Source organism: Streptomyces sp. NPDC045021, assembly GCF_056432645.1.
Map to the genome: position 1 here is coordinate 166,653 of NZ_JBWKIQ010000005.1, position 225,368 is coordinate 392,020.

Sequence of the window (225,368 nt, forward strand, 5' to 3'; positions counted from 1 at the left end):
TCTGCAGGGGTACCGGACGGCGCCAGGCCCGGCCCGGGGTCGCGCCGGACAGGATGATCAGGCCCTCGGCGTGCCGGCGCATACGGGTGGTGAGGTGGTCGAGCCGGAAGAGGTCCTCCAGCTCGCCGGGGTCCTCCGTGCGCCGTTCCATGTTGTCCAGCAGCGCGAGTTGGCGGTGGACGAGGACCTGGCTGCGCCGTGCGAGGTTGACGAACACCCCCGTGACGCCGCTGAGCAGCTCGGCGCGTTCGACGGCGGCGGTGAGCGCGGCACGGTGGACGGTGCGCAGCGCCTCGCCGACCTGGCCGATCTCGTCCGCGCCATGGGTGCCCCGAGGTGCCTCGGCGTCCAGGTCGATCTCCTCTCCCGCGCGCAGCCGGCGCATGGCGGACGGCAGCTTGCGGCGGGCGAGTTCCAGCGCGGTGTTGCGCAGTTCGACGAGTTCGGTGACCAGGGCGCGCCCGATCCGCACCGAGACGATCAGCGAGACGACGACGGCGAGCAGGCCGAGCAGCACCGCCGCACCGGAGGTGCTCACCAGGCCCCGGAGTACCGGGTCGGTGCCGGACGAGGCGGCGGAGGCCGCGCCGCCCGCCGGAGTGTCGATGGCGCGCAGCCCGGTGAGGACCGGGCCGGCGGCGGCTGTCCAGGTGTTCGCCGGCGCGGCGGCAGCGGCACGCGGTCCGGGGTCGGCGCGCAGCACCCCGTCCTCCAAGCCGAGCAGTGCGCTGTACGGTGCGGAGCCGCTCAGCTTCTCCCAGGACGAGCGGTCCGCGCCGCCCAGGTCACGGGCCGAGGCGTCGATCAGCAGCCGCCGGGTCTGCACGGCGCCGGTGAAGTCGCGGTAGCGCGGGCCGTCCAGCGAACCGGTGAGTTCCGCGACGGAGAGCAGGGCGTCCTCGCGGGCGAGCATTTCGCCCGCCCGCCCGAACTCCAGGGCGACGCGGCTGCCGGACGTCAGGACCGGGTCGGAGCCGGCGGTCAGCACGCCGATGGCGGAGAAGGCGTTCTCGATCGCGGCGCAGTAGCCGCGGTACGTCTCGTCCCAGCCGGCGGCGCGGGCGGTGACCCGCGCCCGCAGCGCGCGCAGACCGCTCACGCCGTCGATGAACGTCCGTACCCGGGGCGCGACATCGGACGGCAGCCCGATGCCGTCGGCGATCGTGTGGGTGCTCCCCTGCCGCAGGGCGCCGGCCGCCCGGTCGGTGGCGGCCGCGCTGCTGTCGAGTTGCGCGGCGCGGGCGGCGGTCGGGGCCGCCAGATACAGGGCGGCGGCGCGGCGTTCTGCCTGCAACGCGGTGACGGAGGCGGCGACGGGACCGCTGATGTCCTTCTCGACCTGCTGCGTCCGCAGCCGGCCGGAGACGTCCTGGGCGGCGTTGACGGCGGCGAAGCCCCACAGGGCCATCAGCGAGACGACGGGCACCATGAGGATGGAGACGATCTTCGCCCGCACCGTCCTCGGCCGCAGCACCAGCCTGGGGGTGAACCGCGACCCCGCCCCCGGCCGTCGCGGACCGCCGGTCCGGGCGGGGCCCTCCGAGCCGGCGTCCGTACGCTGCGGGACGTCCGGGCCGCCGGGATCTGCCGCCGACGGCGTCCCCGCGGCCAGGGCCAGCGGAGACATCCGCTCGTCGGCGGGCGGACCGGCATGCGCGCGGCGGCCGCGCGGAGCGCTCACGCCGCACCCTCGCGCAGCGACTGGGCAGACGCGGAGGCGGCGCGTTCACGGGCGCTCGGGGAGAGCGCGACGAAGGCCGAGGTCAGGAAGAGGTACGAGCCCAGGCCGACGACGAGCGGGAAGAGGAACGCGGTGGCGCTCGCGCCCGGCAGCACCTCGGACGACGGACGGACCACCACCCGCACGGCGAACATTCCCGTGTAGTGCATGCTGCTCACCGCCGCGCCCATCACCAGCGACGCCCCGGCCACCACGACCGGCCGGTGGACCGTCAGCGCCGCCCACAGCGCGGCCGTGGCGGCGGCCAGCGCGATCAGCACGGACAGCACGACGCGCACGGGGTCGTAGCCGATGGAGCCGTGCAGCCGCAGGGCCGCCATCCCGACGTAGTGCATGGCGGCGACGCCGAGTCCGGTCGCCAGGCCTCCCGCCAGCAGCGAACGGATCCGGCCCTTCCCGTAGCCGACGATGAACACGCCGATGCCCACGACGCCGACGGCGATCAGCAGGCTCAGGACGGTCAGCGGCACGTTGTAACGGATCTCGGTGCCGGAGACCCGGAAGCCGAGCATCGCGACGAAGTGCATCGTCCAGATGCCGGTGCCGAGCGCGCTGGCCGCGGTCAGCAGCCAGTTGCGCCGGGAGCGGCCGGTGGCGCCGAGCGCCCGTACGGTGCAGCGCAGGCCGAGGGTCGAGCCCACGCAGGCCATGACGTACGACAGCGTCGGGGTCAGCCAGCCGAAGCCGGCTTGGTCCATGTGTCCCATGGGTCCGGGACGCTAGTCCGCTGCGGTTCGTGCGCCTTCGGCATTTCGGAACCCGGCGGATATTGACAATCTCGTACGTTGATCCGGCCCCGAACGATCGCGCAAAGCTCGAACATGCGCGCAGGCGGGGCGTTTCAGCCATTGCGTGGCGCATACATGATGACGCCCACTCCCACCAGGCAGACGAGCGCACCCACCACGTCGAACCGGTCGGGCCGGTAGCCGTCCGCCACCATCCCCCACACGAGCGAACCGGCGACGAACACACCGCCGTACGCGGCCAGAATCCGGCCGAACTCGGCGTCCGGCTGCAGGGTCGCGACAAACCCGTAGCACCCCAGGGCCGCCACGCCCGCCCCCATCCAGGCCCAGCCGCGGTGCTCGCGGACGCCCTGCCAGATCAGCCAGGCACCCCCGATCTCCAGCAGGGCGGCCAGGACGAACAAGGCGCCGGAACGCAGCGTGATCATGCGAACATGATGCATGGAGACCGAACGTGAACGAGTCCGCGAATTCTTCGCCGCCAAGGCCGTGGGCTGGGAGAAACGCTTCCCCGACGATGCTCCCGCCTACGCGGCGGCCGTCGCGGAACTGGGCCTGCGACCCGGGCAGTCGGCTCTCGACGCGGACTGCGGCACCGGCCGCGCCCTGCCCCCGCTGCGAGCGGCCGTCGGCCCGGCGGGCACGGTCGTCGGCGCCGATCTGACTCCGGAGATGCTGCACGAGGCGACCGTGCTCGGCCGCCACCACGCCGGCTCGCTCATCGAGGCGGACAGTGCGTGCCTTCCCCTGCGCGACGCGTGCCTCGACGCCGTCTTCGCCGCCGGACTCCTGCACCATCTGCCGGACGCCGCGGCCGGACTGCGCGAGTTCGCCCGCGTCACCCGGCCCGGCGGCCGGCTCGCGCTCTTCCACCCGATCGGCCGCGCCGCGCTCGCCGCCAGGCGCGGCCACACCCTGCACGAGGACGATGTCCGCGCGAAGCCCAACCTTGCCCCGCTGCTCACCGATGCGGGCTGGGAACTGACGGTGTACGACGATTCCGACGACCGGTACCTCGCCGTCGCTACGCGGGTGAGCTGACCCCGGCGATTCGACCGGCAGCCCCAACCGCGCACGCGCCTTCACCGGCGTCGGACCCGGAACCGGAAGCGACACCGGTACCCGCGCCCTCACCGGCGATCGCGCCGGCGAAGGCGTCCGGGTTGTCGAACATGATGTTGTGGCCGGCGCCCGCCACCGTCTCGACCCCGACACCCGCCGCCACCAGCTCCGCCCGGCCGTCGACGTCCGCGCTCAACTCCCCCACCAGGAAGGTGCGGGGAATGTCCATGGCCAGCAGCATCGTCCGCATCGTGGGCTCGCTGCCCCGTGCCAGCCGGGTGGCGGTGCGGTAGAGCGCCACCGGGTCGGCGAGCCGCATGGTGGCCCCCCACGTCGGGCCCACCCGCTCCAGCACGGCGGCGAATCCGCCGCCGTCCACGAACTCCCTCTCCTCGTACCTGGCGATACCGCTGCTGCCCGCTCCGACCGGCGGGTTCGGGTCGAGATTGGCCTCGGCGAGCACCAGCCGGGCCACCAGGTCCGGGCGGCGGTGCGCCAGGACGATCGCGACCGCTCCACCCATGCTGTGCCCGACGACCTCGGCGCCGCTCACCTCCGCCGCGTCCAGGACCGAGGCGACCGCGTCGGCGTGCTCCTCCAACGAGTAGCCGAAGTCCGCGGGCCGGTCGCTGATTCCGAATCCGGGCAGGTCCACGAAGAGCGACCGCCGGCCGGCGAGCGCCGGATGCGCCGCGACATGCGCGAAGTACGGCGCGGAAGCCGCGCCGAGTCCGTGCAGGTAGACCCGTGCGGGGCCGTGGCCGGCCGCCTCCGTCCACCGGATGAACGGCCGCCGCTCCTCCGCCGTACCGGCCGCTCCGCGTCCCGCCACTGGTCCGAACTCCGTCTGCCGCATGACCTGTCTCCCCTTCGCCCTCGTCGAATGACACGACTATACATCGTCGCCGATGTATTACGTCAACGATGTACAGCGCCGCATGCGGCGATGCGGGAGAATGGCCTCATGCTGGAGCTCGCGATCCTCGGTTTCCTGTACGACGCCTCACTGCACGGCTACGAGTTGCGCAAACGCATCGCCGCCCTCACCGGCCACGTCAAGCCGGTCGCCGAGAGCACCCTGTATCCGGCCATCAAGCGCCTGGAGAAGGCCGGCTGGCTCCGGCGCGAGACCCAGCCCGGCGCCGTCGCCGCGCCCCGCCACGTCCTCACGCTCACCGCCGAGGGCCGCACCGAACTGCGGCGGCGGCTGGCCGAGCCCGCGGAGCTCGATCTGAGCGACGAGAACCGCTGGTTCACCCTCCTCGCGTTCCTGCGCCACCTCGGCGACGCCCGCCAGGAGGCCGCGGTGCTCCGCCGCCGGCTCTCCTTCCTGGAGCAGCCCGCCAGCTTCTTCTACGACGGCGACCGGCCAATCCGCGCCGAGGAGCTCGACGACCCCTACCGCAGGGGTGTCCTCACCATCGCCCGCGCCACCAGCCACGCCGAACTCGGCTGGCTGCGCGCCACGTTGAAAGAACTCGGCGACGATCCGGACGCGACGTAGCGAGCAACGAGCAGTACCCCAGGCCGCAAACGAGCAGCGGTTCTAGGCCGCGGGCAGGCCGAGCAGGGCGCGGGCCATGGCTTCCGGCTCGGTGCCGTGTTCTCTGGCCAGTGTCAGCACCGCGCGCTGCGCGAGCTCGTTGACGCCGAACATCAGGGCGTCGGGGGCGACTCGGCCCGCGGCCTCGTCGATCCGGTCCTGGTCGTCGGCGATGCAGGCCACCACGTAGGTCGCGGCCGCGTCGAACAGGTTGTGCTCCAGCGGGGCCCGGTCCCCGGGACCCGCCGGGTCGGGTGCTCGCACCGGCAGTCGGAACACGTCTCCGATCCTGTGCAGCAGGCCGGGCATGTCAATCACCTCTCCCCGTCGCCGAGTTCGCGCTCTCCCCTGGGTTATCTCCGCTCCAGCGGGCGGGAACCCGGCTTGCCGGGACGGCGGTCGGTGAAGGAGAGGTCGTAGCGGGTCAGTGCGCGGACGACGGGCTCACCGGAGGCGGCGGCGTATGCCAGGCGTTCGCGTACCTCGCGGGGGGTCCGCGGGCGGAAGCCGGGACCGCCGCAGCAGGACTTGTGGAATCCGACGCCCGCGGTGAGGAGCACGGTGAGCGCCCGCCACGCCGGGGCATCGCTCCGGCGGGGCGCCGCGAACGCGGAACCCGCGTGGATCAGCTCGGCCGCGCAGCGCGGGCAGCGCCGGGCGCGCTCCGGCCCGTACTCCTGCTTGTAGGAGGCGCGGCACGGGAGGCAGACGTAGTGCGTGCGGTGGACACCCATACCCCGCAGGGTAAGGGTCGCGGTGCCCCGGTTCCGAGCGGTTTTCCCTCCGGGCGGGCCCCGCTATCGACGCGGAGGTTACCCCCTGGTTAAGGTGCGCGGACCGAAGAGAGGGAGGTGCCCCGTGACCGAGACGGACGACTACGCGCAGACGGACGACGATGCGTTGTTCGTGCTCACGGCGGCGATGCTGACGCCGGCGCAGTTCCCGAGCGTGCTCGCCGACGACTACCCGCAGGCCTGCGAGGTGCTCGGGCTGGAGCCGGCCAGGGACGGCTACGGGCTGCTCTTCGGACAGGACGGCGGCGGCGCCCGGTGGACCGTCGCGATCACCGACACTGCGCTGGTCGCGTGCGCGCTGGCGGCCTGGGACTGCGGGCTGGAGTACGACCTGTCGCCGGACGAGCGCTATGTGGCCGCCGCCCTGCCGGGCTGGCCGCTGCCGGTGGCCGTCGCCGCGCCGGGCGTGCCCGATCCGCACGATCCGTCGGAGGAGGAGGGCGGCCGTCCACCGCTGGCGCCGCCCGACCTGGAGACCTGGGGCGGAGCGCAGCGGCGGCTGGGCGCGGACGAGATCGCGCTGCGGTGGTGGGCCTGGCGCGACCAGCTCACCGAGGACTCCGCCGCCGACCCGGCACCCACCGCTGACCCGGCGCCCGAGGACGGCCCGAAGCCGGAGGAGAGCTCGGCCGCGGACCCGGCGATTGTCGATGAAGCGACCGGGGACGAGTCGGCCGACGAGGCGACCGACTCGGACGTGGCGCCCGATGCCGAGGCCGCCGGCGACGACGAGGACGACGCCAAGGGCGCCGGAACCGTCGTCGTGAGCCACGCGGGCGTGCGCAGGGCGCTGGAGAGCGCGGAGGCGTATCTCAGCGCACCGCCGCCGCCCGGACGCGTCAGGTCGGCCCACGGAGCGGTGCGCGCGGACGGGCCCGGCTGGAGCCTGGTGGCGCGGACCGACGACATGGCGTTCGTGCTGCTCGACGAGGAGCCGGGCGAGGTCCACCCGGTCCGCCGCGGCCCGGCGTTGCCGGCTCTGCTGGAGGCGCTGGACAAGCTGGCCGCCGGGCAGCACTGAGCCCACGCGGCCGGCCCCACCGGGTCGGCCTGTCCGGGCGCCGGTGCCTCAGTGCCCCCGCAGCTCGGCCTCCACCTTGTCGGCGGCCTTGCGTGCGGCGACCAGCACCGGGTCCCAGACGGGGGAGAACGGCGGTGCGTAGCCGAGGTCGAGCGCCGTCATCCGGTCGACGGTCATGCCCGCGGTGAGGGCGACGGAGCCGATGTCGACGCGCTTGGCCGCACCTTCCCGTCCGACGATCTGCAGGCCGAGCAGCCGCCCGGTGCGGAGCTCGGCGAGCATCTTGACCGTCATGGTCGCGGCGCCCGGGTAGTAGCCCGCCCGGCTGCTGGATTCGATGACGGCGGTGACGAACCGCAGCCCGGCGGCCCGTGCCTGCGACTCCTTGAGACCGGTGCGCGCGATCTCGACGTCGCAGACCTTGCTGACGGCGGTGCCGACGACGCCGGGGAAGGTGGCGTAACCGCCGCCGATGTTGATGCCGATGACGCGTCCGTGCTTGTTGGCGTGCGTGCCCAGCGCGATGTGCTGGTGGGTACCGGAGACGAGGTTGAGGACCTCGACGCAGTCGCCGCCGGCCCAGATGCCCTCCGCGCCGTGCACCCGCATCGCCAGGTCGGTGAGCAACCCGCCGTGCTCGCCGAGGGCGAGGCCCGCGTCCCGGGCGAGCGCGGTGTTGGGCCGGACGCCGAGTCCGAGCACCACGACGTCGGCCGGGTACTCGGCGTCCTCGGTCGCGACGGCCCGCACCCGGCCGTCGTCCCCGGTGAGCACCTTGCGGACCTCCGCACCGGACACCACCTCGATGTCCATGCCCTCCATCGCCTCGCGCACGAGCCGGCCCATGTCGGGGTCGAGCGTGGACATCGGCTGCTCGCCGCGGTCGACCATGGTGACCTCCAGCCCGCGACGGATCATGGCCTCGGCCATCTCGACGCCGATGTAGCCGCCGCCGACGACCACCGCCCGCCGCGCGCCGCCGCGTTCCAGGGTGCGCAGCGCGGCCTCGCCGTCGTCCAGGGTCTGCACGCCGTGCACACCGTCCGCGTCGATGCCGGGAATCCGCGGCCGGGTCGGGACGGCGCCGGTGGCGATGACCAGCTGGTCGAATCCCGTCCAGGACTCGTCGCCGCCCGCCACCTCCCGGGTGCGCACGCGCCGTCGGTCGAGGTCGATCTCGACGGCCTCGGTGCCGAGCCGCAGGTCGATCCCGCGCTCGCGGTGCTCGGCGGCGGTGCGCGCGACCAGGGCCTCGGCCCCTTCGACCTCACCGCCGATCCAGTACGGGATGCCGCAGGCCGAGTAGGACGTGTGATGACCGCGTTCGAAGGCGATGATCTCCAGGTCCTCGGGGTCCCGGCGCCTGCGTGCCTGCGAGGCGGCCGACATCCCTGTCGCGTCCCCGCCGATGACGACCAGTCGTTCCGCCATGTCTCACACGCTCCTTCTCAGCCGCTGCGACCACCGCAACCCGCACCACCGCATGATCACTCAACGGAGCCCGGCCCCCGAGAGTTTCCCCGACCCGCCTGTCCGGGCGCGCTGTGGCTGCCGCACACTTGTGCGTCATGGAGCTGCAGATCACCGCGACCGCGCCCGAACACCCGGCGGCCCTCCTCGACCTGCCCTGGGGCATCCCGCTGGAGGAGTGGCCCGACGAGTACCTGGTCGCCCTGCCGCGCGGCATCTCGCGCCATGTGGTGCGCTTCGCCCGCGCCGGCGACGAGGTCGTCGCGGTGAAGGAGGTCGGCGAGTGGGCCGCGGTGCGCGAGTACGGGCTGCTGCGCGACCTCGACCGGATGGCGATACCCGCGGTCGACCCGGTCGCGGTGGTGACCGGGCGGACCGGCGCGGACGGCGAGCCGCTGGAGCCCGTACTGATCACCCGGCACCTCAACGGCTCGCTGCCCTACCGGTCGATGTTCGAGACGACGATGCGGCCGGGCACCGTCAGCAGGCTCCTCGACGCCCTCGCCGTCCTGCTGGTGCGGCTGCATCTGACCGGGTTCGCGTGGGGCGACTGCAGCCTGTCCAACACGCTCTTCCGGCGTGACGCGGGCGCGTACGCCGCCTATCTGGTGGACGCCGAGACCGGCCAGATCCAGCCGAAGCTGACCCGCGGGCAGCGCGAGTACGACATCGAGGTCGCCCGCGTGAACATCTCCGGCGAGCTGATGGACCTGGAGGCGGGCGGCTCGCTGCACCCGTCGGTCGACCCGGTCCTGTTCGGCCAGGCGATCGCCGACCGGTACGAGGAGCTGTGGCACGAGCTGACCCGGGAGTCGGTCTACCCGGTCGGCAAGCGGCACTACATCGACCGGCGCATCCGCCGGCTGAACGAGCTCGGCTTCGACGTGGCCGAGATGCAGATCCAGCGCTCGCCGGACGGGGACGCGGTCACGTTCCTCCCCAAGGTCGTCGACGCGGGCCACCACCAGCGGCAGCTGCTGCGGCTGACCGGCATGGACGCGGAGGAGAACCAGGCGCGCAGTCTCCTGAACGACCTGGAGACGTGGATGGCCTCGCAGGACGACTACACGCCGGGCGACCCGCTCGGCGCCCGCCCCGAGGTCCTCGCGCACCGCTGGGTCCGCGAGGTCTTCCGGCCGACGGTCCGGGCGGTGCCCCAGGAGCTGCGGGCCTCGCTGGACACCGCCCAGGTGTTCCACGAGCTCCTGGAGCACCGCTGGTTCATGTCCGAGCAGGCGCAGCACGACGTGGGCCTCGACGCCGCCATCGAGGACTACGTACGCACCGCGGCCGCCGGGCAGCCGGTGGCCGTCCATCACCGGCCCGCCGCCGATGAGGAGACCACCGGCCCGTAGCCGTCAGATGGAACTGCGCTCCACGTCCACCAGGAGCGCCGATTCGACGACGCCCGGGTGCGGGTCCGCGCACAGCGCCGCGAGTTCGGCCGGCCACGGGGCCTGCCATCCGGACCGCCGGCCCGCCGCGCCGACCACCTCGACGGCGACCAGACCGGCGGCGGGAGCACCGCGGCCCCGCAGGCTCACGACCGTCTCGTGCACGGCAGGGGGCAGCGGCTCACGCCCGGAATCGAGATACTGCCGCTGTCCCAGGTCGAGACCGTGCGGATGGTCCGCGACCAGGCCGAGCCAGCGGTCCCACCGGTCGGGCGCCGGATCCCCCGCGCGCATCGCCGTCAGCGCGGTGTCCAGCGACGTCGCGGTGGCGGTGCGGCGCAGTCCCGCGCGCAGCAGGGCGTCGGTGACGACGTCCAGCACCGCGGCGGACGGCTGCCCGTAGCGCTGGGCGAGATGGTGCAGGATGCGGAGCGCGGAGCGCCGTACGTCAACCGGCCCCTCACCGCCCTGGACCGCGAGCGCGTCGAGGGCGGTGCGCAGCGCGGCGAGACCGACGGGCGAACCCGCCAGGCCGGTGAGGACCGCTGCCGCGCTCTCGCGAAGGCCGGAAGGCCGTCCGGGATCGGCGACGGCCGCGGCCAGCGGCCCGGCCACCTCCTCGGCCGGCCAGGCCCGGTGCTGCCACATCGCGCGGCAGACGGCCCCCGCGATCTCCGGTTCCGCGACGGGCACCAGCCCGGCGACGAACCGGGCGTAGGCGCCGCGCACCTCCGCAGGTACCGCGGCGACGTCCCCGGTGATGACGGCGTCACGAACGGCGGGCTGGTGCAACCGCTCGGCGAGCCGCGCGGCGACCGGTGGCCGGTCGATCCGCCCGACGAGCGGCCGCGCCAGGACGGCGAGGACGTCGCGGTGCTGACCGGGCGCGTCCCAGCCGGCCAGGAGCGCGGTGAACGCGGACTCGCCGGGCAGTTCCGTCAGTTCGGCCAGCGCGCGGGCCGCCTCCTTCCGGGTGCCGACGGGTGCGGCCCGGTCGCGGACGACGGGCGCGAGCAGTGCGACGGCCGCGCTGCCGGGCATGGTGCCGATCAGCCGACGAACGGCCGCCATGGCGGCCTTGCCCCGGACTCCCGCGCCCGCTGCGTGTTCGAGGAGCAGGCCGACCGCGCCCGTTCCCAGGTTGCCCAGCGCGGTGAGCGCCGCCGCCGCGACCGGCTGCGGCGCGTCGTCGGCGAGACAGCGCAGCAGCAGATCGTCGCGCAGGAGGGCGGCGGCGTCGGCACGTCGGCGCAGCGTCGCGTCCTCGTCGGCGGCGACCGCCACCAGCCGCTGGTCGAGCAGTGCCCGCTGGTGCGGTAGCCAGCGCCCGGTGACCGAGGGCGGCAGCGCGGGCACCCACGCCGTGCGGGTCGCCGCGCCGGGGTCCAGTACCGTGTCGAGCAGGTCGGTGCGGCGGTGCGCCAGCGTGTGCTGGACGCGGGGAACCGAGGCGAACGCCGGGTCGGCCGCGATGAGCCGGCCGCAGCGTTCCGCGCGGGTGGCCGGGTCGGCCAGCCAGACGTCCGCGGCGCGGACCGCGAGTCCCCGATCACCGTCCGACAGGGCGATGCTTTCGACGAGCGCGTCGAGTTCCGGCACCGGGGCGCCGTTGCCGGCGAGGAGTTCGGCCAGCGCGACGAGGTGCCGTGGACGCGGGTCGGTCCGCCGGGCGGCCTCCCAGATCAGTCGCTGCGCGTGGTCACCGAGCTTCAGCGGGACGGCTCCGCCCGCCCTGCGCGGGTCGGCGACGATCTCCGTCAGCAGGAGGGCGACGGCCGCCGCCCGTTCTCCGTCGCCCCGGGCGGCGGCGACGGTCACCGTACGGCGCAGCCAGCGTTCGGCCGCCGCGAGGGAGCGGGCGGTGGAGTCGCGGGACTGGACGGTTGTCAGCGCCATGTCACGCAGGCAGTGCGGCGGCACGGCGCCGAGGAGCCGGGGCGGAGTCGCGGCCGCCTGGGTGAGGGCGGCGTGGCGGACCATCTCCTGGTCGTGCCAGGCCCGTTCGCAGGAGGCCACGATGCGGGCGTAGTCGGCCGGATCGCCCTGGAGCTGTGCGCTGGTGAGCAGGACAGGCCAGGCCTGGGCCCGTTCGTGCACCCGGTGCGAGTCGGTGAGTTCACGGATCAGTGGTTCGGCGTCGGCCGGCGGCATGACGGCGGCGACCCGGCGCCGCAATCGGGGGCCTCGCACCGTCCGGCGCATGAACTGCTCCAGGAGGACGGCGCGGTCGGCGGGCGCGAGGGCGGCCACCGCGGTGAGTGGAAGGCCGTAGCCGCCTCTCGCCTCCGCCACGCGCGCCTCCACCAGGCGAAGGCGGGCGCCGGCCGGCAGCAGGAGCAGCAACGGGTCCGGCGCCACCACCGTGCCGTACGGTCCGCCGCGGCCGGTGGACGACGCGCAGATTCCGGCGAGTTCGGTCAGTTCCAGTGGGTCGAGTGCGCGCAGCGCGCGAAGCGCCGCGCGGGGCAGGGGCCGCGCGTCCAGCGGCAGTTCCTTCGTCCCGGTACGGCGCACCGACTCCAGAACGGCCCGGGGTCTGCGCAGCAGAACGGACATGGCGCGTTCGGTCAGCAACTCCGGCGCCCGTTCCAGGAGCAGCATCCCGGCGTCCGGATCCCGTTCGACGAGTGTGGTGACCAGCCGGCGGTCGTTCGATCGTGCGACTCCGCCGTGCTGCGGATCGGTGGATGCCCGGTGGTCGTCGGCCAGTTGGGCGGCCAGCGCGCCAGGAGCTGTCCGGGCCAGCGAACGGAGCACCCCCGGCGGTGCGTCCAGCCTGGGCAGCCACTCCCCGGCGGTCCCGGGCGTGCAGGCGGGGAGCAACCGGGCGGCCTCCGCGCGGCCGTAGCGTTCGTGCACCTGAGGCAGGAGCCGGTCGGCGAGGGCGCGGCGGCGGGAGAGGCGCAGCACGCGGTAGGTGTCATGGCGGACGGCGCGGATCTCGCTCAGTGCGAGGGCGGCCAGGGCCTGTTCGGGAATCGGGAGCCTGATCGCGGCCGCCAGCGCCCGGGACCGCAACAGCGGGTCGTCGAGTGCTGCGGTGACCGCGCCGAGGTCGCGGCGGGCGACTGCCAGGAAGAGGGCGGTGTGCCGTTCGTCCGGATCACCGGCGTCGAGCGCGGCCCGCAGATCGCGGTACCTGCCGGCGTCCAGGGCCCGGGCGTATTCGGCGAGGGCCCGCATACGGGCCGGGAAGGGCAGGTGGTCGAATTCGTGTGGGGTCATCGCGATCACCGGAGGGTCGCGAGGCCAGCCTTTCGGATCATCATGACCGTGATGCTCGCACCCCGGGGAACCGCCCGCAACGGTATTTCCGCCAACTCCCGGCAGCCGCACCGTCCACGTCTGCTCAGTGGCTACTGCTCTGCGGCGAGCCGGGCGCGGGCCTCCATGAGCGCGAAGCCGAGCAGGTTGAGCCCGCGCCAGCGGGCCGGGTCCTCGGCCCGCTCGTCGTCGGAGGCCAGTCCGATGCCCCAGATCCGGTCGAGCGGGCTGGCCTCGACGAGCACGCGCTCGTTCGTGCCGAGCAGGTAGTCGCGCAGCTCAGGGTGTTGCCCGAACTTGGCCACGCTGCCGTCGACGACGAGCGCGAAGCGCTCGCGCTGCCAGGTCGCGTCGTCGAAGCCGCGCACCGAACGCCCCGCCGCTTTGGCGGCCTTGGGGTGCACGGCCGCCACGGCGGCGCGCTCCGCCGCCGCGTCGCCGAAGAGCCGGGCCTTGCCGGCCATCATCCAGTGCTCGGCGGTGGCGTACTCCACGCCGTCCACGGTGAAGGGAGACGGCCACCACTGGCTGAAGCAGCTTGCGCCCACGCTGCCGTCGCGCTGCGGCCGGTGGCCCCAGAAGTGCACGTACTTGACGCGCCGCCCGCCGCGGGTGTGCTCGATCAGCTCCGCGACGGAGCGGGCACCTGCTGCCGTGCTGTCCGTATCCGCCATGTCACACACGCTCCAGCGGCCGGTGCGGGCCCTCGGGCAGTTCGACCTCGATCGGGTCGCCCGGCTGCACCTCGCCCTCGGACAGCACGATGCCCATGATCCCGGCCCTGCGGATCAGCTCGCCCGCCTCGTCGCGGAAGACGACTTCCTTGAGCAGGCCGGTGCGGAAGTGGTCGATCTGCAGGCAGGGGTTGCGCAGCCCGGTGATCTCGACGACCGCCGACGCGCCGAGCCGCAGCCGGGCGCCGACCGGCAGGCCGAGCAGGTCCACCTGACGGGTGGTGACGTTCTCGCCCAGGTCGCCGGGGGCGATGTCGTAACCGGCGGTCCGCAGCTCGTCGAAGAGCTCGGCGTGGAGGAGATGGACCTGGCGCAGGTTGGGCTGCGTCGGGTCCTGGGCGACGCGCGAACGGTGCTGGACGGTTACGCCCAGGTGGGCGTCGCCCTCCACGCCGAGACCGGCGAGCAGCCGGATGCTCTCCTCGTTCGGCTTGGTGAAGTGATGCTCCGAACTGCGGCTGACCGCAGTGACCGTCCCGCCCATGAGCCGTTGCCCCCTCGACCGGTGGATGATTCCACGATCACCCTACTATCGGCGAGGGGCAGGTCAGCGGCCTATTTCCCGGCGGGAGATCCTCTTGAGCCGACGCCGCTGCGAAGGATCAAGTGTCAGATACGCGGCCACCGGCACACCGATGACCACCAGCAGCGCGAGCCAGAACGGGACGCCCAGAATCATCAGGACGATCCCTATGCCCACGCCGCCGACGGCGAGCTTCGCACGATTGGACATCTTCCCCGCCTCCGTCCGCGGCACATGCCGCGCTTGTCAGGAAGAACGCCCAGTGGTCCGTCCTGGTTCCCGGACACGGCTCACCGGGGCAGCGGCCGGTCCAGCCGTACACGTACCAGAGTAGTCCGCACACCGCTGTCGACCAGGCGTCCGGCGGCGTCGAATGCTCCCGGGCCGTCCGTCATGCCGAAGTCGTTGTCATTGATCAGGACAAGCGTGGAGCGGTCGACGACGGCGACCCCCTCGATCTTCTGCGGCACGCCGGGGACCGTGTTCAGGTCCAGCGCGAGCCGCTTGGCCAGGACCGGCACCCCGGCCGCGGCCGGGTCGGCGAGCTGCTCCAGCGAGGGCGCGGTCGCGGGGTCGTCCCAGGACCGGCCGAGAATGTTGTCCCGGCCGCGCAGCGTGACCAGCTGCACCCGGGCGGCCTTGTCGGTGCGCTCCTCGACGAGCAGCCGGTCGCGGCCGACGGCGACGACCGAGGAGATCTTCAGCTCGGAGGGGTCGGTCTCGCTCGGGTCGACGACGTTCACCGGGTCGAAGCGGTAGACGTACTCGGCGGTGATCGCGCGGTGGCGCGGCGAGAAGCGCAGCAGGCGGGTGGTGAGCGAGGTCTCGCCGGCGGTCTTGTCCGGGTTGGACAGCGGGCTCTGCACGGCGATCACCAGGTCGCCGCCGGGCAGCTGGGTGAGTCCCTCGAAGCCGCGGTTGACCTTGCGCTGGAGCAGGATCGCCGGAAGCGACTCGACGACCGGGTAGTCGGCGCCGGTCGGACCGAGCCCCTTGGGCACGTAGCGGGCCAGCACGCGGCCCTTCGCCGAGACATGGACCAGCGAGGGGCCGTACTCGTCGACGAGCCAGAAGGTGCCGTCGTCCGCCCGGACGATGCCCTCGGTGTCGAGGCCGTTCGGGTTGTACGCCAGCGCGGTGGAGGCGTCGTAGGTGAACGGCGTCTCGTCCCGCGAGGCCTGGTTGGACAGCCCGGTGACGGGCGCGCCGTGCGAGGTGGTGATCGGGATCGCCGTCAGCACCTTGAGGGTGTCGCCGACGACCTTGACCTTGACGATCGCCGGGTCGAACCCGGGCACGGGGAACGTCCGCCGCTTCTCCTTGCCGATCTTGATCTGGCCGTTGGGGCCCCGGTCGGTGACGGTCCAGTACTCGCCGGGACGCCCCGCCGGGAAGATGTCACTGCCGATGCCGCCGAGCTTCACCCCGCGGTCGTCGCCGACGGTGCCGGGCAGCAGGCCGTTGCTGAACGTCCCCAGATCGATGGCGGGCAGCGTGGCGGTGCCGGTGACCCGCGCGGCCGGCTGATGCGCGGCGGGCGCGCCCTCGGCCTGGCCGGGCAGACCCATGGCGGCGAGCGCGGCGACCGGGATCACCACCGCCACCGGACGACGCAGAAAACGCAGAGCCATCGGACCTCCCCAGAACGCCAGTACGTCAAGCGCCCCAAGGCTCTGCGGTCCGGCCCAACGCGGGCCCACGTCCCGGTGAACTCCCGCCCAGCGTTGGACGAACGGCACCTTCCGCCGGGCCCTGCCGCTCAGGACACGACGTCCTTCGTCCGGAATCCGCGGAAGGCGAGGGCGGTCAGCACCAGGGCGTAGGAGACGGAGACCGCCGCGCCCTGGATCATGCCGGACCATTCGAGCCGCGGTTGGAGGGCGTCGGCCCAGGAGTACTGCCAGTGGGCGGGAAGCAGATCGCGCCAGGAGCCGAGGGCGGTGACGGCGTCCAGGACGTTGCCGACGATGGTGAGCCCGACGGCTCCGCCGACAGCGCCGAGCGGAGCGTCGGTGATCGTCGAGAGCCAGAAGGCGAGCGCCGCGGTGACCAACTGGCTGACGAAGATGAAGGCGATGACGATACCCAGCCGCGGCAGCGCCGTGCTGGACGGCAGGGATCCGCCGGTGGGAATCTGCAGATCGCCCCAGCCGTAGGCGACGGTCCCCGCCGCGAGGGCGACGACGGGCAGCAGGAGCATCGCCGCCGCGCTGAAGCCGAGCGCCACCACGAGCTTGCTGGTGAGCAGCCGCATCCGGGGCACCGGCGCGGCCAGCAGGTAGCGCAGCGAGGACCAGCCAGCCTCCGAGGCGACGGTGTCGCCGCAGAACAGCGCGACCGGCACCACCAGCAGGAAGCCCGCCGAGACGAACAGGCAGGTGGCGGCGAAGTTGGCGCCGGAGGCGGTCGCGGTGTCGATGAGGGAGGGCCCGTTGCGGCTGTCGCTGCCGTCGGGCTGGCCGCCGATGGCGAACGCCGCGATGAGGATGAAGGGCAGCGCGGCGAGCACGGCGCCGACGACGAGGGTGCGCCGCCGCCGCAACTGCCGCATCGCCTCCACCCGCAGCGGCAGCGTGCGGCGCGGGTGGTAGCCGGGTGCGGTGGACGTGGCGGGAGCGGAGGCCGGGGTGGGTGCCGGGGCGGTGGCGCTCATGCGTTGCCTCCGATGAGGGTGAGGAAGGCGTCCTCCAGGCGGCGGTGCGGTCCGACCCGGGTGACCGGGACGTCCAGCCGGACGAGTTCGACGAGGAGTTGCGGGACGGTCATGCCGTCGAGGGCGATGAGCAGGCCGTCGTCGCCGCGGACCACGCCGGAGAGCCCCGGCAGCTCGGTGACCTTCTCCAGGACCCCTTCGGGCAGTTCGCCCTCCACCCCGACGAGCAGGGTGTCGGCGGAGCCGGTGATCTGTCCGACCGGGCCCGCGGTGATCAGCTGCCCGCGGTCCATCACGACGAGGTGGGTGCAGCTCTGTTCGACCTCGGCGAGCAGATGGCTGGAGACGATCACCGTGCGGCCCTCGGCCGCGTACCGGATGAGGACCTCGCGCATCTCGCGGATCTGCGGCGGGTCGAGGCCGTTGGTCGGCTCGTCCAGGATCAGCAGATCGGGCATGCCGAGCATGGCCTGCGCGATGGCGAGCCGCTGCCGCATGCCCTGGGAGTAGGTGCGGACCGCGCGCCGCAGCGCGTCGCCGAGGCCGGCGATCTCCAGCGCCTCGTCGAAGTGCGCGTCCTGCGCGGGCCGGCCGGTGGCCTGCCAGTACAGGTCGAGGTTGGCGCGCCCGGACAGGTGCGGCAGGAAGCCGGCGCCCTCGACGAAGGAGCCGACGCGGGACAGCACCGGCGCACCGGGCCTGATGGCCTCGCCGAAGACGCGGATCTCGCCGCCGTCGGGGCGGATCAGCCCCATCAGCATCCGCAGCGTGGTGGTCTTACCCGCGCCGTTGGGGCCGAGGAGTCCGAGCACCTGCCCGCGTTCGACGCGGAACGTCAGATCGCGGACGGCGTAGCGGTCGGCGGACTTGGCGTACTTCTTGCTCAGGTCCGTGATCTGCAGCGGTACACCGGACAGCGCCGGGTCGGGGGCCGGGGTGCGCACCCGGCGGCGGCCGGTGAGCAGCAGCAGAGCGGCGACGACCGCCGCGCCGAGCGGCATGCCCCAGGTCCACCAGGGCAGTCCTGCCGCCGCGGTGGCGACCTTGGGGTCGGTCGGCAGCGTCAGCGCGGGAGCGGCGAGCGAGACGGTGTACGTGGCGGCCGGGGCCGGTGAGGCGTAGGCGAGGTCGGTACTGGCCAGGACGAGCCGCAGCCGGTGGCCGGCCGCGAACTGGTGGTCGATGGCGGGCAGCCGCAGCTCGACGTTCTTGCCGGCGGCCGCGTCGCTGACGCGTATCGGGGTGACGAGTTGCGCGGGCAGCGACTGGCGCCCGTCGGCGGAGACGTCGTAGAGCTTCGCGAAGAGAACGGCGTCGGCCGCCGCGGTCCTCACGCGCACAGTGACGGTGGGCGAGCCGGTGACGCGGATTCCGGAGCCGAGCGGGCCCGAGTCGAACCGGGCCGACTGGCCGGGGAAGTCCAGCGAGATGCCGGCGCCGAGGCTGGACAGCTGGGAGATTCCGCCGATGCCCGGGAGCGAGGAGATCGCGGGCGGGTTGCCGCCCGCCGGATTGGTGATCGTCTGCTCGCCGCCGGTGAGCGCGACCGTACGCGAGGAGGTGCCGGCCAGGCCCGGGTAGCGGTCCGCGGTCGCGCCGCGCAACACGGCGCGGCCGTCGGTGGAGTTCACGCCGCCGGTGCGGGTCACCCGGAAGGCCGGTCCGGTGCCGGCCGAGGTGTCGCCCTTGAGGTAGCGGTCGAACCAGGCGGTGACGCGGCCCTGTACCCGGGCGGTCTCCAGGTCGCCGCCGTCGTGGCCCCCGGCGATCCAGTCGACGGCGACGGGCGCGCCGCCCGCGGCGATCGCCTTCGCCATGGCGTCGGCCTGGCCGAGCGGGAAGAGCGAGTCGCTCTGGCCCTGCACGATCAGGGTCGGCACCTTGATGCGGTCCGCGACGGCGGACGGGCTGAGGCTGTCCAGCATGGCGCGGGCGTCCGCGTCGGGCTTCCCGGCGACCGCGACCCGCTGGTACATCGCGCACACGGCCGGCGCGAATTGCCCGCACGCCCGATCGCCGGCCCGTGCGCCGCTGGAACCGTCGGAACCGCGGGGGTCGGTGGAACCGCGGGGGTCACCGGGGTCGCTGGAACCGCTGGAGAAGAAGATCCCGGCCCAGAGCTTCTTGTAGACGCCGCCGGGGAAGAGCGAGTCGGCGAGGTTCCAGTAGGTGATCTGCGGGGCGATGGCGTCGATCCGCCGGTCGTACCCGGCGGCGAGCAGCGAGATCGCTCCGCCGTACGACGCCCCGGCGACCCCGACCCGGGGGTCGCCCGCCGCGTCGAGCCGCACCTCGGGCCGTTTGGCGAGCCAGTCGACGAGCCGGCTCACGTCGGCGACCTCACCGTCGGCCGCGTTGAGGCCGATGGTGCCCGTGGACTTCCCGAAGCCGCGGGCGGACCAGGTCAGCACCGCGTATCCCTGGCGCGCCAGGTCCTCGGCCTGGTCGTGCATGTCGTCCTTGCTGCCACCGAAGCCGTGCCCGAGCAGCACGGCGGGGCGGCGCTGCGTCCCGCCGGCGGTGAAGAACGACGTGTCGAGCCGCTCCCCCTGCCCGGGGAGCATCGCGTCCTGCTGGTGCACGCTCGCACCGCCGGACGAGGCGGCCGACGACGCGACCGCCCAGGTTCCGGCGCCACCGAGCAGGGCGAGCACCACCGCGCCGGTGAGCAACCGCTTGCGCCGCGGCAGTCGAAGATCCATGGCCCGATCCTACGGTCGCCGCTACGGCCGACCTCGAACCGGCCGAGGGATTCCCCGCGTATTCACAGACACCGCCGCCGCGTACGCCGGTGGGCGGGCGAGGTGGCCCGGCCGCTGCCGAGGCGGACGGCCGCCGCCCTTGACTTCTCGAACGGCCCGTGCGATCCATGGCGGTTCCGACCGCCCAACGGCCCCTCGGGGGCCGCGAAGTACCGGGAGCCGCATGCTGACGCTCACCGAAATCTCCGACCGGCTGGAGATACAGGATCTGATGGTCGACTACTGCCACGCCGTCGACACCCGGCAATGGGACCTGCTGGACGACGTGTTCGCGGCGGGCGCCGTCATCGACTACACCGCGACCGGCGGGCCGCGCGGCACCCTCCCGGAGGTCAAGGACTTCCTCGGCTCCGTGATGGGGCAGTTCCCCGCCTACCAGCATCTCCTGGGCAACGCCTCGATCAGGCTCGACGGCGACCTCGCGACCGGCCGCACCATGTGCCACAACCCGCTGGTCCTGCCCGGCGAGCGGGGCGCGGCGGACGGCGGGGTGCTGCACTGCGGTATGTGGTACATCGATGCCTTCGTCCGCGTCGGCGGCGCCTGGCGGATCGCCGAGCGCGTCCAGGAGAAGTCCTACATGCACTTCGCGCCGCCCGCGCCGCGCGGTCCCCGGGAGCCCACGTCGTCCGAGCCGGCGTCCGGCTGACGAGAAGGGCCCGCACCCCTGGACATTCCAGGAGTACGGGCCCTCCGACGCGCTACGGGGATTCCGCCTGCGGGGTGATCCGTCGGATCAGCTGTGCGAGGAGCGGCGCTTGCGGTTCATGAAGAGCAGACCCGCACCGGCGGCAACGACGGCCGCGGCGATCCCACCGATGATCGGCGTGGAGCTGGAACCACCGGTCTCCGCCAGGTTGGTCGGCGGGGTGGACTGGCTCGGCTTGACGACCGGCGCGCTCGACGTCGGCGTGGCCGGCGTCGTGGCGGGCGGGGTGGTCGGCTTGCTCGGCGCCGTGGTGGGCGGAGTGGTCGGCGGGGTGGACTCGTCACCCTTGCAGGGCGCGACCGTCTTGGTCTCGTCCTTGTCGAAGTTGTGCTTGGCGCTCGTGTCGCCCGCCTTGACGACGAGGTGCACGGACACGTCCTTGGCGTGCTTCGCCAGGTCCAGCGTCTTGTGGAAGGAGTTCTTGAACTGCGTGGTCGCCAGCAGGTCCTTGCCGTCCACGGTGATCGTGACGGTGTTCTCGACGCTGCCGTTGTACTGCGTGAGGTCGACGGTGACCTTGTCGCAGGTGACCGACCAGACCGGCGTGTGCGCCGATGCCGGCGTGGCGAGAACGCCCGTGCCGACAAGTGCCGCGAAGCTGACAGCGGCTATCGCACCGGTACGAACCCGGCCGTGGTGCTTTATCTGCATCAATCCTCCATGAACATCCCTTGGCGGCACCCCCGTTGAGCCGCACGTGTGCGAGAGGCGGACCCTACACCCGCCCCTCCCCCGCCCCGACACCGCCCCAGGTGTCCAGCCGGCGCCCGCTCAGCAGTGACCCCCGGGGCCTCAGGGGCACCGGGGGTCACCGACGGATCGGCCGACGGTCAGGAGGTCGCGCTGTGCCACACCGTGGTGACGTTGCAGAACTCGCGGATGCCGTGGCCGGACAGCTCGCGCCCGTAGCCGGAGCGCTTCACCCCGCCGAACGGCATGGCCGGGTGGGAGGCGGTCATGCCGTTGAAGAAGACGCCGCCCGCCTCCAGGTCCCGTACGAAGCGCTCCTGTTCGGCGTCGTCCCGGGTCCATACGTTGGAGCTGAGGCCGAACGGCGTGTCGTTGGCCAGCCGCACCGCCTCGTCGAGATCCGCGGCCTTGTAGAGGGTGGCGACCGGCCCGAAGGCCTCCTCGTGGTGGATCCGCATCCGCTCGGTGATGCCCGCCAGTACGGTCGGCTCGTAGAACCAGCCCGCCGCCTGCGCCGCGGGGCGCTGACCGCCGCAGAGCGCCGTCGCGCCGAGCTTCTCGGCGTCGGTGACGAGTTCCTCCAGGTCGGCCCGGCCCTGCTCGGTGGCGAGCGGCCCGACATCGGTGGACTCGTCCATCGGGTCGCCGATCCGCAGGGCCGCCATCGCCTCGGTGAAGAGCGCGGCGAACTCGTCGTACACATCGGCGTGCACGATGAAGCGCTTGGCCGCGATGCAGGACTGCCCGTTGTTCTGCACCCGGGCGGTGACCGCGGTCTTCGCGGCCCGCGCGATGTCCGCGGACGGCATGACCACGTACGGGTCGCTGCCGCCGAGTTCGAGGACCGTGTGCTTGACGACATCACCGGCGATCGCGGACACCGAGCGGCCGGCCGGCTCGCTGCCGGTCAGGGTCGCCGCCACGACCCGCGGGTCGCGCAGGATCTCCTCGACGGCGCCGGATCCGACCAGCAGCGTCTGGAAGCACCCCTCGGGGAATCCCGCGCGGCGGAACAGGTCGCCCAGGTACAGCGCGGTCTGCGGAACGTTCGAGGCGTGCTTGAGCAGGCCGGTGTTGCCCGCCATCAGCGCCGGCGCGGCGAACCGGACCACCTGCCAGAGCGGGAAGTTCCACGGCATGACCGCCAGCACCACGCCCAGCGGGCGGTAGCGCACATAGGCGCTGGCGCCGCCGGAGTCCTTGACGTCGTCCTGCTCCGGGTGCTCGTCCGCAAGCAGCCCCTCGGCGCGCTCCGCGTACCAGCGCATGGCCTTGGCGCACTTGGTGGCCTCGGCGCGGGCCGCGACGAGCGTCTTGCCCATCTCGGTGGTCATGATGCGCGCGATGTCCTCGCACTCCTCGTCCAGCAGCGCGGCGGCCCGGCGCATCAGCTCGGCGCGCTCGCTGAAGGGGGTGGTGCGGTACTGGCGGAAGGCGGCTTCGGCGCGGGCGAGCTTCTCCTCGACCTCGGCGGTCCCGAGGGCCTCGAACGTTCTGAGCGTCTCGCCCGTCGCCGGGTTCACGGTCGCGATCGGCACGGCAATGCCTCCTGGGGCTCGGCTGTCCTGATCGTTTGCCCCATTTTCGCGTATGAACCCGTATTCGGACACCGGCGGAGCGCCACCTGGGGCCGGACGGCGGAACCGGGCCGGGAATCCTCAGTGATCCACGGCGTTGAACCGGAGGTGACATCAGCACTGCGAGGCACCCCGTTGTCCGTCCTGGACCGGTCGCGTACGCGCCAGGGACAGAGCCACGCCCAGGCGCTGCGGGACACGGTCCGCTTCGCCCGGCAGGCCGAGGAGCTCGGCTACCACCGGTTCTGGGTCTCGGAGCACCACAGCGTGCCGGGAGTGGCCGGTTCGGCACCGACCGTGCTCGCGGCGGCCGTCGCGGCCGCCACCTCGCGGATCCGGGTCGGGACGGGCGGCGTGATGCTGCCCAATCACCGGCCGCTGGTGGTGGCGGAGCAGTTCGGTGTCCTGGAGGCGCTCTTCCCCGGGCGCGTCGACATGGGACTGGGCCGGTCGGTCGGGTTCACCGACGGTATCCGGCGGGCGCTGGGCCGCGACAAGGAGGCCGCCGAGGACTTCGGCGCGCAGCTGGCGGAGCTGCTCGGCTGGTTCACCGGCGACCAGCGGGTGCACCCCGAGGTGCACGCCTGGCCCGCCGAGGGGCTGAGGCCGCCCGCGTTCGTGCTGGCCACCGGCTCCGGGGCCGATCACGCGGCGGCGCTGGGGCTGCCGCTGGTGATCGGCGCCGTCCGCGGCGAGGACCCGATGCTGCGCGCCATCGAGAGGTATCGGGAGGGTTTCCGTGCCTCGGCCTGGTCGGAGCGCCCGTACGTCGTGGTGTCCGCCAACGCGGCGGCCGCTGAAACTCCGAAGAGCGCGCGCCGGCTGCTGCTGTCCGAGGCCTGGTCGAGCGCGTACTCCCGGACCCACGGGGCCTTCCCGCCGCTGCTGCCGGCGGCGGAGGTCGAGTCGCTGGAGATGTCCGCGCGGGAGCGCTCCTTCTTCGACGCGGCGCTGGAGGGCCAGATCCACGGCACCGGGGACGAGGTGGCCGCGGCGCTCGGCGCGCTCGTGGATCGCACCGGCGCCGACGAGGTCATGCTGACCACCAGTACCTTCGACCGCGCCGAACTGCTCGACTCCTTCAGCCGGCTGGCCGTGGCGGCAGGCATTGGCGCCCCGGCGGGCGCCCGGTAGCGTCGGCCGCATGAACGAGTTCAACGGGTCGCCGGCCGGGCCGGGAAACCTCGACGTCCGGTGGCACGCCGGCTGGCCGTCGGCGAAGCACGATCCCGCGCCGGAGATCCAGGTGCACGCGTACGACGAGCACACGCTGATCCTGCGGCAGAACATGTCGGTGCACTTCGAGGCGCCCTTCGTGTTCCTGTTCTTCGGCGCGGAACGGGCCCTGCTGCTGGACACCGGGGCCACGGCGGACGAGCGGTACTTCCCGCTGCGCCGCACGGTCGACGCGGCGATCGACGACTGGCTCGTACGCCATCCCCGGCCGGAGTACGGGCTGCTGGTAGCCCACACCCACGGGCACGGCGACCACATCGCGGCCGACGGCCAGTTCGCCGGCCGCCCGGACACCACCGTGGTGGGACCCGGCCTCGCGGAGGTCACCGCCTTCTTCGGCCTGACGGGCTGGCCGGATGTCCGGGGCGAGCTGGATCTCGGCGGCGGCCGGATCCTGGACGTGATTCCGGGCCCCGGCCACCATCAGGCGGCCGTCGTCCTCTACGACCGGGCCACCGGTCTGTTGCTGACCGGCGACTCCTTCTATCCGGGCATGCTCTACGTCCAGGACACCGCCGCCTTCACCGCCACCGTCGACCGGCTGCTCGACTTCTGCGCCACCCGCCCGGTGACCCACATCCTGGGCTGCCACATCGAGATGACCACCACCCCCGGTGACGCGTATCCACGCGGCACCACGTACCAGCCGGACGAGCCGCCGCTGCAGCTGGCCGTCGGGCAGTTGACCGCACTGCGGAAGGCGCTCACCGAGACCGGCGGCCGGCCGGGTGCGCACATTTTTGACAACTTCATCGTGGACATCACCGGTTAGCGGCGTCCTCGTTGGCTTCCGGCACCGAGCAGTTCACGTCCGGTCGTCCTGCGATCACCCTGCGGCAGCACAACTCCCATAATCTGCTTCCCACTTGCTCTCTATGGGAGGCGGCTCATGCGCATGTTCGGACGCACATCGGCAGCGGCGGCACTCGCGGCGGCGGCGGCACTGGCCCTTCTCGTCCCGACCGGTTCGCAGGCGGCGGGGACCGACACCCTCCCCTACTCCGGCAGCACCGGGGTGGGCGTGCACAACGCGTACGACAAGGCCAAGTACCCGTACTTCGCCGACGCGCTGGACTCCGGTGCCGCGCTGCTGGAGCTGGACGTCTGGACCAACTCGTTCGGCGCGAAGTTCCGCGTCTCGCACAGCAACCCGTTCGGCAACGACAACAACTGCGAGAACGCCGCCGACGCCTCCCAACTGCGCGTCAAGCCGGTCAACCAGAGCCTCGACGGCTGCCTCGCCGACATCAAGGCCTGGAGCGACGCGCACCCCGGACACGCACCGGTGCTGCTCAAGGTGGAGATGAAGGACGGCTTCAACGACAAGGGCGGTCTGGGCCCCGACGAGTTCGACGCCCTGGTGGGCAGCAAGCTCGGCAACGCCCTGTACCGGCCGGCCGACCTGGTGGGCGGGCACGGCACGCTCGACGCGGCGGCGCTGGCGGGCGCCTGGCCGACGCGGGCCGCGCTGGCGGGCAAGTTCCTCGTCGAGCTGATACCCGGCACCGTCGAGGAGAGCAACCCCTTCGACAGCCTGTGGACCGACAAGGAGTACGCGACCCGGCTGCGGAATCTCGCCGCCGCCGGCACACTGCCCCAGGCGACCGCCTTCCCCGCCGTGCACGGCGCGGCGGCGGCCGACCCCCGGACCTCCCGTTACCCGGACGCGACGCTCCGGCCGTGGTTCGTGTTCTTCGACGGTGACGCCGCCGCCTATGTGGACGGCGGGATCGACACCGCCTGGTACGACAGCCGGCACTACATCGTGGTGATGACGGACGTGAACAAGGTGGCGCCCGCCATCGACGGCACCCATCCGACGGTGGCCGAGGCGCTGGCCAAGGCCGCGCAGGTCGCCGCGCGTCACGGCAGCTTGGTGACCGCCGACTGGTACGCGCTGCCGTCCGTGCTCTCCTCGGTGTACCCGCGCGGCTGACGCCCTTCGGGCACCGCTCCTTCCACCGGCGCCGTCGGGTCCGCCGCGGTGGCGGGCGGCGCGGCCGGCACGTCCCGCAGCGCGTACAGCGCGAGGGCGGCCGCCGCGACGCACACCACCGCGGCGCCGATGGCGGCCGCGTGCAGTCCGCCGACGAACGCCTCGCGCGCCGCGCCCAGTACGGCGTCACCGGTGCGGCCGGGCAGCCCGGCGGCCACCGCCTGGGCGCTGCCCAGGGTTTCGCGCACCGTGTGCAGTGCGTCGGGCGACAGTCCCGGGGGCAGGGTGTCCGCGACGTCCCGGCGGTAGACGGCGTTGCCGATGCTGCCCAGCACCGCCATGCCGAGCGCGCCGCCGAGTTCGGTGGCCGACTCCAGCAGCGCCGAGGCGGCGCCCGCCCGCTCGGGCGGCGCGACCCCGATGACCATCTCGGTGACCAGCGCCATCACCATGACCAGCCCGGCGGCGTAGGCGCTCGACGCGACCAGCAGCCACCACAGCGGTGAGTCCGACCCCACCTGGGTCAGCGCCAGGAACCCGGCAGCCGCCAGCAGGAATCCGGCACCCATGATGAAAGCCCGGTTGATTCCGCGCCCGGCGAGACCGGGTGCCAGCGGAGCGGTCACGCCGACCACGAAGGACGGCACCAGCGCCCACAGCGCGGCGCGCAACGGACTCATGTCGAGCACCGACTGCAGGTACTGCGTCAGGAAGATGGCGAAGCCCACGGTGGCGAACATGGCCAGGACGTTCACCGCGATGGAGCCGCTGAAGGCGCGCCGGCGGAAGAGCGCGAGGTCGATCAGCGGGTCCGGCCGGCGGCGCTGGCGGCGGACGAAGACGGCGCCGATCACCAGACCGGCCACGACGGACAGCACCGGCACCGGCGCGTATCCGTCCCTGGCCAGTTCCTTGATGCCGTAGATCACCGGCAGCAGGGTGCCCATCGACAGCACCGCGCTCAGCAGGTCGAAGCGGCCGGGGCGCGGGTGCTTGAACTCCGGCAGCAGCAGCGGCGCCAGGATCAGCAGCAGGACCATCGCCGGGATGTTGATCAGGAAGACCGAGCCCCACCAGAAGTGCTCCAGCAGGATCCCGCTGAGCACCGGCCCGATGGCGATGCCGCCCGCCATGGCGCCCGACCAGATGCCGACCGCCGTGGCGCGCTGCTTCGCGTCGTGGAACAGGTTGCGGATCAGCGCCAGGGTCGAGGGCATCAGGGTCGCGCCGCCGATGCCGAGCAGCGCGCGGGCCGCGATCAGCGCCCCCGCGCTGGGGGCGTACGCGGCGAGCAGGGACGCCGAGCCGAACGCGGTGGCGCCCATGAGCAGCAGCTTGCGGCGGCCGATCCGGTCGCCGAGCGAGCCCATCGTGATGAGCAGCCCGGCCAGGACGAAACCGTAGATGTCGAAGATCCACAGCTGTTGGGTGCCGGACGGCTCCAGCTCGCGGCTGATGAACGGCACGGCGAAGTACAGCACCGAGACGTCCATCGAGACCAGGAGCAGGGGCAGCAGCAGGACGCAGAATCCGGTCCATTCGCGGCGGCCCGCCCGGCGTCCGCCGCCGCTCGTGTCAGGGTTGGTCGTTTCTGGCAGCGCTTCTGGCATCGGATATGCCTCCCCGTCTGGTGCGTACACTGTATCTATAACACCGTACACGCCCATCGAATCACGGCAACAACCCATATGGCACAAGCTTTTTGACCCCTGTAACACTAGTGCACCAGGGTAGTGCGGCCGGTCGGCGGAGCCTCCGGCCGGCGCGCTCGGCCGTTCGCCGTGGTCACCCTGCTAGCCTCGGTATCGCCGGTGCACTAGTACGCCGCGACGCCGTGCCCGCCGACCGACGAGGGAGACATCCGTGACCCGGTCCGCCGCCTCCGCGGAACCGCCCTATCTCCGGATCGTGGGCGAGATCCGCCGCCGGATCGCGGCCGGCGAGCTGGCCGCGGGCGACCGGGTGCCCTCGACCCGGGGGATCACCCAGGAGTTCGGCGTCGCGATGGCGACCGCCACCAAGGTCCTCACCACCCTGCGCCAGGAGGGCCTGGTCCAGGCGCTGCCCGGTATCGGAACCGTCGTCGCGGGACCCGGCCCCGGACCGCGGCCGGCGTCCTCCGGGGTCCGGGACGGGCAGCCCGCGAGGCCCGTACGGCCCGCGAGGCAGCCGCGCCCGGCCCGTACGCCCGAGGGGGAGCTGACGCGCGAACGGATCGTTCTCGCCGCGGTCGCGATCGCGGACGCGGAGGGGCTGTCGGCCGTCTCCATGCGCCGGGTCGCGGCGGAGCTCGGCGTGGCCGCGATGGCTCTCTACCGCCACGTGCCGGGCAAGGACGAACTCGTCGTGCTGATGGCCGACTCGGCGGCCGGTCGGGGGGAACTGCCCGAGCCGGGTCCGGCCGACTGGCGGGACCGACTGGAGCAGGGCACCCGGCTGCAGTGGGAGATGTACCGCCGGCACCCGTGGCTGGCGCAGGTGATGTCGATGACCAGGCCGCCGCTGGTGCCCAACGCGATGGCGATCGTCGAGTGGTCGATGCGCGCACTGGACCATCTCGAACCGTCCGACATGCTCCATGTGGCGGTCACGATGGTGAACTACGCCCGGGGCACCGCGGTGAGCCTGGAGGCCGAGGCGGAGGCCGAGCACTCCACCGGTATCACCAGCGCGCAGTATCTGGACGCCAGCGAGGCGGCGATGAACGCCATCGTGGCGTCGGGCAGGTTCCCGATGTATTCCAGCGTCGCCGGGCGGCACGACCTGGAGATCGATCTCGACTCGATCTTCGAGTTCGGGCTGCTCCGCATGCTCGACGGCATCGAGGTCTTCATCTCCCGGTAACGGGTCCGGCTGCCGCCTTTCACCGGTGGCTGTCTCGGGAGTGGCCGTCGCAGCGCTGACGGCCACCGCCGGCATTCTCCGCGTCCCCCTTCAACGCCCTTTTGTGCCACAGCTATAGCTCTTCCTTGCAATCAATCGTCGCAATATTGCGCTGACTTATGGACTTGCTGCAGGCGAGCTCGTACTCTCTCCCACGCCCGGCCGAAACCCCCGCGACACGTGCCCGCAGCGCATTCGCAATGTGCGCCTCGCGCCCCCCACCTTCGACCTGCAAGGACGTGCCTCTGTGATGCATGCACCCCCAAGTCCACGCCTCAGGCGCAGTACCACCGCGATCGTCTCCCTCGTCGTCAGCGCGGCCGCCGCGCTGACCGGGGTGGGGCTCGCGACCGCTCCCGCCGCGCACGCGGCCGGCGTCGCCGCGCTGTCCCCCCTGGATGTTCCGAACCGTGGCGCGGTCGTGCCGTTCAAGGAGCAGGAGGCGGAGTACGCCGCCACCAACGGCACGGTGATCGGGCCGGACCGGCTGTACGGCAACCTCCCGTCGGAGGCGCAGGGCCGGCAGGCCGTCACGCTGAACGCGGTCGGCCAGTACGTCGAGTTCACGCTGAGCGCCCCCGCGAACGCCATGTCGTTCCGCTACAGCCTCCCCGACACCTCGAACGGTGCCGGGCGCGACGCGGCCATCGACCTGAAGATCAACGGCTCCACGCTGAAGAGCGTGCCGGTGACCTCCAAGTACAGCTGGTACTACGGCGGCTACCCGTTCAACAACAACCCGGGCGACACCAACCCCCACCACTTCTACGACGAGACGCGGACCATGTTCGGCTCGACGCTGCCGGCCGGGACGAAGATCCGTCTGCAGGTGGCCTCGACCGCCGCCTCCCCCACCTTCACCATCGACCTGGCCGACTTCGAGCAGGTCGCGGCCCCCATAGCCAAGCCGGCCGGCGCACTGGACGTGGTCGCCGATTTCGGCGCGGACCCGACCGGCGCCGCCGACTCCACCGCCAAGTTCCAGGCCGCGGTCAACGCCGGCCAGGCGCAGGGCAGGACGGTCTACATCCCGCAGGGCACCTTCACGCTCTACGACCATGTGGTCGTAGACGGGGTCACCCTGGCGGGCGCGGGGCCGTGGTACAGCGTGCTCGGCGGGCGCGACCCGGTGAACCGCAACCGCGCCGCGGGCATCTACGGCAAGTACGTCGCCGGTGGTGGCTACACCGGCGGGGTACGGCCGCAGGAGGCGGGCGGGCCGAGCCGGAACGTCACCCTCAAGGACTTCGCCATCATCGGCGACATCCGCGAGCGCTCGGACGACGACCAGGTCAACGCCCTCGGCGGCGCGATGTCCAACTCCGTGGTCGACAACCTGTGGATCCAGCACACCAAGGTCGGTGCCTGGATGGACGGCCCGATGGACAACTTCACCATCAAGAACAGCCGCATCCTGGACCAGACCGCGGACGGCGTGAACTTCCACACCGGTGTCACCAACTCCACGGTCACCAACACCTTCCTGCGCAACCTCGGTGACGACGGCCTGGCGTCCTGGCCGGAGCGGGTCGCGAACGTCGGCGACTCCTTCACCCACAACACGGTGATCCTGCCGATCCTGGCGAACAACATCGTCACCTACGGCGGGAAGAACTTCACGATCTCCGACAACGTGATGGCGGACACCATCTCCAACGGCGGCGGGCTGCACATCGCCAACCGCTACCCCGGGGTCAGTTCGGGCAACGGCACCGCCGTCGCGGGCACCATCACCGCGGCCCGCAACACCCTGATCAGAACCGGCAACAACGACTTCAACTGGAACTTCGGAGTCGGCGCGGTCTGGTTCGACGGCCTCAACGAGGCCATCAGCGGCGCGGTCATCAACATCACCGACACCGACATCCTGGACAGCTCGTACGAGGCGATCCAGACCATCGAGGGGGGCGTCACAGGCGTCAACTTCACCAACGTCAATATCGACGGCGCCGGTACCTATGCCATCCAGGCCCAGGTGCAGGCCAACATGAAGTTCACCAACGTCACCGCCAAGCACATCGCCCAGGCCGCCACCCCGATCCACAACTGTGTCGGCGCGAGCTTCGTGATCGTCGACGGCGGTGGGAACTCCGGCTGGAACACCGGTTCCACCTGCACCGGCAACTGGCCCGCCCCGATCTGGACCAACGGCGGCATCCCGTCGGATCCGTCGAACCCGCCGACCACCCCGCCCACGACGCCGCCCACCACACCCCCGACCACCCCGCCGGCCTGCGTCCCGGGCACCGGCAACCTCGCCCAGGGCAAGCCCGTCACCGCCACCAGCGCCAACGGCGGCTACAGCGCCGCCAACGCCGTCGACGGCAACGCCGGCAGCTACTGGGAGAGCGCCAACAGCTCCTTCCCGCAGTCGCTGACCGTCGACCTCTGCGCCGCCACGAGCGTGGACAGCGTGACGTTCAAGGTGCCGCCCGGCTGGGAGTCGCGCTCGCAGAACATCACGGTCCTCGGCTCCGCCAATGGAACGGACTTCAGCCAGCTGGCCGCGCCGAAGGCGTACGCCTTCGATCCGGGCAGCGCCAACACCGTCACGGCCGGATTCGGCGCCGCCAACGTGCGCTACGTCCGGGTGACCGTCTCGGCCAACACCGGCTGGCCGGCCGCCCAGCTCTCCGAGCTGGAGGTCCGCTCCACCGGTACGACGCCGCCGACGACTCCTCCCACCACTCCCCCGACTACCCCGCCGGCCAACAGCAACCTGGCCGCGGGCAAGAACATCAGCGCCACCAGCGCCAATGACGTCTACGCGGCCCGCAACGCCAACGACGGGAACTCGGGCAGCTACTGGGAGAGCGCGAGCAACGCCTTCCCACAGTCGCTCACCGTCGACCTGGGCGCGGTGACCGCGGCCGGCCGGATCGTCCTCAAGCTCCCGCCGCCGTCGGCCTGGGCCACCCGTACGCAGACCCTGAGCGTGCTCGGCAGCGCCGACAACTCCTCGTGGAGCACCCTGAAGGCCTCCGCCGGCTACACCTTCGATCCGGCGAGCGGCAACAGCGCGAGCATCACACTGCCCGCCGGCACCACCACCCGCTATCTGCGGCTGACGTTCACGGCCAACACCGGCTGGCCCGCCGGCCAGCTCTCCGAATTCGAGGTGTATGCCTCCTGACACCCGATCCACCGGGCCCGGCCGGCAGCCGCACCAGGCTGCCGGCCGGGCCGGCGCACGTCATGTCGGGTCAGGTCCCGTCAGTCCACGTCCATGCGGGCGGTGACGCGTTTGCCGTCGCGGACGCGCTCGGCGGTGACCTGCCGGCAGAGCCGGCCGACGATCTCCATCCCGTGACCGCCGATGCGCGTGGGGTCGGGCTCGAAGCGTCGCGGCAGCTCGGTGCTGGTGTCCCAGACCGTGACCTCCACGTCGCCGCCGCGGTAGCTCAGCTCCATCAGGTACGGCCCCGGGGCGTAGCGTCCCGCGTTGGTCACCAGTTCGCTCACGACCAGCAGCACGTCCTGGACGCGCTGCTCGGGCATCGGGGCGGCGCGGTCCTGGGCGAGGTCGTCGAGGAACGCGGCGGCCAGGTCGCGGGCAGCGGCGATGGTGCCGTACCGGCCCGGGTAGCTGACCGAGCGCTTGAGGGGCTCCGTCACGGTGGTCCGCACATCCAACATGTCGGGTTAGCCCCTTCTGCGTCAGCAGCGGTCACGTGCTTGTCCTCTTCGGCCTCTGCCCCAGCGACGGTGTTCCATGCGCGGCGGGAGCCGGCTCGGGCTCGGCGTCCGGGTCGCCGAGCCCGACGCCCGCCCGGCGGGCGGCGCTCTCCAGGGCGCGCACGGCCAGCCACAGCACGCCGATGTCGTCGATCAGGATCGGGTCGGGCAGCAGGTCCACCGGGCAGACGAAGTAGGCGATCGCTCCCCAGAACATCGCCTTCCCGGTCAGCGGGACGTGGGCGGCCACCAGCAGCCGCCGCACCCGGACCAGGCGCACGGCCAGCCGTACGGCGATGACCAGCATGACCAGGACGGCCAGTGCCGCCAGGGTCCACACCAGGGTGGTGTCGCTCATCCGGTCCTCCAGTCGGCGGGCCGGCCCGGCGGGCGCCCGTCCGGGGTCTTGTACCCGTTCTGCCCGCGCCACTCGCCGGTGGCCGCCTCCGCGATCGCGCTGATCTCCCGTCCCGGTCAGCGGCGGCGCCCGCGGCGGCTCGGGACGGACCATCCGGAGCCGAGTCCTGCCAGGTGGAGGGCGACCAGGACGAGCCCCACGAGCTGCAGGCTGCCAGGTGCGAATACGATGTCCGTCGAGGTTTCGGTCGCGTTGATGACGAAGGCGACCGCGAAGGCGACGGCTGCGGCGATGGCAAGCATCCGGACTTCCTTTCCCGAGCTTTTTTGAGCCTCCCGAGCACATCGGAGGATCACGCGCTGTCCACAACTGATCGGTCATCTCTGCGTCTTGCCCGCATTCGGCCTTTCAATCGCTGGACATCCGCCAACCGCGTCCGGATCCGGGGTCCGGCTGGACCGGCTTTTCCCGGGTATCCGACAGGCAGATCAGCGCACCGCTGACTCCGCACCGTTCAGCGAGCACCGCTTCGCCGAGTTGCACCGAGGAGCCGGAATGATCGACGAGCAGGCCGTACTGGCCCTGGGGCCCGCCGGACGCAAACCCGCGGCGCACGCCCCCGCGGGCGGGCGCCGGCGGCTGGTCCTGACGGCGCTGCGCGGCGCTGCCGTCGCCGCGTGGGACGAGGACGCCTCCGAGCGGGCGGCGGCCCTCACGTACTACGCCATGCTGGCGCTGTTCCCCACCCTCCTGGTGACGGTCTCGGTGATCGGTCTCGCCGGGACCGCCTCGACCGGTGATCTGATCGCGCAGGTCGCGGCGGTGGTGCCGGCCGAGTCGCGGCAGCTCGTGACGAGCACCATGAAGGACATGGCCCAGGAGCACTCGGCGGCCTGGTTCCTGGCCGTCAGCGGCACCGTGGGGGCGATGTGGTCCGCTTCCAGCTATCTCGCCGTCTTCCGGCGGGCGCTGCACTCGATGTACGGCGTGAGCGACCACCGGCCGGCCTGGCGGACCGCGCCCCGCATCGTCATCACCGCGCTCGTGCTGCTGACCCTGCTGGTCTGCAGCGCGGTCACGCTGATGGTGACGGGCCAGCTGGCGCGCCGGGCCGGACAGCTGCTGGGCATGGACGAAGCGGCGGTGACCAGCTGGAACGCACTGAAGTGGCCACTGCTGCTGTGCCTGGCGACGGTTCTGGTCCTGATCCTGTTCCGCTCGGGACCCGCCAGGTTCCGGCCCCTGCGCGCGATGGCTCCGGGCGGCGCGCTGGCCGTCGTGCTGTGGCTGCTCTCCTCGGTGGGATTCGCCGTCTACGTCTCCGTCTTCGGGACGTACAACCGGCTGTACGGGTCGCTGGCCGGGACCGTCGTCTTCCTGGTCTGGCTGTGGGTGTCCCACATCGCCCTGCTCGTCGGCGCGCATTTCAACGCCGAGCTGGCCAAGGGGCGCAGTGCCCGGGCACTCGCCGACGCCGGGTCAGATTCGCTGCGTGAAGGGGTTTCTGAGGGCGCGTAACCCGACCGGGCGCTCCGTCCGGGCGCCCGGTCCACCGTATGGAGCAGGTTACCGCGCAGAACGGGGCAAAGCGTTCCTACCGTGAACCCATGACTGTTTCCGGTCCTGCCCGCACCCCGTCCCTCCGGTCCCGCGCGACGGTGCTCGCCGCCGTCTGTCTGACCGTCAGCTGCCAGGCCGCCCCGGCGCTCGCCGACGGGGACGACGGCCACGCGCCCGGCCGCATCGTCGTCGGCGGCGCGACCCTGGGCAGGCCCGGGGTGCATGTCCTGCCGAAGGCCGGCTCGCCGGCGCTGCCCGCCGGTCTGTCGGCGCTGTCCTGGATCGTGGCCGACGCGCGGACCGGCGAGGTGCTCGCGGCCAAGGACGCGCACCGCCCGCTGCCGCCGGCCAGCACCCTCAAGACCCTCTTCGCCGTCACCGTCCTGCCCCGCTTCCCGCAGGAGACCACCCACACCGTGACCGAGGACGAGCTGTCCGGTATCGGAGCGGGCAGCAGCCGGGTCGGTGTGCAGGCGGGGCAGACGTACACGGTGGCCGACCTGTGGCGCGGGGTGTTCCTCAGCTCGGGCAACGACGCGGTCCACGTACTCGCCCGGATGAACGGCTCGGTGCCGCTGACGGTCTCTCAGATGCAGGCCAAGGCGAAGATGCTCGGCGCGGACGACACCGAGGTGGTCTCGCCCGACGGATACGACGCCCCCGGCCAGGTCTCGTCGGCCTACGACCTGACGCTCTTCGCCCGCGCCGGACTGGCCACCCCGTACTTCGCCGGCTACACCTCCACCGCCACCGCGATGTTCCCCGGCGGCACCGACGCGCGCGGCCGGGAGGTGCCGCCGTTCCAGATCCAGAACACCAACCGCCTGCTGACCGGGGCCGACGGGGTGGGGACGTATCCGGGGATCATCGGCGTGAAGAACGGCTACACCACGAACGCCGGCAACACGCTGATCGCCGCCGCCCAGCGCGGCGACCGCACGCTGATCGCCACGGTGATGAACCCGCAGTCCGGCGTCGCGCAGGCCGTGTACAAGGAGGCTCGTGCCCTGCTGGACTGGGGCTTCGGGGCCGCCGGGGTGAACGGTTCCGTCGGCACCCTCAACACCGTCACCCGAGCCGTGCCCGCCTCGGCGTCGCGCCGGCAGGTGTCCGCCGCGCCGGCGCCGGTGCCGGCGGCGCTTCCCGCCACGGACTCCGTGTCGGCGTGGAACGGCTGGGCCTGGTCCGCCGCCGCGGGCGCCCTGGTGGCGGCGGCCGCCGCCGGTACGGTCCTCGCCGGCCGCCGGTACCTCCGCTCGCGCTGACCGCGATCGGTCCTGAAGAGCGGCGCACGGTTATTCCCGTCGGCTTCTCCGCGTCCGTCCCGCGGAATTCCCCGACCATCCGAAGCGGCGTGCTACAGTGCGAACAGCACTCGAGTACGCCGCTTCTCGGCGCCGGTGCTTGTTCCACTCCCGCCGTGGCAGATTCCGTCCCTCAGGACCGGCCGCCCGGCATTGATTCTCCTTCCTTCCCCTCGCGGGTCGGCAAGCCAGTGGTGCGTGACACGTCCGCCCACTCACTCCGCCCCCGCCGGGACCTTCTTTGGTATGTCCGTGAAAGGACCCAGCATGACCACCACACTCGAACACCCCCCTGCCAGAACCACCCGCACCACCCTTCCCACGCCGGTCACCGGCGTCCTCGATGTCGTCGGCGGCCAGGGCTTCCTGCGCACCGGCGGCTACCATCCGGCGCCGGGCGACCCGCAGGTGACAGCGGCTCAGATCCGCAGGTACGGCCTGCGCAAGGGCGACCTCGTCCAGGGCTTCTCCGATCGGCCGCGTGCCCTCACCGGCATCGAGCGGATCAACGGCCGCGAGGCCGGCGCCCCGAGCGTCCGCCCGCACTTCGGCGACCTCACCCCCGTCCATCCGCGGGAGCGGCTGCGGCTGGAGACCTCGCCCGGCGCCCTCACCACCCGGCTCGTCGACCTCGTCGCGCCGATCGGCAAGGGCCAGCGCGGGCTCATCGTGGCCCCGCCCAAGACCGGCAAGACCCTGCTCCTGCAGAGCCTGGCCAACGCCGTCGCCGTCAACCACCCCGATGCCCACCTCATGGTCGTCCTCCTGGACGAACGCCCCGAGGAGGTCACCGACATGCGCCGGTCGGTGCGCGGCGAGGTGCTCGCCTCGACGTTCGACCGCCCGGCCAAGGAACACATCGCGCTGGCCGAGCTGGCCGTCGAACGCGCCAAGCGGCTGGTCGAACTCGGCCAGGACGTGGTGATACTCCTCGACTCGATCACCCGGCTCTGCCGCGCCCACAACAACGCGGCGCCCGGCAACGGCCGCACCCTCAGCGGCGGTGTCGACTCCGCCGCGGTGCAGGCGCCCAAGCGGCTCTTCGGTGCCGCGCGCTGCGCCGAGGAGGGCGGCTCCCTGACCATCCTCGCGACCGCCCTCGTCGACACCGGCTCCCGGGCCGACGACTACTTCTTCGAGGAGCTGAAGGGCACCGGCAACATGGAGCTGCGGCTGGACCGCTCGCTCGCCGAGAAGCGGATCTTCCCGGCCGTCGACGTGACCCCGTCCGGCACCCGGCGCGAGGAGCTGCTGCTGCCCGCCGCCGAGCTGGCGGCCGTGCGCGGCCTGCGCCGCGCCCTGCAGGCCAGGGACACCCAGCAGACCCTCGAGGTGCTGCTCGATCGGATCCGGAAGACGCCGGACAACGCCACGTTCCTTGCACAGATCCACCGCACGGTCCCCGGCGCCTGAGCGCCGCTCCTCGCGGCCGTCCTGATCCACCACACGGCGCCGATCGGAGGTCTGGAGATCCCGACCCTGCACGGCTATCTCATCGCCTTCACCATGGCCGGCGGGGTCGCGATCCTCGCCTTCCTCGCGGCGGTGTCGATACCCGGCGGCCGGCGCGGCACGACCGGTCTGCCCGCGCAACGCTCCGAACCGGCCGCGGACCCCGCGCTGGAGGGAGCATGAGCACCATGACGACAGCTGCCCCCGACTCCCCGCGCCGCGACGCCGACGCCACCAAGGCCGCCATCCTGCGCGCCGCCCGGACCATGCTGGGGCGGCGCGCCTACGGCGACATCACCCTCAAGGCCATCGCGGAGCGGGCCGGGGTGAGCGCGCAGCTGATCGTGAAGTACTTCGGCAACAAGGAGAAGCTCTTCGCCCGCATCATCTCCTTCCAGTCCGACGCGGAAGCGCTCCTGGACGCCCCGCTGGACGAGCTGGGCCGGCACATGGTCACCCAGGTCCTCACCAGCCAGAACGAGCGCGGCATCGACCCCATCCTGCGGATCGTCTTCGCGCCGCTGCACTCCGCCGAGGGGCAGGGCGACATCCGGCGCGCCAACTTCCGCGAGCAGGTCATCGCCGGCCTCGCCCGGCGGCTGACCGGTCCCGAGGCCGCACTGCGGGCCGAACTCGCCGTGGGCATGCTGCTGGGCCTCGGCGCCGTCTACGGGATCGCACGCGGCGAGGCGGTCCGCGCGATGACGGTTCCCGCCCTCGTCGAGCGGTGCGCTCCCGCGCTGCAGGAGCTCATCACTCCGACCGGAAACCCGTTGGCTCCCGCCGCCCGGTAGCGGTGAGGATGGCCGGGTGGACCCTACGACGATCGAACACTTCCTCGACAACGGCTTCATCAGGATCGAGCGGGCCTTCTCCGAGGAGACCGCGCGGGCCTGCGCGGAGCTGCTCTGGGCGAAGACCGGCACCGACCCGGACGATCCGGCCTCGTGGACAGAACCGGTGCACTGGGTGTCCGACATGCCGGACGCGCCCTTCGTCGAGGCCGCCAACACCCCGGTGCTGCACGACGCGTTCGACCACCTGGTCGGCCCCGGCCGCTGGGTGCCGCGGCCCTCGCTGGGGTCCTTCCCGCTCCGCTTCCCGCATCCGAAGGAGCCGGACGACGCCGGCTGGCACATCGAGGGGAGCTATCTCCCCGAGGGCGCCCAGTGGTATTACGCCAACCTCCGTTCCGAGGGCCGGGCGTTGCTGATGCTGTTCCTCTTCACCGAGACCGGCCCCGAGGACGCGCCGACCCGGATCAGGGTCGGCTCGCACCTGGACGTCCCACCGGTCCTCGAGCCGTTCGGCGAGCAGGGGGCCTCGACGTTGGAAATAGCCGCCCGGATCGACGAGGTGAGCGCGCACCGGCCGGTCGCGCTGGCCACCGGCAGCCCCGGGGACGTCTATCTGTGCCATCCGTTCCTGGTGCACGCGGCCCAGCCGCACCACGGCACCCGCCCACGGTTCATGGCCCAGCCCCCGCTGTATCCGGCGGTCCACTACGAGCTGGAACGGTCCAACGGCGCGTACTGCCCGGTGGAGACCGCGATCCGGCGGGGCCTGGAAGGCTCCCGCGGCGTCAGCGGCGGCCGGTCCGTTGGATAGCGTTCACGGCATGTTGCACGGGCGCGCCGGGGAACAGTCGGCCATCGGGGAGCTGCTGGCCGGCGCCAGGGCGGGCCGCAGCGGTGTGCTGGTACTGCGCGGCGAGGCCGGTATCGGCAAGACGGCGCTGCTCGACGACACGGTCGGCGCCGCCGGTGACATGACCGTCGTCCGCGGCTCCGGCATCGAGTTCGAGGCCGAACTGCCCTTCGCGGGCCTGCAGTTGCTGCTCCGTCCCGCGATGGGTTCGATCGGTGCGCTGCCCGCGCCGCAACGGCTCGCGCTGGAGGCCGCGTTCGGGATGACCGTCGCGGCGGCCCCTGACCCGATGTTCGTCGGGCTCGCCGTGCTGTCCCTGCTGTCGGCCCACTCGGGGGACGGGCCGCTGCTGTGTGTCGTGGACGACGCGCAGTGGCTGGACCGGGTCTCCACCGACGCGCTGATGTTCGCCGCCCGACGGCTCGATGCCGAGGGGATCGCCCTGGTCTTCGCGGCCCGTGACGGCGAGGGCACGTTCCCCGCCCCCGGGCTGCCCGAACTGCGGCTGCGCGGCCTGACCCCGGAGTCGGCGGGGGCCCTGCTCACGCTGCACGGGGCCAAGCTGACGTCCACCGTCCGGCGCCGCGTCCTCACCGAGGCCCAGGGCAACCCACTGGCCCTGCTGGAGCTGCCGGTCGCATTCCGGGCGGAGCGGTCCGACGGCCGGTTCCGGCCGGGCGCGCTGCCGCTCACCAGCCGTCTGCACATGGCGTTCCACGGCCGGGTCAGCCATCTGCCGGCCGCCACCCAGCTGCTGCTGCTCGTCGCCGCCGCCGAACACACCGGCGATCTGCGGGCCGTGCTGCGGGCGGCCGAGGCGCTGGGCGCGGGCACGGCGGACCTGCCGCCCGCGCAGGAGGGCGGTCTGATCCTGCTGGACGACGACCGGCTGCGCTTCCGCCATCCGCTGGTACGTGCCGCGGTCTACCAACGCGCGCCACTGGCCGATCGGCTGACCGTCCATCAGGCGCTGGCCGCGATCCTCGACGGCCCGCAGGACGCGGACCGCAGGGCCTGGCATCTGGCGTCCGCCGCGACCGGTCCCGACGAGACGGCGGCCGGCGCGCTGGAGGACACCGCCGGGCGGGCCAGGGACCGCAGCGGCTACACGGCGGCCTCCCTCGCCTTCGAGCGGGCCGCGCGTCTCAGCACCGATCCCGACGCCAGGACCCGACGGCTCGCCCTGGCGGCCGAGGCGGCCTCCGAGGCCGGTGAACTGGACCGGGCCCGTGACTTCGCCGAGCAGGCCGCGCGCCGCAGCCCCGATCCCGTGCTGACGGCCCGGCTCCACCACGTCCGGGCCCTGGCGGAATTCCTGAGCGGCTCCTTCCCCACCGCGCACCGGCTGCTGATCGACGGCGCCGGGCACGCGGCCGCCGCCGATCCGCAGCGCGCCGCCCGGATGCTCATGCAGGCCGCCCACACGGCCTGGTACCTCGGCGAACAGGACGTCGCGGACACGGTGCAGCGGCTGGACGCGCTGGTACTGCCCGCGACGAGTTCCGTGGCGCCGGTGGCCCGTTTCATCACCGCCGCCCTCGGTCCGCCGGCCGCCGGCGGGCCGCCGGATCTGACCGCCGCCGTCGCCTCGGCCCGCGCCGCCGGGGCCTGCGACCCGCGCGACCTGATGCTGCTGTGCGGCGCCGGGCTGGCCGTCGGGCAGGACGACGAGGCGCATGAACTGGCCGCCGCGCTCGCCGCCGAGAGCCGCGACCGGGGCGGTATCGGGCGGCTGCCGACCGTGCTGTTCTTCATGGCCGAGGCCGAGGTGTTCGCGGGCCGGCACCGTGACGCGCTGGCCACCGCGCAGGAGGCGCTGCGGATCGCCGGGGACACCGGACAGCAGCAGTGGATCAGCCAGTTCAGCAGCGTGCTGGCCTATCTGGCGGCCGTCGAGGGGGACGAGGAACGCTGCCGGACGTACACCGACGACGCCCTCGCCGTCGTCGCCGGCGCCGCGATGCCGCCCGGCGCGCCCTGGGCGTACTGGACGCAGGGCATGCTCGATCTGTGCCTGGGCCGGGCGCGGTCGGCGCTCGACGGGTTGGAGCGGCTCACCCATGAGCCGCTGCGGCACCACTTCTGTGCCACCCGCAGCACCCCCGACCTCGTCGAGGCGGCCGTCCGGCTGGGCCTCGGCCCGCGCGCCGCCGAGCCGTTCGCCCGCCTCGAACGCTGGGCGGCCCGCTCCCGGCAGCCCTGGTCCGACGCGCTGGTGCTGCGCTGCCGGGCACTGCTCGCCCCCGACTCCGAGGCCGAGGCGCACTTCACGGCCGCGCTGAAGCTCCACGACGAGCACCGCCGGCCGCTGGAACACGCCCGTACCGGGCTGCTCTACGGTGAATGGCTGCGGCGCGCACGCCGTAAGAGCGAGGCGCGCGGCCAGCTGCGGGCGGCGCTCGACGTGTTCGAGCGGCTCGGCACCCGACCGTGGGCGGACCGGGCGCGCAGCGAGCTGGGGGCGACCGGCACGGTGGCCCCGCAGAGCCAGGAGCCGGGCGTGCTCGCCGGACTGACGCCGCAGGAGCTGCAGATCGCGCGGCTCGCCGCCCAGGGAATGTCCAACCGGGACATCGCAGCTCAGCTCTTCCTCAGCCCGCGCACCGTCGGCTACCACCTGTACAAGGCGTATCCGAAGCTCGGTATCGCCTCCCGCGGCGAACTCGCCGCCCTTTTCGGGTGATCGCCCGCGAGGAAAAGCCTGCCGGGAGCGGGCCCGCCGGGAGATGCTGACCGTATGAACGCACCTGATCAGGCTCTACGGGCACCGGGAAGTGTGCTGGCCCTCCACGTCGACGATGTGCCCACCACCGAGATCGGCCCCGGCGTCCTGCTGCGCGAGCTGCCCGGCCCGGCCCCGTTCAGCTTCTGGGTGGTGGACTTCGCACCCGGCTCCCGGTGGCCCGGCGTCGATGTCCACGAGACGGTCGGGGAGGGTTACTACGTGGCCGAGGGCGAGGTCATCGAGGGCGACCTACGCCATGGCCCCGGCACCTACGTCCTGCTCGAACAGGGCTCCAGCCACCAGCCGCGTTCCGAGACCGGGGCGCGGGTGTTCGGCTACAACCACCCCGCCGGCTGACCCGGCGCCGTCGGCGGCGTGCCGCGGAACGCGGAAATGCCCGCCCGGTCCTGGGGTCAGGTCCAGGATCGGGCGGGCACTCCGGGTCTCACGGGGTCGCGGGATCACACGGATCGCACGCGGGTCGCGGGACGGATCAGACGGTCACGCCGTGCTCGTTCAGGTACGCGACCGGGTCGATGTCCGAGCCGTAGTCGGGGCCGGTGCGGATCTCGAAGTGCAGGTGCGGGCCGGTCACGTTGCCGGTCGCGCCGGACAGGCCGATCTGCTGGCCCTCGGTGACGGTCTCGCCGGCCGAGACGGACAGCGAGGACAGGTGCGCGTACTGCGAGTACTTGCCGTCGCTGTGCCGGATGACGACCTGGTTGCCGTAGGCGCCACCGTCGCCCGCGGACACGACGGTGCCGGCGGCGATCGCCTTCACCGTGGTGCCGGTCGGCACGACGAAGTCCACACCGGTGTGGTAACCGCTGGACCAGCTGGAACCGGCCTGGTGGTACGGGGTGCCGATGCTGGCGCCCGAGACCGGCAGGGTGTAACCGGAGGAGGAGCTCGCCGCGGCGGGGGCCTTGGTGGCGGAGGACGAGGACTTCGCAGCCGAGTCGCTCTTGGCCGGGGCCTTCTTGGCCTGCGCGGAGGAGGACTTCGCGGACGACTTCGGCGCCGGGTGCGAGGACGGCGCGGAGTGCGACGGGGCGGCCTTGGCGCCGAGGGCCAGGGTCTGGCCGGGGAAGATCAGGTCCGGGTTGCCACCGACGGTCTCCTTGTTGTCGGTGTACAGCTTCTGCCAACCACCGCTGACGTGGTGCACGTCGGCGATCTTCGACAGGCTGTCACCGTGGACCACCTTGTAGGAGGCGTCGTGGCCCTTCGCGGGAGCGGCCTTGGCCGGAGCGGCCTTGGCGGCGGGCTGTGCGGCGTGCGCCGGGGTGGTGGTGGCGGCGTTCGCGGCGGCTACGTGCGTGTCGGCCGCGAAGGCGTTCGACGACATGGCCAGCGGAAGTGCGAGAGCGGCGCCACCGGTACCGGCCGCGACGCAGATCTTGGTGAGCCGGTTCATACGGCCACGACGGTGCTTTCCCTTTGCGGGCATGAAGGAGTTCCTCTCCTACGCCGGCGAGGTGAGCTGTCGGGTTCGGGCCGGAGATGCCCGGTCGCGGCATGCGCCATTACGGCGCGACGCATTGCGACTTCACCCCAAGCCATTCCCGATCTTCGGGAACGGCACTTACCTGGGTCCCCCGCTCCTGCCGTAGAAGTTTGGTGTTCAAGACACCGGGCAGCGGCAGGACTAGGCGTTCCACCCGGTGGGATCCTGCGAGCACTCGACCCGCAGGAGAGCGAAGCTAAACGAACTCCCGACGGCTGGGCAACAATCCGGAATGAGCCGCATATCACGTCGCGAGTTACCCGCGCATTTCCGTGACCCTATGTCGGCAGGTCCGGTCTGTGCGTATGCGATTCCTTCACGTTCGGTGAGTCCGCACATGGAAAGCGTCACAAAATGCCGATGTGGTGAACGCACCGTGGACAAGTCGGCAGCGCTGCGTATCACACGCGTGAGCCCGCTCACTCGGCGGGCCGGGTGTGAGCGCCGTCACATGGCGGGATGCGCCGACGCCTGTCCCTGGGACTGTCCCGCGGACGGTCCTGGAGCCTGCCCCGGGCGGATCCGGGGGTCCAGGACGCGGCTGAGGCGGTAGGCGGCGACCCGGAAGCCCACCGCCGGCCAGTGACCGGCCGCCAGCGGCGAGGCGGAGTGCCAGCGCGCGCCGATGTGCCGGTACTCGTGGTCGTACGCCCACGCCACCGCGGTGGCCAGCAGGATCCGGCTGACGCCCTCGCCCCGCGCGGACGGCTCGACGTACGCCTCGGCCAGTTCCACGCAGGCGTCGGGGGTGACCGGGCCGGCCGGGGACGGGGCGAGCAGGACCATGCCGATCTCCTCGCCGCCGCGGGCGGCGATCCAGGCCGCGCAGCGGGGATCGGAGAGGGTGTCGGTGTACCGGGTGCGCATCGCGGCCAGTGCGGCGTCGGACTGCGGCAGGAACATCGCGGACTGCCGTTGGTAGCGGGCCGACTCCGAGGCCATCCGGCCGATCTGCGGCAGATCGCCGGGGCCGGCCCGGCGGATGCTCAGCCCGTCCACTCCGCGTGGCTGCCGGCCGCGGGGTTTGACGGCCATCAGCCCGTACATCTCCTCGAATCCGAAGCCCAGTTGGCACCAGTCCATCGCGCCGGTCCCGGACGCCGGCAGTTCGACGTAGTGCACCAGTCGCCGCTGGGCGACGAGTCGGGCGGCGGCCTCGGTGTACAGGGCGCGCAGCGCCGCGTTGTCGCGCTGCCCGGGCGCGGGGGCGTGCCCGCCGTGCCGGACCACCGCGGAGCGCGGGTGGCTGCGGAGCGCGGCGGGGGCGTCCTCGGCGAGGTCGAGCGGGGTGGCCGCGAGGTATCCGGCAGGCCGGCCGCCGCTGTCCCGGGCGAAGTAGGCCTCGGTGTCGGGTTCCGCGAGGAGCTTCCCGAGCAGTTCCTCGCCGGACGGGGCGCCCGGCGGCCTGCCTTTTCGGGAGTGTCCGGACCAGCGGTCGTACAGGGCGGCGGCCTCGGGTATGTGCTCGGCGCTCATCGGCGCGATCGCGAAGGTCATGGTGGGGGGCGACGCTAGCCGTCCGCGTGGTCCGGCGGCAAGGGATGTCCGCTCCAGGCCGGGTGCCGGGGGTCGTCGGCGTGCACCAGGACGTCCGCGGCCTCCGCCGGGCGGACCTCGTCGGCGTATCGGCCGAAGGCGGGCAGCGTCCAGCGTTCGCCGTCCGGGGTGCGCCGGGCCAGGGCCGCCGGGGAGAGCCGCAGATGGACCGTCAGGTCGAGGTCGAGCCCCTGGCCGAGCAGCAGTTGACCGTCCAGCAGCAGGACACCGCCGGGCGGCAGTTCCACGTAGCCGGCCCGGGTCGCGCGGTCGGTGGCCGCGTCCCACAGCGAGGGCAGCACCCGGCCGCTGCCGCCCGGTGCCAGCGGGTCGAGGACCTCGCGGCGCAGCGCGCCGGTGTCCAACCACAGGTCGTAGTAGGCGTCGGAGTCCTCGCGGCCGTATTCGAAGCGCAGCGAGGCGGGGCGCCAGAAGTCCGCGGCGCGCACCCGCAGCACGCGGTGCCCGCGGGCGGGCAGTTCGTCGGCGAGCGCGTCCGCCAGCGCGGCGGGTCCGGCGGCCGGGGCGCCGTCGACGGCCACCCGCAGCCACGGCCTGGCGGCCGTCGGAGTGAGGCCGGCGACCCGGTCGGCGAGGGTCCCGGCCAGCCGGGGCCAGGTGATCGGGGTCAGCCGCATAGGCGGCATCGTCGCATACGCGGCGCCAGGCCCTGGCCCTGGATCGGCGGGGTCACTCGCCTGTTCGGGCGACTTGGCTGCGCCATTCGCGTGAGGGCGGACATGACCCGCGGCCGGCCCGGCAAGGATCGCGCCGAGATCGCTCCGAGGGGCTTCCGGAACGACCATTCGGGGGAAATTTCCTACAAATCACCCATTTACCACTTTCCACCACCCATTACTTTTTGTGAGCCTGGAAGAACTCATGGTGACCGTCCCCATCACCCAGGAGAAAGCCCAATGATCCTGTCTATCTCAGGCGTCGTTCTGCTCGGCGTCATCGCGTTCCTGTTCTTCCGCAAAGACGGGCTGAAGGTCTCCCACCTCCTCGTCTGCGCCCTCTTCGGCTTCTACCTCGCGGGCACCGGAATCGCCCCGAGCATCAAGGCCGGCGGAGCCAGCCTGGCGAGCCTGTTGGGCGGGATCAAGATCTAGCGGGGCCGTCTACGACGGCAGCCCCAGGGCCCGGACGCTTCGCAGCGCTCCGGGCCCCACCTCGTCACCCACGACCCGCCACCCTCCCGCGAACCCACCCACTGGAGCATCCGTGGCCAGGCGCCCCCTCCCCAGCATCCTGAGCAGCAGGCCGTCGTTCGCGACCATCGTGAACAGCCGGCCCTCACTCGCGCGCAGCCGCGACATCGCGCGGACCGCCGCCGACAGTGCCACCGACGTGCTCCATCCGCTCATCACCATCACCCGGGGCATGCGCATGCAGGCCGGCTGGGCCCGCAGCTGGTGGGTCCGCACCCCCAAGGACCGGCGCGGCCCCGCGCTGCTGCTCGGCGCCGCCGCGCTCGTCGTCGTCGCGCTGATGCCGTACGGGCCGCTGCTGGCCCTGGGCGCGGTGCTGGCCTGCGCGGGCTGGATGGGCCGCGACCGCACCGCCCCCGAGCCCACCGGACCCACCGAGGCCGAGACCGGGAAGCTCCAGGCGCTGTACGAGGCGCTGGTGCCGTATCTGTCCGACCCCGACGACCCGGCCCCGCTCTACGCGCGCGACGGCGGCTGGGACAGCGCCTTCAGCGAGTACGCCTTCGAGGACGGCCGGCTGGCCCGGCTGCATCTGCGCTACCCGGCGTACTTCACCGACGGCGAGGCCACGGCGCGCTCCCGCGTCGAGCAGCTGCTGCACGCCAAGGCGGGGCGCGGCCGCGAGTACCGCTTCGACTGGAACGAGGAGGAGAACCACCTCACCCTCACCGCGCTGGCGCCGCTGTCCACCGGGATCACCGCGCAGCGCTTCGTGACCGCACCCGGCGAAACCGTCCTCGGCTTCACCGACTCCGAGACCGTCCAGCGCACCGTGCCGGTCGCCGACGGGGACGAGGTGCGCGACGCCCCACCCGTCGTCTGGCGGACCGGGCCGCGCTCCACCGAGCCGCATCTGCTGGCGCTGGGCCGGCCGGGCACCGGCACGACCAGCCTGCTGCGCTCGATCGCCCTGCAGGCGCTGTGCCACGGCGATGTCGTGGTCATCGACGGCAGCGGCAGCGGCGAGTACGCCTGCCTCATCGGACGCCCCGGCGTGCTGGCCGTCGAGAGCGGCCTCGCCGGGACCTGCGCCACCCTCGAATGGGCCTCGCACGAGACCGAACGGCGGCTGATCGCGGTCAACCGGGCCCGCCAGGCCGGGCATGCGGCCCCGGAGGACACCCGCCGCCCGCTGTGGGTCCTCGTCGACCGGCCCACGGCGCTCACCCAGCTCGCGCACGCCGAGGGCCGCCCCGATCCGCAGCTGCTGCTGGACGTGCCGCTGCGGCACGGGCGCACCGCCAACGTGGCGGTGGCCGTCGCCGACCAGATCGACTCCGCCGAGGTGCTCTCCCCGGCCGTCGTCACCCACACCCGCGCCCGCGTCCTGCTCGGCGCCCTCGACCCCGAGCACGCGCAGGCCGTCCTCGGCGCCCCGCAGTGCACCACCTCGGCGGCCGAGGTCCCGGCCGGCCGCGGCTACGCCCGGCTCGGCACCGGCCCGGTCCTGCGCCTGCAGGTCCCGGCCACTCCCGACCCGTACGACGAGGAGACCGGCGAGGCCGACCGCGAGGCCGTCCTCGCCCTGCTCCCGCCGGTCGACACCCCGGCCGACGCCCTGGAGCACGAGCCCGAGCCGGAACCGGAGCCCGACCGGGAGCCGGTGACGGAGCCGCTGATCCGCCCCACGGCGGACCTGGAGCGCTGACGGTCCTGGCCGGACGGTTCCGGGCCCTGTCCGCACCGGACGGGGCCCGGAACCGGTGGTCAGGCCACGAAGAGGCCGGCGCCCTCGGCGTCGGAGCCGCCGCCGGAGCGGACGATGTGCGCGGCGGCGGCCAGCCGGGAGACGGCTTCCTTGGCGGTGGCGCCGCCCACCGTGAACGGCAGGCGCACGTAGGACTCGAAGGCGCCGTCGACACCGAACCGGGGCCCGGACGGGACACGGACGCCGAGGCGTTCGCCGGCCACCGCGAGCCGGGAACCCGACACGTCGCCGGTACGCACCCACATCGTCATACCGCCGGTCGGGACGGTGAACTCCCAGTCCGGGGTCTGCTCGCGCAGCGCCGCCACCAGGTCGTCCCGGTGCTCGGCGGCGCGGGCGCGGCGGGTGGCGACGGCCTGGTCCCAGCCGCCGCCGCGCAGCAGCCAGGCGACGGCGAGCTGGTCGACGACGGGGGATCCGAGGTCCAGATAGGCGCGGGCGGAGACCAGCCGGCGCACGACGTCCGGCGCCGCCCGGACCCAGCCGATCCGCAGCCCCGCCCAGATCGCCTTGCTCGCCGAGCCGACCGTGATCACGGTGCCGCCTCGGTCGAAGGCGGCCATCGGCCGCGGCATGGTCGTGTCCGCGTCGAGCACGAGCTCGGCCATCGTCTCGTCCGCGACCACGACGGTCCCGGAGGCGCGGGCCGTCTCGACCAGGGCGCGGCGCTGCTCGTCACCGACCAGGGTGCCGGTCGGGTTGTGGAAGTCGGGCATGACGTACGCCATCCGCGGCGCGGCGTCGCGCAGCACCCGCTGCCAGGCGTCGATGTCCCAGCCGCCGAGGCCGTCGCGCATGGCCACCGGAACCAGTCGCGCGCCGGTCTCGCGGAACAGCTCCAGCACGTTGGCGTAGCTCGGGGACTCCACCGCGACCCGTTCGCCGAGCCCGACGAGCCGGCGGGCCGCGGCGGCGATGGCGCCCATGGCACCGGTGGTGACCATGATCTGCTCGGGCATGGTCGGTACGCCGCGGGCGGTGTACCGGTCGGCGATCGCCTCGCGCAGCACCGGCAGTCCGGCGGGGAAGTCGCCGTGGGTGGCCGCGTAGGCCGGCAGTTCGGCCAGGGCGCCCTCCATCGCGCGGGTCAGCCACGGCTCGGGGGCGGGCAGGGCGGCGCAGCCGAGGTCGATGACGGTGCCGGCGGAGTCCGGCGGGAGCGGGTCCAGGATCCGGCTCGGCAGCGCGTGCCCGTCCGGTATGGCGGTCCAGCTGCCCGCGCCGCGCCGGGAGCGGGCGAACCCCTCGGCGCGCAGCGCCTCGTAGGCGGCGGCGACGGTGGTGCGGCTGACACCCAGCGCGAGGGCGAGCTCCCGCTCGGCGGGCAGCCGGGCGGCGACCGGCACCCGGCCTTCGAGCACCAACACCCGTACGCCGTCGGCGAGTCCGCGGTAGGCCGGTACGCGACGGCCGCCACCACCGGGGGCCGGCCGGGGTTCGAGCAGCCGGGCGAGCGGCGCCGCTCCTACTGATGCAGTCCACTGCGACATGGAATTCAGTCCACCTTTCCCGGATTGGCTGTGGCGGTCACGCACATCCATGCCACAGAGTGCCACGTATCTCGCCACTTTCACCAGGGGGGTCGCCGTGCACACCGGTCGCCGCATCGTCCATCTCTATGCCGGTCTGGTGCTGTACGGCGCCAGTGACGGCCTGCTGGTCAGCGCCGGTCTCGGCCTGGACCCGTGGGACGTCTTCCACCAGGGTCTCTCCCATCATTCCGGGCTGAGCATCGGCATGGTGTCGATCGTGGTGGGCGCGGCGGTGCTGCTGCTGTGGTGGCCGCTGCGGCAGCGGCCGGGCCTGGGCACCGTGTCCAATGTCTTCATCGTCGGGCTGGCGATGGACGGCACGCTTCGGCTGATGCCGGACGTCCACGCGCTCGGCGTCCGGATCCCGCTGCTGGTGGCGGCGATCGTGCTCAACGGGGTGGCGACCGGCCTGTACATCACCGCACGCTTCGGACCGGGCCCGCGCGACGGGCTGATGACGGGACTGCACCGCAGGACGGGGCGGTCGATCCGGCTGGTGCGCACCGGCATCGAACTGACGGTGCTGGCCGTCGGCTTCCTGCTGGGCGGCGGCGTCGGGGTGGGCACCGTGCTGTACGCGGTGGCGATCGGGCCGCTCGCCCAGTACTTCCTGCGCTTCTTCGAGGTCCCGCAGGAGCTCCCGCAGGAGGTCCCGCAGGTCGCGGAACCGGTTCAGGAGCCGGTTGCGCGATCCGGGGAATCCGGCCGGAGCACGGTCGTCGCGGCCGGCGGGGACCGGCCGGTGGCCGGCGCCTGCGCGGACCCGGCCATACTGCCGTAGGTGAGCGCACCTTCCCCTCTCCCGGTCCACCCGTATCTGGACCATCCGGCGCCCCTCGCCTTCGCCCATCGCGGCGGAGCGGCGGACGGCCTGGAGAACACCCTCGCGGCCTTCCGCCGCGCCGTCGACCTCGGCTACCGCTATCTGGAGACCGACGTCCACCTCACGTCGGACGGCGTGCTGGTCGCCTTCCACGACGCGACGCTGGACCGCGTCACCGACGCGCGCGGCGCCATCGCCGACCTGCCGTGGAGCGAGGTCGCGCGCGCCCGCGTCGCGGGCCGCGAGCCGGTCTCCACGTTCGAGGAGCTGCTGGAGGCCTTTCCCGAGGCCCGGTGGAACGTCGATGTGAAGGCGGAGGCCGCCGCCGGCCCGCTGCTCGACGCGGTCCGCCGGGCGGACGCCTGGGACCGGGTGTGCGCCGGATCGTTCTCCGAGGCGCGGGTGGCCCGGCTGCGGGCGCTCGCCGGACCCCGGCTGGCCACTTCGCTGGGCACCCGGGGCGTGGCGGGCCTGCGGCTGCTCTCGTACGGCGGCCGGCCGCTGGAGCGGCTGCCCGCGCGGCTGCTGGACGCGGCGGTGCGCGGCGGCGCGGTCTGCGTCCAGGTGCCGGAGCGCGTCGCGGGCGTTCCGGTGGCGGACGGCAGGTTCATCGACGCCGCGCACCGGCGGGGTCTGCAGGTCCATGTCTGGACGATCAACGACCCCGGTCGGATGACCGCGCTCCTCGACCTCGGGGTGGATGGCATCATGACCGATCACATCGAGGCACTGCGCACGGTGTTGTCCGAGCGGGGGACCTGGTGGGCACGGCGGTAACGGAAACAGCGGTCGACGAGCGCGCCCTGGAGCGGCGCCGCGAACAGCGCGGCTGGTACTTCTACGACTGGGCCAACTCGGTCTTCTCCACGAGTGTGATCACGGTCTTCCTCGGCCCCTATCTCACCGACGTCGCGAAGGCCGCCGCCGACGCCGACGGCTATGTGCACCCGCTGGGCATCCCGGTGCGGGCCGGCGCGTACTTCGCGTACACGATCTCCGCCTCGGTACTGCTGTCGGTGCTGGTGATGCCGCTGGCGGGCGCGGTCGCGGACCGGACCGGCCGCAAGAAGCCGCTGATGGGCGCCTTCGCCTATCTGGGCGCCGCGGCGACCGCGGGGATGTTCTTCCTGGCCGGCGACCGCTACCTGCTCGGCGGCGCGCTGCTGATCGTGGCGAACGTCTCGTACGCGGCGTCCGTGGTGCTCTACAACGCCTTCCTGTCGCAGATCGCGGAGCCGCACGAACGGGACGCGGTGTCGTCGAGGGGCTGGGCGTTCGGGTACGCGGCGGGCGCGCTGATGCTGGTGGCGAACCTGGGGCTGTTCCTCGGCCATGACGCCTTCGGCGTCTCCAAGGGGACCGCGGTGCGCATCTGCCTCGCCTCGGCGGGACTGTGGTGGGCGGTGTTCACCGTGGTGCCGCTGCGCCGGCTGCGGGACCGCCCGGGGCCGCGCGCCGCGTCCGCCGATCCGTCCGCCGATCGCGGCGCCGGGTCCGGGGCGCTCGGCCAGGGCTGGCGGCAGCTGGCGGCCACCGCGCGGGACATGCGCCGCTATCCGCTGACCCTCGCCTTCCTGCTGGCGTACCTGGTCTACAACGACGGCATCCAGACAGTGATCTCGCAGGCGTCGGTGTACGGCTCCGAGGAGCTGGGCCTGGAACAGGGGACGCTGATCACCGCCATCCTGCTGGTCCAGGTGCTGGCCGTGGCCGGCGCGCTGCTGCTGGGCCGGCTGGCCGCCCGCTACGGGGCCCAGCGCACCGTGCTGGGCTCGCTGGCCGCCTGGACGGTCACCATCGGCGCCGGATACTTCCTTCCCGCGGGTGAACCTGTCTGGTTCTTCGCGCTCGCTGCCGCCATCGGGATGGTCCTCGGCGGCAGCCAGGCGCTGTCCCGATCGCTCTTCTCCCACCTGGTACCGCGCGGCAAGGAGGCCGAGTACTTCTCGGTGTACGAGGTCAGCGACCGGGGTACGAGCTGGCTCGGACCTCTGCTGTTCGGGCTGACCTACCAGCTGACCGGCAGCTACCGCGACGCGATCATCTCGCTGGTGATCTTCTTCGCGGTCGGGTTCGTGCTGCTGGCCCGGGTGCCGGTGCGCGCGGCAGTGGAGGCCGCGGGGAATCGCGTCCCGGACACAATTTAGGTATTGGGGGTCGCGGGCCGGTAGTGTACGCGGTTGTCCCGGCAGGTTGACCGTTACTGCGCGCCAAAGATATGAAAACGCCGGGTGACATCTGGTAACAGATGTGACAAAACGGTCAACGGTGGGTACAAACAGGGGCGGCACGACGGTAGGAAAAAGCGCGGCGCGCAGCGCCCTCCGAGAAAGGGTGGCGGTGGGCGACGGGCGGGCGCATGTCCCTCAACGGGAATCTTCACCGCCGACCGGACGTTGACCGGATGACGACGACAGCGACACCTGTCCTGTGGGCGACAAAGCCCGGGAGGCACGATTCATGAGTGAGCGAGCTCTCCGCGGTACGCGACTCGGGGCCACTAGCTACGAGACCGACCGTGGTATCGATCTGGCACCTCGCCAGACCGTTGAGTACGCATGCCGGAACGGACATCGTTTTGAGATGCCGTTCTCGGTTGAGGCCGAGATTCCGTCGGAGTGGGAGTGCCGTGCATGCGGCACCATCGCACTTCTGGTGGACGGAGAGGGCCCGGAGAAGAAGGAAACCAAGCCCGCGCGCACGCACTGGGACATGCTCATGGAGCGGCGCACGCTCGAGGAGCTCGAGGAGGTGCTGGCCGAGAGGCTGGCCGTCCTGAGGTCCGGAGCGATGAACATCGCGGTGCATCCGCGCGACAACCGCAAGAGCGCCTGACCAACAGGCATCGGGCCCGTGGTGACACACGGGCCCGCCCAACACTTCTGCCCCGTGGCGGAGCGCTGATCAGCGCTCTGTCCCGGGGTTTTTGCGGTCCGGGTCCACGACCTCGCCCTGGATGACCTCGCCGGCGATGACCTTGCCGTCGGGACGGTGGATGCGGATCTGCTCGTTGGCCACCCGGGCCTGCTGGAACAGATCACCTATCGAGCCGGAGTCGTAGCTCCTGCGGCGCCCCAGAGCGCGGTCGGCCGCCTTGCGCAGCAGCGCGCGGGTGGGCGGGAAGAGGCACAGCAGCCCGATCGCGTCGGAGACGAAGCCCGGGATCATCAGCAGCAGGCCGCCCAGCATGCCCAGCGCCGCCCCGGTCGCCTCGCTCCCGGACGGGGCGATCCCCGGTGTGCCGGACGCCCCCGCGGGCCCCGGCTGCATGGAGACGGTCAGGCTGCGCCAGGCGCTGCGCCCGGCCCGCTTCACGGCGAGCGCGCCGAGCAGGAATCCGGCCACGAGCAGCAGCAGGACGGTGACGCCGCTGGTGGCCGAGGCGACCACGGTCAGCAGCCAGATCTCCAGGACCGCCCAGGCCGCCACCGCGAGCGGTGCGAAGGTGCGGACGCGCGAGCGCCGGGGGCGGACGGGGGGCGGGGTGCTGGTAGTCATACGGTCAATTGTGCCTGGGTCCGGATAAAGGCACGATCACCGACGGACAACAACGATCAGGCTCGGCGCGATCGCTGGGCCAACCCGCTCGGCCGGATCACGGTCAGCCGGATCACGTTCAGTGGGACGTACGGTCAGCGGGAGGTACGGCCGAAGACCCGGCTCGCCCGCGAGCCCACGCCCCAGGCGGTGACCCGCCACAGCGCCTCGACCACGATGTTGCGGCTCATCTTGCTGTCGCCGCGCACGCGTTCCACGAAGGTGATCGGGACCTCGACGACGTGGAAGCCCGCCTTGACCGTGCGCCAGGCCAGGTCGACCTGGAAGCAGTAGCCGGCGGACGCCACCTCGTCCATGCCCAGTCCGGTCAAGGTCTCCTTGCGGAAGGCCCGGTAGCCGCCGGTGACGTCACGGATCGGCACGTCCAGCAGGATCCGCGAGTACGTGCTGCCGCCGCGCGAGAGGAACTCGCGGGACTTGGGCCAGTTGACGACCCGGCCGCCGGGGATCCAGCGGGAGCCGAGGACCAGGTCCGCGCCCTTGAGGGCGGTGAGCAGGCGGGGCAGCTCCTCGGGCTGGTGCGAGCCGTCGGCGTCCATCTCGACGAGGACGCCGTAGCCCTGGTCGATGCCCCAGCGGAAGCCGGCCAGGTAGGCGGCGCCGAGGCCTTCCTTGCCCTGCCGGTGCAGCACGTGGACGTGGTCGTCGCCCGAGGCCAGTTCGTCGGCGAGCTTGCCGGTGCCGTCGGGGCTGTTGTCGTCCGCGACCAGGATGTGGGCCTCGGGTACCGCGGACCGGACCCGGGCCACGATCGGCTTGATGTTCTCGGCTTCGTTGTAGGTCGGGATGATGACCAGAACCGTGCCGAGCGGACCGAAGTCCCTCCCCTGGGCTCCGCCATGGGGAACCCCACCGCCCTCGTTCACTGCTGCCCCTTCGCTTTTGTGGCTTCGCGCCTGCCGAGCGCGATGGCGACAGCGCAGGACAGAATGCCAACCATAGCGAGAGTCCACTCGGGAGCCGTACCGACGCGGTCGGCCACCGTGAGCTCGTCGCGCAGTGGGATCCGGGCACTCAGGACATCCTGGGTGAATTCCTTCGTGCGCTGCTCGATGGTGTCGTCGGGGGCCACCACGGCGCTGATGCCGCTGGTCGCGGCGGTGACGATGGCACGGCCGTGTTCGATGGCCCGCAGCCGCGACATGGCGAGCTGCTGCTCGGGCTGGCCGGTGCGGCCGTACGTCGCGTTGTTGGTCTGCACGATGATCGCGCGCGCCCCCGCGGTGACGGTGTCGTGCACGATCTCGTCGTAGGCGACCTCGAAGCAGATGACGTCGCCGAGCGTGGCGGGCCCGATCTTGAGGACCCCGGTGTTCTTGCCCGGGTAGAAGTCCCGGGGGATCTGGTCGAGCCGGTGGATGACCTTGGTCAGCTCGGTGCGGAAGGGCACGTACTCGCCGAACGGCACCGGGTGCTGCTTGGTGTACGAGGCGCCGGGTCCGGAGACCGGGTCCCAGACGATGCCCTCGTTCTGCACGTGTTTGGCGTCCGGGCCGTCGACCAGCGCGCCGACCAGGACCGGGACGCCCACGGCCCGGACCGCGCCGGTGATCTTGTCGTACGCCTGCGGGTTGCTGAACGGGTCGAGGTCGGAGGAGTTCTCCGGCCAGATCACCAGATCCGGCTTGGGCGTGCGCCCCGCCCTGATGTCCTCGGCCAGCTTGAGGGTGGCCTTGACGTGGTTGTCCAGGATCTGCATCGGCCGACCGAGGAAGTGCATCCCGGGCTGCTGGACGTTGCCCTGCACGATGGCGACCTTGACGAAGTCGGTGGCGTCGGTGGGCACCGGCACCGCGTAACCGGCGGCGAGGACGGCGGCCGCGATCGCGGCGGTCCCGGCCACGGGCAGCAGCGACCGGGCCGTCCGCGCGGTTCCGGCGGCGCGCAGCCGCAGGGCGGCGAGCAGGGCCGCGGCCAGCAGCGTGCCGGTCAGCGCGACGGCGAAGGTCACCAGCGGGGCCCCGCCGAGGGCCGCCAGCGGCGTGTACGGCGAGCCGGTGTTGGCGAACGCCAGGCGCCCCCAGGGGAAGCCGCCGAAGGGCAGCCGGTCCCGGGCCAGTTCCTCGGCCACCCACAGGCAGCCGCCCCACAGCGGCCAGCCCGGCAGCCGGGAGGTGATCGCCAGACCGGCCCCGAGCGCGGCGATGAAGAGCGCCTCCAGCACGGAGAGCCCGAAGACCGCGTCGTAGCCGACGACCCGCAGCCACAGCAGCAGCCACAGGAAGAAGGGCAGCGCGAAGGCGAAGCCGAGCCAGGCGCCCTGGCGGGCGGTCCTGCCGCGGGTGAGAAGGGACAGGCCGGCGACCGCGGCGATCGACAGCGGCCACAGGTCGTACGGCGGGAAGGCGGCGGCCAGCGCCAGTCCGCAGAGCGCGGCGGCGGCGCTGCGGGGAGCGGCGCGGCGGGCGGCCAGCGCGGCACGCCGGCGCCGGCCGGGACGCTCGGGCGCGGGCCCGGCCACGTCCGGATCGGCGGCCGGGTCCACGACCGCGTCCTTGGCTGGATCCGCGGCCGGTTCTGCGGCTGGATCCACGGCCGGGGCGGTGTCGGGTCGCGGGCGCACGTCGCGGCCTTCCTGCAGGTGGTGAGCTGGTGCAGTGACGGTACAACGTGTTCGCGCCGGCGCGGGTCGCGGGTGGGCAAAGGCCTGGCCCGGGAACGGGGGCGCGGAAACCTGCGGCGGAGGCCGGGCGCGGAGCCGGGCCGTGCGGGAGGCGCCCGCTACGGAACGGGCCCGGAACGCCCTTCGGGCCGACCTGGGACCCGCTGGCTGCGAGTCGGCGCCAAGGCCGTTGTCTACTGGGCGTCCGGGCCCTTCCCGGGTCACACCTGCCGTCCGGCGGCACTCGCCGTGAAGCGAGCCGCTTTCCGTGCCGCTGACGCTGGACCTGGCTGCCAGTGGCGGCGTGCACGTGCGGCGCGACACCCCATGGCCCAGCGGCGGTCGACGGATTCGCGGAGGGTCCCCGGTCCGACGTCCTGTGGTGGACTCGGCCGAACCTACTCGCCCTCGACCGCTGGCTGTCAACACCCACTTGACCTGCGACGATCCTTCAAATCAGCAGGTCAGTGCGGGGCCGGGCGAGTCGGCGCGACAGGCCGAGGGCACACCGTTCGGCCGCATGTGACCGCCACGGGTCACTCGTTCGGCCGTGCGTAGACCGTGCGACCGGACACGACGGTACGCAGCGCGACCGGAAGGGCACGGTCCGGTGCGACGTCGGGCAAGCCAGGCGTGCCCGAACGCGGGTCCGTCGACCAGTTGGCGACCCGCTCGTCCGGGGCCTGCACCACCAGTTCGCCGCCCCGCCAGAGCACGTAGTCGGCGGGCGCGCCCGGCATCAGGACACCGGTGTCGTCCCGGCCGACCGCGCGCCAGCCGCCGCGGGTGTGGGCGTTGAAGGCGGCGCGGGCCGAGATGCGGTGCCCGGGGGTGCGGTGGAACGCGGCGGCGCGCACGGCGCCCCACGGGTCGAGCGGGGTGACAGGGCTGTCGGAGCCGAGGACGAGCGGCACGCCGGCCCGCACCATCGCGGCGTAGGAGTTGAGCGTCCGGGCCCGTTCGGCGCCGAGCCGCTCCGCGTACATGCCCTCCTCGCCGCCCCAGGCCGCGTCGAAGGCCGGCTGCACCGAGGCGATCAGGCCCAGTTCGGCGAAGCCGGTGATCGCGTCCGGCGTCATCATCTCGGCGTGCTCGACCCGGTGCCGCAGCGCGCGGATCCGGTCGGTGCCCACGCGCTCGGCGGCGGCCCGCACACCGGCCACGACGGACGACACGGCGGCGTCCCCGATGGCATGGAAGCCCGCCTGCAGGCCGGCCTCGGTGCAGGCGGCGACATGGGCGGCGATGGCGTCGGTGTCGAGGAAGGAGGTGCCGCTGTGCGGGGCGTCGGCGTAGGGCGCGTGCAGGCAGGCGGTGCGCGAGCCGAGGGATCCGTCGACGAACAGGTCACCGCCGGCGCCGATGGCGCCCAGGTCCCGGATCCGGTCGAGCCCCGAGGCGTCCTTCACGGCCTCCGCCCAGTACCCGAAGACCTGGGGGCCGGATTCCGCCGCGGCGAGCGCCAGCAGGCCGGTGAGGTCGTCCTCGGAGGAGATGTCGGGGCCGGCGCACTCATGCACGGTGCTGATCCCCAGCGACGCCGCGTGGCGCAGGGCCGCGCGCTGCGCCGCGAGCCGCTGGGCGGGGGTGACGGCGGCGTGCGCGGCGCGCCGTACCGCGTGGTGCGCGTCGCTGGTGAGCGGGCCGTGCGGGTGGTATCCCGCCAGGTCGCGCACGCCGGGGACGAGGTCGAGCAGCGCGGTGGTGACGACGGCGGAGTGCACGTCCACCCGGGTCAGGTAGAGCGGCCGGCCGCCGACCGCCTCGTCCAGCTCCTGGCGGGACGGGGTCCGCCGCTCGGGCCAGCGCGACTCGTCCCAGCCGTGGCCGAGCAGCACCCGGTCGCCGGGACGGTCGCGGGCGAACGCGGCCGTCCGGGCGAGCGCGTCGGAGAGGGAGCCGGCGGCGGTGAGGTCGAGACCGGTGAGCGCCAGTCCGGTCGCGGTGGTGTGGACGTGCGCGTCGGTGAACGCGGGGGTGACGAGCGCGCCGTCAAGTCGGACCACTTCGTCGACGCCGTCCACGAAGGAGTCGGCGGCGCCCTCGGAGCCCACCCAGGCGACGGTGCCGCCCTCCACGACCATGGCCGTGGCGAAGGGGTCGGCGGGGCTGTAGACGGTTCCGCCGCGCAGCAGCACGGTCGTGGAGGGGGTGCGCTCGTTCATGAGGGACAGTCTCTCCCCTGCCGGGAGCGCTCAGATGCGCGGGGGCCGGGCCTCGTACGGAGTGGACAGCACGACGGTGGTGCGGGTGGAGACCCCGGCCAGGGTGCGGATCCGGGCGAGCAGGTGCTCCAGCTCGCCGGGGGTCGCGACGCGGACCTTGAGGATGTAGTTCTCCTCCCCCGCGACGCTGTGGCAGGCCTCGATCTCCGGTACCTCGGCGAGGCGTTCCGCGATGTCGTCCGGCGCGCTCGGGTCGAACGGCTTGATCGAGATGAACGCTGTCAGGGAGAGTCCGACCGCTTCGGCGTCGACGATCGCCGCGTAGCCGCGGATCACCCCGCGCTGCTCCAGACGGCGCACGCGCTGGTGCACCGCCGAGGTGGACAGGCCCGTGGCCTTGCCCAGGTCGGTGTAGCTCATCCGCCCATCGGCGACGAGAAGTTCCACGATCTGCTGGTCCAGCTCCTCCACGGCGGTCAACCTACTGCCCCGGAGGGCCTCCGGCACAGCGGGCAGGGGGCGCGCCGGGGCGGGAGGGCGTTCTCCGGGCGCGCGCGGGCCCCGAACGGCGTCACATGTGACGAAGGCCACACCGTATGCACCCCGCGACGGCGGCCGCCGCGGTTACCGGTGGCGCCGGACGGGAAGTGCTCGCTATGGCCGTGGCCGTCGCGCCCGGCGGGCCCGTCGAACGGGCGTTCATCCAAGGGGGATCCACTATGCGCACCCATGTGCGGCACAGCCGCAGCGACCGTACGGAGCCCGTACTCGAGGAGGACGACGAACGCACCCAGGCGCTCGAGGCCGCCGCTCTGGACGCCGAGGAGGCGTTCGACGAGGAGGTCTACGACATCCTGCGGGTGCACTGCCCGGACTGCGCGCGGCCGATCGCGCTGTTCGAGGGCGAGGAGGTGCTGCCGGAGCACGCGCTGTGCCCCACGCCGTGGAATCCGTTCGGCCTCACCGTCTGTGCCGGTTCCGGGCGCGCGTTGCGGGACGCGCGGCAGGTGGACGGTATGGAGTACACCGGCGAGGACCTGGCCACGCTGCTGACGCTGCCCGCCGGACTCGACTGGCGCACCCAGCCGTTCTCGCACGCGTACGGCCCCGAGTCGCGCCCGGTGCGGGTGCCGCGCCAGCGCGCGGCCTGAACCCGGCGGCAGCTCTTCAGGCGACAGGTGCCGCGTCCCCGGGGGGCGCGGCACCGGCGCGGTGTTACGGCTTGCTCTCCGGCCCGGCGAGGTGCCGGGCGATGACCATGCGCTGGATCTGGTTGGTGCCCTCGACGATCTGCAGCACCTTGGCCTCACGCATGTAGCGCTCGACGGGGAAGTCGACCGTGTAGCCGTAGCCGCCGAGGAGTTGCACCGCGTCGGTGGTCACCTGCATCGCGGCGTCCGTGCAGAAGAGCTTGGCCATGGCGGCCTGCCGCGAGAAGTCCCGGCCGGCGTCGCGCAGCCGGGCCGCGGCGAGGTAGAGCGCCCGGCCCGCCTCGATCTTGGTGGCCATGTCGGCCAGCATGAAGCGCAGTCCCTGGAAGTCCACGAGCGGACGGCCGAACTGCTTGCGGGCCATCGTGTAGGCCAGCGCCTCGTCGAGGGCGCCCTGGGCGACCCCGATGGCGCAGGCCGCGATGCCGAGCCGGCCCGAGTCGAGCGCGGACAGCGCGATGGAGAAGCCCTGGCCCTCCTCGCCGACCCGCCGGCTGTCGGGGACGGTCACACCGTCGAAGTGGACCTGCGCGGTGGGCGAGCCCTTCATGCCCATCTTCCGCTCGGGCTGGGCGGCGCTCAGGCCCGCCGAGTCCGCGGGGACCAGGAACGCGGTGATGCCGCGCGGGCCCTCGGCGCCGCTGCGGGCGAGCACGGTGTAGAAGTCCGCGACTCCGCCGTGCGTGATCCACGCCTTGGTGCCGTCGATGGTCCAGTTGCCGTCGTCGAGGACCGCGCGGGTGTTCAGGGACGCGGCGTCCGAGCCCGCGGCGGGCTCCGACAGGCAGTACGCCCCGAGGAGCGCCCCGCCGAGCATCGCGGGCAGGTGCTCGGCACGCTGTTCCTTGGTGCCGAAGTGCGCCACCGCGTGGCAGGCGAGCGTGTGGACGCTCACGCCGAGGCCGACGGTGAGCCTGGCCGCCGCCAACTCCTCCAGGACCTGCAGGTACACCTCGTAGGGCTGTCCGCCGCCGCCGTACTCCTCCGGGTACGGGAGGCCGAGCAGTCCGGCCTCACCGATGAGGGCGAAGGTGTCCCGCGGGAAGTGCCCGGTGTCCTCCTCCTCGGCGGCCCGGGGCAGGATCTCCCGCTGGGCCAGCTCGCGGGTGAGGGCGAGCAGGTCTCGGGCCTCCTCGGTGGGCAGTTGGCGGTCTACCGGCTGCGGGCCGTTGTGGGGCATGGCGGCGCGCTCCTCCCTGTCAGGCGCGGCGGCGACCGCCCAGGGTGTGGCGGTGCCGTACGTCTTGCGGTGCCAAATGCCGATCGTCTCCCGCCGGGTCTCGGCGCGGCTTGATCAGCGGCTGTGGCGCGATGGAGTATGCCCGATCGGGCGCCCCGCGTCACGGGGCGAGGTCACGTAACGGTACAGATCAGGGGTCTTCCGGGGGTCAGTGACCCAGCAGCCAGCGCAGTCGGTCGTACGCCGTGGCGTGGTAGACGACGAGCACGGCGGCGTAGCAGAGGGCCGGGACGGTCGCTCCGGCGTCGGCGAGGGCGGCGACGGCGGTACCGAAGACGGCGATCTCCAGGGCGAGTCGCACCGGGCCCGGGACGGCGACGGGCGCCTTTCCCGAACGGGACTTGTCACCCGGCACGTTGAAAACGCCCCACACAGTGGCGGCGAGCAGCGGCGCGACGACGACCAGGATGTAGCGCCAGGGGCTGTCCCAGGCCTGCCAGCCCCAGTAGGCGTCAGCGGCGAGCGCGCCGAGTTCCAGGGCGAACCGCACGCCGAGGCTCGCCGGGCTGTATCCCTTGCTGTGCCATGCCATGACGCCCCCCGAAGATCGCCGATCACACGTTCGGGCGGCATTCTGACACACCCGCCGCACGTCAGGACCGCTGATCTCGGTCATCCGTACGGCCTCTCCCCGACTGCGCCGGGCGGTCCGGCCCGCACACGAAGTTCCCGCTGGTCTCGGCGCTGACCATCGTCCCGGTCCTGCTGCTGATCCCCGCCAAGAGCTCCTTCGGCGCCCTGCTAGCGGTGGGTTTCCTGCTCGGCCTGGGCGGCACCACGTTCGCCATCGGCATCCCGCTGGTCAACTCCTGGTTCCCGCCCGCCCGCCGGGGGCTGGCGCTGGGCGTCTTCGGGATGGGCATGGGCGGCGTGGCGCTGTCCGGGTACTTCACCCCGCGCCTGTACCGGCACGATCAGAATCTGCCGTTCCTCATCGTGGCGGCCGCGCTGGCGGTGTTCGCGGTCCTGAGTTGGTCGCCGATCAGGGACCGGCCCGACCGGCCGGTGCCGGCCGCCCCGCTCGTCACGCGGCTCGGCCAGGCGGGCCGGCTCCGGGTCACCTGGGAGCTGTCGGCGCTGTACGCGATCGGGTTCGGCGGCATCGTCGCCTTCGGCGTCTACCTGCCCACGTACCTCAAGACCTGGTACGAGCTCAGCCCGACCGACGCCGGCACCAAGGCGGCGGGCTTCGCGCTGGTCACCGTCGTCTTCCGGCCGGTCGGCGGCTGGCTGTCCGACCGGGTGCACCCCGCCGTCGTCACGGCCTGGGCGCTGTCCACGGTGGCGCTGATGGCGATCGTGCAGGCCTTTGACCCGACCCTGAACCCGCTCGGGACGATCTGCTTCCTCATCATGGCGGCGGGGCTGGGCGCGGCGAGCGGATCGGTGTTCGCGCTGGTCTCACGGGTCACCCCGCAGCCCCAGGTGGGCAGCGTGACGGGCAGTTGTCCGGTCGCCTTGGTGCCCGTCACGTGCCCGTCAGCCGCAGCATGGCCCACAGCGCCGTGGTGGCGCCCGCCAGCGTCAGGGGCACGGTCAGCAGGCCGAGGCGGGTGAAGACGCCCAGCCCGGGATCCTTGCCGTGGTCGCTCAGGATCCGCCGCCACAGCAGGGTGGCCAGGGAGCCGGCGTAGGTGAGGTTCGGACCGAGGTTCACGCCGATCAGGACGGCGAGCACGGGGCCCGGCCCGGCCGTCGCGACGAGCGGCAGCAGGGCCAGCACCACCGGCAGGTTGTTGATCAGGTTGGCCAGCACGGCGGCGAGCGCCGCGACCGCCAGCAGCTCGGGCAGTCCCGCACCGTGCGGCAGCACCCGGTCCGCCGCGCCGGCCAGACCGTTGTCGACCACGGCCTTGACGACGACGCCCAGCGCCAGCACGAACAGGCAGAACAGTGGGTTCGCGGCGCCCGCAAGGCCCCGTACGGTCGTCCGCCCGCGGCGCAGCCCCCGCGCCCCGAGCACCACCGCGCCGGCCAGCGCCGCCCAGGCGGGGTTCACCCCGGCCAGGGACGTGACGGCGAAGCCCGCGAGGGTCAGGGCCACGACGACGAGGGTGAACACCGGGAGCGCGGGCCGTGGCACCGGCTCGGCGGCGCGCGCGGGGGCGGCCAGGTCGGCGGCGAAGAACCGGCGGAAGACCAGGTACTCCAGGCCGATCGCCACCAGCCACGGCAGCGCCATCACCGCCGCGAAGCGGGTGAAGGAGAGCCCGGCCGCGGTGAAGGCCAGCAGATTGGTCAGGTTGGAGACCGGCAGCAGCAGCGACGCCGAGTTGGCCAGATGGGCGCACGCGTAGACGTGCGGCCGGGACCTGACGCCGGCGCGGGCGGCCGTCACGATGACCACCGGGGTCAGCAGCACCACCGTCGCGTCCAGGCTGAGCACGGCGGTGATCAGCGAGGCGACCGCGAACACCCCGGCCAGCAGCCGGCCGGGCTCGCCCCGGCAGGCACGGGCCATCGCGTCCCCGGCCGCGGTGAACAGTCCGGCGTCGGCGCAGAGTTCGGCCAGCACCAGCACGGCGGCGAGGAAGCCGACGACCGGCAGCAGCTCACGGGTCTGCGCCCAGGCGTCCTGCCACGTCACGGCGCCCGTCACGGTCACCAGCACCGCGGCCGGGACCGCCGCGGCGGCCTCCGGCCAGCCGCGCGGGCGGGCCACCGCGAACCCGAGCACCAGCAGGAGCAGGACGACGGACAGGATCTCGGCGGCGGTGCTGCTCAGGGTCGGTCTCCATGGCACATGCGGCGATCACGGGACGGGGCCGCGGGAGGCGGTCGCACACGTGACGGGGTCAGGAGCCAGCATGCACCACGGCGCCGACAGGTCCCGGGCGGGACCGGCGAGTCCGGGTGACGTCGTTCCGGCCCCCGGGTCGAGTCCGGGTGACGTCGTCCCGGCGGCCGGTCAGGCGCTCATCGCGTCGGCCAGCGTCAGGGTGTGCAGATGGTCCGGGGGCCCCGGCCGGGCGTAGTACCAGCCCTGGGCGGTGTCGCAGCCGAGCAGTCCCAGGTGCTCCGCCTGGGTGCGGGTCTCCACGCCTTCGACCGTCACGGTGAGGCCGAGCGTGTGCGCGAGGGAGACGATGCCCTCGACGATCTTGAGGTCGACGGGGTCGGCCGGGTGCTGCCGGATGCCCCGGGTGAAGGCCCGGTCGAGCTTGAGGTTGCTGATCGGCAGCCAGCGCAGCGACGACAGGTTGGAGTAGCCGGTGCCGAAGTCGTCGAGGGCTATGTCCACGCCCAGGTCGACCAGCCGGCGCAGTGGCTTGAGGGCGTCCTCGTCGGCGCCGATCAGGGCGCTCTCGGTCACCTCCAGGCACAGGGCGGTGGGGTCCAGCCCGGTCTCGTCCAGTACGGCGGCGACCTCGTCGACGAGCCCCGGGTGGTACAGCTGGCACGGGGACAGGTTGACGTTGACGCGGACCGGCAGGCCGTCGGCGCTCCGGCGCTGCCACTCGCGCGCCTGCCGGGCGGACTCCTGCAGCACCCAGCGGCCGAGCGGGACGATCTGCCCGGTGCTCTCCGCCAGCGGTATGAACTGGTCGGGCCCGAGCACGCCGTGCAGCGGATGGCACCACCTGACGAGGGCTTCCGCGCCCTGGACGCTGCCGTCGGCCAGCCGGATGAGCGGCTGGTACTCGATAAAGAACTCGCCGCGCTCCAGCGCGGTCGGCAGCCGGTTCGTCAGGCCGTGCCGGGTGATCGCGCGGGCGTCGGAGTCCGGGTCCGCGACCTCGTAGCGGTTGCCGCCGGCGGCCTTGGCCCGGTACATCGTGATGTCGGCGCTGCGCAGCACGTCGGCCGCGCCGCGGGTGCCGGTGGGGCCCTCGACGATGCCGATGCTGCCGTGGACGGGCAGCTCGCGGCCGTCCAGGCGGACCGTGGTGGACAGGGCCGCGAGGATCCGGTCGGCCAGATCGGTGACCTCGCCCTGCGTGGCGGGATCGACGATCAGTGCCGCGAACTCGTCGCCGCCGATGCGGGCCACCAGTTGGTCGGGCGAGGTGACGCAGGCCTGCAGCCGCTCGGCGACCGCGACCAGCAGCCGGTCCCCCACCGCGTGGCCGAGGCTGTCGTTGACCGCCTTGAAGCCGTCGAGGTCGAGGTAGCACAGGCCGAGGCGTTCGGTGCCGGTGCCGGGCGACAGGGCCTGTTCCAGGCGCTCGAAGAACAGCGCCCGGTTCGGGAGTCCGGTGAGGGTGTCGTGGGTCGCCTCGTGGCGCAGCCGCTCGGTCAGCAGCCGGGCTTCGGTGATGTCCTCCATGAGCGCCAGCTGGTACTGCGGGACGCCGGAGGAGTCCCGCAGCAGCGACACGGAGAGATTGGTCCACAGCGCGGTGCCGTCGGGGCGGTAGTACGGCTTGGTGATGCGGTAGTCGTCGCGCTCGCCGCGCACCAACTCCCCGTACAGTCCCCAGACTTCGACGCCGTCGTCCGGGTGCACGAAGTCGCTGACGTTCCGGTTGCGGACGTGGTGCTCGCCGCCGAACATCCGGGTCAGCGCGTCGTTGAGCTCCAGGATCCGGCCGTCGAGGTCGGCGATGCCGATACCGACCGCGGCGCCCTCGAAGACCGCGCGGAAGCGGGCCTCGCTGGCCTGGAGCGCGGTCTCCGCCTCCGCGCGGGCGGCGATCGCCGCCCGGGAGATGGCCTCCTGCTCGTAGCGGGTGCGCTCGACCAGCGCGCGGGCGAACCCGGCCGCGACGGCGTGCTGCAGCCGGGCGCAGCGGGCCCGGCTCTCGTCCGCCGGCAGCTCCCCCGGCGGGCAGTAGAGCACCAGGTAGGCGTCGACCACCCGCAGGATGCTGGGCAGCACCTCGGGGTCGGTGCAGTGCGCGGCGACCAGCGCGGAGCCGACCTCGAAGGCCGGGCGCGGGTCGAACGGCGTGGCCCGCAGCGCCTCGTCGAGCACGCCGGCCAGCGGGAGCAGGTACTCCTCGAATTCGGCGCGCGTCATCGAGGTCGCGGTGGCCGGGTAGATCGCACGGCTCCAGATGGTGGCGAACCGCCGCAGCCCGTCGGCCCGTTCGTCCTGCCCGGTGTCCCCGGTTACGTCCTGCCCGGTCTCCCCGGCCACGTGCAGCCCGGTGTTCCCGGTCCCCGCCGGCTGTGGTGTCACGCCTTGAGCCCCACGCCGGCGAAGCCGACGAAGGCCGCGGGATCCTCCTCGTGACCGGCCGGGGTGTCCGGGTGCCAGTCGGGCATCGGGACCAGACCGGGTTCGATGAGCTCGAACCCGTCGAAGAATGAGGCCACTTCGGCGCGCGAGCGCATGATCAGCGGGGAGCTGGCCTTGCGGTAGACGCCCTGGACGCCGCCGCCCTGCTCGGGCGAGATGGGGCCGCCGTCGGTCGAGGCGTGCGTCAGTACCAGCAGGCTGCCGGGGGCGAGCGCGTCCCGCAACTCGGCGACCGCGGTGGCCGGGTCGTCCTCCTCGGCCAGGAAGTGGAGGACGGCGACGAGCAGCAGGGCCACCGGCTTGTCGAAGTCGAGCAGCTCGCCGGCCTCGGGGCTGGTGAGGATGTCCTTGGGCTTGCGCAGGTCGGCGGCGGCGATGCGGGCCGTCGGGTTGCCCTCGAGAACCGCCCGGCTGTGCGCCACGGCCACCGGGTCGCTGTCGACGTAGAGCACCCGCGCGCCGGGGCTGGCGGCCTGGGCGACCTCGTGCACGTTGCCGAAGGTGGGTATGCCGGAACCGATGTCCAGGAACTGGGTGATGCCCTGGTCCACGGCGTATCGGACCGCCCTGCGCATGAACGCGCGGTTGGCCTGCATGATCTTGGGGAGCCCCGGGAAGATCTCCATGGCCTGGCGGGCGGCCTCGCGGTCCACCTCGAAGTTGTGGGAGCCACCCAGGTAGTAGTCGTAGATTCGCGACACACTCGGCACCGAGAGGTCAATACCCTGGGGTGCCCAGGCGGGACGCTCCATCACGGTCTCCAGCTCATCAGATGATCTTGGACTGACCAAGATACCGGCCTGCTCTCGACCCGAGGCTATCGATCACCTGAGCCAAGCGGAATATCATCCGGAAATGGTCCGTCCGTTTTCGGCGAGAACTCCCGGCATATGCACCTGCCAAAACGCGCAGCGGCGGATTCGCGCACATGTGCGGGGCCCACCGGCCGTCGGCCGGTGGGCCCCGCACATCGCCACTGTTCCCGCAGCGCATGCCGCGACAGGGGTTCAGTCAAATGTCAGCAGGCGCCTTCGTCCACCCAGACACCCCATTCGCCGGTGGTGCCGGGCTCCTCGTTCTGGGTCCACCACTTGGCCTTCCACTTGTGGCCGTTGTGGGAGACCTCATTGGTGTTCACGTATATCGCAGTACTGCTCCACGCCGCTACCGTGCACTGGCCGGGCGGGGTCGTCGGGGGCGTGGTCGGGGGCGTCGTCGGAGGGTTCGTGGGCGGGGTCGCGCCGGCGAACTTCACCGAGAACTTGGCGAATTCCCACGGGGTCTGGGCGACGCTGCTGCAGACTCCGGAAGTGGTTCCGTTGTCCGGCGGGGTGCACTGACGGTCACGGTTGAGTGACCAGAAGGTGAACCGGCCCATTCCATGACTGGTGGCGTAGTCCAGCACCGTCTGGAAATCGGCCTGGCGGAAGTACTCGCCGGTGTCGCTGCGGCCGTTCATTCCGGAGAAGCCCTCATGGGCGTAGGCGGTGGCGGCGTTCCAGCCGAACGTCGTCTGCAGGATCGAGTTGAAGTTGGTCAGCGCGCCGGTCTGCGCCGCCGCTCCGTTGAAGCCGCCGTCGAACGGCATGATCGAGAAATTGTTGGGCGTGAAGCCCTGGGCCTTGGCCTCGTTCAGCATCTGCTTGCCGAACCAGCCGGTGCCGTCGGCGGTGCCGGCCGTGGTCACCGAGACGTAGAGGCCGGGATTGTTCTGCTGGAGGATCTTCGCGGCGCCGATCTCGTGGGAGATCGCGGTGGCGTTCTCGTACTCCGGCTCTTCGAGGTCGAAGTCGATCGCCTTCAGCTGGTACTTGGTGATGACCTGCTGGTAGGCGGCGGCGGTCTCCGCCGAGGTGGAGCAGGCCTGGCCGAGCTTGGTGCCGCCGTAGCCGCCGATGGAGACGGACACGTCGCCGCCCTTGGCGCGGATCCCGCTGATCACCGAGGCGACCGCGGTGTCGGAGGAGACAGCGGCCGTTCCGTCCCAGGTCGGGCTGCAGCCACCGCCGTTGGGGGCGAGGATGAACGCGAGCTGGAACGCCTTGAGCCCGGTGGCGTCCATGATCGCGCCCGCGTCGGGGGGATTGTTGTCCCGCGGCATCAGGTAGGGCGCCGCCGCGTACCAGTTGTTGCCCAGGGGGGTCGCCGAGGTCTCGGCGCCGGACGCCTGGCCCGTACCGAGGGTGGCGGCGGCAGCGAGGCCGGCTGCCGCGAGGGTGGCTGCCGCCACCCCGGAACAGAGTGCTTTGAGGCGCTTCACGTCGTACCTCCTGTGGGGGGAAACGCAGCCAGAATCCAGCCGTGACGCGACCCCGTCAAGGCTTTGGACTAGACCTAGGACTAAACCACTAAGAGGCTGCCACCTGGCGTGCCATCAGATTCCGAAGAGGATCGACGCGTTGTCGTGGCACACGGCGCGCAGCCAGTCGTCCCCGAGGCCGAGTCGTCGGAGCGACTCCAGGCCATGGACGTAGGGGTACGGGATGTTGGGGAAGTCGCTCCCCCACAGGATCCGGTCGCCGAGGTCCGCGAGCCGCGCGTACTCCACCCCGGGCAGCGGCGAGGACTCCTCGGAGAAGTCGGTGAACGCCATCGTCGTGTCCAGCAGGATCCCGGGATGGCGGTCGGCCAGGTCCAGGAAGGCGGTGTAGTCGGGCATCCCCATGTGCGCGACGACCAGCCGCAGCCGGGGATGCCTGGTCAGCAGCCGGGCCACCGGGCCGGGGCCGGTGAACTTGCCGGGCACCGGCCCGGACCCGCAGTGGGTCACCACCGGTATCCCAGCCTCGGCCAGCAGCCCCCAGACCGGCTCCAGCCAGGCGTCGTTGGGGTCGTAGCCGCCCACCTGGACATGCGACTTGAAGACCCGGGCGCCGCCCTCGACGGCCGCGCGCACGTACTCCGCGGCCCCCTCCTCCGGGAAGAAGGTGGCGGTACTCAGGCAGTCCGGCGTCCGGGCGGCGAACTCCGCCGCCCAGCTGTTCAGCCAGCCGGCCATCCCCGGCTTGTGCGGGTAGACCATCGATGTGAAGGCCCGGACGCCGAACCCGCGCAGCACCGCGAGCCGCTCGTCCTCCTGGTGGCGGTAGGTGATGGGCCAGTGGCGGCCGACGAGCGGCCCGGCGGCGTCGAAGTACGCCCACACCTTGTCCAGCACGCGCTCCGGCATGAAGTGCGTGTGCACGTCGATCAGGCCCGGCAGCCCCAACCCGCGCCAGAACGCGGTCACCTGTGCGTCGTCCGCGCCCGTCTCCACCATGCGGGGGCCTTCCGTCCGATCCGTACGGTCCTGGTTCCGTCCGGTCCGGCTTCAGTCCGGTGCTGCTTCAGTCCGGTTCCGGGGTCCGTCCGGGACATGATCGCAGAGGGCCCCGAGGGGGCGTTCCCGGTATCCCGGCGTCCGGCACGAGCGGTTCCGAGGCGTCACGGGCGAGATCCCTGACGACGGTCAGCAGCCGGCCGTCGTCCTCGGCGACGCCGGGTCGGCGTATCGTCCCAGTTCAGCGGCATGGGCCAGGGTCCGGAGACGCCACTTCGGGCCTTGCTCGACGCCCCGGCCGACGCTTTCGGCCTTCCCGCCGACCGGGTCAGGTCGCAATTGTGGGTCCGGCGGCGGATCCTGGCCCCATGGGAAACACCTATCGGGGCTGGGCGACAGTGATCGCCGACGGGATCGGAACGCCGGTCGAGGCCGATCTCTACGCGATTCAGGAAAAGGGCCGCCTTTCGGCCTGGCACGGCAGCCTCCACGCGGGCGCAGGCGCGAGCCCGTGGGCGGTGCGCGGCAAGATGCTGGACCTGCGGCTGCCCAACGGGCGGCAGGGGGAGTGCGTCATCACCAAGGTATTTCCGGAGACGGGACGGGCCGAAGTGACCGGAAACGGCCCGGTGCCCTTCGGATCGGAGCACGAGAGGTAGCCACAGAACCGAATCCCACGGGACCGAACCACACGCACCTCACCGCACCAGCCGAACCGCCTCAAGCCGCACCGCACCGGCCGGCAGCCGGCTGCGCGGAGAACGGCAGCCGCCCCGGTCCCTGGACGCAGGATCGGGGCGGCCGGACCCACTTGGCGAACTGTGCCTCCCGACAACCCGTGCGCTTCCGTGGGCCGCCCGGACCGGCGGGCAGGAGGCCCGCCGATCAGGCGTCCGGAGCAGCGCGGCGCCCAGGCCGCACGCGATGGGTCCCACCGTGCCCAACGGTCCCTCGGGCCCCCTGGGCACGTCACTCGATCGAGTGAATACTCCCTCCGCATATGACGGCCGGGATGCACCGTCAGCAGTCGAGGGAGAGCGGCGGTCGCCATATGCCGCCGTCCCCGGGGGTCCCGCTCGCGGTACCGAAGGTCAGCGGCACGAAGACGGCCCCGGCGTCGGTCTCGTTCCGGCTGCCGGTCCACAGGTCGATGCCCTGGAAGGCCTGACCGTCCACGAGGCTGACGGTGCGGGGCTGGCCGCCGCAGGAATTGGCGGAGAAGACCCGGCGGCCGTTCGCGGGCTGGCCGAAGCCGAGGTTCACGGGCGCGGTCCACGAGCCGTACAGGCTCGGGGCCGTCGCATACCCGGTTCCGGTTCCGGTGCAGTAGCCGCAGTTGGCGTCGGAGTAGGTCAGGACGTACCGCCCGGTGGCCGCGTCGTACCAGCCGCCCGGACTCTCGATGCGGGCCAGGCCGGCGACACCCTGGACGCCCGTGCCATCACCTCCCACACCCCAGGTGTTGAGCTCCTCGATGTTGAGTGCGGCGCTGCCCGGCATCGTGCACACCAGGGCCGGGCGGGCGCCGGGGGTCGCGCTGGAGATGAACCCGAAGTCACCGTTGCCCGCGCAGATGGTCAGTGACGGCTTGGTGTAGGAACCGTGCGGCGGGCCGGCGGTGGGGCCGCACGGGCCGAGGGGTCCGTTGCACCCCATGGCGTTGTACGCGTTGGCGTGGTTCCGGGCGTAGTCGGCCGGGGAGTTGAACCACAGGATGAAGGTGCCGTCGTTGCTGCCCCAGCCGGTGCGCTGGAGCATCCGCGCGTTGAAGCATCCGTAGGCCGATCCCCCGCCGCACTCGGTCTGCCACGTGGTGCTCGTCCACGGGTCGGTGTCCGCGGGCGAGAACAAGCGGACCGGCGTGGACCAGGGCCCGTTCAGGGACGGCGCGCTGGATGCCCCGAACCCGCACCACGTGCTGGGGACCTGCCACTGGAAACCGCAGTGGTACTGGGTTCCGTAGGCGTAGTAGGTGTCGCCGAACTTCTGGACTACCCCGTCGTGCAGGTCCAGCGAGAGCGGCAGGGTGAAGGCCGGTGGGGGTGGGTCGGCCTGGGACGCGGGCGCACCGGCACCCAGGAGGAGGGAGACGGCTAAGAGGACAAGAGCGGCGAGCAGGGCCCGGGTACGGGACACGACGCCTCCTGTTCCGATTGGAGAGTCGATCCGCGCGGCTTGCGCCCTCGTAAGATTACGTAAGTATCGGATATGAGGTCAAGATGATGAACCGTTATATTCCGTAAGATTCAGCAACTAAAGGCCATGGGTCGAGATTCGCTAGGGTCGTACTGCCGGATCTTGCTAACTTGTTGTCTGTTGTTGCCCGGCGTTTACCAGGAGAGCTGGAGTCGTGAATCGGGACCCCGAAGCGTGGAAGAGGCTCGGCAGGCTGCTCCGTGACGCTCGGGACCGACGGGGACTCACCCAGGCGAAGTTCGCCGACGAGGCCGGGGTCTCCGCCAAGGCCGTGTACAGCGCCGAGGCCGGAACGACGCCCATGAAGCAACTGCCGCGCACCGTCGTCAAGATCGCCGCGGCTCACGGCTGGACCCCCGAGAGCATCCATGCCGTGCTCGACGGCGGCGATCCGGTACTGGTCCACCGGGCCGGGCCGGCGGAGGAGCCGACAGCGGCTCAGGCGACCAGGGAGGTGGCACCCCTCAGGGGCCCCGGACTGATCGAACTGATGCCCAGGGTCTACGAGTTCGGTCGCCTGTGTTCGGCGCTCGGCGGGGACCCGGACCTGCGCGACGCCTTCGAGACCGCGGTCCAGCGGCTCGTCGAGTCGATCCCCCGCGAGGTCGTGGTGACGCAGGAGAGCCACCACCTGGCGGCCTACCGCCCCCACGCGGAGGGTGAGGGGCCCGCGAGCGACGACGAGGAGCGGATCCTGCGGGCGATGGAACGCGCTACGGAGTAGCCCACCGAGAACCCCGCCCCGTGCGCGACTCCGTCGGCCGTCTGCCCCTTCTCCACGGCAGACTGAAGGATTTCGGAAGGTTTCCTTCCATTAATCGCGCACTTGAGGTACATATGTTGATCTGTCAGGGTGCCTCCCACACGTCTGAAAGACGTAGGGGGACCTATGCCCTATTCGCCGGCCGCACTCCTGGACGAGATGCACATCCCCGTGGTGCGCGAGTGGCTCCGCGACACGTGGGGCGCCTGGTCACCGGTCCACCGGAAGATCGTCATCGCGGCGGGACTCAGCCCCGTCCAGGAACGGTGCGTCCTCGCGCACGAGCTCGAACACGTCCTCAGCGATGACGCGGCCTGCGGGTTCGGCGTCCTGAGCATCCATCAGGAGAGGCGGGCCGACATCGAGGCCGCCCGCAAACTCGTCGCCATATCGGACCTTGCCGAGGCGGCGCGGTGGGCTCCCGATGTCCGGACCGCGGCGGCCGGACTCGGCGTCACCGAACGCATCCTGCGGATCCGCCTCCACGACCTGCGCGGCGAAGGCTGGCCCTGGCCGGCCGCGGCGGAGCGGACCGAGAGGTACGGGTTCCCTCCGGTGCTGCCGGAGGGAACCCGTCCGTGATCAACGGATGCCGAGGGCGGCCAGCGCGCGGCGCTGCCCGGGGCTCGGGTGGGCGGGCCAGTAGACGTACGCGACACCGCCGGTCCCGCTGCTGACGTGGCCCGAGGCGTTGTAGCGCTTGGTCCGCAGCCAGATCGTCTCGAACTGGGCCCGCTTGTAGACATTGCGCACGGCGTCGTCGCTGGAGCAGGCCGGGTCGTTGGCCACCACATCGCCCTCCGCGGTGAAGCCGGCGATGCACATCAGGTGGCCGGAGGTGCCGTAGCCGGCGCCGTCGAGCTCGGTGGCGAGGAAGGACTGGGACGTTATCACCGGGATGCCGGCGCGGATCAGCCGTTCGACGTCGTTCAGCGAGTGCAGGCGCGTGATGATGCCCTGCAGGTCAGGGTAGGTGGCGGCGTAAGCGGCGTTGAACGGCCAGTTGCCGCAGCCCTTGTACTGGTTGTCGTACGTGAAGCGGGCCGCGTGGTCGACCTGCGGGTCCACGTACTCCGGGTTCACCCAGGTCAGGTCGGCCGCGGTGGGCTTACGGCCCCAGTACTCGATGACCATCTCCGACGAGGTCGGGCTGCACCAGGCCTCGCCGCCGTTGTCGTACTCCGGGTACTGGCCCTTGTGGATGTTCTGCGAGTAGCGCGGCACCGGGAGTTCGATCCCGGCGCCCGCGCCGGGCACCGAGACCGGGACCGTGAAGCGGTCCGGGATGGTGGAGGCCATGGCGCCCAGCCGCCAGAGGGTCGGGGTGAGCCGGCTGCCGGGCTTGCGGTAGAGGGTCACCCGCAACCGGTACGAGGCGAGCAGCGGTCCGGCCGCCGCGTCGTCGATGGAGAAGGTGTCGGTCCAGATGCTGCTTTTGCCGTCGGTCTGGTCGTCGACCGAGGTGCGCTTGATGTCGCCGTCCCCCGAGGCCCAGCGGCCCATGACGTAGGCGGGGGTCGCGGTGCCGTCGGTGTAGGTGCCGAGCAGCTCGACCTGGAGCCAGGTGCCGGCCGGGGTACGGGCGTTCCACGAGGAGATCAGCTCGCTCGCGGGGTGCCGGAGGGTGTGCACCGGGGAGGTCCAGGTCGCGGAGTCCCAGGTGGAGGTGGTGCCGGTGTGCGGGTCGGTGTAGTCGAGCGAGCCGCTGGGCCGGTCGATGACCAGGCCGGGCCGCACCCCCGGTACCGGGCGGGTGCCGCCGCGTTCGCCGCACCGCCAGTCGGTGTACGAGGTCCAGCCGGTGTAGTCCACCGGCGCGGTGTCGGCCGGCGTGCTGTGGTCGGCGCCCCGGTCCGTGGCCCCCGCCGCGCCGGTCCTCCCGGCGGCTCGCGGAGCGGCCGCGGCCTGGGTGGCGGGAGCGGCCGCAGTGGCGGCCACCGCGGCGAGCGCGGCGGCCAGGACGGTGCGCCGCGGAGCGGGTCTGGTCATGGCGGTGTTCCCCTCGCTGTGAACGACGGAGTCGGTCCGGCCGCATCGGCCGGCACGCGGCGGATGCGCCTTACTATCGCCGCTCTTCCGGCACTTCTGCCAGAGTTTCCGGCGCGCGCCACGGACCAACATTGGATCAGACCACTGGCGCCCCGCCGGACGAACACCCAGGTCCCGCGCGGCAGGTGGCCAGACCGGGGCCGGAATGCCCCCGAACCGGCCACCGCCGCGCCGCCGTCCCCGCCGTCGCCGCGCCCAGGTCGTGTCGTCGAACTCCCTAGCCCGGCAGGACGACGAGGTCACGGCCCGTCAGGTTCAACCGCTCGCCGCCGTTCTCGGTGCAGACCGCGATGTCCTCGATGCGGGCGCCGAACCGGTCGGGGAGGTAGATGCCGGGTTCGATGGAGAAGGCCATGCCCGGCTCCAGCGGGCGGCCGCTGCCCGCCACGATGTACGGCTCCTCATGGGTCTCCAGGCCGATGCCGTGCCCCGTGCGGTGGATGAAGTGCTCGCCGTACCCGGCGTCGGCGATGATGTCGCGGCCGACGGCGTCCAGCGCCTCGGCGGTGATCCCCGGGCGCACGGCCTCGACCTGCGCGTGCTGGGCGCGCTGCAGCACGTCGTACAGCTCCCGGAAGTCGGGGTGCGGCTCGCCGACGGCGTAGGTGCGCGTCGAGTCGGAGCAGTAACCGTCCTCGGTGGTGCCGCCGATGTCGACCACGACGGGATCGCCGGAGCGGACGACGCGGTCGGAGACCTCGTGGTGCGGGCTCGCACCGTTGGGTCCCGAGCCGACGATGACGAAGTCCACGGTCACGTGGTCGGTCGCGAGGATCGCGTCCGCGATGTCGCGGGCGATCTCGCGCTCGGTGCGGCCGGGCCGCAGCCACTCGCCGATCCTGCGGTGCACCCGGTCGATCGCGGCGCCCGCCCGGCGCAGCGCCGCGATCTCGGCCGGACTCTTGCGCATCCGCAGCTCCTGCAGCACCTCACCGGCCAGCACCGCTTCGGCCCCTGGCAGCGCGGCGGTGAAGGCGAGCAGCTTCTCGGCCCACATGTGGTTGTCGACGGCGACGCGCCGGGCGCCGGCCGGCAGCCTGCGGGCGATCAGCTCGTAGGCGTTGTCGGTCTCGGCGAAGCCGGTGATGTCGATACCGAGGGCGCCGACGGGCGAGGCCAGCGCGGCCGGCTGCTCCAGGGCGGGGACGACGAGGAACGCCTCGCCCTCGGTGGGCACCACCAGACAGGTGAGGCGCTCCAACGGCGGCGCCTGGTAGCCGGTGAGGTAGCGCAGATCGGCGCCGGGCGAGATGAGCAGGGCGTCCAGACCCGCGTCGGCGGCGGCCTTGCGGGCGAGTTCGAGGCGCTCGGCCGGATACAGCCCGGCGGCGGCGGAGGCGGAAGCGGAGGAGTCGGTCACGCGTCACACGGTAGACGCACCTGGCGCCGGGTGGAGGCCTGCCGGCAGGACCCGTCGGGACCCGGCCGCGCCGTACTCTGGGCCCGATGAACGATCACGCCGTTTCCGCCCCGGGCGACCCTCTCGTGGAGTTCGCCGCGCATCTGCGACAGCTGCCGCCGTCGTGCGGTCCGGTCCGGATCGTCGCGGTGGACGGGCATGCCGGCTCCGGCAAGACGACGTACGCCGCCCGGCTCGCCGAAGCGCTCGGCGGGGCGCCCGTCGTCCACCTGGACGATCTCGCCACCCATGACGAGCTGTTCGCGTGGACCGGCCGGCTGCGGGAGCAGGTGCTGGAGCCGCTGGCGGCCGGCCGGACGGCCCGGCACGGGGTCTACGACTGGACGCTGCGGCGCTTCGCCGGCGTACGCGAGGTGCCCCCGGCGCCCGTCGTCGTCCTGGAGGGCGTCGGGAGCGGACGGGCCGCCCTCCGCCCGCTGCTGGCGCATCTGCTGTGGCTCGAGGTCTCCCGGGACACGGCCAGGAACCGCGGGCGGCTGCGGGACGGCCCGGAGCTGGACGCGTTCTGGGCCTCCTGGATGCGGGCGCAGGACGCGCACTTCGTGTCCGATCCCTCACAGCCGTTCGCCGATCATCTGGTACTGCTGCGACCAGAGGGATACGAGATGCTTCCGGGGCCCGGGAGGCACTCCCGAACGCCATGATCGCTCACGGACAGTGAGCGATTACCGTCGGTGCGCTGCCACTGCGGAAGGGCCCCGACGGAGCCCTTCTGAGCGGCTTGACCGGGGGGGTGTACAGGAATTACGTTCTCAATACGCGGCCAGTGCGGGCCGCTCCCATGATCCGAAGCCCCCGGTTGTTCCCCCGTGACCGGGGGCTTCGCTGCGTCCCGACCCGGTTCGCCGGCCCCCTCGGGCCCCGTTTTCCTCACCCACTGTCACCACCCGGAGTCCGTGCGTCGAACGGCACGGAGCCGAGCGGAGCCCTGCGCCGCTCTACGGCACGCCGGTCATCGCAGGTACGATGCGAACGGGGTGCGGTCGCAGGTGGGGGCAGAACACCCCTGCGCCAACTCCCGTCCCGGTCCTCAGGGTTGGGACGGGAACAGCAGCAAGCCGCGGGGGAACGGTTGGTGGGGACCTGATGGACTTCGGGACAGAGCGCTCGGGCGCCCCCGCCGGCCTCGCCTGGCTGCGCGCCGTGGACGCCTACACCGTCGGGGCGTACGCGCAGGCCGAGGAGGAGTTCCGGGCCGCCGTCCGGCTCGATCCGGGCATGGCGGACGCCTGGCTGGGCCTGCACGCGCTGCGCGCGGACACCTCGACGGCGCTGCTCCAGATGTACCGCCACCGGGACCGTTTCGGCGAGGAGCGCAGGGCCCACCGCCGGTCGATCAACTCCTGGTACTGGCTCGGCTGGTGGGTGCAGCCGGTGCTGGAGTCCGACCGCGATCTGCTGCTCGCGCACGCCTCGCACTGGCTGGACGGCAGGCATGTCGCCGAGCTGGACCGGGCGCTGGCCGAGTGCCCGCCGGTCGACACCGACCGGCAGGTCCGCTTCCTGCACGCCTGCCGGGCCTATCTGGTCAAGGACTGGGAGCAGCTGGTCCGCAACACCGAGCCCCTGCTGGGCGATCCGGTGCTCGGTATCGAGGCGGGCCTGTTCGGCGGGATGGCCCGTGTCCGGCTGGAGCTGTGCGGGCAGGCCGAACCGCTGCTCGCCGCCGCGCTGATGCGCTGCCGCAGCGAGCAGCCGCAGCGCAAGGAGCTGCGCTACTGGCTGGCCCGCGCCTACGAGGGCACCGGCCGCACAGCCGCGGCGCTGCCGCTGTACCGAGCCGTGCACCGGGTGGACCCGGCCTTCATGGACACCGCCGCCCGGCTGGCGGCGATCAACGAGTCCGACGGGCTCGACGAGGGTGCGGGCGCCGGTCTGGCGGCCGTCTCGCTGACCGGCCTCGGCCAGGCCTCTCCCGACGTGCTGGACAGCCCGGACTCCGCGCTGCTGACGGGCGAGCCGATGGACGGCCGCGGCCCCGGCGCCGAGCTGGACGAGCCCGCGCTGACGCTCGGCCCGCCGGACGACGACGTACGGGAGAAGGCCGGTGTGCCGTCCATGGCCCTGCCGCCCCCGCTGTCGATGACGGCGCCGGACCCGATGCTGCTCGGCCAGGCGCTCGCCGAACTGGACCGCATGGTCGGCCTGGAGCCGGTGAAACGGCAGGTGCGGGCGTTGTCGGCGCAGCTGCGGATGGCCCGGTTGCGGGCCGGCCAGGGGCTGCCCGTGCAGCCCCCCAAGCGCCACTTCGTCTTCTCCGGCCCCTCCGGCACCGGCAAGACCACCGTGGCCCGGATACTCGGCCGGGTCTTCTACGCGCTGGGGCTGCTCGGCGGCGATCATCTCGTCGAGGCCCAGCGGTCCGACCTGGTGGGCGAGTTCCTCGGGCAGACCGCGGTCAAGGCCAACGAGCTGATCGATTCCGCGCTCGGCGGGGTGCTCTTCGTGGACGAGGCGTACGCCCTGTCCAACTCCGGCTACTCCAAGGGCGACGCCTACGGCGACGAGGCGCTCCAGGTGCTCCTCAAGCGCGCCGAGGACAACCGCGACCGCCTCGTGGTGATCCTCGCCGGCTATCCGGAGGGCATGGACCGGCTGCTGGCGGTGAACCCCGGGCTCAGCTCCCGCTTCACCACCCGGGTCGACTTCCCCAGCTACCGGCCGCTGGAGCTGACCCGGATCGGCGAGGTCCTCGCCGCGGACAACGGCGACCACTGGGACGAGGAGGCGCTGGAGGAGCTGCGGGCGATCAGCGCCCATGTCGTCGACCAGGGCTGGATAGACGAGCTGGGCAACGGCCGGCTGCTGCGCACCCTGTACGAGAAGAGCTGCGCCTACCGCGACCTGCGGCTGACGGACTACCCTGGCTCGCCCAGCCGCGACGATCTGTCGACGCTGCGGCTCCCGGACCTGATGCAGGCGTACGGCGAGGTGCTGTCAGGGCGCGGCCCGGGGGTGCCGCCGGGCGAACCGGCCGAGTAGCACCGGCCCGCCACGGCGGTCGAGGGCTGCCGGTCAGGCCCGTCCGGCGATCGTCGGCAGCTCGCGGTGGGCCGGGTCGCGGACCTCCCCGACCAGCATCTCCAGGACGTCCTCCAGCGCGACCAGCCCGATCGGGTGCCCGTCGGCGTCGGCGACCGCCGCCAGGTGCGAGGCCGCGCGCCGCATCTGCGTGAGCGCGTCGTCCAGCGGCAGGTCGGCGCGGAGCGTCGCCATGGGGCGCCAGAGCCGCTGCGGTACCGGGTGACTGCCGTCCTCGACGTCCAGGACGTCCTTGACGTGCAGATAACCCAGAAAGGCGCTGTCGGGGCCGACGACCGGGAACCGTGAGTACCCGGTGTGCACGGTCAGTTCCTCGACCTGGCGCGGGGTCACCGACGGATCCACCGTGATCAGCTCGGCGGGGCGCAGCAGTACTTCGGTGACCGGGCGGGTGCCCAGTTCCAGGGCGTCCTCCAGGCGTTCCTGCTCGTCGTGGTCGAGCAGCCCGGCCCGCCGGGCGTCCTCGACGAGCACCGTCAGCTCCTCGCTGGTGAAGACGGAGTCGACCTCGTCCTTGGGCTCGACCCGGAACAGCCTCAGGATCAGCCGCGCGCAACTGCCCAGCACCGTGATCACCGGCCGGAACACCCGGGCGAAGGCGACGAGTCCGGGGCTGAGCCACAGCGCGGTCTTCTCCGGGGCGGCCATCGCCAGGTTCTTCGGCACCATCTCGCCGATCACCAGGTGCAGCGAGACCACCACCGCGAGCGCCAGCACGTACCCGACGGGGTGCACGAGCCCTTCGGGCATCCGGACCGCCTCGAAGAGCGGTTCCAGCAGGTGGGCGATGGTCGGTTCGGCGACGGCGCCCAGGGTGAGCGAGCAGACGGTGATGCCGAACTGGGCCGCCGCCATCATGCGCGGCAGGTTCTCCAGCCCGTACAGGACGGTACGGGCCCGCCGGTGTTCCGCGGCGAGCGGTTCGATCTGGCTGCGGCGTACCGAGACCAGGGCGAACTCCGCGCCGACGAAGAAGCCGTTGGCGAGCACCAGCAGGGCGGCGAAGAGCAGTTGGAGGATGCTCATCGGGCGGCCCCCCGCTCGTCGTGGGCACCGTCGGCGGTACCGGTGCGCACGATGCGCACCCGCTCCGCGCGGTGGTGGGAGACCTCCCGCACGCGCAGCTGCCAGCCGGGCAGCTCCGCGATGTCACCGGGCTCGGGGATCCGCGCCAGCAGGTCGGCGACGAGCCCGGCGACCGTCTCGTACGGTCCCTCCGGTGCCTGCAGCCCGATCCGGGCGAGGATGTCCACCCGGCAGCCGCCGTCGGCGTCCCAGGCCGGCAGGCCGTCCTCGGCCGGGGCCTGCGCCAGTTCCGGCAGGTCCGCGGCGTCGTGCTCGTCGCGCACCTCGCCGACGAGTTCCTCGATGATGTCCTCCAGGGTCACGACGCCGGCCGTGCCGCCGTACTCGTCGACGACGACGGCGATCGGCTGCTGGCTGCGCAGCAGTTGCAGCAGCTGCCGCCCCGCCAGCGTCTCGGGGACCAGCAGGGGCGAGACCGCGATCCGGCCCACCGGGGTGCGGTCGCGCAGCGGGGCGGCGACGGCGAGGGCGTCCTTGAGGTGGACCATGCCGATGATGTCGTCGAGACGCTCCCGGTAGACCGGGAAGCGCGACAGGCCGGTGGCCCGGGTGAGGTTGAGGACGTCGGCGGCGGTGGCGGTGTCCTCCAGCGCGCTGACCCGGACCCGTGGCGTCATCACGTTGGCGGCCGTCAGGTCGCCGAGCGAGAGGGTACGGACGAACAGGTCGGCGGTGTCCTGCTCCAGGGTGCCGGCCTGCGCCGAGTGCCGGGCGAGCGAGACCAGTTCGCTGGGGGTGCGGGCCGAGGCCAGCTCGTCGGCCGGCTCGACACCGAGCATCCGCACCAGCCGGTTGGCGATGCGGTTGAGCACTTCGATGACCGGCCGGAAGACCGTGGAGAAGACCCGCTGCGGGCCGGCCACGAACCGGGCCACCCGCAGCGGGTGGGAGACCGCCCAGTTCTTGGGGACGAGCTCGCCGACGACCATCTGTACGGCCGAGGCGAGCATCATGCCGATGACGACGCCGACCCCGGGGGCCGCGCGCTCGGGCAGCCCGACCGAGGTGAGCGGGCCGGTGAGCAGCTGGGCCAGGGCCGGTTCGGCGAGCATGCCGACCACCAGCGAGGTGATGGTGATGCCCAGCTGGGTGCCGGAGAGCTGGAACGACAGCTTCCGCAGCGCGGCCACCACGCTCCGGGCCCGGCGGTCGCCCTCGGCGGCGGCACGTTCCGCGGCCGGCCGGTCGACGGTCACGAGACCGAATTCGGCGGCGACGAAGAAGCCGTTGGCGAGGATCAGGACGAATGCCGCACACAGCAGCAACCACGAGGTGCTCATGCCGCCGCTCCGGGAATCACGAGAACTCCGCTGGAGGGAGGGGCGGCGCAGGTACTACCAGACGATTTGGACATCGTCGTTTGGGTGTCACTCCTTGGGTCGGTGGGGCCCCGCGGGCAGTCTCGGAAAGCACTGCCCGACTCCAGAGTAATCAAGAGCGGGGCTCGGTCGGCAGCCCTATCCGGCGCTCGGCCGCCCTGTGCCGCGCGCTTCGGCCAGCGCCCGCAACTGGCGGGCGGCGCGGACCGCCTGGTCCCGGCCGCCACCGGGCTGGATGCCCATGGCGGCCAGGCTGGTGCCGTCGGTCAGGTCGAGATAGACCCACGGGTCGCCGGTCCGCAGATTGACCCTGACCACCTCGGCCCATTCCAGCCGGCGGCTGGCGACCAGGTTCACCACGGTGATCCCGTTGTCGTCGGCGACCACCTTGGGCCGGCTGAGCACCGCCAGCAGCGCGAAGATCAGCAGCCCGGTGACGATCATGGTGGCCCGGTCCCCCGGGCCCCAGGGCTGCGCTCCGCCGCTGGGCATCATCAGGGCGACGACGGTGAGCACGACGAGCAGCCCCGCCCCGACCGTCAGCAGCACCACGCGGGTGCGGACCGGACGGAAGGTGACGGGCAGCTCGGGCAGGACCGCGGCGTCGGACGGGCCGGATTTGCCGGACATCACAGGCGGGCGGCGTGGATGCCGGTGGTGAGGATCGCCCGGGCGCCGAGCTCGTACAGCTCGTCCATGATCCGCTGGGCGTCGCGGCTGGGGACCATGGCGCGGACGGCGACCCACCCCTCGTGGTGCAGCGGCGAGACGGTCGGCGACTCCAGGCCCGGGGTGAGGGCCACGGCCCGCTCGACCTGCTCCACGCGGATGTCGTAGTCCATCATCACGTAGCGGCGGGCGACGAGGACGCCCTGCAGCCGGCGCAGGAACTGCGCGACCTTGGGGTCCTCGCCGTCCACACCGGTACGCCGGATGACGACGGCCTCGGACTCCATGATCGGCTCGCCGAAGACCGCCAGGCCCGCGTTGCGCAGCGAGGTGCCGGTCTCGACGACGTCCGCGATGACCTGGGCGACGCCCAGCTGGATCGCGGTCTCGACGGCGCCGTCCAGGTGCACGACGGAGGCGTCGATGCCGTTGTCCGCGAGGTGCTTCTCGACGACGCCCTCGTAGGAGGTGGCGACCGTCATGCCGCCGAGGTCCTTCACCGACTCCGCCGTACCGGGCTCCGCGGCGTAGCGGAACGTGGAGCGGGCGAAGCCGAGCTGCAGGATCTCCTCGGCGTCCGCGCCCGAGTCCAGCAGCAGGTCGCGGCCGGTGATGCCGATGTCGAGCCGGCCGGAGCTGACGTAGATCGCGATGTCGCGCGGCCGCAAGTAGAAGAACTCCACCTCGTTGTCGGTGTCGACGAGAACGAGCTCCTTGGACTCCTTGCGCTGCCGGTAGCCGGCCTCATGGAGCATCGCCGACGCAGGCCCGGAGAGTGAACCCTTGTTGGGAACGGCGATGCGCAGCATGAGGACAGCTTCCTTTGCGTTTCGGGGTGTTCGGGACGCGAGCGGGGATGCGGGTGCCGGCTCAGAGATGAGCGTAGACGTCGTCCAGGGAGATTCCCCGGGCGACCATCATCACCTGCAGGTGGTAGAGGAGCTGGGAGATCTCCTCGGCGGTGCGGTCGGCGCCTTCGTACTCGGCGGCCATCCACACCTCGGCGGCCTCTTCGACCACCTTCTTGCCGATCGCATGCACACCGCTGCCCACCAGCTCGGCGGTGCGCGAGGTACTGGGGTCGCCGGTGGCGGCCTTGTGCTGGAGCTCGGTGAAGAGCTCCTCAAATGTCTTCTTGGCCATGGTGGCTCACACCCTACGCGGAAGTGCCGGACGCTCAGCGCCAGGGTTCGGATACTGAACGCAGGATGGTCGCGGTGGCCACCGCGGCGGTGACCGCTTCGTGGCCCTTGTCCTCGTTCGACCCGGGCAGACCGGCCCGGTCCAGCGCCTGCTCCTCGGTGTCACAGGTCAGCACGCCGAAGCCGACGGGCACCCCGGTGTCCACGCTGACCTGGGTGAGGCCGGCGGTGACACCGTGGCTGACGTACTCGAAGTGCGGGGTGCCGCCGCGGATGATCACGCCGAGGGCGACGATCGCGTCGTAGCCGCGGCCGGCCAGCACCTTGGCGACGACCGGCAGCTCGAAGCTGCCGGGCACCCGCAGGACGGTCGGCTCGTCGATGCCCAGTTCGGTCAGGGCGCGCAGCGCGCCCTCGACCAGGCCGTCCATGACCTGGACGTGCCACTGGGCGGCGATCACTGCCACGCGCAGGTCACCGCAGTTCTTCACGGTCAGCTCGGGGGCGCCCTTACCGCTCACGTCTCTCCTCAGTTCCGGTGTTCGTCGTGCATGTCGTACGGGGTGCTGGGGTGGTGCGGGTCCTACTGGTTGCCGCAGGGGCTGGTCACGACCGGGTCGAGCCACGGCAGGTCGTGGCCCATCCGGTCCCGCTTGGTGCGCAGGTACCGCAGATTGTGCTCCCCGGCCTCGATCGCCATCGGCTCGCGGGCGAGGACCTTCAGGCCGTGGCGGGTGAGCGCGTCGACCTTCTCCGGGTTGTTCGTCAGCAGCCGCACGGAGCGCACACCGAGGTCGGTGAGCATCTGCGCGGCGGCGCCGTAGTCGCGGGCGTCGGCGGGCAGGCCGAGCTCCAGGTTGGCGTCCAGGGTGTCGCGGCCGCGCTCCTGGAGTTCGTAGGCGCGCAGCTTCGACAGCAGGCCGATGCCGCGGCCCTCGTGGCCCCGCAGATAGACCACGACACCGCGGCCCTCGGAAGCCACCCTTTCGAGCGATGCCTGGAGCTGCGGTCCGCAGTCGCAGCGCTGCGAGCCGAAGACGTCGCCGGTGAGGCATTCGGAGTGCACCCGCACCAGGACGTCGTCGCCGTCGGTCAGCGCGCCGGTCGCGTCCAGGTCACCGGCGATGAGCGCGATGTGCTCGATGCCGTCGGTGGTGCTGCGGTAGCCGTACGCCCGGAAGTCGCCGAAGGCGGTCGGCAGCCGGGTCGCGGCCTCGCGGCGCACGGTGGGCTCGGCCGCCCGGCGGTAGGCGATCAGATCCTCTATGGAGATGATCGACAGGCCGTGCTTGCGGGCGAACGGCACCAGCTCGGGGAGCCGGGCCATGGTGCCGTCCTCGCGGGCGATCTCCACGATGGCCGCGGCCGGCCGCAGCCCCGCCAGCCGCGCCAGGTCGACGCCCGCCTCGGTGTGGCCGTTGCGGACCAGGACGCCGCCCGGACGGGCGCGCAGCGGGAAGACATGGCCGGGGCGTACGAAGTCGCCGGCGACGGAGGAGGGGTCGGCGAGCATCCGGATGGTGGTGGCCCGGTCGGCGGCGGAGATGCCGGTGCTCACGCCGTGCGCGGCGCTCGCGTCGACCGAGACGGTGAACGCCGTCTTCATCGACTCGGTGTTGGCCTCGACCATCTGCGGCAGTTCCAGCCGGTCGAGCTCCGGGACCTCCATCGGCACGCAGATCAGCCCGCGGCACTCGGTCATCATGAAGGCGACCAGCTCGGGGGTGGCCTTCTCGGCGGCGATGATGAGATCGCCCTCGTTCTCACGGTCCTCGTCGTCGACCACGACGACGGGACGGCCTGCGGCGATGTCGGCGATGGCCCGTTCCACCGGGTCCAGCGTGAGATCACCGTCGTTGTCGGCGTACCAGGTCTGCAGCGCGGTCATGCTGTGGCTCCATCCGGGACGGTCCCGCTCGGCGCCCTGTCGGTCCGGGTCTGCAGCCACCAGGCGCGCATACCGAAGACGACGAGGACGAAGTAGATGACGTAGACCAGACCCGAGAAGGCCAGCCCGTTGTTGAAGGCAAGGGGGACGCCGACCACGTCGACGGCGAGCCACGCGAACCAGAACTCCACCCAGCCGCGGGCCTGGGCGACCATCGCGGTCAGCGTGCCGACGAAGATGTACGCGTCGGGCCACGGATCCCAGGACAGCTTCGGGTAGGCGGTGAACAGCAGCGCCAGGGCGACGGTGCCCGCGGCGGTACCGGCCACCAGCCAGGCCCGCTCGGTCCAGGTCGCGAACCGGATCGCCAGCCGGCCCTCGGTGGCTCCGCCGCGCCGCCACTGCGCCCAGCCCCACACCGCGACGGTGACGACCACGAGCTGCTTGCCGATACCGCCGCTGAGGTGCGCGGAGGCGTACGCGGCGACCAGCACGACGCCGGAGAGCAGCTGTACCGGCCAGGTCAGCATCGAGCGGCGCCAGCCGAGCGCGAGGGCGCCCAGTCCGAGCAGGTTGCCCGCCATGTCCGACCAGAGGATGTGCTGGTCGAACACGGTGAACGCCTCGCTGTTGAGCCAGTCGAGCGCACTCATGGGGTGGTCTCCGTCCGGTCCGCGCCGAGCAGCCGCTCGACGTACTTGGCGAGTACGTCCACCTCGAGGTTGACCGGGTCGCCGGGCTGCTTGAAGCCGAGCGTGGTGAGCGCGAGGGTGGTCGGGATGAGGCTGATGGTGAAGTAGTCGGGGCCCGCGTCGACCACGGTGAGGCTGATGCCGTCAACCGTGATCGAGCCCTTCTCGACGACGTAACGGGCCAGTTCCGCGGGCAGCGAGACCTTGACGATCTCCCAGTGCTCGGCCGGCCTGCGTTCGAGGATGGTTCCGGTGCCGTCCACGTGGCCCTGGACGAGGTGGCCGCCGAGGCGTCCGCCGAGCGCCATCGGGCGCTCCAGGTTGACGCGGGAGCCGGCGGCCAGCGCGCCGAGGCTGGAGCGCTTGAGGGTCTCGGCCATCACGTCGGCGGTGAACTCGCCGTCCCCGAAGTCCACGACGGTGAGACAGACGCCGTTGACGGCGATCGAGTCGCCGTGCTTGGCGCCTTCGGTGACGACGGGGCCGCGCACGCGGAAGCGAGCGGAGTGAGTGGGGGTCCCCCCAGCGGTAGCTGGGGGAGCTTCGGCCAGCTCCTCGACTGCGGTGATCTCGCCCAGTTCTTCGACGATTCCGGTGAACACTCAGTTCTCCTCGACGTGCGGATATGCGGTGATGCGGAGGTCGGGACCGATGCGGACCGTCTCGGTCACATCGAGCCGCAACGCCTGCGTGATGGTGGTGATTCCGGCGTCGGCCAGTGCGGCCGGTCCGGCGCCGAGCAGGACGGGGGCGAGATAGCCGACGACCTTGTCGACCGCGCCCGCGGCCACGAAGGCGCCGGCCAGGGTCGGGCCGCCCTCCAGGAGCACGGAGCGGACCCCGCGCTCGTACAGGGCGGTGAGCAGGTCGGGGATGTCCAGCCCGGGACCGGCGGCCGCGCGGGGCAGCCGGACGGTCTCGGCGAGGCCGTCCAGGTGCGCGGTCCCGGTGTCCTGGGCGACCGCGATCAGGGTGGGTGCGGCGCCGTCCAGGACCCTGGCGCCGGGCTTGACGGTGGCGGCGGTGTCGACGACGACCCGCAGCGGCTGGGTGGCGCCGTCCAGGCCGCGCACCGCGAGGTGCGGGTCGTCGGCGCGCAGGGTGCCGGAGCCGGCGACGACGGCGTCCGCCTCGGCGCGCAGCCGGTGGACGTCGGCGCGGGACTCGGCGGAGGTGATCCAGCGGCTGGTGCCGTCGGCGGCGGCGATCCGGCCGTCGAGGGTGCTGGCGTACTTCCACACCACGAAGGGGCGGCGGCGGGCGAGGGTGGTCAGCCAGACCTCGTTGCCGCGGGCGGCCTCGGCGGCGAGCAGCCCGCCCTCGACGTCGATCCCGGCGGCGCGCAGGGTGGCGGCGCCGCCGGTGGCGTCGGGGTTCGGGTCGGCGACCGCGTAGACGACGCGGGCGATGCCGGCCTCGATGAGGGCCTGGGAGCAGGGGCCGGTCCGGCCGGTGTGGTTGCAGGGTTCGAGGGTGACCAGCGCGGTGCCGCCCCTGGCGGCCTCTCCGGCCGCGCGCAGCGCGTGGACCTCGGCGTGCGGGCCGCCGGCCCGCTGGTGCCAGCCCTCGCCGACGGTGCGGCCCGCGGCGTCCAGGACGACGCAGCCGACGACGGGGTTGGGGCTGGTGGAGCCGAGCCCGCGGGCGGCGAGCTCGATGGCTCGGCGCATTGCCGCGATGTGGGCCGGAACAGCTGTGGCCACCGGGTCCTCCTGCCTCTTCGGGCACGGACTCCGGGGCTGTCACGAAGACAGGAAGCGGACAGTTGCACCAGGAGACGCCGAGGCCGGAAACACGGTTCGCCCGAGGACGAGCCGACAGCAGCGGCGCACCGGTGATTGCCCGCCGCGCACTGCCTCCCATCCGGACTTTCACCGTCGGTCCAGGAATTTCACCTGGTCAACCGGCCGCTGGCTGCGGTCGGGTCGCGGACTGTAACCGCCGGTTCGGAATTACACCGACCCCGGAGTGCGCAAACGTCACTGATACATCCCTCAGTCTGCCACGTCCGATCACAGCACCGGTAGAGAGGCGACTGTGCTCTGGCTCACGAGAGGGGCCGCCGCACGGCCCGGCAGGGGTTCCACAGGGGCGGCCGCCACCGGACGGGCGTTCACGGCGCGGGGGCGAACAGGACTTCCTGGGCGGCGTCCATGGCGGAGAGCACCGCGCCGCGCAGCACCGCGCTGCCGGTGACGGTGCCGGCCCGTACGTCGGTGCTCAGCGGCGACATCAGCGGGAGCCGCTCCGCGACCCTTCCGGCCAGCGCCTCGCCGCCGGCCCGGCCGATCTCCCCGGCCAGCACCACGCAGCCGGGGTCGAGGACCGCGCAGACCGCGGCGGCGCCGATGGAGATCCGGTCGGCGAGCTCGTCCAGGAACGCTTCGCTGCGCTCCCCCGGCCCGGGTCCGCGGGCCCAACGGACGGCGGCCTCGGCCGTGTCGACACCGTCGCCGGGGTCGGGGAAGCCGTGCCGGCGCGCGAGCGCGCAGACCGCGGCGGACCCGGCCAGCGAGTGGAACCCGCCCTCGCAGTCGGCGACGGACGGCAGCCGCGAGGTGCCGGGCACCGGCAGGAAGCCGATCTCGCCGGTACCGCCCGAGGCGCCGCGCCGTAGCTGACCGTCGAGCACGACGGCCGCGCCGACGCCCGCGCCGAGCCACAGCAGGACGAAGGTCTGCTGGCCGCGTGCGGCGCCGACGCGCTGCTCCGCGATCGCGGCCAGGTTGCACTCGTTCTCCAGCAGGACCGGGATGCCGAGCCGGCCGCGCACCTCGGTGACGATGTCGCCGTGCCAGGCGGGCAGATCGCCGGTGGCGCGGAGCTGGCCGGTGTCGGGGTCGACGAGGCCCGGCGCCCCGAAGGCGACGGTGTGCAGCGCTCCGACGCCCGCCTCGCGTGCGGTGCGCTCCAGCAGGGCGGTTCCGCGCCGTGTCACCTGCTCCGGGTCGTCGGACGGGCCGACGGGCATGGCCGCGACGCCGACGGTGCGGCCGAGCAGATCGGCCACGGTGATGCCGATGCTGTAGGTGCGGATGTCCACTCCGGCGATGTACGCGCGGTCGGCGACGATCGCGTAGAGCCGGGCGTTGGGGCCGCGGCGGTCCTCCCCCGAGGTGCCGACGACCTCGATCAACCCGGCGTCCTGGAGCCGCTCGACGAGGTCCGCGACGCTGGGCCGGGAGAGCCCGGTGAGGTTCTTCAGCTGGGCGGCGGTCAGCGGCCCTTCGCTCTGCAGCAGCCCCAGCGCGAGGCGGTCGTTGATGACACGGGCCGTGCGCGGCGAGGCGGTTGGGCCGGTGGGCGCGAGGCCGGTGTGCGCGCGGGTGGCGGTCATGCCGGGATCCTTCCAGACACGGGCTGCCGAACGGGCATCCGAAAAGCCGTTTCTATCAGGCAGGCTCCCTGATAGTTTACGCGCCATGACAAGTGCAGGGACGCGGGAGGCCGAACCGGGGCTCCGCCGGGCCCATATCGCCATCGCGACGGTTTTCGCCGTGCACGGCTCGGTCACCGGCAACTTCGCCACCCGGATCCCCTGGATCAAGGACCACCTGGATCTCAGCGCGGGACAACTCGGGCTGGCGCTGGTCTTCCCGGCCCTCGGCGCGTCGCTGGCGATGCCGCTGGCCGGTCGCATCATGCACCGGTTCGGATCACGGGCGGCGCTGCGCGGGCTGCTGGCCCTGTGGTGCGCGGCGCTGGCGCTGCCCGCCGCGGCGCCCGGCCTGGTGTGGCTCTGCGGCCTGCTCTTCGTCTACGGCGCCACGTCCGGCGTGGCCGACGTGGCGATGAACGCGCTGGGTGTCGACGTCGAGCAGCGCAAGGGAAAGTCGATCATGTCGGGGCTGCACGGCATGTGGAGCGCGGGCACCCTGGCGGGCTCGGCGATCGGCGTGGCCGCCGCGCACGGGGGCGTCGACGCCCGACTGCATCTGGCGCTCGTGGCGGCGGTGCTCGTCCCGCTCGGCTACCTCGCCTGCGCGGGCGCTCCCGACATCCACCCGGAGTTGGAGACGGAGGCACCGCCGCGGTTCGCCCTGCCGCCGCGTTCCGCCCTGGTCATCGGGGCGATCGGCTTCTGCGCGGTCTTCGCGGAGGGCGCGAGCATGGACTGGTGCGCGGTCTACCTCCGCGATGTCACCGGCGCCTCGGCCGGCGTCGCCGCGGCCAGTTACACGGCCTTCGCCTGCACCATGGCCGCGACCCGGCTCGCCGGGGACGCGGTGGTCCGGCGGCTCGGCCCGGTGCGGACCGTACGGGCCGGCGGCGTACTCGCCGTCGTGGGCGGGCTGTTGGTGGTCGCGGCCGACGCGCAGCCGCTGGCCATCACCGGCTTCGCGCTGCTCGGCGTGGGCATCGCGGTGGTCGTTCCGCTCTGTTTCGCCGCCGCCGGGCACGCCGGGCCGGTGCCCAGCCAGGCGATCGCCGGTGTGGCGACCGTGACGTACACCTCGGGGCTGGTGGCCCCGGCCGCCATCGGGGTCATCGCCAACGCCAGCTCGCTGACGGTGTCGTTCGGGCTCGTGACACTGCTCGCGGCGGGGCTCGTGGTGGGCGCCGGGGTACTGCGCCCGGCCGCCGGACGGGCCGTCACCGACCCGTCCGGCGGATGAGCGGTGGACTCAGCCGGTGATCGAGTCCAGTTGCTCGGCCGCGGGACGCAGCGCCCACAGGTCGCCGCCGGGCGGGACCTGGAGGGCGGGCACCGCCGCGCGGGCCTTCGCGTCCCCGGCGTCGGCGGCGGCATGGACGATGTCGCTCGCCGCGTAGGCATGGAAGTCCAGTTCCGGGTGCGGCCAGGGCGCCTTGCCGGTCGCGGCGGGCAGCAGGTAGTCGACCGCGGTGGAGAGCCGTTGCCCGGCCGGACCCCGGTAGGCCCACAGATCGACGCCGACGTGCCGGCCGATCGCGGCGAGCCGGGTGAACGCCACCAGGTTGAAGGTGGAGTAGTGCCAGCTGCGGGTGCGGGAGATCTCGCCCGGCTGGCTGCCGTCGGCGGCGATCTGCGGGTCGATCCGCCCGGCGCGCGCCTTCAGCACCGTCTGCCTGGCGAGGCCGGTGTGACCGGTGGCGAGCTGGAGTGCGGCCAGCTGCATGTCGAAGAAGGTGCCGTGGTTGTTGGCCGCCGCGGCCTCCTCCTTGCCGAAGGCGCCGCCGAGCCAGCCGCGGAAGCCCTCGTACCAGGTACGCATCCCGCCGCGGTCTCCCGTGGTCCAGCCGGGGGCTCCGGTGTCGAGGATCGCGGTCGCGTCGAGGACGCTGGTGAAGCCCTGGGAGAAGTCGATGATGCCGATCGCCCGGCCGTCGTACTTGCAGGGGATGATCTGCGCGTGGTCCAGGTTCGGGTTCATCCGGGTGGCCGGATCGGTGAACCAGGTGCGCAGGATCTCGGCGGCGTGCCGCGAGTAGGCCGGGTTGCCGGTGTAGTACCAGGCGAGGCTGAGGGTGTAGGCGGAGGCGAACACCTCACCGCGCTCGTCGTGGTCGGTGAGTTCGTCGACCTCGGGATTGCGCTGGCCGTCCTTCTGGACGTACGGGCACCCCATCGGGTTGTCCGCGGTCTTTGGTTGGCTCGCCCACCAGTACGGGGCCTGGCTGAGGTAGTCGTGTTTGTCGCCGCCGGGTGGTGTGCGGTCCTTGTCGGTGACGGTCCACGGTCCCTTGCCGAGCCAGCCGTCGGCCTGTGTCCTGAGGTCGGCGACGGCCCGCCGCAGTGCGGGGTCGCCCTTCGACAGCCGTGCTTTCGCCTGCCGCAGCGCCTCGCCGTCCAGCACGACGGTCTTCGGAGCCTTCGGCGCGGACCGGGCGTGCGCCGGTGCGCGCACGGGCGCCGCGGACGCCGGCGATGCCATGGGCACGAGCAGGGCGGCGAGTCCGGCCACGGTGGCGAGCAGCGCTCCCCGGCCCCTACGTCTTGCGCTCATCACAGACTCCAATCACATACATGAATGGCGTTCACACTGACAACCGTGTGAGCGTAAGGCAGCCGCTCATGCCTGACAACGCTTCGCGCACGATTCACGGATGAGACCGGGAAGGGGGAGAAATGCCATCCACGGAGCCGATCCCCCATGACCGGATGCCGGCCAGGTACCGACTGACGGGCGGGGGCCGATCCACCCGCCCGTTACGCTAGATTGCCCCTCCTCGGCGCCAGGCGTTTCCACCTCGGCGGCCGGATCCTGATTTCCCCCCACCCTCTCTTTGCTGCGGCCATTACCTAGGAGGCGACCGTGACCGAGAACGTGACCGATAAATGGGTCAGCGTCATCATTCCGGTCTACAACGCTGTCGACTTTCTGGACGAATGCCTGGAATCCGTTGTCAACCAGACGATCGGAATCGACCGTATCGAGGTCGTGGCGGTCAATGACGGATCGACGGACGGCAGTGGCGAACTGCTCGACAGCTGGTCGGCGAGGCACCCGGAGATCCGGGTCCTCCACCAGGAGAATTCGGGCGCTCCCGGCGGCCCCCGCAACCGCGCCATCGATGTCGCCACCGGAGAGTTCCTCTTCTTCGCCGATCCCGACGACTATCTGGGCACGGAGGCCTTCGAGCGCATGCTCGGGGCGGCCCGTCGCGACGATTCCGACGTGGTGCTCGGACGGATCCGCGGGGTGGGCAGGACCGCGGCGGCAGGACCGTTTCGGCAGAATGTCGAACGCGGCGACATCTACAGCACCAAGGCGGTCTGGAGCCTGACCGCGCACAAGCTGTTCCGCCGCTCGCTGGTGGCCGAGCACGGATTGCGCTTCGCGGAGGGTGTCCGACTGGCCGAGGAGCAGATCTTCATCGTGCCCGCCTATTTCGCCGCCAAGGCGATCTCGGTGGTCGCGGACTACGACTGCTACTACCTCATGCTGCGGGACGGATTCCCCCATCTCACCCAGCAGGGGCCCGACCCCGAGGTCTTCTACGCGGGCATCCGCAAGGTCCTGGAGACGGTGGTCGAGAAAACCGAACCCGGCGAGCGGCGCAACAGCCTGTTGCTGCGCTGGGGTCAGGTGGAGATTCTCGGCAAGTTCGGCCGTAATTTCCCGCGTTGGCCCGAGGAGCAGCAGAAGGCCTATGTGCGGCTGGCCGCCGAACTCCTCGAGGACTTCATCCCGGAAGAGGTCCTCGCACCGCTGTCCCCGCTCGACCAGACCCGCGGACAGCTGCTCCGCGGCGGTCAGTTGGACGAACTGATCGCCCTCGCCCGGTTCGAACAGTCCGACTGGGCCGACATCACCGATGTGGCCTGGCTGCCCGACAACCGGCGGTTCACCGTCGGCCTGCGCACCCGGCTGCGGGCCGCCAGCCGCCCCGGGAAACTGGAGCACCATTTCGTGCTCCAGCGGGTGGGCGACGGCCACGAGGTCGTGGTGCCCACCGGGGATCCGGGCGGCGACGAGACGGAGCTGACCTTCACGACCGTCTTCGACGTGCGCCATCTGGGCGCCGAGGTCCGCCGGCCGGGAGCGTGGAAAATACTGCTGCGACTGTCGTACGGCGACCAGTCCAAGGACTTCCCGATCCGCTTTCCCGGAACGAAGCTCCCGGCGAGCGCGGCGGGCCGCAAGAGGTTCCACTCCGGCCTCCGCCCGATGCTGGTCTGGCTCTCCCGCGACCCGGAGAGCCAGGCGGAACTGATCGTCACCAACTGGCGCGGCATCGCCGGAACGGTCAAGCGCAAGATCCGCAAGCGGCTCTCCCGGTGAGCCCGCACGCCGGCGCGGTCAGCCGCGACCGCTCGGCGTGAGGTCCTGCAGCCCGACCACCCGCAGCAGCCGCAGCCGCTCGTAGGAGTCGGTGCCCGGCCGCGCCGAGTAGACGATCAGCCGCTGGTCGTGCTCGGCGCTCAGCAGGACCTCGCAGTCCAGTTCCAGCAGCCCCACCACGGGATGCTGGAACCGTTTGACCGAGGAGCGCCGCACGGCCACCTCGTGGGCCTCCCACAATCGCGCGAACTCGGCGCTGGACGCGAGCAGTTCCGCCACCAGGGCAGCCGGCCGGGGATCGTCGGGCCGGGCCGCGAGCACGGCCCGCAGATTCGCCACCTGGCTGCGCGCGAGCCCGTCCCGGTCCTCGGCCGGGAACAGCTCGCGCGCCGTCGGGTCGGTGAACATCCGCCGGACGATGTTGCGCTGCTCGGGCGGGCCGGAGAACACATCGCCGACCAGCGCCGCGGCCAGCGCGTTCTGCGCCAGTACGTCGCCGACGTCGCTCATCACCTGCGCCGGGGTGTCGTGCAACCGGTCCAGGACCAGCAGCAGGGCGGGCCTGACATGGACGGATCCGGCGCGGTCGTACGCCGGGTTCCCCCGCCGGTGGGCCGGGGACGGTTCCTCCCCCGCCAGATGGAACAGATGGTCGCGCTCGTCCTCCGTCAGCCGCAGCGCGCGGGCCAGCGCGGCCAGCATCTGCCGGGACGGCCGCGGGCCGCGGGCCTGCTCCAGGCGTGCGTAGTAGTCGGCGGACATCCCCGCCAGCTGCGCGACCTCCTCGCGGCGCAGGCCCGGGGTGCGGCGGCGGGCGCCCCCGGTGAGGCCCACGTCCGCGGGGCTGAGGCGCGCGCGGCTGCGGCGCAGGAAGTCGGCGAGTTCGGTTCTGTCCACCCCTCCAGCATGCGGCCGCGGCCGGACGGTATCCAGGGACTGCTGATCCCCGGATGGACGGGTCTCTCCCGCCGCGCGGCATCCCGCCGCACGCTGGGCCACGGCGGAGCACGATCCGCCGGCACGGCTCAGACGGCTGATTCGAGGGGCACGACATGCTGACTTTGGTGACAGGTGCGACGGGCGAGGTCGGACGGCGGTTCCTCCCCCGGCTGCTGGCGCGGACGGCGCCCGGCGAAGGGGTCCGGGTACTGGTACGCGACGAGGAGCGCGGCGCCGCGGCCGCCCGGCTCGGGGCGCAGGTCGCGGTCGGCGAGCTGCGCGACCCGGAAGCGGTACGCAAGGCGCTGGCCGGAGTGGACACCGTGCTGAACATCGCGGCGGCCTTCCGCGGTGTGCCGGACGAGGAGGTCTGGGCGGTCAACCGTGACGCCGCCGTGGAGCTGGGCCGGGCCGCCGTGGAAGCCGGCGCCGGCCGCTTCGTCCAGGTCAGCACGAACCTGGTGTACGGCGCGGGGCGCGGGCGCCCCGCGGTGGAGGACGACGAGCCGCTGGCCGGCTCACCGATGTGGGGCGCGTACCCGGCCTCGAAGGCCGAGGCGGAACGCGGTCTGCTGGCACTGCACCGCGAGCACGATCTCGATGTGCGGATCGGCCGGCTCGCCTTCGTCTACGGCGAGGGTGACCCGCACCTGGCGCAGTCCCTGCGGTGGGCGGGCGGCTGGGCCGGGCACAAGCGGCTGACGATGGTGCACCACGCGGACGTCGCCCAGGGTCTGCTGCGGCTGCTGCGGGCGCCGGGAGCGGCCGGGCGGGTCTACAACATCGCCGACGACGCCCCGGTGACCGCGGTCGAACTGCACCAGCTCAACGGGGTCGAGGTGCCCGCCGGAATGGACGACCGGCCGCTGGAGGACCCGTGGGACGGCGTGGTGTCGACCACCCGTATCCGCGACGAGCTGGGCTTCCGCCCCTGCTACCCCTCGGCGTGGACCGCGCGGGACGCGGGCGCTCTCTGACCTGGCGGCCCGACCGCTGCGGCGATCACCCGTTTCAGGGACGCACCGGCGCGCGGCCGTGCCCCGCGCCCGCCGGCTGGGACGCTGGGCACATGACGACGGCGCAGCGGACAGTCCCCGGTGACGTGGACGAAGTGGTGGCGCGGATGCGCGCGTTGGACGCCTCGCTGCCGCCGCACGACGGCGTCGCGGTCTTCAACCGGGTCTATCTCTCCGTCACCGAGGAGATGCGGCGGCTGATCACCGCGGGGCTCTTCGACGATCCGGACGCGGCGGCCGAGTTGGACGTGCGCTTCGCCGGCCGCTACCTGGCGGCGGTCGGCGCGGGCGCCTCCCGGCGCCGGGCCCCCGCCTGCTGGCGTCCACTGCTGCAGCTGCGCGGGCACCGGGGGGTACGGCCGCTGCAGTTCGCACTCGCCGGGATCAACGCGCACATCGGCCACGACCTGGCGCTCGCCCTGGTCGACACCTGCCGCGCCCTGGACCGCGAACCCGCCACGATGGAAGGGGACTTCGAGCGGATCGGCGATGTTCTGGTGGCCATCGAGGAGCGGGTGCGCGAGGAGCTCATGCCGGGGCCCGACCTGCTGGACATCGCCGACCCGCTGACCCATCTGGTCGGCTCCTGGAGCCTGGAACGGGCGCGGGACGCGGCCTGGGCCGCGTCCCGCCTGCTCTGGTCCTTGCGGCACACCGGTGAGATGTACCAGGAGTGCGCGGACCGGCTCGACGCGGGCGTGGGGCTCGTCGGCCGGTTCCTGCTCACCCCACTGGTCCGCCGATGACAGCGGATCGGGCGGGTCGGGTGGGTCAGACGGATCGGAGGGTCAGCCGAACTGCTTGACGGCCTGGTAGTACGTCCAGGCGAGGCTGTTGCAGGCCGCCTTCGTCACCACGTTGTAGCCGTGCGAACCGCACACCCGCTTGAGGTCCTCGTACAGCATGCTGTCCAGCCGCGGCTTGTTGGCGGTGAACTGTCCGGCGGCCTTGTAGTTGCGGTAGCCGAAGTCGTGGTGGGCGCAGGAGAGATTGAACGGGAAGCCCAGCGGGTTGTCGGGCGACGACGAGCAGTAGTCCGTGGACCAGTCGAAGCCGTAGGCCGACCAGGCGCCCTGGTTGTTGCGCGCCGAGATGAAGGCGTTGTAACTGGTGACCGTGGTCTGCGTCCAGCTGGACAGGACCTGGGGTTTGTCGGCGGGAGCCGCCGACGCCGGAACTGCGGCGCCGACTAACGCGATCAGCGCGGCGGTCGGAACGGCCAGGGCTACGGGCAGGCGACGTCTCATGCGCTACCTCCGGGATCCGGCGGCCCGCGTGGGGCGGACCGCGTACACGGAGGATTGCACCGCGCGGCACTGGCGTCCCGCTATACAACTCCTTAAGCCCGGGACACGTTACGACGTCAACCCGACCGGCGGTACGTGTCCCGGCGGCGCTCAGTCCTCGTCGAGGAGGACCGGCGCGATGTCCTCGTACACGTCGCCGGGACCGGGGTTGGTCGCGTCGGTACCACCGCCGAAGTGGTGCATGACGCCCCACACCGCGTTGAGCGCCGTCTGGACCGCGCCCTCGGCCCAGCCGGCCGTCCAGGAGATGTCGTCGCCTGCGAGGAAGATGCCGCGCTTGTCCTGCGGCAGCGCGTCCTGCATGAAGTGGGTGAACAGCCGCCGCTGGTAGCGGTAGTGGCCCGGCAGGTTCGCCTTGAAGGCGCCCATGAAGTAGGGCTCGTTCTCCCACGACACGGTCACCGGGTTGCCGATGATGTGCGAGCGGATGTCGACCTTGGGGTAGATCTCACCGAGCGAGGTGAGCATGACCTCCATGCGCTCGTTGGCGCTCAGCGGAAGCCACTTGAGGCTGTCGTCGCACCAGGTGTACGACAGGCAGATGGTCGCCGGCTTGTCCGGGCCGTCGTCGAGCAGGTACGTGCCGCGGGTCATCCGGTCGGTGAGCGTCATGCTCATCACGTCGCGGCCGGTCTCTTCGTCCTTGTCGAGCCAGAACGGCCGGTCGACCGGTACGAAGAGCTTCGACGACTCCATGTAGTGGGTGCGCTCGATCGCCGTCCAGTGGTCGATCGGGAAGAGCGAGTCGTCGCAGGCGATCTTGGACAGCAGCATCCAGGACTGCGCGGTGAAGACCGCCGCCGGATAGGTCCGGATGTCGCCCGCCGCGTCGGTGACCGTGATCCGGTTGCCCGCGGTGCGGTGCAGCCGGGTGACCGCCGGGCGCGGTGTGCCGCCGTGCAGCGAGGAGAGCGAGGTGCCCCGCTCCCAGTGCACGAGCTTGTCCGGCTCGCGGTCCCACAGCCGCAGCGGCAGCTGCTGGCTGCCGCCGACGATGCCGCGGTGGTCGTCGTCGGCGCCGGTGTAGACGACCCGCAGGATCTCCAGGATGGAGTTGGGGAAGTCCGTGTCCCAGCCACCGGTGCCGAAGCCGACCTGGCCGAAGATCTCCCGGTGCCGGAAGGACTTGAAGGCCGGGGAGTCGCAGAGGAACCCGTAGAACGTCTGATTGTCGAGCTTCTCGACCAGCGCGGACCAGATCGCGCGGATGGCGGGGATGTCGCGCTCGCGCAGGGCGCGCTGCATCGCGGAGAAGTCCGCGCCGTCCTCCAGGCACGCGTTCCACGCGTGCATCACCTGGTGGTAGACCTCGGGCAGGTCGTCGACGGAGGTGGCGTAGTGCGACTCGCCCTTGAGGTCGACGACGGTGGAGGGGGTGCCGGGCGACAGCGGGTTGGGGAACGGCCGGGTCTGCAGGCCCACCAGGTCGACGTAGTACTGGAACGCGGTGGAGGACGGCGGGAAGCGCATCGCGCCCATCTCCGCCGTCAGGTCGGCGTCACAGCCCTCGAAGCCGACGGTGCGCAGCCGGCCGCCGATCCGGTCCGCCTCGTAGACGACCGGCTTGAGGCCCATCTTCATCAGCTCGTAGGCCGCGATGATGCCGGAGAGCCCGCCGCCGATGACCGCGACCTCGGTGCCGTGCTCGGTCGCCGGTATGGAACCGAGCCCGGCCGGGTGCGCCAGGAAGTCGTCGTAGGCGTACGGGAAGTCCGGCCCGAACATCGTGATGGGGGGCTCGGCCTGCGCCTGGACGTGCTGCTCGTCATGGACCGCGGTGGGCACGGACGTCATTGGGGGTGTCTCCTCGCGAAAAATGGTCAGACGAGCGTGCTGTACAACTCGGGCCGCCGGTCGGGCAGATACGGGGTCTCGTCCCGCGCGGCCCGGAGCACCTCCGGGTCGGCGTCGGCGATCACCAACTCCTCGCCGGTGCCCGCGCGGGCGCGCACCGTGCCGTCGGGGCCGGCCAGGGCGCTGAGCCCGGTGAAGTGGAACTCGCCCTCGGCGCCGCTGCGGTTCGCGTAGGCCAGATGCAGCTGGCTTTCGTACGCGCGGGCCGGGACGAGGGTCTGTGCGACGAACTCGTACGGGCGCATCAGCGCCGTGGGAACGACGAGCAGGTCGGTGCCCGCGAGGGCATGGGCCCGGACATTCTCCGGGAATTCGACGTCGTAGCAGATCAACAGCCCGATGCGGGTGCCGTCGAGGTCCGCCTGGACCACCGCGGTGTCGCCGGGGGTGAAGTGCTCGCGCTCGAAGTCGCCGAACAGATGGGTCTTGCGGTAGTTCGCCAGCGTGGTGCCGTCCGGGCCGATGAGCTGCGCGGAGTTGAAGACCGCTCCGTCCGCCCGCTCGGGATAGCCGTACACGATCGCGATACCGTGCTCGGCGGCGATCTCGGCGACGCGCCGTGCGCCGGGACCGTCGGCGGGCTCGGCCAGCTCCGGAATCCGGTCGCCGAGCGCGTACCCGGTCAGATACATCTCGGAGGTGGCGAGCAGCCGGGCGCCGGCGGCCGCCGCGCGCCGGGCGGCGCCGTCCAGCGCGGCCAGGCTGGCGCCGGTGGAATCCGGAACGCCGCCGGGGCCTTGGTACAGCGCGATGCGCAGCGGCGGCATGGATCCTCTTCGTCGCTCGATGGTCTGTTCGGGGTCTCTTAGAAGGTACGTTTCCAGCCACCCGCGCAACAAGATCTGAATCTTGCGCACCGACCAGCGATCCGTTGCGTCTCGGAAGCAGCCGGCGGCGATCTGTTGCGCGGATGCTCTAGGTCGGCGAGCCCGAGGTGTAGCGCCGCAGCAGCGGCGACAGCACCAGGACGGACTTGGTCCGCTCGACGAACGGCTCCCCGGCGATCCGTTCCAGCACCCGCTCGAAGTGCCGCACGTCGGAGGCGAAGACCTGGACGAGGGCGTCCGCCTCGCCGGTGACGGTCGAGACGGTCGCCACCTCGGAGTAGCGGGCGAGGCCGCGCAGGATGTCGCCGGGGCCGGTGTTGCGCCGGCAGTAGATCTCGACGAACGCCTCGGTCTCCCAGCCGAGCGCCGCCGGGTCCACCCGTACGGTGAAGCCGGTGATGGCGCCGGAGGCCAGCAGCCGGTCCACCCGGCGTTTGACGGCCGGGGCGGAGAGCCCCACCTGGGTGCCGATGTCGGCGTAGGAGCGGCGGGCGTCCTCGGCAAGGGCATGGACGATGCGTTCGTCGAGATCATTCAGGCGCACAGCGGGTGGTTCACACTTCTTCTCGGGCGAGCTGGGAGCGGCGCATGCCGTACGTGAAGTACAGCACGAGTCCGCCGGCCATCCAGATTCCGAACCACTTCCAGGTCTGGGCGCCGAGGCTGGTCATCATCCACGCACAGAGCAGGAACCCGATGGCGGGGGTGACCGGCGAGAACGCGACGCGGAAGGTGCGCGGCAGGTCCGGCCGGGTGCGGCGCAGGATGATCACCGCGACATTGACCAGTGCGAAGGCGAAGAGCGTGCCGATGCTGGTGGCGTTGGCAAGCTCGCCGAGCGGCACCAGGGCCGCCAGGACGCCGCAGAAGAGCGAGACGATCACGGTGTTGGCGCGCGGGGTGCCGGTCCTCGGGTCGACCTTCGAGAAGATCCTGGGCACCAGGCCGTCGCGGGACATCGAGAACAGGATGCGGGTCTGCCCGTACAGCACCGTCAGCACCACGCTGGCGATCGCGATGACGGCGCCGGCGGCGAGCAGCACCGCCCAGAAGCTCTGGCCGGTGACCTGGCGCAGGATCTGCGCGAGGGCGGCGTCTGCGTCGCTGAACTGCTGCCACGGCATGGCGCCGACGGCGACCAGCGCCACCAGGCAGTACAGCACGGTGACGATGAGCAGCGAGAGGATGATCGCGCGCGGCATGTCGCGCTTGGGGTTCTTCGCCTCCTCGCCGGCGGTGGAGGCGGCGTCGAAGCCGATGTACGAGAAGAAGAGCGTGGCGCCCGCGGCGCTGACGCCCGCCATGCCCAGCGGCATCAGCGGGTGGAAGTTCCCGGCCCGGACGCCGGTGAAGGCGACCGCGCAGAAGAGCACCAGCGAGGCGATCTTCACGACGACCATGACGGTGTTGACGCGGGCGCTCTCCCGGGCACCGCGCAGCAGGAACGCCATGGAGAGCAGCACGACCAGCAGGGCGGGGATGTTCACGACGCCGCCGGCGCCCGGCGGGTTGGCGAACGCGTCGGGGATGGTGACGCCGATCGTGCCGTCCAGCAGCTCGTTGAGGTACTGGCCCCAGCCGACCGCGACCGCGGCGACCGACACCCCGTACTCCAGGATCAGGCACCAGCCGCAGAGCCAGGCGATGAACTCGCCCATCGTGGCGTAGGTGTAGGAGTAGGAGGATCCGGAGACCGGTATGGAGCCCGCCAGTTCGGCGTAGGAGAGCGCCGAGAACAGTGCGGTGAACCCGGCGATGACGAAGGAGATCACCACCGCGGGACCGGCCTTGGGGACGGCCTCGCCCAGCACCACGAAGATGCCGGTGCCCAGCGTCGCACCGATGCTGATCATCGTCAGCTGCCACATGCCGAGTGAGCGCTTCAGCTCCCCGCCGTCGCCGTGGCCGCCCTCGGCGACGAGCCGGTCGACGGGCTTTCGCCGCATCAGCCTGCTGCCGAAGCCGCCGCCGGGGTTGGGTCCGCCCGGGGCGGGCGTCGCCCCGGTCCGGTCGGAGGTGGACGGCGCTGTGCCAGTTCGTGCCACTGCGGGAGCTCCTTGGTCGTGCCGGCTCGGATGGCGGCGGCAAGGGCGCGGCGGCACCGTACGGGAGCGCGCGTCCCGGCGCACTACCGGTGGGAACCGCCGAGCTTGGGGTCGCCACCGCTCCACGTACAGGGCATGACCTTACGAGGTATGACGAGTGCCCGTAATGCGGGTCTATTGCGCATCTGCGGATGATCGTTGCGCGAAACCGCCGGAGTGCGCCGAATCATTGCCCCCGCTGCGGCAGGTCGTTGCGTTGTCCGCTTTGTGGGGGTCGCCAACGCGACAGCGCCGGACCGGCTGGAATCCAGCCGGTCCGGCGCTCGGTGTCGCTGCGACGTTGTGGGGCTGTCAGCTCCAGCTGGCGTGCAGGGCCTTGCCCTCGGCGTAGCCGGCGGCGCTCTGGATGCCGACGATGGCCTTCTCCTCGAACTCGGCGAGCGAGCCCGCGCCCGCGTAGGTGCACGAGCTGCGCACTCCCGCGATGATCGAGTCGATCAGGTCCTCGACGCCCGGACGCGTCGGGTCCAGGAACATCCGCGAGGTGGAGATGCCCTCCTCGAAGAGCGCCTTGCGGGCCCGGTCGTACGCGGACTCCTCGCTCGTGCGGTTGCGCACCGCGCGGGCCGAGGCCATACCGAAGCTCTCCTTGTACAACCGCCCGTCGGCGGTCTGCTGGAGGTCGCCAGGGGACTCGTACGTCCCGGCGAACCAAGAGCCGACCATGACGTTCGACGCGCCCGCGGCCAGCGCCATCGCGACATCGCGGGGGTGCCGGACGCCGCCGTCCGCCCAGACGTGCTTGCCGTACTTCTTCGCCTCGGCGGCGCACTCCAGGACGGCGGAGAACTGCGGGCGGCCCACGCCGGTCATCATGCGGGTGGTGCACATGGCGCCGGGGCCCACACCGACCTTGATGATGTCCGCGCCGGCCTCGATGAGGTCGCGGACGCCCTCGGCGGCGACGATGTTTCCCGCCACGATGGGCACCTGCGGGTCGAGGGCGCGTACGGCCCTGACCGCGGCGAGCATCGACTCCTGGTGGCCGTGCGCGGTGTCGACGACGAGCGTGTCCACGCCCGCGTCGAGCAACTGCTTGGCCTTGACCGCGACATCGCCGTTGATACCGACGGCGGCGGCGATGCGCAGCTTGCCGTTGGCGTCGGTGGCGGGGGTGTACAGCGTGGCGCGCAGCGCGGCCTTGCGAGTCAGGATGCCGACCAGCCGGCCGTCCGCGTCCACGGCGGGGGCCAGCTTGCGGTTGGCGGCGTCGAGGCGGTTGAAGGCCTCGCGCGGGTCGATGTCGGCGTCCACCAGCAGCAGGTCGCGCGTCATCACCTCGGTGAGCTGGGTGAAGCGGTCCACGCCGGTGAGGTCGTGGTCGGTGACGACGCCGACGGGCCGGCCGTCCTCGACGACGACACCCGCGCCGTGCGCCCGCTTGGGCAGCAGCGACAGCGCGTCGGCGACGGTCTGGTGCGGTGCCAGCGTGATCGGTGTGTCGAGCACCAGGTGGCAGCTCTTGACGTGCGCGACGACGTCCGCGACCACATCGATCGGGATGTCCTGGGGGATGACGACCAGGCCGCCGCGGCGCGCGACCGTCTCGGCCATCCGGCGACCCGCGATGGCGGTCATGTTCGCGACGACCAGCGGGATGGTGGTGCCCGTGCCGTCGGGGGACGCGAGGTCCACCGCCTGCCGGGACCCGACCGCGGAGCGGCTGGGCACCATGAAGACGTCGTCGTACGTCAGGTCGTAAGGGGGCTTTGCGTCATTGAGGAATTTCATACTAACTCTCTCACCTGCGGTTATACGTCTGGGGCGGGTGGGGAGTCAGCACCGAACCAGCGCCGTCCAGGCTGCGGCTCCTACGCCATCATCGCCGATGCGACCAAGTTCTGGCGAACCGGCGCCCCCCGTTCTGTGCCTTCCACCAGGGGGCTCAGAGCTGGTTTGTGGCTTCCTCCACGATCACGTGAAGGGGGGTTTGGGTGTGCTGCCAGAAGTCGGAGGCGTCACGGAGGATCTGTGTGACGATGCGCCACTCGCGGGGCGAGGCGGCGGCGTACTCCTGCCAGCCGGTGACCCGCAGCCGGCGGTGGGTCGTGGCCGGGCACCAGGACAGATCGGTGAGGCAGTCCGCCAGGGCGTCCCAGTTCCGGCCGAAGTACTCGGGCAGGTGCAGCGAGACGGCGCAGCGGTCCATGAACTCGTGCCGGGTGGTGACACCGGCGAGGTCGAGCACGGTGGGCGTCATCGCAGCACCGCCTTGAAGGTCTTGTAGTGGTCGTCGGTGTAGTAGAACTCCCCGCCCTCGCCGGTGATGATCCGGCGGGCGCCGCGGTCGCGCGAGCCCGGGGTGGTGACGGTGTACTCGTGGTAGTAGCCGGACTTCCTGCGGGGCAGTTCCTTCTCGAAGTTGCTGAACACGGCCCCGTCCTTGGGGTACGGGTAGGGGCCGCCCCGGTCGATCAGCGCCAGGGTGTTGCGTGCCTCGGCGGGCAGCCGGCCGGCGGCGACCGTCGCCCGGCCCGAGGCCCAGCCCGGGACGCTAGCGGTGGGGCCGTAGACGGAACCCGATGATGCGGGGGTACGCGTCGCGGTGCCCGTCCCGGCCGTCCCGGCCTGCGAGGAACAGCCGGTGAGGAGCGCGACGAGGCACATCAGGAGCGCGGCGGCGGCCGCGCGCGTGGCGGACCGCAGCAGCATGCGGCCGATGCTGCCACACGGCCCCGGCCGGAACACGGTGGCGCGCGCGTCAGACGGTGGGCGTGACCTGGGGACCCGCGGCGTCCGGCGGGCCGACGAGAGCCAGCTGGGAGACGAGCCGGTAACGGTCGCCGCGGTAGATGGCGTGCGTGTACTCGAAGAGCCGGCCGTGCTGGTCACGGGTGACGCGCTCCGAGGAGAGCACCGGCGCCCCCGCACTGATCCCGAGCAGGGACGCCTGCACGGTGTCGGCCGACAGCGCCTCGTGGATCTGCTCCGCCGCGGTGGGCTCGATGCCGTAGCGGTCGCGGAGCAGGTCGTAGAAGGAGCCGCTCCCCACATCGTCCGCGGTGGCGCCGGGCACCAGCTCGCCGAGTACGTGGATGGTCTCCAGCGCCATCGGCTCGTCGTTGACCAGCCGCTGGCGGGCCACCCTCAGTACGGGGGTGGCGGCCTCGACGCGCAGCCGGCTCCCGATGCTCATGCCGGCCGGGATCACCGAGTGGTCCAGGACGCGGCTGGTCCAGGTCCCCGGGGCCGCCGGGTAGCCGGACTGGTCGGCGGCCGGCGCGGTCACGATCCGCTGGGAGATCTTCGGCGTGCCGACGAACACCCCGCGCCCGTGCTCGCGGACCAGCCAGCCGTCCGCCACCAGCTCGTCCACGACGGCGCGCAACGTCGGCCGGGACGTCTCCAGCTCCACGCAGAGCTGCCGTTCGGCCGGGATGGCCTGCCCGACCGCGCGGGCCTCGATCAGCGAGATCAGGTGTTCGCGGATCAGGTCGCGTTTTCTCAGTCCGGCAGTCATCGAGTACGCCGCTCCCGCGCAGTGAGCACACAGTGGTCAGTCCTGTGCCGGCAGTTTAGGTCACCAGCTTGGCTGGCGTAAAAAGACTGACCACTTGTTGACCAATTGACGCCTCCTGAGCCACCATCACCCCAGCGCCATCCCCCCCACTGGTCAAAGATTCTGGTAAACGCCCCGGAGGCCAGCACCATGCGCAATCGCCGACTTCTCACCGCCGTAGCCGCGGCAGCCGCCTGTACGGTCGCGGCTTTCACTGCCGGATCGGCCATGGGATCGCCGGCGGGCGGCACGCCCGCCCCGTCCCACGCCGCCCCTGCCCGAGCCGCCGCCCCCGCCGCGTCTGGTGTGCAGCTGCAGGGCTGGCTCTACCCCGGCTCCGCCGGTGAGCCGCAGTGCGCAGGCCAGGCCGAGTACGCCGACAACCGGCTCAGGAGCGGAGCGCTCAAGCCTGAGTACTGGGCGGTCCAGCCCAACGGCACCCTGCTCCTGGAGACCACCGCCCAGGGCCTGTGCAACGCCTACAGCGCGGCCAACGTCGCCGATCTCAAGGCGCATTCGACGTACCAGTACCCGACCGTCTCGGGCATGGACACACCCACCGTCCGTGCCCTGGTGAGCAGTTCGGCCAGGCGCGGTCAGGCCGTCCAGCAGCTGACAGCGATGACGGTCGACGCCGGACTGACCGGTATCGACGTCGACATGGAGGACTACTGGTCCTGGACCACCACCGACTTCGCCAACTACCGCACCTTCCTCACCCAACTCGCCACGTCGCTGCACGCGTCCGGCAAGCGCCTGCAGGTCGACGCCCCGGCGATGACCGAGGACGCGCCCTACTACGACTACGCGGCGGTGGTCGCGACGGGCGTCGACGAACTCGCGATCATGGCCTACGACGAGGAGTACGACTCGGACGCGGGCGGTAGGTGCAAGGCCATCACCCCGTACGCCTGGCTCAAGCAGGTCGTCCAGTACGCCCGGAGCACGGTGCCCAACCGCGACAAGCTGGTGATCGGGCTGCCCTCGTACGGCTACAGCGCCCCCGCGGCGTGCGACACCTCGGCCATCGAGGGCAACATCCCGTTCAGCGTGATGCGCGGCAAGCCCGGCTGGTCGGGCAACGCGTCCACCATCGAGCAGCGCCGGGACAGCGGATCCGGCGAGATCCGCTGGACCTCGGGCGGAAAGCTCTACGACTACGTCGACCAGACCGCGATGGACCGCAAGTTGCAGGTCCTCACCGGACTCGGCGTCACCAAGGTCTCGGTGTGGTCCCTCGGCGGGAACCCCTGGTTCACCCGCTGACAGTGCTCTCCCCGGACCCCGGCGGACTACGGTCCGTCGGGGTCCGCGCGGTTCAGGGCGGGGCGCGGGGCGGATCCGGTCGAGTACAGGAGATGGTCGGCGGCGGCGGTGTCCGTCACCAGGCTGGTGACCAGCCCGGAGCGCAGCACGGCGTCGATCGCGCCGGCCTTGCGCAGCCCGCCCGCGATGGCCAGTACCTCGGGGATCCGGCGGAGCCGGTCGGCCTCGATGGTGATGCAGCGCTCGCCGAGGTCGCGGCCGACCCGGCGCCCCTCGGCGTCGAACAGGTGCGAGGACATCTCGGCGGCGACGCCGAGCCCCGCGTAGTGCTCGCGCTCGGCGTCGGTCAGCGCGTCATGGACGGTGGAGATGCCGGCCGCCCAGGAGCCGATCGAGACCACGGCGACGGTGACCTTGTCGAAGTACCCCATGGCGGCGGCGATTCCGCTCTGGGCGCGCAATGTGGCGGCGGTCGCCGGGTCCGGCAGCACCATCGGCGCGTACAGCGGGTGCGCCTCGCCGCCGGAGACCGCGGCGGCGGTCCGCACCGCCTCGACAGAGCCGCGCTCGGCGGTGCCCACGTCGTAGACACCGGTGAGCTGGACGACGGTGCACGGCGGCAGCCGGTCCAGGGCGTTGGCCATGGTGATGATGGAGCGGCCCCAGGCCAGGCCGAGCACGTCGCCCTCGGTGACCAGTTCGCCGAGCAGGTCGGCGGCGACCTTGCCCAGGTTCTCCGGGTCGGGCGCGTCGGACTGCTCCGGCGGCGTCTCGACGACGACCGCGTGCCGCAGGCCGTAGCGGGCGCGCAGCGCGTCCGAGCGCTCGGCGTCCAGCTCGGCGGGGACCCGGATCTCGATCCTCACCAGGTCACGTTCGAGGGCGGTCTCCAGCACCCGGGCCACCTTGAAGCGGCTCACGCCGAACTCCTCGGCGATCTGGATCTTGGACTTGCCCTCGAGGTAGAAACGGCGCGCCATCGCTGCGGCCTGGACCATCTCGCCGGGGCCCATGCGCACCTGTGTGCGGCCTGTGGTCACGTTGCTCTCCCCAGTTGCCCATCTGATCGGCTCCGCGCTCATCCTCGCAGATGGCGCGGTGTTACGGACGCGTAGCCCGAGCGTCAATGGGTGCAGGCCGCCGAGGCCAGCTCGCGCAGCCCCCGCACCGCCGCCGCCGGGTCGTCCGCACCGTAGACCGCCGAACCGGCGACGAAGACGTCCGCGCCGGCCTCGGCACACCGCTCGATGGTCTGCGCCGACACCCCGCCGTCGATCTGCAGCCACAACTGCAGTCCGTGCTTGTCGATGAGCTGCCGGGTACGACGGATCTTGGGCAGCATGATGTCGAGGAACGCCTGGCCGCCGAAGCCGGGCTCGACCGTCATGATCAGCAGCATGTCGAGCTCGGGCAGCAGGTCCTCGTAGGGCTCGATCGGGGTGGCGGGCTTGAGCGCCATCGACGCCCGCGCGCCCTTCGCCCGGATCTCGCGGGCGAGCCGCACCGGCGCGGCCGCCGCCTCGACGTGGAAGGTGACGGAGCCGGCACCGGCCTCGACATAGGCCGGGGCCCAGCGGTCCGGGTCCTGGATCATCAGATGGCAGTCGAGCGGGATGTCCGACGCCCTGCTCAGCGACTCCACGATCGGCACACCGAGCGTCAGGTTGGGCACGAAGTGGTTGTCCATGACGTCGACATGGAGCCAGTCGGCGCCTTCCACGGCCTTCGCCTCGTCGGCGAGCCGGGCGAAATCGGCGGAAAGAATACTGGGGTTGATCTGCACGCTCATATGCCCAGCAAACCAGATGCCGGAGGATGCCAGACCACTGCCCGTGCAGGGAACGCCCCCGTTCCGTAAAATGGCAGAACGATCTCGAACACCGGTGCCATGCTGGATCACCAAACGCTCTCCCCACAGGGATTCGGGAGGGTCGGCAGCACGTACGCAAAGCGGGGAGACTCGTCGTGGGCGGAACCGGACGGTGGGCGCACCTGGTGTGCGGTCGGCGCAGCAAGTGGGTCGTGCTCGTCCTGTGGCTGGTGCTGTTGGTGGCGGTCTCGCCACTGGCGCAGAAGTTGACGGACGAGCAGAAGAACGACTCGTCGACGTGGCTTCCCGGCAGCGCGGAATCCACCCAAGTCCTCAACCTCCAGAAGGAGTTCCTCCCCGACACCGCTCCCGCCGTCGTCGTGTACGCGCGGCCGGGCGGCCTCACCGAGACCGACCGCGCCAAGATCGCCCAGGACGCGGCGGCCATCAAGGCCATGTCGCAGCACGGCATCCTCGGCGCCCGCACCGTAGGACCGGTGCTGGAGAAGACCGGCGAGCCGCGCGCCGCCCAGCTCATCGTCCCGATCAGTGTGGACGCGGGCGGCTGGAACGGGCTGGCCGACGCGGTGAAGGACATCCGCGGCACCGCCGACCGGAACACCGCGGGCCTCGATGTGCACATCACCGGGCCGGTCGGCTACGCCTCGGACTCGGCAGAGGCGTTCAAGGGCCTGGACGGCACCCTGTTGTTCGCCGCGCTCGCGGTGGTCGTGGTGATCCTGCTGCTCACCTACCGCAGCGTGAGCCTGCTCTTCCTGCCGATCATCTCCGTCGTCGGCGCGCTGTTCACCGCCCAGGCGGTGATCTATCTGCTCGCCAAACACGCCGGTCTGGTGGTCAACGCGCAGAGCGCGGGCATCCTCACCGTCCTGGTCTTCGGCGCCGGCACGGACTACGCGCTGCTGCTCGTCGCCCGGTACCGCGAGGAGTTGCGCCGCCACGAGGACCGGCACGAGGCGATGGCCCTGGCCCTGCACCGGGCCGGGCCCGCGGTGCTCGCCAGCGCCTCGACGGTCGCGGTCAGCATGCTGTGCCTGATGGCCGCCGAGATGAACTCGACCTCGGGCCTCGGACCGGTCGCGGCCATCGGCGTGGTCGTCGCCCTGCTCGCGATGACCACGCTCTTCCCCGCGCTGCTCGTGATCGTCGGACGCTGGGTGTTCTGGCCCGCCGTGCCGCACATGGGATCCGAGGAGCCGACCCGCAGCGGGCTGTGGGCGCGGGTGGGCACACGTATCTCCAAGCGGCCGCGCGCGGTCTGGGTGACCACCGCGGTGGTCCTCGGAGTGCTCTCGCTGGGGCTGATCGGCCTGAAGGCGAACGGCCTGACGGCTGCCCAGGGCTTCACCGGCACCCCCGACTCCGTGGTGGGCCAGCAGGTCGCGGGCCGCTACTTCCCCGCCGGCGCCGGACAGCCGCTCGTCGTCATCGCGAACGCCGGGGCGGCGGACCAGGTGCGGACCGCCCTAGGCTCGGTCCAGGGCGTCGCGCCCGGTTCCGTGACCACCCCACCGGGTGTCCCCGCCGAGAAGAACGGCCGGGTCTATCTGGAGGCCACGTCGACATCGGCGGCTGACAGCACCACGGCCAAGCAGACCGTCGACCGGGCCCGTGACACGCTGCACGCGGTGCCGGGCGCCGATGCCAAGGTCGGCGGCGGCACAGCGGTCATCCAGGACGCCAACCGGGCGACCTCGCACGACAACATGCTCCTGATCCCGATGATCCTCGCCGTCGTGCTGCTGATTCTCGGGCTGCTGCTGCGGGCGCTGGTCGCCCCGCTGATCCTCATCGCGACCGTCGTGCTGTCCTTCGGGGCCGCGCTCGGGGTGAGCACGTTCGCCTTCCACCACCTGTTCGGGTTCGAGGGCGAGGACACCTCGTTCCCGCTCTTCGTCTTCGTGTTCCTGGTGGCGCTGGGCATCGACTACAACATCTTCCTGATGACCAGGATCCGCGAGGAGACGGCCCACTCCGGCACCCGCACCGGAACGCTCACCGGCCTCGCGGCGACCGGTGGCGTCATCACCTCCGCGGGGCTGGTCCTGGCCGGCACGTTCGCCGCCCTGGGCACCCTGCCGCTCGTCGGCTTCGCCGAGATCGGGTTCGCGGTCGCCTTCGGCGTCCTGCTCGACACGTTCATCGTCCGGTCGATCCTGGTCTCCGCGATCACCCTCGACCTGGGCCACCACGTCTGGTGGCCCAGCAAGCTCGACGCTCCGGGCGCACCGCCGCACGCCCCCGCCCGCCGGCAGGACGACGACATGGCACAGCGGTCCTAGGCGCCGCGGCCGCGCGGCGCCGCGCGGCTCAGGAGGTGCGGCGCAGCAGGGCCAGGTACATGGCGTCGGTGCCGTGCAGATGCGGCCAGAGCTGGACGTCCGGGCCGTCGCCGACGGCGGGGACGCCGGGCATCAGGGGGCGGGCGTCGATCCACTCGGCGGTCGGCGGCTCGTCCGGCCCCCAGCTAACGCTGGGAGGTGCCCCCAAGCCACCGCTGGGGGATGCCCCCAGGCCGCGCAGCACGTCGTCGACGACGGCGCGGGTCTCCGCCGGGTGCGGCGAGCAGGTGGCGTAGCCGACGACGCCGCCGACGCGAACGGCGCGCAGCGCCTCGGTGAGCAGTCCGCGCTGGAGCGTCGCGAAGCCCGCGACGTCCTCGGCCTTGCGGCGCCAGCGCGCCTCGGGGCGGCGGCGGAGCGCGCCCAGGCCGGTGCAGGGCACATCGACGAGCACCCGGTCGAAGGAGCCCGCGGCCCACGCGGGACGGGTGCCGTCGGCGACGATCACCTGGTAGGGGCCGGGGTTGCCGGCCAGCGTGCGTTCCACCAGCCGGGCCCGGTGCGGCTGCTTCTCGGACGCGACGAGCAGCGCACCGCGCTGCGCCGCGAGCGCGGCGAGCAGGGCGGCCTTGCCGCCGGGGCCGGCGCAGCCGTCCAGCCAGAGCGCGTCCCGGCCGTCCAGCGGAGCCGCCGCCAGCGCGGCCGCGACCAGCTGGCTGCCCTCGTCCTGCACTCCTGCGCGACCCTCACGGACGGCGTCCACGGCGCCCGGGTCGCCGCCCTCGGCGAGCCGGACGGCGTACTGGGACCAGCGGCCGGGCTCGGTCGCCTCCGGCGGCAGCGAGGCGGCCACCTCCTCGGCCGTGGAACGGCCGGGGCGGGCCACCAAGGTCACCTCGGGCCGCTCGTTGTCGGCCTCCAACAGGTCCTCGATACCGGCCCGGCCGCCGCCGAGCGCGTCCCACAGCGCGGAGACGATCCAGCGCGGATGCGAGTGGACCACCGCGAGGTGCGCCTCGGGGTCGTCGTCGTACGGCGGGGCGACCTGGGCGACCCAGGCGTCGATGTCCTGCGCGGCGATCTTGCGGAGCACCGCGTTGACGAACCGCGCCCGGCCGTCGCCGAGCACGCAACGGGCCAGCTCGACGGTGGCCGAGACGGCGGCGTGCGGCGGGATGCGGGTGCCGAGCAGCTGGTGCGCGCCGAGCGCGAGCACGTCCAGCACCGGTGGGTCGACCTCGCGCAGCGGCCGGTCGACGCAGGCGGCGATCACGGCGTCGTAGGTGCCCTGGCGGCGGAGCGTGCCGTAGACCAGCTCGGTGGCGAGGGCGGCGTCCCGGCGGTCGAACTCGCCGCCCTTCTTGACCGCTTCCGCCTCGGCGTTGCGCAGCAGCGAGGGCAGCACGAGGTTGGCGTACGCGTCGCGCTCGTCGACCGCCCGCAGCGCCTCGAAGGCGAGGATGCGGACCGGATCCCGCTGGGGCCTGCGGTAGGGCTTGCCCTTCGGCTTGCCCTGGGACTTCCCCTGCGAGGTGCCCTGCGGTCGGCTGCGCGGCTGGTCGTTCACGATCAATGTGCTCCGGACTCGGTCGGAAAAAACTGCTGCGCCCGTGCGGCGGGATGCCCCCTCCCGCGCACAGGGCGTGAACAAAGCGTACGGCCGCGGACCCCGCGACCGCCCACCCGGGCGATCGGGGCCGCTGGTGACCGGCCGGGCAGGCGGCCTGGTCGGTGCCGGGCCGGTGGCCTGGCCTAGGCGCCCAGGCGGGTGCCGGAGTCGAGGCGGACGCCGCGGGCCCAGTCGGCGGCGCGCATCCGCTTCTTGCCCTGCTGTTGCACCTCGCCGAGTTCCACGGCGTGGCTGCCGGTGCCCGCGTACACCGCGTTCTTGGCGACGGACAGCTCGCCGGGGGCCAGTCCCGCGAGGTCCTCGCGGCCGGGCAGCAGCGTCACGGGCCCGAGCTTGAACCGTTCGCCGTCGAGCAGCGTCCAGGCGCCGGGCGCCGGGGTGCAGCCGCGGATCAGCCGGTCGATCCGCAGCGCGGGCGCGTTCCAGTCCACCGCCGCGTCCTCGACGGTGATCTTGGGCGCGATGGTGATGCCCTCGGTGGGCTGCGTACGGGGCACCAGCCGGCCGTCCTCGATGCCGTCCATGGTCGCGGTGAGCAGCTCGGCGCCGCTGCGCGCGAGCCGGGTGAGCAGATCGCCGCTGGTGTCGGTGGGCCGGACGTCCTCGGTGACGACGCCGTAGACCGGGCCGGAGTCCAGGCCCTGCTCGATGAGGAAGGTCGTGGCGCCGGTGACCTCGTCACCGGCCATCACCGCTTGCTGCACGGGAGCCGCGCCGCGCCAGGCGGGAAGCAGCGAGAAGTGCACGTTGACCCAGCCGTGAACGGGGATCTCGAGCGCCGCCTTGGGCAGCAGCGCGCCGTACGCGACGACCGGGCAGCAGTCCGGGGCGATCTCCCGGAGCCGGGCGAGGAAGTCCTCGTCCCGCGGCTTCGCGGGCTTGAGCACCTCGATTCCGGCCTCCTCGGCCCGCTGGGCGACCGGGCTGGAGAGCAGCTTGCGGCCGCGTCCCGCGGTCGCGTCGGGCCGGGTGACGACGGCGACGACCTCGTGCCGGTCGGACGCGAGCAGCGCCTCCAGGGCGGGGACGGCGACCTCGGGGGTGCCTGCGAAGACGAGCCTCATCGTGGGTTCTGTGCCTCTCGGTGGCAGGGGGGACGGCCGTGGACGACGGTGCGGGCGGCGGCAGTCACAAGGCGCTGCCGAACGTGCTGTGCGGGGAGACCTTCACCTGCGGCACACCCAGGTCCGCCCACTCGGCCTCCCGGATCGCCTTCATCGCGGCCTTGCGCTGCTCGGCGTCGAGCCGGTCGATGAAGATGATGCCGTCGAGGTGGTCGGTCTCGTGCTGGATGCAGCGGGCCAGCAGCTGGGTGCCCTCGATGGTGACCGGGTCGCCGTACATGTTGAAGCCCTTGGCGACGACACCGTGCGCGCGGACGCAGTCGTAGGTCAGGCCGGGCAGCGACAGGCAGCCCTCGGGGCCGTCCTGCTCCTCCTCGCTCAGCGTGAGGTCGGGGTTGACCAGATGCCCCAGTTCTCCGTCGACGAAGTAAGTGAAGACCCGCAGCGAGACGCCCAGTTGTGGGGCCGCGAGGCCGGCGCCCGGCGCCGCCTGCATGGTCTCGGTCAGATCCTGGACGAGGGTGCGGAGTTCCTTGTCGAAGGTGGTGACAGGCTGCGCCGTCATGCGCAGCACCGGGTCGCCGAAGAGGCGGATGGGCGTGACGGACACGGCTGGCGGGCTCCCGTGGTCGGACGGATCTGGAGGCACCCTCCCGGCCGAGGCCGGGGGCACCGCCCAGCAGCGGTTGGGGGACGGCCTCCAATTCTAGGGGCCGACCCGTTCGGGGGTGCACGGGGCAATACGCGCCCCCCGGAAACGTCAGCACGCCCTTGATGCGTGACTCGATGGCCCGCTGGAGCGTTGGTCAAGAGAGATTGACCGAAAAGGGGCCATCGCACCACGGACACGGCCCGATCCTTATCAACGCCGGTTGGAGAGGCTTGTTGATGCCCGACCACGCAACCCATGACGCCCAGGCCCGGGCAAGCCTGCACCTACTGGTGCGGGACATCGAAAGGGTCCGCCGACAGGTGGACGCGCTGCGGACCCTGACCGCCCAGCTGGGCAATGTGTACCGACCGCGGCGCAGCGGTCCCGCCGCCGGGTTCGTCGTCTACGGACGCGCCCCCGCACCCACCGTGCGGCTCGCCCAGGAGCTCCGCGACAGCGTGGAGACCCTGGTCACGGCGGCGGTGGAGTTCGACCGCTCGCTGGGATTCTCCTGGGACGCGGTGGGCTCCGCGCTCGGGGTGACGAAACAGGCGGTGCACCGGCGGTACGGGGCGCGCCGCCATGCCGTCCACGGTACGGAGAGCGAGTCCTCGCTCCCGGACACCGGTGGGGTGCACGCCGCGGCGGCCGCTCCCCCGATGGCCGGGGTGCCGGCGGCGCGCTCGATGCCGGACCAGATGCCCGCGCCGATGTCCGGACCGATGTCCGGGCACCTGTCCTCGCAGGGGTCCGGGCCGTTGCCCGCGCAGCTGCCGCAGCAGATGCCGGGACATGTGCCGGGGCATGTGCCGATGAACGCCCGGGAGGACGCCTTCCCCGGCGCGCTGCCCGGCCCGCGCAGCGGCTGAGTCCGGCACCACCCGCAGCACGACACCACCCGCAGCACCCGCAGCACTCCGCAGCACGGCACCGCCGCAGCATCCGCGGTGTGTTCCGCAGGACCAGCCGCCCCGCCGCCCGCCACGCCGACAGGTCGGACGTCGGGGCGGCGTCATGTCCGGGACCGGACGCCCCGGCCCGGCCGCCCAGGAGGGGTCAGCCGATGTCGAGCGGGTCGATCCGCACCAGGACCTGATCGGTCTGCTTGAGGCCCGTACGGGCCACCTGCGCGGCCTTGAGAGCGGCGGCCAGCGCCGCACCGCTGCCCGGCGGGACCCTGATCAGCATCCGCTCCCAGTGCTCCCCCGCCGGAGCCTCCCCCACCCTGCGCGGGCCGCCCGGCCCGTCGGAGACCGGGACCGGCCCCAGCACGGCGGCCCCTTCGGGCAGCCGGGCCAGCTCGATCAGGCCGGCGACCGCCGCGGGGTTCCCGGTCACGGAGGCCATCCGCGAGACGGGCGGGAAGCCCAGTTCGGCCCGCTCGGCCAGTTCGCGGGCCGCGTGCCCGGCGGGATCCCAGCGCACCAGCGCCTGGACCGGCCGCAGCGTGGGCTCGGCCAGCACCAGGACGGTGCCGCCCTCGGTCGCCGGCCTGACCAGCGCGGCCGCGCCCGTCCAGCGGCGCAGTGTCTCCTCGCCGGCGCGCAGGTCCGGCCGGTTGAGCAGCGCCCAGCCGTCCAGCAGCAGCGCGGCCGCGTAGCCGCCCTCCGCGACCGGCTCGGCGCCCGGGGTGGAGATCACCAGCGCCGGCGTACCGGTGACGGCCCCGAGGATGCCGTCCCGCCCGGAGGTGCGGACCGGGACCTTCGGGAAGGCCCGGCCGAGCTCGTCGGCGGTGCGCCGGGCGCCGACCACCTGGGCGCGCAGCCGGAACCCGCCGCACTCCTGGCAGTGCCACGCCGCCTCGGGGCGGCCGCACCAACCGCACTGCGGCGCGCTGTTGCCGTCCGCCAACTCCAGCGGTCCCGCGCACTTCCCGCACCGGGCGGGTTCACGGCAGCGTTCGCAGGCCAGCCGCGGCACGTAGCCGCGGCGCGGGACCTGGACGAGGACGGGGCCGCGCAGCAGTGCTTCGCGAGCCACCTGCCAGGCCAGGCTGGGCAGCCGGGCGGCGCGGGCCGCCCCGTCGCGCGCCTGGTCGCCGTCACCGATGGTGCGGACGAGCGGCGCCGCCGCCCGGACCGCCTCGCGGGTGGCGTCCACCGGCAGCGCCCACCCGGTCTCGACGAGCTGGGCGCCTTCGACGGTGCGGATGAGGCCGCCGAGCAGGAAGGCGGCACGCTCCTCGGTGGCCCGCAGCAGCAGCACGTCCCGGGCGTGCGGCATGGGGGCGTGCGGTTCGGCGTGGCTGGAGTCGCCGTCGTCCCACAGCGCGACCAGACCGAGGTCCTGTACCGGGGCGAACATCGCGGCCCGGGTGCCGACGACGGCCCGGACGGCGCCCCGGCTGACCGCCAGCCAGCGCCGGTAGCGCGCCTCGGGACCGGAGTCCGCGGTGAGCAGGACGTGGTGGCCCTCGCCGAGCAGCGCGGTGAGCGCCGCGTCGACGCGGGCGGCGGCCCGGCCGTCCGGCAGCACGGCGAGCGCGCCGCGGCCGGAGGCGAGGGTGGCCGCGATGGCAGTGGCCAGTTCGGCGGGCCAGTGCGGACCGGGCAGCGCGGTCCACACGGCACGTGGGGAGTCGCCCCGCCCCAGCGCGCGCAGCAGTGCGGGGCCGGTCGGATAGCGCGACCAGGTGCCGGGATCGGGCGGGGCGGGGGTGGCGGGCGGCTCCGGGGACGGCTTCTTCTCCACCCGGCCGTGCCGGGCGGGCACGGCGAGCTGGATCACGTCGGCGAGCGATCCCGCGTACCGGTCGGCGACCGCGCGGCAGAGCCGTAGCAGGGCCGGGCTGAGCACCGGCTCCGGGGACACCACCTGGGCGATCGCCGCGAGCGGTCCCGCGTAGTCGGATTCGGTGAGCCGGGCGACGACGAAGCCGTCGATCAGCCCGCCGCCCTCACGGCGTCCGCTGACGACGTTGTGCGCCCCGGCGCCGAAGCGGACCCGGACCCGGACTCCGGGCTGGGCGTCGGCGTCCATCGCGGCGGGCACGGCGTAGTCGAAGTACTTGTCGAGGTGCAGCACCCCTTTGTCGACCAGGACGCGCGCGACGGGCAGCCCCTCGGCGAGGTCGGCGCCGCGCCAGGTGCCACGCCTGGCCTTGGGTTCCTTCGCCTTGCGCACGGACTCGCGAATGAGTGCCAACTGCTCCCCCGCCGGTGGATTGGTCCGCTCGTCCTCGCTGCTCACAAGCCCAGTCCTACCAGACGTCTCGGACAGCGCGACGGCCCCGGACCTCAGGGGTCCGGGGCCGTGCGCGTGGTGCGGGTGTGTCTGCTGCCGGGTCCTACAGACCGGCGGCGGCGCGCAGCGCCTCGACACGGTCGGTGCGCTCCCAGGTGAAGTCCGGCAGCTCGCGGCCGAAGTGGCCGTACGCGGCGGTCTGGGAGTAGATCGGACGCAGCAGGTCCAGGTCGCGGATGATCGCGGCCGGGCGGAGGTCGAAGACCGTCGCGATGGCCTGCTCGATCTTCTCGACGTCCACGGCCGCGGTGCCGAAGGTCTCGACGAACAGACCCACCGGCTCGGCCTTGCCGATCGCGTAGGCGACCTGGACCTCGCAGCGCGAGGCGAGGCCCGCGGCTACGACGTTCTTGGCGACCCAGCGCATGGCGTACGCGGCGGAGCGGTCGACCTTGGACGGGTCCTTGCCCGAGAAGGCACCGCCGCCGTGACGGGCCATGCCGCCGTAGGTGTCGATGATGATCTTGCGGCCGGTGAGGCCGGCGTCGCCCATCGGGCCGCCGATCTCGAAGCGCCCCGTCGGGTTGACGAGCAGCCGGTAGCCCTCGGTGTCCAGCTTGATGCCGTCACCGAGCAGCGCCTTGAGCTCGTGCTCGACGACGAACTCGCGGATGTCGGGCGCGAGCAGCGACTCGAGGTCGATGTCCGAGGCGTGCTGCGAGGAGACGACCACGGTGTCGAGGCGGACGGCCTTGTCGCCGTCGTACTCGATGGTGACCTGGGTCTTGCCGTCCGGACGCAGGTACGGGATGGTCCCGTTCTTGCGGACCTCGGAGAGCCGGCGGGCGAGCCGGTGTGCCAGGTGGATCGGCAGCGGCATCAGCTCGGGGGTCTCGTCGCAGGCGTAGCCGAACATCAGGCCCTGGTCGCCGGCGCCCTGCTTGTCGAGCTCGTCCTCGTCACCCTCGACACGCTGCTCGTAAGCGGTGTCCACACCCTGGGCGATGTCGGGCGACTGCGCGCCGATGGACACCGAGACGCCACAGGAGGCACCGTCGAAGCCCTTCTTCGACGAGTCGTAACCGATCTCGAGGATCTTGTTGCGCACCAGGGTCGCGATGTCCGCGTATCCCTTGGTGGTGACCTCACCGGCGACGTGCACCTGGCCGGTGGTGATCAGCGTCTCGACCGCGACCCTGGAGGTCGGGTCCTCCTTGAGGAGGGCGTCGAGAATCGTGTCGCTGATCTGGTCAGCGATCTTGTCGGGATGTCCCTCGGTGACGGACTCCGAGGTAAACAGGCGGCGGGACACATTGCTCCCTGGGGTTGCAGCGGCTGCTGGCTGATCATGGGGTGGATCGCGCGGGGCTGCGCCCGGCGTTCCGTGGCTAGTTTATCGTTCGCTTCGGCCGGACCGACAAGCCATCTCGGTACTTGGATATGCCGTGACCTGCGACACCACTGGCGCCGGTACGACGATCCCCCCTGTTTAACAGGCAGAATGCCGCAGAATTCCGGTTTTGGTACACCCGGAAGAACGATTTCACGTCAACCGGGTGAGCGTGAGATCCCACACCTGGTCGGCGAGGGCCTCCTTCGGACCGTACGGTACCGGCGTCTCGCTGCCGTCGGCGCCGAGCACCACGGCCTCGTTCTCCTCGGACCCGAACGCCTTGTGGTCCCCGACCTCATTGACGACGAGCAGGTCACAGCCCTTGCGGAGCAATTTGGCCCGGCCGTTCGCCAGTACATCGTCGGTTTCGGCCGCGAAGCCGACGATGAGCTGTCCGGGGTATGAACGCCCGGTGGCGAGTTCGGCGAGAACATCGGGGTTGCGGACGAGCTCCAGGGGCGGCTGCTCCCGACCGTCCTTCTTCTTGATCTTGCCTTCGACGTAGTGCGCCGGCCGGAAGTCCGCCACGGCCGCCGCCATGACGACCACATCGGCGTCCGCCGCCGCCTTCAGTACCGCCTCGCGCAGCTGCACGGCCGTGCCCACCCGCACCACATCGGCGCCCGCCGGGTCGGCGAGGTCGGTGTTGGCGGCCACCAGGGTGACCCGGGCGCCGCGGGCGACCGCCGTACGGGCCAGCGCGTACCCCTGCTTGCCCGAGGAGCGGTTGCCCAGGTAGCGCACCGGATCCAGCGGCTCGCGGGTCCCGCCGGCGCTGATCACCACATGACGTCCGGAGAGATCCGCCGCGAGCCCCTGCGGTCCCCGGGCGAGCACCCGGCGGCAGACCTCGAAGATCTCGGCGGGGTCGGGCAGCCGGCCCTTGCCGGTGTCCACCCCGGTCAGCCGGCCGACGGCGGGTTCGATCACGATCGCGCCCCGGCGCCGCAGGGTGGCGACGTTCTCCTGGGTGGCGGGGTGCTCCCACATCTCGGTGTGCATGGCGGGCGCGAAGACCACCGGACACCGCGCGGTGAGCAGGGTGTTGGTGAGCAGGTCGTCGGCGAGGCCGTGCGCGGCCTTGGCGAGCAGGTCGGCGGTGGCCGGGGCGACCACGACGAGGTCGGCGTGCTGGCCGATCCTGACGTGCGGGACCTCGTCGACGTCGTCCCAGACCCGGGTCGAGACGGGGTTGCCGGACAGCGCCGACCAGGTGGCCTCGCCCACGAAGTGCAGCGCCGAATCGGTGGGGACCACGCGTACACCGTGCCCGGACTCGGTGAGCCGCCGGAGCAGCTCGCACGCCTTGTAGGCGGCGATCCCGCCGCTCACCCCCAGGACGACCTGTGGCTGGCCCATCGTCTCTCCCGCCGAGCTGTGGATTGTCTTGCGTCCATCACACACCACGGGCCCGGCAGCGGTGCTGCCGGGCCCGTGGTGACAGGGATTCGGGTACTGCTAGCCGGCCGACTCGATGGCCTCGGAGGTCAGCAGTCCCGCGTTGATCTCGCGCAGCGCGATCGACAGCGGCTTCTCGTGGACATGAGTGTCCACCAGGGGGCCGACGTACTCCAGCAGGCCTTCACCGAGCTGGGAGTAGTACGCGTTGATCTGGCGCGCGCGCTTGGCCGCGTAGATCACCAGGCTGTACTTCGAGTCCGTGGCCTCGAGCAGCTCGTCGATCGGCGGGTTGATGATGCCCTCGGGCGTGGTGATGGAAGAGGACATTCTCTACCTACCCCTACTTGCTTGTGGAAAAGAATGGAAGTGGATCATACAACTCGCATCAAGGCTAGCAGCTCGCGTGCTACGTCCTCGACTGAGGTATTGACAAGAGTGATGTCGAACTCGGCTTCGGCAGCCAGTTCGATCTTGGCCGCGGCCAACCGCCGCTCGATCACCTCGGGTGATTCGGTGCCCCGCCCGGTGAGCCGGCGGACCAGCTCGTCCCAGCTCGGAGGGGCCAGGAAGACGAGCTGCGCCTCGGGCATCGACTGGCGGACCAGCCGGGCACCCTGCAGATCGATCTCCAGCAGCACGGGTTCGCCCGCGTCGAGCCTGTCCAGTACTGCCTTGCGCGGAGTGCCGTAGCGGTTGCCCGCGAACTCGGCCCACTCCAGCAGCTCGCCGTTGGCGACGAGCTTGTCGAACTCGTCGTTGTCCACGAAGAAGTAGTGCACTCCGTGCTGCTCGCCCGGCCGTGGCCGTCGAGTGGTGGCCGACACCGAGAGCCATACCTCGGGGTGGACCTTGCGCATATGAGCGACGACCGTGCTCTTGCCGACCCCGGAGGGGCCGGAGAGCACGGTCAGCCGCGGACGTACGTCCGGGGGCACGGGGGACGTCCCCCGGGATGTTGCAGCCATGAAGCGATTATCCCGGTTCCCGGAGGTGCTGGGGACCGTCAGGCGGCGCCGCCGCCGAACTCACGCTCCAAAGATGCGATCTGGTTGGAGCCGAGACCCCGCACCCGGCGGCTTTCGGAGATGCCGAGCCGCTCCATGATCTGCTTGGCACGGACCTTGCCCACGCCGGGCAGGGACTCGAGGAGGGCAGAGACCTTCATCTTGCCGATGACATCGTTCTCTCGGCCCGACTTGATCACCTCGTGCAGCGAAGCGCCGGAGTGCTTGAGCCGATTCTTGACCTCGGCGCGCTCCCGGCGAGCCGCGGCGGCCTTCTCGAGCGCGGCAGCGCGCTGTTCAGGGGTAAGGGGCGGAAGAGCCACGCCTACGTCACCTCGGATATCGAACTGTCGGATACGGACCGGTTGTGGAACCTAGTCGCCCCCACCTGCAGGGCAACGAACGAAGCACTTGCGTGCTCGCTCTCGTCGGAGACTAGCGGTCACGGCGGCTCAAGTCAGCGAGAACAGACGAAAAGTCCTGGTCAGACTCGATCCGCTGGGATTTTTAGGACATATCGGCACCGGTTGACGCTGTGACGGCTCCCGGCCGGGCTCGGAAGGGAGCCCGGCGGCGCTCAACCCGCCACGGCGACACGTACCTCGTCGGCGAACCGGGCCGCCGCGTCCCGCAGTCCGGCCGCGTCGGGTCCGTGCCGCAGCACGTCGCGGCTGACACTCGGCAGGACGTTGCCGACCGCCGACCCGAAGAGCCCGGGAAGACCGGCGGGCGTCGCGCCCTGGGCGCCGATGCCGGGGGCGAGCAGCGGCCCGTTGATGTCCAGGTCCGCACCGACCTCGCCGAGCGTCGCACCGACCACGGCGCCGACGGATCCGAGCGGCCGGTCGCCGGCGTTCTCCGCCGCGATGTGGTCGAGCATCACCTGGGCGAGGGACCTGCCGTCCGCCGCGGTGGCCCGCTGGACCTCGGCACCCTCCGGGTTGGACGTCAGGGCGAGGACGAAGACCCCGGCGCCGGAGATCCGCGCCGCGTCCAGCGCGGGGCGCAGCGAGCCGAAGCCGAGGTACGGGCTGACGGTGACCGCGTCCGAGAAAAGCGGGGAGTCCTTGTCGAGGAACGTGGCGGCGTAGGCGGCCATCGTGGAGCCGATGTCGCCGCGCTTGGCGTCCATCAGCACCAGCGCGCCGGCGGCGCGGGCGTCGGCGACGGCCCGCTCCAGGACGGCGATGCCCTTGGAGCCGAAGCGCTCGAAGAACGCGCTCTGCGGCTTGAGGACGGCGACCCGGTCGGCGAGCGCCTCGACCACGGTGCGCGTGAAGCGCTCCAGGCCGGCGACGTCGTCGTTCAGGCCCCAGGAGGTCAACAGCGCCGCGTGCGGGTCGATGCCGACGCAGAGCCGGCCCCGGGTGTCCATCGCGTGGCGCAGGCGCGCGCCGAAGGGTTCCAGGTTCTCCACGCTCATGAGGTCACCTTCCGGTGTTCGGCGCCGACCGCGTCGGCGAGGGTGGCGTACGGGCTCGCGGCCAGTCGTGCCGCGAGGCCCTTGTGGAGGGCGCGGCACCAGAACGGGCCCTCGTAGATGAAGGCGCTGTACCCCTGGACCAGGGTGGCGCCGGCCAGGATCCGCTCCCAGACGTCGTCGACGGTGGTGACACCGCCGACACCGACCAGCGTGATCCGGTCGCCGACCCGGGCGTACAGCCGGCTCAGGACCTCCAGCGAGCGGGCCTTCAGCGGAGCGCCGGACAGGCCGCCCGTCTCCTGGACCAGCGCCGGGTCCGACGCCAGTCCCAGGCCGTCGCGGGCGATCGTGGTGTTGGTGGCGATGATGCCGTCCAGGCCGAGTTCGACGGCGAGGTCGGCGACCGCGTCGATGTCGTCGTCGGCCAGGTCCGGGGCGATCTTGACCAGCAGCGGTACCCGGCGGGTGGTGACCGTGCGGTCGGCGGCCTCGCGCACCGCGCTCAGCAGCGGGCGCAGCTGGTCGACGGCCTGCAGGTTGCGCAGGCCCGGGGTGTTGGGCGACGAGACGTTGACGACGAGATAGTCCGCGTGGGCCGCGAGCCGCTCGGTGGAGGTCACGTAGTCGGCGGTGGCCTCGTCCTCTGGGACCACCTTGGTCTTGCCGATGTTGACGCCGACCGTCGTGGCGCCGTGCTTCTTGCCCTGGGCCGCCGCGCGGGCCGCCAGGCGCGCGGCGACCGCGGCGGAGCCCTCGTTGTTGAAGCCCATGCGGTTGATCAGCGCGCGGTCCGGGACCAGCCGGAAGAGCCGCTTGCGGGGATTGCCGGGCTGCGGCTGCGCGGTGACGGTGCCGATCTCGATGTGGTCGAAGCCGAGCATCGTCATGCCGTCGATCGCCACGGCGTTCTTGTCGAAGCCGGCCGCGAGGCCGAACGGGCCGTGCATGCGCAGGCCCAGCGCCTCGGTGCGCAGCGCCTTGTGGCGGGGCGCGAGGACGGCCGCGACCAGGGTCCGCAGGACCGGGACGCGGGCGGCGAGCCGGATCCAGGCGAACGCGAGGTGGTGCGCGCGCTCGGGGTCCATGCGCCGGAAGATCAGCTTGAAGAAGAGGGGGTACATGCGGAGCCTTCTACGGGATTCTGCGGGGAGGCGGTCACATGGCGAGGGGGACACCGCTGTGGTGTCCCCCTCCTGGCGCTATCCCTCGCGGGCGGCGTTCAGACGTTCCGCGTGTTCCTGCAGCGATCTGACCCCGATGTCACCGCGGTTGAGGGCGTCGATGCCCTGGACGGCGGCGGCGAGCGCCTGCACCGTCGTCAGGCACGGGACACCGCGGGAGACCGCGGCGGTCCTGATGTCGTAGCCGTCGAGACGGCCGCCGGTGCCGAACGGGGTGTTGACGATGAGGTCGATCTTGCCGTCGTGGATCAGCTGGACGACGGTCGGCTCACCGTCCGGGCCGGTGCCCTCGCTCTGCTTGCGCACGATGGTGGCGTGGATGCCGTTGCGGCGCAGCACCTCGGCCGTGCCGGAGGTGGCGAGCAGTTCGAAACCGTGGTCGGCCAGCGCGCGGGCCGGGAAGACCAGGTTGCGCTTGTCGCGGTTGGCCACCGAGATGAACGCGGTGCCCTTGGTGGGCAGCGCGCCGTACGCGCCGGCCTGGGACTTGGCGTAGGCGGTGCCGAAGACCGAGTCGATGCCCATGACCTCGCCGGTGGAGCGCATCTCCGGGCCCAGCACGGTGTCGACGCCGCGGCCGTGGATGTCGCGGAAGCGGCTCCACGGCATGACGGCCTCCTTGACGGAGATCGGCGCGTCCAGCGGCAGGGTGCCGCCGTCGCCGGTCTTCGGGAGCATGCCCTCGGCGCGCAGTTCGGCGACGGTCGCGCCGAGCGAGATACGGGCGGCGGCCTTGGCCAGCGGCACCGCGGTCGCCTTCGAGGTGAAGGGGACGGTGCGCGAGGCTCGCGGGTTGGCTTCGAGGACGTAGAGGATGTCCCCGGCCAGCGCGAACTGGATGTTGATCAGGCCCTGGACGCCGACGCCCTTGGCGATGGCCTCGGTGGAGGCGCGCAGCCGCTTGATGTCGTAGCCGCCGAGTGTCATCGGGGGCAGTGCGCAGGCGGAGTCGCCGGAGTGGATACCGGCCTCCTCGATGTGCTCCATGACGCCGCCGAGGTAGAGCTCGGTGCCGTCGTAGAGCGCGTCGACGTCGATCTCGATGGCGTCGTCGAGGAACCGGTCGACCAGGACCGGGCGGGTCGGGCTGATCTCGGTGGACTCGGCGATGTACGAGGAGAGCCGGGCCTCCTCGTAGACGATCTCCATGCCGCGGCCGCCGAGCACGTACGACGGGCGGACCAGGACCGGGTAGCCGATCTCGTCGGCGATGGCCTTGGCCTCGTCGAAGGTGGTCGCGGTGCCGTGCTTGGGGGCGGGCAGTCCGGCCTCGGCCAGGACCCGGCCGAAGGCGCCGCGGTCCTCGGCGAGGTGGATGGCCTCCGGCGAGGTGCCGACGATCCGCACGCCGTTGTCCTTGAGCGCCTGCGCCAGGCCCAGCGGGGTCTGGCCGCCGAGCTGGACGATGACGCCCGCGATCGGGCCGGCGAGGGACTCGGCGTGCACGATCTCCAGCACATCCTCGAGCGTCAGCGGCTCGAAGTACAGGCGGTCGGAGGTGTCGTAGTCCGTCGAGACGGTCTCGGGGTTGCAGTTGACCATCACGGTCTCGTACCCCGCGTCGTGCAGCGCGAAGGAGGCGTGGACGCAGGAGTAGTCGAACTCGATGCCCTGGCCGATGCGGTTGGGGCCCGAGCCGAGGATGATCACGGCGGGCTTCTCGCGCGGGGCGACCTCGGACTCCTCGTCGTAGGACGAGTAGAAGTACGGGGTGTTGGCGGCGAACTCGGCGGCGCAGGTGTCGACGGTCTTGTAGACCGGGCGTACTCCCAGCGCGTGCCGGACCTCGCGGACGACATCCTCGCGCAGTCCCCGGATCTCACCGATCTGGATGTCCGAGAAGCCGTGCCGCTTGGCGTCGGCGAGCAGTTCGGGGCCGAGCTTGTCGGCAGCCGCCAGGTCGTCGGCGACCTCCTTGATCAGGAAGAGCTGGTCGGTGAACCAGGGGTCGATCCTCGTCGCGTCGAAGATCTCCTGCGGCGTCGCACCGGCACGGATCGCCTGCATGACGGTGTTGATCCGGCCGTCGGTGGGCACGGCCGCCGTGGCGAGCAGCTCCGCCTTGTTGCCGGGCGCGCCGACGAAGGTGAACTGGCTGCCCTTCTTCTCCAGCGAGCGCAGCGCCTTCTGCAGCGCCTCGGTGAAGTTGCGGCCCATCGCCATGGCCTCGCCGACCGACTTCATGGTGGTGGTCAGCGTGGCATCGGCGGCCGGGAACTTCTCGAAGGCGAAGCGCGGCACCTTGACGACGACGTAGTCGAGCGTCGGCTCGAAGGACGCCGGCGTCTTCTCGGTGATGTCGTTGGGGATCTCGTCGAGCGTGTAGCCGACCGCGAGCCGGGCGGCGATCTTGGCGATCGGGAAGCCGGTGGCCTTGGAGGCGAGCGCCGAGGAGCGCGAGACACGCGGGTTCATCTCGATGACGATGACGCGGCCGTCGTCGGGGTTGATCGCGAACTGGATGTTGCAGCCGCCGGTGTCGACCCCGACCTCGCGGATGATCGCGATGCCGACGTCCCGCAGGTTCTGGTACTCGCGGTCGGTCAGCGTCAGCGCCGGGGCGACGGTGATGGAGTCGCCGGTGTGGACGCCCATCGGGTCGAAGTTCTCGATGGAGCAGACGACCACGACGTTGTCGTTGCGGTCGCGCATCAGCTCCAGCTCGTACTCCTTCCAGCCGAGGATGGACTCCTCCAGGAGCACCTCGGTGGTCGGCGAGAGCGTGAGGCCCTGGCCGGCGATGCGGCGCAGCTCCTCCTCGTCGTGGGCGAAGCCGGAGCCGGCGCCGCCCATGGTGAAGGAGGGGCGGACGACGACGGGGTAGCCGCCGAGGGTGTCCACGCCGGCGATGACGTCGTCCATCGAGTGGCAGATGACGGACCGGGCGGACTCGCCGTAGCCGATCTTGGCATTGACGGCCTCGACGACGCCCTTGAAGAGCTGGCGGTCCTCGCCCTTGTTGATGGCCTCGACGTTGGCGCCGATCAGCTCGACGTTGTACTTGGCGAGGACGCCGTTGTCGTGCAGCGAGATCGCGGTGTTGAGCGCGGTCTGGCCACCGAGGGTGGGCAGCAGCGCGTCCGGCCGCTCCTTGGCGATGATCTTCTCGACGTACTCCGGGGTGATCGGCTCGACGTAGGTGGCGTCGGCGATCTCGGGGTCGGTCATGATCGTGGCCGGGTTGGAGTTCACGAGGATGACCCGCAGGCCCTCGGACTTCAGCACCCGGCACGCCTGGGTACCCGAGTAGTCGAACTCCGCTGCCTGGCCGATGACGATCGGGCCGGAGCCGATGACCAGGACGGACTGGATATCGGTGCGCTTAGGCACGCTGGCCCTCCATCAAAGAAACGAAGCGATCGAACAGGTAGGCGGCGTCGTGCGGACCCGCTGCCGCCTCGGGGTGGTACTGGACGCTGAACGCCGGCCGGTCGAGCAGGTGCAGACCCTCGACCACGTTGTCGTTCAGGCAGACGTGGCTGACCTCGGCCCGGCCGTAGGGCGTGTCGGAGACCGTGTCGAGCGGCGCGTCGACGGCGAAGCCGTGGTTGTGGGCGGTGACCTCGACCTTGCCGGTGGTGCGGTCCTGGACCGGCTGGTTGATGCCGCGGTGGCCGTACTTGAGCTTGTAGGTGCCGAACCCGAGCGCGCGGCCCAGGATCTGGTTGCCGAAGCAGATGCCGAACAGCGGGGTCCCGCGCTCCAGCACGCCGCGCATCACCGCGACCGGGTGGTCGGCGGTGGCCGGGTCGCCGGGGCCGTTGGAGAAGAACACCCCGTCGGGCGCGACGGCGTAGACGTCCTCGATGGTCGCGGTGGCGGGCAGCACATGGACCTCGATGCCGCGCTCGGCCATCCGCTGCGGCGTCATCGCCTTGATGCCGAGGTCGACGGCGGCCACGGTGAAGCGCTTGGTGCCGATCGCCGGGACGATGTACGACTCCTTGGTCGCGACCTCCGCGGACAGGTCGGCGCCCTTCATCTGGGGCGCCTGGAGGACCTTGGCGAGCAGCTGCGCGTCGGTGCCGACGGCGGTGCCGGAGAAGATGCCGACCCGCATGGCGCCGCGCTCGCGCAGGTGGCGGGTGAGGGCGCGGGTGTCGATGCCGCTGATACCGACGACGCCCTGGTTGACGAGTTCCTCGTCCAGGGTCCGACGGGCGCGCCAGTTGGAGGAGACGCGGGCGGGGTCGCGGACCACGTAGCCGGCGACCCAGATGCGGGACGACTCAGGGTCCTCGTCGTTGACGCCGGTGTTGCCGATGTGCGGGGCGGTCATGACGACCACCTGGCGGTGGTACGACGGGTCGGTCAGCGTCTCCTGGTAACCGGACATGCCGGTGGAGAAGACGGCCTCGCCGAAGGTCTCCCCCACCGCTCCGTAGGCACGGCCGCGGAAGATCCGGCCGTCCTCCAGGACGAGTACGGCGGGGGTCCTGTCTGCCCGCTGGGTGGAGGTCGTCATCGTGGGCCTTCCTGGTGAAGCGGGGCGGCGACGGCACTGTCGCCGGGGTGCTGGTCGGGTACGGGGGCGCCGTCCGTGGAGGTCGCGGCCCGGGATGCTGTTGCCATGGAGTCGACCGCGTCGACCCAGCCGGCGTGCTCGGCCGCGTGCTCGGAGCGGAAGCCCGAGTCGATGAGCCGGCCGCCGTGCTCCCAGGTGATCACCAGCAGGCCGCCCTCGGTGAGGACCTTGCCGGCGATGCCCTTGTCGAGCCGGGCGCCGCGCAGCGCGGCGGTGGGGACGAAGAAGTCCGGCGCACCGGTCCGCTCCACGTCCAGGCCCTGCTCCGTCAGGGTGAGCGTGGCCATGCTGCGCACCCCGAGGCCGTGCGAGACGATGCGGTCCAGCCACTGACCCGCGGTGGTGCTGCCGTGGTAGCGGCCCTTGAGGGTCAGCAGCGGCTCCGCGCCGTCCTCGGGGGCCGTGGGCAGCTCGGGCAGGCCGCCCTGGAGGGTGCCGCGCCACTTCCAGCCTTCGCGCATCAGCCAGTAGACGAGCGCGACGAAGAGCGCCAGGCCGACGATCCAGCCGATCCGCGAGGACCAGTCGGTGACCTGCTGGGACTTCTGGTCCGCCGCCAGCAGAAGAGTCAGAGATGTCACGCGAGCTTCCCGTCCACGACCGTCGCCCTGCCCCGCAGGAAGGTGGCGATCACCCGGCCCGGCAGCTCACGGCCCTCGTACGGGGTGTTGCGGCTGCGGGAGGCGAAGCCCGCGGGATTCACCACTCCACGGTAAGCCGGATCGACGAGCGTGAGGTTCGCGGGCTCGCCCGCGGCGATGGGGCGGCCGTGGCCGGCCAGCCGGCCGATGACGGCGGGCCGCGCCGACATGCGGTCGGCGACGCCGGCCCAGTCGAGCAGGCCGGTGTCGACCATCGTCTGCTGGACGACGGACAGCGCGGTCTCCAGGCCCACCATGCCCATGGCGGCCGCGGCCCACTCGCAGTCCTTGTCCTCGTGCGGGTGCGGCGCGTGGTCGGTGGCGACGCAGTCGATGGTGCCGTCGGCCAGCGCCTCGCGCAGCGCCATGACGTCGGCCTCGGTGCGCAGCGGCGGGTTGACCTTGTAGACCGGGTTGTACGAGCGGACCAGCTCGTCGGTGAGCAGCAGGTGGTGCGGGGTGACCTCGGCGGTCACGTTCCAGCCCTTGGACTTGGCCCAGCGGACGATCTCGACGGAGCCGGCCGTGGACAGGTGGCAGATGTGCACGCGGGAGTCGACGTGCGCGGCGAGCAGCACGTCGCGGGCGATGATCGATTCCTCGGCGACGGCCGGCCAGCCGATCAGGCCCAGCTCGCCGGAGACGATGCCCTCGTTCATCTGGGCGCCCTCGGTGAGGCGGGGCTCCTGGGCGTGCTGGGCGACGACACCGTCGAAGGCCTTCACGTACTCCAGCGCGCGGCGCATGATCACCGCGTCGTCGACGCACTTGCCGTCGTCGGAGAAGACCCGCACACCGGCGGCGGAGTCGGCCATCGCGCCGAGCTCGGCGAGCTGCTTGCCCCCCAGGCCGACGGTGACGGCGCCGACCGGCTGCACATCGCAGTAGCCGGACTCGCGGCCGAGCCGCCAGACCTGCTCGACGACGCCCGCGGTGTCCGCGACGGGGAAGGTGTTGGCCATCGCGTGCACGGCGGTGTAGCCGCCGATGGCGGCCGCGCGGGTGCCGGTCAGGACCGTCTCGGAGTCCTCGCGGCCCGGCTCGCGCAGATGGGTGTGCAGGTCGACGAGGCCCGGCAGAAGGATCATGCCGTCGGCCTCGACGACGGTGGCGCCGTTCGCTTCCAGCGCGGTTCCGACGGCGGCGATCGTCTCACCGTCGATCAGGACGTCCTGCGGCTCGCCGCCGAGCACCTTGGCGCCTCGGATCAGGGTCTTGCTCATGACTGGTGGTTCTCCTCGGTGCGGGCGGCGGGGGCGGCGGTGGCGATGGCGGGTTCGTTCCCGCCGAGCAGCAGGTACAGGACGGCCATCCGGATGCTGACGCCGTTGGCGACCTGCTCGACGACCGTGCAGCGCTCGGAGTCGGCGACCTCGGCGGTGATCTCCATGCCGCGGTTCATCGGGCCGGGGTGCATGACGATGGCGTGCTCCGGCAGTACGGCCATCCTGGCGCCGTCGAGGCCGTAGCGGCGGGAGTACTCGCGCTCGGTGGGGAAGAACGCGGCGTTCATCCGCTCGCTCTGCACCCGCAGCATCATCACGGCGTCGGACTTGGCGAGCACTGTGTCCAGGTCGTAGGAGACGTCGCAGGGCCAGGTGTCGACGCCGATCGGCAGCAGGGTGGGCGGGGCGACCAGGGTGACGTGGGCGCCGAGCGTGTTGAGCAGGTGGACGTTGGAGCGGGCGACCCGGCTGTGCAGGATGTCGCCGACGATCGTGATCCGACGGCCGGCAAGGTCCCGGCCGGTACCTCCCCCGACCTCCGGCCGGGGGGACCCCCAAGAGCCCCGGTGGAGGGGGCCGCCGTCCTTCGCGCCCGCCAGGTGGCGGCGCATGGTGAAGGCGTCGAGCAGTGCCTGGGTGGGGTGTTCGTGGGTGCCGTCACCGGCGTTGACGACGGAGCCGCCGATCCAGCCGGAGGTGGCGAGCCGGTGCGGGGCGCCGGAGGAGCCGTGCCGGATGACGACGGCGTCGGCGCCCATCGCCTCCAGGGTCAGCGCGGTGTCCTTCAGGGACTCGCCCTTGGAGACCGAGGAGCCCTTGGCGGAGAAGTTGATGACATCGGCGGAGAGGCGCTTGGCGGCGGCCTCGAAGGAGATGCGGGTGCGGGTCGAGTCCTCGAAGAACAGGTTGACGACCGTACGGCCGCGCAGGGTCGGCAGCTTCTTGATCGGCCGGTCGGCCACGCGGGCCATTTCCTCGGCCGTGTCGAGTACGAGGATGGCGTCGTCGCGGGTCAGGTCGGCGGCCGAGATCAGGTGGCGCTTCATCGGGTCACTCCGAAGGGGGTACTGGGGCGGCGGAGGGCATGCTCGTGGGGCCGGACCCGCTGGGGGTCCGGGACGTGCTTGCGCTATTCGTCCGCCGGGGAGCCCTCGCGCACGCCGAGGAGGACCGTGTCACGGCCGTCCTCTTCGGTGAGGTGGACCTTGACGGTCTCGCGCAGCGAGGTGGGGAGGTTCTTGCCGACGTAGTCGGCCCGGATCGGGAGTTCGCGGTGGCCGCGGTCGACCAGGACGGCGAGCTGTACGGCTCGCGGCCGGCCGATGTCGTTCAGCGCGTCGAGGGCGGCGCGGATCGTGCGGCCCGAGAAGAGCACGTCGTCGACGAGGATCACCAGCCGGCCGTCGACGCCGTCACCGGGAATGTCGGTACGGGCCAGCGCGCGGGCCGGGTGCAGCCGCAGGTCGTCGCGGTACATGGTGATGTCGAGCGACCCGACCAGGACCTTGCGGCCGGTGATGTCGGCGAGCTTGTCGGCCAACCTGCGGGCGAGGAAGACACCGCGGGTGGGAATGCCGAGGAGCACCACGTCGTCGGCGCCCTTGGCGCGTTCGACGATCTCGTGGGCGATACGGGTCAGGACCCGGGCGATGTCCGGTGCTTCGAGCACCGGGCGTGCGGGTGTACTGCGGTCTTCAGCCATGAAGGGCTCTCCTTCCCCGCCTCACGGGACGGGTCTTAAAGGACGCCAGGGATACGCCCTCACGTTACCAGGCGCGCAGGTCGCGTTCTCGGGCGGGCGCCCGCAGGATAGGCACACCGGTACGAACCGGGCGCTCCCGCAGTACAGGGAGACCGGTCCGGACCATTCGGCTTGACGAAGTCAAATTACGCTGCGTAACCTCACAGTGAGTCACCGAGATTCCGTCCGGGGAGCCTTATGTCCAGCGATTACGCCAAACAGCTCGGAGCCAAGCTCCGCGCCATCCGCACGCAGCAGGGTCTCTCCCTTCACGGCGTCGAGGAGAAGTCCCAGGGCCGCTGGAAGGCCGTCGTCGTCGGCTCGTACGAGCGTGGCGACCGCGCCGTGACCGTACAGCGACTGGCCGAGCTGGCGGACTTCTACGGAGTGCCGGTCCAGGAGCTGCTGCCCGGCACCACGCCGGGCGGGGCCGCCGAGCCGCCGCCGAAGCTCGTCCTCGACCTGGAGCGGCTGTCCCAGGTCCCGCCGGACAAGGCAGGCCCGCTGCAGCGCTACGCCGCCACCATCCAGAGCCAGCGCGGGGACTACAACGGCAAGGTGCTGTCGATCCGCCAGGACGACCTGCGCACGCTGGCCGTGATCTACGACCAGTCGCCGTCGGTCCTCACCGAGCAGCTCATCGGCTGGGGCGTCCTCGACGCGGACGCGCGCCGCGCGGTTCAACACGAGGACAGCTGACCAGAACACAGTGCAGAAACGTACCGCCCGGGGCGGTGTCCGCAAGGACACCGCCCCGGGCGGTTCTGTTCTCCCCCGGACCCCGGAACGGGCCCGCGGCGGCCCCCTTCACCCGGACGGTCCAGTCGGCGCCCGCAAAACCGTCCAGGGAGCCGCCGGCGGCTCCCTGGTGCCCTGCGGCGCCGCGTCCCGACCACCTGGACGTCGGGGAAACGCACCAGGCCCGGAGCAGAAGCTGTGGTCAGCTTCTGCTCCGGGCCTGGGCGGTGCGGGTGACGCTATCGCCGAAGGGTCGGCTTGAGGTCCTTCAGACGGGCCAGCAGCCCGTTGACGAAGGCCGGCGACTCATCGGTGGAGAATTCCTTCGCGAGCTGGACCGCCTCGTCCAGCACGACGGCGTCCGGGACCTCGTCCTCCCAGATCAGCTCGTATGTGCCGAGCCGCAGGACGTTCCGGTCGACGACCGGCATCCGGTCCAGCGTCCAGCCGACCGAGTAGGTCGCGAGCAGCTCGTCGATACGGGGCGCGTTGGCGGCGTACCCCTCGACCAGCTGCATGGTGTACTCGGTGACCGGCGGCTGCCGGTCGTCGGTCCGGGCGAGCCGGATCCAGTCCGCCATGGCGGTCTTCGGGTCGACACCCCGCTGATCCGCTTCGAAGAGGATCTGGAAGGCGCGCTTACGGGCCTTGTTCCGAGCAGCCACGTTAGCTGTTCACCCGGCCGAGATAGTCACCCGAACGGGTGTCGACCTTGATCTTCTCACCGGTGGTGATGAAGAGCGGGACGCCGATCTCGTAGCCGGTCTCGAGACGGGCCGGCTTGGAGCCACCGGTGGACCGGTCGCCCTGGACACCCGGCTCGGTGTACTCGATGACCAGCTCGACGGAGGCCGGGAGCTCGATGTAGAGCGGAGCGCCCTCGTACATCGCCACGACGGCTTCGAAGCCTTCGAGGAGGTAGTTGGCAGCGTCGCCGACGACCTCGGGGGTGATGTACACCTGGTCGAAGGTGTCGGTGTCCATGAAGACGAAGTCGGTGCCGTCCTTGTAGGAGAACTGCATACCGCGCTTGTCGACGTTGGCCGTCTCGACCTTGATGCCGGCGTTGAAGGTCTTGTCGACGACCTTGCCGGACAGCACGTGCTTGAGCTTCGTGCGGACGAAGGCGGGGCCCTTGCCGGGCTTGACGTGCTGGAACTCGACAACGGTCCAGAGCTGGCCGCCGTCGAGCTTGAGCACGAGGCCGTTCTTGAGGTCGTTCGTGGATGCCACGGTTGCGGAATCTCCTGAAAGTGCAGCTTCGGAGACCGAGGGGGCGCGCCCTTTTACAGGGCGAGCAGCTCCTTGGTCGTAATGGTGAGTAGCTCGGGCCCGCCGTCCGTCGGAGGACGTACGACGAGTGTGTCGTCGATGCGGACACCGCCGCGGCCCGGAAGGTGGACCCCCGGTTCGACGGTGACCGGCACGCAAGCGTCCAGTTTACCCATGGCCGCAGGTGACAGCCGAGGGTCCTCGTCGATTTCGAGGCCCACGCCGTGTCCTGTCACCTCACCCAAGGCCTCCCCGTAGCCCGCGGCGGCCAGTACCGAGCGCGCCGCGTGGTCCACATCACGGCAGGCCACACCGGGTGCGAGGGCCTCCCGGCCGGCCCGCTGGGCGTCGAAGACCAGGTCGTACAGCTCGATCTGCCAGTCGGCGGGAGAAGTCCCCACGACGAAGGTGCGGCCGACCTCGCAGCCGTATCCGCGGTAGCGGGCGCCGAGCCGGACGGTGAGGAAGTCGCCCTCCTCGACACGCCGGTCGGTGGGCACGTGCCGCGCGGCCCCCGAGTGCGGCCCGGTGCCGACGCAGGTGGGGAAGGCCGGGCCGTCGGCGCCGTGGTCGACCAGCCGGCGTTCCAGCTCCAGCGCGAGGTGCCGCTCGGTCCTGCCGACCAGGATCGACTCCAGCAGCTCGCCGAGGGCCTGGTCGGCGAGTTCCGCCGCGATCCGGATCGAGGCGATCTCCTGCTCGTCCTTGACCACCCGCAGCTGTTCCACGGCCCCGGCGAGGTCGGTCAGCCGCAGGCCGGGCGCGACCGAGCCGATCGCCCGGTGCCGGGCCACCGTGAGGTGGTGCTCCTCGACGGCCAGCGTGTCGCCCCGCCGGTCGAGGACCAGGCCGGCGGCGGCCACCACCGGGTCGCCCTCCGTGCGCGGCAGGACCACGATCCTCAGGTCGTCCGGCGGCTGCCCCTCGGACAGGTTCCCGACGGCGGGCCTGCGGCGGACCAGGGCGTCCTGTTCGCCGGGGCCGACGAGCAGTACCGCGCCGGGCAGCGCGCAGCCGGTCAGGTAGGTCACGTTGGCGGGGCGGGAGACCAGCGCCGCCGCCGCTCCTGACGCCGCGCATCGGTCGCGCAGGCGTTCTCTGCGGGCTGCGTGCACGTCGGACATGTCGCGAGCGTACGTGCGGGCCGTCCGGGGGGCCGCCCGAGCGCGTCCGACCGGGGCGGGCCGCCCCGGCCCACCGGGTCCGCGGCCCGCCGGCTACCAGACGGGCGGGCCCTGGACGCTGCGGGCCACGACCCGGTCCAGCGCCGCGGCCGCCGCGGCCACGTCGAGCTGCGAGTTGTCGATGATCGGCAGCCCCGATCCGTACCAGCCGGCCATCCGGCCGTGGATCCGGGCGACCTCCTCGTCGGAGAGCCGCCGGTTGCCGTTGCGCGCGGCGTTGCGGGCAAGGACCACGTCCAGGCCCGGGAGCAGCACGACGGGGAGCAGACCGGGGCCGACGTGCCGCTTCCAGCCGCCGAGGCCGACGACCGGCCGGTCCGGGAAGACCGCGTCGTCGATGATGCACGATATGCCGTTGGCCAGGAAGTTCCGGGCCGAGAAGCCGCAGGTGCGGCGGGCCAGCCGGTACTGGGCCTCGGAGTGCTCGTTCCACCCGGCCTGCGGGTCCGCGAAACCGGAGCGGACCCACTCACGGACGTCGTCGAGGCTGATGTGGGCGGTCGGTATGCCGCGGTTGTCGGCCCAGTGCCGGGCGATGGTGGTCTTGCCGGCCCCGGCCGCGCCGATCAGCAGGACCGCCACGGGCCCGGCGCCGCCGCCCGGCAGCGAGCCGCCGGAAGCGGCCGGCAGCTGGACCGGGCCGGCGGCGGGCAGGGGGAAGTGTCCGGTGGTGCTGGTGGCCGGCTGAGGTCCCGGCCGGCCGGGCTGCGGTGCCCCCACAGCGTGCTGCATCCCGTCCCACTCCATCTCGTGCCGGAGGTTCTGCTTCCGTGACGGCCGGGAACAGGCCGTTCGAACCGAACCGTACCGTCCCCGGAGGTACTTGTGTGAACGGCCGGGGAGCGGCACTGGTGCCCGGAGCACGATGTCAGCCGGTGATTTCCTCCGCCAGGGCGCGCAGCGCCAGCCGGTACGAGCCGATGCCGAAGCCGGCGACGGTACCGGTGGAGACGCCCGCGATGACCGAAGTGTGACGGAACTCCTCACGGGTGTACGGGTTGGAGATGTGCACCTCGATGAGCGGGGCGGTGCGCTGGGCCGCCGCGTCCCGGATCGCGTACGAGTAGTGCGTGAAGGCGCCCGGGTTGATGACGACCGGGATCCGCCCGTCGGCCGCCTCGTGCAGCCAGCGGATCAGCTCGCCCTCGTCGTTGGTCTCCCGGACCTCGACGTCGAAGCCGAGCTCCTTGCCGAGGGTGGTGCAGGCCTCGACGAGCCCGGCGTACGAGGTCGCGCCGTACACGTCGGGCTCCCGGGAGCCGAGCCGGCCGAGGTTCGGCCCGTTCAGCACCAACACGCGGCCGGTCACGCCGGTCACTTGGAGATCTCCGCGTAGGCGGCCACCAGGACCGCCGGGTCCGGGCCCTCCAGGACGGTGGGCTTGGCCAGCCCGTCCAGGACGATGAAGCGCAGCAGGTCGCCGCGGGACTTCTTGTCGACCCTCATGGTGTCCAGCAGCTTCGGCCACTGGTCACCCCGGTAGGTCAGCGGCAGCCCCACCGACTCCAGTACGGTGCGGTGCCGATCGGCGGTCTCGTCGTCGAGCCGGCCGGCCAGCCGGCCCAGTTCGGCGGCGAAGACCATGCCGATGGAGACCGCGGCGCCGTGCCGCCAGTTGTAGCGCTCGTTCTTCTCGATGGCGTGCGCGAGGGTGTGGCCGTAGTTCAGGATCTCGCGCGGGCCGCTCTCCTTGAGGTCGGCGGAGACCACGTCGGCCTTGACCTGGATGGAGCGCTCGATCAGCTCGGCGGTGTGGGGGCCCTGCGGCGTACGGGCGCCGGCCGGGTCGGCCTCGATCAGGTCGAGGATGACCGGGTCGGCGATGAAGCCGGCCTTGATGATCTCGGCGAGACCGCTGATGTAGTCGTTGGGCGCCAGCGAGTCCAGCGCCGCGAGGTCGCACAGCACCCCGGTCGGCGGGTGGAACGCCCCGACCAGGTTCTTGCCCTCGGCGGTGTTGATGCCGGTCTTCCCGCCGACCGCCGCGTCCACCATGGCCAGCACGGTGGTGGGGACGGCGATCCAGCGCACCCCGCGCAGCCAGGTCGCCGCCACGAAGCCGGCGACGTCGGTGGTGGCTCCGCCGCCGACGCCGACGATCACGTCGGTGCGGGTGAAGCCGGTCTGGCCCAGTGCCTTCCAGCAGTAGGCGGCGACCTCGACGGTCTTGGCCTCCTCCGCGTTCGGCAGCTGGATGGCGATGGCCTCGAAGCCCTGCTCGGCGAGGTCCGCGCGCAGCGCCTCGCCGGTGGCGGCGAGCGCCTCCGGGTGCAGTACCGCCACCCGCTTGGCGGCCGGCCCGATCAGGGCGGGCAGCTCGGCCAGCAGCTGGCGTCCGACCAACACCTCGTAGGGCTCCGTACCCGCGGTGCCGGCGATCGCGATACGGGTGGGGTTCTCGCTCATGCGTCCTTCAATTCCAGTGCGTCGAGGACCGCTTCGGCGGCGTCCTCGGGGGTGCGGCTGTCGGTGGAGACGACCGCGCGGGCGACCTCGGTGTACAGCGGGCGGCGCTTCTCCATCAGCTCGCGCCACTGCTGGCGCGGGGCGACGGCGAGCAGCGGACGCGGGGCGTCGAGACCGACCCGCTTGACGGCGTCGTTGACGCCGACGTCCAGGAAGACCACGGGCCGGCCGCGCAGCAGGCTGCGGGCGACCGGCGACATGATCGCTCCGCCGCCGAGCGCCAGTACGCCGGTGTGCTCGGCGAGCGCGTCGGTGACCGCGGCCAGTTCGAGCTGCCGGAAGTGGTCCTCACCGTCGTTGATGAAGATCTCCGGGATCGACTTGCCCGCCGTCTGCGCGACATCGGCGTCGGTGTCCCGGTAGGTGGTGCCGAGCCGGGCCGCGAGCAGCATGCCGACGGTGGTCTTGCCCGCACCGGGCGGGCCGACGAGGACGACCAGCGGCCCCGTCATCGGATCGCCAGGTTCTCGAGGTACCCCTGGACGTTGCGGCGGGTCTCGCCCACCGAGTCGCCGCCGAACTTCTCCGCGACGGCGTCGGCGAGGACCAGCGCGACCATGGCCTCCGCGACGATCCCGGCGGCCGGCACCGCGCAGACGTCCGAGCGCTGGTGATGGGCGGCGGCGACCTCACCGGTGGTGACGTCGACGGTGGCCAGTGCGCGCGGCACCGTCGCGATCGGCTTCATCGCGGCGCGCACGCGCAGCAGCTCACCGGTGCTCATACCGCCCTCGGTGCCGCCGGAGCGGCCGGTGGTGCGGCGGATGCCCTCGGGGGTCGGCACGATCTCGTCGTGCGCCTGCGAACCCGGCACGCGGGCCAGGCCGAAGCCGTCGCCGATCTCGACGCCCTTGATCGCCTGGATGCCCATCAGGGCGGCGGCCAGCCGCGCGTCGAGCCTGCGGTCCCAGTGGACGTGGCTGCCGAGCCCGACGGGGACGCCGTACGCCAGCACCTCGACGACGCCGCCGAGCGTGTCGCCGTCCTTGTGGGCCTGGTCGATCTCGGCCACCATCGCCTTGCTCGCGTCGGCGTCGAGGCAGCGGACGGGGTCGGCGTCGAGCCGGGCCTCGTCGGCGGGCACCGGCACGACCCCGTACGGGGCCTTGGCCGCGGCCAGCTCGACGACATGGCTGACGATCTCGATGCCCGTCGTCTCCTTGAGGTAGGAGCGGGCGACGGCGCCCAGCGCGACGCGGGCGGCGGTCTCCCGGGCGCTGGCGCGCTCCAGGATCGGCCGGGCCTCGTCCAGCGCGTACTTCTGCATTCCGGCGAGGTCGGCGTGGCCGGGGCGCGGGCGGGTCAGCGGCGCGTTGCGCCCCAGACCGGCCAGGATCTCCGGGTCGACGGGGTCGGCCGCCATGACCTGTTCCCACTTGGGCCACTCGGTGTTGCCGACCATGACCGCGACCGGGCTGCCCATGGTCAGGCCGTGCCGTACGCCGCCGAGGAAGGTGACCTCGTCCTGCTCGAACTTCATCCGGGCACCGCGGCCATAACCCAGCCGCCGGCGCGCCAGCGCGTCCGCCACCAGCGCCGTGGTGACGGGCACGCCGGAGGGCAGCCCCTCCAGCGTCGCGACGAGTGCGGGGCCGTGCGACTCCCCCGCGGTCAGCCAGCGCAACCTGCTCAACGGTGCTCCTCTTGCTCGCGCCTCGAACGTCCGAAATTCAACGGCACGGCCGGGTGCGCGGCCCTGGCCCGCCACCACCGATCCTCCCACGACCGGGGCAGACGTCCCGCCTCCGGTCCAGGGTGTGGACGTGGCGGAGCGGCGCGTTCAGGACGAGCGGGCGGGCGGTGCTGTGTGTCAGACGCTGCCCAGCGCCGCCTCGCCGGCGGCGCGCATCGCGGCGAGCGGCGCCGGCGTCCGGCCGGTCATCCGCTCGACCTGGAGCACGGCCTGGTGCACCAGGAGGTCGAGGCCGCCGACGACCTCGCCACCGCGGGCCGTCCAGGCGGCCGCGAGCGCGGTCGGCCACGGGTGGTACAGCACGTCGAAGAGCGCGCCCGGCCGCTCCGGCACGAACTCGGCCAGCGCGTCGGTGGCGCCCGCCGGGGTCGTGGCGATCACCAGCGGCGCCTCGAACGCCTTCGCCGCGTCGCCCCAGTCCTCGGTGCGCACCCGCACGGCCAGCCGCTCGCCCCACTCGCGCATCTCGGCGGCGCGCGCGGCGCTGCGCACGTACACGGTGACCTCGCCGGTGCAGATCCGGGCGAGCGCGGCCAGCGCGGACGAGGCGGTCGCCCCGGCGCCGAGCACCACCGCGGACTCCACGCTCGTCACGCCGTGCTCGCGCAGCGCGGCGGCGATTCCGGGGATGTCGGTGTTGTCACCGGTCAGCCGGCCGTCCGCGGTGAAGACCAGTGTGTTGACGGCCTCGACGGAGGCCGCCGTGGCACTGACCTCGTCCAGCAGCGGGATGACCGCGCGCTTGAGCGGCATAGTCAGGGAGAGCCCGGCCCATGGGCCCGGCTCGCCCGTGCCGTCCCGGAGCCCGGCCAGGAAGCCGGGCAGCGCGGCCTCGTCCACCTCGAAGGGGTCGTAGCGCCAGCCGGTCAGACCGAGCTCGGCGTACGCGGCCCGGTGCAGCACCGGTGAGAGCGAGTGGGCGATCGGCGAGCCGAGGACTCCGGCCCGGCGCGGTTCCGGCATCAGCCCGTGCCCTTGCTCTTGTTGAACTCCGCAACGTTCTTCTGGTGCTCGGCGAAGCTGTCGGTGAAGCGCGTGTCGCCCTTCTTGACCGTGACGAAGTACAGCCAGTTGCCCGCCGTCGGGTGCAGCGCCGCGTCGATCGCCTGGTGCCCCGGGTTGCCGATCGGACCGGGCGGCAGCCCCTTGTGCAGGTACGTGTTGTACGGCGACGGGAACTTGGTGTCCTTGGTGGACGTGTTCAGCGTGGAGCGGCCCATGGCGTAGTTGATCGTCGAGTCGAAGCCCAGCGCCATGTCCTTGTCGAGCCGGTTGTAGATGACCCGCGAGACCTTGCCGAACTCGTCGTCCTCCTGCGCCTCGGCCTGGATGAGGCTGGCGATGGTGACGATCTGCAGCGGCGTCTTGTGGACCTTCTTCGCCTCTTCCTCGATGTTGTCCTTGGTGTACTCGGTCTGGGCCTGCTTGACCATGTCCTTGAGCAGCTCGAGCGGCTTGGTGCCCTTGCCGATGCTGTACTTGAACGGGAAGAGGAAGCCCTCGACGTTGCCCTGCGCCCAGGCGGGCAGGCCCAGGTCGACGCCCTTGGCGGCGGCCTGCGTGGTGCCCGCCTTGAGGTCCAGCCGCTTGTCGATCGCGTCGTAGACCTCGGTGCCCCGCAGCCCCTCGCGGAAGATTATGGCGCTCTGCTTCGCGGGGTCCGTCATCATCGTGACCGCCGCCGCCGCCGACATCTCCTTGTGCAGGATGTAGATACCGGCCTGGATGGACTTGCCCTTGGGGTTCTTGCCGGCCGCCGCGGTGAAGGCGTCGACGCTCTTGACCACGCCCGCGGTCTTGAGGATGTTGCCCATGTCCGTGAGCGTCGAGCCCTTGGGAATGTCGACCTGCACGTCTCCGGTGCCCTCGCCCGCGAAGTCGGGCGCCGCGCCGAAGTGGCTCTCGTAGAACTGGTAGCCGAAGTACCCGGCGCCGCCGACGCCGCCGCCGAGGACCAGCAGGACGACCAGGCAGGCGCAGCCGCTGCGGCGCTTCTTGCCCTCTTTCTTGCCGCCCTTGCCGCCGCGCTTGCGGCCGCCGCGACCGGTGTCCTCGGCGTCGTCGCCCGGCTCGTCGTCGTCCGTGCCGTCGGAGAAGAAGGCGTGCGTCTCCGGCTCGGCCTCGGCCTCCCACTCCCCGGTGTTGTCCGGGGCGGACCGCATCGGCTGCTGGGGCTGCTGCTCCGGCGGCTGCCGGCGCTGCGGCTGCTGCGGGGGCGGGTAGCCGTCCTGCCCGTAGAAGTCGGGCTGCTGCTGGGTGCCGTAGGGATCGGCGGGCGGTTGGCCGCCGTAGGGATCGCCGGGGTTGGCACCGTACGGGGCGGACGAACCGCCGGAGGTGTCCCAGTCGTTGTACTGCTGCTGGGGCTGCTGCTGTTGCGGGTACTGCTGTTGCTGCGGCTGCTGTTGCTGCTGGGGGTAGCCCTGCTGCGGGTACTGCTGCTGCGGGTGCTGCTGGGGGTACTGCTGCTGTTGCGGGTGCGACTGCTGCGGGTACTGCTGCTGCGGGTGCTGCTGGGGGTACTGCTGCTGATGCTGAGGGGCCTGCTGCTGCGGGTACTGCTGCTGGGGAGCCTGCTGACCGTCGTACGGATACTGGGGCTGCTGTCCGGTGGCGTAGGGGTCCCAGTCGTCCTGCGGCTGCGGCTGGCGCGGCTGCTGCTGGTAACCCTGATCACCGAAGAGCGGGTCCTCGGGATGCCACGGTTCGGAGCCGGAGCCCCGGCCATAGTCAGTCATCGGTCCCCTTGGTACGCGGGGCGATCGCTTTGTCCGAGTTGACCGCCCCTTGCGAAACGGGCGGCGCCAGGTGGCGCCGCCGTGTCGCGCGGAACGTTACCGTACCGCGATCAGATGACCACTTCGACGCTCTCCCCCGCTGGTTTCCCCGACACCCGTTCGGTCTCGAGGGCGCTCTGGAGGATGACGATCGCGGCGGCCTGATCCACCACCGCACGCCCCTTCTTGGCCTTGACGCCCGACGCCCGAAGGCCCTGGGTGGCGGTGACCGTGGTCATCCGCTCGTCCACCAGCCGCACCGGGATCGGCGCGATGATTTTGGCCACATCCTGCGCGAACGCCCGGACCTTGACCGCCGCGGGGCCCTCGTTGCCGCTCAGCGAGCGCGGCAGTCCCAGAACGACCTCGATCGGCTCGTACTCCTCGATGATCGCCGCGAGGCGGCGCAGCGCCGCCGGGACGTCCCGCCCCGGAACCGTCTCGACCGGCGTCGCGAGGACCCCGTCGGGGTCGCACGAAGCGACCCCGATCCGGGCATCCCCGACATCGACGGCGATACGCCTGCCTCTGCGCACCGTCAGGCCTTCTCTTCGACCAGGCGCTGGACCGCGGCCACGGCCTCGTCCACGGCGGCCGGGTTCTGGCCGCCGCCCTGCGCGACGTCGTCCTTGCCACCGCCGCCGCCGCCGAGCGTCTTGGCGGCGGACCGGACCAGCTCGCCGGCCTTGATGCCGCGCTCGCGGGCGGCCTCGTTGGTGGCGATGACGGTGAGCGGGCGGCCGCTCGCCACGGTGAACAGCGCGACGACGGCGGCCCGGCCGCCCCCGATGCGCTGCCGTACGTCCAGCACCAGCTTGCGCAGGTCGTCGGCGCCGGTGCCCTCCGGCACGGTGCCGGTGACCAGCGCGACGCCCTTGATGTCCTGCGCGCCCTGGGCCAGTCCGGCCGCGGCCTGCAGGACCTTCTCGGCGCGGAAGCGCTCGATCTCCTTCTCCGCGTCCTTGAGCTTGGCGAGCATGCCCGAGATCTTGTCGGGCAGCTCCTCGGGACGGCCCTTCACCAGCTCGGTGAGTTGCGCGACGACCGTGTGCTCGCGGGCCAGGAACTTGTACGCGTCCACGCCGACCAGGGCCTCGACACGGCGCACCCCGGAGCCGATGGACGACTCGCCGAGCAGCTTGACCAGCCCGAGCTGGGCGGTGTTGCCGACGTGCGTGCCGCCGCAGAGCTCCTTGGAGAAGTCGCCGATGGTGACCACGCGGACCCGGTCGCCGTACTTCTCGCCGAACTCGGCGATGGCGCCCTGCTTCTTGGCCTCTTCCATGCTCATGACCTCGGCGGTGACGTCGAGTTCGCGCGCGAGCACTTCGTTGATCTTCTGCTCGACGTCGGTGAGAACCGTGCCGGGTACGGCGGCGGGCGAGCCGAAGTCGAAGCGGAAGCGGCCCGGGGAGTTCTCGGAACCGGCCTGCGCGGCGGTGGGGCCCAGCGCGTCCCGCAGCGCCTGGTGCGTCAGGTGCGTCGCGCTGTGGGCGCGGGCGATGGCCCGGCGGCGCACCAGGTCGATCTGGGCGAGCGCACCGGCGCCGAGGGTGACCTCGCCGACCTGGACGACACCCTTGTGCACGCTGACGCCGGCCACCGGCTGCTGCACGTCGCGGATCTCGATGATCGCGCCGGTGTCGATCCTGATCCGGCCGGTGTCGGCGAGCTGGCCGCCGCCCTCGGCGTAGAACGGGGTGCGGTCCAGGACGATCTCGACCTCGTCGCCCTCGTGGGCGGCCGGCGACGGGACGCCGTCGACGAGCAGCCCGACGACGGTGGCCTCGTTCTGGTTGGCGCTGTAGCCGGTGAACACGGTGGTGCCGGAGCGGTCGGCGACCTCACGGTAGGCCGAGAGGTCCGCGTGACCCTGCTTCTTGCCGCGGGCGTCGGCCTTGGCGCGGTCCCGCTGCTCCTTCATCAGGCGGCGGAACCCCTCCTCGTCCACCGACAGCCCCTGCTCGGAGGCCATTTCGAGGGTGAGGTCGATCGGGAAGCCCCATGTGTCGTGGAGCAGGAACGCCTTGTCGCCGGAGAGGACGGTGCCGCCTGCGGCCTTGGTCTCGCTGACCGCGGAGTCCAGGATGTTGGTGCCGCCGCTGATCGCCTTGAGGAAGGCGACCTCCTCGGAGAGGGCCACGGTCTCGATGCGCTTGCGGTCGGTGACCAGCTCCGGGTACTGCTCGCCCATCGTCTTGATGACGGTGTCCACGAGCTCGCCGACGACCGGCCCGGTGGCGCCCATCAGCCGCATGTTGCGGATGGCGCGGCGCATGATGCGGCGCAGCACGTAGCCGCGGCCCTCGTTGCCGGGGGTGACCCCGTCACCGATGAGCATCACGGAGGTGCGCATGTGGTCGGCGACGACGCGCAGCGAGACGTCGGTGCCGTGGTCGGCGCCGTAGCGGACACCGGTGAGTCCGGTGGCCGTGTCCATCACCACGCGCAGGGTGTCGGTCTCGTACATGTTCTGCACGCCCTGCAGGATCATCGCGAGGCGTTCGAGGCCGAGGCCGGTGTCGATGTTCTTCGACGGCAGCTCGCCGAGGATCTCGAAGTCGTCCTTGCCCTGGCCGGGGCCGCGCTCGTACTGCATGAAGACCAGGTTCCAGATCTCCACGTAGCGCTCGTCGTTGACGGCCGGGCCGCCCTCGACGCCGAACTCCGGGCCCCGGTCGTAGTTGATCTCGGAGCAGGGGCCGCACGGTCCGGGGACGCCCATGGACCAGTAGTTGTCGGCCTTGCCCAGGCGCTGGATCCGCTCGGCGGGAACGCCGACGACCTCGCGCCAGATGCGCTCGGCCTCGTCGTCGTCCAGGTACACGGTGACCCAGAGCTTCTCGGGCTCCAGGCCGTAGCCGCCGTCCACCACGGAGCTGGTGAGCAGCTCCCAGGCGTACTTGATGGCGCCTTCCTTGAAGTAGTCGCCGAAGGAGAAGTTGCCGCACATCTGGAAGAACGTGCCGTGTCGGGTGGTCTTGCCGACCTCTTCGATGTCGGGCGTACGCACGCACTTCTGCACGCTCGTGGCGCGCTCGAAGGGCGGCTTGACCTCACCGAGGAAGTACGGCTTGAACGGGACCATGCCCGCCGGGACCAGCAGCAACGTCGGGTCGTCGGCGATGAGGGACGCCGAGGGCACGACCGTGTGCCCGCGCTCCTCGAAGAAGCGCAGCCAGCGGCGGCGGATTTCTGCCGACTCCATCAGTGATTGTCCTTCCGGTTGTACGACTGCTTGTGCGACTGCTTGTAGGACTGCCGGGGGTGCTGCTGCGGTGCGTCGAGCGCGGGCCTGCGCTGCTCGGGGAGGTCCGCCTCGGCGGCCTCCAGGCCCAGCGCGTCCTTGAGTTCGATCTCGCGCTCGGTCATCCCGGCGCGCACGTCCTGGGCGAACAGACGCAGGCGGGCGCCGGTTTCGAGCGCTTTGTCGGCCGCCGACGCGGCGAGGCTGTCCGGGGAGAGCCTGCGCACCGCGCGGTTGACCTTGGTGGTGGCCCAGACGCCCGCGGCGGCGCCGGTGAAGAACCAGAACAGGCGGCGGAACATGGTGTGTCAGCCCTTCGAACGGTTGCGTCGGCTGCCGCGCCGGGCGGCCGGCAGCGCCTTGCCGACCACGACGGTGCGGGTCTTCCCCGCGCCCTTGGCCTGCAGGCCGACCGCGCGCCGCACCCCGTAGCCGAAGGCGGCGACCTTCACCAGCGGCCCGCCGAAGGTGGAGGCCACGGTCGAGGAGAGCGCGGAGGCGTTGGCGGTCACCTCGGCGACGTCCGCGGTGATCGTGTCGACCCGGTCGAGCTGGGACTGTGCGGAGCGGAGCGCCGAGGTCGCCTCGCCGAGCAGCGGAACCGCCTGTTCGGTGACGTTCGCGACCAGTTCGGTGGTCTTCCTGAGTGTCTGGGACAGCCGGACGAGCGCCACCGCCAGGAACGACACCAGGATCGCCCAGAAGACGGCCACGATCAGGCCGGCCACCTCTCCACCGGACACGTTGCTGCGCTCCCTCACCGTCACCACTTCACACCGACAATCAGCTACCGACCCTATCGCGCCCGGCCTCGGCGTCCGTACCGCATTCCCGGCGCGGCGGGAGCGCCGCAGGGTAGTGCTCCGGGCCCGCGGATGTCGCGTGATTGTACGTTCTGTTCATGACCCCGTACGCTCCGTGAACCATGGACACAGCGGGAAACCTCCCCGCCGAGCTCAACAGCTTCGTCGGGCGGGCCGCCGAACTCTCGGCTCTCGCCGGTCTGCTGGAGCACGCGCGGCTGGTCACCATCACCGGGGTCGGTGGTGTCGGCAAGACCCGGCTCGCGGCGCGGACGGCACGGCGGGTGGCGGGCCGGTTCCCCGACGGGGTGTGGCTCGTGGAGCTGTCCGCCCTGTTCAACGCGGAGTTGCTGGAGCACAGTCTGGCCGAGGCGCTGAAGCTGGCCGACCACACCGGGCGGCCGCCGCGTACGGCGCTCGCCGAGGAGCTGGCCGAGCGCGAACTGCTGCTGGTGCTGGACGGCTTCGAGCATGTGGTGCAGGAGTGCGCGGAACTGGTCGCGGAGCTGCTGCGCCGGGCGCCGGGCCTGCGGGTGCTGGCGGCCGCGCGCCGGCCGCTGGGCATCACCGGCGAGCACACCGTCCCGCTGGCGCCGCTGTCCGCGGCGGCCGCGGACGGTGACGCCGTCCGGCTCTTCGCCGACCGGGCGGCCGCGGTGCTGCCGGGCTTCGCGATCACCGCGGCCAACCAGGAGTCCGCCGTCGAGCTGTGCCGGCGTCTCGACGGCATTCCGCTGGCCCTGGAGCTGGCGGCGGGCCGGCTGCGGGCGCTCTCGGTCGACCAGGTGCTGCAGCGCCTCGACGACCGTTTCCGGCTGCTGACCGGCGGCGACCCCAGCGCGCCGTCCCGCCACCACACCCTGCGGACCGCGATCGGCTGGAGCCACGAACTGTGCTCGCCGGCCCAGCGGCTGCTGTGGGCGCGGCTCTCGGTCTTCGCCGGGCAGTTCGACCTGGAGGCCGCGGAATACGTGTGCTCCAGTGCGGATCTGGCCGCCGGGGACGTCATGGAGACGGTCTCGGAGCTGGTGGCGCAGTCGGTCGTGGTGTACGAGGAGACCGCCGGGGGCGTCGGCTACCGGATGCTGGAGACGGTCCGCGAGTACGGCGCCGGCTGGCTGGAGGCGCTGGACGACACCGCTCGTATGCAGCGCCGGCACCGCGACTGGTACCTCGGGCTGGCCACCTGGTGCGAGCTGGACTGGTTCAGCCCCCGGCAGGCCGAGGTCGCCGCCCGGGTCGAGGCGGATCTGCCCAATCTGCGGCTGGCGCTGGAGTTCAGCCTCAGCGGCGCCGAGGACCCGCACGTGGGCCAGTACCTCGCGGCGACCCTGTGGTTCTACTGGGTGGGCTGCGGGCGGCTGTCCGAGGGGCGGCTCTGGCTCGCCAGGGCGCTGGAGCTGGAGACCGCGCACGCCGAGGCACGCGCGAAGGCGATGTGGGTGTACGGGTACGTGGCCGTGCTGCAGGGCGATCCGGTGTGCGCGCTGGGTGTGCTGCAGGAGTGCCGTGACGAGGCGGAACTGACGGGCAACGCGCCGGCCTCGGCGTACGCGGTCCACCGGCTGGGGTGCCTGGCGCTGCTCTCGGACGACATGGTCAGGGCCGAGGAGCTGATCGGGGCGGCGCTGGACGCCTACCGCGAGATCGGCGAGCTCAACAGCAACGTCCTGATGGCGCAGGTCGAGCTGGCGATGGCGGTCGCCTTCCGGGGCGATCTGGAGCGGGCGGTGGCGCTGAGCGAGGAGGTCCGCGACATCTGCCACGACCACGGCGAGCGCTGGGCCCTGGCCTACGCGCTCTACGTGCTGGGATACGCGGCCTGGCTGGGCGGGGACCCGGCCACCGCGCGCGAACTGGTGGAGGAGTGCCTGGTCATCGACCACGCCTTCCACGACCTGGTCGGGGCGGTGCTCGCGATCGAGCTGCTGGCACTGATCACCGAGGGCGAGGGCGCTCCGTACGAGGCGGCGGTGCTGCAGGGCGCGGCCGGCCGCGTGTGGCGCTCGGTGGGCCTGCGGCTGTTCGGTTCGCAGTTCTTCAACGCGCCGCACGAACTGTGCGAGAAGCGGGCCCGGATCGCCCTGGGGGACGCCGGTTACGAGGCAGGGCTGGCCGAGGGCGCGCGGTTCGGCCTGGACGCGGCGGTGCGGCGGGCGCTGTGCGACCTGCCCGCGGAGCAGTCGGGCCGGCTGGGCACGGTGGCGCGGGCGACCGGCCCCGTTACGCATGAACCCGCCGCCTCCCCTGCCGTGGGCGGCGGGGAGACGGCGGGCTGAGAGTATTCGTGCCCTCGCTGGATCAGCGGGCGTAGTACTCGACGACGAGCTGCTCGTCGCAGATCACCGGGATCTCGCGACGGTTCGGGTCGCGGTCCAGGCGGAAGGCCAGGGCCTGCAGGTTGACCTGCAGGTACTTCGGCGTCTCGCCCTCGCCGGCCCAGCCACCCTCACGGGCGACCTGGAACGGGGTCTTCTCGCGGCTGCGCTCGCGGACCATGACGACGTCGTCGGGGCGCACGCGGAAGGAGGGCTTGTCGACCTTGCGGCCGTTGACCTCGATGTGACCGTGCACGACCATCTGCCGGGACTGGTAGATGGTGCGGGCCAGGCCGGCCCGCAGGACGAGCGCGTCCAGACGGCGCTCCAGCTCGATGATCAGCGCTTCGCCTGTCTTGAGGTCGACCTTCCGAGCGCGGTCGTAGGCACGGCGCATCTGCGTTTCGCTGATGTCGTACTGGGCACGCAGACGCTGCTTCTCGAGCAGACGGGTCTTGTAGTCGCTGTTCTGCTTGCGACCGCGGCCGTGCTCGCCGGGCGGGTACGGGCGAGCCTCGAAGTACTTGACTGCCTTGGGGGTCAGCGCGATGCCGAGCGCACGCGACTTCTTGACCTTGGGACGCGACTGGTTCACGTGGAACGATCCTCCATGTAAATTAGGTAAGGCTTACCTTAGCTGAGGAGATCGCATGATTCGACCCGGGAACCCCATGCCTGCGCACGGTCAGCCGCGCCCCGACGTGGACGATGCGCTCCGGATGCCATCGGCAGCCGAACGCGCGCGAACTCTAGTCGAGGGTAACCCGTCGGCTGTCCTGGTCATTCCCGGGCTGGACCCCGTACTGCCCGGTCAGCTGGTGCCCGAGATGCGCAGCGTCGGCCCCGAGGGCGACGTGTTCATGCTGTTCCCGGCCGACTCCCCTGCCGTCCGGGCCGCCACCCACGCCGAGGCCGACGAGCTGACCGCTGTGTTGGAGATCACCGATGTGGCACCGGTCTCGGTGCCGCACCGGATCCGCGGGCGGGCCTGGATCGCGGGCTGGCTCACCCCGGTGCGCGACGAGCCGGTCGTGCCCGGCACGGCGCTGCTGCGGCTGGAGGTCGGCGAGGCGTCCGTCGACGATCTGTGGGGCGCGGAGCAGGTGGAGCCCGACGAGTTCGCCGACGCCACCGCCGACCCGCTGGCGCCCCACGAGACCGAGCTGCTCCAGCACCTGGCCGCCGCGCACGAGGACCAGGTCGGGTGGTTGTGCGGGCTCGTCGGCGGCTACGGCGGGCGGGGCGCCGAGTGCGCCGGCACCCGGACGGCGGTGCCGGTGGCCCTGGACCGCTTCGGACTGCGGGTGCGCTTCACCGACTCCGACGGCACCTTCGACGCCCGCTTCGACTTCCCCGAACCGGTGCGCGGCCACGAGGAGTTGCACCGGGCGATGCACACCCTCTTCGACGCGGCACGCGCCTCGGCGGACGATCTTCACGGGGCGTAGCCTGATCATCATGTTCGTACTCGACATCACGTACACCGCTCCCGTGGAGCAGGTCGACGCCGTGCTCGCCGACCACGTCGACTGGCTCGACCGGCAGTACGCGGCCGGGGTCTTCCTGGCCTCGGGCCGCAAGGAGCCGCGCGAGGGCGGGGTGATCCTGGCGGTCGCCGGGGACCGGGCCGCGATCGAGGAGATCGTCGCGGGCGACCCCTTCGTCACCGCGGGGGTCTGCGCCTACCGGATCACCGAGTTCATCGCCACCAAGACCGTGCCGGCGATGGCGGAGTACCGCCAGGAACTGCCGGCCTGATCACGGGCTTGATCAACGACCCGGGTCGGGTCCGGCGGGGTCACTCCCCCGACAGGCGCTCGCGGACCCGGTCCAGGATGTCGGCGTACCGGGCCTCCGCGCCGTAGCGGGTGGGCTCGTAGTACTGGCGGCCGTGGATCTCGTCGGGGGCGTACTGCTGGGCGGCGATGGCGCCGGGCAGGTCGTGCGGGTACTGGTAGCCCTGGGCGTGGCCGAGCTTTGCCGCGCCCTTGTAGTGGCCGTCGCGCAGATGCGGCGGCACCGGTCCCGCCAGGCCCTTGCGCACATCGGCGAGCGCCGCGTCGATCGCCTTGTACGCCGCGTTGGACTTCGGTGCCAGGGCGAGGGCGATCGCGGCCTGCGACAGGATGATGCGGGCCTCGGGGAAACCGATCAGCGCGACGGCCTGCGCGGCGGCGACCGCGGTCTGCAGCGCCGTGGGGTCGGCCATGCCGACGTCCTCGCTGGCCGAGATCATCAGCCGCCGGGCGATGAACCTGGGGTCCTCGCCGGCCTCGATCATGCGCGCCAGATAGTGCAGCGTGGCGTCCACGTCCGAGCCCCGGATGGACTTGATGAGCGCGCTCGCCACGTCATAGTGCTGGTCGCCGTCCCGGTCGTACTTGACCGCGGCCCGGTCGACGGCCTCCTCCAGCGTGCTGAGGGTGATCTCCTTCTCGCTCTTGGCGAGGGCCGAGCCGGCGCCGGCCTCCAGGGCGGTCAGGGCCCGCCGCGCGTCCCCGCCCGCGATGCGCAGCAGGTGGGCCTCGGCGTCGGCGGGGAGGGTGACGGCTCCGCCGAGCCCGCGCTCGTGGGTCAGCGCCCGGTGCAGCACGCCGCGCAGGTCCTCGTCGGTGAGCGGCTCCAGGGTGAGCAGCAGCGAGCGGGACAGCAGCGGGGAGATGATCGAGAAGTACGGGTTCTCGGTGGTGGCCGCGATCAGGGTGACCCAGCGGTTCTCGACGGCGGGCAGCAGCGAGTCCTGCTGGGCCTTGCTGAAGCGGTGGATCTCGTCCAGGAAGAGCACCGTCTCCCGGTCGTAACCGCCGGACTGCCGCTTGGCGCTCTCGATGACCGCGCGGACCTCCTTGACACCCGCGGTGATCGCCGAGAGCTCGACGAAGCGCTTGTTGGTGGCCTTGCTGACCACGTACGCGAGCGTGGTCTTGCCGGTGCCGGGCGGGCCCCACAGGATCACCGAGGACGGTCCCGCCGGGCCGCCGCTGCCTTCGCCGACGAGCCGGCGCAGCGGTGAGCCCTGCTTGAGCAGGTGCTGCTGTCCGACCACCTCGTCCAGGACGCGCGGACGCATCCGCACGGCGAGCGGGCTGTTGCCCGGCTCCCTCTCCTGGCGGTCCTCTGCGGCTGCGGTGAACAGGTCGGGCTCCATTCGTCCGAGCCTATGGCACGCCTGTGACAGCGCCCCCGGCCGCGGCCAGCAGCGCCAGCACCAGCCGCGGGTCGGAGCCCATCTCGGGGTGCCACTGCACGCCCAGCGCGAAGCCGGGCCCCGGCAGTTCGACCGCCTCCACGGTGCCGTCCTCGGCGTACGCGCTCACGGTCAGACCGGCGCCGAGGATGCCGACCGCCTGGTGGTGGTAGGTCGGCACCTTCTCCGGGGCCGGGGCGATACGGGCGAGCAGGGTGCCCGGCACCGGTGTCACGAGGTGGTCGGCGAAGACGCCGGGCGTGACGGCGTGACGGTCGTGGCCGACCGTTTCGGGGAGGTGCTGGACGAGCGTGCCGCCGCACAGCACGTTCAGCAGCTGCATCCCGCGGCACACGCCGAGGACGGGCGTGCCCGAGTCGATCGCGGCTCGCAGCACCGCCAGCTCCCACCGGTCGCGCTCGCGCGCCCGGGGTCCGGTGCGCGGATGGCGCGGCTCCCCGTAGAGCGAGGGCTCGACATCGGGACCGCCGGCGACGATGACGGCGTCCATCCTGGCGACCGCCGCGACCGCCACCTCCGGATCGTCCGGCGGCAGCAGGGCGGCGATGCCGCCCGCGGCGCGGACCATGCGGGGGTAGACCGCCGGCAGGAGAACGGCGCTGGCGTCCCAGACGCCCCACCGGGCGGTGTCGAGATAGGTCGTGACGCCGACCAGCGGCTGCTCGGGCATGAACTGATCCTCCTGGATGACGGGGTCGATTGTGGCGCGGACACGGCTGCCGGCAAAGGTTTGAACGAATACCTTTATAGCTGTCGCGGAGATGCGCAAGCCCCCGCGGCGGCCCGACGGGCCTGCCCGCCGGCCGCGGCCGGATCAGGCGAGGAAGCCGCGCAGCAGGGCCGCGGTGCCCTCCGCGTGCTCGCGCATCACCGCCGCGGCGACCGCCTCCTCGCCGCCGAGGATGGCCTCGACCAGCGCGGTGTGCTGGCCCTGGGAGTGTTCGAGGTTGCGCACCAGGATGGGGATGCAGTCCAGGAGTTCGTTGACCTGGGCGCGTACCGCCGCGTACTGCGTGGCCAGCGACGGGGAACCGCAGAGCTCGGCGATGGTCAGGTGCAGCAGGGTGTCGGCGCGCCGGTAGTCGGCGGTGGCCGCGTCACCCGTCTCGCGCAGCCGGCGGCGCAGCAGGGCCGTCTGCTCGTCGGAGAGTTCGGTGCGGGCGCACAGCCCGGCCGCACCGACCTCCAGCACCTCGCGGAAGCGCAGCACGTCGTCGAGGCCGCCGGCGCCCAGCCCGGCCGCCCTGCGGCGCAGCTCGTTCTCCGCGGCCGCCCGGCCCGGGCCGTGGGAGGGCGGCCGGTTGCGGACGAAGGTGCCGCCGTGCCGGCCGCGGCGGGTCTCGACCAGCCCCTGCTCGTGCAGGACCTTCAGCACCTCGCGCAGGGTGACCCGGCTGATCCGCAGCCGTTCGGCGAGTTCGCGCTCGGCGGGCAGCCGCTCACCGTCGGGCACCAGGCCCAGCCGGACGACCTGGAGCACCTGCTCCAGCGCCTCCTCGAAACCATTGCCGCCGCGGACCGGCCGCAGCACCGGGGCGAGCGGATCCACGGAGATTTGACGCTCGCTCATGCGCGGACCTCTTCCCAATCAATGGTTCCAACCCATACCTTAGTGCTCCCGTCCGATCCGAGAGGACCTCCCTCGTGGCCGATCGCACACCCCCCTTGTCCGTCGACGCCCTGCGCATCCTCGTCGAAGCGGGGAAGATCCACACCGTTATTCTGGGCTTCGCCGATATGCAGGGACGGTTGCAGGGCAAACGATTCGCCGCGCCGTTCTTCCTCGACGAGGTGCTCGCCCACGGTACCGAGGGGTGCAATTACCTGCTCGCCGTGGACGTCGATCTGAACACCGTCGACGGCTACGCGATGTCCTCCTGGGAACGCGGTTACGGCGACTTCGCCATGCACCCCGACATCAGCACCCTGCGCCACGTCCCCTGGCAGGACGGCACGGCCCTGCTCGTCGCCGACCTCGCCTGGAACGACGGCTCGCCGGTGGTCGCCGCGCCCCGGCAGATCCTGCGCCGCCAGCTGGGCCGGCTGGCCGAGCAGGGCTGGACCGCCCATGCCGGCACCGAGCTGGAGTTCATGGTCTTCCGCGACACCTACGAGCAGGCGTGGGACGGCGGCTACCGCGGCCTGACCCCCGCCAACCAGTACAACGCCGACTACTCGGTGCTCGCCACCTCCCGCGTCGAGCCGCTGCTGCGCCGGATCCGCAACGAGATGGCCGGGGCGGGCCTGACCCCGGAGTCCGCCAAGGGCGAGTGCAATCTCGGCCAGCACGAGATCGTCTTCCGCTACGACGAGGCGCTCGTCACCTGCGACCAGCACACCGTCTACAAGACCGGGGCCAAGGAGATCGCCGCCCAGGAGGGCGCCTCGCTCACCTTCATGGCGAAGTTCAACGAGCGCGAGGGCAACTCCTGCCATATCCACCTCTCCTTGCGGGACGAGGCGGGACGCCCTGTCATGGCGGGCGAGGACGGGGAGATGTCGCCCGTCATGCGGCACTTCCTGGCCGGGCAGCTCGCCGCCCTGCGCGACTTCTCCCTGTTGTACGCGCCCAACATCAACTCGTACAAGCGTTTCCGGCCGGGCTCCTTCGCCCCCACGGCGGTCGCCTGGGGCGTCGACAACCGCACCTGCGCGCTGCGCGTCGTCGGGCACGGCGCCTCGCTGCGCCTGGAGAACCGCGTCCCGGGCGGCGACGTGAACCCGTACCTCGCCGTGGCGGGCATGGTCGCGGCCGGTCTGTACGGCATCGAGCACAAGCTGGAACTGCCGGCGGCCTGCGCGGGCAACGCCTACACCGCCGACTACGAGCAGGTGCCCGGCACCCTGCGGGAGGCCGCCGAACTGTGGGCGGCCAGCCCGATCGCGCGGGCGGCCTTCGGCCAGGACGTCGTCGACCACTACAGCAACATGGCGCGGATCGAACAGGAAGCGTTCGACACCGCCATCACGGACTGGGAGCGGTTCCGCTCCTTCGAGCGGATGTAAGGAAGCAGCCCGTGACCGAGCACCACCAGGTACTCAACCCCGCCACCGAGGAGATCGTCGCCACCGTCGCGGCGACCACCCCGGAAGGCGTGGACACCGCCGTCGCCGCGGCGGCCAAGGCCCAGCAGGGCTGGGCCGCGCTGGCCCCGGCCGACCGGGCGCGCGGTCTGCGCCGGTTCGCCGCCGAGGTCGACGCGCACGCCGAGGAACTCGCCGCGCTGGAGGTCCGCGAGGCCGGCCACACCCTCGGCAACGCCCGCTGGGAGGCCGGAAACGTCCGCGATCTGCTCGACTACGCCGCCGGCGGCGTGGAACGGCTCAGCGGCCGGCAGATCCCGGTCGCCGGCGGCCTCGACCTCACGTTCCACGAGCCGATCGGCGTCGTCGGCGTCATCGCCCCGTGGAACTTCCCCATGCCGATCGCCGCGTGGGGCGCCGCCCCGGCGCTCGCGGCGGGCAACGCCGTCCTGCTCAAACCGGCCGAGACCACACCGCTGACCGCGCTGCGACTGGCCGAACTCGCCCTGTCCGCGGGCCTGCCCGAGGGACTCTTCCAGGTACTGCCCGGCGCGGGCCCGGTCACCGGGACCCGGCTCGTCGAGCACCCGGACGTGCGGAAGATCGTGTTCACCGGCTCCACCGCGGTCGGCAAGCGGATCATGGAGCAGTGCGCCCGGCAGGTGAAGCGGGTCACCCTCGAACTCGGCGGCAAGAGCCCCAACATCGTCTTCGCCGACGCGGACCTGGAGAAGGCCGCGGCAGCGGCTCCCATGGCCTTCCTGGACAACGCGGGCCAGGACTGCTGCGCCCGCACCCGGATCCTGGTCCAACGGGAGGTCTACGAGCGGTTCCTGGAGCTGCTGATCCCGGCGGTCGAGGCCGTCAGGGTCGGCGACCCGTCCGACCCCGCCACCGAGATGGGCCCGCTGATCTCGGCCGTCCAGCGCGAGCGGGTCCGCTCGCTGGTCACCGACGACCTGCCGGTGGCCGCCCGCGGCAGCGCCCCCGAAGGACCCGGCTTCTGGTACCCGCCGACAGTCCTTGCCCCGGTCGGCGCCGCCGCCCCCGCCGCCACCGAGGAGATCTTCGGACCGGTCGCCGTCGTCCTGCCCTTCGAGGACGAGGCGGACGCGCTCCGGCTCGCCAACGCCACCCGCTACGGGCTCTCCGGCTCGATCTGGACCCGCGACCTCGGCCGGGCCATCCGGATGTCGCGCGGGGTCGCGGCGGGCAACCTGTCGGTCAACAGCCACAGTTCGGTCCGCTACTGGACACCGTTCGGCGGCTTCGGCGAATCCGGCCTCGGCCGGGAACTGGGCCCCGACGCCCTCGCCGCCTTCACCGAGACCAAGAACGTCTTCATCAGCACTGAGGAGTAGCAGCGCATGTCAGAGCCATCCACCACCGAAGTCTGCCGCCGCCTCGTCGGCCGTACCGCGGTCATCACCGGCGCCGGCAGCGGCATCGGCCTGGCCACCGCACGCCGCTTCGCCTCCGAGGGCGCCAACGTCGTCGTCGCCGACATCGACGAGGGGTCGGGCAAGGCTGCGGCCGAGGAGGTCGGCGGGATCTTCGTCAAGGTCGACGTCACCGACCCCGAGCAGGTCGAGGCGCTGTTCAAGACGGCGTACGACACCTACGGATCGGTCGACATCGCCTTCAACAACGCCGGGATCTCCCCGCCCGACGACGACTCGATCCTCACCACCGGCCTGGACGCCTGGCGCCGGGTCCAGGAGGTCAACCTGACCTCCGTCTACCTGTGCTGCAAGGCCGTGCTCCCGTACATGCGGCGGCAGGGCAAGGGATCGATCATCAACACCGCGTCCTTCGTGGCCAAGATGGGCGCGGCCACCTCACAGATCTCGTACACCGCGTCCAAGGGCGGGGTCCTGGCCATGACCCGCGAGCTGGGCGTGCAGTTCGCCCGCGAGGGCATCAGGGTCAACGCGCTGTGCCCCGGCCCGGTCAACACCCCGCTGCTGCAGGAGCTGTTCGCCAAGGACCCGGAGCGCGCCGCCCGCCGGCTCGTGCACATTCCGGTGGGCCGCTTCGCCGAGCCGACGGAGATCGCCGCCGCGGTGGCGTTCCTCGCCAGCGACGACTCCAGCTTCATGACGGCGAGCGAGTTCCTCGTGGACGGCGGCATCGGCGGGGCGTACGTCACTCCCCAGTAGCCGCAAGGCCCGCCGCGCCCGGGAGACGGGTGCGGCGGGCCTTCAGCGGCCTCGCGGCCCCGGGCTCAGACGAGCGTCTTCCAGTACGACCACCAGCGGGTCAGGATCAGCATCGCGATGATGCCGTACCAGAGCACCGGAACGACCCAGTGGAACTCCAGGACCGCGGTGCGCACCCCGGCCGGGACCTTGATGATGCCGTGCTTGATGTTGTGCACGCCCGTGTACCAGAAGAGGGCGATCGTGACGACCCACGCCAGGCAGCACCACAGGCACAGGGAGTTGATGTTGTAGAGCGACTGGTACTGCAGCCACGTCACGAAACCGGCGCCGAACAGGGTGCCGGCCTGCAGGCCCAGCCAGAACCAGCCGCGGTAGCGGGCGCCCGCGAGCAGGCCGACGCCGATACAGAGCACGATCGGGTACGCGATCATGCCGATCATCGGGTTCGGGAAGCCGAACGCGTGGGCCTGTTCGCTCTTCATGATGTTGCCGCAGGAGATGATCGGGTTCAGGCTGCAGGCCGGGACGAAGTTCGGGTCCTCCAGCAGCTTGAACTTGTCATCGGTGATCACGAAGGACGCGAGCGTCCCGAGCGCGCCACAGATGATCAGCAGCCACGCGTAGGCGCGCCCCGTGCCGATGGTGCCCCTGGAGGTATCGCGGTCACCGTCGGTGAGCGTCTGGTCGAGCGCCGAAGTCGTCATATCGCCGTTCCGTAGATCCGTCGTTAGCCCGCGCGACTTTCATTGTGCACCAGCGGCATGGCCCGCAGGTGCCCGGAGGTCCATCGAACGGTGGACACGGAAGTGTCCTCCTGGTCGTCCCCCGCGGCCCCCGCCGGGAGGAGTCTTACCGGCATGGGAAACGAAGCGGTGCGGGTGCGGGGCCTTTACAAGCGGTACGGCGAGGTCACCGCGGTCGACGGAGTCGATCTCGACATCGAACGCGGTGAGGTGCTCGGGATCCTGGGCCCCAACGGGGCGGGCAAGAGTACGACGGTCGAGATCCTGCAAGGGCACCGATCGAGGGACGGCGGCGAGGTGACGGTCCTGGGCGAGGATCCGGACTCGGCCGGACGCGCCTGGCGCTCGCGGGTCGGCATCGTCTGGCAGGACGAGTCGGCGCCGGCGGAGCTGACCGTCCGCGAGAGCGTGCGGCACTTCGCGCGGTACTACCCGCGACCGCGCGATCCGGAGGACGTCATCTCCCTGGTCGGCCTGGAGGAGAAGGCCGACAGCCGCATCAAGTCGCTCTCCGGCGGCCAACGGCATCATCACGCAGAGCGCCGAGCTGGCCGAACTCGCCGACGCCATCCGCGCGGCCGCCCGCGGCTGATCTGACCCCGCTTCCCGTACAAGGCGAAGGGCCCGGACAGCGATGGCTGTCCGGGCCCTTCCCCTCGGGTCAGGCCAGCTTTTCCTGCAGCGTGGCGACCAGCGCGTCCAGCGCGACCGCCACCTGCTCCCCGCTGCGCATGTCCTTGAGCTGCACCAGACCCTCGGCCAGATCACGCTCACCGGCCACGACGGCGAAGCGGGCGTTGGCGCGGTTCGCCGACTTCATCGCGTTCTTCAGGCCCTTGCCGCCGAACGCGAAGTCGGTGGCGATACCCGCCCGGCGCAGCTCGGTGACGGTGCCGAAGAGCGCGCGGCGCGCCTCCTCGCCGAGCGGTACGGCGAACACGTCGGTGGTCGCGGGCAGTTCGAGCTCGATGCCCTCCGCCTTGAGCGCCAGCACCGTACGGTCCACGCCCAGCGCCCAGCCGACGGACGGCAGCGCGGGGCCGCCGATCATCTCGGACAGGCCGTCGTACCGCCCGCCGCCGCCGACGGCGGACTGCGAGCCGAGACCGCCGTGCACGAACTCGAAGGTGGTGCGGGTGTAGTAGTCCAGGCCGCGAACCAGCTTCGGGTCGTCCTCGTACGCCACGCCCGCGGCCGTCAGCAGCTCGCGCACCTGCTCGTGGTACTCCTTGCACGCCTCGCACAGGTAGTCACGGAGCATCGGGGCGCCGGTCAGCTGCCTCTGCACCGCGTCGCGCTTGTCGTCGAGAACCCGCAGCGGGTTGATCTCCGCCCGGCGCACGGTGTCCTCGTCGAGGTCCAGCCCACGCAGGAACTCCTGGAGGGCGGCCCGGTAGACGGGACGGCACTCCCTGTCGCCGAGCGAGTTGAGCAGCACCCGGAAGTTCTTCAGGCCCAGTGCCTTGTACGCGTCGACGGCCAGGATGATCAGCTCGGCGTCGAGCACCGGGTCCTCGGTACCGATCGCCTCGGCGCCGACCTGGGAGAAGTGCCGGTAGCGGCCGGCCTGCGGGCGCTCGTAGCGGTAGTACGAGCCCGAGTACCAGAGCTTGACCGGCAGGTTGCCGAGCTTGTGCAGGTTGTTCTGCAGGGCGGCGCGAAGCACGGAGGCGGTGCCCTCGGGGCGCAGCGCGAGCGTGGTGCCGCCCTTGGTGGTGAGGGTGTACATCTCCTTGCTGACGATGTCGGTGGATTCGCCGACGCCGCGGGAGAAGAGTTCGACCGCCTCGAACCCGGGGGTCTCGATATAGCCGTAGCCGGCCCGCTTGAGCGGTGTGGAGATCGCCTCGCGCACCGCGAGGTACGCCGCGGAGTCCGGCGGGATCAGGTCGTACGTGCCCTTGGGGGCCTGGAAGGTACTCACAGGAAGCCTTGTCACAATCCTCGTCGCGGAGCCGGCGAACCGGCTCCGAAGCCGCGGGCCGCTTCCCCCAGGTAGGGGTTGGCGGCGCGCTCGCGGCCGATGGTCGTCTGGGGGCCGTGGCCGGAGAGCACCACGGTCGAGTCGTCGAGCGGCAGGCACACGCGGGCCAGCGACTCCATCAGCTCGTCCGCGGAGCCACCGGGCAGGTCGGAGCGTCCGACGGAGCCGGCGAACAGCAGGTCGCCCGAGAAGAACACCGACGGCACGTCGGAGGACTCGGGGAGCCTGAAGGTCACCGACCCCTTCGTATGGCCCGGCGCGTGCGAGACGGTGAACTCCAGGCCGGCCAGCGCGAGGGCGGCGCCGTCGGTCAGCTCCCTGACGTCGTCGGGCTCGCCGATGGTCAGCTCGCCCATGAGCTGCTGCCCGATGGAGCGCCCCAGCGCCTTCTCCGGGTCGCTCATCATGTAGCGGTCCTGGGGGTGGATCCAGGCCGGGACGTCATGGGCCCCGCAGACCGGCACGACGGACGCCACATGGTCGATGTGGCCATGGGTGAGGATGACGGCGACGGGCTTGAGGCGATGCTTGGCGAGCGTGTCCTCGACGCCCTGGGTCGCTTGGTGACCCGGGTCGATGATCACGCACTCCTCACCGGCGGCGGGGGCGACCACATAACAATTGGTCCCCCAGGCCCCGGCGGGGAACCCGGCAATAAGCACGTTCGTCCTTCTGTCGTCCGCGGAGGTGTCGGCAGCTCACGAGCCTACCGGCGCGGGAGTGGCGGCGGCGAACCCGTATCGTCCCCGCAGGGGCGCCCGGCCGTACCGCACGGGTACTGGACTGCGGGCCGTGTGGGGCGCGAAGATCTGCCGCACGCGGATTCACGTTCGAGATGACGTTTTCGAGAAGACTGAAGTAGAAGACCGGGAGACGGCGAAGTGGTCACCAAGGAACAGCGGCGGCGACAGCTCGCCCGAGAGAAGTTCGAGCGGCAGCAGCAGCGCAGGACCGCGGAGCAGTCCAAGGCCCGGCGGCGCAACAGCGTGATCGCCGCCGTGGTGGCCGTCGTGGTCGCCGCGGGTGCCACCGCGTACGCGACGGGTGGCCTGGACAGCAAGGAGAAGCCGAAGACCGACGCGGCCGCCAGTCCGTCGGCCACGACGCCCTCCAAGGCGCCGGACCCCTGCGCCAAGCCGGGCGCGGGCACCCCGGGCAAGTCGCAGTGGAAGTCGGAGCCGGCGATGGCGATCGACAAGAGCGCCAAGTACACCTTCACGCTCCAGACCACCTGCGGTGACATCGCGATGACGCTGGACGCCGCGAAGGCGCCGGCCACGGTGAACTCGTTCAAGTTCCTCGCCGACAAGGGCTTCTTCGACCACACCAAGTGCCACCGGCTCACCGCCGAGGGCATCTACGTCCTGCAGTGCGGCGACCCGACCGGTCAGGGCAACGGCGGCCCCGGCTACACGATCCCGGACGAGAACCTGACCGCTCTGGGCAAGGCGCCTGCCGGCGGCACGGTCACCTACCCGGCCGGCACGGTCGCGATGGCGAACACCGGGCAGCCGCACACCGGCAGCAGCCAGTTCTTCCTGGTCTACAAGGACAGCCCGCTGGCACCGACCTACACCCCGTTCGGCACCATCGGCGCGGACGGCATGAAGGTGCTCCAGAAGATCGCGGCGGCGGGCGCGGCAGCCCCCGACGCCCAGCAGAACACTGCCCCGAACGCGACCGTGGTGATCAACAAGGCGGTCGTCAAGCAGTCGTGAACCCCTGATGAGCCGGGCCCCGGCGGTAACGATCTGCCCCGTGGTGGGGAGTGGATCCGCGAGCCCACTCCCTGACCACGGGGAAGGTCGTAATTTCGCGTGTGCTGGATGCGGACAGCCGGGGCGCCGGTCGCCTATGTTGGCGTTGGACCGGTCAGGGCGCAGCCCGGCCGGAGGAAACTGTGAACGATGCCGGCGAGCCGGACAACGGCCGGGCATCACGTGGAGGAGGCGCTGTGAGCAGCGACCCATGGGGCCGCGTCGATGAGACGGGGACCGTGTACGTGCGTACGGCCGACGGGGAGCGGGAGGTCGGTTCGTGGCAGGCGGGGTCTCCGGATGAGGCGCTGGCCTACTTCGAGCGCAAGTACGAGGGGCTTGTCGTCGAGATCGGCCTCCTTGAACGGCGGGTGAAGACCACCGACCTCGCGACCAAGGACGCGCTGACCGCGATCGAGCACCTTCGGGCGTCGGTCACCGAGGCGCACGCGGTGGGCGACCTGGCGGCGCTCGCCACGCGGCTGGACGCGCTCGTCGGGCTGGTGGAATCGCGCCGCGAGGAACGCAAGATCGCGAAGGCGAAGGCGACCGACGAGGCCAAGGTGGCCAAGGAGGAGCTGGTCGCGGAGGCCGAGGGGCTGGCCGAGAGCGAGCAGTGGCGGACCGCGGGCGAGCGGCTGCGCGCCCTGGTCGACACCTGGAAGGCGCTGCCGCGCCTGGACCGCAAGGCCGACGACGAGCTGTGGCACCGCTTCAGCCACGCCCGTTCGGTCTTCTCCAAGCGGCGCAAGGCGCACTTCGCGTCGCTGGACTCCCAGCGCGAGGAGGCCCGCCGCGCCAAGGAGAAGCTGGTCACGGAGGCGCTCGCGCTGTCGAACTCCACCGACTGGGGTCCGACCGCCGCCCGCTACCGCGAGCTGATGACGGAGTGGAAGGCCGCGGGCCGCGCGCAGCGCGAGTCCGAGGACGACCTGTGGAACCGCTTCCGCGGCGCCCAGGACCAGTTCTTCCAGGCCCGCACCGAGGTCTTCAACGAGCGCGACTCCCAGGAGCGGGAGAACCTCGCGCTCAAGGAGGAGCTCGCCATCGAGGCCGAGAAGATCCTTCCGGTGACGGATCTCAAGGCGGCTCGTGCGGCGTTCCGCGCGATCAACGAGCGCTGGGAGGCCGTCGGCCATGTGCCGCGCGACGCCCGGCCCCGTATCGAGGCCCGGATGCACGCGGTGGAGCGCGCGATCCAGGACTCGGAGGAGAACGAGTGGCGCCGGACGAACCCGGAGGCACGGGCCCGCGCCGCGGGTCTGACGGGCCAGCTCCAGGCCGCCGTCGACAAGCTGCGCACCCAGGCCGAGGCGGCACGGGCGGCGGGCAACGCGTCGAAGGCCGACAAGCTCACCCGTGAGCTGGAGGGCCGGCAGGCCCTGCTGGACCAGGCGCTGAAGGGCCTGGAGGAGTTCGGCGGCTGAGCAGGCCCTCAGGCCCGCGGAGCGGACGAAGCGGCCCCGGTACGGAACTCCGTACCGGGGCCGCTCGCGTACGGTCTCAGCGCTGGCGGCCCGAGGTGACGCGGTACACGTCGTAGACGCCCTCGACGCCGCGTACGGCCTTCAGGACGTGTCCCAGGTGCTTCGGGTCGCCCATCTCGAAGGTGAAGCGCGAGGTCGCGACCCGGTCGCGGGAGGTCTGGACGGCCGCGGACAGGATGTTCACATGCTGGTCGGACAGGATCCGGGTGACGTCCGACAGCAGCCGCGACCGGTCCAGCGCCTCGACCTGGATGGCTACCAGGAAGACGGACGACTGGGTGGGCGCCCACTCGACCTCGAGGATCCGCTCGGGCTCCTGGGACAGCGACTCGATGTTGACGCAGTCCGTGCGGTGCACCGACACGCCGCTGCCCCGGGTGACGAAGCCGATGATCGGGTCGCCGGGCACCGGGGTGCAGCAGCGGGACAGCTTGACCCACACGTCGTCGACGCCCTTGACGACCACGCCGGGGTCGGCGTTGGCCCGGCGCTTGGAGCGGTTGCGCGAGGGGGTGGTGATCTCCTCGATCTCCTCCGTCGCGCCCTCCTCGCCGCCGAGTGCGTCCACCAGTTTCTGGACGACGGACTGGGCGGTGATGTGGCCCTCGCCGATCGCCGCGTACAGCGCGGAGATGTCCGGGTACCGCATCTCGTGCGCGAGGGTGACGAGCGAGTCGCCGGTCAGGACCCGCTGGATCGGCAGGTTCTGCTTGCGCATGGCGCGCGCGATGGCGTCCTTGCCCTGCTCGACGGCCTCCTCGCGGCGCTCCTTGGAGAACCAGGCGCGGATCTTGTTCCGGGCGCGCGGGGACTTCACGAAGCCCAGCCAGTCGCGCGACGGGGCGGCGCTCGCGGCCTTGGAGGTGAAGACCTCCACCAGGTCGCCGTTGTCGAGCGTCGACTCCAGCGGGACCAGCCGGCCGTTGACCCGGGCTCCTATGGTCCGGTGGCCGACCTCGGTGTGGACCGCGTAGGCGAAGTCCACCGGAGTGGCACCGGCCGGCAGCGCTATCACGTCGCCCTTGGGGGTGAAGACGAAGACCTCGCTCTGCGAGAGGTCGAAGCGCAGCGACTCCAGGAACTCGCTCGGGTCCTCGGTCTCCTTCTGCCAGTCCAGCAGCTGCCGCAGCCACGCCATGTCGTTGACGGCGTTGACACCGGTGGTGGCACTGTCGCTCTTGCGCGGGGTGTCGGTGCGCACCTTGGAGGCGCCGGAGACCGGCTCCTGCTTGTACTTCCAGTGCGCGGCGATGCCGTACTCGGCGCGGCGGTGCATGTCGAAGGTGCGGATCTGCAGCTCGACGGGCTTTCCGCTGGGCCCGATGACCGTCGTGTGCAGCGACTGGTACATGTTGAACTTGGGCATCGCGATGTAGTCCTTGAACCGCCCGGGCACCGGGTTCCACCGCGCGTGGATGGTCCCGAGTGCCGCGTAGCAGTCGCGGACGGTGTCGACGAGGACGCGGATCCCCACCAGGTCGTAGATCTCGGCGAAGTCGCGGCCTCGCACGATCATCTTCTGGTAGACGCTGTAGTAGTGCTTCGGGCGGCCGGTGACGGTCGCCTTGATCCGGGCCGCGCGCAGGTCCTGCTGGACCTGGTCGGTGACGACGGCGAGGTACTCGTCGCGCTTGGGGGCGCGCTCGGCGACCAGCCGCACGATCTCGTCGTACATCTTGGGGTAGAGGATCGCGAAGGCGAGGTCCTCCAGCTCCCACTTGATGGTGTTCATGCCCAGCCGGTGCGCCAGCGGGGCGTAGATCTCCAGCGTCTCGCGGGCCTTTTTCTCCTGCTTCTCCCGCTTGAGATACCGCATGGTGCGCATGTTGTGCAGCCGGTCGGCGAGCTTGATGACCAGGACGCGGGGGTCCTTGGCCATGGCCACGACCATCTTGCGTACGGTCTCGGCCTGCGCGGCCTCGCCGAACTTCACCTTGTCGAGCTTGGTGACGCCGTCCACGAGCAGCGCGACCTGGTCGCCGAAGTCCCGGCGCAGCGCGTCCAGGCTGTAGTCGGTGTCCTCGACGGTGTCGTGCAGCAGTCCCGCCATCAGCGTGGCCGGGTCCATACCCAGCTCGGCGAGGATCGTGGTGACCGCCAGCGGGTGCGTGATGTAGGGGTCGCCGCTCTTGCGCTTCACCCCGCGGTGCCAGCGCTCGGCGACCTGGTAGGCGCGCTCGATCTGGCGCAGCTGCGCGGTGTCGCCCTTGGGATCGTTGCCCCGGACTATCCGCAGCATCGGCTCCAGCACCGGGTTGTACGGGCTGGAACGCTGCACGCCGAGCCGGGCGAGGCGGGCGCGGACGCGGTTGGAGGAGCCTGCGGCGCGCGACGGGGTCGCGCTGGCGGGGGTCCGTACGGGCCGGACGGCAGGCGTCGGCGGCTCGGGGGCGGCTCCGTTGCTCCCGGCGGGGGAATCGGTCCCGCCTTCGGCGTCGAGCGGCTGGGCCTCGTCTGGCAAGAGCACTCCTCACGCGGGTGGGAGCACCCATGGTATCGATCTGTGGCAGGAGGCGGGGGGGGGGGGGGGGGCGGGGGGCCCCCCCCCGGGGGGGGGGGGGGGGGGGGGGGGGGGGGGGGGGGGGGGGGGGGGGGGGGGGGTGGGGGGGGGGGGGGCCGGCCCCCCCCCCCCCCCCCGGGGGGGGGGGCCCCCCCCGGTTGTTCGGGGGGGGGGGGGGGGGGGGGGGGGGGGGGGGCCCGCGCCCCCCCGCCTCCGGGGCGGTGCTGTGTGCCGTGAGGCGCTGTGCCTGTGGTGTCAGACGATGATGAGTGCGTCCAGCGGGGCGCCCGCGAGGGCGGCGGTGAGCCGTTCGCGGCCGCCGAGGAAGCCGAGCTCCAGCAGGACCGCGACCCCGGCGATCTCCGCGCCGGTACGCCGGATGAGTTCCAGCGAGGCCTCGGCGGTGCCACCGGTGGCCAGCACGTCATCGATGACCAGGACCCGGTCGCCGGCGCCGAGGGCGTCCTGCTGCACCTCGATCTCGGCGCTGCCGTACTCCAGCTCGTAGCGCTGCGACAGCGTCGCGCCGGGCAGCTTGCCCGCCTTGCGCACGGGCACGAAGCCCAGGTGGGCCCGGGCCGCCGCGGGGGCGGCGAGGATGAACCCGCGCGCCTCCAGGCCGGCGACCTTGGTGGCACCGTGGCGCGCGCAGAGCACGGCCAGGGCGTCCACCAGGGCGTTGAACGCGTCGGGGTCCGCCAGCAGCGGGGTGATGTCCTTGAACATCACACCCGGCTGCGGGTAGTCCGGCACGTCCCGGATACGGCCGAGCAGCTGATCACGCAGCGCGTCGGCGCCGGCTGCCGTCGCCGTCACCGCCGCTTCCCCGAAGGACGGTTCTTGCCGCGGTTGCGGGCGGCGGCGGCCTGGGCACGCTGGCCGACCACACCACCGGCGGCGGCGTGGTCGCCGTCCTCCGGCTCGTCGCCCTCGTCCTCGGCGGCAGCGTCCTCACGGGCCCGCTGGTCCTCCTCGGCCGGGTCGACGCCCTTGGCGGCGTCGGCCTTGCGCTTGGCCAGCACGCGCTTCTTGAGGGCCTTGATCTCCGGGTCGCGCTCCTTGAAGTCCGCGACCAGCGGGGTCGCGATGAAGATCGAGGAGTACGCACCGGCGGTGAGGCCGACGAAGAGCGCGAGCGCGATGTCGTTGAGCACACCGGCCCCGAGGATGCCGCCGCCGATGAACAGCAGCGCGCCGACGGGGAGCAGCGCGACGACCGTGGTGTTGATCGAACGCACCAGGGTCTGGTTGAGGCTGCGGTTGGCCAGCTCGCTGTACGTGAAGCGGTTCTGCTTGGTGATGCTCCGGGTCGTCTCCTTGAGACCGTCGAAGACGACGACGGTGTCGTAGAGGGAGTATCCGAGAATCGTCAGCAGACCGATCACGGTGCCCGGGGTGACCTCGAAACCGACGATGGCGTAGACGCCGACGGTGATCGTGAGGTCGTGGATCAGGGCGACGAGGGCGGCGATGGCCATCCGCCACTCGAAGGCGATGGCGAGGTAGATCACCACCAGGATCATGAAGATGATCAGGCCGGTGAAGGCCTTCTGGGAGATCTCCTCACCCCAGCTGGGGCCGACGATCTGTGCGTCGATCTTGGTCGAGTCCAGCCCGAGGTCGGTGGCGACCCGCTGCTGGATGTCCTTCGACTCCTCCGTGGAGATGTCGCTGACCTGGATCCGCACGCCGCCGTTGCCGAGCTTCTGCACGGTGGCGTCATGACTGCCGGTGTGGCCGGCGATCTTGTTCTGCACATCGGTGACCGAGTACGACGTCTTCGCGGTGGTGAAGACCGCGCCGCCGGAGAACTCGATGCCGAGCTTGAGACCGTTGATCGCCAGGCCGGCGATGGCCACGATCGTGATCAGGATCGAGACGCCGTACCAGAGCTTGCGCTTGCCGACGAAGTCGTAGGCGATCTCGCCACGGTGCAGCCGGTGTCCGAGCTGTCCGAGATTGCCGAGCTTGGACATCAGGCCTCCTTCGTCTCGGTGCTCGTCCTGCGGCGGACGCGGCGGATGGGGGCCTGGACACCCAGACCCTTCGGGTCGAGGCCGGACCACCTGTGGCCGTCGGCGAAGAACTTGTTGCGGGCCAGGATCGTCATCAACGGCTTGGTGAAGAGGAACACCACCACGACGTCGAGCAACGTGGTCAGACCCAGGGTGAACGCGAAGCCCTGGACCTTGCCGACCGTGACGGCGAAGAGCACCGCGGCGGCCAGGAAGGACACGAAGTCCGACACCAGGATGGTGCGCCGGGCGCGCGGCCAGCCGCGGGCCACCGAGGGCTGCAGCGAGCGGCCCTCGCGCAACTCGTCACGGATCCGTTCGAAGAAGACGATGAACGAGTCCGCGGTGATACCGATGGCGACGATGGCTCCACAGACGGCCGGTAGGTTCAGCGCGAAGCCGATGGCCGGGCCGAGCAGGGACATCAGCGCGTAGGTGAGCGCCGCCGACACCATGAGGCTGACGATCGCGACGAGGCCGAGGCCCCGGTAGTACGCCAGCATGTAGAGCACGACCAGCGCGAGGCCGACGGCGCCCGCGATGAGGCCGCCTCGCAGCTGCTCGCCGCCGAGTGCGGCGGAGACCGTGGTCACGTCGCTGATGTCGAAGGACAGCGGCAGCGAACCGTACGACAGCACGTTGGACAGGTCCTGTGCGGACTGCTGGGTGAAGCTGCCGAAGATCGTCGCGCTGCCACCGGGCAGGGCCTGCGAGACCGAGGGCGCGGAGACGACGTTGCCGTCGAGGTCGATCGCGAACTGGTTCAGCGGGGGCTGCTGGGCGGCGAGCTGGGTGGTGACCTTGGTGAACTTCTTGGCGCCACCGCCGGTGAAGCTCAGGTCGACGACCCAGCCGTTGCCGGACTGGGTGTCGAACTTCGCGCTGGCCTTGGAGACGTCCTTGCCGTCGAGGACGGCCGGGCCGAGCGCGTACTTGTACCAGATCTTGTCCTTGCCCTCGCCGCGCTGGCCGCAGCCGACGACCTTGTTCTCAGGCTTGACACCCTGGTTCGCCGCGAGGCGCTGCTTCGGGTCGTTGCAGTCGAGCGCGGTGAACTTCGCCTGCAGATCGGCCGGAATCGTGCTGTCCAGCGTGCCGGCCGGGGGCGCGGGCGTGCTGGGCGTCGGCGTCGGGGTGGGCGCCTTGGCGGGGGTCGCCTTCAGACCGTCGGTGACCGCGCGGCCCTGGGTGCTGGCACTCGACGAGGGCGTGGCCTTCGTGGACGACGGCGTGGCCTTCGGCGTGGTCGTCGCCGTCGGCTTGCTGCCCGGCTTGCCCGTCGGGGTCGTGGTCGGGGAGGGCGTCACCGGCGCCTTGGCGGCCGGGGGGTTCGCCTGCTCGGCGAGCACCTGCCGGAAGTACAGCTGAGCGGTCTGGCCGACCTGCTCCTGCGCCTGCTTGGGGTCGGTGCCCTTGGGAATGTTCACAATGATGTGATTGCTTCCCTGGGTCTGCACCTCCGCCTCGGAGACACCAAGACCGTTGACACGCTGGTTGATGATGCTCACAGCGGTGTTCATGTTGGTCTTGTTGACCGCGCCGGCCTGATCGCTCTTGGCGGTCAGCGTGATGCTGACGCCGCCTGCGAGGTCGATCCCGAGTCGCGGGGTGGTGTTGTGCGAGAGGAACATCGTCCCCGTCAACGCCACGAGCGCGATCAGGATCACGGCCAGAGCGCGCCCGGGGTACCCCTGACTCCCCGAGGACCTGCGGCCCTTCTTGGGTGCTGCCACCTTCTTGTATCTCCCTGTCCAACCAGCCCCCGGGCCTGCGCGCCCGTGGGGTGGCCACGAAGTGATGTGAGAGTCCGGACCGACCGCGCCTTACTTGGGGTCGGTGCCGTCCTTCTTCGGCTCGTCCTCCGTCTTGCTCAGGTCGATGTGCTCGTCATCGGCGGCCTCGGCCGTCACGGCGTCCTCGGCCGTGGTCGCGTCCTCGTCCGTGTCCTCGGAGCCGTCCTCCGCCTCGTCCGGCTCGATGCCGTGGACGATCCGGTCGTACTCCGCCTGGTCCAGGACGGCGCCGATGGAGTTCTTGGCGAAGTGCGCGTGCACTCCGTCGGCCAGCTCCAGGAGGACGGTGTCCTCGTTGATCTCCTTCACCACGGCGTACATACCGCCGATGGTGCGGACACCGGAGCCCGGTTCCATCTGGTTCCGCATCGTCGCCGCCTGCCGCTGCTTGTTCTTGGCAGACCGGGTCATGAGGAACATGGCACCGATAAGGATGATGAACGGGAGGAGCAAGCCGATACTCACGATTTACAACGTTCCTTCGCACGGCCGCGGGTGGCTGGCCTGATCTACGGGGGTGTATGCCGTTCCGGAGGAAGGGCGTCGGCGGAGTCTAAGCGAGTCCTCGCCGGTGAAACAACGCCCAGCATGGCACCGAGGTTCCTGGGGGGCGAGTCTCCATGCCGTCACGGTCCGAACAGGCCACCCTGGCCGGGACTCCCGGATTGCTGGGGCGGGACCAGGCCCAGGTGCGTCCATGCCGCCCGGGTAGCCACCCGACCACGGGGAGTGCGCGCCAGCAGGCCCTCCCGGACCAGGAAGGGTTCGGCGACCTCCTCGACCGTCTCGCGCTCCTCGCCGACGGCGACCGCGAGCGTCGACAGCCCGACGGGGCCGCCGCCGAAGAGCTGGAGGAGGGCGCGCAGCACGGCCCGGTCCAGCCGGTCGAGGCCGCGGGCGTCCACCTCGTAGACCTCCAGGGCCTGGGTGGCGATCTCGCGGGTGATCCGGCCGTCGGCTCTGACCTGCGCATAGTCCCGGACCCGGCGCAGCAGCCGGTTGGCGATACGGGGCGTGCCGCGGGAGCGGCCGGCGATCTCCGCGCCGCCGTCCGTCTCGATCTCGACGTCCAGCAGCCGGGCCGAGCGGTGGATGACGCGCTCCAGCTCGGCGGGGGCGTAGAACTCCATGTGGCCGGTGAAGCCGAAGCGGTCCCGCAGCGGGGGCGGCAGCAGGCCGGCCCGGGTGGTGGCGCCGACCAGGGTGAAGGGCGGCAGCTCCAGCGGGATGGCGGTGGCCCCGGGACCCTTGCCGACGATCACATCGACCCGGAAGTCCTCCATCGCCATGTAGAGCATCTCCTCGGCGGGCCGGGACATGCGGTGGATCTCGTCCAGGAAGAGCACCTCGCCCTCCTGGAGGGAGGAGAGGATCGCGGCGAGGTCGCCCGCGTGCTGGATGGCCGGGCCCGAGGTGATGCGGATCGGGGCGCCCATCTCGGCGGCGATGATCATCGACAGGGTGGTCTTGCCGAGGCCGGGCGCGCCGGAGAGCAGCACGTGGTCGGCGGTGCCGCCGCGCTTCTTGGCCGCCTTCAGCACCAGATCCAACTGCTGGCGCACCCGTTCCTGCCCGACGAACTCTTCGAGGTCCTTCGGCCGCAGCGCGGCCTCGACGGCCTGGTCCTCACCATCGGCATCGGAGCCGACCAGCCGGTCCGGCAGCTCACCGGCGGTCGGGGGTGCGGGCTCGTCCCAGTTCACCGCGTCCCACCTCGCGTCGCCGCCTGCCGCGGCCCGGACGGCCCGGCCTTTCGCAGGGGTACGGGGAGTCGCTCCCCGGGGAAACGCAGCATGTCGGGACTTTCGGGTCGTCGGTGCGGGATCGTCGGGTCGGTGCGGCGGCGGGGGCGGGTCGTCCGTGCGGGGATCGGGTCGGTGCGGCGGCGGGCCCTCAGCGGGTGCGGTTCAGGGTCTGGAGGGCCGCGCGCAGCAGGGCGGAGACATTGGGCGCCCCGCCCCCGGCCAGCTCCGCCTCGGCCTGTGGCGCGACCGCGGAGACCGCTTCGTCGGCCTCGCGGGTGGCGTAGCCGAGGCCGATGAGCGCCGCGTGCAACTGGTCGCGCCAGGAGGCGCTGACGGGGCTGCCGATCCCGCGGTTGGCTCCGGGGCCGACGGGCTCGCCGAGCCGGTCCTTCAGTTCCAGCAGGAGCCGCTGGGCGCCCTTCTTGCCGACGCCGGGGACGGCGGTGAGCGCCTTCTCGTCCCCGGTGGCCACCGCGATCCGCAGGGCGTCGGGAGAGTGCACGGCGAGCATCGTCTGGGCGAGGCGCGGGCCGACGCCGCTGACGGTCTGCAGCAGCTCGAAGACCAGCCGCTCGTCGTCGTCCGCGAAGCCGTACAGGGTGAGCGAGTCCTCGCGGACGATCAGCGACGTCGAGAGCCTGGCCTGCTGGCCGGTCCTGAGGGTGGCGAGGGTGCCGGGGGTGCACAGCACGGACATCCCGATGCCGCCCACCTCGATGACCGCGGCGTCCGGGGCGAGTGCGGCGACCGGGCCGCTGACGAAGGCGATCATGCTCGGGGCTCCTGGATTCGTGCGGGCCGGTGGGCGGCGATGGCCTGTTGGAGGCGGTTGGTGGCGGTACCGCGCCAGATGTGGCAGATGGCCAGCGCCAGCGCGTCCGCGGCGTCGGCCGGCTTCGGCGGGGCGTCCAGCCGCAGCAGCCGCGTCACCATGGCGCCGACCTGGGCCTTGTCCGCCCGACCGCTGCCGGTGACGGCCGCCTTGACCTCGCTGGGCGTGTGCAGATGAACGGGGAGCCCGCGCCGGCTGGCGCAGAGCATCGCGACGGCGCTGGCCTGGGCGGTGCCCATGACCGTGCTGACGTTGTGCTGGCTGAACACCCGCTCCACGGCGACGACTTCCGGCCGGTACTCGTCCAACCACGCCTCGATGCCGCGCTCGATGAGGACGAGGCGGTGGCCGATCTCCGCATCGGCCGGGGTGCGCACCACGCCGACCCCCACCATCGTCAACGGCCGCCCCGGGACGCCGTCCACGACTCCGATGCCGAGCCGGGTCAGCCCCGGGTCCACGCCGAGTACCCGCACCCCGTCACCCCTCAAGCCCTGTCGGTCAACTGTTCCTGCAGGTTAGCCGTTCCCACTGACAACGCCGCCGACGCCGACGGGCCGGCGGGGTGTGTCCCGCCGGCCCGTGGTGTGTACAACGCGGAATCAGGCGTCGACCTGCTCCATGACCTCGTCGCTCACGTCGAAGTTGGCGAAGACGTTCTGCACGTCGTCGCTGTCCTCCAGCGCGTCGATCAGCTTGAAGATCTTGCGGGCGCCGTCCTCGTCGAGTTCCACCTGCATGGTGGGGACGAAGTTGGCGTCGGCCGAGTCGTAGTCGATGCCCGCGTCCTGGAGCGCGGTACGGACCGCGACCATGTCGGTGGCCTCGCTGATGACCTCGAAGGACTCGCCGAGGTCGTTGACCTCTTCGGCCCCGGCGTCCAGCACCGCGCCCAGCACGTCGTCCTCGGAGAGTTCACCCTTGGGGACGATGACGACGCCCTTGCGGTTGAACAGGTAGGAGACCGAGCCCGGGTCGGCCATGGCCCCGCCGTTGCGGGTCATCGCGACACGGACGTCGGAGGCCGCGCGGTTGCGGTTGTCGGTGAGGCACTCGATGAGCACCGCGACACCGTTCGGCCCGTAGCCCTCGTACATGATCGTCTGGTAGTCGGCGCCGCCGGCTTCCAGACCGGCACCGCGCTTGACCGCGCTGTCGATGTTCTTGTTCGGGACCGAGCTCTTCTTCGCCTTCTGGATGGCGTCGTAAAGGGTCGGGTTACCGGAGATGTCACCGCCACCCATGCGCGCCGCCACCTCGATGTTCTTGATCATCTTGGCGAAGAGCTTGCCGCGCTTGGCGTCAACCACGGCCTTCTTGTGCTTGGTGGTAGCCCATTTAGAGTGGCCGGACATCGCCAGCTCCTTACAACGTCGCCAGTAGAAATGAACAGAAGAGATCCTACCGGGGTCGCGCGAGGTCCTGTCGTCAATGTAGCGCCGTCCGCCCGAAGGGCGGGCCCGGCGGCGTCTGGTGCGTGCGATCGCAAGGCGGAGGGTCGCCCCTGTACTGGACGTACTGGGGTGGGCCCGACAACGCCGCGAGCGTGCGTGCCAGACGCCGCCGGGCAGGCGCTACTTTGACGACAGGGCCTAGCCCGCGGTGCGCACCATGTCGACGAAGAGCTCGTGAACCCGGTGGTCTCCGGTCAGCTCGGGGTGGAACGAGGTGGCGAGCAGGTTTCCGGAGCGCACGGCGACGACGGTGCCGTCGTCGAGCCGGGCCAGTACCTCGGTCCGCGCGCCGGTCGATTCCACCCAGGGGGCGCGGATGAAGACGCCCTCGACCGGTCCGCCGCCGATGCCGGTGATCTCCACGGCCGCTTCGAAGGACTCGTTCTGCCGCCCGAAGGCGTTGCGGCGCACGAGCATGTCGATGCCGCCGATGGTCTCCTGGTCGTCCCGGCCGTCCAGGATCTTGTCGGCGAGCATGATCATGCCCGCGCAGGAGCCGTAGGCCGGCATCCCGGCCGCGACCCGCTCGCGCAGCGGCTCCAGCATGCCGAAGATGACCGCCAGCTTGGACATCGTGGTGGACTCGCCGCCGGGGATGACCAGGCCGTCGACCTCGGCGAGCTCGGCCGGCCGGCGCACAGGCACGGCCTGTGCGCCGGCGGCGGTGAGCGCCGCGAGGTGTTCGCGTACATCGCCCTGCAGGGCCAGTACGCCGATGGTGGGTATGGCGCTCACGGTCCGGTTACCAGCCGCGGTTGGCGTAGCGCTCGGACTCGGGGAGGGTGTCGCAGTTGATGCCGACCATGGCCTCGCCCAGACCGCGCGAGACGTCCGCGATCACCTTGGGGTCGTCGTAGAAGGTGGTGGCCTTCACGATGGCGGCGGCGCGCTGCGCCGGGTCGCCGGACTTGAAGATGCCGGAGCCGACGAAGACACCCTCGGCGCCGAGCTGCATCATCAGGGCGGCGTCCGCCGGGGTGGCCACACCGCCGGCGCTGAAGAGCACGACGGGCAGCTTGCCGAGGCCCGCGACCTCCTTGACCAGCTCGTACGGGGCCTGGAGGTTCTTGGCGGCGACGAACAGCTCGGTCTCGTCCAGGGTCCCGAGGCGGCGGATGTCGGCGCGGATCTGGCGCATGTGGCGCACGGCCTCGACGACGTTGCCGGTGCCGGCCTCGCCCTTGGAGCGGATCATGGCCGCGCCCTCGGCGATACGGCGCAGGGCCTCGCCCAGGTTGGTGGCGCCACAGACGAAGGGGGTGGTGAAGGCCCACTTGTCGCTGTGGTTGACCTCGTCGGCCGGGGTCAGGACCTCGGACTCGTCGATGTAGTCGACACCGAGCGCCTGCAGGACCTGGGCCTCGACGAAGTGCCCGATGCGGGACTTCGCCATGACGGGGATGGAGACCGCGCTGATGATGCCGTCGATCATGTCCGGGTCGGACATACGGGCCACGCCGCCGTCCTTGCGGATGTCGGCGGGCACCCGCTCCAGGGCCATGACCGCGACGGCGCCGGCGTCCTCGGCGATCTTCGCCTGCTCGGCGTTGACGACGTCCATGATCACGCCGCCCTTGAGCTGCTCGGCCATACCGCGCTTGACGCGCGCGGTGCCGGTCTCGGGGTTCTGGGCGGTGGCGGGGGTGGTGGACACGGTATGACCTCACTCGATGACGAATGGTGCGTTGTAGCCATCGTGAACCGGTCCACCTGGCCGGAAAAGGGCCAATCCGGGGTCAGTGGCCTGCCGCGCCGTCCGCTGTGAACGCCGTCGGTGGCTCGTCGTCCATCTCGAAGGCCAGCGGGAAGGGCGCGTGGCCGGCCAGCCGGAACCAGCGCACCACCCGGTGCTTGCGCACCGCCCGCGCCGCGCGGACCGCGTCGTTGTGGAAGCGCCGGGCCATCGGCACCCGGCGTACGGCCTGGGTCAGTTCGCCGACGGTCTCCTCGCCGCCGGGCGCGGCCAGCACCGCCTCGACGGCGGCCGGCTCGGCGAAGACCGCGCGCAGCGCCTGGCTCAGCTCGCTCTCGGCCACCTCGCGGTGCTCGTCCTCGGACTGCCGGGCGGCGTGCGCGGACTGGTACAGCACGATGGACGCCGCCGGGTCCAGCACCCCGGACGTCGCGAGCTCCTGGGCCACGGAGGCACGGCGCAGCAGCTGTGCGTCGAGTGCGGCACGGGCGGCGTCGATACGGGCGTGCAGGCGGTCGAGACGGCCCGCGGTCCAGCTCAGGTACAGGCCGATGGCAACGACAGCCACCGCGACCCAGATGAAGGTGGTCACGGGCGGCAAGGCTACCGTCGCGCCGGGTACTTCAGTCCCGGGCGAGCCCCAGGCGGGCGCGCAGGGTGACGCGTTCGTCGGTGGCGACGGCGGTGGCGCCCTCCGTCACGGTCTCGTAGACGGAGAGGATGTCGGCGCCGACGGTGCTCCAGTCGAAGCGGCGTACGTGCCTGCTGCCCAGTTCCCGCAGTTCCGCGAGGCGTTTGGGGTCACCGAGCAGCCGCACCGCGGCGGCCGCGAGCGCGTCGGCGTCCTCGACCGGGAACAGTTCGCCCGCCACTCCACCGTCCAGGACCTGGCGGAAGGCGTCGAGATCGCTGGCGAGCACCGGGGCGCCCGCCGACATCGCCTCGACGAGGATGATGCCGAAGCTCTCGCCGCCGGTGTTGGGGGCGATGTACAGGTCGACGCTGCGCAGCAGCCGGGCCTTGTCCCGGTCGCTGACCACGCCGAGGAACTCCACCTGGCCGCGCAGGTGTTCCGGCAGGGTCTCGACGGCCTCCTTCTCGTCACCCTTTCCGGCGACCAGCAGCCGGGTGCCCGGGCGTTCGGCGAGGATCTTGGGCAGAGCCCGGATCAGGGCGGGCAGTCCCTTGCGCGGTTCGTCGATGCGGCCGATGAACCCGATCGTTCCGCCCGTCCGGGGACCGTCGCTCCCGTCGGCACTGCGCGCCCCTTCCGACTGCCACTTCGGCTCGGCCTCCGCCGTGGCGAAGAAGTCGACGTCCACGCCGTTGGGGATGACCACCGCGTCGCCGCCGAGGTGCTCGACCAGGGTGCGCCGGGCGTACTCGCTCACCGCGATGCGCGCGCGGATCTTCTCCAGCGCGGGCTGCAGGATCGGGTAGGCGGCGATCATGGCCCGCGAGCGGGGGTTGGACGTGTGGAAGGTCGCGACGATCGGGCCCTGGGCCGCCCAGCAGGCGAGCAGTCCGAGCGACGGCGAGGTCGGTTCGTGGATGTGGATGACGTCGAAGTTGCCGTCGTGCAGCCAGCGACGCACCCGGGCGGCGGACAGGAAGCCGAAGTTGAGCCGGGCCACCGAGCCGTTGTAGGGCACGGGGACGGCGCGGCCCGCGGAGACCACGTACGGCGGGAGCGGTGTCTCGTCGTCGGCGGGCGCGAGCACGGAGACCTCGTGGCCGAGCTTGATCAGGTGCTCCGCGAGGTCGCGGATGTGGAACTGGACGCCTCCGGGGACGTCCCAGGAGTACGGGCAGACGATCCCGATCCTCACGGATTCTCCGTTCCGGAACTGTTCGGGCGCGCTTCGAGATCGGCGAGCCACAGCCGTTGGAGCATGTGCCAGTCCTGGGGGTGCTCGGCGATCCCGGAGGCGTAGGCATCGGCAAGGTCCTGGGTCATGGCCGCGGCCTTCTCGGCCCGTTCCCCGGTCTCGGGGACGTCGATCGGCGGGTGGATCCGGCCGCGCATGATCCTCGAGTCGTCGTACCAGAGGGTGACCGGCAGCAGCAGTGCGCCGGTCTGCTGCGCGAGCATCGCGGGCCCGGCGGGCATCCGCGTGGCCTCGCCGAAGAACTTCACCTCGATGCCCGAGGCGGACAGGTCGCGGTCGGCGACCAGGCAGACCAGGCCGCCCGCGCGCAGTCGGCGGGCGAGGGTGCCGAAGGCGGAGCCGCCGGTGTGCGGCAGCACCTCCATGCCGAGTCCCTCGCGGTAGGCCACGAACCGGTCGTACAGCGTCTCGGGCTTGAGACGTTCCGCGACGGTGGTGAACGGGATGCCGATCTTGGTGGTCACCCAGGCGCCGGCCAGGTCGTAGTTGCCCATGTGCGGCAGCGCCAGGATGACGCCCTTTCCGGCGGCCAGGCCCTCCACCAGGATGTGCTCGTCCTGGATGTCGACATCGGTACGGAACCGCTCCCGGTCCCAGGCGGGCATCCGGAAGGACTCCATCCAGTACCGCAGGTACGAGCGCATCCCGGCCCGGGACAGCTCGCGCAGCCGGGCTTCGTCCGCGTCCGGTACGACGCGGGCGAGGTTGGACTCCAGTCGGAGCACGCCCTTGCCGCGCCGGCGCCAGACCAGGTCGGCGATCCGTCGGCCGAGGGCGTTCGCCACCGGCTCCGGCAGCTTCTTGACCGCGCCCCAGCCCAGGCCGTACAGGCCGTCGGTCAGCCGGTCCTTCACGCGGCGCCGCCCCCGTTCGCGCCGGCGACCGTGTCGGCCGCGTCGGCCTCCGCCGCCTCGCGGCGTACGGTGACGACCCGCTGGATCAGGGTCACCAGACTGCCCGCGGCGACCACCCACAGGGCGATCGGCAGAAGCCACTCGATATAGGGAACGCCGAACTTGTGCAGCCCGGCGAGACCGCACAGGACCAGGGTGATGACGAGCCGCTCGGCGCGCTCGACCAGCCCGTTGACGTTCACCGGCAGCCCGATGGCCTCACCGCGGGCCTTGGTGTAGGACACCACCTGGCCGCTGGCGAGGCAGAAGATCGTCACCGCGCAGAGCACGAGGTTGTCACCACCACCGGCGTACCAGAGGGCGAGCCCGCCGAAGACCGCGGAGTCGGCGACCCGGTCGAGGGTGGAGTCGAGGAAGGCGCCCCAGCGGCTGGAGACCCCGGACTGCCGGGCCATGTTCCCGTCCACCAGGTCCGAGAAGACGAACAGGGTGATGACGACGGTGCCCCAGAAGAACTCGCCCATGGGGTAGAAGACCAGCGCACCCGCCATCACTCCCCCGGTGCCGATGAGGGTCACCGCGTCCGGGGTGACCCCGAGGCGAAGCAGGAATGAGGCGAACGGCGTGAGAACACGCGTGAAGAATGCACGCGCGTACTTGTTCAGCATGGCCTTCCCGGATGGATCGGTGGATGTCGGCTGGCCCGGTCGGCCACTGGATGGCCCATCGTAGCCAGCCCTCGTCCCCCGTATGCGTGAGGCACCCGCCGGTACCCTTGGACGTACGACGTATGGACGCACCGTGACCGCCGTGGGAAGGTCGAAGAACCGCGGGCGTCGCCGGAAACCCTCCCCTCGTACCCCGTCCCGGGGCACCTCCGGTGCGGTCTCCCGTGACGTTGCGCGTTTGTGCCCCTGCAGAGGGCGCGGTCCCCCATGCAGTGACGGACATGGAGGCGAGACCCGTGGGTGGAGCAGCCGACAGGAGAGACGTACATCCAGGAGCCGCCGGAAGGGCACCGGCGGCCGGCCGGCCCGAGAAGGTGCGCAATGTGGTGCTGGTCGGCCACAGCGGAGCGGGAAAGACCACACTCGTCGAGGCCCTGGCGCTGGCAACCGGCGCGGTGAACCGGGCAGGGCGGGTGGAGGACGGCGGATCGATCTCCGATCACGACGAGATCGAGCAGCGGCAGCAGCGGTCGGTGCAGCTGTCACTGGTGCCGGTGCTGTGGGGCGATATCAAGATAAATCTGCTGGACACTCCCGGATACGCCGACTTTGTCGGGGAGTTGAGGGCCGGTCTGCGAGCAGCGGACGCGGCCCTCTTCGTCGTCTCGGCCGCGCAGGACGCCTCGGGCGTGGGCGGGGCGACCCGCCTGGTGTGGGACGAGTGCGCGGCCGTCGGGATGCCGCGGGCGGTGGTGGTGACGCATCTGGAGGCGGCACGGTCCGACTTCGACGAGATGACGGCGCTGTGCGCCAGTGTCCTCGGCGACGACTCACCCGACGCGCTGCTGCCGCTGTACCTGCCGCTGCACGGCGCGCAGGGCCCGGACGGGCACGCCCCCGTCACCGGCCTGATCGGACTGCTCTCGCAGCGGGTCTTCGACTACTCCGCGGGCGAGCGGACCGAGCGCGGCCCGGAGCCCGGGGAGCTGCCGCTGATCGAGGAGGCCCGCAACCGGCTCATCGAGGGGATCATCGCCGAGAGCGAGGACGAGACCCTGATGGACCGCTACCTCGGCGGCGAGGAGCTGGACCTCAAGACCCTCACCGAGGACCTGGAACGGGCGGTCGCCCGCGGCAGGTTCCACCCCGTGCTCGCCGCCGCCCCCGCGGCCGACGGCGCCCGGCAGGGGCTGGGCACCCTGGAGCTGCTGGAACTGATCACCGGCGGCTTCCCGACCCCGCTGGAGCGCGAGGCGCCGCCGGTCAGCACCCTGCAGGGCGCCTCGTGCCCGCCACTGACCTGCGATCCGGAGGGGCCGCTCGCCGCGGAGGTGGTGAAGACCTCCTCCGACCCGTACGTCGGGCGGATCAGCCTGGTGCGGGTCTTCTCCGGGACGTTGCGGCCGGACGAGACGGTCCATGTCTCGGGACACGGCATGGAGGACCGCGGCCACGCGGACCATGACGTGGACGAGCGGGTGGGCGCGCTCTCCTCGCCCTTCGGCAAGCAGCAGCGCGGGGTGGGCAGCTGTGTCGCGGGCGACCTGGCCTGCGTCGCCAAACTGACCCACGCCGAGACCGGCGACACGCTCTCGTCCAAGGACCGGCCGCTGCTCATGGAGCCGTGGGTGATGCCCGACCCGCTGCTCCCGGTGGCCATCCAGGCGCACAGCAAGGCCGACGAGGACAAGCTCTCGCAGGGCCTGGCACGGCTGGTCGCCGAGGATCCGACGATGCGGCTGGAGCAGAACCCGGACACCCGCCAGGTGGTGCTGTGGTGCCTGGGCGAGGCGCATGTCGATGTCGCGCTGGAGCGGCTGCGCAGCCGCTACGGGGTCCAGGTGGGCGCCGTGCCGCACCGGGTGCCGCTGCGCGAGACGTTCGGCGAGCAGGCCACCGCGCGCGGCCGGCACGTCAAACAGTCCGGCGGGCACGGCCAGTTCGCGATCTGTGAGATCCAGGTCGATCCGCTGCCGGCCGGCTCCGGCATCGAGTTCGTCGACAAGGTCATCGGCGGGGCGGTACCACGGCAGTTCATCCCGTCGGTGGAGAAGGGTGTCCGCGCGCAGGCCGCCCGGGGCGTAGCCCTCGGCCACCCGGTGGTGGACATCCGGATCACCCTCACCGACGGCAAGGCGCACTCGGTGGACTCCTCCGACGCCGCGTTCCAGACCGCGGGCGCGCTCGCCATGCGGGAGGCGGCCGCCGGGGCCAGGATCGACCTGCTGGAACCGGTCGCCGAGGTCGGGGTGCTGGTCTCCGACGACTACGTCGGCTCGGTGATGAGCGATCTGTCCGGACGGCGTGGCCGGGTCCTGGGCACCGAACCGGCCGGACCGGGACGCACCCTGGTACGCGCCGAGGTGCCGGAGATCGAGATCGGCCGGTACGCCGTCGACCTGCGCTCGTTGTCGCACGGCACCGGCCGTTTCAGCCGCGCCTACGCCCGCCACGAGCCGATGCCCCCGCCGCTCGCGGCCAAGCTCAGGGAAGAGGCGGACAGCGCCAAGTAGAGCCGCTGGAAGGCCAGTAGGCGGTCCGTGCGCCCCCGCACGGACCGCCGCGCCGATACTGTGGTCATTGCTCCAAAAGTGTGACGGCCCCGCTCGCGGGGAATGGGCCGGTGGAGCCGTTGTGCCCGCGGGGTCGTGTGGGGGAATGAGGGGGCGGTAGTGGCAGACGGCAAGGGGTTCGACTTCAGCCCCGGGGCGCAGGTCCCGCTGATCGGTACGGAGGGCGGCACCGCCGCGACCCAGGCCCTGTCGTCCGCGGCCTACCGGGACTCCCCGGTCGAGGACCTCAGGAAGGCCAACGAGGACGCCGTCTTCACGCCGCCCAGACTCTCGCTCTTCGAGCCCAACCTCGGTGAGGCGTTCGCCCGTTCCGTCCAGGTGCGGATGCTCGGTCCCGCGCGCGGGGAGCTCGTCCAGTCCTTCGGCGCCGAGCCCCAGTCCGTCGTCGAGCACTGCCTCGCCGCGAACCGCATCCGCCAGGAGCGCGACAACCGGCTGACCGTCGTCATGGCCGTCTTCGGGCTGCTCTTCCTGCCCGGGGTGCTGATCTGGCTCGGCGCGTTCCAGCTGCGCAGGTCGCTGGCGAAGGCGCAGGACTCGAAGGCCGGCCCGCTGGGCGCGGTGATCCTGCTGGTCGTCGTCGCGTTCGCCGCCCTGCTCGTCATCAGGCCGCCGCTGACCGGCTTCTGGCGCCAGTATCTGCGCGTCATGATGCTCGTCCCGGTGCTGGGCTGGTTCTGGGCCAAGCGCATCTGCGAGCAGACCGCGAAGGACCTGCGCGAGCGCTGGTCCGGCCTGGTCTCCGGCACCGGCGTCGGCGCCAAGATCCCCGAGGCCGTGCCGCGCAACCCGAACCAGACCCGGGCCGAGACGATGCGCCAGAGTCTGGCCAAGCTCTCCGCCGAGCAGAACAGCAACGTGGTCTTCTACGCCGGCCCCCGGGGCATACTCGGCATGGGCACCCGCTGGGGCAGCTGGCAGATGGCCGAGGAGCTGGTGCCGCGCGAAGGACTCGCCGAGATCCACCCCTTCCGCAGCTGGGACGTCATCCGCGCCATCCACGACAAACTGCGGATGCTGGAGCGCGGCCCGCTGCACACCGGCGGCTTCCCCAAGGCGTCGATACGGCACTGGGTCGTCGCCCCCACCGGGGAGAACGCCAAGGCCATCTCCCGGCCCACCGGCGCCGAGGTCGAGGCGTTCACCGTCAAGGACTTCGAGATCCAGCGGATCTGCAACAACCAGCAGTTCGGCAAGGGCAACCGGCACTACCTGGGCATCCAGTTCGTCCTGTGGGACGGCCAGTTGGTGATAACGCTGATGGTCACCGTGACCGTGCTGGCGCAGACCCTGCGGGTCGAGGTGACGGGCCACGCGCTCGGCCCCGTGCACCCCATCTTCACCGCGCCGCCCGCGCCCAACTCCAAGATCGTCTCCCATCCGGTCAAGTTCTGGGAGACCCACACGGTGCAGCTGCCGCTGATCCACCCCGGCGAGGTGGTCCGGCTGGCGGCCCGCGCGCCGCTCACCCGGTTCCCCAGCGTGCTGGACCACCTCGGCGGCTCGCTCGCGCTGCCCGAGCCGTTCGGCCTCCGGCACACGTGGGCGGACAAGCCGTGGAAGCACCGCTTCATGGCCGACGACGCGCTGCGCGCCGCGACCCCGGTACTGCGGGCGGTGCACGCGGCGGCGATCCACGTCATGAAGGAGAACGGCGTGGACACCTCGCACTTCACCAGCCGCTCGCTGATGCTGAGCGGCCTGGTCCAGGGCGCGGAACCACGCAAGGCCGACGTGTACGACGCGTGAGCCCTTCCGGCGGATCGGAGGGCCTGGCGCGTGCGCGTCGTGGGTCCGGGGGCCGGTTCCTGAACCCCTATTCCCGCGGCCAGACGTCAGCGAGCATCTTGCGCGTGTCCGCCAGCAGTTGCGGCAGCACCCGGGTGTGGCCGATGACCGGCATGAAGTTGGTGTCGCCGCCCCAGCGCGGCACCACGTGCTGGTGCAGGTGCGCGGCGATCCCCGCGCCCGCCGCCCCGCCCTGGTTCATGCCGATGTTGAAGCCGTGCGCCCCGGACGCGATCCGCAGCGCCGTCATCGCGCGCTTGGTCAGCTCGGCCAGCTCCGCGGTCTCCGCCAGATCCAGCTCGGTGTAGTCCGCGACGTGCCGGTACGGGACCACCATCAGGTGGCCGCCGTTGTACGGGTAGAGGTTGAGCACCGCGTAGACGTGCTCGCCGCGCGCGACGATCAGGCCGTCCTCGTCGGATTTGGCCGGGATCGAGCAGAACGGACATCCGTCGCCGGCCTCCGGGCCGGTCGGCTTGTTCTCACCCTGGATGTACGCCATACGGTGCGGGGTCCACAGGCGCTGGAACGCGTCCTGCGTACCCACTCCGATCTGCTGCTCCGGCTCACTCGTCATGCCGATCAGCATAGGACTTCCGGTCCCTGCCCCGTGTCGCAGGGGCGGTTCCCGCGGCAACGCGCAGGCCCCCGGGATGCGAGTCGCTCGCACCCCGGGGGCCCACGGTCGTGCGTCGTCCGTCAGACCTGGACGCGGTCCTCGACGGCCTTGGCGATCTCGGCGACCGCCTCGTCGAGCGGCACGCCGTTCTTCTGCGAGCCGTCGCGGTAGCGGAACGAGACCGCGCCGGCCTCCATGTCCTCGTCACCCGCGATGATCATGAAGGGCACCTTGGCCTTCTGGGCATTGCGGATCTTCTTCTGCATCCGGTCCGAGGACGCGTCCACGTCGACCCGCAGCCCCTTGGCCTTCGCCTTGGCGGCGAACTCCTGCAGGTACGGGACGTGCGCGTCACCGATCGGGATGCAGGTCGCCTGTACCGGCGCCAGCCAGGCCGGGAAGGCGCCCGCGTAGTGCTCCAGGAGCACCGCGAAGAACCGCTCGATCGAACCGAAGAGCGCACGGTGGATCATCACCGGACGCTGCTTGGAGCCGTCACCCGAGGTGTACTCCAGGTTGAAGCGCTCCGGCAGGTTGAAGTCGACCTGGATGGTCGACATCTGCCAGGTCCGGCCGATGGCGTCACGCGCCTGGACGGAGATCTTCGGGCCGTAGAAGGCGGCGCCGCCCGGGTCCATGACCAGTTCCAGACCCTGCTTCTCGGCGGCCTTGCGCAGCGTCTCGGTGGCCTCGTCCCAGTTCTCGTCCGACCCGATGAACTTCTCCGGGTCCTTGGTCGAGAGCTCCAGGTAGAAGTCCTCCAGGCCGTAGTCGCGCAGCAGGTTCAGCACGAAGGTGAGGGTCGAGTCGAGCTCGTCCGCCATCTGCTCCTTGGTGCAGTAGATGTGCGCGTCGTCCTGGGTGAAGCCGCGGGCCCGGGTCAGGCCGTGCACCACACCGGACTTCTCGTACCGGTACACGGTGCCGAACTCGAAGAGCCGCAGGGGCAGTTCGCGGTAGGACCGGCCCCGGGCGTCGAAGATCAGGTTGTGCATCGGGCAGTTCATGGGCTTGAGGTAGTAGTCCGTGCCCTCGTCGAGCTGCATGGGCGGGTACATGCCGTCCGCGTACCAATCAAGGTGCCCGCTCTTCTCGAAGAGCGCGCCCTTGGTGGCGTGCGGGGTGTAGACGAACTCGTACCCCTCCTGCTCGTGCCGCTTGCGCGAGTAGTCCTCCATGACCCGGCGGATGACACCGCCGCGCGGGTGGAAGACCGCCAGGCCCGAGCCGATCTCCTCGGGGATCGAGAAGAGGTCCAACTCGGAGCCGAGCTTGCGGTGGTCGCGCTTCTCGGCCTCGGCGAGGAACTCCAGGTACGCCTTCAGCTCGTCCTTCGACGGCCACGCGGTGCCGTAGATGCGCTGCAGCTGCTTGTTCTTCTCGCTGCCGCGCCAGTACGCGGCGGCGCTGCGCATCAGCTTGAAGGCGGGGATGAGCCGGGTGCTGGGCAGGTGCGGACCCCGGCACAGGTCCTTCCAGCACAGCTCGCCGGTCCGGCTGTCGATGTTGTCGTAGATGGTCAGCTCGCCCGCGCCGACCTCGACGTTCGCGCCGTCGTCGGAGGAGGCGGAGCCCTTGAGGCCGATCAGCTCCAGCTTGTACGGCTCGGCCGCCAGCTCCTCGCGGGCGTCGTCGTCGGTCACCACGCGGCGCGAGAAGCGCTGCCCGCGCTTCTGGATCTCCTGCATCTTCTTCTCGATGCTCTTGAGATCCTCCGGGGTGAAGGGGGTCTCGACGTCGAAGTCGTAGTAGAAGCCGTCCTTGATGGGCGGGCCGATGCCGAGCTTCGCCGACGGGAACAGCTCCTGCACGGCCTGGGCCATGACATGCGCGGCGGAGTGCCGCAGGATGTTCAGCCCGTCCTCGCTGGCCAGGGCGACGGCTTCGACCTCGTCGCCGTCGGCGACCGGGTACGCCAGGTCCTTCAGCGCGCCGGCGACGCGCGCAGCGACGATGCTGCGGTCGCCGTCGAAGAGCTCTCCGGCGGTCGTCCCGGTCGTGACCACCCGCTCTTCCCGCTCAACGGAATCGCGAATGATGATCACACGGACGTCTGACACCGGTTCTCTCCCATGACTCAATACCGCAGGGCGGCGGATGCCGCACGGGTGAATCGTACCGAGCCCGGCGGGTGCGCCGCGAAGTGATGGGGGACGGTGAGCGACCGGCAGGCCGTTCTCCGGTCAGGAGTCTCCGCCGCAGGCGTCCTCGAAGGTGTCGACGCCGCCGTGCAGCGACTTCAGCAGCCGGTCCCGCTCGGCCTCGTCCACCTGGACCGGGGTGACGCCGACGGCCTCGGTGAGCCGGCGGAAACCGCCCCGGCTCTCCAGCCGCCCGCTGACCCGGATCGGCAGCCCGACCAGGTGGGCGTGGGCGGCGATGCGGTACGCCTCCTCGTCCAGCCGGACGCGGACCTGGCGGACGTCGGCGCCGGCGAGGACGCGGAGCCGGACCGAGCCGCCGCCGGACGGGGTGGGCCGGCGCAGCCGCACGACGGTGCCCGTCAGCCGGACCGGGACCGACGGCTCGCGCCGCAGATAGCGGGCGCTCGCCGCTTCCAGGGCGGGCAGGTCGCCAGGCGAGAACTCCACCGGCTCGGGGCGGCCGGCGAAGCCGCCGGGCGGGCCGGCCACCGGCGACCAGGCGAGCGCCACCTCCATGCCCTCGGTGCCGCGCACCAGACGGACCAGCGCCTCGGCCAGCTCGTGGCAGACGCCGAGGTCGACCGCGGCGTCGAACGCCTCCATCCCGCCGGTGGCGCGCTGGAAGTCCACGGCGTCCCGGGCCGCCTGCAGTGCGCGCAGCAGCGTCGAGGTCGCCGGCCGGCCGTCGGGGACGGGGGCGTACGCGGTCAGCAGATGGCCGCCGGTCACCGGCCCGACCAGGACCTGTTCCAGGAACCCGGCGGCATGCGGCCCGTGCCGTTCGCCGAAGTAACCGGCGGTCTGCCGGGCCGCGCGCGCGGCGGCCATCAGCATCGCCCGGGCGCCGGCCCGCAACTGTTCTGCCGTGGTCCACGGCACCGCGTCGCCTATGCGCGGCACATCGCGCCGCCAGCGGATCTCGTCACCGGGGACGGTGAGGGCGAGCAGCACCTCGCGGGCGGACGGCGCGGCGGAGCGGGCGAGCGCGATGAGGGCCTCGCCGAGCAGGTCGGTGTGGTCCGCGTACCCCGGGTCCGCGCTCCGGCCGCGGCGCGGGCGGCCCTCGGGGACGAGCAGGCTGGTGCCGGTGCCGTTCCCCGTCGCCGGTCCGGTGTCCGCCCCCGCGTCCTGCAGGCGGACGGCGCTGCCGGGCGGGGTCCAGCGGCTGTAGCGGCCGGGGGCGCCGCCGCGCCGCTCCCAGCCGTGCCGGACGAGCAGCGCGGTCAGTACCGCCGGGTCGACCCGCTCGGGGTCGGGCAGTACCGGCTCCTCGGTGTTGGTGGGCCGGTGCATCACGGTCTTCCTCCCGCCCCGACCCGCGCCATGATCTGGCACAGCGCGCGGTCGTCGAAGATCCGCGCGGTCGGTATCCGCACTGTGGTCTTGCGCTTGCCCGTCACGGCGACGCCGGCCAGGTTCGTCCAGTAGCAGCAGTGCCGCAGTTCCAGCCGGTCGTGCCCGGCTTCCAGCCACTCGTCCTGGGTGCGCGGCACGAGCATCACCACCAGGATCTTGTGCACCGACGCCGGGGTCCTGGCGAGTTTCACCAGGTGCTCGTTCTCCAGCGTGAAGCCGAAGGTCGGCCCCGCCGGATGCGGGGCGACCTGGTAGGTGCACTTGAGCTGCACCTTTATCGTCACCTCGTCGTCGACGGCGTGCGCGCGCGAACTGTGGCTGAGATGCCAGTCGATGCCGTTGTCCGGGAAGGGTTGGGCGAGCGAGCAGCCGGCCGCCGCCGCGACCGCGTGCAAATACCCCACCTGCAGGGTCTCCATGCAACTGGTGGTGGCGAGCCCTCCCCGGAGCGGTGCCGCCCGCTCGGCCGTCGGCTCGCCCGGGGCGGGCTGCGTGAGCGCCATCGCTCTTCCGTGCCTTCCGAGCCGTGCGTTGTCAGTGCGTATCCGTCTCCTGTGTCATCTCCACCAGCGGAGGGTCGCAAACAGTTGCGGTTCAGTGACCACGAGTTACGGGTACATACCGCTCAGAGGCGGCAGATCTGACCGCCCGTCAACCTCCCCGACATCCTTGGGAGTACCCCATGCCTCGCTGGTACGACGGACCTCTGGCCTCCTTCGACACCGAGACCACCGGCGTGGACGTGGAGCACGACCGCATAGTCTCCGGGGCCCTCGTGGAGCAGGAGGCTCCCGGGGCCGAACCCCAAGTCATGCGCTGGCTGGTGGACCCGGGCGTGCCCGTTCCGGAGGGCGCGCGGGCCATACACGGGCTCAGCGACGCCTTCCTGCGGCAGCACGGCCGCCGGCCGGGTCCGGTGGTGGAGGAGATGGCGCTGGCGCTCGCCGGCCGGGCGGCCCGGTCCGTCCCGCTGGTGGTGATGAACGCGCCGTTCGACCTCACGCTGCTGGACCGGGAGTTGAAACGGCACCGCGGCACGTCGCTGAACGGCCGGCTGGACGGGGCGACGCTGTGCGTCGTGGACCCCCGGGTGCTCGACAAGGCGCTGGACCGCTACCGCAAGGGCCGGCGCACCCTCACCGATCTGTGCGCGCACTACGGCGTCGAACTGGCGGACGCCCACGACGCCGCGGCGGACGCGGCGGCTTCCCTCGACCTCGCCCGGGCGATAGGCCGCCGCTTCGCGGAGCGGCTCGCCGAGCTCGGCCCCGCCGAGCTGCACGACCGGCAGGCGGTCTGGCACGCGGGCCAAGCCCGTGGTCTGCAGGCCTACTTCGCCAAGAACGGTTCGTCGGAACGGTGCGACCCGTCCTGGCCGCTGCGCCCCGCTCCGATGATCCCGGCGCAGCGCGCCCGGCCCCCGGCCGCCTGAGCAGCACGCCCGCCGCAACCGGCAGGCCCGGCACGCACGAAACCGGCCGGTCCATCAGGACCGGCCGGTCTCACTGCTGTGGGCGATACTGGGATCGAACCAGTGACCCCTTCGGTGTGAACGAAGTGCTCTCCCGCTGAGCTAATCGCCCGGGACGTCCCGAACAATACAGGGCGCGGGGCCGTCGGTTCAAACGCCATTGCCGGCCGGGCCGGCCGCGAGCAGGTCCCGCAGCCCCTGCCGCCCCTGGCGCATCATCAACGCGTGGTTGGCCTTGAAGAACGGCCGGCAGGGCACCGCGAGGCGGCGCATCAGGGGCTTGCGTACGACCACGTCCTCCTCGAAGAGCAGCTGTGTGCCGGTGCCGTCGGTCCCCACCGTCCAGCGGACCCAGCCCTCCAGGTCACCGGTCATGGCCACCTCCAACACCCCGGCGGCGTCGTCGTGGCGCGTCTCGTGCGCGTGCACCACCAGGTCGTAGGGGAGCACCGAGCGGAACGTGAGGGTGCCGGTGGTCTCGCCGGTGCGCCGCACCTCGCGCACCTGCCGCCACCACAGGGGGTATTCGTCGGGGCGCTCCAGAACGGCGTAGACGGCGTCGGGCCGGGCGCCGAGTCGCCAGGCGCTGCGGAAGCTGTAGCGGCTCCAGTCCATGGAGCCAGTGTGGGTACTCAGGTGCGTTCTGAGTACCGCACCGGATGACGGATCTCGTGGTCCACGCCACACTCCATCGGCATGGAGCCCATGCCGCCACCCGCCCAATGCCCCGCCTGCGGTGCCTTTTCGCACCCGGCGGCGCCCGTCTGCCCGCGCTGCGCGCTGCCGCTCACCGGGGAGATCGCCGCGGAACTGCGGGCGATCGGGATCGCGATCGCCGGGGTGGACGCCGAACGCGGCCGTCTCCTGGGCCGCCGGGCCCAGTTGCTCGCCGCGGCGCGCCCGGTGGCCTACCCACCACCGCCGCCCGGCTGGGGCCCGCGCCCCGGGCCGGCCGGGCGACCGGCCCGCGAGACGTCCCCGCCGAGCGCGCAGAATCTGCTGCTCTCCCTCGGCGGCGTCCTGCTCGCCGTCGCGGTGACCGCCTTCACAGTCGTCAGCTGGGGACAGCTCGGTATAGGCGGCCGGTCCGTGGTCCTCGGCGCGCTGACCCTCACCGCGCTCGCCGTACCCGCGCTCCTGCTGCGCCGCGCGCTGTCGGCAACCGCCGAGGTGATCGCCTGCCTGGGGCTCGTCCTGCTGCTGCTCGACGCGTACGCCGTGCGCCGGGTGACGTCCCTCGGCGAGGTCGACGCGCTGGTGTACACGGCGGGGTGCCTCGCCGTCGTGAGCGTGCTCTGGGCGGGGTACGGGCTGCTGCTGCGCGGCCGGCTCGTGCTGCCCGCACCCGTCGCGCTGGTCCTCGCCCAACTGCCGTTGCCGCTGTGGGCGGGGGCGCACGGTTCCGTCCGCGGTTTCGCCGCCGCCATGATCGTGGCCGCCGCGTCGGACGCCGCCCTGGCCGTGACGGCACCGGACCGCCGGCTGCCGCGCGGCCTGCGGACGACCGGCGCCGTCGCCGGCACGGTGACGGGCGTGCTGGGTCTGGCCACCGCGCTCCGGCTGTCGTGGGACGCCGGAACGACCGGCTCCGCGGCCCAGGCCTGCGGCTTCCTGTTGGCAGGTGGTGCGGTGGCCCTCGCGGCCGCCCACCGCCTCCCGGCGGTGACCCCGGCCCTGCCGGCTCCCGCTCCCGGCGCCCCCGTCCGCAGCGCCCCCAACACCCCGCACCCCGCCGCTGTGCTGCTCGCCGCGCTGGCCGGTCTGGTCACGGTCGCCGGGACCGGTGGGGTCGTGCGGATGTGGGTCGCGGACGGCTGGGTCGTTCCCGGCTTCCTGGGCTGCGCGGTGGCCCTGCTGGCGGCGGCCGTCGCGCTGCGCGGCGGGTCGCGCCGCGTGACGGCCGACGGGGTCGCGGCGGGAGCCGCGGCGGCGCAGCTGCTGGCGGCGCTGTGGGCGGTGCCCGCGCTGGCGGTGAGCTGCTTCGGGCCGCTGGGCTGGGCGGGCTCGATCTGGTCCGGCGCCCCGGACGGCGCCCGCGACGCCCTGACACCCCACGGCTTGCGGGTCGCTCCGCCGTCCATGGTGGCGGTGGCCGGGCTGCTCGCCCTCGTCCTCGCGGCGACCGCGCTGCGGCGCCCCGCATGGCGGGCGGCGGGCCCCGCGGCCGTGGTGTGCGGCGCGGTGGCCGGCGCGGCGCTGCCCGCCGCCGTCGGCGCGACGTACCCGGTGGCGCTCTCCCTGCGGCTCGCGCTCGCGGTGGCGCTGCTCGCGGCGGCCGCGGCCGTACGCGTCCCGCCGCTGTCGCGTACCGCGCTCGTCGCCGGCGCCGCCACGTCGGTGACCGCGGTGGCCTGGGCCCTGACCGGCCGGCCCGCCACGTTCGCCGCGCTGGGCGTGCTGCTGGCGGCGTTCGCGGGGACCGCTGCGGTGCGCGGTGACGCCGTGCGACGGACGGTGGGCGCCGTCGGCACGGCGGCGTGCGCGACCGGGCTGGCCTGGGCCGGCCCGTCGGCCGCGGGCCGCCCGTCGTACGTGGCGGCCTTCCTGGTCCTGGCGGTCGGCGCCACCGCCGTGCTGTCCGCGGCGCGTGCCGGGCGGTCCCGGCAGGCCCTGGAGTCGGCGGGGTGGATCGCGGCGGCGCTGGCCGTCGTGCTGGCCGCCACGGACGCTCCGGCGCTCTCCCTGGTCCTCGCGGCCGCCGGGCTGCTGGCGGGCGCTCTGGCCCTGCGCCAGGACCGCCGGCGGGCCGTGTACGCGGCCGGCGCCCTGACGGCGGCGGCGAGCTGGGTGCGACTGGCCGCCTCCGACATCACGACGCCGGAGGCGTACACGCTGTCGCTGTCGGCCGCGGGGCTGCTCATCGGTTGGCTGCGCCGCCGCCGTGACCCGGCGGCGTCGTCCTGGTCCGCGTACGGCCCGGGGCTGGCCGTGACCCTGCTGCCCAGCCTGGCGGCCGCCTGGGGTGATCCGCACTGGCAGCGTCCGCTGCTGCTGGGCGCGGGCGCGCTCGCGGTGACGCTGCTGGGTGCGCGGCACCGGCTGCGGGCTCCGCTGCTGCTGGGCGGCGCCGTCCTGGCGCTCGACGCGCTGCACGAGCTGGCCCCGTACGTCGTCCAGGTCGTGGGCGCGGCGCCGCGCTGGCTGCCGCTCGCGGTCGCGGGTCTGCTGCTGCTGGCGATCGGCACGACGTACGAGCGCCGGCTGCGCGACGTCCGCCGGGTGCGGGAGGTCCTCGGCCGGATGCGCTGAGTGCGCGCTCCCGGGGCCCGGGAGGTCCGGAAACGCCGAGGGCCCGGAAGCTTTTCGGCTTCCGGGCCCTCGGTCGGGGTGGGCGATACTGGGTTCGAACCAGTGACCCCTTCGGTGTGAACGAAGTGCTCTCCCACTGAGCTAATCGCCCCTGTGCGGGGACAACATTACCGCACCTCAGACGGTGCCCAGGACCACCCGGGGGTCAGCCGATCCGCCACGGCATCTCGAATCCGAACCGCCAGAGGTAGTACCCGAGCAGGGCGCCGATGATCACCAGGCCGACGGCCGTCAGGATGATGTTGCGCCGCCGCACCTTGGGGTCGAGCGCGCGCTGCGCCGCCTCGGTCACCTTGCGCTTCGTCCAGCGCAGCACGAGCTGCGCCCAGACGAACTCGGTGGCCCAGATCGCCATCCCCGCGAAGATCACCAACCAGCCGGGACCGGGCAGCGGCAGCATCACCACGCCGGCCGCCACCACGGCCAGCCCGACGATGAACACGCCCACCTGCCAGCTGAGGTGCAGCCCCCGGGACTTCCTGATGAATTCAGGAGCCTTGGAACCGAGACCCCGATCCATGGCCACGTCCTCCTGAATCTCGTCACTCTCCGCAGTCATGGCGTCAAACCTACCCGACGGGCGGAGATCACCGGAATGGCCTTCGACACCGTAAAAGTACTGGGCCGGACGAGGTACCAGAAGCCTCACAAACCAGTCAGAGGGGTTTACAACGTCCCCGCAGGTGGCATGTCGATTTCGCCGACGTGCGAATCCCCGAGCGCACACTGAGCGAAAGGCCCTGGCGCTTATGAACACCACGGTCAGCTGCGAGCTGCACCTGCGCCTCGTTGTGTCGAGCGAATCCTCACTGCCTGTACCCGCAGGCCTGCGGTACGACACGGCCGATCCCTATGCCGTGCACGCCACATTCCACACTGGTGCCGAAGAGACGGTCGAATGGGTGTTCGCCCGCGATCTGCTCGCCGAGGGCCTGCACCGGCCTACCGGCACCGGAGACGTCCGGGTCTGGCCGTCCCGCAGTCATGGCCAGGGCGTCGTGTGCATCGCCCTCAGCTCCCCAGAGGGGGAGGCGCTGCTCGAAGCCCCGGCGCGGGCACTGGAGTCGTTCCTCAAGCGGACCGACGCCGCCGTGCCCCCGGGCACCGAGCATCGTCACTTCGATCTGGACACCGAGCTCTCCCACATCCTCGCGGAGAGCTGACCCCACCCCACCAGCCGTCCGACGCCGTCCTACTCGGGGGCATGGCTCGGACCCGACAGCCGTACGAAGCCAGGCACACGCTTCACAGAGCCACCGCCGTGGACCACGACACCCACGGCGGTGGCTCTCGCGCGCTAGAGTCGCCGGAACGCAGCCGCCCGACCCCCACCGGCCAGGGAGCGATTCCGTGTTGATCAACCATGACACCAGGTACGCACTCGACTGTGTGGTGGACCTGATCAACACCTCCCCGGAGAGCGAGGGCCGGGAGGGTCTGCACGATGTCGCGGCGCTGCGCGCGTTCGTCGAGGAACACCACGTGAGCGAGGTGGGACGGCTCGGCGAGCACGACCTCGCCACCGTCCGCCGGGTGCGCGAGCGGTTCGCGCAGGTCTTCTGCGCCCCCAACGCCCAGGCCGCGGCCACCCTGCTCAACGCCATGGTCGCCGAGGCCGGGACCACGCCGCGGCTGACCGACCATGACGGCCACGACTGGCACGTGCACTACTTCGCCCCGGGCGCGTCGCTCTCCGACCACCTGGCCGCCGACGGCGGCATGGCGCTGACGTTCCTGGTCGTCGCCGGTGAGTGCGAGCGGCTGCGGCGCTGCGACGCCCCGGACTGCCGCCGGGCCTTCGTCGACCTGTCGCGCAACCGTTCGCGGCGCTACTGCGACAGCCGCACCTGCGGAAACCGCCTGCATGTCGCCGCGTACCGGGCCCGGCAGCGCGAGGCCAGCCGGTAGGACGGGCCCTGGGCGCGGCTCACAGCATGACCATGTCGTAGAGCGCCCCGAACCCGATGAGCCCCGCGATCACGCAGAGGAAGAGCATCAGCGGCGGCTGGGAGAGCGCGAACAGGCACCCGCGGGGCTCGTCGGCGGCCACCCTCGGCCGCGGGATGTCCGGGATGTCTCCGGGGGCCGGCCTCTCGGCCTCAGGTGTCGGCCGTGGGCACGGGGGTGACCCCCCGGAAGATCGCAGCACACCGCGATGATGACGCAGCACCCCATGCCGCCGCGCCCAACACGCGAACTCTCAGGGGTGGTTCTGCGGGCCGAAAGCCGTGCGGCAGGTCAGATGCCGCGGCGCTTGAGGATCTCCTCGATGTCGGAGAAGTCGGACAGCCCGCCGTCGGTCGCGGCCTTGGAGGACTTGGCCGCCGGCTTGCGGCCGGCGGGCAGCGAGGGCGTGGAGGCGCCGGGGGCCACCGCCGGAGCACCCGCGGCCGCCGCGGCGGCCTTGCGCTCACGGCGGCTGCCGACGTCGCGGCCGGCGGCGAAGCGCGTCGCGGTGTAGAGCACCACGGACACCGCGAGCACGCCGAAGCCCAGCCACACCGACGGCTTGAAGACGAGGTCCGCGGCCCAGCTCCCGGTGGCCGTGCCGACCTTGCGGCCCAGCGTCACCAGGCCCGTCATGTACAGCCCCACGGGCAGCAGGGCGAAGGCGGCGGTGCGGACGGCCGCGAGGTAGCGCCGGCGGTACGCGGTCAGCATCGCGATCGCCAGGCCCGCCGCGGACAGTGCGACGCATACGGTCACGGTCAGCATCCAGTGCTCCTGATCCTGTACTCCTGCGGCTGTATCGGGATGTTCCTGTATCCATCGTGCACCCGTCGCGAAGCCGGAGGCCATGTCCTGGGACCCGTCTCAGGGTGATCTCGGGGGAGGGCTCCTCCCCAGGTGCGAGACTGGGCCGCATGAACGACGTCACTCCCCCGGCCACCGCCCGCGCCGTCCTCGAGGTCTGGTGCGAGCTGCAGTGCCCGGACTGCCGCACCGCCCTCGACGACGTACGGGCCCTGCGCGCCCGCTACGGCGACGCGCTCGACATCCAGCTGCGGCACTTCCCGCTGGAGAAGCACCAGCACGCCCTCGCGGCCGCCCAGGCGGCCGAGGAGGCCTGGGCGCAGGGGCAGGGCTGGCCGTACACCGAGGCGGTGCTGGCGCGCACCGAGGAGCTCGGCAAGCGCGGCGAGGAGGTTCTCGTCGAGGTGGCCAGGGAACTGGGGCTGGACGAGGAGGAAGTGGACACCGCGCTGATCGACGGCCGGCACATGCTGATCGTCGACGCCGACCAGGCCGAGGGCCGGGCGATCGGCGTCACGGGCACGCCCACGTATGTGATCGACGGGCAGCGGCTCGACGGCGGCAAGAGCCAGGACGGGCTGCGCGCGCGGATCGAGGAGATCGCGGACCGGCTGCTGGCCGGCTGACGATCAGGCCCCGTTGGGGCAGATCGGGGCCGGCGCCCGGCCCGCGCTAGTGCTCTGGCCGGAAAGGTTTGCCTGGTTCGCGGCGGCCGGCGCGGTGCATCGCAAGGCGGAGGATCGTCCTCGTACCGGGCGTACTCGGACGACTCCGACAACGCAGCGAGGTGCCGTGCCGGGCGTCGCGAACCGGTGAACCTTTCCGGCCAGAGCACTAGATGAGCCGCTTGAACAGATGGCGGCTCGTGGTCGCGTACCCCATCGACTCGTACAGCCGCAGCGCGGGAGTGTTGCCGCCGAAGACGTTCAGGCCCAGAGTGCCGACCCCGGCGCCCAGGCACTCCCGCTCCGCGACGAGCATCAGGGTGCGGCCGTGCCCCTGGCCGCGGTGCTCCTCGTCCACCTCGACGGAGAAGACCCACGCCGGGATCCCGGGGTCGGCCGCGTCCCGCAGCCGTAGCCACAGGGTGCCGACGTCCCGCCCCTCGTGGACCAGGATCAGCAGCAGGGTGCCCGCCGTGCGGGGGCCGTCCGGCAGGGCCGCGCTGTGGTCGGCCTCGGCCCTGGCGGAGGCCTGCGCGAAAGGGACGCCCCGGGTCACGAAGCTGTCCACGTAGTCGATCATCATGCGTTCGTTCCAGGCGGGGAACTCCGCGTCGATCATCGGCCGGACGGTGCTTCCCGCGGGCAGTTCCGGTACGGGACCGGAGAGCCGCTTGGTCATGGCGCGGTTGCGCTCGGTGTAGCCGAGGCTGTCCGCGAGCCGCTGCGCGAGGACGGCTTCGGCCGGAATGTCCACCTGCACCTCGTCGCAGCCCCAGCCGCGGAGCACCTCCTCGGCGGCGAGCGCGGCGACGGTGGCTCGACCGCGCCGCCGGTCCGCCTCGTGGATCTCCAGGCCGGTGATCCGGCCGGTCGTGACGCCGAACCGCGGCCCGGCGGAGAGCTCGATGCCGCCGACCGGCCTGCTGTTGACGCATACCGTGTAGCGGCGCGAACGCGCGCCCGCCACTCCGTGCCGCTCCGGCTGGTCGGGTCGCAGGGTGGTTGTCATGGCGTCACTCCCCCGTGTGGACTGGGGCCAGTTCTACCCCGTCCTTCGCGCCACGTCACGGATTCGCGTCGGCTCCGGCACGTTCGGCGAAGACCCGCATCGCCTTGGCGGTGACCGGGCCCGGCGCTCCCGGCACTTCCCGCCCGTCGACCAGCGGTACGGCCTGGACGTCGCGGAGGGTGGACGTCAGGAAGATCTCCTCCGCCTCGTCGAGTGCCTCCAGCGGCAGGTCCGCCTCCTGCGCGCCGCTCCACTCGGCGACCAGCTCGCGGGTGATGCCCGCGAGGCAGCCGGAGGAGAGCGGCGGGGTGAGCAGTTGCCCGCCGAGCACGACGAAGATGTTGGAGCCGGTGCCCTCGCAGAGCCGCCCGACGGTGTTGCCGAAGATCGCCTCGGAGGCGCCGTGGGAGTGGGCGCGGGCGAGCGCGACGACGTTCTCGCCGTACGAGGTGGTCTTCAGGCCGGTGAGCGCACCCCGCTCGTTACGGGTCCACGGCACCGTGACCACAGCGGTGGTGTCCGGCCGGACGGAGGCCTCACCGAGGGCGATGATCAGGGTCGCTCCCGCGTCGCCGCGGTCGGAGCCGAGCGGGGAGAGCCCGCCGGTGTACGTGATCCGGAGCCGGCCGAGCGGCACGGGGTTGGCCGCCAGGACCGCCTCGCAGCCCCTGCGCACCTCGTCGAGGTCCGGGTCGGGGAGCCCGAGACCGCGTGCGGACCGGGTCAGCCGGTCCAGGTGGCGGGTGGTCGCGAAGGCCGTGCCCTCGACGGCCTTGAGCGTCTCGAAGACGCCGTCGCCCACGGTGAGCCCGTGGTCGAGCACCGACACCGTGGCGTCGTCGGCGTTCCGCAGCGTGCCATCGACCCAGATCCTCAATGTGTGATCCCTTCGTCTCCCAGGTGTGCCCCCGACGCTACCGCCAGCAGCCGGGACGCCTTCAGCTCGGTCTCGTCCCACTCGCGCTCGGGGTCGGAGCCCCAGGTGATGCCTGCCCCGGTACCGAAGCGCAGCAGCGGCTCAGGTCCGGTGCGGTCGAGCCAGAACGTCCTGATCCCCACGGCCAGTTCACCGGTTCCGCGGTCGGCGTCCACCCAGCCGATGCCCCCGCAGTAGGGGCCGCGCGGGGCGGTCTCCAGCTCCTCGATGATCCGCAGCGCACTGGACTTGGGCGCTCCGGTGACCGAGCCGGGCGGGAAGGTCGCGGCGAACAGCCCGGCCCAGCCGGCGTCCTCGCGCAGCTCCCCGCGCACGGTGGAGACGAGGTGGACCAGGCCGGGGTGCTTCTCGATCGCGCACAGCTCGGGGACGGTGACCGAGCCGGTCGCGCAGACCCGCCCCAGGTCGTTGCGGACCAGGTCCACGATCATCACGTTCTCGGCGTGGTCCTTGGGCAGCAGATCCGCCTCCGTACGGCCGGTGCCCTTGATCGGGCCGGATTCGACGAAGGAGCGGTCCCGGCGAAGAAAGAGCTCGGGGGACGCGGTGGCGATCTCCACACCGTGGGCGGGGAGCCGGATGGTGCCCGCGTACGGGGCCGGGTTGCCGTGGGCGAGCACCGAGCCGAGCGCGTCCACGTCGCACCGGGCGGGATCGGGCAGCGGCGCGGACAGCACCCGGCAGAGGTTGGCCTGGTAGACGTCGCCGGCCGCGATGTACTCGCGTATGCGGCGCACACCCGCGATGTAGGCATCCCGGTCGAGCGAGGAGGTCCATGCTCCAGTGGCCGGTCCGCGCCAGCCGTCCGGCGCCGCCGGCGGCGCGCTCCGTACGTCCGCGAAGCGCGCGCAGACCGCCCGTCCCTCGAAGTCCGCGGACACCGCCCAGAAGCCCGAAGAGTCCAGCGCGGCGAGGTCGCTGGTGACATCTCGCAGGTCGGAGGCGACGAGGCCGCCGAAGCGGGCCATGGGGACGAGGTCTCGCACAGTGCTTCCCGGGTCGGTCCGAAGGGGTGTGGCCGAGTCTAGAGCGGCGCCCGTCGTGGCGCCCCGCTGGTCATTCGCTGGTCAGCAGCCCGGCACGCTGCGGAAACCGGTTTTTGAGCTGGACGTGGAATCCGCTAGAGTTCAACACGTCGCCGGGACGCGGAAGCGCCCCGGAGCTACGACACCTGCGGACGTGGCTCAGTGGTAGAGCATCACCTTGCCAAGGTGAGGGTCGCGAGTTCGAATCTCGTCGTCCGCTCGGCGTGGGGGATTTCCCGTCCCCCGCGATGTTGGTGGAGTGGCCGAGAGGCGAGGCAACGGCCTGCAAAGCCGTCTACACGGGTTCAAATCCCGTCTCCACCTCACGCGCGATTAGCTCAGCGGGAGAGCGCTTCCCTGACACGGAAGAGGTCACTGGTTCAATCCCAGTATCGCGCACGCAGCACAGCAGCACTTGTATCGCAGTAGATGTAGGGTCCCGCGCGATTAGCTCAGCGGGAGAGCGCTTCCCTGACACGGAAGAGGTCACTGGTTCAATCCCAGTATCGCGCACGCAGCACAGCAGCACTTGCATGGCAGTAGACGTAGGGTCCCGCGCGATTAGCTCAGCGGGAGAGCGCTTCCCTGACACGGAAGAGGTCACTGGTTCAATCCCAGTATCGCGCACACGTCATGACCGAGGGCCGGAGCGATCATCGCTCCGGCCCTCGGTCGTTCGCGTCTGCGCGGATCAGGAACTGAAGAGCATGTGCCCGAAGCTGCGGTGCTTCTGGTGGTGGCCGTGGTGACCGCCGTGGCCGCCGTGCTGCGGGGCGCCCCAGGCGGGACCCGCGGGGTACGCCTGCGGCGCGGGGTAGGCCTGCTGGGCCGGGTAGGCCTGCTGCGGCGGCGCGGCCGGCTGGTTCCACTGGCCTTCGACACGGGTGAGTGCCTCCAGCTCGCCGTAGTCCAGGAAGATCCCCCGGCAGTTGCCGCATTGCTCGATCTGGACACCGTTGCGATTGAACGTGTGCATCGGGCCCTGGCACTTGGGACAGTGCATCTCCGGCTCAACTCCTCATTTGCGGTGATTCACCACCGGAACGCCGGTCCGGTGGAGCTGGGTTCACGATACGTGGGTGATCCGGGCGCAGGCAGCGGTCAGGTCCTGCTCGACTTCGTCCAGCGGGCGGTCCTCGCGGGCGGCCCGCACCACCGCCAGCGCGGCCGACTGGACGGTCAACGCCCGGGCCGGCACGTCCAGATACGGCCAGGGGTCGCCGTCGGGGGGCACCGCCCGGCCGTCCGCGTCCCGGTAGGCGCCCAGGAAGCGCGTCCAGGCGTCCGGTTCGAGCAGGCCGGTCGCGAACCACATGGCGGGGCGGGCCAGGTCCCAGGCGGGATCGCCGACCCCCATGTCGTCGACGTCGATGAGCTGCCACGGACCGCCGGCGGCGGGATGGCGGACGAGCTGGCCGAGGTGCAGGTCCCCGTGGCACAGGGTGTCGTCACGCGGCTGCGGGGCCTCGGCGCGGGCCCAACCGGGCAGGCACTCCCAGGCCCGCAGCACGGTGTCCACGGCGGGCGACCGCGCGCCGGCCAGCATCCGGGCGACAGCGCGGGCGGCCTTGGCGGGGCCGCGCATGGGCGGCAGTGGGTGCGGAAGTACGTGCGGGGGCACGGCGTGCAGCCGGGCGAGGAGGACGGCGGCGTCCTCCCAGGGCGCGGTGCCGGGCTCCTCGCGGTCCACCGGTTCGCCCAGCGGCCAGGCGGTGACCGGGCGGCCGTGCAGCAGCGAGTCGGTCCTGGGCGCGGGCAGTGACAGCGGGGCGAGGAGGATGCCGCGCAGCAGCGGGTGGGCGGCGACCGCGAGGCGGACCGCGAGGGCCTCCCGGTCGGTGTCGCCGGCGTGGGCCTTGGCGACGAGCGCACCACTGCGGACGACGGTGCCGTCGGGCCGGTGGGCGAGTACCGAGGTCTCGGGCACGCCGGATATCCGGGCCGCGAGCGCGGCGAGCTCCGCCGTCAGCTCCTCCCCCACCACTGTCATACGTTCAGTCAAGCACCCTCGCGGGCCCTGACGTGCGCGATGCCCGGGTACCACCGCTGGTACCCGGGCATCACGGCCGTCCGTCGCACCCCCGTCCCCACGGGGTTTCGTACCGGTTCCCCAGCCCGGACCGCTCTTCCGGGAATGGGGCCGATGCAACGGGGCGCTGAGTCAGCGCCCCATCAGCCCGGCTACGGACGACGCTTGTGTGGCCACCGCGTCGAATCCTCCGAAGAGGAGGGCGAGGAGCACCGCGAGTGGCAGCACCATGGCCGCTGCGACCAGCGGATGGCGCGTGCCGGACGGGCGGGTACCGAAGGCGGCGATCCTGCTGCCGCGCATGGGGCGCACCGTACGACTCGCTGTGTTCGCCATGGCCCTCTCCTGAGGTGTCGGTCGTTCACGCCGGTGGTACGTCTGGTTGTCGGTCAGATGGTTGTCGGTCAGGCAAGCGGCGGGCGTTTGACCTCGGGGGACGAGTGCTACGCCCGCCGCTTGATTTCAAGATTAGGTCCGCGGCACGGCCGGGTCGTCATGCCGTCGTACCGCTTTCCGGGCCTCCGGGAGGATGACGCGGACCCGCCCGGGGTACTCCCCTGGGTGGACACCGGGCCCCCGGTCCCAGGGTGATCCCTGAGGGGGCTACCCCGAGGAAGGAGCGGCCACCCCGGCGGGACCCGGCCGCGGGCGGGATGTGCCGGACTCGCGCTACGCCTCGGTGTCGTCCCTCGGAATGGGCTGTTCCACCAGGGCGAGCACCCGGGTGGACATGAATCGGGCGGTACGTACGACGGTGCCGTTGCGGGTGACTTCACTCACTTCCACCACGCCGCGGCGCACCGCGGTCTCGACCCGGCGGCCGGCCCGGGTGGCCACCACCTCATAGGTACGGGTGGTGTCCCCGGCATCCACGACTATCTCCACGCGATCACCTTTCACGGCGTCATTCCCCCTTGGCAGACGGACCGTTGATGGTGCGGGCACGGCCGTTCCACCCCTTCGAAGCGGCCCGTTCCCACCTCTCAAGGATCCCACCCGGCACTGACAATCCCCCGTCCGGCGCATGCGCGGCCTATCGGCGCACCGGGAGTTCAGTCCGTAAGCTGTGGACGTCCAACTGGCCAGGCAGCGGGGAAGAACATGGCGATGATGCGGCTCCGGCGCGAGGATCCGCGTGTCGTCGGCTCGTTCAGGCTGCACCGGCGGCTGGGCGCCGGCGGCATGGGTGTGGTGTACCTGGGTGCCGACAAGCGCGGCCAGCGGGTGGCACTGAAGGTGATCCGGCCGGAACTGGCGGAGGATCAGGAGTTCCGTTCGCGGTTCGCCCGCGAGGTCTCGGCCGCGCGCCGGATCCGCGGCGGTTGCACGGCGCGGCTGGTGGCGGCCGATCTGGACGCGGACCGGCCGTGGTTCGCCACCCAGTACGTGCCCGGCCCCTCGCTGCACGACAAGGTCGCCGAGGAGGGGACGCTGCAGGCGTCCGAGGTCGCCGCGATCGGCGCGGCTCTCGCCGACGGCCTGGTGGCGGTGCACGAGGCGGGGGTGGTCCACCGCGACCTGAAGCCGTCGAACATCCTGCTGTCGCCCAAGGGCCCGCGGATCATCGACTTCGGGATCGCGTGGTCGACCGGCGCGAGCACCCTGACGCATGTGGGGACGGCCGTCGGCTCCCCCGGATTCCTCGCTCCCGAGCAGGTGCGCGGCGCGGCCGTCACGCCCGCGACCGATGTCTTCGCGTTCGGTGCGACCCTCGCGTACGCGGCCACCGCGGACTCCCCGTTCGGGCAGGGCAGTTCCGAGGTGATGCTCTACCGGGTCGTGCACGAGGAGCCGGATCTGAGCGGTGTGCCGGACGCGCTCGCGCCGCTGGTCTACGCGTGTCTCGCGAAGGATCCCGGGGACCGGCCCAGCACCGTGCAGCTGTCCGAGCGGCTGGCCGAGATCGCGGCCCGCGAGGCGCGCGGCCTCGGTGCGCCGCGGCGCGAGGGGATGCAGAAGACGGTGGGCCCGCGCCAGGAGCGGCCCACCGGGCGGCGGGCCGAGGAGTACGCCGAGCAGCACACCGAGCGGCGTACGGCGGGCGGCACGGCGTCCACGGCGCGCCACACCGGTCGTACTCCGGTGCCGCGGCCGCCGGCGCAGCGCACTCCCGCGCCCCGTACGCCCGCGCCCCGCACGCCGGCGGCACGCCGCTCCGGCGGCCCCGACCGGCGGCTGCTGCGCCAGCGTCTGATCGTCTTCGTCATCGTGACGCTGCTGGCCGCGGCCTGTATCGCGGTCGCGCAGGGCGCCTGGCCGCGGTGACTCCCCAGCAGATGCCGCGCTCCCCCGGGGGCTCTGGCGTCGGCACCCTTGCATCGACTACGTTACCAAGCGCTTGCTTAGTCACGTTGAGATGGATGAGCGGGAAGGACGCGGCGTATGACGACCGAACCGGCGGGCACCCCGGACGAGGAGGGCCTGCGCCGACGCGTGCGGGCGCTGCTCTCCGCGCACGACCCCGCCACCACCGACCGCCTCACATTCCTGCGGGCCCGGTTCGACGCGGGCCTGGCCTGGGTGCACTACCCCGAGGGCCTGGGCGGCCTCGGCGCCCGCCGCTCCCTGCAGGGCGTCGTGGACACCGAGCTGGCGGCGGCCGGAGCGCCCGAGAACGATCCGCGCCGGATCGGCATCGGCCTGGGCATGGCGGCCCCGACCGTCCTGACCTTCGGTACCGACGAGCAGAAGGCCCGCTTCCTGCGGCCGCTGTGGACCGGCGAGGAGGTCTGGTGCCAGCTCTTCAGCGAGCCGGGCGCCGGCTCCGACCTGGCCTCGCTCGGCACCCGCGCGGTACGGGACGGCGACGACTGGGTGGTGACGGGCCAGAAGGTCTGGACGTCCAACGCGCACAACGCGCGCTGGGCCATCCTCATCGCCCGCACCGACCCCGACCTGCCCAAGCACCGCGGGATCACGTACTTCGTCTGCGACATGACCGACCCCGGCGTCGAGGTCCGCCCGCTGCGGCAGATCACCGGCGAGGCCGAGTTCAACGAGGTCTTTCTGACCGGCGTCCGGATCCCGGACGCGCACCGGCTCGGGGCCGTCGGCGACGGCTGGCGGGTGGCCCAGACCACGCTCATGAACGAGCGGGTCGCGATCGGCGGCGCCTCCATCCCGCGCGAGGGCGGCATGATCGGCACCGTCGCCGCCACCTGGCGCGAGCGGCCCGACCTGCGCACCCCGGACCTGCACGACCGGCTGCTGCGCCTGTGGGTGGACTCCGAGGTCTCCCGGCTCACCGCCGAACGGGTCCGCCAGCAGCTCGCCGCCGGTGCGCCCGGCCCCGAGGGATCCGGCCTGAAGCTGGCCTTCGCCCGGCTCAACCAGCAGATCAGCGGCCTGGAGGTGGAACTCCTCGGCGAGGACGGACTGCGCTACGGCGACTGGACGATGACCCGGCCGGAGACCGTCGACTTCTTCGGACGGGACGCGGGCTACCGCTATCTGCGCGCCAAGGGCAACTCGATCGAGGGCGGCACCTCCGAGATCCTGCGCAACATCGTCTCCGAGCGGGTGCTCGGCCTGCCGTCCGAGCCCCGCACCGACAAGGACGCCGCCTGGAAGGACCTGCCCCGATGAACCAGCCGTCGCAGCCACTCACCCCCGACCTGCTGTACTCCGACGTCGAGGACGATCTGCGGTCCGCCGTTCGCGGCCTGCTGGCGGATCGCTGCCCGCCGACCGCGATCCTGGCCCGGATCGAGAGCGGCACCCCGTACGACCTGGACCTGTGGCGCACGCTGGCCGCCGAGATCGGCGTCGCGGGGCTGCTCGTGCCGGAAGAGCTCGGCGGCCAAGGGGCGTCCGCCCGCGAGGCCGCGGTGGTGCTGGAGGAGCTCGGCGCCGCGGTCGCCCCGGTGCCGTTCCTCGGCAGCGCGGTGCTCGCCACCTCGGCGCTGCTGGCCGCGCCCGCCGCGGCGGGTCCGCTGCTGAAGCGGCTGGCCTCCGGCGAGGCGACCGCGGCACTGGCCGTACCGCTGCCGACCGCTCCCGGCGCCGCCTTCCCGCAGGACGTACGGGCCGCCGCGGACGGCACGTTGAGCGGCCGGATCACCAGCGTCGCCGACGCCTCGGCCGCGGACGTGCTGGTCGTACCGGCGGTCGGCCCCGAGGGGCCGGGCCTCTACGAGATCGCGGCGGACGCGCCCGGCGTCAGCATCGACGTACCGGTGGCGCTGGACCTGACGCGGCCGATCGCCGACATCACGCTGGACGCGGCCCCCGCACGGCTGCTCGCCGGTCCCGACACCGCCACCGAAGCGCTGCACGCGGCGCTGCTCACCGGGGCGGGCCTGCTCGCCTCGGAGCAGCTGGGCATCGCCCAGTGGTGCCTCGACGAGACCGTCCGCCACCTCGGCGAGCGGCACCAGTTCGGCCGTCCCGTCGGATCCTTCCAGTCGCTCAAGCACCGGCTCGCCGACCTCTGGCTGGAGGTCGTCTCGGCCCGCGCCGCCGCGCGCAACGCCGCCGACGCGCTGGCGTCGGGCAGCCCCGACGCGCCCGTCGCGGTGGCCGTCGCCCAGGCGCACTGCGCCACGACCGCCGTGCACGCGGCGGAGGAGTGCGTCCAGTTGCACGGGGGCATCGGCATGACGTGGGAGCACCCCGCCCACCTCTACCTCAAGCGCGCCAAGACCGACGAGATCGCCCTGGGCACCCCGGGCCGCCACCGGGCGGCTCTCGCCGAGTTGGTGGATCTGCCGGGCACCTCCGGCTGACCGGTGAAGGTGCGGCATCGAACCCGCTGACGGAGGGCGCGCGCCGCCACGGCACAGGTCGGGGCCGCGGCGGGGCACCTCCTCGGCGCTCGAACCCGCGGGCCGTCCGCACCGTGACGGTGGTGGATTCTCGTCGCCTGCGGGGGCACCCCGCCACGTCCCCTCCGGTCGGCCGGGCGTTCCACGGCTGACTATTGCGGCGCTTCTCAGGCGGTGGGGCGGCCGGATGCCACAGCGTAGAAGGCGACGGCCGCGGCGGCGCCGACGTTGAGGGAGTCGACGCCGTGGGCCATCGGGATGCGGACCCATTCGTCGGCGGCGACGAGAGCCTGGGTGGACAGGCCGTCGCCCTCCGCGCCGAGGAGCAGGGCGACCCGCTCCAGGCGGTGCGGGGCGGCCTCGTCGATGTCGGTGGCCTTGTCGGCCGGGGTGAGCGCGAGCAGCTTGAAACCGGCCTCGCGCACCGTCTCCAGGTCGCGGGGCCAGCTGTCGAGGCGGGCGTAGGGCACCGAGAAGACCGCGCCCATGGAGACCTTGACGGAGCGTCGGTACAGCGGGTCGGCGCAGTCCGGGGAGAGCAGCACGGCGTCCATGCCGAGCGCCGCGGCGCTGCGGAAGATGGCGCCGATGTTGGTGTGGTCGTTGACGGATTCCATGACGACGATGCGGCGCGCGATCCCCAGCAGGTCGTCGGCCTCCGGCAGCGGCTTGCGGCCCATGGAGGCGAGCGCACCGCGGTGCACGTGGTAGCCGGTGACCTGCTCGGCGAGTTCCGGGCTCACCGCGTACACCGGCGCCGGCACCTCGTCGATGACATCACGCATGACATCGACCCACTTGGCCGACAGGAGCATGGACCGCATGCGGTACCCGGCGTGCCGCGCACGCCGGATCACCTTCTCGCCCTCCGCGATGAACAGCCCTTCGGCGGGCTCGCGGCGGCGCCGCAGCTCGACGTCGGTCAGTGCCACGTAGTCGTGCAGGCGCGGGTCGTCGGGGTCGTCGATCGTGATGAGCTCAGCCACAGGCTGATACTGCCCTGTCCCGCGGCACATGCCAACGCCGGGGTGGCTACCTGGCCGGTACCCGCCGGGCTGCCTCTAACCCTGGACGGCGCGTCCGACGGCGACGACGTCGCCGATGACGATGACGGCCGGCGGCCGGATCTCCGCGTCGGCGACGACCTGGGCGACGGTCGCCAGAGTGCCGTCCACCCGCCGCTGCGCCGCCATGGTGCCTTCCTGGATGACGGCGACCGGGGTGTCCGCGGAGCGGCCGTACTCGACGAGCGCGGCGGCGATGGCGCCGATCCGCTCGACGGCCATGAGCAGCACGAGCGTTCCGCGCAGCTTCGCGAGCGCCTGCCAGTCGACGAGGGAACGCGGGTCCTCGGGGGCGACATGGCCGCTGACGACCGTGAACTCGTGGGCGACGCCCCGGTGGGTGACCGGGATGCCCGCGGCGCCGGGCACGCTGATGGAGCTGGAGATGCCCGGCACGACGGTGCAGGCGATGCCCGCCTCGGCGAGCGCCTCGGCCTCCTCCATGCCGCGCCCGAAGACGAACGGGTCGCCGCCCTTGAGCCGGACCACGGCCTTGCCGGCCCTGGCGTGCTCGATGAGCGCGTTGTTGATCGCCTCCTGGGCCATGAAACGGCCGTAGGGGATCTTCGCGGCGTCGATCACCTCGACGTGCGGCGGGAGTTCGTCCAGCAGGTCGCGCGGGCCGAGCCGGTCGGCGATCACCACATCGGCCTCGGCGAGCAGCCGCCGGCCGCGCACCGTGATCAGGTCCGGGTCACCGGGGCCGCCGCCGACGAGCGCCACGCCGGGGGTCCGCTCGCGGTGCCGGGGGGCGACCAGGGTTCCGTCCCGCAGGCCCTCGACGACCGCGTCCCGTACGGCCGCGGAGCGGCGCGGGTCGCGTCCGGTGAGGACGGCGACGGTCACTCCCTCGCTGCGCCCGGTGGCCGGGGTCCACGCGGTGGCGGCCTCGGCGTCGTCGCTGCGCACGCACCAGACGCGGCGGGCCTCGGCCTCCGCGGACGCCGCGGCGTTGGCCGTCGCGTCGGTGGTGGCGATCAGCGCGTACCAGGCCTCCGCGAGGTCGCCCTCCTGGTACGGACGGCGCTCCCATCGCAGCTCGCCCGCGTCGGCCATCGCTTCGACGGAGGGTGTCGCCGTCGGTGACACCAGCACGATGTCGGCCCCCGCCGACACCAGCGCCGGCAGCCTGCGCTGCGCGACGGTGCCGCCGCCGAGAACGACCACCCGCCGTCCGGACAGCCGCAGTCCGACGGGGTAGGCGGGAGCGTCGTTGCGGTCGTCGGCCATGGCTGTACGGCTCCTTGTGGCGAAGTTGCTGCCGCTGCTCCCTTGGAGCGGCTGTGGTGCGTGCGGGGCCCGGCCCCTGCGCCCAACCCTACGGTCCGACACCCCAGGACCGCAGCGCGCAAGATCACACCCGTGTGTCCGCGCGCCCTCGAACGCCAGGCCGGCAAAACCAGCCTGCCCGGCGTTCGAGCGTGCCCGCCGCAGGCGCCGGAGACCGGGGGCTTGCGGCTGAGCCCAGCCACAAACCGGTCGGCCCGGTGCCCGAGGCGGTCAGCCCTTCTCGGTGACTCCCGCGGAGTCGAACGTCGCGACCTCGTGCATGACGCGGGCGGCACTCTGCACCAGCGGCAGCGCGAGCAGCGCGCCGGTGCCCTCGCCGAGCCGCAGATCGAGGTCGATCAGCGGTCGCAGGCCCAGCTTGGTGAGGGCCGCGACATGGCCCGGCTCGGCGCTGCGGTGGCCCGCGATGCAGGCGGCCAGCACCTCGGGGGCGATGGCGCGGGCGACCAGCGCGGCGGCGCCGGCGCTGACGCCGTCCAGGATCACCGGCGTGCGCAGCGCCGCGGCGCCGAGCAGCAGGCCGACCATGGCGGCGTGCTCCAGCCCGCCGATCGCCTCCAGTACGCCGATCGGGTCGGCCGGGTCCGGGCGGTGCAGGTCCAGCGCCCGGCGGACGACGTCGATCTTGCGGGCGTGCATCTCGTCGTTGATGCCGGTGCCGCGCCCGGTCACCTCGGCCGGGTCCTGGCCGGTGTACACGGAGATGAGCGCCGCGGAGGTGGTGGTGTTGGCGATGCCCATCTCGCCGGTGAGCAGCGCCTTGTTGCCGGCCGCCACCAGGTCGCGGGCGGTCTCGATGCCGACCTCGATGGCGCGCAGCACCTCGTCGCGGGTCATGGCGGGCCCGGCGGTGAAGTCCGCGGTGCCGTGCCGGACCTTGCGGGGCAGCAGCCCCGGGGTGCTGGGCAGTTCGGACGCGACACCGACGTCGATGACACAGACCTCGGCGCCGACCTGGTTGGCGAACGCGTTGCAGACGGCGCCGCCGCCGAGGAAGTTGGCCACCATCTGGGCGGTCACCTCCTGCGGCCAGGACGTGACGCCCTGGGCGTGCACCCCGTGGTCACCGGCGAAGATCGCGACGGCCGCGGGCTCCGGGATCGGCGGCGGGCACTGCCGTGACAAGCCGCTGAGCTGCGCGGAGATGATTTCCAGCATGCCGAGCGCGCCGGCCGGCTTGGTCATCCGCTTCTGCCGCTCCCACGCCTCGCCGAGCGCCTTGGCGTCCAGCGGGCGGATGCCGCGCAGCGTCTCCTCCAGCAGGTCGTGCGGCTCCTCGCCGGGCAGGGCCCGGTTGCCGTACTCCTCGTCATGGACCACCCAGGACAGCGGGCGGCGCTGGGACCAGCCGGCCTGCATCAGCTCGGGCTCTTCCGGGAACTCGTCGACGTAGCCGACACACAGGTAGGCGACGACTTCGAGGTGCTCGGGCAGACCCAGCTCGCGGACCATCTGGCGCTCGTCGAAGAAGCTGACCCAGCCGACGCCGAGGCCTTCGGCGCGGGCGGCGAGCCACAGGTTCTCCACCGCGAGCGCGGAGGAGTACGGGGCCATCTGCGGCTGGGTGTGCCGGCCGAGGGTGTGCCGGCCGCCACGGGTCGGGTCGGCGGTGACGACGATGTTGACCGGGGTGTCGAGGATCGCCTCGATCTTCAGCTCGCGGAACTGCTTGGCGCGGGCCTTCGGCAGGGACTTGGCGTACGCGTCGCGCTGCTCGTTGGCCAGCTCGTGCATGCGCTCACGCGTCTTGGCGGAACGGATGACGACGAAGTCCCAGGGCTGCGAGTGGCCGACGCTGGGGGCGGTGTGGGCCGCCTCCAGGACGCGGAGCAGCACCTCGTGCGGGATGGGGTCGTCACGGAAGCCGTTGCGGATGTCGCGGCGTTCGCGGATCACCCGGTGGACCGCGTCGCGGACGGCGGGCTCGTACCCGTCGGCGGCGGGCTGCCGCACGGGCGGTACGGGGGCTTCGACGGGCGGGGCGGCGGACTCGCCGGGCTCGCCGGGGAGTTCGGCCGCGACCGGCGTACCGGGCACGGGCTGCTGCTCCGCCGGAACCGGGTCCGGGGCCGCGGCCGGCTGCTCCTGGACGGGAGCCGCGGGCGCCGGGGCCACCACGGCCTCGACCGGGACGGGGACCGGAACGATGGGCTCGGGCAGCGCGTCGGGCAGGACGTAGGACTCCGTGCCGGGCTGCGCCGCGTCCGCCGGGTGCTGGACGGGGGCCGTCGCAGGAGTGATCGTTTCGGCAGGGACCTCGACGGCCTGCGGCGGCGGCTGGGTCGCGGCGGCGACCGGCGGCACGTTCACGTTCACGCTCGCGTCCACGGGGGGCTGGACCGGCCCGGCGACCGGCTCCGGTGCGACCGCTACGACGGGTACGACCGGCGCAGCCTGTACGACCGGCTCGACGGCGATCGGTGCGGCCGGCGCGGGTACGGCGTCCGGAACGGGAGTGCCCGCGTGCGGCGTTCCCGACCCTTCCTGGGCCGGCACCTGCGCCGGAGCCTGCGCCTGGACCGGCTCCGGGTTCTGGGCCTGCACGGGCTGCTGGACCGGGTCCGGCTGCTCGACCGCTGCCTGCGGCTGCGGCTGGACCGGCTCGGGCGCCGCCACGAGGACGACAGGCTGGAACTCCTGCGGCTGCGCAACGGGAGTGGCGGGCGCGGCCGACGGCCACGCGCTGCCCTGGACCGGGGTGCCCGGCTGCGCGACGGCGGCCGGCTCGGGAGCCTCGCCGTTCTGCTGCGCGGGGATGACGGCGGAATCGCTGTGGGGTACGTCCAGGTACTCGGGTCCCGCGGTGGCCGGGCCGGTCGCGCGCTGCGGGGCGGGCGTCTGGCCCTGGGCCGTCGCCGGTCCGCGGTCGGCGAGCGAGCGGACGGAAACGCCGCTGGAGGCCGGGTCCGGCATGGGCGGCCCCATGTGCAACGGCCGCCGGGGCGGCGCCGGCTGGGCCGCCGCCTGGTCGGCGACGAACGGCTCGGCGGCCGGCTCCGGAGCCGGCTCCGTGACCTGTTGGGCCACCGGCTCCGGTTCCTGGACGGCGGCGGGGGCCGCGGCCTCGGACAGCGGCAGGCCGGCGGGCTGCGCGGCCTGCGGCAGCCGGACCGTCCCGTAGTCGAGGGATCCGGAGTCCCGTCCCGCGGACTCGTGGGACTCGTGCCCGTCACCGTTCAGGGGAGGCGCGACGACAACCTCGGGCTGCGGCGGAACGGGCTGGGGGTCGCTCCAGGAGCCCTGCAGACTGGGCATCAGGAGCAGGTCTTCGTCGTCGTCGACCGCCGGCCCGGAGGGCGCCGACTGGTCGAGGAAGGTGTACGCGGGAGCGCCGTCGCCGCTCAGCGCGTCCGTTCCCCAGCTGGGAGCGGTCGGTTGGTGAGCGGCACTGCCGGGCAGATCGGCGGGCGGCTGCGGAACCGCTTCCCCGACTGCGTTCTCCGGCAGTCCCTCGCCCGGGACCTGGCCGGTGTCAGTCATGCGTGCCCCTCGCCCATCGGTATCGCTCCTTCCAACGCCGCGCCGCGCACACTGTCCACCCGCCGGCCGCAACAGCCGGCAGGCGGGGGAAGCGGCGCGTCGGCACCGCGTGTGCTGCCCGGCGGCGACGGATGACCAACAGATCGACAACGGGTCGATCCGTCAACGCACGACGACGGCACAACGATCCGCCAGCCTACCGCGCGTGCGCCGAAGGACAGTCCAAGGGTCCACAGTGCGGTCGGGCCGGCGGCCCCGCCGTCACCTGCGGTGGCCGCAGAGGGCGAAGGTGACGAGGCGTTCGCGTTCCGCCCAGCCGGAATCCAGTTCGACGGTCTGCAGCAGCGCGCGTTCGACGTCGTAACCGCCCTCCTCCAGGGCCCGGCTGACCGCCTCCGCCTCGTCCCGGTTGCCCGCGCTCGCCACGATCCGCTCCGGGCGGCGGGCGGCGCAGGCCGTGACGACCTCCGCGTCTCCCCCGCCGATCCGGATCACATCGGGCTCGGGAAGGTCCTCCAGCGCCTGCGGTGCGGTGCCGTGGACGACCTGGAGCTGGACGCCGAAGCGCCGGCCGGTGGCCGCGATCCAGTCGCACGCGTCCTCGTCCTGGTCCACCGCGATCACGGCCGCGCCGAACCGGGCGGCCTCCACGGCGAACGCCCCGTCCGCGGAGCCGATGTCCCAGACCAGGTCGCCGGTGCGCGGTCCCAGCCGGGCGAGTTGGAGCGCCCGCAGCTGGTGCGAGCTGTCGCCGCCGTACTCCGAGGAGGGCAGCGCCCAGCCGCGTACCGCGCCCGGGAACGCCGGATCGCGGCCGGCGATCCAGCCGCCGCGGCCCGCGACCGCCGGGTCCGCGGAGGTGATCCCGCCGACGACCAGAACGACGTTGGGATCGCGCCAGATGTGGTCGGCGACCTTGTCCGAGGTGAGGACGCTGACCTGTTCCTGATCGGTGCCCAGTGCCTCGCAGATGACGAAGGTGCGGTGCACACCTTCGAGCAGCAGGGCGAGTTCCGCGGGGCCCGCGCCGGGCGCGGTCAGCACGGCCACCTTGGGGTAGGCGCGGCAGACATTGACCGCGCGGCGCAGCGAGCGGCTGTGCGCGACGACAACGCGGGCGTCCTCCCACGGCATGCCGGCCATGGCGAAGGCCCGTGCGACGGAGGAGACACCGGGCACGACCTCGATCTCCAGGCCGTGCTCCGGATCGCGCAGGGCGCGCACGACGCCGAAGAAGCCCGGGTCGCCGTCGGCGAGCACCACCGCGGTACCCCGGTGCTTGGCGATCCGGCGGGCGGCCAGTTCTATGCTGCCGAGCACGATGCGCTCGGCGGCCGCCGGTACGTAGGGCAGATCCAGATGACGGCGGGTACCGGCCACCAGGGTGGCTGCGGCGAGCGCCGACAGCGCGGCGTCGGACGGCGGGGAGCCGTCCCACCCGATCACGGTGACCCGGTCGGCCATGTCGTCAGTCTCCTGGGCGTGGTCGCGGTCGGGGTCCGGGCGTGGCGCGGTCCCCGGAGAAGCACAGTACCCCGGGGCCCGATCTTGACCGGGCGACGGCACCGCCGGGGCCGCTACTCCCAGTCGGCGAAGGCCACGTACCCCTCGTCCCCGGAGGACCGGCCGGGCAGTACGTCCAGGTCCTCCGGCAGCAGGCTCCACACGATCAGGTCGGTACGGATCTCCGTCCAGCGGCCGCCCGGGTCCTCCTCCGGCCGGCTGCGCACTATGCCGGCGTTGCGCAGCACGCCCTCGCTGATGCACCCGATCTTCTGGGCGACCTGCTGGGAGGCGGTGTTGTCGGCGGCGATGCGCAGTTCGAGGCGCTCGAACTTCTGGTCGTCGAAGAGCCACTGGGTGACGGCGAGCACCGACTCGGAGGCATACCCCTCACCGCGCGCCCAGGGGGCGGTCATGTAGCCGATCTCACTGCTGCGGATGCGCCAGTCGGTGTTCTGCAGGTGGACGGTGCCGACCAGCCGCTGGGTGAGGAACTCGGTGACGGCGAAGACGATGCCGCGGCCCTCGGTGCGTTCCGCGGGGGCGATCCGGGTGGCGAAGGCGCGGGCGTCGTCCTCGGTGTACGGCTGGGCGACGGACGTCCAGGCGGTGACCAGCTCATCGTTCATCATCTCCGCGAGGGCGGGGATGTCGGCTTCCTCGTAGGGGCGCAGCACCAGCCGCTCCGTACTGATGGAGATGTCCGGAAAGGTGGAGGTCATTCGCTGCTCCGTAACCAGGGCATGTGTGGAAGGCACAGCATGCAGCATCGGCCGCGACATTCGCAGAGCGGGCTCGCAGATCGGTTCGCGGGGGGTGATCCGCGAACGCCCTTCCAGGGTAGGCCGAATGACGGCCAGGGGCGGGTATCCGCCGCCGTCATCCGATCCTGCTAGCGTCTGGCCGCGTGACGTTGCACCACGCAGCAGGAGTCGGATCCCAGCGGGCCGCGGGCTCCTACGAGCGCTCCCGCCCCTCGTACCCCATGGCCGCGCTCGCCGCGCTGGCGGACGCCCTGCCGTTGCAGGTGGGCCGGACGGCGGTCGATCTCGGGGCGGGCACGGGCAAGTTCACCCGGCTGCTGGCGCTGACCGGGGCCGAGGTGCTGGCCGTGGAGCCGGTGCCGGAGATGCGGGAGCGGCTGGCGGAGCTGCTGCCCGGGGTGGTGGTGACGGCGGGCACCGCGGAGGCGACGGGGCTGCCGGACGGCTGCGCGGACGCGGTCGTGGCGGCGCAGTCCTGGCACTGGTTCCAGGAGACGGACGCGCTCGACGAGGTGGAGCGGCTGCTGCGGCCGGGCGGCGCGCTCGCCCTGGTGTGGAACACGTACGACACCTCGGTGCCGTGGGTGCGCGACTTCCAGGACATCTACTTCCGGCTGGCGCCGCGCGATCTGCCGAGTCCGCCGCTGGCCTCCGGAATCGGGGATCCGGACAACCGGTGGCGCCGGTCCTTCGAGGGGCGGCCGGGCTGGGGCCGGGTGCACGAGCGGCACTGGCCCAATCCGCACTCGACGACCGTCGAGGACGTCGTCGAGCGGATGATGTCGTCCAGCCACATCGCGGTGCTGGACGCGGCCGAGCAGGAGCGGGTGCGGGCCGAGCTGGAGTCGGTGCTCGGGGCGCACGAGCCGACCCGGCGCGGCGGCGACATCGAGATGCCGTACATGACGGACGTGTACTGGGTGCGGCGCCGGTAGCGGGCGGCGACGCACCGCACCCCGGCCGCCTGGTCGGGCGGCCGGGGTGCGAAGGGCCGGGTGTCAGGCGACGGGCTTGCCGAACGCCGGGATCACCGAACCGTGGTACTTGGTCTCGATGAACTTCCTGACCTCGTCGGAGTTGAGGAGCTTGACGAGCTTGAGGACCCGCGGGTCGTTCTGCTTGCCGTCCTTGACCGCCAGGAAGTTGGCGTACGGGTTGCCCTCGGCCTTCTCCAGGGCGAGGGTGCCCTTGGCCGGGTCGAGCTTGGCACCGAGCGCCACATTGCCGTTGATGACGGCGGCGGCCACGTCGGGCAGCTGGCTGGGGAGCAGCTCCGCCTTCGCGTCCTTGAACTTCAGGCCCTTGCTGTCGGCGATGTCCTGCAGGTTGGCATCGGCGCCGACCCCGGGCTTGAGCGTGATCAGGCCCTTGGAGGCGATCAGCTGCAGCGCGCGGCCCTGGTTGGTGGTGTCGCTGGGCACGGCGATGGTGTCGCCGGCCTTGATCTCGCCGAGCGTCTTGGCCTTGCCGGGGTAGAGGCCGAGCGGTTCGAGCTCGACGTTCACGACCGGCACGATGTGCGTCTTGTTCTTGGCGTTGAAGTCGTCGAGGTACGGCTTGTGCTGGAAGAAGTTGGCGCCGACCTCGCCGTTCTCGGTGGCGGTGTTCGGTATGACGTAGTCGTCGAACTCCTTCACCTCCAGCTTCAGTCCGGCCTTCTCCGCCAGGTTCTCCTTGACGAACTTCAGGATGTCGGCATGCGGCACGGGGCTCGCGGCGACGACCAGCGCGTCGTTCTCGCCGTCCTTCTGGGTCGGGTTGGCGGCGCATGCGCTCAGGCCCAGGGCGAGGGTCCCGGCGGCCAGCACAGCGGTGGTGATCTTGGTGGTGTTACGCACGAAAAGTGCCTCTTTCTCAGTGGATGGTACGAGCCGGAGGGAGCCCGGCGGGTCAGGAGGTCTCGGTGGTCTCCGCGACGCGGGCGGCGCGCAGCAGGCGGAGTTTGGGGGCGCCGGAGGTCCGGGCGCCGCGGCGGGCCAGGGCGCGGGCGGTCAGGTCGCCGATCAGCTGGACGGCGGTGACCAGTGCGATCAGCAGCACGATCGTCGCGACCATGACCTTGTTCTCGAACCGCTGGTAGCCGTAGGTCCAGGCGAGGTTGCCCAGGCCGCCGGCGGAGATCGTGCCGGCCATGGCCGAGTAGCCGACGAGGGCGATGACGGTGGTGGTGAGACCGGAGACCAGCGACGGCAGCGATTCGGGCAGCAGCGCCTTGACGACCACGGTGCGGGTGTTGCCGCCCATCGAGTGGACCGCTTCGACGAGCCCCGGGTCGACCTCGCGGATCGAGGTCTCCACGAGCCGCGAGAAGAACGGGATCGCGCCGACGGACAGCATGACGACGGCGGCGTTGAGCCCGAACGCCGCGCCGACGAGCCAGCGGGTGAAGGGGATCAGCGCGACCATCAGGATGATGAACGGCAGCGACCGCGTGATGTTCACGACGACGCCGATGATTTTGTTCAGCACTACGTTCTGCAGCAGCCCGCCCCGGCCGGTGAGAACCAGGAGCACGCCCAGCGGCAGGCCGATCGCGGCGGTGATCACGGTGGACCAGCCCACCATGTAGAGCGTTTCCCAACAGGCCGTCGTGAGCAGCGGCTGTATTTCGGCCCAGGTCATTTCACGGTCTCCTTCACGCGCGCGGCGGCGGCGGTCTGTGCCACCTCGACCTGGATGCCCTGCTCGCGCAGGAAGCCGATCGGTACGACGTTGTCCTCGAAGGGACCGGGCAGTTCGATCCGCATCCGGCCGATCTGGCGGCCCGCGATGGTCTCCATGGCCGCGCCCAGGATCGACACGTCCACGTTGTAGGTGCGCGCCAGCTGGGAGATGACCGGCTCGGTCGCGCTCTCGCCGTGGAAGGTGAGGTCGATGACGGTGCGGTCGGGGCCTGACGGCTCACCGCCGACCGGGAAGAGCTCGTGTGCGAGCTCCGAGCCGGGGGTGGCGAGCAGCTCGGCGACGGTGCCGGACTCCACGACCCGGCCGTTCTTCATCAGCGCGGCCGAGTCGCAGATCGCCTTGACGACGTCCATCTCGTGCGTGATGAGCAGAACGGTCAGGCCCAGCTGCTGGTTGAGGTCGCGCAGCAGTTGGAGGATGGAGCGGGTGGTCTCCGGGTCGAGCGCCGAGGTGGCCTCGTCGGAGAGCAGCACCTTGGGGTCGCCGGCCAGCGCGCGGGCGATGCCGACGCGCTGCTTCTGGCCGCCGGACAGCTGCGCGGGGTAGGCGCGGGCCTTGTCGGCGAGGCCGACCAGGTCCAGGAGTTCGAGGGCCTTGCGGGAGCGCTCCTTGCCGGAGACGCCGAGGATCTCCAGCGGCAGCTCGACGTTGCCCTGCACGGTGCGCGAGGCCAGCACGTTGAAGTGCTGGAAGACCATGCCGATTCCGCTGCGGGCGGCGCGCAGCGCGGCTCCCGCGCGGTCGGTGCGCCCGCCGAGCGCGGTGAGGTCCTGCCCGGCGACCTCGACGGTGCCGGAGGTGGGGCGCTCGAGGAGGTTGACGCAGCGGATGAGGGTGGACTTGCCGGCGCCGCTCTGTCCGACGACGCCGTAGACCTCGCCCTCGCGGACGTGCAGATCGACGCCGTCCAGGGCGGTGATCTCGCGGTCACGCGAGTGGTAGACCTTTCTCAGGTCCGTGGTGGTGATCACAGGGGTATCCGTCACTGTCGAGTGCGCGGCAGACATAGCGCCGCACAGGGGGCATTCTTCTCGGATCGCGGCACGGATCGGCCCGTCGGGGCCGAGCGGGGATCAGCGGCAAGAAGAAGGAGTCGCTGGAAAACGTGACGCGGGGCTGAGCCCTCGGCTAGTCACACATTCGACACGTACAACGAACACCGGGCGTGGTCGCCTCGGTCGCGCGGCAGCGGCTGTTCGTCGTGGTCATGAGATCCAGTAAAGCAGACCTCCAGGCCGCGTCCCGCATTCCGGGCAGGCCGTTCACTATGCGGACAGCTGCTCATTTCCCGGCGCTGATCTCCGCGCCCTCGGCTGTGACCTGCACCGATACGGCGGACAGATCAGCGACCACCCCATCCGCGATCAGCTCCGCGGCGCCATGGGTTGTGGTCAAGGCCACGGTTCGCATCCCGGCGGCGGCGAGCCGGGCGGCGCCCAGCCGGCCGGTGGCGGAGGTGACCGGGGGGCCGCGTCCGGGCCCGTTTGGCCCGTAATAGAGTCGCGGCATGCTCGACGCAGTCACCATCACGGTCTCGGTCGCGGCGCTGCTGCTCGCGGCGTGGTGCGGTTTCGCGGCCTTCCGCGACCAGCCGACCAAGGACTGGCACTTCATCGGCATGGCCGTGGTCACGGTGCTCGCGCTGGTTCAGCTGGTGATCGCGTTGGTGAAGCTCTCCCACGGTGAGAAGCCCGACCAGGGAACGTTGATCTTCGTGTCCTATCTGGTCGGCGCCGTCTGCACGATCCCGGCGGCCGCCTTCATGTCGCTGACCGAACGCACCCGCTGGGGATCGGCGATCGTGGCCGCGGGCGGAGTGATCCTTGCCGTGCTCGAAGTACGGCTTTTCGACATCTGGGGAGGCGGCAGTGTCTGAGCCCGCACGCGAGGCATCCGAGGCACCGGCCGCGAACGAGGACGGGACCGCGCGGGCCGGGCGGATCGGCCGCGGTCCCGGGCGGCTGCTGCTCTCGCTCTACGGGGTGTTCACCGTCGCGGCGGTGTCGCGCTCGCTCGTCCAGATGATCACGAAGTTCCATGACGCGCCGCTGGCGTACGTGCTCTCGGCGGTGGCCGGACTCGTCTACGCGGTGATCACCGTCGCGCTGTGGCGCGGCGGCGAGGCGGCCCGCAGGGTGGCGCTGGTGTGCTGCTCGGCCGAACTGGCCGGCGTGCTCGCGGTGGGCACCTTCACCCTCGTCGACCCGTCCGCGTTCCCCGACGCGACCGTGTGGTCGGACTTCGGAATCGGCTATCTCTTCCTGCCGCTGCTGCTGCCCGTCGCCGGGCTGTTGTGGCTGCGCAGGTCGGCGCAGCCACAACAGCCGTAACGAGAACCGTTCAGGCGGTGGCGGCGAACGTCACCGCCGGGGCGTCCTTCTCCATGGTGACCAGGCTCAGCCGCCGGTTGACCGGCTCGGCGTCGCCCACCTGCTCGTACCCCAGCTTGCGGTACAGCCGCAGGTTCAGGTCGCTGCGGTGGCCGGTGAACAGCCGGTACCGCTTCGCCTCGCCCTCGGCGGACAGCCGCTCCTCGACGGCGTGCAGCAGCCGGCCGCCGAGGCCGTGCCGCTGCATACGGGGGTGGACGATCAACTTGGCGATCCGCCCGGTGCCGTCGACGTCGACGACTCCGCGTACGGAGCCGACGACCTCGTCGCCGAGCCGGGCGACCAGGACGCACCCCTGAGCCAGCTCGGCGCGCAGCGCATCGAAGGTCTGGGTGAGCGGTTCTATGGTGTAGTCGCCGTAGAGCTCCGCCTCGCTCTGGTAGCAGAGGTACTGGAGTTTGAGGATCTTCTCGGCGTCGTCTGGATTCGCCGTAGAGATGGTCACGCTCATGCCCATGTGCGCAGGCCTCCCCTTCGAGTCCGCCCGGGCTGATGAGGGTGTGATGCGCGCCCGGGACGTGTGCCTGACCGGAGTTGGAACTGGTGTGCGCCGTCTCCGTGGCGCTGATGATCGCACAAACGCCTCGGCGCGGTAGATGCCTCGCAATACCCGCATCCGGTCACGCTCGAACGCGCCATGAACGCCTTGTCGCCGACTGTTTACCGTGCCTTACCCCGTCTTACCGGGGATGCAACCCCAGATTTCAGGATCGCGCGCAGGCAGCCGAGACAGCGGGAGCGCAATGGGCCGATACTGCCCTGTGAGATTCCCAACTCCCGGGAGATTTCCTGGTATGTGGGGTCGGAACGGGACATCAGGGCCGTAACGACCTGCGGGCAGCGTCCCGGCAGTCGCTGGACGGCGGCGTGCACGGCCGCCCGCTGCTCGGCGCTGAGCACCTCGTCCTCGACGGACGGTCCGCGGTCGGCCGCCGGGTCGCGGCCCGGGGTGTACCGCAGCTCGCGGCGGACCCGCCGGCCGGCCTCGCGCACCTCGCGCCGCACCGCGGAACGGAGCCAGCGGGCGGGATCGGCCGGCGGCACGGCCAGTTCGAGCAGCCGCAGCCACACCGCCTGTTCGAGGTCGGCGGCCTCGATGCCGCCGGTCACCTCTTCGGCAGCCGCCTCCGCGGCGATCAGGGGGCGCAGCCGGGTCAGTTCGTCCGCTTTCAGCAACATGGTCATGATCGCCGGGACGACGCGGCCGCACCCGGCGGTTGCCGGGCGCGGCCGTCTTCACTCGTCAGGGTGGATCAGCCGCCCGCGACTGCCGGTTCAGGACTTCAGGAAGTCCTGGCGGGCGAGCAGCGCGGTGTCGGCGTTGTCGGAGAAGATCCCGTCGATGCCCTGCTCGAAGTAGGTCTTGAACGCACCGAAGGCGTCGCCGTAGGCGTTCGGGTCGGTGCCCCTGCGGAAGTCGGCGGGCAGGAAGGTGTTCTCGTTGCGCATCGTGTAGGGGTGCAGGATCAGCCCGGCCGCGTGCGCGTCGCGCACCAGCGTGGTCGGGGTGCCGAGCTTCCCGGCCGCGTCGACGGGAATGATCAGGGTGAGCGTCGGCCCGATGCCCTGCGCGAAGCGCGCGGTCCACTTCAGGCCGGCGGGGGTGATGAGGTCGTCGACGGTGCGCGGGTCGCCCGCCTCGACGAAGTCCCACGGGCGGCTGCCGAGGCCGGAGAGCAGGAAGATCTTGGGGGCGGCGATACCGAGCGAGCCCAGCCGCTGCAGGCTGCTCGACTCGAAGGACTCCAGGAACTGCGGGGAGTTCTTGCGGTCACGGCCGTAGCGGCGCAGCAGCCTCGCCAGCCGCTCCTCCAGGCCGAGGCCGAGCTTGCGGAAGTAGGTGGGGTGCTTGGTCTCGGTGTGCAGCCACACCGGACGGCCCCGCTTGCGCCCCTGCTCGTCGGCCCACTGGAGCACCTCCTCGAAGGTGGGGATCTCCCAGCGGCCGTCGTAGAGGGTGTTGCGCTGCCGGTTGGCCGGCAGCCGCTCCACGGCGCGCAGTGTCTTCAGCTCGGCGAGCGTGAAGTCCTCGGTGAACCAGCCGGTCATGGCAGTGCCGTCGATGGTCTTGGTGGTCTTGCGGCTCGCGAACTCGGGGTGGTTCGAGACGTCCGTGGTGCCACCGATCTCGGGCTCGTGCCGGCAGACCAGGTGGCCGTCCTTGGTGGGCACGAGGTCCTGCTCGATGACGTCCGCGCCGATGTCCAGGGCGTACTGGTAGGAGCCGAAGGTGTGCTCGGGGCGGTAGCCGCTGGAGCCGCGGTGCCCGATGACGGTCGGCACCGGCAGCTTGTACGAGCCGTGTCCGCCGCGGTTCGCCGGCGTCCCCGCCGCGTCCGCCGTGCCCGGCAGGGCGAACACCGCGCCACCGGCGCCCAGGGCCGCCGCCGCGCCGAGGACGGCCCGGCGGGCCGGTCCTGATCCCTGCTGGTCGTGCGTCATGTGCTCTCCCCTGTTTCCGGTGACTGCGGCCGAACGCCTGTGCGGCGCCTGCCCGGGCAACCCGCGCATCGTAGGCGCGTACATGTTTCGTACGAGCCACGACCGGCGAAACATGGGCGGAACGCACGTCAACACTGCGTAGCGGGTGTGTGAACCCGGCGTGCGCTCACCCGGCGGACGGAAGTATCGTCCTCATCCATAGGGGGTGTGCGCCAGTGCGCGTGCGCCCCTGGTCTGCGTTCCATCGATCCCCTGCCCGGAGGGCCCGTTGTTCCGTTTCCTGATCAATACGCTGCTCGTACCGCTCCTCCGCGTGCTGTACCGCCCGCGTGTCGAGGGAATGGAGAACATCCCCGCGACCGGTCCCGTCATCCTGGCCGGCAACCACCTCGCGTTCTCGGACTCGCCGTTCATGACCCTGGTGGCCCCGCGCCCGGTCTTCTTCCTCGGCAAGGACGAGTACGTGACCGGCAGCGGCATCAAGGGCCGCGCCAAGGCCGCGTTCTTCACCACGGTCGGCATGATCCCGGTGGACCGGGACGGCGCCCGCGGCGGCGCGGCGGCGCTGATGACCGGCCGCCGGGTGCTGGAGGAGGGCCAGATCTTCGGCATCCACCCGGAAGGCACCCGCTCCCCCGACGGCCGGCTGTACCGGGGCCGTACGGGTGTCGCCCGGCTCGCCCTGATGACCGGCGCGGTGGTGGTGCCCTGCGCGCTGATCGGCACCGAGCGCGTCCAGCCGGCCGGCAAGAAGCTGCCGCGCATCCACCGGGTGACCATCCGCTTCGGCGCGCCCCTGGACTTCTCCCGCTACGAGGGCATGGACCGCGACCGCTACGTGCTGCGGGCCATCACCGACGAGGTGATGAGCGACGTCATGCGGCTCTCCGGCCAGGAGTACGTCGACATTTACGCGACCAAGGCCAAGGCCGCCTGACCGACTGACCCGAAGCGCCCGGCCCCGCCCTCAGTGGGCGGAGCGGGCCGTTTCCAGCTTGGTGTGGCGCAGCATCCTCCAGGCCCACACCGACGCCCCGATCAGCACCACCGCGCCGACCATGGCCGCGATGCGCAACCCGTCGGTGAACGAGGCCTGTGCCGCCACCAGCAGGGTGTCCGCGCTGCCGGTCGGCAGCGTGCCCGCCACCTCGACGGCGCCCGCCAGGGAGTCCTTGGCCTGCGCGGCGCTGTCCGCCGACAGTCCGGCGGGCAGCGTCAGGTTGGAGTAGACGCCGGTGACGATGGAGCCGAGCAGCGCGATGCCGAGAGCGGCGCCGAGTTCGTAGGCCGTCTCGGACACCGCGGCGGAGGCGCCGGCCTCCTCCTCGGGGACGCTGGAGAGGATCACGTCGGCGGTGACGGTGAACGAGAAGCCCGCGCCCACCCCGACGATCAGCAGCACGGCGAAGAGCAGCGGATACCCGGTGTCCGGGGTGAGGCCGAACAGTCCGGCCAGCGCGAGACCGCTGGCGCCCAGGCCGCCCGCGACGACCAGCCGGACGGAGAAGCGGCGGGCGGCCACGCCCGCGCACAGCCCGGCCCCCACAGCGCCGACCATGGCCGGAAGTTCGGCAAGCCCCGCCTCCAGCGGCGAGCGCCCCTGCACCATCTGCAGGAACTGCGACAGGAAGAAGATCAGCCCGGACAGGCCCAGCACGGTGAGCAGATCGGCCAGCACCGCGGCGGAGAAGCCCCGGTTGCGGAACAGCCGCATGTCCAGCAGCGGTGCGGGCAGTTTGTGCTGCCGCCGGACGAAGGCGTAGAGGCAGGCCAGGCCCACCGCGCCCGCGACGAAGGCGGCGGGCTTCGCCCCGTGCGCCGCGATCTCCTTGATTCCGTACACGACGCCGAACATGCCGACGAGCGACAGTGCGACGCTGACCAGGTCCCAGGGGCCGGGGTTGGGATTCTTGGACTCCGGCAGCAGTTTGTAGCCGACGACCACCAGGACCACCATGACCGGCAGGTTGATCAGGAAGACCGAGCCCCACCAGAAGTGCTCCAGCAGGATGCCGCCGACGACCGGCCCCACAGCGGCGCCCGCCGTCGAGGCCGCGCCCCACACGCCGATCGCGAAGCTGCGCTCGTGGGGGTCGGTGAAGAGGTTGCGGATCAGCGCGAGGGTGGACGGCATGAGGGTGGCTCCGGCCACGCCCATCAGGGCGCGGGCGAGGATGAGCATCTCGGGAGTGTGCGCGTACGCGGCCAGCACCGACAGCGCGCCGAACGCGGCGGAGCCGATGAGCAGCAGCTTCTTGCGGCCGATGCGGTCGCCGAGGCTGCCCATCGAGACCAGCAGCCCGGCGATGACGAAGGAATAGATGTCGCCGATCCACAGCACCTGCGTCGAGGACGGCTCCAGGTCCTCGGTCAGGAACGGCATGGCCAGCCCGAGCACCGTCGCGTCGACCGCGACGAGCAGCAGCGCCAGCGTCAGGATGCCGAGCGCGAGCCAGCGGGAGGGGTGCGGGGGCGTGGGGGGCACGGGGGCGGAGGGCTTGTGCAGGGCGTCGCGGGTCATGACGCGCTCCGCAGCATCCCGCCGAGCAGCAGTTCGGAAACCATACGGGCCGAATCGTTCCGTGCCATACGTCCATCCTGGACGCACCAGGCCGAGGCCGCGATCAGGGCGTACAGCGCCTCGCCCAGCCAGGTCGGCGACAGGTCGTACCGGAACAGCCCCTGCTCCTGGCCGCGCCGGAACAGCGCACTGACCCGCTCGTCCACCTGCGCCCAGCCCTCGTTGACCTCCGGCAGGTCGTAGAGCTGGTTCTCGCCGTAGAGGAAGGCCAGGAAACCGGAGACGGGCATGGCCTCGTCGATCAGCCGGCGGACGGCTTCGACCGGGTCGCCCTCCTCTATGCGGGCGGCGTCCAGTCGCTCGTCCATCTGTGCGATCCCGAGCAGGCCGAGGGCCCGGACGAGGGCGTCGCGGCCGGGGAAGTGCCGGTGCAGGGTGGCCCGGCTGATGCCGGCCGCCTTGGCGATCTCGTCCATGGACGCGGTGGCCCGCCGGCTCAGCAGGGCCGCGGCGTCGCGCAGCACCTGTTCACGATCGAAACTCATGAGACAAATATAGCGCGCATGAGACATTGATGTCTCATTCTTGGCCACAGAACGGGCGGAGGCCGGGCCCTGGCAGCCCGGCGCTCCGCCCGGTCTCAGCGTTCGGCCAGTGCCCAGGCCAGCTGTACGGCCACGTCCCGCTTGACCTCGGCCAGCTGCTCCGCCACCCGGACCGGCGCCGTGCCGCCCCGCCCGTCGCGGGAGGCGAGCGCGCCCTTGACGTTGAGGACGGTGCGGACCTCCGGCGTCAAGTGGGGAGAGATCTTGGCGAACTGCTCGTCCGTCAGCTCGTCCAGCTCGATACCGTCGGCCTCGCAGACCTTGACGCACTCCCCCGCGACCTCGTGCGCGACCCGGAACGGGACGCCCTGCTTGACCAGCCACTCGGCGATGTCGGTGGCGAGGGAGAAGCCGGCCGGCGCCAGTTCCTCCATGCGCGCGGCGTTGACCGTGAGAGTGGCCATCATGCCGGTGAAGGCGGGCAGCAGGACCTCGAGGGTGTCGCAGGAGTCGAAGACCGGCTCCTTGTCCTCCTGCAGATCGCGGTTGTACGCGAGCGGCAGAGCCTTCAACGTCGCCAGCAGGCCGGTCAGGTTGCCGATGAGCCGACCGGACTTGCCGCGCGCCAGCTCGGCGATGTCCGGGTTCTTCTTCTGCGGCATGATCGACGAGCCGGTGGAGAAGGCGTCGTGGAGGGTGACGAAGGAGAACTCCTTCGTGTTCCAGATGATGATCTCCTCGGCGATCCGCGACAGGTCGATCCCGATCATCGCGGTGATGAACGCGAACTCCGCGACGAAGTCACGCGAGGCCGTGCCGTCGATGGAGTTGGCGACCGAGCCGCGCTCGAAGCCGAGTTCGGCGGCGACCGCCACCGGGTCCAGGCCGAGCGAGGAACCGGCGAGCGCGCCGGAGCCGTACGGGGAGACGGCCGTGCGCTCGTCCCACTGCCGCAGCCGCTCGGCGTCCCGGCCCAGCGCCTGTACGTGCGCCAGGACGTGGTGGGCGAAGAGCACGGGCTGGGCGTGCTGCAGATGCGTACGCCCCGGCATGGCGACGTCCGCGTGCGTCTCGGCGAGACCGACCAGCGCCTCCTGGAGCTCGGCGACCAGACCGCCGATCACGCGTGCGTGGTCGCGCAGGTACATCCGGAAGAGGGTGGCGATCTGGTCGTTGCGGGACCGGCCGGCCCGCAGCTTGCCGCCCAGGTCCGCGCCGATCCGCTCCAGCAGGCCGCGCTCCAGCGCGGTGTGCACGTCCTCGTCGGCGATGGTGCCGGTGATGGTGCCCGCCTCGACATCGGCCGCCAGCCGGTCGAGCCCGGCCAGCATCCGCCCCAGCTCGTCGTCGGTGAGCAGCCCGGCCTTGTGCAGCGCGCGGGCGTGGGCGCGGGAGCCCGCGATGTCGTAGGGGGCCAGCCGCCAGTCGAAGTGGACCGACGCGGAAAGCTTGGCCAGGGCCTCCGCCGGGCCGTCCGCGAACCGGCCGCCCCAGAGCCTGACATCGCCGTTGCTGCTCACCGCTGCTCCTCGAAGTGTCGCGTGGATCGTCGTGTTCGTACGCACGGGCGCGGGTGCGCTCGTGGAGAGGGCCGGGAGCCCGGGGCTCCCGGCCCCATGATGCCGGGTCGTGGGTCCGGCGCGGGGTCAGCTCTGCTGCAGGTCGCGCTTCGCGGCGATCTTCGAGGACATGCCGAAGATCTCGATGAAGCCCTTCGACAGGGACTGGTCGAAGGTGTCGCCCGAGTCGTACGTGGCGAGGTTGAAGTCGTAGAGCGACTCGTCGGACCGCCGGCCCGTGACGACCGCGCGGCCGCCGTGCAGCGTCATCCGGATGTCGCCGGAGACGTGCTCGTTGGCCTCGTTGATGAAGCCGTCCAGCGCCCGCTTGAGCGGCGAGAACCACAGGCCGTCGTAGACCAGTTCGGCCCACCGCTGCTCGACCTGCCGCTTGTAGCGGGCGAGTTCACGCTCGACGGTGACGTCCTCGAGCTCCTGGTGCGCGGTGATCAGCGCCAGCGCGCCCGGCGCCTCGTAGATCTCCCGGGACTTGATGCCGACCAGCCGGTCCTCGACCATGTCGAGCCGGCCGACGCCCTGGGCGCCGGCCCTGACGTTCAGCTGCTGGATGGCCTGCAGGACCGAGACGGGCCTGCCGTCGATGGCGACCGGGACACCCTGCTTGAAGGTGATGATCACCTCGTCGGCCTCGCGCGGGGTGGCCGGGTTCTGCGTGTACTCGTAGACGTCCTCGATCGGACCGTTCCAGATGTCTTCCAGGAAGCCGGTCTCGACCGCCCGGCCGAAGACGTTCTGGTCGATGGAGTACGGGGACTTCTTGGTGGTCGCGATCGGGAGGTTCTTCTCCTCGCAGAAGGCGATCGCCTTGTCCCGCGTCATCGCGTAGTCCCGGACCGGGGCGATGCAGGTCAGCTCCGGGGCGAGGGAGGAGATACCGGCTTCGAACCGGACCTGGTCGTTGCCCTTGCCGGTGCAGCCGTGGGCCACGACCGTGGCGCCGTGCTTGCGGGCGGCGGCGACCAGGTGCTTGACGATCGTCGGCCGCGACAGCGCGGAGACCAGCGGATAGCGGTCCATGTAACGGGCGTTGGCCTTGATCGCCGGCAGGCAGTACTCGTCGGCGAACTCGTCCTTGGCGTCGGCCACCTCGGCCTCGACCGCACCGCAGGCGATGGCCCGCTTGCGGATGACGTCCAGGTCCTCGCCGCCCTGGCCGACGTCGACCGCAACGGCGATGACCTCGGCGCCGGTCTCCTCGGCGATCCAGCCGATGGCGACAGAGGTGTCCAGGCCGCCGGAGTAGGCGAGTACGACGCGCTCGGTCACGGGGTTCTCCTCACACTGCAAACGCTGACAGGTATAAGTATGCACTCCACTGCATGATTCGTCAAAGCCGCGGTCCGACGGGTTCCGCCGCCCCGGAAACGCCGGAAGGGCCCCCGCGAACGGGGGCCC

Annotated in this window: 206 protein-coding genes, 7 tRNA genes, 3 pseudogenes and 2 riboswitches (1 of these 218 only partly in view); of the genes and pseudogenes, 67 read left to right on the plus strand and 149 right to left on the minus strand. The window is 72.0% G+C overall.

Going from position 1 to position 225,368, the window contains the following annotated elements; genetic code table 11:
* The 3 genes from AC07DC_RS17500 to AC07DC_RS17510 all read right to left on the minus strand — a co-directional run.
* Positions 1–1,627, minus strand: the 5' portion of a protein-coding gene (locus AC07DC_RS17500; RefSeq protein WP_478915600.1) for a sensor histidine kinase. The gene continues 1,073 nt to the left of window position 1, outside the view; only the first 1,627 of its 2,700 coding nucleotides appear in the window; its start codon is at positions 1,625–1,627; the stop codon falls past the left edge of the window.
* Positions 1,628–1,677: 50 nt separating this feature from the next.
* Positions 1,678–2,448: an MHYT domain-containing protein gene (locus tag AC07DC_RS17505; RefSeq protein ID WP_478915297.1), complete on the minus strand. Its 771-nt coding sequence runs from the start codon at positions 2,446–2,448 to the stop codon at positions 1,678–1,680.
* A gap of 134 nt (positions 2,449–2,582) precedes the next feature.
* The gene (locus AC07DC_RS17510) at positions 2,583–2,918 is read right to left on the minus strand and encodes a YnfA family protein (protein ID WP_478915298.1); all 336 of its coding nucleotides are present in this window, start codon (positions 2,916–2,918) and stop codon (positions 2,583–2,585) included.
* Between the two features lie 13 nt (positions 2,919–2,931).
* Between AC07DC_RS17510 and AC07DC_RS17515 the strand changes: the two genes are divergently transcribed.
* Positions 2,932–3,531: a class I SAM-dependent methyltransferase gene (locus AC07DC_RS17515; protein WP_478915299.1), complete on the plus strand. Its 600-nt coding sequence runs from the start codon at positions 2,932–2,934 to the stop codon at positions 3,529–3,531.
* On the opposite strand, the gene AC07DC_RS17520 is transcribed toward AC07DC_RS17515, so the two are convergent.
* The gene (locus AC07DC_RS17520) at positions 3,515–4,408 is read right to left on the minus strand and encodes an alpha/beta fold hydrolase (RefSeq protein ID WP_478915300.1); all 894 of its coding nucleotides are present in this window, start codon (positions 4,406–4,408) and stop codon (positions 3,515–3,517) included. The two genes, AC07DC_RS17515 and AC07DC_RS17520, sit on opposite strands and share 17 nt — an antisense overlap.
* Before the next feature lie 108 nt (positions 4,409–4,516).
* Here AC07DC_RS17520 and AC07DC_RS17525 point away from each other — a divergent pair, with 108 nt between their 5' ends.
* Positions 4,517–5,056 carry a PadR family transcriptional regulator gene (locus AC07DC_RS17525; protein ID WP_478915301.1) on the plus strand — a complete coding sequence of 180 codons (540 nt, stop codon included), beginning with the start codon at positions 4,517–4,519 and terminating at the stop codon, positions 5,054–5,056.
* 42 nt (positions 5,057–5,098) lie between these two features.
* Here AC07DC_RS17525 and AC07DC_RS17530 read toward each other — a convergent pair whose 3' ends face one another.
* Positions 5,099–5,404 carry a hypothetical protein gene (locus tag AC07DC_RS17530; protein ID WP_478915303.1) on the minus strand — a complete coding sequence of 102 codons (306 nt, stop codon included), beginning with the start codon at positions 5,402–5,404 and terminating at the stop codon, positions 5,099–5,101.
* Between the two features lie 44 nt (positions 5,405–5,448).
* Positions 5,449–5,829, minus strand: coding sequence for a deoxyxylulose-5-phosphate synthase (locus AC07DC_RS17535; protein ID WP_478915304.1), 381 nt, complete (start codon positions 5,827–5,829; stop codon positions 5,449–5,451).
* A gap of 124 nt (positions 5,830–5,953) precedes the next feature.
* On the opposite strand from AC07DC_RS17535, the gene AC07DC_RS17540 reads away from it, so the two are divergent.
* Positions 5,954–6,910, plus strand: a complete 957-nt coding sequence (locus AC07DC_RS17540; protein WP_478915305.1) for a hypothetical protein — start codon at positions 5,954–5,956, stop codon at positions 6,908–6,910.
* A 48-nt stretch (positions 6,911–6,958) separates the two neighbouring features.
* Here the strand turns inward: AC07DC_RS17540 and AC07DC_RS17545 are convergent, their stop codons facing one another.
* A complete protein-coding gene (locus tag AC07DC_RS17545; RefSeq protein ID WP_478915306.1) occupies positions 6,959–8,341 on the minus strand; it encodes an FAD-dependent oxidoreductase in 1,383 nt (460 codons plus the stop codon).
* Positions 8,342–8,478: 137 nt separating this feature from the next.
* Here AC07DC_RS17545 and AC07DC_RS17550 point away from each other — a divergent pair, with 137 nt between their 5' ends.
* Positions 8,479–9,735 (plus strand): DUF4032 domain-containing protein, encoded by a 1,257-nt coding sequence (locus AC07DC_RS17550; RefSeq protein ID WP_478915307.1) that lies wholly within the window; start codon positions 8,479–8,481, stop codon positions 9,733–9,735.
* 3 nt (positions 9,736–9,738) lie between these two features.
* Here the strand turns inward: AC07DC_RS17550 and AC07DC_RS17555 are convergent, their stop codons facing one another.
* The 7 genes from AC07DC_RS17555 to AC07DC_RS17585 all read right to left on the minus strand — a co-directional run bounded on the left by AC07DC_RS17555 (position 9,739) and on the right by AC07DC_RS17585 (position 19,650).
* Positions 9,739–12,999, minus strand: a complete 3,261-nt coding sequence (locus tag AC07DC_RS17555; protein WP_478915308.1) for a hypothetical protein — start codon at positions 12,997–12,999, stop codon at positions 9,739–9,741.
* A gap of 131 nt (positions 13,000–13,130) precedes the next feature.
* A complete protein-coding gene (locus AC07DC_RS17560) occupies positions 13,131–13,712 on the minus strand; it encodes an NADAR family protein (RefSeq protein ID WP_478915309.1) in 582 nt (193 codons plus the stop codon).
* A gap of 1 nt (position 13,713) precedes the next feature.
* Positions 13,714–14,256: an MOSC domain-containing protein gene (locus AC07DC_RS17565; RefSeq protein ID WP_478915310.1), complete on the minus strand. Its 543-nt coding sequence runs from the start codon at positions 14,254–14,256 to the stop codon at positions 13,714–13,716.
* Positions 14,257–14,319: 63 nt separating this feature from the next.
* Positions 14,320–14,505 (minus strand): hypothetical protein, encoded by a 186-nt coding sequence (locus AC07DC_RS17570; RefSeq protein WP_478915311.1) that lies wholly within the window; start codon positions 14,503–14,505, stop codon positions 14,320–14,322.
* Positions 14,506–14,585: 80 nt separating this feature from the next.
* Entirely contained in the window at positions 14,586–15,926 is a 1,341-nt protein-coding gene (locus AC07DC_RS17575) for an esterase-like activity of phytase family protein (RefSeq protein WP_478915313.1), read from the minus strand.
* 128 nt (positions 15,927–16,054) lie between these two features.
* Positions 16,055–16,948, minus strand: coding sequence for an ABC transporter permease (locus tag AC07DC_RS17580; protein ID WP_478915314.1), 894 nt, complete (start codon positions 16,946–16,948; stop codon positions 16,055–16,057).
* Positions 16,945–19,650 (minus strand): alpha/beta fold hydrolase, encoded by a 2,706-nt coding sequence (locus AC07DC_RS17585; protein WP_478915315.1) that lies wholly within the window; start codon positions 19,648–19,650, stop codon positions 16,945–16,947. Before AC07DC_RS17585 ends, AC07DC_RS17580 begins: the two co-directional genes overlap by 4 nt.
* 223 nt (positions 19,651–19,873) lie before the next feature.
* Between AC07DC_RS17585 and AC07DC_RS17590 the strand changes: the two genes are divergently transcribed.
* Positions 19,874–20,359, plus strand: a complete 486-nt coding sequence (locus AC07DC_RS17590) for a nuclear transport factor 2 family protein (protein WP_478915316.1) — start codon at positions 19,874–19,876, stop codon at positions 20,357–20,359.
* Positions 20,360–20,446: 87 nt separating this feature from the next.
* Here the strand turns inward: AC07DC_RS17590 and AC07DC_RS17595 are convergent, their stop codons facing one another.
* Positions 20,447–21,070 carry an LAETG motif-containing sortase-dependent surface protein gene (locus AC07DC_RS17595; protein ID WP_478915317.1) on the minus strand — a complete coding sequence of 208 codons (624 nt, stop codon included), beginning with the start codon at positions 21,068–21,070 and terminating at the stop codon, positions 20,447–20,449.
* 179 nt (positions 21,071–21,249) lie between these two features.
* Positions 21,250–22,647 carry an NADP-dependent succinic semialdehyde dehydrogenase gene (locus AC07DC_RS17600; protein WP_478915318.1) on the minus strand — a complete coding sequence of 466 codons (1,398 nt, stop codon included), beginning with the start codon at positions 22,645–22,647 and terminating at the stop codon, positions 21,250–21,252.
* Positions 22,648–22,794: 147 nt separating this feature from the next.
* Here AC07DC_RS17600 and AC07DC_RS17605 point away from each other — a divergent pair, with 147 nt between their 5' ends.
* From AC07DC_RS17605 to AC07DC_RS17615, 3 genes are all read left to right on the plus strand, one after another.
* Positions 22,795–23,820: an MsnO8 family LLM class oxidoreductase gene (locus AC07DC_RS17605; protein WP_478915319.1), complete on the plus strand. Its 1,026-nt coding sequence runs from the start codon at positions 22,795–22,797 to the stop codon at positions 23,818–23,820.
* Between the two features lie 10 nt (positions 23,821–23,830).
* The gene (locus AC07DC_RS17610) at positions 23,831–24,694 is read left to right on the plus strand and encodes an MBL fold metallo-hydrolase (RefSeq protein ID WP_478915320.1); all 864 of its coding nucleotides are present in this window, start codon (positions 23,831–23,833) and stop codon (positions 24,692–24,694) included.
* A gap of 117 nt (positions 24,695–24,811) precedes the next feature.
* Positions 24,812–25,858: a phosphatidylinositol-specific phospholipase C domain-containing protein gene (locus AC07DC_RS17615; protein ID WP_478915321.1), complete on the plus strand. Its 1,047-nt coding sequence runs from the start codon at positions 24,812–24,814 to the stop codon at positions 25,856–25,858.
* Here AC07DC_RS17615 and AC07DC_RS17620 read toward each other — a convergent pair.
* Positions 25,786–27,468 (minus strand): MFS transporter, encoded by a 1,683-nt coding sequence (locus AC07DC_RS17620; RefSeq protein WP_478915322.1) that lies wholly within the window; start codon positions 27,466–27,468, stop codon positions 25,786–25,788. The genes AC07DC_RS17615 and AC07DC_RS17620 overlap by 73 nt on opposite strands.
* Before the next feature lie 253 nt (positions 27,469–27,721).
* Between AC07DC_RS17620 and AC07DC_RS17625 the strand changes: the two genes are divergently transcribed.
* Both AC07DC_RS17625 and AC07DC_RS17630 read left to right on the plus strand, forming a co-directional pair.
* The gene (locus AC07DC_RS17625; RefSeq protein WP_478915323.1) at positions 27,722–28,702 is read left to right on the plus strand and encodes a TetR/AcrR family transcriptional regulator C-terminal domain-containing protein; all 981 of its coding nucleotides are present in this window, start codon (positions 27,722–27,724) and stop codon (positions 28,700–28,702) included.
* Between the two features lie 289 nt (positions 28,703–28,991).
* Positions 28,992–31,874, plus strand: a complete 2,883-nt coding sequence (locus AC07DC_RS17630; RefSeq protein WP_478915324.1) for a galactose-binding domain-containing protein — start codon at positions 28,992–28,994, stop codon at positions 31,872–31,874.
* Positions 31,875–31,954: 80 nt separating this feature from the next.
* Here the strand turns inward: AC07DC_RS17630 and AC07DC_RS17635 are convergent, their stop codons facing one another.
* The 3 genes from AC07DC_RS17635 to AC07DC_RS17645 form a co-directional block, all read right to left on the minus strand.
* The gene (locus AC07DC_RS17635) at positions 31,955–32,377 is read right to left on the minus strand and encodes an ATP-binding protein (protein WP_478915325.1); all 423 of its coding nucleotides are present in this window, start codon (positions 32,375–32,377) and stop codon (positions 31,955–31,957) included.
* 31 nt (positions 32,378–32,408) lie between these two features.
* Positions 32,409–32,774 (minus strand): YkvA family protein, encoded by a 366-nt coding sequence (locus tag AC07DC_RS17640; RefSeq protein ID WP_478915326.1) that lies wholly within the window; start codon positions 32,772–32,774, stop codon positions 32,409–32,411.
* A gap of 116 nt (positions 32,775–32,890) precedes the next feature.
* Positions 32,891–33,076, minus strand: a complete 186-nt coding sequence (locus tag AC07DC_RS17645; protein WP_478915327.1) for a hypothetical protein — start codon at positions 33,074–33,076, stop codon at positions 32,891–32,893.
* 253 nt (positions 33,077–33,329) lie between these two features.
* Between AC07DC_RS17645 and AC07DC_RS17650 the strand changes: the two genes are divergently transcribed.
* The 8 genes from AC07DC_RS17650 to AC07DC_RS17685 all read left to right on the plus strand — a co-directional run bounded on the left by AC07DC_RS17650 (position 33,330) and on the right by AC07DC_RS17685 (position 41,819).
* On the plus strand, positions 33,330–34,292 hold the full coding sequence (locus AC07DC_RS17650) for a YihY/virulence factor BrkB family protein (RefSeq protein WP_478915328.1): 963 nt from the start codon (positions 33,330–33,332) through the stop codon (positions 34,290–34,292).
* Between the two features lie 89 nt (positions 34,293–34,381).
* Positions 34,382–35,599, plus strand: a complete 1,218-nt coding sequence (locus AC07DC_RS17655) for a D-alanyl-D-alanine carboxypeptidase family protein (RefSeq protein ID WP_478915329.1) — start codon at positions 34,382–34,384, stop codon at positions 35,597–35,599.
* 306 nt (positions 35,600–35,905) lie between these two features.
* Positions 35,906–37,051, plus strand: coding sequence for a transcription termination factor Rho (gene rho / locus AC07DC_RS17660; RefSeq protein ID WP_478915330.1), 1,146 nt, complete (start codon positions 35,906–35,908; stop codon positions 37,049–37,051).
* 93 nt (positions 37,052–37,144) lie between these two features.
* Entirely contained in the window at positions 37,145–37,273 is a 129-nt protein-coding gene (locus tag AC07DC_RS17665) for a hypothetical protein (RefSeq protein ID WP_478915331.1), read from the plus strand.
* Positions 37,270–37,884 (plus strand): TetR/AcrR family transcriptional regulator, encoded by a 615-nt coding sequence (locus AC07DC_RS17670; RefSeq protein ID WP_478915332.1) that lies wholly within the window; start codon positions 37,270–37,272, stop codon positions 37,882–37,884. Before AC07DC_RS17665 ends, AC07DC_RS17670 begins: the two co-directional genes overlap by 4 nt.
* A 16-nt stretch (positions 37,885–37,900) precedes the next feature.
* The gene (locus tag AC07DC_RS17675) at positions 37,901–38,698 is read left to right on the plus strand and encodes a phytanoyl-CoA dioxygenase family protein (protein ID WP_478915333.1); all 798 of its coding nucleotides are present in this window, start codon (positions 37,901–37,903) and stop codon (positions 38,696–38,698) included.
* A 10-nt stretch (positions 38,699–38,708) separates the two neighbouring features.
* Positions 38,709–41,420: a helix-turn-helix transcriptional regulator gene (locus AC07DC_RS17680; RefSeq protein WP_478915334.1), complete on the plus strand. Its 2,712-nt coding sequence runs from the start codon at positions 38,709–38,711 to the stop codon at positions 41,418–41,420.
* A gap of 54 nt (positions 41,421–41,474) precedes the next feature.
* Entirely contained in the window at positions 41,475–41,819 is a 345-nt protein-coding gene (locus AC07DC_RS17685; protein ID WP_478915335.1) for a cupin domain-containing protein, read from the plus strand.
* A gap of 136 nt (positions 41,820–41,955) precedes the next feature.
* Here the strand turns inward: AC07DC_RS17685 and AC07DC_RS17690 are convergent, their stop codons facing one another.
* From AC07DC_RS17690 to AC07DC_RS17700, 3 genes are all read right to left on the minus strand, one after another.
* Entirely contained in the window at positions 41,956–42,912 is a 957-nt protein-coding gene (locus AC07DC_RS17690; protein ID WP_478915336.1) for a M23 family metallopeptidase, read from the minus strand.
* Between the two features lie 5 nt (positions 42,913–42,917).
* Positions 42,918–43,095, minus strand: a riboswitch (cyclic di-AMP (ydaO/yuaA leader).
* 321 nt (positions 43,096–43,416) lie between these two features.
* A complete protein-coding gene (locus AC07DC_RS17695; protein ID WP_478915337.1) occupies positions 43,417–44,466 on the minus strand; it encodes an N-acetyltransferase family protein in 1,050 nt (349 codons plus the stop codon).
* Between the two features lie 14 nt (positions 44,467–44,480).
* Positions 44,481–45,143, minus strand: a complete 663-nt coding sequence (locus AC07DC_RS17700) for a nucleoside/nucleotide kinase family protein (protein ID WP_478915338.1) — start codon at positions 45,141–45,143, stop codon at positions 44,481–44,483.
* Between the two features lie 279 nt (positions 45,144–45,422).
* On the opposite strand from AC07DC_RS17700, the gene AC07DC_RS17705 reads away from it, so the two are divergent.
* Positions 45,423–45,617, plus strand: coding sequence for a hypothetical protein (locus AC07DC_RS17705; protein WP_250974913.1), 195 nt, complete (start codon positions 45,423–45,425; stop codon positions 45,615–45,617).
* Positions 45,618–45,729: 112 nt separating this feature from the next.
* Positions 45,730–47,364 (plus strand): hypothetical protein, encoded by a 1,635-nt coding sequence (locus AC07DC_RS17710; RefSeq protein WP_478915339.1) that lies wholly within the window; start codon positions 45,730–45,732, stop codon positions 47,362–47,364.
* Positions 47,365–47,423: 59 nt separating this feature from the next.
* Here the strand turns inward: AC07DC_RS17710 and yczR are convergent, their stop codons facing one another.
* The gene (gene yczR, locus AC07DC_RS17715) at positions 47,424–48,914 is read right to left on the minus strand and encodes a MocR-like transcription factor YczR (protein WP_478915340.1); all 1,491 of its coding nucleotides are present in this window, start codon (positions 48,912–48,914) and stop codon (positions 47,424–47,426) included.
* A 49-nt stretch (positions 48,915–48,963) separates the two neighbouring features.
* On the opposite strand from yczR, the gene yczE reads away from it, so the two are divergent.
* From yczE to AC07DC_RS17735, 4 genes are all read left to right on the plus strand, one after another.
* Positions 48,964–49,737, plus strand: coding sequence for a membrane protein YczE (gene yczE / locus AC07DC_RS17720; protein ID WP_478915341.1), 774 nt, complete (start codon positions 48,964–48,966; stop codon positions 49,735–49,737).
* Complete coding sequence (locus AC07DC_RS17725) at positions 49,738–50,556, plus strand: glycerophosphodiester phosphodiesterase family protein (RefSeq protein WP_478915342.1); 819 nt, start codon at positions 49,738–49,740, stop codon at positions 50,554–50,556.
* Positions 50,541–51,926, plus strand: coding sequence for an MFS transporter (locus AC07DC_RS17730; protein ID WP_478915343.1), 1,386 nt, complete (start codon positions 50,541–50,543; stop codon positions 51,924–51,926). The genes AC07DC_RS17725 and AC07DC_RS17730 overlap by 16 nt, the downstream gene beginning before the upstream one ends.
* Positions 51,927–52,239: 313 nt before the next feature.
* Entirely contained in the window at positions 52,240–52,614 is a 375-nt protein-coding gene (locus tag AC07DC_RS17735; protein ID WP_138353051.1) for an RNA polymerase-binding protein RbpA, read from the plus strand.
* 69 nt (positions 52,615–52,683) lie between these two features.
* On the opposite strand, the gene fxsA is transcribed toward AC07DC_RS17735, so the two are convergent.
* From fxsA to AC07DC_RS17760, 5 genes are all read right to left on the minus strand, one after another.
* The gene (gene fxsA / locus AC07DC_RS17740) at positions 52,684–53,277 is read right to left on the minus strand and encodes an FxsA family membrane protein (protein WP_478915344.1); all 594 of its coding nucleotides are present in this window, start codon (positions 53,275–53,277) and stop codon (positions 52,684–52,686) included.
* Between the two features lie 134 nt (positions 53,278–53,411).
* A complete protein-coding gene (locus AC07DC_RS17745) occupies positions 53,412–54,203 on the minus strand; it encodes a polyprenol monophosphomannose synthase (protein ID WP_478915345.1) in 792 nt (263 codons plus the stop codon).
* The gene (lnt, locus tag AC07DC_RS17750; protein WP_478915346.1) at positions 54,200–55,900 is read right to left on the minus strand and encodes an apolipoprotein N-acyltransferase; all 1,701 of its coding nucleotides are present in this window, start codon (positions 55,898–55,900) and stop codon (positions 54,200–54,202) included. Before lnt ends, AC07DC_RS17745 begins: the two co-directional genes overlap by 4 nt.
* Before the next feature lie 575 nt (positions 55,901–56,475).
* Complete coding sequence (locus tag AC07DC_RS17755; RefSeq protein WP_478915347.1) at positions 56,476–58,104, minus strand: amidohydrolase; 1,629 nt, start codon at positions 58,102–58,104, stop codon at positions 56,476–56,478.
* A gap of 30 nt (positions 58,105–58,134) precedes the next feature.
* On the minus strand, positions 58,135–58,575 hold the full coding sequence (locus AC07DC_RS17760) for an Lrp/AsnC family transcriptional regulator (RefSeq protein WP_138353046.1): 441 nt from the start codon (positions 58,573–58,575) through the stop codon (positions 58,135–58,137).
* Between the two features lie 248 nt (positions 58,576–58,823).
* On the opposite strand from AC07DC_RS17760, the gene AC07DC_RS17765 reads away from it, so the two are divergent.
* A complete protein-coding gene (locus AC07DC_RS17765) occupies positions 58,824–59,255 on the plus strand; it encodes a hypothetical protein (protein WP_478915348.1) in 432 nt (143 codons plus the stop codon).
* Positions 59,256–59,319: 64 nt separating this feature from the next.
* Here the strand turns inward: AC07DC_RS17765 and AC07DC_RS17770 are convergent, their stop codons facing one another.
* Positions 59,320–60,495, minus strand: coding sequence for an acyl-CoA dehydrogenase family protein (locus tag AC07DC_RS17770; RefSeq protein WP_478915349.1), 1,176 nt, complete (start codon positions 60,493–60,495; stop codon positions 59,320–59,322).
* Between the two features lie 208 nt (positions 60,496–60,703).
* On the minus strand, positions 60,704–61,087 hold the full coding sequence (locus AC07DC_RS17775) for a YrdB family protein (protein WP_478915350.1): 384 nt from the start codon (positions 61,085–61,087) through the stop codon (positions 60,704–60,706).
* A 128-nt stretch (positions 61,088–61,215) separates the two neighbouring features.
* Here AC07DC_RS17775 and AC07DC_RS17780 point away from each other — a divergent pair.
* Positions 61,216–61,998 (plus strand): annotated as a pseudogene (locus AC07DC_RS17780) (MFS transporter); the annotation flags it as partial.
* Positions 61,999–62,023: 25 nt separating this feature from the next.
* Here the strand turns inward: AC07DC_RS17780 and AC07DC_RS17785 are convergent.
* The 5 genes from AC07DC_RS17785 to AC07DC_RS17805 all read right to left on the minus strand — a co-directional run bounded on the left by AC07DC_RS17785 (position 62,024) and on the right by AC07DC_RS17805 (position 68,996).
* Positions 62,024–63,298, minus strand: a complete 1,275-nt coding sequence (locus AC07DC_RS17785) for an SLC13 family permease (RefSeq protein WP_478915351.1) — start codon at positions 63,296–63,298, stop codon at positions 62,024–62,026.
* A gap of 165 nt (positions 63,299–63,463) precedes the next feature.
* Entirely contained in the window at positions 63,464–65,635 is a 2,172-nt protein-coding gene (locus AC07DC_RS17790; protein ID WP_478915601.1) for a putative bifunctional diguanylate cyclase/phosphodiesterase, read from the minus strand.
* A gap of 38 nt (positions 65,636–65,673) precedes the next feature.
* Positions 65,674–66,489 carry an SAM-dependent methyltransferase gene (locus tag AC07DC_RS17795; protein ID WP_478915352.1) on the minus strand — a complete coding sequence of 272 codons (816 nt, stop codon included), beginning with the start codon at positions 66,487–66,489 and terminating at the stop codon, positions 65,674–65,676.
* 266 nt (positions 66,490–66,755) lie between these two features.
* Positions 66,756–67,997, minus strand: coding sequence for a chitinase (locus AC07DC_RS17800; protein ID WP_478915353.1), 1,242 nt, complete (start codon positions 67,995–67,997; stop codon positions 66,756–66,758).
* Between the two features lie 114 nt (positions 67,998–68,111).
* Positions 68,112–68,996: an amidohydrolase family protein gene (locus AC07DC_RS17805; protein ID WP_478915354.1), complete on the minus strand. Its 885-nt coding sequence runs from the start codon at positions 68,994–68,996 to the stop codon at positions 68,112–68,114.
* Between the two features lie 368 nt (positions 68,997–69,364).
* Between AC07DC_RS17805 and AC07DC_RS17810 the strand changes: the two genes are divergently transcribed.
* Positions 69,365–69,655 (plus strand): hypothetical protein, encoded by a 291-nt coding sequence (locus AC07DC_RS17810; RefSeq protein WP_478915355.1) that lies wholly within the window; start codon positions 69,365–69,367, stop codon positions 69,653–69,655.
* 361 nt (positions 69,656–70,016) lie between these two features.
* Here AC07DC_RS17810 and AC07DC_RS17815 read toward each other — a convergent pair whose 3' ends face one another.
* A complete protein-coding gene (locus AC07DC_RS17815) occupies positions 70,017–71,132 on the minus strand; it encodes a glycoside hydrolase family protein (protein ID WP_478915356.1) in 1,116 nt (371 codons plus the stop codon).
* A gap of 214 nt (positions 71,133–71,346) precedes the next feature.
* On the opposite strand from AC07DC_RS17815, the gene AC07DC_RS17820 reads away from it, so the two are divergent.
* Positions 71,347–71,916, plus strand: coding sequence for a helix-turn-helix domain-containing protein (locus AC07DC_RS17820; protein ID WP_478915357.1), 570 nt, complete (start codon positions 71,347–71,349; stop codon positions 71,914–71,916).
* A 165-nt stretch (positions 71,917–72,081) separates the two neighbouring features.
* Positions 72,082–72,537 (plus strand): ImmA/IrrE family metallo-endopeptidase, encoded by a 456-nt coding sequence (locus AC07DC_RS17825; protein WP_478915358.1) that lies wholly within the window; start codon positions 72,082–72,084, stop codon positions 72,535–72,537.
* On the opposite strand, the gene AC07DC_RS17830 is transcribed toward AC07DC_RS17825, so the two are convergent.
* Positions 72,538–73,944 carry a peptidase C39 family protein gene (locus tag AC07DC_RS17830; RefSeq protein ID WP_478915359.1) on the minus strand — a complete coding sequence of 469 codons (1,407 nt, stop codon included), beginning with the start codon at positions 73,942–73,944 and terminating at the stop codon, positions 72,538–72,540.
* Positions 73,945–74,221: 277 nt separating this feature from the next.
* Complete coding sequence (locus AC07DC_RS17835) at positions 74,222–75,364, minus strand: M24 family metallopeptidase (RefSeq protein WP_478915360.1); 1,143 nt, start codon at positions 75,362–75,364, stop codon at positions 74,222–74,224.
* An 86-nt stretch (positions 75,365–75,450) separates the two neighbouring features.
* On the opposite strand from AC07DC_RS17835, the gene AC07DC_RS17840 reads away from it, so the two are divergent.
* Positions 75,451–76,068 carry a uridine kinase family protein gene (locus AC07DC_RS17840; RefSeq protein WP_478915361.1) on the plus strand — a complete coding sequence of 206 codons (618 nt, stop codon included), beginning with the start codon at positions 75,451–75,453 and terminating at the stop codon, positions 76,066–76,068.
* A gap of 442 nt (positions 76,069–76,510) precedes the next feature.
* Positions 76,511–78,406, plus strand: coding sequence for an AAA family ATPase (locus AC07DC_RS17845; protein WP_478915362.1), 1,896 nt, complete (start codon positions 76,511–76,513; stop codon positions 78,404–78,406).
* 33 nt (positions 78,407–78,439) lie between these two features.
* On the opposite strand, the gene AC07DC_RS17850 is transcribed toward AC07DC_RS17845, so the two are convergent.
* The 11 genes from AC07DC_RS17850 to AC07DC_RS17900 form a co-directional block, all read right to left on the minus strand.
* Positions 78,440–79,492: a hemolysin family protein gene (locus AC07DC_RS17850; RefSeq protein WP_478915363.1), complete on the minus strand. Its 1,053-nt coding sequence runs from the start codon at positions 79,490–79,492 to the stop codon at positions 78,440–78,442.
* A complete protein-coding gene (locus tag AC07DC_RS17855) occupies positions 79,489–80,832 on the minus strand; it encodes a hemolysin family protein (protein WP_478915364.1) in 1,344 nt (447 codons plus the stop codon). The genes AC07DC_RS17850 and AC07DC_RS17855 overlap by 4 nt, the downstream gene beginning before the upstream one ends.
* Positions 80,833–81,009: 177 nt before the next feature.
* Complete coding sequence (locus AC07DC_RS17860; protein ID WP_478915365.1) at positions 81,010–81,501, minus strand: PH domain-containing protein; 492 nt, start codon at positions 81,499–81,501, stop codon at positions 81,010–81,012.
* Positions 81,501–82,349 (minus strand): ATP phosphoribosyltransferase, encoded by an 849-nt coding sequence (hisG, locus tag AC07DC_RS17865; RefSeq protein WP_478915366.1) that lies wholly within the window; start codon positions 82,347–82,349, stop codon positions 81,501–81,503. The genes AC07DC_RS17860 and hisG overlap by 1 nt, the downstream gene beginning before the upstream one ends.
* 61 nt (positions 82,350–82,410) lie before the next feature.
* Positions 82,411–82,683, minus strand: coding sequence for a phosphoribosyl-ATP diphosphatase (locus AC07DC_RS17870; RefSeq protein ID WP_138353026.1), 273 nt, complete (start codon positions 82,681–82,683; stop codon positions 82,411–82,413).
* A 34-nt stretch (positions 82,684–82,717) separates the two neighbouring features.
* On the minus strand, positions 82,718–83,203 hold the full coding sequence (gene ribH, locus AC07DC_RS17875; protein WP_478915367.1) for a 6,7-dimethyl-8-ribityllumazine synthase: 486 nt from the start codon (positions 83,201–83,203) through the stop codon (positions 82,718–82,720).
* A 62-nt stretch (positions 83,204–83,265) separates the two neighbouring features.
* Positions 83,266–84,570, minus strand: coding sequence for a bifunctional 3,4-dihydroxy-2-butanone-4-phosphate synthase/GTP cyclohydrolase II (locus tag AC07DC_RS17880; RefSeq protein WP_478915368.1), 1,305 nt, complete (start codon positions 84,568–84,570; stop codon positions 83,266–83,268).
* Positions 84,567–85,223 carry a nicotinamide mononucleotide transporter family protein gene (locus AC07DC_RS17885; RefSeq protein WP_478915369.1) on the minus strand — a complete coding sequence of 219 codons (657 nt, stop codon included), beginning with the start codon at positions 85,221–85,223 and terminating at the stop codon, positions 84,567–84,569. The genes AC07DC_RS17880 and AC07DC_RS17885 overlap by 4 nt, the downstream gene beginning before the upstream one ends.
* The gene (locus AC07DC_RS17890; protein WP_478915370.1) at positions 85,220–85,864 is read right to left on the minus strand and encodes a riboflavin synthase; all 645 of its coding nucleotides are present in this window, start codon (positions 85,862–85,864) and stop codon (positions 85,220–85,222) included. Before AC07DC_RS17890 ends, AC07DC_RS17885 begins: the two co-directional genes overlap by 4 nt.
* Entirely contained in the window at positions 85,865–86,932 is a 1,068-nt protein-coding gene (gene ribD, locus AC07DC_RS17895; protein ID WP_478915602.1) for a bifunctional diaminohydroxyphosphoribosylaminopyrimidine deaminase/5-amino-6-(5-phosphoribosylamino)uracil reductase RibD, read from the minus strand.
* Between the two features lie 175 nt (positions 86,933–87,107).
* A riboswitch (FMN riboswitch) is annotated at positions 87,108–87,238 on the minus strand.
* A gap of 137 nt (positions 87,239–87,375) precedes the next feature.
* On the minus strand, positions 87,376–88,599 hold the full coding sequence (locus AC07DC_RS17900) for an ROK family transcriptional regulator (RefSeq protein WP_478915371.1): 1,224 nt from the start codon (positions 88,597–88,599) through the stop codon (positions 87,376–87,378).
* 85 nt (positions 88,600–88,684) lie between these two features.
* Between AC07DC_RS17900 and AC07DC_RS17905 the strand changes: the two genes are divergently transcribed.
* On the plus strand, positions 88,685–89,878 hold the full coding sequence (locus AC07DC_RS17905; protein ID WP_478915372.1) for an MFS transporter: 1,194 nt from the start codon (positions 88,685–88,687) through the stop codon (positions 89,876–89,878).
* Between the two features lie 9 nt (positions 89,879–89,887).
* Here AC07DC_RS17905 and AC07DC_RS17910 read toward each other — a convergent pair whose 3' ends face one another.
* Positions 89,888–91,189 carry an alginate lyase family protein gene (locus AC07DC_RS17910; protein ID WP_478915373.1) on the minus strand — a complete coding sequence of 434 codons (1,302 nt, stop codon included), beginning with the start codon at positions 91,187–91,189 and terminating at the stop codon, positions 89,888–89,890.
* A gap of 309 nt (positions 91,190–91,498) precedes the next feature.
* Between AC07DC_RS17910 and AC07DC_RS17915 the strand changes: the two genes are divergently transcribed.
* Positions 91,499–92,968, plus strand: a complete 1,470-nt coding sequence (locus AC07DC_RS17915) for a glycosyltransferase family 2 protein (RefSeq protein WP_478915374.1) — start codon at positions 91,499–91,501, stop codon at positions 92,966–92,968.
* Between the two features lie 18 nt (positions 92,969–92,986).
* Here AC07DC_RS17915 and AC07DC_RS17920 read toward each other — a convergent pair whose 3' ends face one another.
* Positions 92,987–93,865 carry a helix-turn-helix transcriptional regulator gene (locus AC07DC_RS17920; protein ID WP_478915375.1) on the minus strand — a complete coding sequence of 293 codons (879 nt, stop codon included), beginning with the start codon at positions 93,863–93,865 and terminating at the stop codon, positions 92,987–92,989.
* Positions 93,866–94,020: 155 nt separating this feature from the next.
* Between AC07DC_RS17920 and AC07DC_RS17925 the strand changes: the two genes are divergently transcribed.
* Positions 94,021–94,884 carry an NAD-dependent epimerase/dehydratase family protein gene (locus tag AC07DC_RS17925; protein WP_478915376.1) on the plus strand — a complete coding sequence of 288 codons (864 nt, stop codon included), beginning with the start codon at positions 94,021–94,023 and terminating at the stop codon, positions 94,882–94,884.
* A gap of 92 nt (positions 94,885–94,976) precedes the next feature.
* On the plus strand, positions 94,977–95,669 hold the full coding sequence (locus AC07DC_RS17930) for a DUF5995 family protein (RefSeq protein ID WP_478915377.1): 693 nt from the start codon (positions 94,977–94,979) through the stop codon (positions 95,667–95,669).
* A gap of 42 nt (positions 95,670–95,711) precedes the next feature.
* Here AC07DC_RS17930 and AC07DC_RS17935 read toward each other — a convergent pair whose 3' ends face one another.
* The 9 genes from AC07DC_RS17935 to AC07DC_RS17975 form a co-directional block, all read right to left on the minus strand.
* The gene (locus tag AC07DC_RS17935; protein ID WP_478915378.1) at positions 95,712–96,170 is read right to left on the minus strand and encodes a phospholipase; all 459 of its coding nucleotides are present in this window, start codon (positions 96,168–96,170) and stop codon (positions 95,712–95,714) included.
* A 150-nt stretch (positions 96,171–96,320) separates the two neighbouring features.
* Positions 96,321–98,024 (minus strand): flavin monoamine oxidase family protein, encoded by a 1,704-nt coding sequence (locus AC07DC_RS17940; protein WP_478915379.1) that lies wholly within the window; start codon positions 98,022–98,024, stop codon positions 96,321–96,323.
* A gap of 26 nt (positions 98,025–98,050) precedes the next feature.
* Positions 98,051–98,851 carry a carbon-nitrogen hydrolase family protein gene (locus tag AC07DC_RS17945; protein ID WP_478915380.1) on the minus strand — a complete coding sequence of 267 codons (801 nt, stop codon included), beginning with the start codon at positions 98,849–98,851 and terminating at the stop codon, positions 98,051–98,053.
* A gap of 148 nt (positions 98,852–98,999) precedes the next feature.
* Positions 99,000–99,455, minus strand: coding sequence for an Lrp/AsnC family transcriptional regulator (locus AC07DC_RS17950; protein WP_250974949.1), 456 nt, complete (start codon positions 99,453–99,455; stop codon positions 99,000–99,002).
* Between the two features lie 10 nt (positions 99,456–99,465).
* Positions 99,466–100,956 (minus strand): amino acid permease, encoded by a 1,491-nt coding sequence (locus AC07DC_RS17955; protein WP_478915381.1) that lies wholly within the window; start codon positions 100,954–100,956, stop codon positions 99,466–99,468.
* A 351-nt stretch (positions 100,957–101,307) separates the two neighbouring features.
* On the minus strand, positions 101,308–102,747 hold the full coding sequence (locus tag AC07DC_RS17960; protein WP_478915382.1) for a GuaB1 family IMP dehydrogenase-related protein: 1,440 nt from the start codon (positions 102,745–102,747) through the stop codon (positions 101,308–101,310).
* Between the two features lie 154 nt (positions 102,748–102,901).
* Positions 102,902–103,216 (minus strand): barstar family protein, encoded by a 315-nt coding sequence (locus AC07DC_RS17965; protein ID WP_478915383.1) that lies wholly within the window; start codon positions 103,214–103,216, stop codon positions 102,902–102,904.
* A complete protein-coding gene (locus AC07DC_RS17970) occupies positions 103,213–103,668 on the minus strand; it encodes a guanyl-specific ribonuclease (RefSeq protein ID WP_478915384.1) in 456 nt (151 codons plus the stop codon). Before AC07DC_RS17970 ends, AC07DC_RS17965 begins: the two co-directional genes overlap by 4 nt.
* A gap of 49 nt (positions 103,669–103,717) precedes the next feature.
* Positions 103,718–104,476, minus strand: a complete 759-nt coding sequence (locus AC07DC_RS17975) for a GntR family transcriptional regulator (RefSeq protein ID WP_478915385.1) — start codon at positions 104,474–104,476, stop codon at positions 103,718–103,720.
* A 189-nt stretch (positions 104,477–104,665) separates the two neighbouring features.
* On the opposite strand from AC07DC_RS17975, the gene AC07DC_RS17980 reads away from it, so the two are divergent.
* Complete coding sequence (locus tag AC07DC_RS17980; RefSeq protein ID WP_478915386.1) at positions 104,666–105,781, plus strand: glycosyl hydrolase family 18 protein; 1,116 nt, start codon at positions 104,666–104,668, stop codon at positions 105,779–105,781.
* A 26-nt stretch (positions 105,782–105,807) separates the two neighbouring features.
* Here AC07DC_RS17980 and AC07DC_RS17985 read toward each other — a convergent pair whose 3' ends face one another.
* Positions 105,808–106,794 carry a sugar-binding transcriptional regulator gene (locus tag AC07DC_RS17985; protein WP_478915603.1) on the minus strand — a complete coding sequence of 329 codons (987 nt, stop codon included), beginning with the start codon at positions 106,792–106,794 and terminating at the stop codon, positions 105,808–105,810.
* Positions 106,795–106,904: 110 nt separating this feature from the next.
* Positions 106,905–107,570, minus strand: a complete 666-nt coding sequence (rpe, locus tag AC07DC_RS17990; RefSeq protein ID WP_478915387.1) for a ribulose-phosphate 3-epimerase — start codon at positions 107,568–107,570, stop codon at positions 106,905–106,907.
* 176 nt (positions 107,571–107,746) lie between these two features.
* On the opposite strand from rpe, the gene AC07DC_RS17995 reads away from it, so the two are divergent.
* On the plus strand, positions 107,747–109,894 hold the full coding sequence (locus tag AC07DC_RS17995) for an MMPL family transporter (RefSeq protein WP_478915388.1): 2,148 nt from the start codon (positions 107,747–107,749) through the stop codon (positions 109,892–109,894).
* Between the two features lie 28 nt (positions 109,895–109,922).
* Here AC07DC_RS17995 and AC07DC_RS18000 read toward each other — a convergent pair whose 3' ends face one another.
* The 3 genes from AC07DC_RS18000 to def form a co-directional block, all read right to left on the minus strand.
* Complete coding sequence (locus tag AC07DC_RS18000; protein WP_478915389.1) at positions 109,923–111,461, minus strand: RsmB/NOP family class I SAM-dependent RNA methyltransferase; 1,539 nt, start codon at positions 111,459–111,461, stop codon at positions 109,923–109,925.
* A 185-nt stretch (positions 111,462–111,646) separates the two neighbouring features.
* Positions 111,647–112,588 (minus strand): methionyl-tRNA formyltransferase, encoded by a 942-nt coding sequence (gene fmt, locus AC07DC_RS18005; protein ID WP_478915390.1) that lies wholly within the window; start codon positions 112,586–112,588, stop codon positions 111,647–111,649.
* Between the two features lie 64 nt (positions 112,589–112,652).
* Positions 112,653–113,198 (minus strand): peptide deformylase, encoded by a 546-nt coding sequence (gene def, locus AC07DC_RS18010; RefSeq protein ID WP_478915391.1) that lies wholly within the window; start codon positions 113,196–113,198, stop codon positions 112,653–112,655.
* 278 nt (positions 113,199–113,476) lie between these two features.
* Between def and AC07DC_RS18015 the strand changes: the two genes are divergently transcribed.
* Positions 113,477–114,109 carry a hypothetical protein gene (locus tag AC07DC_RS18015; RefSeq protein ID WP_478915392.1) on the plus strand — a complete coding sequence of 211 codons (633 nt, stop codon included), beginning with the start codon at positions 113,477–113,479 and terminating at the stop codon, positions 114,107–114,109.
* A 187-nt stretch (positions 114,110–114,296) separates the two neighbouring features.
* Here the strand turns inward: AC07DC_RS18015 and AC07DC_RS18020 are convergent, their stop codons facing one another.
* The 14 genes from AC07DC_RS18020 to pyrR all read right to left on the minus strand — a co-directional run bounded on the left by AC07DC_RS18020 (position 114,297) and on the right by pyrR (position 130,922).
* On the minus strand, positions 114,297–116,432 hold the full coding sequence (locus AC07DC_RS18020) for a primosomal protein N' (RefSeq protein ID WP_478915393.1): 2,136 nt from the start codon (positions 116,430–116,432) through the stop codon (positions 114,297–114,299).
* Between the two features lie 97 nt (positions 116,433–116,529).
* The gene (metK, locus tag AC07DC_RS18025; RefSeq protein WP_478915394.1) at positions 116,530–117,738 is read right to left on the minus strand and encodes a methionine adenosyltransferase; all 1,209 of its coding nucleotides are present in this window, start codon (positions 117,736–117,738) and stop codon (positions 116,530–116,532) included.
* Between the two features lie 231 nt (positions 117,739–117,969).
* Positions 117,970–119,178, minus strand: coding sequence for a bifunctional phosphopantothenoylcysteine decarboxylase/phosphopantothenate--cysteine ligase CoaBC (gene coaBC / locus AC07DC_RS18030; protein WP_478915395.1), 1,209 nt, complete (start codon positions 119,176–119,178; stop codon positions 117,970–117,972).
* Between the two features lie 99 nt (positions 119,179–119,277).
* Positions 119,278–119,547 (minus strand): DNA-directed RNA polymerase subunit omega, encoded by a 270-nt coding sequence (rpoZ, locus tag AC07DC_RS18035; RefSeq protein WP_138352592.1) that lies wholly within the window; start codon positions 119,545–119,547, stop codon positions 119,278–119,280.
* A 44-nt stretch (positions 119,548–119,591) separates the two neighbouring features.
* On the minus strand, positions 119,592–120,185 hold the full coding sequence (gene gmk, locus AC07DC_RS18040) for a guanylate kinase (RefSeq protein ID WP_478915396.1): 594 nt from the start codon (positions 120,183–120,185) through the stop codon (positions 119,592–119,594).
* Between the two features lie 38 nt (positions 120,186–120,223).
* On the minus strand, positions 120,224–120,547 hold the full coding sequence (locus tag AC07DC_RS18045; RefSeq protein ID WP_138352594.1) for an integration host factor: 324 nt from the start codon (positions 120,545–120,547) through the stop codon (positions 120,224–120,226).
* Positions 120,548–120,801: 254 nt separating this feature from the next.
* On the minus strand, positions 120,802–121,647 hold the full coding sequence (gene pyrF, locus AC07DC_RS18050; RefSeq protein WP_478915397.1) for an orotidine-5'-phosphate decarboxylase: 846 nt from the start codon (positions 121,645–121,647) through the stop codon (positions 120,802–120,804).
* A complete protein-coding gene (locus AC07DC_RS18055; RefSeq protein ID WP_478915398.1) occupies positions 121,644–122,768 on the minus strand; it encodes a quinone-dependent dihydroorotate dehydrogenase in 1,125 nt (374 codons plus the stop codon). The genes pyrF and AC07DC_RS18055 overlap by 4 nt, the downstream gene beginning before the upstream one ends.
* A 78-nt stretch (positions 122,769–122,846) precedes the next feature.
* Positions 122,847–126,158 (minus strand): carbamoyl-phosphate synthase large subunit, encoded by a 3,312-nt coding sequence (carB, locus tag AC07DC_RS18060; RefSeq protein WP_478915399.1) that lies wholly within the window; start codon positions 126,156–126,158, stop codon positions 122,847–122,849.
* Entirely contained in the window at positions 126,151–127,293 is a 1,143-nt protein-coding gene (carA, locus tag AC07DC_RS18065; RefSeq protein ID WP_478915400.1) for a glutamine-hydrolyzing carbamoyl-phosphate synthase small subunit, read from the minus strand. Before carA ends, carB begins: the two co-directional genes overlap by 8 nt.
* Positions 127,290–127,934 (minus strand): PH-like domain-containing protein, encoded by a 645-nt coding sequence (locus tag AC07DC_RS18070; RefSeq protein ID WP_478915401.1) that lies wholly within the window; start codon positions 127,932–127,934, stop codon positions 127,290–127,292. Before AC07DC_RS18070 ends, carA begins: the two co-directional genes overlap by 4 nt.
* Positions 127,931–129,217: a dihydroorotase gene (locus AC07DC_RS18075; RefSeq protein WP_478915402.1), complete on the minus strand. Its 1,287-nt coding sequence runs from the start codon at positions 129,215–129,217 to the stop codon at positions 127,931–127,933. Before AC07DC_RS18075 ends, AC07DC_RS18070 begins: the two co-directional genes overlap by 4 nt.
* Complete coding sequence (locus tag AC07DC_RS18080) at positions 129,214–130,266, minus strand: aspartate carbamoyltransferase catalytic subunit (protein ID WP_478915403.1); 1,053 nt, start codon at positions 130,264–130,266, stop codon at positions 129,214–129,216. The genes AC07DC_RS18075 and AC07DC_RS18080 overlap by 4 nt, the downstream gene beginning before the upstream one ends.
* Positions 130,267–130,349: 83 nt before the next feature.
* Positions 130,350–130,922 carry a bifunctional pyr operon transcriptional regulator/uracil phosphoribosyltransferase PyrR gene (pyrR, locus tag AC07DC_RS18085; protein ID WP_478915404.1) on the minus strand — a complete coding sequence of 191 codons (573 nt, stop codon included), beginning with the start codon at positions 130,920–130,922 and terminating at the stop codon, positions 130,350–130,352.
* Positions 130,923–131,159: 237 nt separating this feature from the next.
* Here pyrR and bldD point away from each other — a divergent pair, with 237 nt between their 5' ends.
* Positions 131,160–131,660, plus strand: a complete 501-nt coding sequence (bldD, locus tag AC07DC_RS18090; RefSeq protein ID WP_478915405.1) for a transcriptional regulator BldD — start codon at positions 131,160–131,162, stop codon at positions 131,658–131,660.
* A gap of 278 nt (positions 131,661–131,938) precedes the next feature.
* Here the strand turns inward: bldD and nusB are convergent, their stop codons facing one another.
* The 14 genes from nusB to AC07DC_RS18160 all read right to left on the minus strand — a co-directional run bounded on the left by nusB (position 131,939) and on the right by AC07DC_RS18160 (position 145,081).
* Complete coding sequence (gene nusB, locus AC07DC_RS18095; protein WP_399647797.1) at positions 131,939–132,364, minus strand: transcription antitermination factor NusB; 426 nt, start codon at positions 132,362–132,364, stop codon at positions 131,939–131,941.
* Position 132,365: 1 nt separating this feature from the next.
* Positions 132,366–132,932, minus strand: coding sequence for an elongation factor P (gene efp, locus AC07DC_RS18100; protein ID WP_138352605.1), 567 nt, complete (start codon positions 132,930–132,932; stop codon positions 132,366–132,368).
* A gap of 53 nt (positions 132,933–132,985) precedes the next feature.
* Positions 132,986–134,095: an aminopeptidase P family protein gene (locus AC07DC_RS18105; RefSeq protein WP_478915406.1), complete on the minus strand. Its 1,110-nt coding sequence runs from the start codon at positions 134,093–134,095 to the stop codon at positions 132,986–132,988.
* 93 nt (positions 134,096–134,188) lie between these two features.
* Entirely contained in the window at positions 134,189–134,887 is a 699-nt protein-coding gene (locus AC07DC_RS18110; protein WP_478915407.1) for an AAA family ATPase, read from the minus strand.
* A gap of 136 nt (positions 134,888–135,023) precedes the next feature.
* Positions 135,024–135,464 (minus strand): type II 3-dehydroquinate dehydratase, encoded by a 441-nt coding sequence (gene aroQ, locus AC07DC_RS18115; RefSeq protein WP_478915604.1) that lies wholly within the window; start codon positions 135,462–135,464, stop codon positions 135,024–135,026.
* A gap of 5 nt (positions 135,465–135,469) precedes the next feature.
* Entirely contained in the window at positions 135,470–136,561 is a 1,092-nt protein-coding gene (aroB, locus tag AC07DC_RS18120; protein WP_478915408.1) for a 3-dehydroquinate synthase, read from the minus strand.
* Complete coding sequence (locus tag AC07DC_RS18125; protein WP_478915409.1) at positions 136,558–137,073, minus strand: shikimate kinase; 516 nt, start codon at positions 137,071–137,073, stop codon at positions 136,558–136,560. Before AC07DC_RS18125 ends, aroB begins: the two co-directional genes overlap by 4 nt.
* A complete protein-coding gene (aroC, locus tag AC07DC_RS18130; protein WP_478915410.1) occupies positions 137,070–138,254 on the minus strand; it encodes a chorismate synthase in 1,185 nt (394 codons plus the stop codon). Before aroC ends, AC07DC_RS18125 begins: the two co-directional genes overlap by 4 nt.
* A gap of 177 nt (positions 138,255–138,431) precedes the next feature.
* The gene (locus AC07DC_RS18135) at positions 138,432–139,277 is read right to left on the minus strand and encodes a shikimate dehydrogenase (protein ID WP_478915411.1); all 846 of its coding nucleotides are present in this window, start codon (positions 139,275–139,277) and stop codon (positions 138,432–138,434) included.
* Positions 139,277–141,052, minus strand: coding sequence for an endolytic transglycosylase MltG (gene mltG, locus AC07DC_RS18140; protein ID WP_478915412.1), 1,776 nt, complete (start codon positions 141,050–141,052; stop codon positions 139,277–139,279). The genes AC07DC_RS18135 and mltG overlap by 1 nt, the downstream gene beginning before the upstream one ends.
* Before the next feature lie 110 nt (positions 141,053–141,162).
* On the minus strand, positions 141,163–141,627 hold the full coding sequence (ruvX, locus tag AC07DC_RS18145; protein ID WP_478915413.1) for a Holliday junction resolvase RuvX: 465 nt from the start codon (positions 141,625–141,627) through the stop codon (positions 141,163–141,165).
* A gap of 2 nt (positions 141,628–141,629) precedes the next feature.
* Complete coding sequence (gene alaS / locus AC07DC_RS18150) at positions 141,630–144,299, minus strand: alanine--tRNA ligase (RefSeq protein ID WP_478915414.1); 2,670 nt, start codon at positions 144,297–144,299, stop codon at positions 141,630–141,632.
* Complete coding sequence (locus tag AC07DC_RS18155; RefSeq protein ID WP_478915415.1) at positions 144,299–144,640, minus strand: DUF6167 family protein; 342 nt, start codon at positions 144,638–144,640, stop codon at positions 144,299–144,301. Before AC07DC_RS18155 ends, alaS begins: the two co-directional genes overlap by 1 nt.
* Positions 144,641–144,646: 6 nt before the next feature.
* Complete coding sequence (locus tag AC07DC_RS18160) at positions 144,647–145,081, minus strand: DUF948 domain-containing protein (RefSeq protein ID WP_478915416.1); 435 nt, start codon at positions 145,079–145,081, stop codon at positions 144,647–144,649.
* 182 nt (positions 145,082–145,263) lie between these two features.
* On the opposite strand from AC07DC_RS18160, the gene AC07DC_RS18165 reads away from it, so the two are divergent.
* Complete coding sequence (locus tag AC07DC_RS18165; protein WP_478915417.1) at positions 145,264–147,420, plus strand: ATP-binding protein; 2,157 nt, start codon at positions 145,264–145,266, stop codon at positions 147,418–147,420.
* A 22-nt stretch (positions 147,421–147,442) separates the two neighbouring features.
* Here the strand turns inward: AC07DC_RS18165 and rpsD are convergent, their stop codons facing one another.
* Entirely contained in the window at positions 147,443–148,054 is a 612-nt protein-coding gene (gene rpsD / locus AC07DC_RS18170) for a 30S ribosomal protein S4 (protein ID WP_138352618.1), read from the minus strand.
* 124 nt (positions 148,055–148,178) lie between these two features.
* Between rpsD and AC07DC_RS18175 the strand changes: the two genes are divergently transcribed.
* Positions 148,179–148,907 carry a DUF2470 domain-containing protein gene (locus tag AC07DC_RS18175; protein ID WP_478915605.1) on the plus strand — a complete coding sequence of 243 codons (729 nt, stop codon included), beginning with the start codon at positions 148,179–148,181 and terminating at the stop codon, positions 148,905–148,907.
* A 10-nt stretch (positions 148,908–148,917) separates the two neighbouring features.
* Positions 148,918–149,217 carry a YciI family protein gene (locus AC07DC_RS18180; RefSeq protein ID WP_478915418.1) on the plus strand — a complete coding sequence of 100 codons (300 nt, stop codon included), beginning with the start codon at positions 148,918–148,920 and terminating at the stop codon, positions 149,215–149,217.
* Between the two features lie 40 nt (positions 149,218–149,257).
* Here the strand turns inward: AC07DC_RS18180 and AC07DC_RS18185 are convergent, their stop codons facing one another.
* From AC07DC_RS18185 to AC07DC_RS18195, 3 genes are all read right to left on the minus strand, one after another.
* Entirely contained in the window at positions 149,258–150,607 is a 1,350-nt protein-coding gene (locus AC07DC_RS18185; protein ID WP_478915419.1) for a replication-associated recombination protein A, read from the minus strand.
* A gap of 10 nt (positions 150,608–150,617) precedes the next feature.
* Positions 150,618–151,337: a gamma-glutamyl-gamma-aminobutyrate hydrolase family protein gene (locus AC07DC_RS18190; RefSeq protein WP_478915420.1), complete on the minus strand. Its 720-nt coding sequence runs from the start codon at positions 151,335–151,337 to the stop codon at positions 150,618–150,620.
* 144 nt (positions 151,338–151,481) lie between these two features.
* On the minus strand, positions 151,482–152,237 hold the full coding sequence (locus AC07DC_RS18195; protein WP_478915421.1) for a FadR/GntR family transcriptional regulator: 756 nt from the start codon (positions 152,235–152,237) through the stop codon (positions 151,482–151,484).
* Positions 152,238–152,311: 74 nt separating this feature from the next.
* Between AC07DC_RS18195 and AC07DC_RS18200 the strand changes: the two genes are divergently transcribed.
* Genes AC07DC_RS18200 through AC07DC_RS18210 form a run of 3 tightly spaced genes read left to right on the plus strand, consistent with a single transcriptional unit; the run spans position 152,312 to position 155,850 of the window.
* Positions 152,312–153,673, plus strand: coding sequence for a glutamine synthetase family protein (locus AC07DC_RS18200; RefSeq protein WP_478915422.1), 1,362 nt, complete (start codon positions 152,312–152,314; stop codon positions 153,671–153,673).
* An 11-nt stretch (positions 153,674–153,684) separates the two neighbouring features.
* Positions 153,685–155,052: an aldehyde dehydrogenase family protein gene (locus AC07DC_RS18205; protein WP_478915423.1), complete on the plus strand. Its 1,368-nt coding sequence runs from the start codon at positions 153,685–153,687 to the stop codon at positions 155,050–155,052.
* A 6-nt stretch (positions 155,053–155,058) separates the two neighbouring features.
* Positions 155,059–155,850 (plus strand): 3-oxoacyl-ACP reductase, encoded by a 792-nt coding sequence (locus AC07DC_RS18210; RefSeq protein WP_478915424.1) that lies wholly within the window; start codon positions 155,059–155,061, stop codon positions 155,848–155,850.
* 65 nt (positions 155,851–155,915) lie between these two features.
* Here the strand turns inward: AC07DC_RS18210 and AC07DC_RS18215 are convergent, their stop codons facing one another.
* Positions 155,916–156,557 carry a vitamin K epoxide reductase family protein gene (locus tag AC07DC_RS18215; RefSeq protein ID WP_478915425.1) on the minus strand — a complete coding sequence of 214 codons (642 nt, stop codon included), beginning with the start codon at positions 156,555–156,557 and terminating at the stop codon, positions 155,916–155,918.
* Between the two features lie 153 nt (positions 156,558–156,710).
* Between AC07DC_RS18215 and AC07DC_RS18220 the strand changes: the two are divergent.
* Positions 156,711–157,121 (plus strand): annotated as a pseudogene (locus AC07DC_RS18220) (ATP-binding cassette domain-containing protein); the annotation flags it as partial.
* A gap of 136 nt (positions 157,122–157,257) precedes the next feature.
* Here AC07DC_RS18220 and hisS read toward each other — a convergent pair.
* Together hisS and AC07DC_RS18230 are read right to left on the minus strand one after the other, a co-directional pair.
* Complete coding sequence (gene hisS, locus AC07DC_RS18225; RefSeq protein WP_478915426.1) at positions 157,258–158,520, minus strand: histidine--tRNA ligase; 1,263 nt, start codon at positions 158,518–158,520, stop codon at positions 157,258–157,260.
* 11 nt (positions 158,521–158,531) lie between these two features.
* A complete protein-coding gene (locus AC07DC_RS18230; protein ID WP_478915427.1) occupies positions 158,532–159,242 on the minus strand; it encodes an MBL fold metallo-hydrolase in 711 nt (236 codons plus the stop codon).
* 219 nt (positions 159,243–159,461) lie between these two features.
* Here AC07DC_RS18230 and AC07DC_RS18235 point away from each other — a divergent pair, with 219 nt between their 5' ends.
* Both AC07DC_RS18235 and AC07DC_RS18240 read left to right on the plus strand, forming a co-directional pair.
* Entirely contained in the window at positions 159,462–160,298 is an 837-nt protein-coding gene (locus tag AC07DC_RS18235) for a peptidylprolyl isomerase (protein WP_478915428.1), read from the plus strand.
* Positions 160,299–160,534: 236 nt separating this feature from the next.
* Positions 160,535–161,764: a DUF349 domain-containing protein gene (locus AC07DC_RS18240; protein WP_478915429.1), complete on the plus strand. Its 1,230-nt coding sequence runs from the start codon at positions 160,535–160,537 to the stop codon at positions 161,762–161,764.
* A gap of 76 nt (positions 161,765–161,840) precedes the next feature.
* Here AC07DC_RS18240 and AC07DC_RS18245 read toward each other — a convergent pair whose 3' ends face one another.
* From AC07DC_RS18245 to pgsA, 15 genes are all read right to left on the minus strand, one after another.
* On the minus strand, positions 161,841–164,285 hold the full coding sequence (locus tag AC07DC_RS18245; protein WP_478915430.1) for a RelA/SpoT family protein: 2,445 nt from the start codon (positions 164,283–164,285) through the stop codon (positions 161,841–161,843).
* 294 nt (positions 164,286–164,579) lie between these two features.
* Positions 164,580–165,140 (minus strand): adenine phosphoribosyltransferase, encoded by a 561-nt coding sequence (locus AC07DC_RS18250; protein WP_478915431.1) that lies wholly within the window; start codon positions 165,138–165,140, stop codon positions 164,580–164,582.
* Entirely contained in the window at positions 165,137–166,300 is a 1,164-nt protein-coding gene (secF, locus tag AC07DC_RS18255; protein ID WP_478915432.1) for a protein translocase subunit SecF, read from the minus strand. The genes AC07DC_RS18250 and secF overlap by 4 nt, the downstream gene beginning before the upstream one ends.
* A complete protein-coding gene (secD, locus tag AC07DC_RS18260; protein WP_478915433.1) occupies positions 166,300–168,072 on the minus strand; it encodes a protein translocase subunit SecD in 1,773 nt (590 codons plus the stop codon). The genes secF and secD overlap by 1 nt, the downstream gene beginning before the upstream one ends.
* Positions 168,073–168,162: 90 nt before the next feature.
* Positions 168,163–168,597: a preprotein translocase subunit YajC gene (yajC, locus tag AC07DC_RS18265; RefSeq protein ID WP_478915434.1), complete on the minus strand. Its 435-nt coding sequence runs from the start codon at positions 168,595–168,597 to the stop codon at positions 168,163–168,165.
* A 161-nt stretch (positions 168,598–168,758) separates the two neighbouring features.
* Positions 168,759–169,835 (minus strand): Holliday junction branch migration DNA helicase RuvB, encoded by a 1,077-nt coding sequence (ruvB, locus tag AC07DC_RS18270; RefSeq protein WP_478915435.1) that lies wholly within the window; start codon positions 169,833–169,835, stop codon positions 168,759–168,761.
* Positions 169,836–170,025: 190 nt separating this feature from the next.
* On the minus strand, positions 170,026–170,649 hold the full coding sequence (gene ruvA / locus AC07DC_RS18275) for a Holliday junction branch migration protein RuvA (protein WP_478915436.1): 624 nt from the start codon (positions 170,647–170,649) through the stop codon (positions 170,026–170,028).
* Complete coding sequence (gene ruvC, locus AC07DC_RS18280) at positions 170,646–171,185, minus strand: crossover junction endodeoxyribonuclease RuvC (RefSeq protein WP_478915437.1); 540 nt, start codon at positions 171,183–171,185, stop codon at positions 170,646–170,648. Before ruvC ends, ruvA begins: the two co-directional genes overlap by 4 nt.
* Before the next feature lie 126 nt (positions 171,186–171,311).
* The gene (locus AC07DC_RS18285) at positions 171,312–172,064 is read right to left on the minus strand and encodes a YebC/PmpR family DNA-binding transcriptional regulator (protein WP_478915438.1); all 753 of its coding nucleotides are present in this window, start codon (positions 172,062–172,064) and stop codon (positions 171,312–171,314) included.
* Positions 172,065–172,301: 237 nt separating this feature from the next.
* Positions 172,302–172,898 (minus strand): pyridoxal 5'-phosphate synthase glutaminase subunit PdxT, encoded by a 597-nt coding sequence (gene pdxT, locus AC07DC_RS18290; RefSeq protein WP_478915439.1) that lies wholly within the window; start codon positions 172,896–172,898, stop codon positions 172,302–172,304.
* 7 nt (positions 172,899–172,905) lie between these two features.
* The gene (gene pdxS, locus AC07DC_RS18295; protein ID WP_478915440.1) at positions 172,906–173,817 is read right to left on the minus strand and encodes a pyridoxal 5'-phosphate synthase lyase subunit PdxS; all 912 of its coding nucleotides are present in this window, start codon (positions 173,815–173,817) and stop codon (positions 172,906–172,908) included.
* 82 nt (positions 173,818–173,899) lie between these two features.
* Positions 173,900–174,457 (minus strand): LemA family protein, encoded by a 558-nt coding sequence (locus AC07DC_RS18300; protein WP_478915441.1) that lies wholly within the window; start codon positions 174,455–174,457, stop codon positions 173,900–173,902.
* A gap of 22 nt (positions 174,458–174,479) precedes the next feature.
* Positions 174,480–175,685, minus strand: coding sequence for a glycosyltransferase family 4 protein (locus AC07DC_RS18305; RefSeq protein ID WP_478915442.1), 1,206 nt, complete (start codon positions 175,683–175,685; stop codon positions 174,480–174,482).
* On the minus strand, positions 175,682–176,599 hold the full coding sequence (locus tag AC07DC_RS18310) for a phosphatidylinositol mannoside acyltransferase (RefSeq protein ID WP_478915443.1): 918 nt from the start codon (positions 176,597–176,599) through the stop codon (positions 175,682–175,684). The genes AC07DC_RS18305 and AC07DC_RS18310 overlap by 4 nt, the downstream gene beginning before the upstream one ends.
* On the minus strand, positions 176,596–177,267 hold the full coding sequence (pgsA, locus tag AC07DC_RS18315) for a phosphatidylinositol phosphate synthase (RefSeq protein ID WP_478915444.1): 672 nt from the start codon (positions 177,265–177,267) through the stop codon (positions 176,596–176,598). Before pgsA ends, AC07DC_RS18310 begins: the two co-directional genes overlap by 4 nt.
* Positions 177,268–177,548: 281 nt before the next feature.
* On the opposite strand from pgsA, the gene AC07DC_RS18320 reads away from it, so the two are divergent.
* Together AC07DC_RS18320 and AC07DC_RS18325 are read left to right on the plus strand one after the other, a co-directional pair.
* Positions 177,549–179,780, plus strand: coding sequence for an elongation factor G-like protein EF-G2 (locus AC07DC_RS18320; protein ID WP_478915445.1), 2,232 nt, complete (start codon positions 177,549–177,551; stop codon positions 179,778–179,780).
* 159 nt (positions 179,781–179,939) lie between these two features.
* Positions 179,940–181,589 (plus strand): hypothetical protein, encoded by a 1,650-nt coding sequence (locus tag AC07DC_RS18325; RefSeq protein WP_478915446.1) that lies wholly within the window; start codon positions 179,940–179,942, stop codon positions 181,587–181,589.
* A 67-nt stretch (positions 181,590–181,656) separates the two neighbouring features.
* Here AC07DC_RS18325 and AC07DC_RS18330 read toward each other — a convergent pair whose 3' ends face one another.
* From AC07DC_RS18330 to AC07DC_RS18345, 4 genes are all read right to left on the minus strand, one after another.
* A complete protein-coding gene (locus AC07DC_RS18330; protein ID WP_478915447.1) occupies positions 181,657–182,217 on the minus strand; it encodes an HIT family protein in 561 nt (186 codons plus the stop codon).
* 110 nt (positions 182,218–182,327) lie between these two features.
* Entirely contained in the window at positions 182,328–184,307 is a 1,980-nt protein-coding gene (gene thrS, locus AC07DC_RS18335; protein ID WP_478915448.1) for a threonine--tRNA ligase, read from the minus strand.
* Between the two features lie 123 nt (positions 184,308–184,430).
* Entirely contained in the window at positions 184,431–185,684 is a 1,254-nt protein-coding gene (locus AC07DC_RS18340) for a hypothetical protein (protein WP_478915449.1), read from the minus strand.
* Entirely contained in the window at positions 185,684–186,250 is a 567-nt protein-coding gene (locus AC07DC_RS18345; protein WP_478915450.1) for a DUF4365 domain-containing protein, read from the minus strand. The genes AC07DC_RS18340 and AC07DC_RS18345 overlap by 1 nt, the downstream gene beginning before the upstream one ends.
* A gap of 179 nt (positions 186,251–186,429) precedes the next feature.
* Here AC07DC_RS18345 and AC07DC_RS18350 point away from each other — a divergent pair, with 179 nt between their 5' ends.
* Entirely contained in the window at positions 186,430–187,179 is a 750-nt protein-coding gene (locus tag AC07DC_RS18350) for an exonuclease domain-containing protein (protein WP_478915451.1), read from the plus strand.
* A 79-nt stretch (positions 187,180–187,258) separates the two neighbouring features.
* Here the strand turns inward: AC07DC_RS18350 and AC07DC_RS18355 are convergent.
* A tRNA-Val gene (locus tag AC07DC_RS18355) sits at positions 187,259–187,330 on the minus strand.
* Positions 187,331–187,368: 38 nt separating this feature from the next.
* Positions 187,369–187,833, minus strand: a complete 465-nt coding sequence (locus AC07DC_RS18360) for an SRPBCC family protein (RefSeq protein ID WP_478915452.1) — start codon at positions 187,831–187,833, stop codon at positions 187,369–187,371.
* A gap of 81 nt (positions 187,834–187,914) precedes the next feature.
* On the opposite strand from AC07DC_RS18360, the gene AC07DC_RS18365 reads away from it, so the two are divergent.
* Entirely contained in the window at positions 187,915–190,467 is a 2,553-nt protein-coding gene (locus AC07DC_RS18365; RefSeq protein ID WP_478915453.1) for an SCO7613 C-terminal domain-containing membrane protein, read from the plus strand.
* Positions 190,468–190,546: 79 nt separating this feature from the next.
* On the opposite strand, the gene AC07DC_RS18370 is transcribed toward AC07DC_RS18365, so the two are convergent.
* Together AC07DC_RS18370 and AC07DC_RS18375 are read right to left on the minus strand one after the other, a co-directional pair.
* Positions 190,547–190,618, minus strand: a tRNA-Val gene (locus tag AC07DC_RS18370).
* 54 nt (positions 190,619–190,672) lie between these two features.
* Positions 190,673–191,086 carry a TIGR02611 family protein gene (locus AC07DC_RS18375; RefSeq protein ID WP_478915454.1) on the minus strand — a complete coding sequence of 138 codons (414 nt, stop codon included), beginning with the start codon at positions 191,084–191,086 and terminating at the stop codon, positions 190,673–190,675.
* Between the two features lie 190 nt (positions 191,087–191,276).
* On the opposite strand from AC07DC_RS18375, the gene AC07DC_RS18380 reads away from it, so the two are divergent.
* Positions 191,277–191,690 carry an SsgA family sporulation/cell division regulator gene (locus tag AC07DC_RS18380; protein WP_003959770.1) on the plus strand — a complete coding sequence of 138 codons (414 nt, stop codon included), beginning with the start codon at positions 191,277–191,279 and terminating at the stop codon, positions 191,688–191,690.
* Between the two features lie 187 nt (positions 191,691–191,877).
* Positions 191,878–192,435: a CGNR zinc finger domain-containing protein gene (locus AC07DC_RS18385; protein ID WP_478915455.1), complete on the plus strand. Its 558-nt coding sequence runs from the start codon at positions 191,878–191,880 to the stop codon at positions 192,433–192,435.
* Positions 192,436–192,454: 19 nt separating this feature from the next.
* Here the strand turns inward: AC07DC_RS18385 and AC07DC_RS18390 are convergent, their stop codons facing one another.
* On the minus strand, positions 192,455–192,577 hold the full coding sequence (locus AC07DC_RS18390) for a hypothetical protein (RefSeq protein ID WP_478915456.1): 123 nt from the start codon (positions 192,575–192,577) through the stop codon (positions 192,455–192,457).
* A 188-nt stretch (positions 192,578–192,765) separates the two neighbouring features.
* Complete coding sequence (locus tag AC07DC_RS18395; RefSeq protein ID WP_478915457.1) at positions 192,766–193,242, minus strand: hypothetical protein; 477 nt, start codon at positions 193,240–193,242, stop codon at positions 192,766–192,768.
* A 149-nt stretch (positions 193,243–193,391) separates the two neighbouring features.
* Between AC07DC_RS18395 and AC07DC_RS18400 the strand changes: the two genes are divergently transcribed.
* Positions 193,392–193,907: a DsbA family protein gene (locus AC07DC_RS18400; protein WP_478915458.1), complete on the plus strand. Its 516-nt coding sequence runs from the start codon at positions 193,392–193,394 to the stop codon at positions 193,905–193,907.
* Between the two features lie 208 nt (positions 193,908–194,115).
* On the opposite strand, the gene AC07DC_RS18405 is transcribed toward AC07DC_RS18400, so the two are convergent.
* From AC07DC_RS18405 to AC07DC_RS18415, 3 genes are read right to left on the minus strand one after another with little or no spacing between them, the layout of a single operon-like run.
* Positions 194,116–194,955, minus strand: a complete 840-nt coding sequence (locus AC07DC_RS18405; RefSeq protein ID WP_478915459.1) for a GNAT family N-acetyltransferase — start codon at positions 194,953–194,955, stop codon at positions 194,116–194,118.
* Positions 194,956–195,010: 55 nt separating this feature from the next.
* Positions 195,011–195,832 carry an aminotransferase class IV gene (locus AC07DC_RS18410; RefSeq protein WP_478915460.1) on the minus strand — a complete coding sequence of 274 codons (822 nt, stop codon included), beginning with the start codon at positions 195,830–195,832 and terminating at the stop codon, positions 195,011–195,013.
* Positions 195,829–196,860 (minus strand): chorismate-binding protein, encoded by a 1,032-nt coding sequence (locus AC07DC_RS18415; protein WP_478915606.1) that lies wholly within the window; start codon positions 196,858–196,860, stop codon positions 195,829–195,831. Before AC07DC_RS18415 ends, AC07DC_RS18410 begins: the two co-directional genes overlap by 4 nt.
* A 205-nt stretch (positions 196,861–197,065) precedes the next feature.
* On the opposite strand from AC07DC_RS18415, the gene AC07DC_RS18420 reads away from it, so the two are divergent.
* The 5 genes from AC07DC_RS18420 (at position 197,066) to AC07DC_RS18440 (ending at position 197,544) form a co-directional block, all read left to right on the plus strand.
* Positions 197,066–197,137, plus strand: a tRNA-Gly gene (locus AC07DC_RS18420).
* A 33-nt stretch (positions 197,138–197,170) separates the two neighbouring features.
* Positions 197,171–197,241, plus strand: a tRNA-Cys gene (locus AC07DC_RS18425).
* A gap of 3 nt (positions 197,242–197,244) precedes the next feature.
* Positions 197,245–197,316: transfer RNA gene (locus AC07DC_RS18430), tRNA-Val, on the plus strand.
* A gap of 42 nt (positions 197,317–197,358) precedes the next feature.
* Positions 197,359–197,430: transfer RNA gene (locus AC07DC_RS18435), tRNA-Val, on the plus strand.
* 42 nt (positions 197,431–197,472) lie between these two features.
* A tRNA-Val gene (locus tag AC07DC_RS18440) sits at positions 197,473–197,544 on the plus strand.
* Positions 197,545–197,608: 64 nt separating this feature from the next.
* Here AC07DC_RS18440 and AC07DC_RS18445 read toward each other — a convergent pair.
* From AC07DC_RS18445 to AC07DC_RS18460, 4 genes are all read right to left on the minus strand, one after another.
* Positions 197,609–197,920, minus strand: coding sequence for a TFIIB-type zinc ribbon-containing protein (locus tag AC07DC_RS18445; RefSeq protein ID WP_478915461.1), 312 nt, complete (start codon positions 197,918–197,920; stop codon positions 197,609–197,611).
* Positions 197,921–197,983: 63 nt separating this feature from the next.
* On the minus strand, positions 197,984–198,907 hold the full coding sequence (locus AC07DC_RS18450; RefSeq protein ID WP_478915462.1) for a phosphotransferase family protein: 924 nt from the start codon (positions 198,905–198,907) through the stop codon (positions 197,984–197,986).
* Between the two features lie 171 nt (positions 198,908–199,078).
* On the minus strand, positions 199,079–199,282 hold the full coding sequence (locus AC07DC_RS18455) for a hypothetical protein (protein ID WP_478915463.1): 204 nt from the start codon (positions 199,280–199,282) through the stop codon (positions 199,079–199,081).
* Positions 199,283–199,615: 333 nt separating this feature from the next.
* Positions 199,616–199,846 (minus strand): hypothetical protein, encoded by a 231-nt coding sequence (locus AC07DC_RS18460; protein WP_138352665.1) that lies wholly within the window; start codon positions 199,844–199,846, stop codon positions 199,616–199,618.
* 201 nt (positions 199,847–200,047) lie between these two features.
* On the opposite strand from AC07DC_RS18460, the gene AC07DC_RS18465 reads away from it, so the two are divergent.
* From AC07DC_RS18465 to AC07DC_RS18475, 3 genes are all read left to right on the plus strand, one after another.
* On the plus strand, positions 200,048–201,211 hold the full coding sequence (locus AC07DC_RS18465; RefSeq protein WP_478915464.1) for a serine/threonine-protein kinase: 1,164 nt from the start codon (positions 200,048–200,050) through the stop codon (positions 201,209–201,211).
* A 117-nt stretch (positions 201,212–201,328) separates the two neighbouring features.
* The gene (locus tag AC07DC_RS18470) at positions 201,329–202,531 is read left to right on the plus strand and encodes an acyl-CoA dehydrogenase family protein (protein WP_478915465.1); all 1,203 of its coding nucleotides are present in this window, start codon (positions 201,329–201,331) and stop codon (positions 202,529–202,531) included.
* Positions 202,528–203,670: an acyl-CoA dehydrogenase family protein gene (locus AC07DC_RS18475; protein WP_478915466.1), complete on the plus strand. Its 1,143-nt coding sequence runs from the start codon at positions 202,528–202,530 to the stop codon at positions 203,668–203,670. The genes AC07DC_RS18470 and AC07DC_RS18475 overlap by 4 nt, the downstream gene beginning before the upstream one ends.
* A 206-nt stretch (positions 203,671–203,876) precedes the next feature.
* Here AC07DC_RS18475 and AC07DC_RS18480 read toward each other — a convergent pair whose 3' ends face one another.
* The 5 genes from AC07DC_RS18480 to AC07DC_RS18500 all read right to left on the minus strand — a co-directional run bounded on the left by AC07DC_RS18480 (position 203,877) and on the right by AC07DC_RS18500 (position 211,768).
* Positions 203,877–204,695 carry a TrmH family RNA methyltransferase gene (locus AC07DC_RS18480; protein WP_478915467.1) on the minus strand — a complete coding sequence of 273 codons (819 nt, stop codon included), beginning with the start codon at positions 204,693–204,695 and terminating at the stop codon, positions 203,877–203,879.
* A 75-nt stretch (positions 204,696–204,770) separates the two neighbouring features.
* A complete protein-coding gene (cobA, locus tag AC07DC_RS18485) occupies positions 204,771–206,003 on the minus strand; it encodes a uroporphyrinogen-III C-methyltransferase (protein WP_478915468.1) in 1,233 nt (410 codons plus the stop codon).
* A gap of 270 nt (positions 206,004–206,273) precedes the next feature.
* The gene (cobT, locus tag AC07DC_RS18490; RefSeq protein ID WP_478915469.1) at positions 206,274–209,543 is read right to left on the minus strand and encodes a nicotinate-nucleotide--dimethylbenzimidazole phosphoribosyltransferase; all 3,270 of its coding nucleotides are present in this window, start codon (positions 209,541–209,543) and stop codon (positions 206,274–206,276) included.
* A 261-nt stretch (positions 209,544–209,804) separates the two neighbouring features.
* Positions 209,805–211,007 carry a precorrin-6y C5,15-methyltransferase (decarboxylating) subunit CbiE gene (gene cbiE / locus AC07DC_RS18495; RefSeq protein WP_478915470.1) on the minus strand — a complete coding sequence of 401 codons (1,203 nt, stop codon included), beginning with the start codon at positions 211,005–211,007 and terminating at the stop codon, positions 209,805–209,807.
* 113 nt (positions 211,008–211,120) lie between these two features.
* Entirely contained in the window at positions 211,121–211,768 is a 648-nt protein-coding gene (locus tag AC07DC_RS18500) for a GNAT family N-acetyltransferase (protein WP_478915471.1), read from the minus strand.
* Between the two features lie 185 nt (positions 211,769–211,953).
* Between AC07DC_RS18500 and AC07DC_RS18505 the strand changes: the two genes are divergently transcribed.
* Complete coding sequence (locus AC07DC_RS18505) at positions 211,954–212,745, plus strand: class I SAM-dependent methyltransferase (protein ID WP_478915472.1); 792 nt, start codon at positions 211,954–211,956, stop codon at positions 212,743–212,745.
* A 63-nt stretch (positions 212,746–212,808) separates the two neighbouring features.
* On the opposite strand, the gene AC07DC_RS18510 is transcribed toward AC07DC_RS18505, so the two are convergent.
* The 4 genes and pseudogenes from AC07DC_RS18510 to AC07DC_RS18525 form a co-directional block, all read right to left on the minus strand.
* Positions 212,809–213,648, minus strand: a complete 840-nt coding sequence (locus tag AC07DC_RS18510; RefSeq protein ID WP_478915473.1) for a MetQ/NlpA family ABC transporter substrate-binding protein — start codon at positions 213,646–213,648, stop codon at positions 212,809–212,811.
* A 52-nt stretch (positions 213,649–213,700) separates the two neighbouring features.
* Complete coding sequence (locus AC07DC_RS18515) at positions 213,701–214,432, minus strand: methionine ABC transporter permease (protein WP_478915474.1); 732 nt, start codon at positions 214,430–214,432, stop codon at positions 213,701–213,703.
* On the minus strand, positions 214,429–215,502 hold the full coding sequence (locus tag AC07DC_RS18520; RefSeq protein WP_478915475.1) for a methionine ABC transporter ATP-binding protein: 1,074 nt from the start codon (positions 215,500–215,502) through the stop codon (positions 214,429–214,431). Before AC07DC_RS18520 ends, AC07DC_RS18515 begins: the two co-directional genes overlap by 4 nt.
* 274 nt (positions 215,503–215,776) lie before the next feature.
* Positions 215,777–215,932: pseudogene (locus tag AC07DC_RS18525) on the minus strand (HAD family hydrolase); the annotation flags it as partial.
* 70 nt (positions 215,933–216,002) lie between these two features.
* Here AC07DC_RS18525 and AC07DC_RS18530 point away from each other — a divergent pair.
* The gene (locus tag AC07DC_RS18530) at positions 216,003–216,371 is read left to right on the plus strand and encodes a hypothetical protein (RefSeq protein ID WP_478915476.1); all 369 of its coding nucleotides are present in this window, start codon (positions 216,003–216,005) and stop codon (positions 216,369–216,371) included.
* Positions 216,364–216,825, plus strand: a complete 462-nt coding sequence (locus AC07DC_RS18535) for a hypothetical protein (RefSeq protein ID WP_478915477.1) — start codon at positions 216,364–216,366, stop codon at positions 216,823–216,825. The genes AC07DC_RS18530 and AC07DC_RS18535 overlap by 8 nt, the downstream gene beginning before the upstream one ends.
* Before the next feature lie 10 nt (positions 216,826–216,835).
* On the opposite strand, the gene AC07DC_RS18540 is transcribed toward AC07DC_RS18535, so the two are convergent.
* The 3 genes from AC07DC_RS18540 to AC07DC_RS18550 form a co-directional block, all read right to left on the minus strand.
* Positions 216,836–217,342 (minus strand): GNAT family N-acetyltransferase, encoded by a 507-nt coding sequence (locus tag AC07DC_RS18540; RefSeq protein WP_478915478.1) that lies wholly within the window; start codon positions 217,340–217,342, stop codon positions 216,836–216,838.
* Between the two features lie 203 nt (positions 217,343–217,545).
* The gene (locus AC07DC_RS18545) at positions 217,546–218,070 is read right to left on the minus strand and encodes a sigma-70 family RNA polymerase sigma factor (protein ID WP_478915479.1); all 525 of its coding nucleotides are present in this window, start codon (positions 218,068–218,070) and stop codon (positions 217,546–217,548) included.
* A 90-nt stretch (positions 218,071–218,160) separates the two neighbouring features.
* Positions 218,161–219,327 (minus strand): glycerophosphodiester phosphodiesterase, encoded by a 1,167-nt coding sequence (locus AC07DC_RS18550; RefSeq protein ID WP_478915480.1) that lies wholly within the window; start codon positions 219,325–219,327, stop codon positions 218,161–218,163.
* A gap of 268 nt (positions 219,328–219,595) precedes the next feature.
* Between AC07DC_RS18550 and AC07DC_RS18555 the strand changes: the two genes are divergently transcribed.
* On the plus strand, positions 219,596–220,264 hold the full coding sequence (locus tag AC07DC_RS18555; protein ID WP_478915481.1) for a lysophospholipid acyltransferase family protein: 669 nt from the start codon (positions 219,596–219,598) through the stop codon (positions 220,262–220,264).
* A 30-nt stretch (positions 220,265–220,294) separates the two neighbouring features.
* Here the strand turns inward: AC07DC_RS18555 and AC07DC_RS18560 are convergent, their stop codons facing one another.
* The 4 genes from AC07DC_RS18560 to AC07DC_RS18575 all read right to left on the minus strand — a co-directional run bounded on the left by AC07DC_RS18560 (position 220,295) and on the right by AC07DC_RS18575 (position 225,239).
* The gene (locus tag AC07DC_RS18560; RefSeq protein ID WP_478915482.1) at positions 220,295–221,848 is read right to left on the minus strand and encodes an MFS transporter; all 1,554 of its coding nucleotides are present in this window, start codon (positions 221,846–221,848) and stop codon (positions 220,295–220,297) included.
* A complete protein-coding gene (locus AC07DC_RS18565; RefSeq protein ID WP_478915483.1) occupies positions 221,845–222,393 on the minus strand; it encodes a TetR/AcrR family transcriptional regulator in 549 nt (182 codons plus the stop codon). The genes AC07DC_RS18560 and AC07DC_RS18565 overlap by 4 nt, the downstream gene beginning before the upstream one ends.
* Positions 222,394–222,488: 95 nt before the next feature.
* A complete protein-coding gene (gene argH / locus AC07DC_RS18570) occupies positions 222,489–223,913 on the minus strand; it encodes an argininosuccinate lyase (RefSeq protein WP_478915484.1) in 1,425 nt (474 codons plus the stop codon).
* 126 nt (positions 223,914–224,039) lie between these two features.
* Positions 224,040–225,239, minus strand: coding sequence for an argininosuccinate synthase (locus AC07DC_RS18575; protein WP_478915485.1), 1,200 nt, complete (start codon positions 225,237–225,239; stop codon positions 224,040–224,042).
* Positions 225,240–225,368: the final 129 nt, after the last annotated feature.

Coding starts and splice junctions, on each gene's coding strand:
- AC07DC_RS18445 (WP_478915461.1), bottom strand. CDS start 197,920: ATGCACTGTCCCAAGTGCCAGGGCCCGATGCACACGTTCAATCGCAAC.
- AC07DC_RS17610 (WP_478915320.1), top strand. CDS start 23,831: ATGAACGAGTTCAACGGGTCGCCGGCCGGGCCGGGAAACCTCGACGTC.
- AC07DC_RS17925 (WP_478915376.1), top strand. CDS start 94,021: ATGCTGACTTTGGTGACAGGTGCGACGGGCGAGGTCGGACGGCGGTTC.
- AC07DC_RS17980 (WP_478915386.1), top strand. CDS start 104,666: ATGCGCAATCGCCGACTTCTCACCGCCGTAGCCGCGGCAGCCGCCTGT.
- coaBC (WP_478915395.1), bottom strand. CDS start 119,178: ATGGGCCAGCCACAGGTCGTCCTGGGGGTGAGCGGCGGGATCGCCGCC.
- AC07DC_RS17680 (WP_478915334.1), top strand. CDS start 38,709: ATGTTGCACGGGCGCGCCGGGGAACAGTCGGCCATCGGGGAGCTGCTG.
- AC07DC_RS17845 (WP_478915362.1), top strand. CDS start 76,511: ATGGACTTCGGGACAGAGCGCTCGGGCGCCCCCGCCGGCCTCGCCTGG.
- AC07DC_RS18180 (WP_478915418.1), top strand. CDS start 148,918: ATGTTCGTACTCGACATCACGTACACCGCTCCCGTGGAGCAGGTCGAC.
- ribD (WP_478915602.1), bottom strand. CDS start 86,932: ATGCGCCGAGCCATCGAGCTCGCCGCCCGCGGGCTCGGCTCCACCAGC.
- AC07DC_RS17505 (WP_478915297.1), bottom strand. CDS start 2,448: ATGGGACACATGGACCAAGCCGGCTTCGGCTGGCTGACCCCGACGCTG.
- AC07DC_RS17985 (WP_478915603.1), bottom strand. CDS start 106,794: ATGGGCCCCGGCGAGATGGTCCAGGCCGCAGCGATGGCGCGCCGTTTC.
- AC07DC_RS17665 (WP_478915331.1), top strand. CDS start 37,145: ATGGCCGGCGGGGTCGCGATCCTCGCCTTCCTCGCGGCGGTGTCGATA.
- AC07DC_RS17850 (WP_478915363.1), bottom strand. CDS start 79,492: ATGAGCATCCTCCAACTGCTCTTCGCCGCCCTGCTGGTGCTCGCCAAC.
- AC07DC_RS18105 (WP_478915406.1), bottom strand. CDS start 134,095: ATGTCCGACGTGCACGCAGCCCGCAGAGAACGCCTGCGCGACCGATGC.
- AC07DC_RS18215 (WP_478915425.1), bottom strand. CDS start 156,557: ATGACGACTTCGGCGCTCGACCAGACGCTCACCGACGGTGACCGCGAT.
- AC07DC_RS17520 (WP_478915300.1), bottom strand. CDS start 4,408: ATGCGGCAGACGGAGTTCGGACCAGTGGCGGGACGCGGAGCGGCCGGT.
- AC07DC_RS18055 (WP_478915398.1), bottom strand. CDS start 122,768: ATGTACCCCCTCTTCTTCAAGCTGATCTTCCGGCGCATGGACCCCGAG.
- cbiE (WP_478915470.1), bottom strand. CDS start 211,007: ATGGCCGACCGGGTCACCGTGATCGGGTGGGACGGCTCCCCGCCGTCC.
- rpe (WP_478915387.1), bottom strand. CDS start 107,570: ATGAGCGTGCAGATCAACCCCAGTATTCTTTCCGCCGATTTCGCCCGG.
- AC07DC_RS17930 (WP_478915377.1), top strand. CDS start 94,977: ATGACGACGGCGCAGCGGACAGTCCCCGGTGACGTGGACGAAGTGGTG.
- ruvA (WP_478915436.1), bottom strand. CDS start 170,649: ATGATCGCCTTCGTCAGCGGCCCGGTCGCCGCACTCGCCCCGGACGCC.
- AC07DC_RS18080 (WP_478915403.1), bottom strand. CDS start 130,266: ATGAAGCGCCACCTGATCTCGGCCGCCGACCTGACCCGCGACGACGCC.
- AC07DC_RS18565 (WP_478915483.1), bottom strand. CDS start 222,393: ATGAGTTTCGATCGTGAACAGGTGCTGCGCGACGCCGCGGCCCTGCTG.
- fxsA (WP_478915344.1), bottom strand. CDS start 53,277: ATGACTACCAGCACCCCGCCCCCCGTCCGCCCCCGGCGCTCGCGCGTC.
- AC07DC_RS18195 (WP_478915421.1), bottom strand. CDS start 152,237: ATGAGCGAGCGTCAAATCTCCGTGGATCCGCTCGCCCCGGTGCTGCGG.
- AC07DC_RS18210 (WP_478915424.1), top strand. CDS start 155,059: ATGTCAGAGCCATCCACCACCGAAGTCTGCCGCCGCCTCGTCGGCCGT.
- AC07DC_RS18380 (WP_003959770.1), top strand. CDS start 191,277: ATGAACACCACGGTCAGCTGCGAGCTGCACCTGCGCCTCGTTGTGTCG.
- AC07DC_RS17560 (WP_478915309.1), bottom strand. CDS start 13,712: ATGGCGGATACGGACAGCACGGCAGCAGGTGCCCGCTCCGTCGCGGAG.
- AC07DC_RS18470 (WP_478915465.1), top strand. CDS start 201,329: ATGACGACCGAACCGGCGGGCACCCCGGACGAGGAGGGCCTGCGCCGA.
- AC07DC_RS17770 (WP_478915349.1), bottom strand. CDS start 60,495: ATGCCCCACAACGGCCCGCAGCCGGTAGACCGCCAACTGCCCACCGAG.
- fmt (WP_478915390.1), bottom strand. CDS start 112,588: ATGAGGCTCGTCTTCGCAGGCACCCCCGAGGTCGCCGTCCCCGCCCTG.
- AC07DC_RS17535 (WP_478915304.1), bottom strand. CDS start 5,829: ATGGGTGTCCACCGCACGCACTACGTCTGCCTCCCGTGCCGCGCCTCC.
- AC07DC_RS17685 (WP_478915335.1), top strand. CDS start 41,475: ATGAACGCACCTGATCAGGCTCTACGGGCACCGGGAAGTGTGCTGGCC.
- AC07DC_RS18405 (WP_478915459.1), bottom strand. CDS start 194,955: ATGACAACCACCCTGCGACCCGACCAGCCGGAGCGGCACGGAGTGGCG.
- AC07DC_RS18515 (WP_478915474.1), bottom strand. CDS start 214,432: ATGACCTGGGCCGAAATACAGCCGCTGCTCACGACGGCCTGTTGGGAA.
- AC07DC_RS17620 (WP_478915322.1), bottom strand. CDS start 27,468: ATGCCAGAAGCGCTGCCAGAAACGACCAACCCTGACACGAGCGGCGGC.
- AC07DC_RS18500 (WP_478915471.1), bottom strand. CDS start 211,768: ATGACCTCCACCTTTCCGGACATCTCCATCAGTACGGAGCGGCTGGTG.
- AC07DC_RS17550 (WP_478915307.1), top strand. CDS start 8,479: ATGGAGCTGCAGATCACCGCGACCGCGCCCGAACACCCGGCGGCCCTC.
- AC07DC_RS17650 (WP_478915328.1), top strand. CDS start 33,330: ATGATCGACGAGCAGGCCGTACTGGCCCTGGGGCCCGCCGGACGCAAA.
- bldD (WP_478915405.1), top strand. CDS start 131,160: ATGTCCAGCGATTACGCCAAACAGCTCGGAGCCAAGCTCCGCGCCATC.
- AC07DC_RS17970 (WP_478915384.1), bottom strand. CDS start 103,668: ATGCTGCTGCGGTCCGCCACGCGCGCGGCCGCCGCCGCGCTCCTGATG.
- AC07DC_RS17690 (WP_478915336.1), bottom strand. CDS start 42,912: ATGCCCGCAAAGGGAAAGCACCGTCGTGGCCGTATGAACCGGCTCACC.
- AC07DC_RS17580 (WP_478915314.1), bottom strand. CDS start 16,948: ATGAGCGCCACCGCCCCGGCACCCACCCCGGCCTCCGCTCCCGCCACG.
- AC07DC_RS17635 (WP_478915325.1), bottom strand. CDS start 32,377: ATGTTGGATGTGCGGACCACCGTGACGGAGCCCCTCAAGCGCTCGGTC.
- AC07DC_RS17755 (WP_478915347.1), bottom strand. CDS start 58,104: ATGAACGAGCGCACCCCCTCCACGACCGTGCTGCTGCGCGGCGGAACC.
- aroB (WP_478915408.1), bottom strand. CDS start 136,561: ATGAGCGAGAACCCCACCCGTATCGCGATCGCCGGCACCGCGGGTACG.
- AC07DC_RS17700 (WP_478915338.1), bottom strand. CDS start 45,143: ATGCGGCTGACCCCGATCACCTGGCCCCGGCTGGCCGGGACCCTCGCC.
- AC07DC_RS18550 (WP_478915480.1), bottom strand. CDS start 219,327: ATGACGCACGACCAGCAGGGATCAGGACCGGCCCGCCGGGCCGTCCTC.
- cobA (WP_478915468.1), bottom strand. CDS start 206,003: ATGGCCGACGACCGCAACGACGCTCCCGCCTACCCCGTCGGACTGCGG.
- AC07DC_RS17870 (WP_138353026.1), bottom strand. CDS start 82,683: ATGGCCAAGAAGACATTTGAGGAGCTCTTCACCGAGCTCCAGCACAAG.
- AC07DC_RS18545 (WP_478915479.1), bottom strand. CDS start 218,070: ATGACCATGTTGCTGAAAGCGGACGAACTGACCCGGCTGCGCCCCCTG.
- AC07DC_RS18540 (WP_478915478.1), bottom strand. CDS start 217,342: ATGGGCATGAGCGTGACCATCTCTACGGCGAATCCAGACGACGCCGAG.
- AC07DC_RS18560 (WP_478915482.1), bottom strand. CDS start 221,848: ATGACCCGCGACGCCCTGCACAAGCCCTCCGCCCCCGTGCCCCCCACG.
- AC07DC_RS17810 (WP_478915355.1), top strand. CDS start 69,365: ATGGGAAACACCTATCGGGGCTGGGCGACAGTGATCGCCGACGGGATC.
- AC07DC_RS18375 (WP_478915454.1), bottom strand. CDS start 191,086: ATGACTGCGGAGAGTGACGAGATTCAGGAGGACGTGGCCATGGATCGG.
- AC07DC_RS17860 (WP_478915365.1), bottom strand. CDS start 81,501: ATGTCCGGCAAATCCGGCCCGTCCGACGCCGCGGTCCTGCCCGAGCTG.
- AC07DC_RS18185 (WP_478915419.1), bottom strand. CDS start 150,607: ATGGAGCCCGACCTGTTCACCGCAGCCGCAGAGGACCGCCAGGAGAGG.
- AC07DC_RS17960 (WP_478915382.1), bottom strand. CDS start 102,747: ATGAAATTCCTCAATGACGCAAAGCCCCCTTACGACCTGACGTACGAC.
- AC07DC_RS17910 (WP_478915373.1), bottom strand. CDS start 91,189: ATGAGCGCAAGACGTAGGGGCCGGGGAGCGCTGCTCGCCACCGTGGCC.
- AC07DC_RS18450 (WP_478915462.1), bottom strand. CDS start 198,907: ATGACAGTGGTGGGGGAGGAGCTGACGGCGGAGCTCGCCGCGCTCGCG.
- AC07DC_RS18475 (WP_478915466.1), top strand. CDS start 202,528: ATGAACCAGCCGTCGCAGCCACTCACCCCCGACCTGCTGTACTCCGAC.
- AC07DC_RS18320 (WP_478915445.1), top strand. CDS start 177,549: ATGGAGGCGAGACCCGTGGGTGGAGCAGCCGACAGGAGAGACGTACAT.
- AC07DC_RS18015 (WP_478915392.1), top strand. CDS start 113,477: ATGCCCGACCACGCAACCCATGACGCCCAGGCCCGGGCAAGCCTGCAC.
- AC07DC_RS18345 (WP_478915450.1), bottom strand. CDS start 186,250: ATGGCGCTCACGCAGCCCGCCCCGGGCGAGCCGACGGCCGAGCGGGCG.
- AC07DC_RS17965 (WP_478915383.1), bottom strand. CDS start 103,216: ATGACGCCCACCGTGCTCGACCTCGCCGGTGTCACCACCCGGCACGAG.
- AC07DC_RS18465 (WP_478915464.1), top strand. CDS start 200,048: ATGGCGATGATGCGGCTCCGGCGCGAGGATCCGCGTGTCGTCGGCTCG.
- mltG (WP_478915412.1), bottom strand. CDS start 141,052: ATGACTGACTATGGCCGGGGCTCCGGCTCCGAACCGTGGCATCCCGAG.
- AC07DC_RS17885 (WP_478915369.1), bottom strand. CDS start 85,223: ATGAGTGCGCTCGACTGGCTCAACAGCGAGGCGTTCACCGTGTTCGAC.
- AC07DC_RS17590 (WP_478915316.1), top strand. CDS start 19,874: ATGCTGACGCTCACCGAAATCTCCGACCGGCTGGAGATACAGGATCTG.
- AC07DC_RS17525 (WP_478915301.1), top strand. CDS start 4,517: ATGCTGGAGCTCGCGATCCTCGGTTTCCTGTACGACGCCTCACTGCAC.
- AC07DC_RS17765 (WP_478915348.1), top strand. CDS start 58,824: ATGCGCACCCATGTGCGGCACAGCCGCAGCGACCGTACGGAGCCCGTA.
- AC07DC_RS17695 (WP_478915337.1), bottom strand. CDS start 44,466: ATGACCTTCGCGATCGCGCCGATGAGCGCCGAGCACATACCCGAGGCC.
- AC07DC_RS18360 (WP_478915452.1), bottom strand. CDS start 187,833: ATGGACTGGAGCCGCTACAGCTTCCGCAGCGCCTGGCGACTCGGCGCC.
- AC07DC_RS18400 (WP_478915458.1), top strand. CDS start 193,392: ATGAACGACGTCACTCCCCCGGCCACCGCCCGCGCCGTCCTCGAGGTC.
- AC07DC_RS17585 (WP_478915315.1), bottom strand. CDS start 19,650: ATGGATCTTCGACTGCCGCGGCGCAAGCGGTTGCTCACCGGCGCGGTG.
- AC07DC_RS17805 (WP_478915354.1), bottom strand. CDS start 68,996: ATGGTGGAGACGGGCGCGGACGACGCACAGGTGACCGCGTTCTGGCGC.
- AC07DC_RS17900 (WP_478915371.1), bottom strand. CDS start 88,599: ATGACCGCCACCCGCGCGCACACCGGCCTCGCGCCCACCGGCCCAACC.
- yczR (WP_478915340.1), bottom strand. CDS start 48,914: ATGTCGCAGTGGACTGCATCAGTAGGAGCGGCGCCGCTCGCCCGGCTG.
- AC07DC_RS17575 (WP_478915313.1), bottom strand. CDS start 15,926: ATGGCTCTGCGTTTTCTGCGTCGTCCGGTGGCGGTGGTGATCCCGGTC.
- AC07DC_RS17555 (WP_478915308.1), bottom strand. CDS start 12,999: ATGACCCCACACGAATTCGACCACCTGCCCTTCCCGGCCCGTATGCGG.
- AC07DC_RS17940 (WP_478915379.1), bottom strand. CDS start 98,024: ATGACGTCCGTGCCCACCGCGGTCCATGACGAGCAGCACGTCCAGGCG.
- AC07DC_RS17570 (WP_478915311.1), bottom strand. CDS start 14,505: ATGTCCAATCGTGCGAAGCTCGCCGTCGGCGGCGTGGGCATAGGGATC.
- AC07DC_RS18350 (WP_478915451.1), top strand. CDS start 186,430: ATGCCTCGCTGGTACGACGGACCTCTGGCCTCCTTCGACACCGAGACC.
- carA (WP_478915400.1), bottom strand. CDS start 127,293: ATGACGACCTCCACCCAGCGGGCAGACAGGACCCCCGCCGTACTCGTC.
- AC07DC_RS18455 (WP_478915463.1), bottom strand. CDS start 199,282: ATGGCGAACACAGCGAGTCGTACGGTGCGCCCCATGCGCGGCAGCAGG.
- AC07DC_RS17975 (WP_478915385.1), bottom strand. CDS start 104,476: ATGACTGCCGGACTGAGAAAACGCGACCTGATCCGCGAACACCTGATC.
- AC07DC_RS18110 (WP_478915407.1), bottom strand. CDS start 134,887: ATGCAGCACGCTGTGGGGGCACCGCAGCCCGGCCGGCCGGGACCTCAG.
- pyrR (WP_478915404.1), bottom strand. CDS start 130,922: ATGGCTGAAGACCGCAGTACACCCGCACGCCCGGTGCTCGAAGCACCG.
- AC07DC_RS17595 (WP_478915317.1), bottom strand. CDS start 21,070: ATGCAGATAAAGCACCACGGCCGGGTTCGTACCGGTGCGATAGCCGCT.
- AC07DC_RS18135 (WP_478915411.1), bottom strand. CDS start 139,277: ATGCCGGAACCGCGCCGGGCCGGAGTCCTCGGCTCGCCGATCGCCCAC.
- AC07DC_RS18520 (WP_478915475.1), bottom strand. CDS start 215,502: ATGTCTGCCGCGCACTCGACAGTGACGGATACCCCTGTGATCACCACC.
- AC07DC_RS17670 (WP_478915332.1), top strand. CDS start 37,270: ATGAGCACCATGACGACAGCTGCCCCCGACTCCCCGCGCCGCGACGCC.
- secF (WP_478915432.1), bottom strand. CDS start 166,300: ATGTCCAAGCTCGGCAATCTCGGACAGCTCGGACACCGGCTGCACCGT.
- alaS (WP_478915414.1), bottom strand. CDS start 144,299: ATGGAGTCGGCAGAAATCCGCCGCCGCTGGCTGCGCTTCTTCGAGGAG.
- AC07DC_RS17935 (WP_478915378.1), bottom strand. CDS start 96,170: ATGAGACGTCGCCTGCCCGTAGCCCTGGCCGTTCCGACCGCCGCGCTG.
- AC07DC_RS17645 (WP_478915327.1), bottom strand. CDS start 33,076: ATGCTTGCCATCGCCGCAGCCGTCGCCTTCGCGGTCGCCTTCGTCATC.
- AC07DC_RS18395 (WP_478915457.1), bottom strand. CDS start 193,242: ATGCTGACCGTGACCGTATGCGTCGCACTGTCCGCGGCGGGCCTGGCG.
- AC07DC_RS17615 (WP_478915321.1), top strand. CDS start 24,812: ATGCGCATGTTCGGACGCACATCGGCAGCGGCGGCACTCGCGGCGGCG.
- AC07DC_RS18530 (WP_478915476.1), top strand. CDS start 216,003: ATGCTCGACGCAGTCACCATCACGGTCTCGGTCGCGGCGCTGCTGCTC.
- AC07DC_RS17855 (WP_478915364.1), bottom strand. CDS start 80,832: ATGAGCACCTCGTGGTTGCTGCTGTGTGCGGCATTCGTCCTGATCCTC.
- AC07DC_RS17630 (WP_478915324.1), top strand. CDS start 28,992: ATGCATGCACCCCCAAGTCCACGCCTCAGGCGCAGTACCACCGCGATC.
- AC07DC_RS17515 (WP_478915299.1), top strand. CDS start 2,932: ATGGAGACCGAACGTGAACGAGTCCGCGAATTCTTCGCCGCCAAGGCC.
- yczE (WP_478915341.1), top strand. CDS start 48,964: ATGCCACAGAGTGCCACGTATCTCGCCACTTTCACCAGGGGGGTCGCC.
- AC07DC_RS18075 (WP_478915402.1), bottom strand. CDS start 129,217: ATGAGCAAGACCCTGATCCGAGGCGCCAAGGTGCTCGGCGGCGAGCCG.
- AC07DC_RS18155 (WP_478915415.1), bottom strand. CDS start 144,640: ATGTTCCGCCGCCTGTTCTGGTTCTTCACCGGCGCCGCCGCGGGCGTC.
- AC07DC_RS17775 (WP_478915350.1), bottom strand. CDS start 61,087: ATGGCATGGCACAGCAAGGGATACAGCCCGGCGAGCCTCGGCGTGCGG.
- rpoZ (WP_138352592.1), bottom strand. CDS start 119,547: ATGTCCTCTTCCATCACCACGCCCGAGGGCATCATCAACCCGCCGATC.
- AC07DC_RS17640 (WP_478915326.1), bottom strand. CDS start 32,774: ATGAGCGACACCACCCTGGTGTGGACCCTGGCGGCACTGGCCGTCCTG.
- AC07DC_RS17655 (WP_478915329.1), top strand. CDS start 34,382: ATGACTGTTTCCGGTCCTGCCCGCACCCCGTCCCTCCGGTCCCGCGCG.
- AC07DC_RS18365 (WP_478915453.1), top strand. CDS start 187,915: ATGGAGCCCATGCCGCCACCCGCCCAATGCCCCGCCTGCGGTGCCTTT.
- AC07DC_RS18190 (WP_478915420.1), bottom strand. CDS start 151,337: ATGCCCGAGCAGCCGCTGGTCGGCGTCACGACCTATCTCGACACCGCC.
- AC07DC_RS18165 (WP_478915417.1), top strand. CDS start 145,264: ATGGACACAGCGGGAAACCTCCCCGCCGAGCTCAACAGCTTCGTCGGG.
- AC07DC_RS18340 (WP_478915449.1), bottom strand. CDS start 185,684: ATGCACCGGCCCACCAACACCGAGGAGCCGGTACTGCCCGACCCCGAG.
- AC07DC_RS17530 (WP_478915303.1), bottom strand. CDS start 5,404: ATGCCCGGCCTGCTGCACAGGATCGGAGACGTGTTCCGACTGCCGGTG.
- AC07DC_RS17545 (WP_478915306.1), bottom strand. CDS start 8,341: ATGGCGGAACGACTGGTCGTCATCGGCGGGGACGCGACAGGGATGTCG.
- AC07DC_RS18285 (WP_478915438.1), bottom strand. CDS start 172,064: ATGTCCGGCCACTCTAAATGGGCTACCACCAAGCACAAGAAGGCCGTG.
- AC07DC_RS17565 (WP_478915310.1), bottom strand. CDS start 14,256: ATGGGCGGGACGGTCACTGCGGTCAGCCGCAGTTCGGAGCATCACTTC.
- AC07DC_RS17880 (WP_478915368.1), bottom strand. CDS start 84,570: ATGACCGCGCTGCAGACCTGGTACGCCGACAACGACGGTGATCTCACG.
- AC07DC_RS17830 (WP_478915359.1), bottom strand. CDS start 73,944: ATGACCAGACCCGCTCCGCGGCGCACCGTCCTGGCCGCCGCGCTCGCC.
- pgsA (WP_478915444.1), bottom strand. CDS start 177,267: ATGCTGAACAAGTACGCGCGTGCATTCTTCACGCGTGTTCTCACGCCG.
- AC07DC_RS18125 (WP_478915409.1), bottom strand. CDS start 137,073: ATGACGGGGCCGCTGGTCGTCCTCGTCGGCCCGCCCGGTGCGGGCAAG.
- AC07DC_RS17825 (WP_478915358.1), top strand. CDS start 72,082: ATGCCCTATTCGCCGGCCGCACTCCTGGACGAGATGCACATCCCCGTG.
- AC07DC_RS18175 (WP_478915605.1), top strand. CDS start 148,179: ATGCCATCGGCAGCCGAACGCGCGCGAACTCTAGTCGAGGGTAACCCG.
- hisG (WP_478915366.1), bottom strand. CDS start 82,349: ATGCTGCGCATCGCCGTTCCCAACAAGGGTTCACTCTCCGGGCCTGCG.
- rho (WP_478915330.1), top strand. CDS start 35,906: ATGACCACCACACTCGAACACCCCCCTGCCAGAACCACCCGCACCACC.
- AC07DC_RS17510 (WP_478915298.1), bottom strand. CDS start 2,918: ATGATCACGCTGCGTTCCGGCGCCTTGTTCGTCCTGGCCGCCCTGCTG.
- AC07DC_RS17840 (WP_478915361.1), top strand. CDS start 75,451: ATGAACGATCACGCCGTTTCCGCCCCGGGCGACCCTCTCGTGGAGTTC.
- AC07DC_RS17735 (WP_138353051.1), top strand. CDS start 52,240: ATGAGTGAGCGAGCTCTCCGCGGTACGCGACTCGGGGCCACTAGCTAC.
- pyrF (WP_478915397.1), bottom strand. CDS start 121,647: ATGAGCGTGGAGAACCTGGAACCCTTCGGCGCGCGCCTGCGCCACGCG.
- AC07DC_RS17795 (WP_478915352.1), bottom strand. CDS start 66,489: ATGGAGCGTCCCGCCTGGGCACCCCAGGGTATTGACCTCTCGGTGCCG.
- AC07DC_RS17705 (WP_250974913.1), top strand. CDS start 45,423: ATGATCCTGTCTATCTCAGGCGTCGTTCTGCTCGGCGTCATCGCGTTC.
- AC07DC_RS17945 (WP_478915380.1), bottom strand. CDS start 98,851: ATGCCGCCGCTGCGCATCGCGCTGTACCAAGGCCCCGGCGGCGTTCCG.
- cobT (WP_478915469.1), bottom strand. CDS start 209,543: ATGACTGACACCGGCCAGGTCCCGGGCGAGGGACTGCCGGAGAACGCA.
- AC07DC_RS18330 (WP_478915447.1), bottom strand. CDS start 182,217: ATGCTGATCGGCATGACGAGTGAGCCGGAGCAGCAGATCGGAGTGGGT.
- AC07DC_RS18415 (WP_478915606.1), bottom strand. CDS start 196,860: ATGGCCCGCTTCGGCGGCCTCGTCGCCTCCGACCTGCGAGATGTCACC.
- gmk (WP_478915396.1), bottom strand. CDS start 120,185: ATGGCTGCAACATCCCGGGGGACGTCCCCCGTGCCCCCGGACGTACGT.
- AC07DC_RS17905 (WP_478915372.1), top strand. CDS start 88,685: ATGACAAGTGCAGGGACGCGGGAGGCCGAACCGGGGCTCCGCCGGGCC.